Here is a 230,686-nt window from a genome sequence, read left to right as displayed (position 1 = left end):
ACATCGGCGGCGGCACCGGGGAGGCGTTGAAGGTGTCCATGCTCTGCAGCTGGGTGGAGATCTCCTGCACGGTGGGCTCCTCCACCTCGATCTGGCGGGAGGTGTCCGGGCGGATGAAACGACGCAGACCGGGCACCCGCTGCAGGACGACACCCAGGTTCTGGACCTCCGGCAGGCGGGAGAAGGAGAGCGTGACACCGGTGACCACCAGGAAGATGATGCCGGCGATACCGACCTTCACCGCGGCCAGGATACTGCCCATCGGGGAGGGCAGTTCCGGGAAGACCAGGTCCAGCAGGAAGTGCACCACCAGGGCCACTCCCACACCGATGATGGAGGCGGCAGTCGCCCAGGCGGTGGTGCGCATGATGTCCCGGAAGCCCAGGGAACCGAGCTTGCGGCGCAGCAGGAAGGCACCGATGAAGGCACCGGCGACGAAACCGAAACCATTGGCCGCGCCCAGCAGAACCACCACCCGGGAAGGGGAGGCGGCCACCAGCGGGGAAGCCAGGGAAAGCACGATCTTCGTGGCGGTGATGCCGGCGATGATGAAGGTCGGGGTCCACGCCTCCTCACGGGCGTAGAAGACACGCAGATGCAGCAGCACCAGGGCATAGGGGATCAGCGTGAAGGCGGAGAAGCTCAGGGTCAGACCCAGCAGCGAGGAGGACTCCAGGTCGAAGTTGCCGTAGTGGAAGAGCGCCACCGCGATGTCCGGGCCGAAGGCGGTGAAGAACACCACCACCGGGATCAGGGCGATGAAGGTCAACTTGGTGGCCATGGTCAGGTCACCGACCACCGCCTTGTCATCACCCGCCGCAGCATTGCGGGAAAGCCGCGGCATGATCGCCGTCAACAGGGTGACACCGATGATGCCGTAGGGCACCTGCAGCAGCAGCCAGGCCTGGGAGTAGATGATCGGGGCGGCGGCATCCGCCCCGGCGGCGATATTCGTGGTGACGATATAACCGGCCTGGGAGATACCGACATAGACGAGGATGGCCAACGCCATCCCACCGAACTGCTTCAGGCGGTCATCAATGCCCCACAGGGGGCGCAGATCAATCCCGGCGCGGCGCAGCGGCACCAGCATGATCAGGGCCTGCACCACCACGCCCAGGGTGGTGCCCAGGCCGAGCAGCAGCACATGCGGATCGGTGATGCCGGAAGGTGCCGCGGGGTTCAATCCACCCGGCAGCAGCAGGTACAGGGAGAGCACGGCGATGCTGACGAGGTTGTTGGCCACCGGTGCCCAGGCACCCGGCTTGAAGATGCCCTTGGTGTTCAGCACCGCCATGAAGAGGGAGAAGATGCCGTAGAAGAGGATCTGGGGCAGCAGCAGGAAGGCGAAGGAGGTGGACTGGATGACATTGACCTGGCCATCCGTGCCCAGCATCATCCGCGTCAGCAAGGGCGCGGTCAACAGTGCCACCGCGGTGACGATGATCAGCAGGGTCATGGAGAGGGTGAAGAGGCGGCGGATGAAGGCGGCGCCCCGGTCGGCGTCCTCATTTTCCGCCCGCACCAGCACCGGCACCACCAGGGAGGTCAGCACCGCGCCGAGCACAATCTCGGTGATCAGGTTCGGCAGGGTGTTCGCCGTGTTGAAGGCGGAGGCGACCGCCGGGCCCAGGGAGGCGCCGATCATGGCATTACGCAGGAAACCGGTGATCCGGGAGATCAGTGTCGCGATCGCCATTGAACCGGTGGAGCGGACCACATCCTCATTGGAGGTGACCTCCTGCTCCGCGGGTTCCGCCAGAGCAACTCCCCCGGCGGCTGCGGCGGTTTCCGGGGCGGGCTGTGGGACACCCGGGGCGCGGGTCAGCCGGGAGCGGTCCTCCACCGGTGGGGTCTGTCGGGGTCGGGAAACGGGCCGTGGTTCCGGTACCGGGGCCGGTGGGGTGGGTGGCACGATACGGCCACGAAGGCCAGCCGTGGGGGCTGAGCCCTTCATCGGGGTGGGGGCATCAGTGGATGCCGGATCTGGAGTGCTCACGAAGAACCATTCTGATTGAAGTCATCCGGGGGGTCGTACAAGGGGCCTTAATGGTTTCGGTGGTGGTACCAGGAGAGCACCACCACCGAAAAGTCAGGACCTGCCGGGAGGCCTGGGGGAACCGGAATTCTCATCCGCATGGCCACTACCCCGCCGGGGGCTGGCACGTCGTGCGGGGCGCCGGGTCGTCGTCGCCGGGGTGGCGGCTGGTTCAGGTTCGGGGCGTCGGGAAGCTTTAGCGCGGCGCTGCCGCCCCACCCGGAAGATCAACGCCAGTGCCAGAGCCAGTACCAGCAGCACCGCCGCACCGGAGGTGCCGACGGTCCAGGAACGGGTCTGCACACTGATCTCCACCGGATCCGAGATCGCCGCCCCGTCACTGGTGGACAGCCAGAGCACCAGGTCGGTGCGCTCCTGGTCGCCCGGCAGGTCAGCGGTCATCTGCAGGGAGATGGAACCCTGCGCCGGGATCCGGATCTCGGTGGGCACATTCAGACCCACCCCCTCCGGACCGCGGTAGGAGATCTTCGCCTGGGCGGGCAGCGGCAGGCGGTTCTGCGCCACAATCAACAGGGGTGAAGACTCCGAGGCCCGGGTGTAGACATTGCCCGGGGGGATGAGCGACACCGAGCTGCGCAATGCCTGCAGCACTGTCCGGTTGCCGTTGAGGCGTTGATCGGAAGCCTGCACACTCTCCCAGAAACCGGCGTAGGAACGACGGCCCGCACCGCTCAGGGCCAGCAGCAGATCGCGGCGCAGCGGGGCGGTGTACTCATAGCGGGTCAGCGAGATCGCCGGATCATTGCTCATGATCCGGGTCAGGTCATCGGTGTAGTTGGCCTGCTGACTGGCGCGCAGCACCTCCCCATCGCTGAAGATCGTGGGATCCTCATAGGGAGCACCGAAAGCGGTGGCATCCCGCTCATCCACCGGTGCAGCACCATCCAGCCGTTCCTGCTGCGCGGCATCCGGGGTGAGGTACTCAGCCACACCCAGGGGGCTGAGCTCCTGCTCCTCCAACAACTGAGTGAGCGTATCCACCACAGTGGCGGCGGTGCCGGCGGAGAGCTGCGCGGGGGGCATCACGAACAGCGGAGCTGCGCTGAGCTCCCCGGCCTCATCAAGGGTGGCCGCGGACTTCAGCTCCGCGGTAGCCAAGCGGATACCGGCCGCCGCATTCAGATCCCGAGCAGCCGGGGAGTCAATGCGGAAATCAAAACGGGTGGCCGGATTCGAGTAACCGGCGGTCCCCGGGAGGATCCCCGTGGCGGCCAACGTGGCGGCCAGGGAACCCTGGTAACTGACCGAACGGATCCCCGGGGCCAAGGCCGAAAAACGATCCACCCGAGTGGACTGCCACACCGTGTTCTCCGACACCAGCACATTGACCGTGGTGGCCGGAACCTCCGGCAGCGGGGTTGCCGCATCATCCGGAAGACTGGTGTCATCCAGGGTGGCCTCCAGGGACCCACCGCCTGCCTCACCCTCCGAAGCCAGGTCGGAGGCCGAATCTTCCCAGGCCTCCTGCAAACCGGCATGGGCATCAGTACGCTCCGGATCGGCACTCAACCCGGCAGCCTCATTCGTCGCCAGATCAGCCCAGCCCAGGGCCGGTGCCGTCGCAACCCCGACATAGCCACTACCCGGAACCACCACATTGGTCATCGGGATGACCCCCAGGATCCGGCGGATCAGATAAGGACCCCGCTCCAGGGCCTCCCGCATCAACCACTCATTGGCGGTGGAGTTCACCGCATCCAGATCCGCCCCACCCCAGGGCAAGGCCAGGACACAACTCTGCGCCGCAAGTTCCCGCAACTCCGCCAACCAGGTGGCGGCATCCGCCTGGCCGACACCCTGGGTCGCCGGATCGCGGTCCATCTCCTCAGTCCAACTATCACGCAACCGCTGTCCGGCCTCAATCTCCACCGGGCGGGCATCATCAACCAGATAACCACGGCTCATCCGATCCACCGTGTCCAACAACGCCGGGTCAACCCCAATGCAGCTGGCATCCTGCAACGCCTGACCACCCGGCCCGGAAATCGCCTCCCGGTACTCCCCCAACAACAACCGCAGTCGCCCCCCGGGGGCCAACTCCCCCGCCAGATCCTCAGAACCCAGGATCAGCGGAGTCGCGTCCGGGGCATCCCCGGTTTCCCCGGGAAGAATGTCAGTGCGGGCGGCCAAAGGATAAAGCAGACTCACCCCAGGGGTTGCCGCAGGCGCAGGATCCACGGCGTCGATAAGCGTGCCATCCGCAGGGCTCTCCCCGGCGGGCTCCGGCACGCTGAGCAGGAAACGCTCCGTGCTGAACTCTTCCCCCACCACTCCCTCACGCTGACTACGCAACCCGAAAAGCAGCGGGTAGACACCCGGCTCCGTGATGCTCAGGGTGCCGGGCGCGCCGGGGTCAGTGGGGATGCGGAGACTCACCTCCCGGGTTTCGCCCGTGGCCAGGGAGCCCAGCTCAGTGGGAGCGCCATAGTAGGGGTAGGCGGTGGACTCATAACCGATCACCTGCCGGGCGCTGGCCGTGGTGTATGAGGGATCCGCCCGCTGGGGCTGCAGCACCAGCTTCTCCACCAGTTCCCCGCTGTGATTGCTCAGGGCGAAGGTGAGCTCGAGTTCCTCGCCGGGGGTTAGGACCGCCGGTTGTGCGGAAAGCAGCTGGATGGAAATCTCTTCATCGGATTCCCCGGGGCGTAGCAGCGGGTTGATCCACTGCTCCGCCACCGCCGGATCTGAAGGGTTCAGCGGGAGGGGCATTGCCCCGGCGGGGTGCGTGGGCAGCAGGAACAGGGCACCGCTCAGCAGGGCAACGGCACCGAAAGATCCGGTGCGGATCCAACTGGTTCCGGAGTGCGCCTGAAAGCTCACCTCGGTGTCGTCCTTCCCGCTGACTTCTCCTTCCGGGCCAGCTCCGGCAGCAGATCATGTGCGATCCGGGCCAGCTTGCGCTCATCCGCGTAGGCGAGGTGCTCAATGAGCTCACTCGCCGGGATCCAGGACACCTCGGTGACCTCCGGATCCTCATCATTGAGGTCACCGTCGACATAACGCAGCAGATGATGGTGGACAGTTTTGTGGATCCGGGTTCCATCGGAGACGAACCAGTAGTCGATGACCCCCAGGTCGGCGAAGACCTCACCGTGGACGCCGGTCTCCTCCCACACCTCACGCTCGGCGGTGGAGTCCTGGGCCTCACCTGGTTCAACATGCCCCTTGGGCATGGACCACAGGAGTCGGCCACGGCGATCCAGTCGGCCGATCAGGGCGACATAGATCCGGGAGAGGTCCACCTCGCCGGAGTCCTTGACGGCCTCCGCCAGGCCGGAGACCACCAGACCTCCGGCGGAGGTTTCATCGCGGGTGTGCATCCGCGAATTATGGGAACCGCCCCGCTGTTGGCCACGTGCCGGACGGCGCCCCCCGCTGGTCTGGGTGGGCTGGGTGCGGGGAGTGCCACGACGGTTGCGGCCCGCCGCCCCACGGCGGCGGCCCTTTCCCTTGGTCTCGGTGGTTTTGGTGGGGCTGTTGTTCTCCCTGGTCTCCGGTGCCCTGGTCTCGCCTGCCTTGTTCTCCTTGGCTTCGACGCTCTGGGTTTCAGTGCCCTGGGTCTTGGCAGTGGTGGTGGACTTGTTGCCGGAGCGAGATCCGGAACGACGCCGGGAGCGGCGCCGGGACTGGGAGGACTGGGTGCCGCCGGTCTCCTTCGCGCCCTGGGTGTTTTGTTTGCCCTGGCCGCTCTGGGAGTCGCTGGCACCTTCGGTGGGGGTGGAACCCTGCTGTTGGGTGGAGCGCTGCTGGTTGCTGCTGCTGCCGCGGCGTCGGGAACGACGACGGCGTCGCCGCGTTTTGGGCGCACCAGATTCGGGGCCAGCGCCGGAGGACGTGGAGGCTCCCGCGGAGTCCTGCCCGGATTCCCGGGTCCGAGTGTTGTCGTTCATCCCCGCCATCGTATCCGTTGGCGGGGCGATACGGTATTAATGAACCGCCACCGCCTGGGGCGGGTGCCCTTGTTCCGCCCCCTGCCCCGGTCTTTTCGGCCCCCGGCAGCTCCGGTCCTCAAACACCATTGGGTTTTCCTGGGGGCACCCCGGGTAGAATAAGGCAGGTGAACACCGAGGATCTGGGCACTGAGCCCGCAAGTACCGAAGCCGCCTCCCAGGTGGAGTTGATGGCGCGCGCTGAGCGGGCCATCCTCTCCCTCTCCCCCGTTCTCCTGGATCTGGTGGTGGCTTTCCGGGATCGTGGGGAGTCCCTTTATCTGGTGGGGGGCTCGGTCCGCGACGCGCTGCTCGGCAGGCTCGGACATGACCTGGACTTCACCACCTCCGCCCTGCCGGAGGTGACCCGCGCCATTCTGGATGATTTCGCTGAGGTGGTCTGGGATACCGGCATCGACTTCGGCACCCTCTCCGCGGAGAAGCATGGCCAGCAGATCGAGATCACCACCTTCCGCTCCGACACCTATGACGGCCAGTCCCGGAATCCGGAGGTGCTCTTCGGTGACACCCTGGAGGGTGACCTCATCCGCCGGGACTTCAAGGTCAACGCCATGGCGGTGGAATTGCTTATCGACGCCGGGGGTGCCGCCGTCGAAGGCCGCTTCCATGACCCGGTCGGTGGCCTGGCGGATCTGGCGGCCCGCCGCCTGGACACCCCCGCCGCCCCGGAACAGTCCTTCAATGATGATCCGCTGCGCATGCTGCGCGCCGCCCGTTTCACCAGCCAGCTGGGATTCGGGGTGGCGGAACGGGTCAGTGCCGCCATGTCTGACATGGCCGATGAGATTAAGCGCATCACGGTGGAGCGGGTGCAGGCCGAGCTGGACAAGCTGATGGCCGGCCAGGCTCCCTGGACCGGTTGGAACCTGCTGGTCAAAACCGAGGTCGCCGAGCATGTCCTCCCGGAGATCCCCGGGATGAAGCTGACCCAGGATGAGCACCGCCAGCACAAGGACGTCTACGCCCACTCCATGCAGGTGCTGCGCCAGGCCATGGATCAGGAGGAGGATGGTCCTGATCTGGTGTTGCGCTGGGCGGCCCTGCTCCATGACTGCGGCAAGCCCGCCACCCGGGAGTTCAAGCCGGATGGTGGTGGGGTGACCTTCCACCACCATGAGGTGGTGGGTGCGAAGCTGGTGCGCCGACGGATGCGTGCCCTGAAGTACTCCAAGCAAATGGTCGGGGATGTGGGCCAGCTGGTCTACCTCCACATGCGTTTCCACGGTTTCGGTGAAGGCCAGTGGACTGATTCCGCGGTGCGTCGCTATGTCGCCGATGCGGGTGAACTGCTCCCCCGGTTGCACAAGCTGGTGCGGGCGGACTGCACCACCCGCAACCATCGGAAGGCGCAACGCCTGCAACGCACCTACGATCAGCTGGAGGAGCGGATCGCGGAGATCGCCGAGAAGGAAGATCTCGCCCGAGTCCGGCCGGATCTGGATGGCAATGAGATCATGAAGATCCTGAACCTGCCGCCGGGACCGGAGGTGGGCAAAGCCTGGTCTTTCCTCAAGGAGCTCAGGCTGGAACGCGGTCCCCTCGATCATGAGGAAGCGATTGTTGAATTGAAGGCCTGGTGGGCCGGACAACAGTCGGAACAATAGGAAAGGAATTGGGACACGATGGCTGATCTATATGCGGACCGGTTGTTCAATGCCATGGAAAGAATGGCGCCTGAGCCCGGCATGCTGCTCGTGGCTGCCCCGGGCATGCTGTCCGGTGATTTCACCCGCAGCGTGATCATGATCATCGAGCATTCGCCGCAGATGACCTTCGGCGTGAACCTGACTGCCCGCAGTGAGCTTGCGGTCTTCAACGTGATGCCGGACTGGTTGCCCGCGGTGGCCAAGCCTCAGGCCCTCTACATCGGGGGACCCCTGAACCAGCAGTCCGTGGCCGGGCTGGCGGTGACCAAGAACGGGGTCAATATCGATGATCACCCCCAGTTGAACCGACTGGCCAACCGCCTGGCTCATGTGGATCTGCGCTCCAAGCCGGAGGAAGTCGCTGAGCTCGTGGAGGGCATGCGGCTCTTCGCCGGTTATGCGGAGTGGACTCCCGGTCAGCTGGAGGAGGAGATTGAGTTCGGGGACTGGTTCGTCACCCCGGCGCTGCCCTCCGATGTCATTGCTCCGGGTCGAGTCGACCTGTGGGGTGATGTGATGCGACGTCAGCAGATGCCCCTGCCCCTCTTCTCTACCTTTCCGGCTGACCTCGGTGAAAACTAATGGCGAATGTTTCACGTGAAACACTCGGGGAGATCAAGGGGGGAATCAAGGAAACCTGGGCGGTGGGACTCGGCCTGATTCCCCTCGGCCTGGCCTTCGGGCTGTTGGTGACCCAGTCCGGCTTCGCCTGGTGGTGGGCACCGATCTTCTCCTTCATCATCTACGCCGGAAGCATGGAGTTCCTGACGTTGAATCTGGTGATTGCCGGCGTCGGTCCCCTCACTGCGGCGATCACCGGATTCATGGTCAATTTCCGGCATGTCTTCTATGGCCTGACCTTCCCCCGCAAAGAGATCCATTCACCGGTGGGAAAGCTCTACTCCACCTATGCCCTGACCGATGAGTCCTACGCCATCGTCTCGGCCCGTCCCCCGGGGAAGATCTCCGGGGCGCGGGTACTCACGATCCAGATCTTCTGCCAGTCACTCTGGGTGATCCCCGGCATCCTCGGGGCGCTCGCCGGGGAACTCATCCCCCCGGGACTCCAGGGCATGGAGTTTGCACTCACCGCTTTATTCGTGGTGCTCACCTGGGAGTCATTCCAGAATAACCGGGACTTCTCCCTCCCTCTGCTCGCCATGTTGCTGACGCTCATCGCCGGCTTCATCGCCCCCACCCAGATGCTCGTGATCGCGCTGATCGCCTATTTCCTGATCCTGGTTGCGCGCTACCGTTTCCCCAACCTGGACCGCGCCATGGAGCTGCGCCGTCCGGTGGAGAAGGGAAGGCGCTGAGATGACAGGCCTGCCGGAGGGGGTCACCCTGCCCATGGTCTTCGGGGTGCTCATCCCGGTGGCGATCGTGACCCTCGCGCTGCGACAGCTCCCCTTCTCGGCGCTGAAACGCCTCAAGGGCAGTGAGTTCATCGGGATGCTGGGCATCACCATGCCGGTCGGGGTGATGGCGGCCCTGGTGATCTACACCCTCCACAGCCAACTTGAATCCCCCGGCGGTTTGAGCGCCTCCCTCATTGCGGTGGGGGTCACCGTGATCCTCCACGCCTGGCGCCGCTCCGCCGGACTCTCCATCGTCGGGGGCACGCTGAGCTATATGCTGCTGGTGAATCTGGTTTTCTAGGATTTTTCCCTTGCGGAGCTATTTCGCCGGGGACTTTCGCTGGGTAGGCTCAGCCCCATGAGGAAGAGAACCCTGGGAATGCTCGGTGCCGTAGTCGCTGCCCTGGTTCTGCTGAGCGGCTGCGCCACCGCTTCGGAATCCGGCGACTCGGTAGAGGGCGCCTGGGGTTCCGATGAGCCGGGGCAACCCCAGCTGACACTCGAAGCTGATGGAAAACTCCATGGCACCGATGGCTGCAACCGGATGATCGGTACCTGGGAGCTTGAGGGTGAGAGTGTCATCCTCGGCCCCATCGCCACCACCATGATGGCCTGCCCGGATGTGGAGACCTGGCTTTCCGCCGCAGAATCCCTGGAGGTGGAAGGAGCTGTCCTCCATGTCTTCGATCAGGGTGGCGTGGAGATCGGTACCCTCCCCCGACAGGGGGAAGGTGCTTCCTAGAGTTCCGGGAAGATTGCCCTGGCTTCGCTCCAGAGGCCCTCGAATTCTCTCTCATTGAGCATCTCGGCGGTGATGTCCGGGTACTGCTCATAGGTGTCGGGGTGCGGCACCAACTCATTGGGCTGCTGGGAGCCGCCGACCGTCTTCCCGTGATTCATGGCGCCGACGATGGATCCATGGGCGTCGAGTTCAATCATCCGGTAGAGGCGGCAGAGGGTGTCATCGAGAGGCTCCAGCTCGGCAAGGTGGACCGCCTTCCCGGTTCCGGGGATGGACAATTCGGTGCGGACATAAAGGAAAGGTTTCACGTGAAACATCTTCCTGAGGGAGCTGAATTAAAGCAACCCACACCACCCCAGAAATAAAGAAGTCGGCCGGAAAGTGAGGGTTCACTCTCCGGCCGACTTCCCTTGGGGTGGATCTAGCTGGGATCGGACTGCAGCTGCACCTGCTTCGGCCCCTCCCCCCGCTTAGCGTAGCGGGCAGCCAGCCAGGAACACATCATCAACTGGATCTGATGGAAGAGCATCAGGGGCAGGATCAGCAGGCCGAGGTTTGCTCCGCCGAAGATGACCGCCGCCATCGGGAGTCCGGTCGCCAGAGATTTCTTGGTTCCGCAGAACTCGATGGCGATGGTGTCCGCCCGGTTGAAGCCCAGCTTCTGCGCGATGAAGCGGGTCAACCAGAGCATGAAGGCCACCAGCACCACCGAGAAAATGATGAGGAAGATGATGCTGCCGACAGACACACTCGACCAGACCCCGGCGACCATGCCGGCAGAGAAGGCGGAGTAGACCACCATGGTGATGGAACCACGGTCCACGATCTTGGTGCCCTTGGAAGCTGCAGCCTTACCCACCAGCGGACGGAAGAGCTGCCCCAGGATGAAGGGCAACAGCAGCTGCAGTGAAATATTGATGAAGACCGAGGCATCCACCTGAACCCCATCCCCGGCTGACATCAGCAGCATGACCAGCAAGGGGGTGAGGAAGACGCCGGCCAGGTTTGAGGCGGAGGCGGAGACGATCGCGCCCGCCACATTGCCCCGGGCGATGGAGGTGAAGGCCACCGAGGACTGCACCGTGGAGGGCACCAGGGTCAGGAAGAGGATGCCCATGTAGAGATCCTCGGAGATGAAGTAGGTCAGTGGGCGGAGTGCGACACCGATGATGGGGAAGGCCACGAAAGTGAACGCCAGGATCAGCAGATGCAGCTTCCAGTGCTTGAGGCCGTTGAGCGCCTCCTGGGTGGACAGTCGGGCACCATAGAGGAAGAAGAGCACGGCGATGGCGATCTGGGTGGCCAGGGCGAACCATTCGGCGAACTCTCCGCGTGCGGGCAGGATGATGGCCACGAGGACGGCCGCGATGATCAACAGGATCAGCGGATCCGCCTTAGGCAATTTCAGACGGGAGACCATGAGTGCTTAGTCTACGAGCCTCTCCCCCGCCCCACTGGATTTCCCTCCTCCGGAGCGGTGTGGTGGGAGTGGGAATAGTATGTTTCACGTGAAACCCAATCCCTTCTTCGGTGCGGCGGGAAGAAAATGCTTTAGTAGGGTGAGGGGATGAATGTCCTCTTTGAGAAGATGCAGTTGCGGGATCTGGAAATTGCGAACCGGATCTGGCTCCCTCCGATGTGTCAGTACCGGGTTCAGGAGAGGGACGGCGTCCCCACTGATTGGCACCTGGTCCACTATGGTGCCCGGGCTGTCGGCGGTTTCGGGCTGATCATCGCCGAGTCCACCGGCATTGTTCCGGAGGGACGTATCTCCCCGAATTGCACGGGGCTCTGGAATGAGGAGCAGGTTCAGGCCTGGCGGCGCATCGTCGACTTCGTTCATGCCCAGGGCGCGAAGATGGGTGTCCAGCTCAACCATGCCGGTCGTAAATCGAGTACAGTCCCCCTCCTGCCGGATCAGCCGACTTATGATGGAACAGAAACCATCCCGCTGAGTGAGGGTGGGTGGGAGCCGGTCGGCCCCAGCGCCGTGGCCAATGATGGTCTGGCGGTGCCCCGGGAAATGACCCTGGCGGAGATTAGGCAGCTGCCGGAGGACTTTGTCGCGGCGACTCATCGCGCCATGGACGCCGGTTTCGACACCGTGGAGCTCCATGCCGCCCATGGGTACCTGCTGCACCAGTTCCTCTCCCCGCTCGCCAATAAGCGTGAGGATGAATACGGCGGGAGTTTTGAGAACCGCACCCGCCTGCTTCGGGAGGTGGTGGTGGCGGTCCGTAAGGCACTGCCCGAAGGTGTTCCGCTTCTGCTCCGGCTATCCGCCACTGATTGGCGAGATGATGTCCCCTCCTGGACGGTTGAGGAATCCGTGAAGCTGGCTGGGATTCTCAAGGAGTTGGGGGTGGATCTGATGGATGTCTCCACCGGTGGACTTGTTAAGGCGCAGATCCCGGTGGGCCCCGGTTACCAGGTTTCCTTCGCGGAGCAGATCCAGCTGGAAACCGGGATGCCGACGGCTGCGGTTGGTCTGATCACCGAACCACAGCAGGCATTGGACATCATTCAGGAGGTCCGGGCGAGTGCGGTGCTGATCGGCCGCGAGGCCTTGCGGGATCCTTCTTTCCCTTGGCGGATCGCCCGGGAAACCGGTGTGGATTCCCGGGAGGTCCCCTTCCCCGTCGCCTATCACCGCGCGGCCTGGCGCTAGAATCCTATTTCCTGGTGACGCTGAGGGTGCCCCCCGATTCTGTCAGTTGTGAGGGGATCAGGGGGTCCCTGGAGGGGCCGGCGAGCACCGCACCGTCCACGATGGAAAACTCCGAGTTGTGGGCGGTGCAGCGCACGATCTCGCCCTCCACCTCGGTGATGGGGTTGTTCTGGTGGGGGCAGGTGGAGGAGTAGGCGAGGAAGTTGCCCTCGGTGGGTTGGGCGATGATGAAGGAGTCGATGATCACCGCACTACCCACCGGAACCTCGGTGGCTGCCACCTCTACGCTAGGATTGGATCCGCACGCCGCCAGGAACGCTCCGGCGAAGGTAGTTGCAGTTCCGAGTAGAAACATGCGACGATTGCAGGATAAATTGCCCTGAGAGAATCTGGGAGTCTGGGAAGCCATGACTCCAGATTATCGCAAAGGTGCAGCTCATAGGGTTATGGCGACAACCATCATCGGAGGATGAGAAAGCGGGCCTGCCTGATCTTTGGTGATCGGGTTATGGATGACAGCTACAGTTGACTTCGCCCATCATTGGGATCCCCTTTTAAGGCAGTGGCCCGCAAAATTTCAGGCTCAAATTACCTGACCCCAGGGTCATTTAGATAACGTCACTGTGACGCTTCCTCAAAACCAGCTCCATGCTCATGAGAAAACCCACTCCCCTCCCCCACCGGAGAGAAGAGTGGGTTTTTTAGTACCAGAACTACTTCTTGGTGGCTGCCTTCATGGCGGAGACGAATTCCTTCAGCTCTGCGTGCAGTGCTGCGGGATCCACGACGTGACCCGGGTTGGGGTGCACGCCTTCGGTGTGGGCGTCGATGATGCGGGTGATGGCGGAACCGGTGATGGCACCGGAGGCACCGGCGGCAATCGCATCAGCCACGTGCTGCGGGCTGGAGATGCCGAATCCCAGCAGGATCGGGGCGCCCCCGAAGCGCTGGATATTGGCCACCACATCGGCCAGACCGGTGGTCTCGGACTCCCGCTCGGTGCCGGTGACGCCATGGCGGGAGACGGCGTAGATATAGCCCTTGGAGCGGGCCGCCACACCTGCCAGGGTGGCCTCGGCGGCCTGGGCCGGGGCGATGAAGATGGGGTCCACCCCAGCTGCCGCAGCAGCCTCGGCGAACTCCTTACCCTCACGAACGGGAACATCCGGGAGGAGGATGGAGTCGGCTCCGGCTGCGGCGAACTCGGTGTAGAAGCGTTCGATGCCCCGGGTGAAGGGAACGTTGCCGTAAATGAGCATGCCGATGGGCAGCTCCTCCCAGGTTTCCCGGATGCGGCGGATCAGCGCCAGCGCACCGTCCACGGTAGCGCCACCATCGAGTGCCCGGATATGGGACTTCTGGATGGTGGGGCCGTCAGCGACCGGGTCGGAGAAGGGGACGCCGAGCTCGAGGGCGTCGGCACCTGCCTCAACGACGCTGCGGATGATCTCGAAGGAGTCTTCCGGGGTGGGGTCGCCGAGCATGATGAAGGGCACGAAGGCGCCTTCATTCTTCTCCTCGAGGCGGGTGAAGAGGGCTTCATAGCGGGTCATGTTCTAGTCCTCCTTCAGGACGAGCTCGGGGTTTTCCTCGAGGGTGCGGCGGACATGTTCGACGTCCTTGTCACCGCGGCCCGAGAGGCAGACGAGGATGTTGAGCTGCTTGCCCTCTTCCTCGGCGAGGCGGGCACGCTTGAGGGCGTAGGCCATGGCGTGACTGGACTCCAGGGCGGGGATGATGCCCTCCTTGAGGGACAGCAGCTGGAAAGATTCCAGTGCCTCGGCATCCGTGATGCCGACATAGGAGGCACGGCCGCTCTTGTGGAGGTGGGCGTGCTGGGGGCCCACGCCCGGGTAATCCAACCCGGCGGAGATGGAATAGGATTCCTCCACCTGGCCGTCGTCATTACGCATCAGGTAGGAACGGGCACCGTGGAGGATGCCGATCTTGCCGTTGCTGATGGTGGCGCCGTGCTTGCCGGAGTCCATGCCCTGGCCGCCCGGTTCAGCGCCGACCAGTTCCACGCCCTCTTCATCGATGAAGTCAGCGAACATGCCGATGGCGTTGGAGCCACCGCCGACTGCCGCGACAACCAGATCGGGCAGGCCGCCGATGCGTTCCTGCATCTGGGCCTTGGCTTCCTGGGAGATGACCCGGTGGAATTCCCGGACGATCGTCGGGAAGGGGTGCGGGCCAGCGGCGGTGCCCAGCAGGTAGTGGGACTCGTGGAAGGTGGCGGTCCAGTCCCGCAGGGCCTCATTCACGGCATCCTTGAGGGTGCCGGAACCGGCATCCACGGGGATGACCTTCGCGCCGTGCAGCTGCATGCGGTAGACATTCGGCTGCTGACGCTCCACGTCCTTGGCGCCCATGTAGATCACGCAGTCCAGGCCGAGCAGGGCGCAGGCCAGGGCGGTGGCGGTGCCGTGCTGGCCGGCACCGGTCTCGGCGATGATGCGGGTCTTGCCCATGCGCTTGGCCAGCAGTGCCTGGCCGATCACCTGGTTGGTCTTGTGGGCGCCACCGTGGACCAGGTCCTCACGCTTGAGGAAGATCCGGGCGTAACCCTTGCCGGCACCGGCGACCGGGAGGTTGGAGCACTCCGTGATCGGGGTGGGGCGGCCCAGGTAGTCGCGGAGGTAGGCGCGGAATTCCGCCTGGAACTCTTCGTCGGTGGTGGCGTCGACGAAGGCCTGCTCCAGCTGGTCCAGTGCGGGGATCAGGGATTCGGGGACATATTGTCCGCCGAATTCGCCGAAATAAGCCGGGAGCAGCGTTTTGCCGCCGTCGCGGGATGCGTCATCGGTGTGTGGGGTCATGGGTCTACTATGCCTTTCCCTCGGTGTTGTGGGGTTGGGTGAAGGAGCGGATTTCATGGAAGATGCGGCGCAGTGCCCCGGCATCCTTGTGGTGGGCCCACTCCCCTGCCCCGGCGGGATATTCCACACCGGAGTTGAGGTCGAGTCCGGCGCAGCCCACGGCCAGCGCCTCCCTGACATTGGCCAGGTTGATGCCCCCGGCGAGCAGGGCGTGTTCCCGGACCGTAGCCGGGATGGTGGACCAGTCGAAGGTGGTGCCGGTGCCACCCAGACCGGAGTCCAGGATCAGTCGGTCCACGGCTTCAGTCTCCACCAGTGCCGCTGCAAGTTCCGCACCCTGGGGGGCGGACATGGAGATGGCGCGCCAGATCTGGATCTCCGGCCCCACCTCTTCGCGGACCCCGGCCAGCAGTGCCCGTTCATCGGCCAGGGTCTCGCCGAGGGGTGCCTGCACCTGCACGGCGTGGATGCCCGGCTGGATCAGCTCTCCCCAGCCGGAGGTCCGGCGGGAGACGGCGACATAACGCAGCCCCGGCTCGGCACCGATGATTTCCGTGGCGGTTTCACGTGAAACATTGCGCGGGGAAGCCTCTTCGAAGATGAGACCGCCGTAGAGGGCGCCAGCTGCCTTGGCGGCCTGCGCGGCGGTGGCGGTGCGCAGCCCACAGACCTTGTTGCCCCCGTAGATCAGCTCCCGGGCGGCAGCATCCACATCCGGCTGGCTGGTCAGCTGGGAGCCGACCAGGAAGCCATTGGAGTGGCCACCCAGGGCCCGGACGGTGGCGTTATCGCGGACCCCGGACTCGGCCACCAGGACCGCATCTGCGGAGATCAGCTCCGCCAGTCGGCCGGAGCGACTCAGGTCGATGGAGAGATCGTGGAGGTTGCGGTGGTTGACCCCGATGATCTTCGCACCCAGCGCATTGGCCCGGGCAACCTCCTCCTCATCAATGACCTCAGTGAGGACATCCAGGCCGAAACGCTCCGCCTCAGCTGCCAGGGCGCGGTACTCGGCGTCGTCCAGGACGGAGAGCATGAGCAGGATGGCATCCGCACCGTAATAGCGGGCGGCGTGGATCTGCACCTCATCGATGACGAAGTCCTTGCAGAGCACCGGCAGATGCGAGATGGAGGCGACGGTCGACAGGTGGTTATAGTCCCCGCCGAACTTATCCGGTTCGCAGAGCACCGAGATGCCGGCGGCATAGCGGGAGTAGATGGAGGCGATCGCGCCCGGCTCATAGTGTTCCCGGATCATGCCCAGGGAGGGCGAGGAGGACTTGCACTCCATGATGAAACGGTTCAGCCCCCGTCCCCCACCGGGCTGCCCGCCGCCGAGGGACTCATAGAGGGAACGCTCCGAACGGGGAAGCTTATCGACGTCCACGTGGGCGATGCGGGCCCGGATCTCCGGGAGGTGCCCACGGCGGCCCTCAACGATGGATTCCAGAACAGTGGGCAGTTTATGCGCCATAATCAATCTCCTCGTGCTTCTTCAACCATGCGGCAACGGTGCCGTCCTTGATCAGGTCCAGGGCCAGCTGGGTGCCCTCCTTGATGGAGTCGGCCTTGGAGTTCAGGTAGAACATCGCGCCGGCGTTGACCGCCACGGCATCGCGGTGCGCCACCGGGCCGGTCCCATCGAAGATGGCGCGCATGTGGCGGGCGTTCTCCTCACCGTCCCCACCCACCAGGTCGGCCAGCTCACAGCTGCTCACACCCATGTCCTCCGGGGTGAGTTCATAGGTGATGATCTCCCCGTCCTCCTTCAGCTCCCACACCTGGGTGATGCCGTGCACGGCGATCTCATCGGTGCCGGCCCCGTGAACCACCAGGGCGCGCTTGCGGCCGAGTTCCTTCATCACGTTGATGATCATCTCGCCCTGCTCCGGGTTGGCCACGCCCATGATCTGGAAGGCCGGGCTGGCGGGGCTGAGCAGCGGGCCCAGCACATTGAAGATGGTGGGCACCTTCAGCGCCTTGCGCACCGGCTGGGCATGCGCCACCGCCGGGTTGTAGGCCGGAGCGAAGAGGAAGGTGAAACCGGAGTTCTGCACCCACTTCACGGCACGGTCCACATCCAGGTCCAGGGGGATGTTCAATGCTTCCAGGACATCCGCGGAACCGGACTTGGAGCTGACGGAACGGTTACCGTGCTTGATCACGGTGCACCCCCCGGCCGCCGCAACCAGGGAGGCGCCGGTGGTGATGTTGATGGTGTTGGCGCCGTCCCCACCGGTGCCGGCGGTGTCCATCACGTTGTCGGCGTCGAAGGGGAAGGGACGCCCCGCGTTGAGGAAGGCCTTGGCGGCACCGGCGATATCGGCGAAGGTTTCGCCGCGGGTGCGGATGGTGGCCAGCAGTGCGGCGATGTGGATGTCATCGTATTCACCGACCGTCATCGGGGTGAAGACCTTGACGGCCTCCTCCACGGTGGGGTTGTGGTTGTCCAGGTAGTCCAGCAGGACGGAGAGGGTGTCCGGGTGGGTCATTAGTTGGTGCTTCCCTTCTTGGAGTTGTTGAGGAGTTCTTCGATGCTTCGGGTCAGGATGATCGGGCCCGTGGGGCTGAGCACCGACTCGGGGTGGAACTGCAGTCCCAGGGCCATGCCATCGGCGGTTTCCGCGGCCATGATGACCTCGCCGATCTCGGAGCCGATGGTGGCCAGGGGTTCGATGCCTGCCGGGGCGTGGGTGCAGCCCAGGGAGTGGTAGCGGGCCACCGGAACCTTGCGGCCCAGCACTCCCGGCATATCCGGTCCCCCATCGACGCTCAGACCGTGGAACACGGCGTGAACCGCACCCCGGTCCGTGAGGTGCATCTGCTCGGAGATGCCGTGCACCGGGCCGCAGGGTTCGACGGTGCCGCCGTGATGCTCGAGCAGCGCCTGGAAGCCGAGACAGATACCCAGCAGGGGAACCTTGCCGAGCGTGGTGTCGATAAGCGCCATCATCTCCCCCGCCTCCCGGGGATGGCCGGGGCCGGGCGAGAGACAGATCAGGTCCGGCTCGGCGGCGAGCACCTGCTCCACGGGGACGGTGTTGCGGAAGACGGTGCATTCGAAACCGGCGCTGGCGAAGGCGTCCACCAGGTTGTAGACGAAGCTGTCGTGGTTGTCGATCAGGACGATCCTGGTCTTGCTCATCGGATGACCTCCAGGGTTGAGCCGGCGGCCAGGGCGATGGCGTTGAGCACCGCGTAGGCCTTGTGCAGGGTTTCATCAGCCTCGGACTGGGGGTTGGAGTCGCGCACCACACCGGCACCCGCCTGCACCGCGGCCACCCCGTCCTGCACGAAGGCGGAACGGATGATGATGCAGTTGTCCATGTCGCCATTGCCCTTGAGATAACCCACGGCACCGCCATAGGATCCCCGGCGCCGCTTCTCGACGCCGCGGAGCAGCTCCATGGCGCGCAGTTTCGGCGCCCCGGTCAGGGTGCCCATGTTCATGCAGGCCCGGTAGGCGTCCAGGGCATCCAGCTCAGGATCCAGCTCCGCGGTCACCCGGGACACCAGGTGCATCACCCGCGAATAACGGTCCACCTGCAGCAGATCAGCCACCCGGCGGGTGGCGGGAACCGCCACCCGGGCCAGGTCATTGCGGGCCAGATCCACCAGCATGGTGTGCTCGGCGATCTCCTTGGCATCGGTACGCAGCTCCAGCTCGGCCCGGATGTCCAGCTCATCATTGATGCTGCCGTCCGGGTTCAGACCCCGGGTGCGGGTGCCGGCGATCGGGTACAGCTGCACCTCGCGGGTGGCGGCCTCGAACTTCAGGTTCGACTCCGGGGAAGCACCGAACATCTCATAGGAACGGCCGTCCGGGTTGATGCCCCGGACATAGAACATGTACGGGCTGGGGTTGGTGCGGCGCAGCTGGCGGTAGGCGGCGAAGGAATCCGGGCAGGGCGCGGTGAAGGTGCGGGCCGGAACCACCTGGTAGATATCGCCCTTGTAGATGGACTCCTTGAGGTTGATCACCTGCTCACGGAATTCCGCATCGGGGATGTCCGCGGTGACGTGCAGGACATCATCCTCATGCTCGGTGACGCGGTAGGCGTGCTCCGCACCCGGCTCCGCGGCGTCGATGAGCGCGGCAAGTTCCCTCAGCTCCTCGCGCAGGGCGGCCAGGGCGGTGTCATTGGTGGCCACGCCCTCGAGTACCGCGCTGCGCTCCTCATGGTTGATGGTCAGCAGCACCTCGGCGAGGATGAACTGATAATCGGGGTAGGTGTTCACCGACTCCCCCACCTCGGGCAGGGTCTCGAAGGTCTCGAGGTAATCGAAGGCCATGCCACCGGCCAGCATCGGCAGTGAGCCGCTGGCATCGGTGTACCCGGACTCCAGCTGCAGCTTGCGCAGCACCTCGATGCTGGAGACCGCCTTCAGGCGTTCGCGCTCATCCACCGCATCAGAGAGCGGGAATCGGAAGGCGGCATCCTCGAGGGCGTACTCGGCGAGCTGTTCCCGGAGGCGGGCGCTAATGTCCTCCCCGGAGCTGCTCAGCGTCTGGGTGCTTACGGTGTCTCCCTCACAGGTGATGCGCAGGGATGCCTTCAGGACCGCAACGGAACTCAGTCCCGCCCGGGTGGTGATATCGGCGCTTTCCAGCAGTACGGCATCATCGGCGGTGGTGCCGCCGAGGTGGGCGAAAAGATCTGAGGCATCTTCGTGATAACGCACCGGCAGGGAGATGACGGTGGGGTTGAAGCTCATGGGGTGGCTCCCATCCGGGAAGCAGTGGTGGTCATTCCTCTTGGCCTCTCTTAGAAACTTGAACGATGGTGCGGTGCTGCGCTACTTCGCTGTTCAAGCGGGGCCTGCTCTGAGGTGTTTCCGGGTGTGGAATCAGAAAAGGCCCGACGCTTGGTGGAAGCGTGCGAGCCTTGGTTTTAGATCGTGCTTTGTTCTGCAACTTAGTGGCTCGCCGATTAAGCGCGCCACCACCACTGGGTGCTTCGGGGGGAAGATTCGTTGCTCACAAAAAGATATTTTAGCACTGCCCCGTCACTTTCGTCCGAGGATACCCCCATCAATGCTAGTTATTGCCTGAATTTGAGGCATCGGCGGCGCGGCGGACAGCCTCCAGGTCCACGGCTGGTGCGGGCGCCTCATCATGCCCACCGCAACCGCAGCCCCCATCCGTGGAGCAGCTGCTGCAGCCATCATCTTCCTGGTTCTGGGCATCCAGCAGGGTGGCGGCGCGGGCACCGACATTTGCACCCGAAGCCAGGGCGATGATGCCGATGACCAGGGCCACGGCCGGGAGAATCCAGACCCAGCCGCTGGCGACAAAGGAGATGAGGCCACCGAAGACCAGGGCCACACCACCGAAGATCCACAGCGGCCCGGCGACCGCATGCGCGCTATTCCAGATCTCCCGGGACTTACGGACCTCGGGCACACGGAGGCCGATGACCTTATTGCCCGGGAGTCGGCGGGAGGCCGCCATCACTCCGACAGTGAGCAGTACGAGGGCCAGGACGAGGAGAACTACACCGATCAGCACGTTCATGACAACAACCTTAACCCTGAGTTATTCCCGGAGAGAAACCCGGTGAGCGGTTTACCGTGGGCTTTTGCTCACCTTCCCTCCCCTCCCCCACCGGGATGTTTCACGTGAAACATGTCCCGGCGACTGAGCTATGTCTTACCCATGGGGGTGTTGTAACGTCAATCACGCTGCCGTGTACTGTTCCGGCACCAAGACAAACCCCCCGGGCTTTCCCACCTTTTCCTGCACCCGCTCCGGGCGACGCCACGGCGTCGTCAAGCGTTGTTCTTCCCGCGGGGAGGTGTGGCGGACCGGTCCCACCTTGAGACACAGAAAGAGGACCATGGACATCAAACGTCTCTCCTCCTCGCTGCTGGTCCGGATCATCATCGCGATCATCCTCGGCTCCCTCTGCAGCTTGTTCTTCCCGGAGTGGCTGGCGCGCATCTTCGTCACCTTCAACGGACTCTTCAGCAACTTCCTCAACTTCTTCGTGCCGGTGCTGATCTTCGCGCTGATCACCCCAGCCATCGCGGGACTGGGGCGGGGTGCCGGGAAGTGGCTGGGAGTCACCACCGGCATCGCCTACGGCTCCACCATCCTGGCCGGCCTGCTGGCTTATGGTGTGGCCCGGGGCGCCTACCCCTGGATGCTCGGTGAGGGTGAGAACGTGGAGATCGCCGATATCGACGAAGGTGCCCTCACCTCCTACTTCAGCATCGAGATGCCGCCGCCCTTCGAGGTGATGACCGGCCTGCTGCTGGCCTTCTGTGTGGGCCTGGCGATGTCCGTGGTCAAGTCCGACACCCTCTACAAGGCCAGCCGTGACCTGGAGCGCGTGGTGATGAAGGTGATCAAGGTCTTCGTCATTCCCCTGCTGCCCTTCTTCATCTTCGGCATGTTCCTCTCCCTGGGCATGAACGGCAACCTGCTGACCACGATCTCGGCCTTCGCCAAGGTGCTGGTCCTCTCCATCGTGATGACCCTGGTCTTCCTGCTCTTCCAGTACTTCGTGGCGGGTGCGATTGCCAAACAGAACCCCTTCAAGGCGCTGCGCAACATGGCTCCGGCCTACGCCACCGCCCTGGGCACCTCCTCCTCCGCGGCCACCATCCCGGTGACCTACCAGTCCGCGCTGAAGAACGACGTCGACGTCAATGTCGCCGGCTTCGTCATCCCGCTCTGTGCCACCATCCACCTGGCCGGTTCGATGACCAAGATCACCCTCTTCGCCTTCGCCATCGTCCACATGTCCGGCATGGAGGTCAGTGCTGGCCTGGCCATCGGCTTCCTGCTGATGCTGGGTGTCACCATGATCGCCGCCCCGGGTGTGCCGGGTGGTGCCATCATGGCCGCCGTCGGCCTGCTCTCCTCCATGCTGGGCTTCAGTGATGATCAGGTCGCCCTGATGATCGCCGCCTACATCGCCATTGACTCCTTCGGCACCGCAGCCAATGTCACCGGTGACGGCGCCATCGCGATGGTGGTCAACAAGTTCGCCAAGGGCAAGATTCCCGAGACCCGCCCGGAGGACGAGGAAGATCGTATCCTCCTGGACATCTCCGGCCGGGATGCGGTGGAGCACCGCAAGACAGCTGAATTCGAGAAAGAACACCCCCACGCCCACGATTACCCCAGGGACTGATCCTCCTCCCCCACCTCCAAAAAGAGCGCACCATCTGATGATGGTGCGCTCTTTTTCATGTCTATCCGCTTATCGACAGCCCCTGGGTTTTTAGTTCGCTGTTGTTGCGACCTGTGCGGGCTCGAGCAGGTTCTGGGCGAAGAACTCGGCCAGGGCGGCGGTGTCATCCAGCGGCAGAACCGCGGCGACGTGCTGGTCGGGGCGGACCACGATGATGGCACCATCCCGGCTGATGCCACGGGCCTCGAAGTAGTCATCCTCCTTCAGCGAGGACCAGACGTTCTCCCAGTTCTGAAGCTGGAAGGGGCCGACGCGGGGGAAGAAGAGCTCGGGGGCGTCGAAAAGCTCGAAGTCGTGGTAGTGCTGCTGGTAGATGGCCTTGATGTCGAAACGGGCGTTGCGGTCCCCCTCCGTCGGGGTGAAACGGTTCAGGGGGGACTCCGGATCCTGGTCCATCCACTCCGCCCACTCCCGCAGCCTGGACTGCTCTGCCGGGGCCGGCTGGTCGGCGAAGGCGTAGATGCGCCAACGGCCGTCCGCGACATGCTCATGGCCGATGTGGGTGGCCACGGCATCACAACGGCGCATGGCGGGGTGGGACTTGAAGCGACGACCGACCGGGTAGCCGGTGGCCAGATCCTGGTGCTCAGTGCCGGCGGTGATGATGTTGTCGGAGTACTGGGTCAGGAAACCGGCGGCGAACTCCTCGGCCTCGACATAGAACTTCTCCACCGCCTCCGGATCCTCCAGCTGATCGACCGGGGTGGCCATGAGAGTGGACCATTCCTTGTCGAAGGCGATCAGGGCTGCAGCGGCGGGGTGACGCTCACCGTGGTAGGTGCGCAACAGGGAGGTCGGGGCAACCCCGGAGAGCACCTGACCCAGCTTCCAGCCGATGTTGAAGCCATCCTGCATGGAGACATTCATGCCCTGGCCGGCCTTGGCGGAGTGGGTGTGGCAGGCATCGCCGGTGAGGAAGATGCGCGGCACCGCATCCTCGGGAGCATCGGCGGGAAGGTCATCGAAGCCGTCGACCAGACGGTGGCCCACCTCGTAGACGGAGTGCCAGGCAACATCCTTCACGTCCAGGAAATAGGGGTGCAGAATGTCATTGGCCTTCTGGATGACGGTCTCCAGCGGGGTGGAACGGACCTTGTGGTTGTCATCCGCCGGGACCTCACCGAGGTCGATGTACATGCGGGAGAGGTAGCCACCCTCACGCGGGATATGCAGGATGGAGCCGGACCTGGAGTGGATGGCGCACTTGGTGCGGATATCCGGGAAGTCACTGTCCACCAGCACATCCATCACGCCCCACGCGTGGTTGGCCTGCTTGCCCTCGAGCTTGCGGTCGATGGAGTCACGGACCCGGGAGCGGGCGCCATCCGAGCCGACGACGTGCTTGGTGCGGACGGTGCGGGTGTACTCCCCCTCCCCCTCCGTGATGCGCTTCAGTTCCACGAAGACCGGGTACTCGGCATCAGCCGGATCCTCGGAGATCCGCAGGGAGAGGAACTCCCAGCCATAATCCGGGGTCATGCGGGAGGGCGACCACTTCATGAAACGTGCGAAGTAGTCCAGCACGCGGGCCTGGTTGACGATCGTGTGCGGGAACTCGGAGATGCCGTGCTCATCATCGATGGGGCGGGCACCCCGGATGATGTTCCCCGGGTTCTCCGGATCCTGGTTCCAGAAGGCCATCTCAGTCAGGTGGTAGGCCTCCTCGATGATCTCGGTGGCGAATCGGAAGGCCTGGAAGGTCTCGTTGGAACGGGACTGGATACCATCGGCCTGTCCGAGCTGGAGGCGATGATCGCGACGCTCGATGATGCGGGTGTGGACATCCGGGAACATGGACATCTGTGCGGCGGTGATCATGCCGGCCGGGCCGGTGCCGACGATCAGGACATCCATGGTGTCGGGGAGCTCTGTCGGACGGTTGAGACCGATGCCGGCTGCCGGGGCCTGCTTGGGGTCCTGGGAAACGTAGCCGTGATGATGGAACTGCATGCTGTCCTCCTGGAAGTTGAGTGATCGGGTCTTCGGTGACTTCGGTGAGTGTGGGGCTTTAGTGCTTCAGTGAAGTAGCTCCCACACGCTCTGGCCCTGTGACTCTTGACGCATGGGGTCTTATCGTATACGAATCGTATATTTTTGGCAGCACTATCAGAAACTATTTACTGAGCATGAAATGTCCCGTGGACTGCTCTTCCTCATGATCCGGACCCAGCGGGATGCCGGAGCGGTCCTTCAGCAGCAGGATGGCGATCAGACCGACCATGGTGGCACCGACCAGATAGACGCTGACTGCGGTGGTGCCGCCGGTCGCCTCAACCAGGGCGGCGGCAATGGTCGGGGCGAAGGCACCACCCAGGATGGAGCCGATGGCGTAGGTGATGGAGACGCCGGAACCACGGATGGAGGCCGGGAAGAGCTCGGCGTACATGGCGGACTGCTGGCCGTAGGTGAAGCCCAGGCCGGCGGTGAGGAAGATCAGGGCGCCGGTGATGATCCCCAGGTTTCCGGTGTTGACCAGCGGGAAGAGCGCAGCTGCGCCGATGGCCTGAATGAGGAAGCCGATGATGTAGGTGTTGCGGCGCCCCAGGTAATCGGAGACGAAGCCAGCCAGCAGGGTGAAGAGCATCCAGGATGCCGCGGAGCAGGTGACGGCGAGCAGGATCGGGCCGCGCTCCAGGGCCAGGCCATCCGGGTTGGTGGCGTAATTCTGGATGTAGCCACCGGTGGTCATGTAACCCACGGTGCCGTTACCGGCGAAAACCAGGGCACCGGTGATGACCAGCGGCAGATGGCGGCGGAAGAGCGTGCCGACGGGACTGCTGGGGGCAGTTTCCTTACGCGCTGCGATCTCCTCGAACACCGGGGACTCATCCACGCCACGACGGATGTAGAAACCGACCAGGACCAGCAGGATCGAGAAGAGGAAGGGGATGCGCCAACCCCACTCCATGAAGGCGTCACCGGGGGCGAGCACGTTCATGATGGCCAGCGCGCCGGAGGCCAGGAGCAGGCCGGCGGGAACGCCGACCTGGGGTCCGGCACCGAAGAGGCCGCGCTTATTGTCCGGGGCGTGTTCCACGGCCAGCAGAACCGCGGAACCCCACTCGCCACCAGCGGAAATGCCCTGGAGGATGCGGAAGAGGATCAGCATGATCGGGGCCCAGATGCCGATGGAGTCATAGGTGGGGAGCAGGCCGATCAGGGCGGTGGCGCCACCCATGGTGAAGAGGGTGACCATGAGGACCACACGACGGCCGAGGCGGTCAGCGTAGTGACCGGCCAGGAAGGCTCCCAGTGGGCGGAAGAGGAAGGACAGGCCCACCGTCAGGAAGCTGACGATGGTGGCTGCGCCCGGTCCGAGGGGGCCGAACATGAGCTGGTTGAACACGAGTCCCGCCACGCTGGCGTAGAGGAAGAAGTCATACCACTCGATGGCGGTGCCAATGGTTGTGGCGGCGACGACGCGGCGTCGTTCCGCCCTTGTTGTCTGAACCGATGAGGCTGCTGTTTCAGCGATCATGAAGTCTCCATATGAAATGTGTTATTGGCCATTCAGTGCGAAATCTTGTGATTGCCAACACTTGCACTGCTGTGATGGATCATATACGATCGCCCTCAGAATGCAATAGCATCTGATAAACGACTAAGGAGATCCCGTGGCACAAGATCTGACGGTTCCGGTGAAGCCGGGCAAAATCATCGCCGTTCATGTGGCCTTCAACTCGCGGGCGGCGCAGCGTGGCCGGTGGCCCAAGAAGCCCTCGTACTTCCTGAAGGCGGCCAGCTCACTGGCACCTTCGGGTGCCGAGATTCAACGCCCGGAGGGCACCGAACTCCTGGCTTTCGAGGGTGAGATCGCCCTGGTCATCGGCGAGGCGGCCAAGAACGTCTCGCTGGAGCAGGCCTGGGATCATGTCGCCTATGTCACCGCCTCCAATGACCTGGGCATCTATGACTACCGGGCGCAGGACAAGGGCTCCAACACCCGCTCCAAGAGCCGGGACGGTTTCACCCCGCTCGGCCCGGAGCTGATCGACGCCCGCCACATCGATCCGAAGGCCCTGCGGATCCGCACCTGGGTCAATGGTGAACTGGTGCAGGAGGATGGAACCTCCGATGAGGATCTTATTTTCCCGCTGGCACAGTTCGTCGCTGATCTCTCCCAGCACATGACCCTGGAGACTGGGGATGTCATCCTCACCGGCACCCCGGCCGGTTCCACCGTCATCGTCCCCGGTGATGTGGTCGAGGTTGAGGTGGACGCCCCCACGGCGGCAGGGGCACCGACCTCCGGGCGCCTGAGCAACACCGTGGTCTCCGGCCCGGGAGACTTCGACCCCGAGATCGGCATGCTGCCCAATATTGACGATAAGCAGCGCGCGGATGCCTGGGGCACCCCGGAACTGGCCGGCCTGCCGACGGATCCTCATGCCATCAGCCCGGAGCTGCGCGCCAAGCTCATGGCCGCCCCCACCGCCGGACTTTCCGCCCAGTTGCGGGCCCGCGGTCTGAATCAGGTCGTCATCGAAGGTGTCTACCCTCAGAATGTCGGCACCAAGATCGTCGGCCCCGCCCGCACCCTCCGTTTCCTCCCGGAGCGGGAGGACCTCTTCAAGACCCACGGTGGTGGTTTCAACGCTCAGAAGCAGACTTTTGACGGGGTTCGCGAGGGCGAGGTCCTGGTCATCGAGGCCCGCCGCCAACCGGAGTCCGGCACGCTCGGCGATATCCTCGCCATCCGTGCCAAGGCTCGGGGTGCGGCCGGAGTGGTCACCGATGGCGGTGTCCGTGACTACGAGGCTGTCCGCGAGATCGGACTGCCGGTGTTCACCCAGGGCGCCCACCCCGCAGTGCTGGGGCGTCGTCACGTTCCCTGGGACTTTGACCTGGCCATCGGCTGCGGCAATGCCACCGTGGTCCCCGGTGACCTCATCGTCGGTGATGATGACGGTGTCATCGTGATCCCCCGCGCCCTCGCCGAAGAAGTCGCGGATGCGGCCCTGGCCAAGGAGCATGAGGATGAATGGGTCGCCCAGCGGGTTGCCGAGGGGGGCCGCCTCGACGGGCTCTTCCCGCCGACCGGTGCCAACAAGGAGGCCTACCAGGCTTACCTGGCCGCCAACCCGGTGAAGTTCCCGACCCCCGAAAACGGGACCGCTCATGACAGTCGATGATGACAGCCATGCCGGGAACCTGAAATCCGGCGGAGCCAAGCTCAGTAAATCAGAGCAGGCCTACCGCTGGCTCAGGGAGAAGATCCGCACCCGCGAGTATGAACCGGGACACCGCCTGGTGCTCAGCACCCTGGCCACTGAACTCCAGTTCAGCGTGGTGCCGGTCCGGGAGGCGATCCGCCAGCTGGAGGCCGAGGGACTCGTCGACTACGAACACAACGTCGGTGCGCGGGTCTCCACCCTCAACCGTGCCGCCTACTTCGAAACCATGGAGACGGTGGCGCTGCTTGAGGGGAGGGCCACCGCGCTCTCCGTGCCCTACCTCGAACCCGGGGACCTGGCCCGGGCGAAGGAACTCAACGAGAAGATGGAAGCCCTGCTCTCCGACTTCGATGCCGAGACCTTCACCGAACTGAACAAAAAATTCCACACCTCACTCTTCTACAAGTGCCCGAATGCCCGGCTGATTCAGCTGGTCTATGACGAGTGGGAACGCCTGGATTATTTCCGGGTCTCCACTTTCCGTTATGTCCCGGAACGCGCTCGGGACTCGGTCCGGGAACACCGCCAGCTGGTGTCCCTGATCGAAGCCGGCGCTGAACCGGATTATCTGGAGAAGCGGGCCCGGGAACACCGGATGCGCACCTCCCACAGTTATCGCGAACAGATCGCCCGTTCCTTCCACTACTGAATCCCCCCTGCTTTCGAGAACCCCCAAGGAGACCCTCCCCATGTCCTATGACAACGACAGCGCAAAGCCCGCGAACCTGCCGGACAAGCTCCGTCACTACATCGGCGGCGAGTTCGTCGACTCCATTGACGGTGACACCTTCGAGGTCATCAATCCGGTGACCAACGAGGCCTACATCGAGGCCTCCTCCGGCAAGGTCGCCGATGTCGCCGCTGCGGTGGCCGCAGCCAAGCAGGCTTTCGAGGAAGGCCCCTGGCCGAAGATGCTCCCCCGGGAACGTTCCCGCGTGCTGCACAAGATCGCCGACATCGTCGAGAGTCGGGGCGATGAGCTGGCCGCCATGGAGTCCTATGACTCCGGCCTGCCGATCACCCAGGCCCTGGGTCAAGCACGTCGTGCCGCCGAGAACTTCCGTTTCTTCGCCGACCTGATCGTCGCGCAGCATGATGACGCCTTCAAGGTCCCGGGCCGCCAGATCAACTACGTCAACCGTAAGCCGATCGGTGTCGCCGGCCTGATCACGCCGTGGAACACCCCCTTCATGCTGGAGTCCTGGAAGCTGGGCCCGGCCCTGGCCACCGGTAACACCGTCGTGCTCAAGCCGGCCGAGTTCACCCCCCTCTCCGCTTCCCTGTGGCCCGGCATCTTCGAGGAGGCCGGACTGCCCAAGGGTGTATTCAACCTGGTCAACGGTTTCGGTGAAGAGGGTTTCGCCGGTGACTCCCTGGTCAAGCACCCCGATGTCCCCCTGATCTCCTTCACCGGTGAGTCCCGCACCGGTCAGATCATCTTCGCCAATGCGGCCCCCTACCTGAAGGGCCTGTCCATGGAGCTGGGTGGCAAGTCCCCGGCCATCGTCTTCGATGACGCAGACCTTGACGCCGCCATCGACGCCACCGTCTTCGGTGTGTTCTCCCTCAACGGTGAGCGTTGCACCGCCGGCTCCCGCATCCTGGTCCAGCGTGGCATCTACGATGAGTTCGTCGAGCGCTACTCCGCCCAGGCCAAGCGCGTGAAGGTGGGCCTGCCCTCCGACCCCAAGACCGAGGTCGGTGCTCTGGTTCACCCCGAACACTTCGAGAAGGTCATGAGCTATGTCGAGATCGGCAAGTCCGAGGCCAAGCTGATGGCCGGTGGCGGCCGTCCCGAGGGCTTCCCGGAGGGCAACTTCGTGTCCCCGACCGTCTTCGCGGACGTCGCCCCGGATGCCCGCATCTTCCAGGAGGAGATCTTCGGCCCCGTCGTCGCCATCACCCCCTTCGACACCGAGGAAGAGGCCCTGGAGCTGGCCAACAACACCGACTACGGCCTGGCCGCCTACATCTGGACCGCTGACCTCAAGCGCGCCCACAACTTCGCCCAGAACGTCGAGGCCGGCATGGTCTGGCTAAACTCCAACAACGTCCGTGACCTGCGCACCCCCTTCGGCGGCGTGAAGGCCTCCGGCCTGGGCCATGAGGGAGGCTACCGCTCGATCGACTTCTACACCGATCAGCAGGCGGTCCACATCAACCTCGGTGAGGTCCACAACCCGGTATTCGGCAAGCAGGAAGAAGCTGCCGCGAAGATCGACGGCTAGCACCTCCCCCACCCCCCAAAATCCTTCTGAAAGGTAAATAGTCATGTCTGAGAACACCGCTGTCACCGCCCCCGACATCCTGCGCTGCGCCTACATGGAGATCGTGGTCACCGACCTGCAGCGCTCCCGCGACTTCTACGTTGACGTCCTGGGTCTCGTGGTCACCGAAGAGGACGAGAACGCCATCTACCTGCGTTCCCTTGAGGAGTTCATCCACCACAACATCGTCCTGAAGAAGGGCCCGGAGGCCGCCGTGGGCGTGTTCTCCTACCGCGTCCGCACCCCAGAAGACGTCGGCCTGGCTGAGGAGTTCTACAAGGCCCGTGGCTGCCGTGTCGAGCGCCGCAAGGAAGGGTTTGTCAAGGGCATCGGCGATTCCGTCCGCGTTGAGGATCCGTTGGGCTTTCCCTACGAGTTCTTCTACGAGGTCGACCACGTGGAGCGTCTGGCCTGGCACTACGAGCTCTACACCCCGGGTGCCCTGGTCCGTCTTGACCACTTCAACCAGGTGACCCCGGATGTCCCGAAGGCCGAGAAGTACATGGAGGATCTGGGTTTCCGCGTCACCGAGGCCATCCGCGACGCAGAGGGCACCACCTACGCCGCGTGGATGCGCCGCAAGCCCACCGTTCACGACACCGCCATGACCGGTGGCGACGGCCCCCGCATGCACCACATCGCCTTCGCCACCCACGAGAAGCACAACATCCTGTCCATCTGCGACAAGCTGGGCGCCCTGCGCATGTCCGACCACATCGAGCGGGGCCCGGGCCGCCACGGTGTCTCCAACGCCTTCTACCTCTACCTGCGTGACCCGGACGGCCACCGCATCGAGATCTACACCCAGGACTACTACACCGGCGACCCGGACAACCCGGTCGTGGTCTGGGATGTTCACGACAACCAGCGTCGCGACTGGTGGGGCACCCCGGTCGTCCCCTCCTGGTACACCGATGCCTCCCGTGTCCTCGACCTCGACGGCAACCTGGTCCCGCTGGTCACCCGCACCGATGCCTCTGAGCTGGAGGAAACCATCGGCGCCGACGGTTTCTCGTACACCCGCAAGGAAGAGGAAGAGTCCATGCCGGAGTGGAAGAAGGGCGAGTTCAAGCTCGGCCACCAGCTCTAGACCCGTGCCCCCCTGGATAAACATTGAAAACACCTCAGGCGCCTGGACGTGATAGGAAACTAAACTCCGGGCGCCTCAAGGCCTGATGAACCCAGAATTATTGACAGTCCTGGAAAAGCTAGTCCAGCAGAAAGGGAACACGGACCATGCTTGAAGAATCTGCGATTCATAAGATCGCTGATGATCTGGCTGCGGCCGAGGAAAACCGCACCATGATCCCCCGGCTCACCGCCCAGTACCCCGACATGAAGGTCGAGGATTCCTACGCGGTGCAAAACGAATGGAAACGCCGGGGCATCACCGCCGGCCGCACCCTCGTGGGCCGGAAAATCGGCCTGACCTCCCGGGTCATGCAGGAAGCCACCGGCATCACCGAACCCGACTACGGAGCGATTTTCAAAGACCAGGTCTACGACAACGGCTCCGAGATCGAACACGACCGATTCTCCAACGTCCGCATCGAAGTCGAACTGGCCTTCGTCCTCAAAGACGACCTCGCCGGCCCGGATGTCAGCATCTTCGATGTGCTCCGCGCCACCGAATACGTCGTCCCGGCCCTGGAGATCCTCTCCTCCCGCATCGAGATGGAAGGCCGCACCATCGTCGACACCATCGCCGATAACGCCGCCCTTGGAGCCATGGTCTACGGTGGTCGCCCCGTCGCCCCGGACGCCATGGACCTGCGCTGGGTCTCGGCCCTGCTCTACCGCAACCACACCATCGAGGAAACCGGCGTGGCCGCCGCGATCCTCAACCACCCCGCCACCGGTGTGGCCTGGCTGGCCAATAAACTCGCCGACCACGGCGACCACCTTTCCGCGGGAGACATCATCCTCGCCGGATCCTTTACCCGCCCGATGTGGGTGTACCCCGGTGACACCGTCCATGCCGACTTCGGCGCCTTAGGAGATATCACATGTCGTTTCATCTAGAACTACCCGCAACCTTCACCCAGCGCGTGGTCCAGGCCACCCGCCCCCAGATCGGCATGTGGATCTGCTCCGGTTCCCCGGTCGCCGCGGAAATCCTCGCCGGTTCCGGCATGGACTGGGTGCTCATTGACGGCGAGCACTCCCCCTACGGCCTGGAGACCATCACCGATCTGCTGCGCGCCACCGCCGCCTACCCCGCGACCCCGGTGGTCCGCGTCCCGGCGGTGGACCGCGTCCTGATCAAGCAGTACCTCGATCTCGGTGTCCAGAACCTCATGGTGCCCATGGTCCACAACCTGGAGCTGGCCCAGGAGGCCATCGCCTCGGTGCACTACCCACCCACCGGGGTCCGCGGGGTCGGCTCCGCCCTGGCCCGCGCTGCGCGTTGGGGTGCGGTCCCGGACTACCTGAACACCGCTGCGGACACCATCTGCCTGATCATCCAGATCGAATCCGCCGAGGGGGTGGACAACGCCGCGGCGATCGCCGCCCTGGACGGGGTGGATGCCGCGTTCATCGGCCCCTCCGACCTGGCGGCCTCCATGGGACTGCTGGGCCAGCAGACCCACCCGGAGGTGGTCGCCGGTGTCAAACAGTCCATCCAGGCCTTCACCCAGGCCGGCAAACCCGTCGGTGTCAACGCCTTCAACCTCGATCAGGCCCGGGACTACCTGGAGGCCGGTGCCAACTTCGTCCTGGTCGGTGCCGATGTGCAGCAACTCGGTGTTGCCGCCCGTGGTCTGGTCGATACCTTCATCACCCCGTTGGAAGGGAAGTAAATCCATGAGCGTCACTATCGCTGAACTACTCGCCAAGGTGCCCACCGGACTGCTGATCGGGGATGCCTGGGTCGAGGCCTCCGATGGGGGCACCTTCGAGGTGGAAAATCCCGCCACCGGCGAGATCATCGCCACCCTGGCCTCGGCCACCAGCCAGGACGCGATCGCCGCCCTGGATGCCGCCTGCGCGGTCCAGAAGGACTGGGCACGCACCCCCGCCCGGCAGCGTGCCGAGATCCTGCGCCGTGGTTTTGAGCTGGTCGCCCAGCGCGCGGAAGAGTTCGCCACCTTAATGACCCTGGAGATGGGCAAACCCATCGCCGAGGCCCGCGGCGAGGTCGCCTACGGCAATGAGTTCCTGCGTTGGTTCTCCGAGGAAGCCGTCCGACTCTACGGCCGCTACGGTGCCACCCCGGAAGGATCCCTGCGGATGATGACCACCCGCAAACCGGTCGGCCCGTGTCTGCTGATCACCCCCTGGAACTTCCCGCTGGCCATGGCCACCCGCAAGGTCGCCCCCGCGATCGCCGCGGGTTGTGTCATGGTGCTCAAACCCGCCCGGTTGACGCCGCTGACCTCCCAGTACTTCGCCCAGACCATGCTCGATGCGGGACTTCCTCCCGGGGTGCTCAATGTGGTCTCCGGTAAGTCCGCCTCGGCGATCTCCAACCCGATCATGGAGGATGACCGCCTGCGCAAGGTCTCGTTCACCGGTTCCACCCCGGTGGGCCAGCAACTGCTGAAAAAAGCCGCGGACAAGGTGCTGCGTACCTCCATGGAGTTGGGTGGAAACGCGCCTTTCCTGGTGTTCGAGGATGCGGACCTGGATCTGGCGATCGAGGGTGCGATGGGGGCGAAGATGCGCAATATCGGAGAGGCCTGCACCGCCGCGAACCGTTTCCTGGTTCAGGAGTCCGTGGCTGAGGAGTTCGGCCGTCGTTTCGCGCAGCGCCTTCAGGAGCAGGTGCTCGGCAACGGTCTCGATGAGTCCGTGACCGTGGGCCCCCTGGTTGAGGCCAAGGCCCGCGATTCCGTGGCCGCGCTGGTCGACGGTGCGGTCGCCGAGGGAGCGACAGTACTCACCGGTGGTAAGGCCGGGGAAGGTGCGGGGTATTTCTACCAGCCGACGGTGTTGACCGGGGTGACCGCCCGGTCGTCGATCTTCGCCGAGGAAATCTTCGGCCCCGTCGCCCCGATCATCACCTTCCGTGATGAGGCCGAGGCCATTGAGTTGGCCAATGACACCGAGTACGGGTTGGCGTCCTATGTGTTCACCCAGGACACCTCCCGGGTGTTTCGGGTCTCTGACCAGTTGGAGTTCGGTCTGCTCGGGGTTAACACCGGGGTGATCTCGAATGCGGCGGCACCCTTTGGCGGGGTAAAGCAGTCCGGGATGGGCCGTGAAGGTGGTTCGGAGGGTATCGAGGAATACACCTCGGTGCAGTACATCGGTATCCGCGATCCTTACGCGGACCAGAAGAAGTAGTACACCTGGCTCAAATTGAGCCAGCCAACACCCTCACCCGGTAGGCGCTCGGGGACTCGCCGTAGGCCGCCCGGAAGGCCCGCGAGACCTGGGACGCCTCGGGCAGGCCGTAGCGCTGCCCGATCATCTGGATGGTGTCCCTGGCGTGACGGGGGTCCGCCAATTCGCGGCGGATCCCCTCCAGCCGCAGGTTGCGGATGAAATTGGCCACCGTGAAACCATTCTCCGCGAATTGGGTGTGTAGGTGACGGAGCGAGACGAAGAGCGCCTCCGCGACGGTGCCCGGACGTAGCTCCACATCATGCAGGTTGGCGGCGATATAGTCGGTCGCCTGGCGGAAGAGCTCCCCAGAGGGCGGGGGTGCATTGTGATGTAGCTCTGCCGAGAGAACCGTCACCAGCATGTCCAACGCCGAGCGCACCAGAGATCCGGCATGCGGACCATTGAGCACCTCGAAATTCATGGCCAACTGCTCAAAAAGTGGCACCGCAACCCGCCCCAGACCGGAATCCCCGGAGATCCGGGTGGCGGTGACCTGGGCGATGTCCTCTGGAATGAGGTGGACGAAATGCTCCGGGAAGTGCACCACCAGGGTGTGCTGCGGCTCCGGGAAATGAAGGCGGTAGGGACGCTGGCTGACATAGAAAGCCAGGTCACCGGGGTATAGGACGCACTCCCGGCCATCCTGGGAAACCGTGCAAACCCCCTCCAGCTGAAGGCTCAACTTGCCGAAGGATTCGGTTGCCTGGGCAGTTGCCGCGGGCCGTCGTTCCACGGTGTGTGCCGGGGTCTGCAGGTCATAGAGCGTGACATCACCGGTGCGCAGCATGCTGACCTGGGCCTGGAAGCTGGCCGGGTCAGGGGTATCGATCTGCAGGGTTCCGAAAGCCGCGGAAGCATCCGCCCGCCACTGGCTGAAGTTTCTGCTCTGGCTCGGCGAAAGCAGGGAGGGGGACATGCAACCTTCTCACATGATGTCCGTCACACTCAGTGCCAAGTAGTGTGCACGGTAAGTCAATCCGGGAAATGTATAGAAGTTAACAATAGGCCACAACATCACATCCTCGAGGAGAAACCATGAACGAGACCACCACCATCGCCCTGAACTCCTATGCCCAGCTGCTGGCCGCCGTTGATGCTGGCGAGCAGGGCCGCGAGATCTTCGACCCCGCCACCGGCGAGCTGGTGGGTCACGCCCCCCGGCACAGTGTCACGGACCTGCATCGCGCGGTGGACAGCGCCGTCGATAAGCAGAAGGAGTGGGCGAGCCTCAGCGACGCCGAGCGTTGTGACTACCTGAACCGTGCCGCTGATGCCGTGGAGGCCTGCGCTGAAGCGCTGGCGGAGCTGATCTCCCGGGAACAGGGCAAGCCACTCAGTGGTCCCGGGGCACGCTTCGAAGCGGGGGCCTGTGCCACCTGGCTGCGGGTCACCGGCTCCCATGACATCTCTGAGGAAACCCTCGTTGATGACGGTGAAACCCATGCGGTGCTGAACTACCGCCCCATCGGCGTGGTCGGGGCGATCGGCCCCTGGAACTGGCCCGCGATGATCACCATCTGGCAGATCGCCCCCGCCCTGCGGATGGGTAATGCCGTGGTGGTCAAGCCCTCCGAATACACCCCGCTGACGGTGTTGGCCCTGGTTGAAATTCTCAACACCGTCCTGCCGGAGGGTGTGCTGCAGGTGATCTCCGGGGACGGTGAGGTGGGGGCCGCGATCAGCACCCACGAGAAGATCGCCAAGATCATGTTCACCGGTTCCACCGCCACCGGCAAGAAGATCGCCGAGGCCTCTGCCGACACCCTCAAGCGCCTCACCCTGGAATTGGGCGGCAATGATGCGGGCATCGTCCTGCCGGATGCGGATCCCGCCGCCATCGCCCAGGATCTCTTCTGGGGTGCGTTCATCAATGCCGGTCAGACCTGCGCGGCACTCAAGCGCCTCTATGTCCATGATTCCCTCTATGAGGCGGTCTGTGAGGAATTGCGCAAGGTGGCGGAACAGATGCCCATGGGTGTGGGCATGGATGAGCAGAATGTGCTGGGCCCGTTGCAGAACAAGATGCAGTTCGACATCGTGGACCGCCTGGTCAAGGCAGCCACCGACTCTGGTGCACGTGTACTACTCGGGGCCAACCCCGACTATGAGGCACCGGGCTACTTCTACCCCACCACCCTGATCGCCGATATTGACCCGGATAATCCCCTGGTGGTGGAGGAGCAGTTCGGTCCGGCCCTGCCGATCATCCGCTACTCCGATGTGGAGGAGGCCATCGCCGAAGCCAATAAGCTGGATGTCGGCCTGGGAGCCTCCGTCTGGTCTGCCGACCGGGTGAAGGCCCGTGAGGTGGCGGCCCGGATCGAGGCTGGCACGGTGTGGATCAACTCTCATGGCGGGGTCGACCCGCGGATTCCCTTCGGTGGCATCAAGCACTCCGGTTATGGTGTGGAGTTCGGGGTCGAGGGGCTCAAGGGAGTTGCCCTGCCGCAGGTGATCAACGGTTAGTGCCCTCCCCTGGGGTCGAAGCCCCGCCACATGAGGAAATTCTTTTCTGAATTCGGGGGCGAACTTCTATTGCTTGCCCCATACTGTGGGGTGTGAGTATTACCTGGCTCACACCCCCTGTCGCAGCTTTCCGTACCCAAGGAGGGTCAATTGAAGAACGCCATAGTGATCGGAGCCGGGATCGTGGGTCTGTCCACTGCCTGGCACCTGCAGGAACGTGGATTTGAGGTCACCGTCCTCGACCGTGAGGGAGTGGCTGCCGGGTCCTCCTGGGGCAATGCCGGTTGGCTGGCACCCGCGAAGACCATCCCGCTCTCCGATCCGAGTCTCTGGCGCTATGGCCCGAAGGCGATCTTTGATCCCGATGCGGCACTGAGCATGCCGGTACGCATCGACCCGAAGCTCTGGATGTTCCTGGCCCGCTTCATGCTGCAGGCCACTGAACGTTCCTGGGACAACACCATGGCCAACCTCACCCCCATCGACATGGCAGCTCTCGCGGCCTTCGAGGAGTTTGAGTTGGGTGGCGTGGATGCCATGATCCGCAAGGGTCCCTATGTGATCGGCTTCGAGAAGGAGGAGCAGTCCAAGGGATTCCTCCGGGAGATCGCCGGTGCGGTGCGCCACGGTCAGGAGGCGGAGATGACCCGCCTGGACAACCCCCAGGAACTGGCTCCCATGCTCTCTGATGAGGTTCAGGTGGCCTACCGTCTGGAGGGGCAACGTTTCATTGAGCCGGGACCCTATGTCCAGGCCCTGGCCAAGTCCGTGGAGGAGCGCGGCGGGATTATCCGCAGTGGGGTGGAGGTCACGCATGTGGCCAAGGGTTCCCGCCCCGCGGTGATCCTGGCTGATGCTTCCCGTGAGGAGGCTGATGAGGTGGTCATCGCCACCGGTGCGTGGCTCCCCCGCCTGGCTCGTGAGTACGGGGTACGCACCCTCGTGCAGGCTGGCCGTGGTTACTCCTTCACCGTGGAAACCGATAAGCCTGCCGAGCACCCCCTTTATCTGCCGCATCACCGCATGGCCTGCACTCCTTACCAGGGACGTTTCCGCATCGCCGGAACCATGGAGTTCCGACGCCCGGATGAGCCGCTCTACCCGCGTCGTATCGAGGCGATCGTCAACCAGGCGAGCCGCCTGATGCGGGGCATCAACTTCGAGGAACGCCAGGACGAGTGGGTGGGCTCCCGCCCGGTCACCCCAGATGGAATCCCACTGATCGGCCAGACCAAGGCGGAGCATATCTATGTTGCTGGCGGCCACGGGATGTGGGGTGTGGTCCTGGGTCCGGCAACCGGCAAGTACCTCGCCCAGCTTATTGACACCGGTGAAACTCACCCCGTGATCAAGCCCTTCGATCCCTTGCGCTGATCTCCGGCCCTGCTTATCGACGCCCCCCTGCCCACCACGGCCCGTGGTGGGCTTTGGCCGTTGTGGGGATTGTTTAGAAGGGTGGTTCCTCCTCCCGGGTTGTCTCCTCCTGGGTCGGGGCGGTACGGCGTTTGTTGACCCGTTGGGCACGACGCTGCATAAACGACTGCGCAAACAGTGTGCCCGGCCGAGACAAGGGCCCCAGAAGGTGAGGTCCTGGCGGTTGCGGTGGGTGGTCCAGTGTGCGGCGGGGTCGGTGGGGTCGGTGTGGCGGTAGTAGGGGTGTGGGGTGGTGTGCATAGGCGTCCCTGGGCAGGCTCGTGCATGGAATGTGTGTTCGATATCGAAGTTGGGACACGGCCCGGGCATGCCCACCACCCTGGGGGTATCCTGAATCTATCTTCCCAGCTCATGCCATGAAACAGTGGGGGCACCCGTTCGGGAAATCCTACACGCATACAGGTTCGAAAATGGAGAGCGGATTCACTCTGGATAGTCCACGCTTCCCGGCTCTTGTTCTAATACACCTGTATTAGAAGGGTATGCGGTGGGGCATTCCAGGGGGTATCTCAGACGCAGCCCACCCAGGCGGACCTACTGCTCTGTCTGCCGAGCCTGGGGCTCCACCGGGGTGGGCGGGGCGTCGATAAGCACTGGCTGGGGAGCCTGCTTCGGGTGGAGACGGAGGATGTGCAGTGAGACCATCCCGGCGATGATCGGCAGGATGATGGCCGGAATCAGGCTACCGATCAGCAGGATCGTGAGAATGATGCTGAACCACAGGGCAGCCAGGGTGCGGGCCTTGTGGGCAGGCGTCATCGCGTGGTTGTAATAGTTGCTGATGTAGGTGCCGAAGGTCTTGTGGGTGACCAGATAGTTGTGCAGTCGTTGGGAGCTGCGGCCGAAACAGTAGGCGGCCAGCAGCATGAAAGGGGTGGTGGGGAGGATCGGCAGGAAGATTCCGATCGCGCCGAGGGCAAGGCTCAGCGAACCGACCACGATGAGAAACCCCTTGAGCATGGACCCAGCATAACCCCTCCCCAACTGGCCCTGAAAGTATTTGGTGTTCAATAACACTTTCGCCATGACCTGGGAGAAAGTATGTCGGGACAGCTCAAACTGGGGTACACCTGAAGATATGGATTCCTCCTCCACCGGTGCTCCCGGGCCGGATAAACGCGCCTGGCTGCTGCCTACCTTGCGGGGGGCCCGCTCCTCACTCAGCGCTGACCTGGTTGCGGGTTTAACACTGGCGGCGATTGGCCTGCCCGGTTCCATGGCTGCTGCCCAGCTGGTGGGGGTCTCCCCTGCCCTGGGTCTGCTGGCTTTTGTGGTGGGTGCCTTCACCTTCCTTCTCTTCGGTGGGCACCGCATTCTTTCGGTGGGGCCGGACTCCTCCATCGCGCCAATGTTGGCGGCTGGTGCTGCCGGTCACGCCTTGGCCACCGGAGCAGGGGAAGAGAAGGTGGACCCTGGGGCGTTGCTCCTGATCTCCTTGATGGTTGGTGCCATCTTGATTGTGATCGGCCTGTGCCGTGGGGGTTGGATCACCCAGTTCCTCTCCCGCCCGGTGACTGCCGGTTTGTTGGCCGGTGTGGGATTGAACATCATTGCCTCGCAGCTGCATATTGTGCTGGGCATCAATGAGCCGACCAGTGGTTCCGTCCCGGTGCAGGTGCTTGATGTCCTGGACAGTCTGGATGAGATCAACCTCTGGGCGGTGATTCTGGCTCTGGTGGTGCTGGCGATCAGCGGTGGGGCGGCGCGACTCAGCCCCCGATTCCCAGGCCCACTGCTGGGGTTGGCGGTGGTTGCTCTGATCACTGCTTTCGGCGGGCTCAGGGAGCGCGGCGTGGAAACACTGCCCTCGGCGGAGTCGGTGTGGCGGCTCCCCGACTTTGGTGCGGTGCCCTGGGGGCAGGCCTCCGAGATGCTGGTTCCGGCACTGGTCATTGTGGTGCTGGTGACGGTGCAGACCGGTGCCACTGAAGCCGCCACCAAGCAGGGACAGGCCACCCTTGACCGGGATCTGGGGGCTATCGGGGTGGCCTCCGTGGTGGCTGCCGGGGCTGGTGCTTTCGCACTGAATGCTTCCCCACCCCGCACCCGTCTAGTACAGCAGGCTCGGGGCAGGAGCCAGGTGAGTTCCCTGATGGCTGGTTCGATGGTGCTGCTCGTGCTCTTCTTCGGTACCGGTCTGCTGCCGCTGCTGCCGGTGGCTGCCCTGTCTGCGGTGTTGATGCAGATTGCTTTCTCGCTGATCCGTTTCGATCAGCTGCGACATATCGCCCGTTTCAGTAAGGCGGAGCTCGGCATCGCACTGGGCACCATTGTGCTGGTTGCTGTGCTGGGCATTGTGCCGGGTGTGGGAATCGCGGCCGTGGTCACCCTCCTGGACCGCACCCGGCGTGAGGCCCGCCCCCCGGTTTACCGCAAGGGTCTGATCCCTCAGTCCAACCATTGGGTGCCCGTGGATGCCGGGGTGGAGACGGTTCAGGTGCCGGAGGTGCTGGTCTGGTCGGTGGAGGCCCCGATCTGGTACGCGGATGCTGATTATGTGATCCAGAAGCTCCATGAGGAATTGGATGCCGGGGATTATTCAGTGGTGGTGCTGGATGGGGCGGCGGTCTCTGATCTGGATTACACCGGTGTGATCGCCCTGGGAACCCTCATTGATCACATGCTTGATGAGGGCCTCTCGGTGTTGGTGGCACGGGCCACCCGAACCACCCAGGAGGCGTTAGCGCGTGCGGGCCTGCTGGAGAAGGTGAAGTTGCACCCCACCGTCTCTGATGCGGTGAAGGAGGGGGCTGAGATCGCCGGCCTGGAGGATGAGTTCCGGGCTGCCCGGGCGAAGAAGAAGGATCTGGCACGGTTGGCGGAGGATGGCATGGATCAGGCGGAACTGTTGGAGGGTGTGGATGACCCCACCGAGGACCTGGATGTGCCACCGGAAGGGGAAACATCCCGGCAGGAGGAACATCATCGGGAGCAGCGAGCGGATCCTTAAATCCAGGGGCACATCCCTGGCGGCGGCAACCGCTTCCCTTCTAGGCTGGGTGTCATGAACATGGAGTACAAGGTTGTGGAAATGCGGGAGGGCTGGCTGGGCGGCAAGATGTCCGGCGAGAAGCTGGAGAAGCTGCTCAATAAGGAGGCCCGGGATGGTTGGCGTTATAAGTCGATGACCTCGGTGGATGTTAAGGGTCGTATCGGGCCCAGCGGGGTGGACGGTGTCCTGGTGGTCTTCGAGCGCGATGCCGGGTAGCGGTCGGATCAGACCCGTCCTAGATGATTGATTCCTGGGGTTCAGGGGCTTGCCCATCGACATCAGCACACCGACCTTATGGGTGGCCTCGTTGAGCTGGTTACTGGCGTATACGCCTCCCCCGCGATCCGGGAGACCTGCCGCTCTCTCGGAGTCAGGCAGTCGAGGGGAACGATCGGCAGCAGCGCTGATGATGCGCTGGCGTACCCGCTCCACCACCACACGCCAGCGGTGTTCGAGGAGCGTCATCCTGCTATGATGACGCAACCAAACCTATCTTTGGCACATTCATGCTGCCCCTCGTTGCGGATACGACAAGCGGGTGGATGTGCCTGCAGCTGCACGCTTCTGAAGCACCGTTATTGAACGAGGTTGATTCCCATTACTCCGGACCATTTTGCCGCGGAAGACTTGCTGACCTGGGAACACGACGGGGTGGCAGGTTCAGCCATGTGGTGGTCGGCAAATGACCGGGTAGCGCCCAAGAAGCTTGTCGCGGTCGATGACCGGCTCAGCACGGCTCAGGCAATGAGGTATGCAGCTCAGGGCACGGCAATGCTATGGCTGGGCGACTTCTATAACGCAAAACAAATTTTGAGTGCAATAGATCGACGCCTAGCAAAGGGGCGGGGGCGGTCAGCAGCTCAGCCTGTCGTGACCGATGCAGAGGAGTTTTACCGTATCCGCCAGGCCAGAGCCCAACGTTCGCGGATGATGTCATTGGTTCTGGTGCCGCTCACCTTTGACCCACAGAGTGGGAGGGCAATAGTGCCTCTGCCTCGGGCCCCGCACGTTGGTCCGGCGGTTGAGTTCGGATACGGGCAGCGCCCCAGCTCCGGCGAAGAGGGTGCCGTGGTGAGTCTACAAGAGCTGATCGGGGTGCAAGGCGCCTATCAATGGTTCTTGAACGGCGTGGACGTTCCCGCTTTGAACGCGAAGATTCACCCTCACTACGGTACGTTTTTGCCCACCCGTCACGAGTATGTCGATCTTGTTGCCCAGGCACCGCTGAACAATCGGAATTTAGCGTTCGATATTGGCACCGGCACTGGCGTACTGGCCGCAGTACTCGTGAACCGTGGCGTGAAAAAGGTGTTGGGAACAGACCTCAGCCAGCGTGCGGTGGACTGCGCGAACGACAACTTCGCTCGACTGGGCATGCAAGGCACGGCAGAGGCTCAGTTGACCAGCATGTTCCCTGCAGGACGGGCGCCGCTCATCGTCTGCAACCCACCATGGTTGCCGGGCAGCGCGACAACCACACTCGATGCAGCAGTGTATGACCCCGGTAGCAAAATGCTGCTGCAATTTCTGGCCGGGTTGCCGCGTCACCTCACGGATGACGGAGAGGGTTGGTTGATCCTCTCTGATCTCGCCGAGCTGCTTGGCTTGCGCAGTCGACAGATACTTCTGGACGCAATTGACGAGGCGGGGCTTCACGTGATCGATCGGCTCGACACCACGCCCACCCATAGGCGAGCGAAAGATAGCTCAGACCTTCTACACGCCGCACGTTCGAAGGAAGTCACCTCGCTATGGAGATTGCAAGCAAAAGGGCCTGTACCGCGGCGGTGAACGTCAGACACAGGGTGGACCGTCCTAAGCGATGCTCAAGACTGCTCCCCCGTTCCCCGCGAGCCGCTATCGTCCCACGCACGTGGGCGCGAACCAGCAGAATCGGGCGGACGGGTCCCATGATGAGGAACTTCATCGTGTTCTGCAGGCACACAAGAGCCAGGATGTTGAGCCGGTTTGCTGGTTTGGACTGGTCAGGCGTGGGACATCGCTGATAACCAGCCGGACTTCCGACGAGTTATCAGCAACCGCATATTATTCAGCAGTCCCCTAACAGCCCCACTCCTGCTCTGCGCCGGAAAATCCCGGAATGCCCGGGGTTGGACAACGCCACTATCATGAGATCATGTTTGCCATCATGACCGTCACCGGTGCCGACCACACCGGAATCATCGCTCAACCAAGACTGTTAGTCACGACACTCTACTAGGCTGGATTCATGATTGAACATCCTGTGAAGGTGGCTGAGCTTTCAGAGCTTGAACCGGGTGCCGCAGTGGTGATCCCCCCGGAGGTTTCCGGGCACAGCGGGCCCATCGCACTCTTTAATACGGATGGCGGTTTCCGGGCGGTGGAGGATCTGTGCACCCACCTCGGTGCCTCCCTGGCGAAGAGCAGGGTGGAGGGCAATGAGGTGGACTGCTGGCTGCATCATGGCCGCTTCTGCCTGGACACCGGCAAGGCCACGAAGTACCCGGCGCGGGAGCAGCTCGCCACTTTCCCGGTGGAGGTCCGCGGTACCGCGGTCTGGTTGTTGCCCTGAAAGCCCGGAGCGCGCTTATCGACGCCCCCCTGGATGACAGGGAAGGCGGCACCACTCAATCTCAGAGTGGTGCCGCCTTCTTTAATGGAGGGGGTGGGTCAGCTGCGTCGGCGGGTGCTGATTTCTGCGATGAGGACCAGGACTGCGGCGATGACCAGCAGGACGGTGGTCACGGTGAGTGCGGAGGTGAAGGATTCCGCCGGGGTGGCACCGCCGGCCATCCGGGTGGCGTAGATGGAGCCGATGACGGCGGGGCCGAGGGCACCACCGATCTGTCGGATCACGGTGTTGGTGGCACCGGCCATGCCGGCCTGTTTGAGGGGGACGGAGTTGATCGCGACGGTTGCCACAGAGGCGAGCATGATGGCGATGGAGACGCCGAAGATCATCAGGCGCCACACCACATTCAGGTAGGCGGTGGTTTCGTCGGTGTGGGCGATGAGGAAGGTGCCTACCGCGGCGAGCAGCAGGCCGATGAGCAGGGCGGCGTAGGAGGGCAGTTTGGCCAGTGCCTTGCCGGCGAGGGGGGCGACCACGAATGCGGTGCCCGGGAGGAAGACGATGTAGGTGGCGATGCCCAGGGGGTCGAGCTGCTTTGCGGAGCCGAGGAAGAGGGCCAGCATGAAGCCGACTCCCACCACGGAGAACAGTGCCATCATGGCGGCGAAGCAGGCGGCCGCGAAACCGGGGTTGCGGAAGACCCGTAGGTCCATCAGTGGGGCGTAGGTGTTGAGTTCGCGGTAGATGAACAGGGCGAGGGCGATCAGGCCGAGGGCGTAGCCGAGTAGTGCCGGGGTGGAGAACCAGCCCTGGGCACCGCCCTGGATCACGCCGAAGATCAGGCCGATGATGGCCAGGGTGGCGAAGATCTGCCCCTGGATGTCCATGCCTGGTTTGGAGGTCGGGGATTCGGGGAGGGCGGCCTGGGTGATCAGGGCGACGGTGATGGCGACCAGGAAGCTGGGCAGGAAGATCCAGCCCCAGGAACCGATCTTGAGGATCAGGCCGGCGACGATGGCGCCGACGGCCAGGCCACCGGTGGTGCCGGCGCCCCAGAGTGCCATGTAGGGGCCACGCTTGCGGGGGTCGGGCACTGCCATGGCGATCGCACCCAGGGTGGTGGGGAGCAGGGCGCCGCCGCCGAGTCCGGAGAAGGCCTGACCGGTCCACAGCACCGGCATGGCCAGGTCACCGGCCAGGGAGGCCAGGCCGCCGAGCAGGGCGCCGAGGACCATCAGCCAGAGGGCGATGATCATGACTTTGCGGCGGCCGATGTTTTCAGCGATGACACCGGCGGAGAGCACGGCAGCGGACATGGCGAGGATGTAGATGCTCTGCACCCACTGTAGTCCGGAGGTGGTGGCACCGGTGTCGGCGGCGATGGTGGTCAGCGAGACTGACACCAGGTTGATGGGCAGTTGAGCCACCATCACGGCGAGGACGGCGACGGTCACCACTTTTCGGGTGTCTATCGGGGGTTGGGCGGGGGTTGAGGTATTAGTCATGCTTCTATACGGACACTTTCAGGGCTAGGGGTCTTTTGAGACCTAAGCATGTTAGGTGACCTTTACCTCTGAAAGTGAGTGGAGGTGAAAGTGGCAGGAAAAACAACGCTTTCGGGGGTGGGGTCGATGCCCGTAAGTTTGACTTGCGACGACCACACCCCCCTCCTCAGTGTCAGGGGTTGCGGGGGCCGCGGGGACCGAAGTCGAAGTCGGCGGTCATGGGGCCGAAGGTCTTCAGTCCGGCGGGCGCATCCTTGGGATCGAGGTGGAGTTCCAGGAAGGCACCGTCCTCCGATTCCTCGATGTCCGCCAGGGCTTCCTCCAGTTCCCCTTCGGTGCGGGCCTGGTGGCTGCGCATGCTGGTGTCGGGGTGGAAGATGCGGGGCAGTTGGCTGAAGGACCAGTTCTGGATGTCGTTGTATTCGGCGTCCATGCCCAGGATGAGACGTTCGATGGTGTAGCCACGGTTGTTGAGCAGCACGATGATGGGTTTGAGGTTCTGGCGCAGGATGGTGGAGAGTTCCTGGGCGGTCATCTGGAAGGAGCCGTCCCCGATGAAGAGGATGTGGCGACGTCCCGGTTCCGCCAGCTGGCTGCCCAGGGTGGCCGGGAGGGTGAAACCGATGGAACCCCAGATGCCGGAGTTGATGTAGCGGGTGCCGGTGGGCAGGGGGTGGGGGCCCAGGCCGATGCTGGAGGTGCCGGCCTCGGCGATGACCACATCATCCTCCCGGAGGAAGCGGGCCAGGCGCGGCCAGAGACGTTCCTGGGTGAGTTCGGCCCCAGCCTGCACCTCCCAGGGTTCGCTTATCGACGCCGCGGGGGCAGCCGCCACCTGACTGTTGCCGGCAGGCACCCTTTCAAGGAGGAGGTCCAGCAGTTCCAGGACGGTGATGCCGATGAAGTGTTCCTTGCCGATGCTGACATGCTGGTCACCGAAGTCCAGGGTGGTTTCGGGCAGTGCATGGGTGAAACCACCGGAGTTGGCCTCGATGAAACGTGGGGTGGTGGTGATCAGGAAATCGGCCTGTTCGATCGCCGCCTTCACCGCCGGGGCGGAACCCGCACCGTTGTAGGTGCCCAGGAAGAGGGGGTGATGTTCATCTAGTACACCCTTGCCGGAGTTCAGGTGGGCGTAGGGGGTTCCGGTTTTCTCGGCGAAGGCCTGCAGTGCAGGCACGAAGCCGTGGCGGTCGGCGTCCAGGTCGGCGAGGATGACGGGGCGCTGCGCGGCGTCGAAAAGCTCCAGTACCCGGGAGGCGGCGGACTCGAGTCGCTCCGGGTCGCTGCCCGGCAGGGTGAGGTCGAAGTCGGTGTCGGGGGCCTCGACGCACAGGTGGGAGATGTCGGAGGGCAGCTGGAGGTGCACGGGGCGCTTCTCCCGCAGGCAGGTGTGCAGGGCTCGGTCGATCTCCACCACCGCATTCATCGGGGTCAGCCGGACCGCGGTGGCGGTGAACTGGCCGATGCTGTCGAGCATGTTGCGGAAATTTCCGTCCGCCATGGTGTGGTGCAGATCGTAGCGGTCCTCGGTGGCGTAGAGCGGCGGGGCGCCGGCCAGGGACACCAGGGGGACGTGTTCGGCCGCCGCCCCCGCGATACCGTTCAGGGCGCTCAACTCGCCGACCCCGTAGGTGGTCAGCAAGGCCGCGACACCCCGGGAGCGGGCATAACCATCGGCGGCGTAGGCGGCGTTGAGCTCATTGCAGGTGCCGATGAAACGAATACCCTCCGCCTCGTTGACCTGCTCCAGGAAGTTGAGGTTGAAGTCACCGGGGACCCCGATGATCTCGGTGACACCGATCTGCTTGAGGCGGCTGATCAGGAACTCGCCGATGGTGATGCGCATGAGGTTTTCTCCTTGGGTTGTTGTGGGGCTCAGTTGCTGAGCTGGCTCACGGTGGAACGGGCGGCAAGCTCATCCGGGCAGGACTTCGGTGCCTGCTCAGCCACCACGGTGGAGTGGCGACGCTGGTGGAACTGCTGGCCCAGCCAGATCAACGCCAGGGTCATGATCCACAGCGGCAGGGCGAAGAGGGCGATCCGGTAATCCGGCAGGAAACCCATCAGCACCAGCAGCAGGGCGAAGAAGGCCAGACAGAGATAATTGGCCAGCGGGGAGAAGGGGGAACGGTAAGCAGAGGTCTGGCCCTCACGACGCAGCTGCGCCCGGAACCTCAGGTGGGAGATCGCGATGGCGGACCAGGAGATGATCTCCGCAGCCAGGATGATCGCCATCAGGGCGAAGAGCAGCTGACCCTGGAAGAGGAAGTTCAGCAGCACCGCCCCACCCATCAGGCCGGAGTTGAAGAGCAGGGCGCGCAGCGGCAGACCACGCCGGGTGGTGTGGGTGAAGAAGGGCGGTGCCTGACCGTTGAGCGCAAGATCCCGCAGCATCCGGGCACCGCTGTAGGTCATGGTGTTGAACACCGACAGTGCCGCCGCCAGCACCACCACATTCAGCATGATGGCAGCACCACCGATACCCAGGCCCACCAGCACACTGACGAAGGGACTGGTGGTGGCGTCAATCTGGTTCCAGGGCCAGAGCAGCAGCATGATGCCCACCCCACCGACATAGAAGACGATCACCCGGAAAATGACACTGTTGATGGCCTTGGGGATGTTGCGCGTCGGGTTCTCCACCTCACCGGCGGCGGTCCCGATGGACACCACCCCGCCGAAGGTGAAGGTCACCGCGACCAGGGAAAGCATGAAACCACCCAACCCGGTCGGTGAGAAACCACCATGGGCCCAGAGGTTGCTGAAACCGATGGCAGGGTTCGGGCCGACACCCAGTACCAGGCAGAAACCCAGCACGATCATGGCGATCAGGGCGACCACCTTGATCATCGACATCCAGAACTCCACCTCACCGAAGGCACCCACGTGGATGAGATTGATGGCGGTGATCACGAGCAGACAGACCAGGGCGGTGACCCAGTGAGGGTGACCGGGGAACCAGAAGTCCATGAAGGCGCCCGCCGCGGTCAACTCCAGCATGCCGACGACAATGCAGGTGAACCACCAGTTCCAGCCGGTGATGAAACCGGCGATGGGGCCGATGAACTTGCGGGCGTAGAAACTGAAGGAACCGGACACCGGGTGGGCCACCGCCATCTCACCCAACATCCGCATGATCAGGAAGATGATGGTGCCGGCCAGGATGAAGCCCAGGAGTACCGCCGGGCCGGCCAGCGTGATGCTGGCACCCGAACCGAGGAAGAGACCAGTGCCGATGGAGGAACCCAGGGCGATCATCTGCAGGTGCCGGGCCTTCAACCCCCGCTTCAGGCCACTATCTTCAACGGTATGGCTGCTCATGAGAGCACCCCTGCTTCCACCTCGGCGAAGAGCAGCTCAGAGCACTGCCGGTAGGCATTATCGGTCGGGGTGATACCCAACTCCGCCGCCTGTGCCAGATTCTCCCGGGTCTTGCGCGGCACCGTGGCGATCACCCTTTCCCGCAGACTCTCCGGGGAGGCCTGGGCACCGTGGAGGAACTCCTCCGCACCACCCATCACCCCGCCGGTGTTGTGCCACCACTCAGTCTGGAAGAGGATGCCCCGATCCGCCAACAGGCGAGCCAGCCGCTGCTCCTCCGCCTGGTTGGTGGCCTTGATCTGGTTGTTGGCGGGGCCGAAGACATAGGAGTAACACAGTCGGCTGATGCTCTCCTCGTCGAGGATGCCCCCGATCGCGGAAGGACAGAGAATATCGGCCTCAAAACCCAGGACCTCATCCACGCTGATCGCGCCGATCTCCATTGAGGGGTGGGCGGCCTGCAGCTCCTGGACTCGCTGCTGGTTGATGTCGGAGACCGTCAACCGAACCCCAGCCTCAATCAGATGCTCCGCCAGGTGCCAACCCACCGCACCCAGGCCCATCACCACCGCCGACTTCCCGCGCAGCTCATCGTGGCCCTCCTTGAAATGCACCGCCTCCCGCAACGCCAGGTAGGAACCCAGGGCGGTGGGACGGCCGCTCTCCCCCAGCGGAGAACTGGGGCCATTGGTGAACTGGCTGGAGAAATGCTCATTCATCACATCCGCCACCGCGGTACTCAGATTCATGTCCGGGCTGGTCATGGTGCGACAACGATCGATGGCGAAAGCCAGGAAACCCAGGGTCTCCAGATCATCCAGCTCCGGCTCCGCCATGTGCAGGGTGGTCTTGCAACCACCGAAGTCCAGACCGGCGGCAATATTCTTGAAGCTCATCGCCCGGCTCAGATTCAGCCCATCACTGATCACCTCGATCTCCGGGGTGGCCGGATCATGACGGCGGGTACCACCGGCCATGATGGCATGGTGCTTATTGCGCAGACCCAGCGTGCGACTGTGCTGATGACACATGAAACGGATATTGCGGCCGGCATGGAAATACACCTCAATCCCCTCATGGCGGCCCTGGCGCAGCAGATCCAGGATTTCCGCCAGATAATCGCTCAACCCATGCTCCGCGAAAAGAGCCAGCACCTGATCAGTGTCGAGGCTGAAACCGTGCCGGGTCAGGGTGGTGTGGGCGTTGAACTCCCGGTTATAGCGGGAGAAGTCCAACTCCTCTGCCCACTCATGTGCCGCGCTGAGGGTGTGCTCATCAGTGCGCCAGTTGTACTGCAGTTTCAGGGTGGTCAGTCCGGCCTGCTCCAGGGGGGTGAAGATGCTCTGGTCCACGAAGTTCTCCTCGGTATGGGAATGAATCGACAGGACGCGGAAATGGTGTGATCCACGTCATGATTACGAGAACTAATCCTGCTGCAGGGTGTGGGGCTTGTCACTCACCGCCTGTCGAGGATACTTTCGACATATGTCGAATAACCGCTCTGGTGCCGCTGAAAACCTCAGCCGGATCCAGACCCTCACCGATGACCTCGCCCAGGAACTGGGCAGGTCCGTGGAAGTGGACACCCCCTCCTTCGAAGTGGTGTGCGCCAGCGCCCAGATCGGCGCCATCGATGAACGTCGCATCTCCTCGATCATCCACCGCTCCCCTCCCCCGGAACCCGTCCCCTGGATCCTCAGCCACGGGGTGCGCACCGCCATCAGGCCGGTCCGCCTCCCCGCCAACCCCGACTTCGAGATGCTCCCCCGGGTCTGCTTCCCGGTCCGTCGCGCCGGGAAACTCTGCGCCTACCTCTGGCTCTTCGATGAGCCCCGGATGAGTGACGGTGAGATCAGCCGGGTGGAGGAGTTCATTGATCCACTGGCGGGTCTCTTCGCCCATGACGATGGCCTTGATGAACGTGCCCGACTGCTGGACGGTCTGGCCACGGACATCCTCCGGGGTGCTGAGGATGCGGTGCTTCGTGCGCAACGCGGCGGTTACCTGCCCGATGACGGCCGCCTCGGCATCCATGTCATCCGGTTGGGGGAAATGCTTGACGACGCCCCCGCCGGCCGCCTGCAGCGTGAGCTGAGTCGGCTGCACCGCAGCCGTTCTTTCCTGGTGAGCGTGGACTCCGGGATGCTCACCGTGGTGGAACGCAGCCGTTCTGAAACCGACACCGCCAAAGTTCTCGATGAGGTGCGAAGAGCTGCGATCATCAGCGGGGTGAAGGTGGAGGCGGTAGGTTCCGCAGGTGTCACTGAGGCGGGTCGGGCCCGGGGGATCCTGCGCCGTGCCCGTTTCATGTCGGAGGTGGCGGCCCTGCCCGGCATGACTTCCCCGGAACTGTCCTGGGAGGGGGCCGGGGCGTGGCGGATGCTCCTGGGTTGGGAGCTCAATGAAACCACCGTGCACACCCTCAGTGATGATGCCACCCGTCTCCTGCTCGCCGGGGAGCGTAGCTACTGGTCGACGGTGCTGGCCTATCTGGATAACGCCCGCAATGCCACCCTCACCGCCGGGGAACTCTTCATCCACCGTGCCACCCTCCACTACCGACTGGAACGCGCCCGGGAGATCATCGGGGCGGAGGCTCTGGAGGACGGATGGCGGGCAAATTCCCTGCAGGTGGCACTGCGGCTCCACGCCGCTCTGGCGGGGGCGGGGAAGCGTGAAATTCGGCTCTGAACAGTCTGTAATTCTTCCCTTTCCCTCTGCTCCGGCAGCGGTGCTGGCTTATGAAAAGGCCGCTGAGCTGAGACAATGGTGTTATGAGTCAGGAAACCGGGCAAGAAACGTATTCGATGAGCGTGATCGCGAGGGTACGTTCTGACTTCGGGCAGAAGTTCGGTGTACCACGCCAATCCGGCCTGGTGGCGGACCTGCGGGCGAGCATCATCTTCGAGCCGGAGTTCCGGAATGCCGATGCGGTTTCCGGACTGGAGGGATTCAGTCATTTGTGGCTGATCTGGGCTTTCTCCGAGAATGCGGACCGGGAACCCCGGCCCACGGTCCGTCCACCGCGACTTCAGGGGGAGCGGATAGGTGTCTTTGCCACCCGCAGCCCGCACCGACCCAACCCCATCGGCTTGTCCAGTGTCGCCATTGAGGGGATCGTCGAGGATCCGGAACTGGGGCCGATCATCACCATCTCGGGTGCGGACCTGGTCGACGACACCCCGATCTTCGACATCAAGCCCTATATCGCCACCGACTCACACCCGGAGGCGGAGCACGGATTCACCTCCCGGCACACGGGCTACCGGCTCAAGGTCGAGATTCCCGAAGGTCTCGGACATGAACTGCCCGCCTCGAAGATGGATGCCCTGATCGGGGTGCTGTCCGAGGATCCCCGGCCCCACTACCATCACGACGCCACCAGGCGTTACGGCCTGAACTTCGCCGGTATGGACATTAAATTCACGGTCGAGGGGCACACCCTGACGGTCCTCGGCATCGGATGATGCCCCCAGGGCATGCAGGATAAAGTGGGGAAACCCGCCCTTAAGGTCCCGGGTCCCATCCTTAAGTGCCGTTTTCCCCACCCTAGGCTGCATGGCCCCCTGGTTCAGTTCAACCAGATGAGACCGGGCCCGCTGGCCTTCGGCATTGGCCGGGGCTCCCCATCCTTGAAGGTGCAGGACGTTTCCTGTCCCTCGATATTGGCGTAGAGCGTGGCCGAGACCTCACCATTTGAGGCCGCCAACAGACTGGACTCCCCGAAGTGGGCCACATGGCCGGGCTCCGCCTGGGTGGCGATGGCGACAAACGTTGCCACGGCGTGGGGGTTGGCATGCCAACAATTACGAAGCTCGCCGTTCATGCGGATACTGAAGTGATTTCCTTCATGGCCCTCTACCTGGATGTCGGTGATCTTCTCCGGCGGGCACTTGCTGAAGATCCGGGCCTGGATGTGGTGGATGGCGTGGCCGGCAGCGAAGGAATCGCAGCCGCAGGTCAGGATATGGGTGCGCTCCGCATTGGCGATGGCGGGGTGACGGAAATGAGGGTTCCCGGACATGGGGTTCTCCTATAAAGATCGCAGCGTTCCCGGCGCGGAATATGTCACCGGGCAGATCTTCCCTTGAGGGCACCGCGGGGCGAATCCCGGGTTGCCAGTTGGCCAGTCAAGGGGCTTGGGGGCCGAACTTCTTGATCCAGGGAGAAACCCTAACATGTATTAGACCAAGCTGTCTATTTCGGATGATTTCCTATCCTGAACCGGGATCTACCTGATCATCATGTTCCTGGTCAGTGCTACAGCCGCCCTGGTGCTGCAGGACAAGCCGGGCCGACCCCTGGGTATCGATGGCCAGAAAGACCAGGAGCGCTACGCCTCACTGCGTACCTCCAGGGCCTACAAGGATGAGAAGGCGACAGTCCTGAGCTGATCTCCCTGAATGACAAAAAGCAGCGTTTATCGACGCCCCGCTTGGTGTTGTCCGGCGGGAAGACAACCCATGGGCGAACTACCTTGGTCGGCATGACACTCCTCGACGATCTGGTGGCCGGGCCCAGGGGCAGGGACTTCCTCATGGAGGTGGCCCTGTCCTCGGAAGGCAATGGCGGGCCATTGTCCCGGGCAACCTGGCGGGTGGGCAGCTACATGGAGCGCAACGTGCGGAAATTCGGCATCGACCGTGAGCACTCCGCGCGGGCCAGGGCCACGACAGTGGCCCCGCTCCTGGAGGAGGTGCCGTTGGTGGAGTTGGCCCCGAGGCTGCTCTACGACGCACTTGAGTACACCGTATTCAGGGCGACCTACTGGCAGGAACCCATGGACGGTGAGGTCTTCCTGTCCGCGGCCCCGCTGCGGCGGGGACTGTGCCGCATCGCCCGTCATGTCGCGGACTCCGAGGTGACGGCCGGGTGGTCGGATCCTTTCCTGCCTGATCGGCAGTGGTCGGTGAACTGGGCGAAACCCGATCCGGACACGCAGGTCCCGTCGGTGGACGAGGCGCTCGAGTCGTGGCGGGAGGAGGCGCAGACGGAAAGCCTGTGGTGGTCCACACCCCCATGGCCGGTGATCAGCACCGCCCGTGAGCTTGTGGACGGCACCCCGGGCGGCCTGCGCTTCGTGGAGGATGGGCGCGGGTGGGAGACCGCTCAGGTGCAGGCGGCCACGATATCTCCCGGGGCCAGGGTATTCACCATCAACGGGCCGGGGGCGTGGGCACAGCTGTGCCGACGCTTCCCCTTAGATGTGACCCCGGGCAAGGGGCAGGATTGGAGGCTTGCCACCGGGTACCCGCATGGCTGGGTGATCCCGGACTTCGTGCAGGTAGCGCAGCACTATGACGCGCTCCATCTGAGCATGCGGGGGTACTTCGCCACTGCCGGCCGGGTGATCCCGGTGGATGAGGAACAGGCGGGCCTGCTGGCGGGTTGGTCTCCGGGGCAGACTTTCTGGTTCACCGACGCGGTGGCGTTGGGGAAGCCGGTGACCTGGCGAAACCATGGGCACGACTTCAGTGAGTATGACTGGCGTCCAGACGCGGATGACCGGAAGGCCTGAACCTACTTGGGGGCTCCAGTTGAGAGCCTCACCAGCATCAGAGGGCTGCTGCACCCTCCCGGGATATATCGTCAAGCCGTCACCCTGCGCGGCGTCGATAAGCATCATTCGTGCCCTGCCTGTCGCATGCCCAGCCCACCTCGGCGATCTCCGGGGCACCTACTACACTGTCTAAGCATGACGAACCCGAGCGAAGGCACCTCCACCCCGGAGCACCGGTACACCCCGGAGCTGGCGAACTCCATTGAGCGCACCTGGCAGAACTACTGGACTGAAAACGGCACCTTCAACGCGCCGAACCCGGTCGGCGATCTGGCGCCGGCCGATGGCGCGGAACTGCCGGAAGACAAGCTCTTCGTCCAGGACATGTTCCCCTACCCTTCCGGGGCCGGTCTGCACGTTGGTCACCCCCTGGGTTATATCGCCACCGATGTCTTCGCCCGCTACAACCGCATGCTGGGCAAGAATGTCCTGCACACCCTGGGTTATGACTCCTTCGGTCTGCCCGCCGAGCAGTACGCCATCCAGACCGGCACTCATCCGCGCACCACCACCATGGCCAATATCGAGAACATGAAGCGCCAGCTCGGTGCGCTGGGTCTCGGCCATGATCAGCGTCGCGCCGTGGCCACCACCGACCCTGAGTTCTACAAGTGGACCCAGTGGATCTTCCTGCAGATCTTCAACTCCTGGTTCGATGCCGAGCAGCAGAAGGCCCGCCCCATCGCGGAGCTTCACTCCCTGCTGGAGTCCGGTGCGGTCCCCATCCCCGAAGCACTCGTGGAGAAGCACGGCACTGATTTCAAGGCCCTGGACAAGGTCGCCCGCGAAGAGATTATCGACGCTTTCCGCCTGGTCTACCGTTCCAACTCCACCGTGAACTGGTGCCCTGGTCTGGGTACCGTCCTGGCCAATGAGGAGGTCACCGGGGACGGCCGTTCCGAGCGTGGCAACTTCCCCGTATTCCGTAAGAACCTCTCCCAGTGGATGATGCGGATCACCGCCTATTCCGACCGTCTCATCGACGACCTGGAACTGCTGGACTGGCCGGAGAAGGTCAAGTCCATGCAGCGCAACTGGATCGGCCGTTCCCGCGGCGCCGAGGTTGACTTCAACTGCCAGGGTGAGAAGATCACCGTCTTCACCACCCGCGCGGACACCCTCTTCGGTGCCACCTACATGGTGCTCGCCCCCGAGCATGAGCTTGTCGACGCCCTGGTAACCGGGGGCAGCAACTCCTATGAAGGTATTGATGAGCGGTGGACCAATGGCCAGGCCACCCCGGCCGAGGCCGTCGCCGCCTATCGCTCCGCCGTCGTCGCCAAGTCCGACCTGGAGCGTCAGGAAAACAAGGAGAAGACCGGTGTCTTCCTCGGCGCCTACGCCACCAACCCGGTCAACGGCCAGCAGATCCCGGTGTTCATCGCCGACTATGTGCTCACCGGCTATGGCACCGGCGCCATCATGGCTGTTCCGGCCCACGATGTCCGTGACCATGAGTTCGCCACCGTCTTCGGCCTGCCCATCATCGAGGTTGTCGCCGGCGGTGACATCACCAAGGAGGCCTACACCGAGTCCGGTAAGTCGGTGAACTCCGCCAATGACCAGGGCCTGGATATCAACGGCCTAGCCAAGGAAGAGGCCATCGAGAAGACCATCAACTGGCTGGTGGAGAAGGAACTGGGTGCGGAGAAGATCCAGTACAAGCTGCGGGACTGGCTCTTCGCCCGCCAGCGTTACTGGGGCGAGCCCTTCCCCATCGTCTACGACGAGGACGGTGTGGCCCACGCCCTGCCGGAAGCCATGCTGCCCATCGAGCTGCCCGAGGTCGAGGACTACAAGCCGGTCTCCTTCGACCCGGAGGACGCCGACTCCGAGCCCTCCCCGCCGCTGGCCAAGGCGCGGGAATGGGTCGAGGTGGAACTTGACCTGGGTGAAGGTAAGAAGAAGTACTTCCGGGACACCAACGTCATGCCGCAGTGGGCCGGTTCCTCCTGGTACCAGCTGCGCTACATCGACCCGGCCAACTCCGATAAGTTCGTCGACCTGGAGAATGAGCGCTATTGGACGGGCCCCCGCCCCGATAAGCACGGCCCGAATGACCCGGGTGGTGTGGACCTCTACGTCGGTGGTGTCGAGCATGCCGTGCTGCACCTGCTCTACTCCCGCTTCTGGCACAAGGTGCTCTTCGACCTGGGTCATGTCACCTCCAGGGAGCCCTACCGCCGCCTCTACAACCAGGGTTATATCCAGGCCTACGCCTACACCGATTCCCGTGGCGTCTACGTCCAGGCCGATGAGGTCGAGGAGAAGGACGGCAAGTTCTTCTGGCAGGGCGAAGAGGTCAACCAGGAGTACGGCAAGATGGGCAAGTCCCTGAAGAATGCCGTTGCCCCGGATGATATCGCCGAGAACTACGGTGCCGACACCCTGCGCGTCTATGAGATGTCGATGGGACCGCTGGACACCTCCCGCCCCTGGGCCACCAAGGACGTGGTCGGTGCGCAGCGCTTCCTGCAGCGACTCTGGCGTCTGATCGTCGATGAGAACAGCGGCGAGGTATTCGCCTCCGCGGCTGAGCTCAGCGATGAGGACAAGAAGCAGCTGCACCGCACCATCGCCGGTGTCCGCGAGGATTACCTGCACCTGCGGGTCAACACCGTGGTGGCCAAGCTCATCGAGTACGTCAACTACCTGACCAAGACCTACCCGGGCCAGGTCCCCACCGCTGCTGTGGAACCCCTGGTTGTCATGGTCTCCCCAGTGGCCCCGCATATCGCGGAGGAGCTGTGGCAGCGTCTGGGCCACACTGAGACCGTCACCTTCGTCCCCTTCCCCGAGTTCGAGGAGAAGTGGCTCAAGGACGATGAGATCGAGCTGCCGGTCCAGATCAACGGCAAGGTCCGGTCGCGTATCAACGTCGCCGCTGACGCCACCCAGGAGCAGGTCATCGAGATCGCCCTGGCCGATGAGAAGGTTGCCGCACAGCTTGAGGGCAAGAACCTGATCAAGCAGATCGTGGTGCCGGGGCGCATGGTCAACCTGGTGGTCAAGTAGTACACCTGGCTGGATGACGGGCCCCCTGGTGGGCGCAGGGAAGAACAAGGTGCCTGCCAGGGAGCTGCCAGGGCGGATCATTAGCCTGGCGGGCATGATCACGGCACCACCTCAACCCCCCACTTTCCTGGCCCGTGTCCCCCGAGCAGTCCCCCACCAGCCCTTCCACGCCCTCACCCTGGGTGTTTTTGCGCTCCTGATCACCCTGGTGACCCTGCTCAAGAGCCGCTTCGAGATCGCCGGGCTCTGGGATGCCGCAGCCCACCAGCAGCGCTCCCTGGACCTGGAGCTCTTCAACGGGTTCATTGATCCGGTGGTCTGGTACGGCCCCCTGATCAACACCTTCGGCAACACCGCCCTCTTCATCCCCCTGGGATTCCTGCTCCACCTGCTGCTCCGACATCGGGTCAACTACCCGATCCTGACTGTCTTCCTCAGCGCAGCAGCAGTCAGCCTCGGCATCGAGGTGACCCAGTTCCTTTTCGCCCTCGGTTACTCCGATGTGGATGACCTGCTGACCAATAGCCTAGGCGGGCTGGGAGGCGCTCTCCTGGCTGCTCGGATGAGGTCTAAGGGGCAGCTCGGTTTCTCCCTCCTGACCCTGCTGTCCAGCTTGGGGGTGCTGGCGGTGGCCGGGGTAGGTCGGGTCCTGTAGTTTCTCCTACTCTGGATCGGCCATGGGAAACTCCATCTCCCGGTAGATGGCCTCCTCAAATTTTCGGGCGATATTCTCGATCCGCTCATCCCCCAGATCATGCAGGCGCTGAAGGCTGATCCCCATCCGGGCGGTCTCGGTGGCGGCCAGCTCCAGGGGATGCTTGTGGAAACCTTCCGCATCGATTCGGGCGGGCTCCACGCAGGTGGCGTAGAAGGTGTAGAGATCGACGTATTTCTCATCCAGCGCGGTGTACCAACCCCACTTGTCCGCGATCCCCAGGAGGAACTCCCGGGTCTGGGGCAGCAGCCAGGGATTGGAGCTGGGACAGTCATGGATCTTCAGTTCCAGGGAACCGAAGCGGTAGCTGTTGTGTTCCTGGGGATTGATGCTGTCCTGGTTCAGGAGCTGACCGAACCTGATCAGTCCCTCCGGCACAATGCCGGAGGTGACCACCGACCAGGGCAAACTGAGCTGCCAATTACCGAGACCGTAGGTGTTGCCCTCGATGAGGTAATCTCCGACTTCCCGACGGTAGATCAGGTTACGCAGGAAATATCTCTCGGCTTCAAAATCCAGGAACCTTCTGCCAGCCTCCTGGTAGATATTCAGTGCAGACCAGGTGCGGGGGGTGTGAAAAACCTGATCCCAGAAGAGGGTGCCCGGGGAGTGGAATTTATCCAGGATCCGGAAGTGTCTCAATGCCTCCAGGATGTCGGCCACCGGCACCTCCGGGTGTTGCTCGGTGAAACGCCGGTCCCGGTCCTCCAGCAGCTCCACATTGGGCAACTTGTTCAACACTTCGCGGGAAATCGGGGGCCAGGTTTCATTCTTCTCCCAGAAGTCATGGGTGGATGCCCAGGGCTCAGTGCGCTCCCCCTGCCAGGCGGATTCATCCGCTTTAACCACCGCACGCAGGGCATCCAGATCCTGGGGATACTTGAACATTGGCACCATCCACCTTTTCATGAACGAGAAATATGATGATTATGCTGCCAGACCTTCCGCCCACGGGGCTTGCGACATTCGCTCAGCCGTACTAATCCCCTACTTCAGTCCTTCCCGCTGCCAGACCTTCCGGAGCCCGGCGCGGAAGGGCACGACCAGGACGCCGAGGGATGCCGCCACGCCCACTCCGAGGGCCGCGGTGGCGCATAGTCCGGGGCGCTGTGCCCCGCGCGCCTCAGCTGCCGCGGAGGTGGTGGTGCCCAGGGCTGCGGCGTTGATCAGGGAGGCGGTGGAGCTGATCCGCAGGGTGTCTTCCCGGTCCCGGCTGATGTTGGGCAGGAAGGGTAGTGCGGCCAGGCCCAGGCTCAGCAGGGGCATCAGCAGAATCGTCGGTTTCGGATATCTGCGTCCCTGGGGCTGGCCACCCACTCGGTAGTTCATCGCCACCTCCTCGGGAAGTTTCTGCCAGTTGCGGGCAAGGGAGAGTGCGGTGGCGCCCGCGAGTATCGCGGGGACCGCTCTGGCGGTGTTCATCGTCGAGGTGGGGATGGCGGCGATGACATCGGCGTCCAGGTCGTCGGGGCGGATCCAGCCGAGTTTGACGGCCACCGCACCGAGGTTGATGGTCCATCCCAGGCCGAAGAGGCGGGGCTGGAGGATCCGGGGGTCCTGGGGGTCCCAGATCCGGCTGCGCACCTCCCGGCTGCCTGGGCCCCGGAAGTCGTAGGGGATGCCGAAGAGGGTGCCCTGGGGTTGTTTCTGGCTCGGGTGTGGGTCCTCCGGGGCGCGGAACTCTGCGGCGGTGACTTGGGCGTAGTCGGTGGGGGTGCCGAGCTCGGCGGTCAGGTCACTGCCGGTGGCGGCCAGTTCCTCGAGCAGGTCGCGGTGTTCGGCGATCACTCCCGCCACCTCGGTGGCGTGGAGGGTGGAGTTGGTGCGCAGTTGGGCCTGGAGGGCGTTCAGGTAGTCATGGGTGCGGTAGGACATGGTTCTTTTCCTTTGTGGATATCTATGGGGTGGGGGTCAGGAGGGGTTGCCGAGCAGGGTGTTCATGGCGTTGTGGAGTTCTCGCCATTCCCGGGCCAGGGTGTTGCGTTGGGTGCTGCCCGCTGCAGTGAGTGAGTAGTACTTGCGGGGTGGTCCGAGGGGGGATTCCTGCCAGCGGGTGTCCAGGGTTCCGGCCTTGGTCAGGCGGGTGAGCAGTGGGTAGACGGTGCCGGCGGGGGCGGCCAGGCCGGGGTGTTGGCGGAGTGTTTCCACCAGTTCGGCGCCGTAGAGTTCCTCGCGTTCCAGCAGGGTGAGGATGGCTAGTTCGAGGACTCCCTTGCGGAGTTGGGTGGTGGCCATGGGGAAGCTCCTTGCTCTGGGGAATGTTTAACCAGGTACCTTGCATTACATATAAGACTAGCATGCGATGCCCACTACTGGGTAGTGCAAATATTCTCCCTCCAGGGCAAGCCTTCACTCACCCGAACGGGTGGGAGTTTCTCCTGCCCCTGATTGCGGGGCAGGCTTTAGGTATCCTTTAATAAGTCTGAAGTAATACAACGAAAGGCACTTCCATGCGTTCTCTTCGATCCGCCTCCCTTGCTCTCGTCACCGCCGGCGCCCTGGTTCTGACCGCCGCCCCCGCTGCGATGGCCCAGGAGGACACCTCCTCCGTCAGCTCCTCCGGTTCCTCCGCTGTCGGGGATGCCCTGGGGGCCAATGAGTCCGAGCGTGCGATCTGGGGTTCCAGCAAGGACTCCGAGCAGGTCACCGCCTTCGGTTCCTCCTGGTACGCCTACACCATCGCCGCCACCGTCGCCGCCATCGCTGGTGGTGCCTATGCGGCAGCACCGGCCATCAACCAGTTCCTGGCTGAGCAGGGCCTCAACCTGCAGATCCCGACCTTCTGAGTCGAGAAAGCATGAGAAAACCCCGGTCCCGAATTTCTTCGGTGCCGGGGTTCGCTGTCTCCCCCGCTCCATCGCGGGAAAGGGGTAGCGCCTTAACCTAGTTTCCCGGAAAGCCGGTCGAGTCTGGCCTGGCTGGATCCGTCCAGACCGATGATCTCAACCTCCTTGCCCTTGTCCGCGAACTTCTGGATGATCGCGTCGAGGGTGGCCACGGTGGAGGCATCCCACACCTCGGCCTGGGTGAGGTCGATGAGGATCTTCCCGGCATTGTCCCGGTAGTCGAACTGGTACACCAGATCATTGCTGGAGGCCCAGAAGAGCTGGCCCCGGACCTGATAGGTCCGCACCGCCACCGGCTCATCCGCTTCCCCCGGGGCGGGGAGTTTTTCCACGGTGACCACATGGGACACCCGGCGGGCGAACATGATCATCGCGGTGATCACACCCAGCACCACCCCGATGGCCAGGTTGCCGGTGAAAAGGGTGGCCACCACGGTGACCAGCATGACGATGGTTTCGCTGAGTGGCATCACCTTCAGGGTGCGCGGTTGGATGGAATGCCAGTCCAGGGTGGTCAGGGACACCATGATCATGATCGCCACCAGGGCGGCCATCGGGATCAGCCCGACGATGTCACCGAGCCCGACGACCGCGAGGAGCAGGAAGACACCGGCCAGTAGGGTGGACAGGCGGGTCCGGGCCCGGGCGATCTGGACATTGATCAGGGTCTGGCCGATCATGGCACAGCCACCCATGCCACCGAAGACACCGGTGACGATATTGGCCACGCCCTGGCCCCAGGACTCCCGGGTCTTGTCGGAGTGGACCTCACTGATGTCGTCGACCAGTTTGGCGGTCATCAGGGATTCCAGCAGACCCACCAGGGCCACCGAGAGTGCATAGGGCGCGATGATCTGCAGGGTCTCCAGGTTCAGCGGCACCTCGGGGATCATCAGGGTGGGCAGGCTGTCCGGCAGCTCGCCCTGCTGGCCCACATCGGGCACATTCCAGCCGAAGAGCACCACAACCACGGTCATCACCAGGATCGTCACCAGCGGGGCGGGGATGGTGGTGCTGATCCGGGGGAAGCCGTAGAGGATGATCAGGCTGACCCCCAGGAGGGGATAGACCAGCCAGGGTACGTCGATCAGGTGGGGCAGTTGGGCCACGAAGATGGTGATGGCCAAGGCGTTGACGAAACCGGTCATCACTGAACGCGGGATGAAACGCATCAGCTTGGCGACGCCCAGCAGGGCCATGATGATCTGGAAGACCCCGCCCAGCAGCACCGCGGCGATCAGATAGTCCAGGCCGTATTCCTTGGACAGGGGGGCCACCACCAGGGCGACGGCACCGGTCGCGGCCGAGATCATCGCCGGCCGCCCACCGGTGAAGGCGATGGTCACCGCCATGGTCACCGCGGAGAAGAGGCCGACCCGGGGGTCGACTTCGGCGAGGATGGAGAAGGAGATCGCCTCCGGGATCAGCGCGAGGGCGACGACCAGTCCACCCAGTACCTCAATGCGCAGCCGGGTGAGGGAGGTGAAGGCATAACGGAAGGAGGCCACAACCCCGGTGGGGGCATCAGAACCATTCGGGTCGGGGTTCTTGGGGACCTCATGAACGATGACATTACTCAAGAGCGGATTCCAATCGGCTAGACAGAGGCGAAGCCCCAGCTAAATGCGGGTAATGGGTAATAATTCAGCACCGTCACCCTAATGGAATCCCAAGGTTTCGCAATAACTCCGCCCTGGTAGGCCTCCTCTCCCCTCCGTCAGCGGCGGAGTTTGAGGATCAGACCGAGGAAGGCCTTACCTGCCGGGGTGAGTGTCTGGGCCTCCCGAATCGGGTAACGCCCCATTTCCCAGGGGAAGACATTCATGGCCAGCAGGAACTGGTAGTTATCGGCGTAGCACTCCGGGTACTGCCCGCTCCGGGGGTTGCCCCGGTACCAGTCGTGGAGGATATCCTCCATCGGCTGGAACTCGGTGGGGTCATAGAGGACCGGCAGGTTGAGGGCGATGTGATGTGCCAGATGGAGCGGCTGGTCCAGGTATTCCTCCCCCAGTTCGCTGATACTGAGTTTATTGCCCTGAAGATCCAGCAGCCCCAGGTGCTGGAGCACCTCCCGCAGGATCAGGACCGTGATGGTCTCGGATTCACGGTTGAATTTCCCGAAGGAGTAGTTCTTCATCTCCAGCCGCTCGGCCACCTGCTGGACCAGAGCGGGCTTGAGGTAGCCCGCCTGGGTCAGCGTCACCCCGGCGCCGATGAAACGCAGGTACCAGCGCACCGAGGCGGTGATGGTCTCGGCATCTTCCAACGAGATCAGCGGGATGGAATCCAGATCCAGCTGCCCCTCATCCTCCGGGAGGGTGACCCCCGGGGCGAAGGTGACATCAGGAAATCCCTTGAGCGCATCCCGGATCTCCCGGATCGTCTCCGGCCCGAGAAGATCCGCATCCCCACCACCATTCGGCAGCTGTTCGCGCAGTGAGTGCGGGTCCCGCCCCTCTTCCGCGATGCTTGACGACGCCCCCTCCATCCCGGCGAGGTCCTCATCCCCGGGGTCTGGCCAGAGCACGGCATTGGGCCAGTCCGCCGGGTTGGCCAGGGCATCGGTGGCGGTGCCGTCCCCGTGGATGGTGCCCACCGGGCCCAGTCCGTCGACATAGCCGGGCAGGATGGCGAAGCACACCCGGCTGGCCACCGTCGCCGGATCAACATAGGTCAGGCGGGCCAGCACCTGGTGGGGGTGGAGGCCGGGCAGGTGGTCGGAGATGTGGTCCGCGGCCTCCATATCAACCTCGAGCGCGGAGATGGCGCGCAGCGCGGCCTCGCGCATCTGCGCCATGATGACCACCCCGCCGCAGCCTTCGACGATATCGGGGCCCGTGGCGTCGATAAGCTTCGGCACCAGCATCCGCTCCGTGGGGAAACCCAGGCTGGTGATGGTGACGGCCCAGGCCTCCTCGGAACCATAGTGGTACTCCGCCGAGCCATAGGGGTCCACCAGCAGATCCGGCAGCTTCCGGTGCTCTTCCTCCGCGAGGGTGAAACCGGTGCGGGACTGGGGGTGGGTCGGCAGGAAACTATGCGGCTGCTGGCCGGAGAACTCGAAGGCATGACAGATCACCTCATGCAGGTCGACGAGGGTGATCTGGGAGGACAGGACGACGGTTCGGGTGATCATCGGCTCTGACCCATCCAGGGCAAGGTGCAGGGTCACGCTAGGCATGGTTGCAGCATAGAACGGACTTCGGGGCGGTGGCGGGAAATCCACTGAGTGGGGGAGAGCGACCCTGGTTGACGTGGGCGCACTTTTCGGGGGACGCTGGTGGAAAACCCCCGTTTTCAGAGGACAAGAAGGAACGCCCATGGCAACCTCCCCACCCACCCTGGCCATCTCCCCTGAGGCCGCCCAGGCGCCCCTGGTACTCGCCCTGGACATCGGGTCCACCGCCTCCCGGGGCGGGCTCTATGACGCCGGGGGACGCCCGATCGAGGGCTCGAAGCAACGTCAGGCCCATGAGTTCACCAAGGCCGCCGACGGCACCAGCACCATTGACGCCGACCAGGTCTACGAGGAGTGCGCCCGGATCGTCGAGGGCATCGTGGACTTCGCGGATGCCGCCGGCCTCGCGGAAGAGATCCGGGGCGTGGCCCTGGACACCTTCGCCTCCTCCCTGGTGCTCACCGCCGCGAACAAGAAGGGGAAGCAGCGGGCAATCAGCCCCTGCTACACCTACGCCGACGCCCGTTCCCACGCCCAGGTGGAACAGCTCCGCCGCGAGCTGGATGAACAGGAGTATCACGCCCGTACCGGGGTGCGGCTGCACACCTCCTACCTGCCCTCCCGCATCCTCTGGCTGCGGGAAACCCAGCCCGAACTGCTCGAGCAGGCGGATCAGCTGATGAGTCTGGGGGAGTATGTCTACTACCGGCTGGCCGGGGTCCGTGGTCTGGCCCGCTCCACCGCCGCCTGGGCCGGCATCCTCGACGCCCACAGTGCCGAGCTGGACCAGCCCATCCTGGACCATGTCCAGGCCAACCCGGAATGGTTCGCCGAACTCAAGGACCCTGATGAACCCTCCCGCAGCACCAGGAAGAAGGTGGCCAAGAACTGGCCCTGCCTGGCAGCGGCGAAGTGGTTCCATGCCATCCCCGACGGCTGGGCCTCCAATGTGGGGCCGGGGGCGGTGGATCCCCGCACCGTGGCGGTCGCCGCCGCCACCTCCGGGGCGATGCGCGTGATCCTCGATGAGGTGCCGGAACGCATCCCCGAGGGACTCTGGTGCTACCGGCTCTCCCGCAGTTCCTGCATCCTCGGGGGCGCCCTCAATGATGTGGGCCGTGCCATCAGCTGGCTGGCGGAGACCATCACCCCGGTGGAGAACCTGGGGGAGGTGCTCAGCGGGCCGCCCCTGGCGGGCACCCCGCTGGTGGTCCCCTTCTTCAGCGGGGAAAGGGCCACCGGATGGGCCACCCAGGCCACCGCCTCCTTCACCGGGCTCACCGCCTCCTCCGGTCCGGCGCACCTCTGGCGGGGGACGGTGGACGGCCTCGCCATCTCCTACGCCCGGATCTGGGAACAGCTCCTGGAAGCAGGTGCCCAGCCCGAGCGGGTGGTGGCTTCGGGCAGCGTCACCACCAAACACCCGGAGTGGCTGCAGTGTCTTGCGAATGCACTTTCGATCCCGGTGATCTCCGCCGAGATGAAACGGGTGACCCTGCGGGGCACCGCCCTGATCGCCCTCGCCCAGCTGGCCCCGGATGCCGGGTCCGTCGAATTACCGGAGGGCCGGGTCTATGAACAGCTGGCCGGAACGGGGGAACACTATGGGCAGTTGCGCCAGAAGTTTGAAGAACAGTACCGGGTCAACCTGGAAATGTAGTTAAGGTTTCACTCAGGTTCCGTTCGAATGGATGGGGCTGAACATGTGGCCGCCCCGAGACCATCAATGATCATCATTGATGGTTTTCTTTTATATTCGGCCACATCATACATACTTGCTCTAGAGTATGCATGTGATTATGCATGTGGACATGTATGAAGATTATTGCAGCTCAGAGCCATTATTAAAGGTTCATGCATGATCTGTCATATATGAAAAAGGCCCTTCATGCATGTGGACCATGCATGAAGGGCTTTCCATGTATGAGCATCATCTGCGCACCAGTCGATAGCGTTGCCGCCGGGAGCGTGCCGGCTCAGTGAACTCGATCAACTCCCGGTCCCGCAGTTCCGCCAGGGTCGGGTTGAGCTGCCCCAGGGAGAGGGCGGTCAGCTCACTGATCTCCACCCGGGACATCGGATCCCTGGCATCCCGGAGGACCTCGAGCACCAGATTGTCCTTCTCATCCTGACTGAGCCGCCGGGACCCACCCTGGGCGGCGGGAGAGGGCTCCGCAGCCGGTGCCGGTGCTTCTTCCTCGGGGGTATCCACCGGAAATTTTTCTGCTGCCGCAGTCATCATCGGTGCGTCCAACGCTTTTTCCACACCGGGTGCCGGATTGCCGTCCACGGCGAGGCGGTAGACCGTAGCGCGGGGTTCCCCGGCAAGGGTGTCCCGGGGCAGGGCGTCGATAAGCACCAGACCCTGATTGAGCAGTTCCTGAAGCTCCCGGCGCGCAGTGCTCGCATCCACCCGGAACTCCCGGCGGTAGGAGCGGTCGCTGATGGTCTCACCCTCCCGCATCGCCACCAGGGCATGGCGCTGTGCGGCGCTGAGGGTTTCGCTCCCGGGCAGGCCACGCAGCCAGTCCAGGTCGGCAGCGGAAAGCCTGGGCATCGTGGGCAGCAGGGTCTGGAAGCGGGTCACCCCGTCAAGGAAGCGGGGTCCGGGCAGGCCGGCCTCGGCCAGGCTGCGGCGCATCTGGGTGACACCCAGGGAGGGGGAGCCGATCACCGGGTGGCCGGCCTCCGAGGTGATGGTGGCACACATCCGGTAGAGGATGGGATTACGGGTCCGGGCGGCAGCGTTGCCCAGCTGGCTGACGGTGAGCCCCCAGAGTCCGCCGGGGCTGCTCACACTCAACCCGCCGGGGGTCCATGTCACCTGGATGAAGAGGGAACGGGAGGGGGTGGAGAGGTCGCGGTGCACCAGGGCGTTGGAGATGGCCTCCCGAACCGCCTCGGCCGGCAGTTCCGGGGGTTTCTGGGTGGCGACCCAGGCCAGGGTCTGGTCCAGCAGGTCCGGTACCGGGCCGTTGAACTCCCGGGGATTGATCAGGGGGGTGCCCTGGCGCGGGTTCTCCTCGGGCAGGGCGTGGGTCTTCACCGTCAGGGTGGGCAGGAACTGCTGGGGGTGTACCCCGAAGGCGTAGAGGGCTGCCAGCGTGGGGTTACCCGTCTCCCCATCGAGGACATTGGTGCGGATCAGCTGCTGTTCGCGGCCCAGGGACCGGATCCGGGGGCTGTTCTCCAGCTCTGCGGCCAGGTAGCGGTCCACGAGTTCGGCGACCAGGTCACGCTCCAGCTCCGCACCCCGGACGGGTTCGCGTTCATGGGTGGGAATCCCCTGCTGGTGCTGCAGTGCCTGCACCTCATTCTCGGAGAGCTCATAATTACCTTCCCCGCCCCGGATGTGGACCGCCCCGTTCCTGGTGGTGCGGAAGGGTCGCAGGTCCGAGGGCTGGGGCGGGATGAGGCAGCTGACCACCACTTTTCCCTCCACCTCCGCCAGTTCGATATCGCCGAGCTGGACGGTGGGGGAGATCTTTTTCTGGGCGGTGAAGTTCAGCCCCTCCTGGGCGGCCCGGATATCCCAGACCCCCACTGCTTCGCAGGTGGCATCATCGGCCCGCACACCCAGAATGAGGATTCCGCCTTCAGGCATATTGGCGAACGCAGAGATCGTCTCATCAAGGTTTTCGGGTAGGCCGGTTGCGGCGGGGTGGAGTGCGATGTGGGGGTTGTCGGTGCCGGTCTCGCGAATCAGAGCGATGATCTCTGGGACATCAATGATGCTCATAGCGGAAGTGTACTTCAGCTCTCACCAGGTATGAATGAAAGAGCAGGTCAAGGGTGCGTGGAAGGTGCGTTGAGCAGGGGTTAGGGTAGAAAAGTTTTTTCCCTAGCAGAAAGTATGCATGAGGGGTTAATGGGGTGACCCTCCCTGGGTTTCTCGAACACCACCTCAGGAAAACTTCCATGAATGTGGCTTTCCTGGTGGGGCATTGTTCCCCGACCCGCAACCCCCGTCGCATTGATAGGCTGGGGAGGCGCGTTTGTTTCCCAGCCCGGAACTGAATCGAAGTAGAGGTGCCCACCATGGCGACCATCATTGAAACCAAGTCCGTTGCCCTGCTTGAAGCCGCCCTGGCCGCCGAGAACGGCCGTCAGGCCAAGCTGTTGGCCAAGGACGGACCGCTGCGGCAGACCGTGATCGCGCTCCGCGCCGGGGTGACCCTGGCCGAGCACAACTCCCCGCCGGCCGCCTCGGTCTTCCTGCTCAAGGGCAGGGTGAAGATCTCCGGCCAGGAGGAGGCGATCGTCGAGGAGGGTGAGCTGGAGATCCTCACCCACTTCCGTCACTCCGTGGAGGCCCTGGAGGACTCGGTCTTCCTGCTCACCACCGTCACCAGCCTGGAGGGGACGGACAGTCACTCCGAGGAGCGCTGAGCCTTAACCGCCTGGGCGATGGCCCTGGCGAAGGGGCCGACCCCGAGAATGGTGCCGGAACCGACACCATTCCAATCCCCGTAGCCGAGCAGGTGCATACCGGGGTGTTTCGGCACTCTGCCCTCCAGCACCTCGCGCAGGTGCCCCAGGGCGGGGTCGAAGCCGGTGCACCAGATCAGGTGATCGGTCTCAACCTCATCCACACTCTCAAACATCGGGGTGGCCTTGAGCCTGCCGGAGTCACGGGCCTGCCTCACTGCGGGCACCATGACGATCCGCCCGGGGTTTGCCTCCTCTAACGGAGCCGTCTCGCCGCGTTGGGCGGCCAGGGCCCGGGCGGAGTAGCGGCGGAAGAGTTCGCGCCCGTCCACCTCATCGGGCATCCACTGCGGCTGCCCACGGGTGTACCAGGTGACCTCGGCGACCTCACTGAGCTCGGCGGCGATCTGCGCGCCGGAGTTTGCGCCCCCCACGACTGCCACCCGGGTGCCGCGGAAGGTCTCCGGGCCGGGGTAGTTGGCGGCGTGCCAGAAGGTGCCGGTCAGGCTGCCCGGGTAGGAGGGGGTGTGGGGTGCGGACCAGATGCCGGTGGCGGAGATCAGGTTCGGGGTGGTCCAGGTACGTTCCCCGGCGTGCACGGTGTAGATGCCCGCCTCCCAGCTCACCCGGTTGACGTTGACGGGGCGTTCAATGTTGAAGTCATAGCGCTGCTCATAGCGGCTGAGGTAGTCCACCACATGGCTGGCCGGGGGATACTCCGCCGCGGGGTGGGAGGGCATCGGCATGCCGGGCAGGCTGGAGAAGCTGGGGGTGGAGAAGAGCTGCAGGGTGGGCCAGTACTGTCGCCAGGCGCCACCCGGGGCCAGCTGGTTGTCCAGCAGGAGAAACTCCACCCCGGCGCGGCGCAGGTAGTAGGAGACGGCCAGGCCAGCCTGGCCACCGCCGATGATGATGGCCTCGTGGTGCGTGTTGTGTCCTGACATGACTTCCCCTCCACAATTGTTGACATATCAAGTATATGGTTTTTCGGGGGAAGCACAAACCCCGGCCCTCAGATTAGCTGCCGCTGAACATGCCCGGCGCGGCGCTAGGATCAGGGGGGATGCCTAGTGCCTGCCTTGAGGAGTCACCATGAACCACCCCGCCGATCTCGCGGAACTCCGCGCCAGGCGACTGATCGCCCAGGCCCTGGCACCCAGCGCAGCGCGGGAACCGATCCATACCGCGGTGCAGGCCGCCCGTCACATGCTGGCGGTGCAGGGCCAGAAATACCCGGCCGGGATCCAGGCCCTGGCACTGCGCGCCGGGGTAGATGCCGCAGTGGTGCACGCGGCCGTCGAAAAACGGGAGATCACCCGGGCCTGGCCGCAACGCGGCACCCTCCACTTCATGCCCACCGAAGACGCCACCTGGCTGATGCGGCTGGGCAGCCCCCGGGTGGCCCGCGCCCAGGCACAACGACGCCCCCAACTGGGCATCAGCCCGGAAGAATTCGAAACCGCCCGGGCCGCCCTGCACACCCGGCTGCGGGAACTCAAGGGCGAACCCCTGCCCCGCCCCCAGGCCTACGAGATCTTCGCCGCTGTCGGCATCGACCCCGGAGAAGGCCGCGGCCCCCACCTGATCCGGGCCCTCGGTGGGGAAGGGGAGGTGGTCCAGGGGCCGAAACAAGGCCGGGACGACACCTTCCTGCACATCGCAGACCTCCCCGTCCAGCCACGCGTACTAGAAGGGGAAGCCGCCCTCGCTGAACTGGGCACCCGCTACTTCCACGCCCACGGCCCCGCCACCATCCGGGACCTGGCCTGGTGGACCGGACTGAAGATCGCCGACGCCACCCGGGCCGCCCACCTCGCCCGCCAGGTGGTGGAGATCGAACTCAACGACACCACCTACCTCATGGGCTCCTGGCAGCTGGAGGTCAACGGCGCCGACATGGACCAGGCCCTCAAAACCGACTACCGGCTGCCCGCCTTCGATGAATACCTGCTCGGCTACGGCAGCAGCCGCGAAGAGATCCTGCCCGCCGACATCGCCCCGGAAGTACTCACCAAGAACGGCATCAGCTGGGACTTCCACGTCGTGGCCGGGGTGGTCACGGGGCGCGCCGGGTAGCCAGGCGGGCGTTGGCCCGGGGGATCGCCGCCGCGATCAGGGAGGCGGAGGTCGGGGCCGGGCCTTCCGGGGTCTGGGCGGACAGGGCTGCCGCCAGGGAATGAATGCTCACCCCGGTCACCGCCTCCTCATAGCCGGAGAATAATTCCGCTGCCTCAAGATCCGGGTAGCGTTCCCTGACCCGGGGCCGCTCCGCCTCATGCTGGGCCATCAGGGCACCGAGGATCCCGGAGAGCACATCCCCGGAACCGGCGGTCGCCCCCCAGGAGGAACCGGCATCCACCACCTGGATCCGGTCCCCGGCAGCGATGACGGTGCGCCGCCCCTTGAGCAGCACCCCGCAGCCCAGTTCCCCGGCCAGGGCATGGGTGGCCCGCAGGCGGTCCTCATCCGGGTCGGGGATCAGCGCTTCTCCGGTGTTTTCAGCGTTCAGGCTCTCGGCCAGACGCCGGAACTCCCCGGCGTGCGGGGTGAGCAGGGTGCGGGCCTGGCGGGTGGCACGCTCCCGGAGCAGGGCGCGCAACTGTGAATTCCGGGCCAGCAGGGTGAGGGCATCAGCATCAATGAGCAGGGCCTCATCCCGCTGTAGGAGCTCTGCCAGCTCCGCCTGGGCCACCTCATCAGTTCCCCGACCGGGGCCCACCACCCAGGCCTGCACCTTGCCCGCGCTGCTGATATCTGGGTGGGCCACCACCTCCGGCAAGGCGCGGATCACCTCGGCCGCACCCTCCCCGATATAACGGACCATGGAAGAGGTGGCCCGGACTGCACCCCTGGCACTCAACACCCCTGCCCCGCGGTAATCCCGGGAGCCGGCACAGATGGCGACCACCCCACCGCTGTACTTGTCCGCCTCTGCCGCCGGCTCGGTGGCTAACCCGAGGGTTCCTGAACCGACCTGCTGGAACTCAAAGTCTGCGGCGGTGGACCAGTCGAAACGCTGCTGCTCCGGGGCCCAGGCGCGGCTGAGCTGAACCTGGTGGCCCCGGTCCTCGATGAGGGCGTCGAAAAGCGCCCGGCTGAAGGAAGCTGACCACCCTTCGGAAGGCAGCTCCAGGTCCGCCATGATCACCTCCCCGCAGTCATGGGCCACCGCATGTGCGTGGCGCAGCCCACCGAAGGTGATGGTGACATCGGCACGCACATGGGAGGGCACCACCTGGGTGCGCAGCTGTGCCTCTGAATCCCCGAAACCACGGGCCTGGACGGCCACCTTCTCCGGCAGCGCGCCGGTATCGGCGTTGATCCCGGAGGGAACATCCACGGCCAGGATCGGAATGCCCTGACTGCTGCAGTCATCAACCAGCTCGGCCACCTCCGGGGCGATCCCACCCCGGCCCCCGATCCCCAGGATGCCGTCGATGAAGAGACGGTACTCATGGGGCAGCGGCAACACCGGCAGCACCCTGCCCCCGGCCTCCCGGAAAGCCGCCAGGGCGGGGGCATGCGCCCTCCCATCCCTACCCAGCAGCAGCGCATCCACCCCGATGCCCTCCTCCGCGAGGAAGGCGCCGGCATAGAGGGCATCCCCACCATTACCGCCGGCACCGACCAGCAGCAGCACCCGACCCGACTCCGCGGTCAGGGGTTTGGGCGCGGCCAGCATGCCCCGGGCTGCGGCCGTCACCGCACGGGCGGCCTCCTGCATCAGCTGGTCGGGGAAGTTCTCCACCTCGAGAAGATGCTTCTCGGCCCGACGAACCTGGGCCACGGTGTACACGAACTGCAGGGGCATCTGGAAGCTCATGCCCGTCAGGCTAGCGCCATATACTCAGTGGCATGCTGAAATGTGCCGAACCCCGACGCATATGGGTGAGTCTCACCCTGCTGGCCTTCGCCCTCGTGGTGCTGGCCCTGACCACCCTGAAATCCTTCTTCAGCATCGGGTTGCTGTGGAAACCGGAGAACCAGAAGGTCCGCTCCCTGGAGCTGATCCCCCTCGAAGACATCTTCGCCGCCACCAGCTGGTTCGCCCCACTCTTCGACTACCTGGGCAACTTCGCCTTCTTTGTTCCCCTCGGTGCCCTGGCGGCCATCCTGCTCGGCCCCGGCAAACTGTGGCGGGTGGCGGGCATGGCGGCACTGTTCAGCCTGGCCATCGAACTCACCCAATTCTCCTTCGCCCTGGGGCGCACCGATATCGATGATCTGGTGTGCAACACCCTCGGCGGGCTCTTCGGTGCCTGGCTGGCGGGCCGGGGCGGAAAGCGCTGGCACACCCTGATCACCCTGCTCAGCGGCCTGGCGGTGCTGGTCTTCCTGGTGCTGGTGATCCTGGGCCCCACCCTGGGCGATCCCACGAAGGTTGTACCGGTGAACTAGCACGGTCGTATTAGTATGATCGTGCTGGTCCCGGCAGGGGGAGCGGCGGGGCCTATCCCTTCTGGCAGGTGGGGCACCAGAAGAGGTTGCGGCCCTCCATCACCTGCTCCCGGATCGGGGTGCCGCAGATATAACAGGGCTGCCCGGTACGCCGGTAGACATAAACCTCACCACCATGATCATCCTTCCGGGGATCCCGCCCCATCGCCTCCGGGGTGTGCTCGGGCCGCACCGTGTCGATCCGGGCGGCTTTCACCCCCTCCTTCATCAGACCCACCAGATCCGCCCAGATCGAGTCGAACTCATTGCGCCTGATCTTCTTCCCCTCCCGGAAAGGGGAGATCCCCAGCCGGAAGAGTGTTTCCGCCCGGTAGATATTGCCCACCCCGGCGAAAAGTTTCTGATCCATCAGCAATGAACCGACACTCCGCCCCGAACGCTGCACCTTCAGCCGGATCGGCTCTGGATCTGCATCATCCCGGATGGGATCCGCTCCCAGCTTGGCGACGGCCGCGCCACGCTCCGCCTCGGTGATCAGGCGACACCACTGGGGGCCCCGCAGATCAGCGGCCAGCTCCCCGTCACTGAGCCGCAAACGCACCTGGCCGCGGGGCGCAGCCTCCGGCTCAAATTGCAGGGTGCCGATCAGACCGAGATGGATGTAGACGATATGGGCCGGATCATCAGCATCGAATTCAATGAAGAGATGTTTGCCGAAAGCCTCCGCCACACCCATCTGTTCCCCATCCAGGCGGGCGGCTTCCGCCGCGAAACGCCCCTGAGGGGAACTGGCGTGCAGCCGCTGGCCGGCGAAGTGGGTGTTCAACTTGGCGGCAAGATGATGGATGACATGACCTTCAGGCATGGACATCAGTCTAATGAGCCGGGTTTGCGCTACCGAGGGGGTGGCTACACTCAGCACCAGTGAGGGCCTCACTATGTGGAGTGGGAAACCTATTTCCTTTCCGGAGGGTGGGGATGGGCATGAAGTACTGACCAAGGGGGCTGAGTTCCCTGAGGAAAGATTATTTCCCCGTACTGAATGAAGTCGAAGGCCAAAACCCAGAACAAGGGAACCCCACACCAGGACAGTCCCGGCAGTTATTCCCCGATCGAGGCCTTCACGGATTTCAGTGGTAAGGAGAGAGTGGCGATTGTTCCTCGGGGTTCATTGGGGGAAAACTGGATGGTGCCGCCATGACGCTGGGCGATGTGTTCCGAGATGATCAGCCCGATCCCGGAACCATCCTCCTTGGAGCTGAAGGCTCCTGCTGCTAGGCGTTCGGCGGGCACGGTGTCCATCCCCCGTCCTCGGTCCGCGATGGCGAGGCTGGTGATACCGCCGAACTCCCGCAGCGTGATGTCTAGTTTTTTGACCTCGGTTTCCGGGTGGGAGATCTCATCGATGGCGTTCATGCACAGGTTGATGATCACCTGCCCGATCAGCACGCTCTCTCCTTCCACCAATAGCTCCTCACCACCCAGGTCGACATGGAGTTCCACCCCGGCATCCTCGGCCCGCAAGCGCACGAAGTAGAGGGACTCCTCCACCGCGTCTGGCAGATTGAAGGTGGAGGTGGTGCTCTCGATGCGGCGCACATAACGTTTAGCCGAGGAAACGATATCGGAGGCCCGGTTGAGTTGTTTCTCCACCATTTCGATGCCATAGCGGACCATTTTCGGATCCAGCTGAGAGGAACTGATCCGGGTCTTGAGCCCACTGAGGTAGTTCAGGGAGGCAGCCAGCGGTTGGCCGAGGTCATGGGCCAAGATCATGGCCATGTCACCCATGGCGTTGTAACGGCTGAGGTATTGAAGCTGGGTCTGCTGGGCGGCTACCCGCTGCTCCGCCTCCACCCGATCGGTGATGTCCCTGACCATGAGCACCCGGTAATTGCTTCGGTCGATCCGAACATGTTCTAGATAGCTGGCCAACCAGCGGTAGCTATTGCCTGAGGTGCAGACTTTTAACCGGAAATTGATCTTGCCCTCCGGGCTTTCCATGGCCGCCTGCATTTCGGCTTCGGAGACCACCGGATTGGTGGTGCCGAGATCTGAAATGCTTTTCCCGATGATGGTGGAGGAGTTCTCCCCGAAAAGCCCGGCAGCGTAAGGGGAGGCCCGGGTCACCCGGTTAGCGGTGTCGAGTACCAGGATTCCGGAGGCAGTGTGAGAGATGATGCGCTCCAGGGATGTGGCTATCCAGTCCGGGCCTTTGGCGGGGTCCTCCTTTTCGTTGATCACCCGCATCGCCACCATGATTGCCTGTTGCCCCTGGAAGGGGATGAGGGTGGCATCAGCATCGGTCAGGAAATCAGTGCCATCAGCCGCCTGATACTTCCACTCTCGCCGGCTGGAACCGTAGAGCGCAGCGGAGTGCAACCAGGCCACACCATCTTCCCGACGGTAACGCTCATCTTGAGCGCTCATGTGGTGCGCTTTCAGGGCACGTAACTCATCGACGCTGTACTGGAAGAGGTTGCAGGCCTGTTGATTGGCCCAGAGGACACGCAGGGTGTCAATCTCATGGATCAGTATCCCGGCGTGGGAACTCTGGACCATCGCAAGAAGGTCTTCGGTGCTGGGGTTCATATCTCCATCCTAGATCCACGTAAAGACCAGGTGGATCGGTGATTTCATGCTCTCAACTAAAGAATTGCTTAGTCACCTGCCGGTTTTTCCTAATACCGGGACTGTGAAACGCGCCATAGCATCAGTTCTAAAGCAACCGGAGTCGCAGATATTGGAGATGGTCATGGCATTAGCAACCGAGAAAGGCAGACTCACCCTGGGTGATGTCGTTGCCGAACCCGCGGGCGCTGCCCGAGATGCGGCTTTCCAGCATGCACTCGAGGTGCTGCGCGAACGTCGCGATGAGTTCAATGCACAGGGTTATGTCCCCCGGGATTTCATCTCGCTGCTGAAGAAGGCGGGCATCTTCCGTGTCGCCATCCCAGAGCAGTTTGGTGGGGAGCCCCTCCCGCCGGCGCAGTTCATGAAGAAAGTCGAGCAGATCTCCGCTGTGGATCCGGCCACCGGCTGGGTTGCCAGCTTCGGTTCCGCTCCGGTCTACTTCGCGTCCCTTCCGGTGGAGACCCAGCGGGAGCTTTACTCCCGCAGCAAGGACATCGCTTTCGCGGCCGGCATGTTCCCTATGTTCGAGGCGGAGAAGGTGGAGGGTGGTTACATCTGTTCCGGTGAGTGGCAGTTCGCCAGCGGCTGTAAGGGTGCGGACCTGCTGGGCATCGGTCTCAAGGGGGGCCCCGAGACGAACGGTAAACCCTTGACTGGCCTAGTCGACCGCAGTCAGGTTGAGATCATCGAAAATTGGGATGTCAGTGGCATGAAGGCCACCGGTTCCCACAATGTCCGGGCCACCAAGGTCTTCATTCCGGAGGAGCTCACCTTTATCCGGGGTGGAGAACCGAAAATCGATGAACCGCTTACCCGCTACCCGGTGCTGCCCTACGCGGCTCAGGTACTCGCCGTGGTCGCTCTGGGTGCAGCTCGAGGGGCCCTGGATTACATCACTGAGGTTGGTGCTGCGAATACTTCGGTCACCGGTGGACCAGCCAAAGGTAATCGCCCGGCTTACAAGACCGGCCTGGCTAAGGCGGAGGCTGACCTGCGTTCCGCCCAGGGCTTTTTCTACGGTACAACCGAGGAGGTCTGGGCCAAGGCGGTCGCTGGTGAAGAGATCACCGATAAGGACAAGGCGATGCTGCGATTGGCCGCCACCCAGGCCGCGCATGTTGGCCGGGATGTGGTTCTGGCCGCCTACAACGTGGTAGGAACCGGTGCGATGTTCTCGACGCATCCAATACAGCGCTATGTGCGGGACGGTCTGATCCCGGCCCAGCACGCCATGCTGCAGGAGTTCACCTTTGAGGCCGCCGGGGCAGTGATGCTGAACCTGGACCCGGGTATCCCTAGTTTCCCCTGATCAAAATCCCCAGTTATCACCCATATATAAGGAGCTCTTTTCGTGTCACAAGAATCATTGCGCACCCTCTTTTGCGTCGGCAACAACCAGAACTTCTTTGATCTGCCTAAATCGGAGATCGGACCGGTGTGGGTAGCCACCCAGGAATTCCTGACCAGCCTGCGGGACATGGAGGGGGTTGAGGTCATCGGCACTTTTGATGACGACTCTCACATGGTCGGTCCCTCTGACGGCTGGCCCTGGACTTTCTATGTGCTCGCGGACGTCAAAGACCAGACGACCGTGAAAGCTGTCTGCAACCTGCTGCGCACCATCATGGTCGGGGAGTACGCACTATGGCGCTACTTCAAGATCGAGGCGCGCATGGGTCGGGAACTTGTCATCCGCGATGATGTTGCACTCTGAGCGCCCCCAACCAACACAGCTTCTTAAATCACGCACCCCCACTGACTTGAAGGAAGAACAATGACCACCACACAGGAACCCACGAGCGGATTCGCCAGTCTGGTTGAGAATGATCGGATCGCCGGTCGGCTTTACACTGATCCGGAGATCTTCAAGGAAGAGATGGAGAAGATCTTCTACAAGACCTGGGTCTGGGTAGCTCACGAGAGTGAAATCCCGGAGGCAGGCTCCTTCAAGACCACCCAGGTCGGTGACCAGCCGGTGATCGTCAACCGAGATCGTAAGGGAAACTTCAACACCCTGCTCAACCGTTGCCGCCACCGGGGTGCCACCGTCTGTGACCAGCGCAAGGGTAAGGCCAACGGTTTCACCTGCCCCTACCACAACTGGTCCTACACCCTGGATGGTCGCCTGCGAGGTGTCCCTTACCCGGATGGTTACGAAGGCATCCTCAACAAAGAGGACTTCCCGCTGCAGAAACTGCGCACCGAGTCCTACTTGGGCATGATCTTTGCGACCTTCAATGAGGACGCCCCGCCGTTGGAGGATCACCTGGGTGATGCCAAGATCTGGATGGAGCGTTTCTTCAAGCAGGCCAACGGTTACCCCACCAAGGTGATCGGCGTCCACAAGTTCCGTTTCAAGGGAAATTGGAAGATCCAGCTGGAGAACACCACCGACGGTTACCACTTCCCGATGGTGCACAAGTCCTGGATGGCTTCCGTCGACTCCGAGACCGCCGACATGATGTCCTTCATGGATGACCCCGCAGCTGAAACCCATGCCCTGGGCAACGGCCACAGTGTCGGCATCATGGCAACCGCCCACCTGGACCTCGACATTGATGACGGCACCGAGGAGATCCAGCCCCGTTTCCAGCACATCGTCGATCAGCTCGAAGCGGAGGGTGAGTCTCCGGAGCGGATCCGCCGTTTCATGCGCTCCATGCACGGCTGTGGCTTCAACCTGAACTTCTTCCCGAATATTGCGATGTCATCCTCCTTCTTTCGCGTATTGATCCCGATCTCGGTGAATGAGACCGAGATCTGGCACATGGCACTCGGTATGGAGGGCGGGCCGGAGATCATTAACCAGGAGCGCCTCCGTATCCATGAACACTTCCAGGGGCCCTTCGGTTTCGGCAGCCCGGATGATGCCGAAGGCTGGGACCGTGTTCAGATCGGAGCCGGCGGTAACCCCAACATGCCGATCATGATCAACCGCGGCCTCAATCGCGAATACAAGTCCGAGGAAAACTGGCAGACCTCCCACGTCACCGATGAAACCGGTATGCGTGAGGCTTACTACATGTGGAAGAAGATGATGAGCGATGACTGAACTGCATAACTTCAATGACCCGCGCGTGCTGCGTGCGATTGAACTGGTGTGGCAGGAAGCCACCCTCCTCGACGAGAAGAACTACCCGGCTTGGGAGGAGCTCTTCACTGACGAGGGTATGTATGTGATCCCGATCGATGCGGAGACCACCGACTACGCCTCATCCCTGAACATGGTCTACGACGATAAGCGCATGCGTCGTCTCCGTGTGGAACGCATGATGCAGGGTTATGCCCCCTCCGCCGTGGCGGCGGCCCGCACAGTCCGGGTGATCTCCCGTTTCACCGTCACAGAGGTCAACGACCACCAGGTGGTGCTGCGTTCTGCCCAGTTGCTCTCTGCCTTCAAACGCAATGAATTCCAGACCATCGGTGCGGAATTGACCCACACCATTGCCCTGGCTGATTCCGGTGACAAGATCACGGAGAAGGTCGCCCGTCTCCTCAACAGTGAAGACGCGGTCAACGCCGCCGGCTTCCTGATCTAGGGAAAGGACAGCAGATGGCAGAGAATACGCAGCACCCCGGCGTTGCCGTAGTCACGGGCGCCGCTGGTGGCATGGGCCAGTTCATCGTCCGACAGCTACATGCCGAGGGCAACAAGGTTTACCTGGCCGATATCGACATTGATAAAGCCGCGGACCTGGCGGCCGAGCTTTCCCCGGATGGTTCCACTGCCCGGGCGATTCATCTGGACGTCGCTAAGCGACAGTCTTTCGTGGATGCCTTGGCTGAGATCACCGCAGCCTGGGGGACCCCGACCATCCTGGTCAATAATGCCGCGGTGACCAAGGCCGCGGATCTGATGACGCTGGATGAGGTTGAGTTCAACCGCATCCTGAGCATCAACGTCGACAGCATTTTCTTCGGCTGCCAGGTCATCGGTGCCGCCATGGCGGAACAGGGTTATGGGCGGATCATCAACATGGCTTCCCTCGCAGGACAGAACGGTGGAACCGCCACCGGTGGGCACTATGCAGCTTCCAAGGGTGCGATCCTGACCACGACCAAGGTGTTCGCCCGGGAGCTGGCCGGAAAGGGAGTGACTGTCAATGCCATTTCCCCCGGCCCGCATGATCTGCCGATCGTGCACCAGACGGTTCCGGCAGAGAAACTGGACTCGGTCATCGCCGGCATCCCGGTGCAGCGACTGGGAAATCCGGCTTTCATCGCCAAAACGGTTTCGCTGCTGGCAGATGAAGACGCAGCCTTCGTTACCGGTGCCTGCTGGGACATCAACGGTGGACTCTACGTCCGCTGACCGCCATTGAAAGACAAATAGGAAAGGGGAGCGCAGACATGTCTCTCATCGACGTCGTGGTCTCGGACATCGTCCAGGAGACCCCCACCATCAAGTCCTTCTACCTCTCGCTGCCGGATGGCACCCCCATCGGTCATTACTCACCCGGCGCCCACATTGATGTGGTGGGTCCGACCTCCCTGACCCGCCAGTACTCGCTCTGCGGCCGGCCAGACGGTGACAATGCCTATCTCTTTGCAGTGAAGCGGGAGGAAGTTGGTCGTGGTGGTTCTGAAGCACTCCACGACCTGCAGGTGGGCGACCAACTGAAGATTTCCGCTCCCCGAAACCTGTTGCAGATGGATGAGAGTGCTTCCCACCATGTGCTGATCGCCGGTGGTATCGGCATTACCCCGATGCTCAGTTTGGCCCGCTACATGGATGTCCGCGATATCCCCTTTGATCTGCATTACTACGCCCGCAGTGAGGAGGAGGCGGCCTTCCTTCCGCTGCTCACCGAGAAGTGCCCGGACAAGCTCCACGCCCATCTCGGTGTGGACCGTGACACCCAGCGGAAGAATCTGGACAAGATGGTTCAGTCCGTCCCGGAGGGCACCCACCTTTATGTGTGTGGCCCAGCGCCCTTCATGGACCAAGTGCGTGAGATCGCGGGGAAGAAGCTTCCAGAGGAGGCCATCCATTTCGAGAACTTCAAGCCCGCAGAGGCCGATGCGGACCAGATCAACACCGAATTCGATGTCGAACTCGATGGTGAAACCTATCATATCCCGGCGGAACGCAGCATCGTTGATGTGCTCAATGAGGCCGGTTGTGGCATCGACACCTCCTGCGAGGAGGGTATCTGCGGTACCTGCATCATGGAGGTGCTGGAAGGTACCCCGGAGCACCGCGACAGTGTGTTGACCAAGGCTGAGCGTGAGGCCGGAGAGACCATGGCCGTCTGTGTCTCCCGGACCAAGGGGACAAAGCTGGTACTCGAGTACTTCTAGCACACCTGGCGCATTTGGCTTCGCCGCCCCTACGACACCAGGTCGTGGGGGCGGCTCTGATTCTTGTCCGGGTTGTTCGCCACTTATCGACACCAGGTCCTCAAAAAACCCCGCCGTGGCGGGGCTGGACAGGACCATGAGGGTGGCTCAGGGCACCTCTACGTCATAACGCAGCAGATCCCGCACCAGGGTGCCGATGCTCTCCGCATCAGTCTTGGTCTTGATCCGGGTGCGGTGCACATCCACCGTCTTCACGCTCATACTGAGTCGACGGCTGATGTTCTGACTGGGTAGCCCCTCAATAACCAGGCGAAGCACCTCACGTTCCCGAGGGGTCAGCAGCGCCAGTTTCTCCGCTAGTTCCTGCTGCTGGACATGGGCAAGGAAACGCTGGGAGGCCTTCTCCACGCCGAGTTGCACAGCATCGATGAGCCGCTGCGGATCATAGGGCTTCTCCAGGAAATCCTGGGCGCCCGCCTTCATCGTGGCTACCGACATGTTGATGTCTCCATGGGCGGAGACGAAGATGATGGAGACATGTGGGGCGATCTCATTGAGCTTCTCCTGGAGGCGGGTACCGCTCATCCGGGGCATGCGGACATCGAGCACCAGGCAGGCTGGACGCTTCGGGTCGAACTGCGCCAGGAACTCATCCGCGCTGTTGGCGATGGAACAGGTGATGTCGGCGCTGCCCAGTAACCAGGACACGGACTCACACAGCTCCGGATCATCGTCAACAACATAGACGATGGGGGAGAACTGTTCTTCAGGCTGAGTCATGACGCTTCCATTCCGGAGACGAAAGAGGGACGAGGGGATACTCACTCTAACTCAGTCCCAGGTGGCATCAGCGGTCCAGTAATTCATGCCAAAGGCACTGACCTGATGCTTCCACTCACTGGTGCGACGCAGCTGGGGCTCCTCCTTGCGGACAGACTCATCGGCGGCTTCGGGGCCATCGGCTTCCACTGTCCAATGCACCCAGTTCACCTCACGGCCCAGCTCATCATGGACGAAGAGGTCCACATGATGCCAGCCGTAGTTGAAGGTGTCTTCGTAGCAGGTCAAAAAAGTTCGGGCGTGGTTGACGGGGCGGGGTTTGATTACCATGTCAGATCCTTCAGGGTGGGGTTGGAGGTGGTTTGGGAGAAGGAGGGGACCCTGCGCAGCAGACCCTCAAGGCGACGACCCAGGTTCAGCAGTCGTTTCTCCGAACCCGGCAAGCCGACCAGCTGAACCCCCAGCGGCAGACCCGAGGTGGTCTTCGCGCCGGGGACAATGACCACTGGAAGACCCAGCAGCTGCCAGGCGCGGCTGAGATCCGGGGAGCCGGTGCCCTGGGAACACTCCGGAGCGGGACCCGCTGCGGCTGGGCCGGCGATCACACCGGAATCGCCCAGCAGACGTTCCAGGGAACGTCGGGAAATATCGCGGCGGATCAGGGCCTCCCGGTAGGAGAGCTCATCGACCTCGGCACCACCGGACAGCAGTTCCTGTAGTTGGGGGCTGAGTTCGTCGCGGTGCTCCCGGAAGGTGTCGGCCATGGTGCGGGAGGCTTCGTAGCCCATGATGATGCGGTGGTCATCGACCAGAGTATTAATATGATCGGACCAGTCCAAGGGGTGATATCCCAGCCCGAGATCAGCGGCCAAGCGAGGCAGTTCCGCCAGCAGGCTGTTCATCTGCGGTGCCATGGGCAGCAGGTCGGAACCGTCCCAGAGGTGAAGAGTTACATCCTCGACCTTCGGTTCAGGCCGGTACTCCAGTTCGGTGAAGGCGGAGTAGACATAGTCCAGATCATCGATGTTGCGGGTCAGCAGTCCCAGGGAATCCAGGGTCTCACTCAGGCCGGAAATCCCGGCCATGGAGGTAGACCCAGTGGCCAGCACCATGCCGGCCGCCCCGCAGAAGGACGCGGGGCGGGTGAGAGACCCGGCAGTCTGGGTGCCAAGGGTGAGGGCGATGGTGTTGGCCCCGACTGCGGCCGCCGAACCACTGGAGGAGCCACCTGGAGTGTGCTGATGATTCCAGGGATTCACCGTGGGCCCCGGATTGAAATAACCGAATTCGGTGGTCACCGTCTTGCCCTGGATGACTGCCCCCAATTCTCGGAAACGGGTGACACAGGCAGCATCCGTTTTGGCCGGGGTGGCAGGGGTGACGGGGGAGCCACAGCGGGTGGGCAGACCGGCCACGTCAATGATGTCCTTGATCCCCACCGAGATGCCCCGCAGTGGCAGGGTATTGCGTGTGGAACTACTTTCCGAAGCGGTAGGGGTGGCCTCCCTCACCTCGGTGTCGAGATCATTGAAGGCGACCCAGGCCTTAAGTTTTGCCTCGTAGCGGAGGATATCGGTGCGAACCGTGGCGGCGAGTGCGGACTCCGAGGTGGTGCCGCTATTCACCGCCGCCACCTGCTCGCTGATTAATTTGTTCCGGTTGGGCGGGGTCATCGGGGTCTCCTGCTGGGTGATGGATCATGCCGGAAGGGGCTGCCTGTCCCGGCGATTCTGTGACTGAGGTTACGGGAGTGCATCGGGCTAGGAAACAATCTTCGACTAAAGGTTTCCCCCCTAGCTGTGTAAGGCGAATCACAGTTACCTTTTTGGCACATCAACAGTGAGGAACCGGCCGAAGCGCCGGGGATCGGAGCAGAAATGACGGTTACTAATTCCCCGGTGCGGGGGCTCCAGCCGGAGGAAGCCGCACGCATCAACCGGAACCGACATCGGCCCACCACCCGTGCCTGGGTCATTGTCGGCCTGCTGGTCGTTTTCCAGATCATCGCTTTCGCGGATAAGGCCGTGTTGGGGCTCGTAGCCCCACACGCCATGTCGGAGCTCGGGTTGAGTGCCACGGAATTCGGTTTCATCGGCAGTGCCTTCTTCTTCCTTTATTCCATCGTGTCCGTACTGACGGGCATCCTGGCCTCGAAGATCTCAGTCCGCTGGATCATCCTGGCCATGGGTGTGGTCTGGGCGGTCATGCAGTTCCCCATGCTGCTCGGCGGTGGTGCTGCCATCCTGCTGGCCACCCGCATCATCCTCGGTGGTGCTGAGGGCCCAGCCACGGCGATGTCACTGACTTCTGCCCACACCTGGTTCCACCCCTCGCGTCGGGCCCTGCCCTCCAACCTGGTGGCCATCGGTTCCACCCTGGGCCCCGTCATAGCGGCCCCTTTCATCGCCTGGGTGATTGGCGCCTGGGGTTGGCGTTGGGCCTTCGGCGCTCTGGGTATCCTCGGCTTGATCTGGGTGGTCACCTGGGTGCTTTTCGGTGGTGACGGTCCTTACAAGGCGGGTGGCTCCAAGTCCGCCACCTCCACGGAGAACGCTGAGTCGCTCGCGACTGGCGATAAGAACGTGGTTCCGGCTGTCGTGGAGACCGACCTAGTCGATGCCCAGAAGCCGGTTAATATCTGGCGAGCCCTGTTTAGCCTCGCTTTCATTGCGGCTCTCTTCGGTGCCGCCTCAAACTTCTGGGTTCAGGGTTTCCTGACCACCTGGCTGCCGCAGTACCTGGGTACCGTGGTCGGGCTCTCCCTGCCGCAGGTGGGGCTTGTCACCACCTTCCCCTGGATCCTTGGCGCTCTGGTACTGCTCGGTCTCGGTGCCCTCGGCCACCGCATGATGCAGCGGGGCAAGAGTGCCCACCTCGCGATTGCGGTTCCCTTCGGGTTGTCCACCGCCGTGGCTGGTGTGGCTTTCCTGCTGACCCCCATCGTGCCCAGTTCCCTGACCGTGGTGCTGTTGTCCATCGCCGGTGGTTGCAGTCTGGTCTTCCCGATGGCCGCCTCTGCGATCGGTTATGCAGTCGGCCCGAAACAGCGTCCGATCATGATGGCCACCCTGGGTGGCTTCGGTGCCATCGGTGCCATCATTTCCCCCATCCTGGTCGGTTGGATGATGACGACTGCCGGTTATGTGGCACCCGCCAAGGGTGTTGCCCCCAGTGCTGAGATGGTCTCGTCCATGGCCGGTGGAGTGCACTCCGCTTTCCTGATCACCGGCATCTTCCTACTGGTTGCCGGACTGGCTTCGGCCCTGCTGCTCCGCCCGGAGAAGCTGGGCCGCAAGCTCCAGGCCAAGCATCTGAACCCGGAACCCCGCCCCGCAGCAGTCACCACCAGTTAACCCACCAGGCCTTGAACTAAAACCCGGAAATCCCCCGGCCAGTATTGAAAGCAGGTTGATCCGCCATGAGCGTCAGCATTCCCGACACCTTTGACCCAAAGATATTCCGCGAAGTCATGGGCCATTATCCCACCGGTGTGGCTGTGGTCACCGGCCGCAGCCCGGAGGGTGAGATCCTGGCACTTGTGGTCGGTACCTTCGCTTCCGTCTCCCTGGATCCACCGCTGGTCTCCTTCATGCCGATGAAGACCTCCCGCACTTTCCAGAAGCTGCGCACCTGCAGTTCCCTGTGCATCAATATTTTCGGTGGGGAGCAGCAGGCCGAAATGCTGGCCATCGCCCAGCGTTGGGAGAACAAGCTCGACGGCATTGAGTGGTACCCCTCCCCCTCCGGGGACCCGGTGCTGCGCAACTCCATCGCCTGGGTTGACACCACCATCGCTGATGTTGTCGAGGCCGGCGACCACTGGATCGTGCTCTGTGCGGTCTCCGACCTGCAGGTGACCAATTCGGTGCCCCCACTGCTCTTCTTCCAGGGTGGCTACGGTAGCTTCGCAGGCCTGGAGTCTGGATCACGCATGAGCCATGAGATCCTCCCGGCGATCCACGCCGCCCACAATGCCAGCGACCAGCTGCGCGACCTGGCCCATTCAATTGGATGTGAAGTCTCGGTCTTTGCCGCAGTCAGTGATGATGAGATGGCGACGGTGTTCTCGGAACTTTCCGCGGACGCCACCCGCGAAGGCGGTCTGGCGAGCCGTTTTCCCCTGGTCCCGCCAATCGGGGACAGTTACTTCTTCGACAAGTCCCCGGAGTTACAGCAGCGGTGGATGAATAAGCTGAAGAACCCCTCCGAGGAGCTGCAGGAACGACACCGCCGCCGTCTGGAATTCATGCGGGAGCAGGGCTACCTCCTGGCTTTCCTACCGGAGGAGGGCTCTGCCGCCTATGAGCAGATGATTCGCGCCACCCAGGAATACAAGAAGATCAGCCTCACCCCGATTGAGGAACGCAGCATCAGGGAAACCATCGGTTCCACCCCCGTCAATTATGAACCGAGAGAAGTTGTAGACAACGAAACCTATGACATCGGATCCATCGTCTTCCCGGTGAAGGATCCCTCCGGCCAGTACACCATGACCCTGCGCCTGGCCCAGCTCCCCGGTGGGGTTCCCGGCGCGAAGATCCGGGAGTGGGTGTCCCGCTCGAAGGCGGTCATCCAGGACATCGAACGTGCCGAGCGCAACCACTAGAACAGAAAGATAGAGAGCATGACTGAAGAACTGATCTCCAAGTTGGCAAAGCGGATTGACGTCCTGGAGGCGGAGGCTGATATCCGCCGCATCCAGGCCCGCTACATGTACCTCTGCGACACTCCCTGCCCGGTTTACCCACCGGTGAGCGACCAGGAACGTATCGAGTTGATCCTGGACCTGTACACCGAGGACGCGGTCTGGGAGGGTGTCGGCGAATACTACACCGGCCAGTTCGGCCGCGCGGAGGGTAAGGATGACATCCGGGCTCACTTCAACCGTTTCTGGCCTGAAGATCAGGAGCCGAAGCTGCTGCTTAACGCCCACTACCTCACTTCGGAGCAGATCTTCGTGGATGGGGATGAGGCCACCGGTCTGTGGATCCACATGCAGCCCTGGCTCTTCTCCGACGGAAAGTCACTGCTGCGCTCCAGCCGTCTGAACAATGCTTTCCGCCGTGAAAACGGGGAGTGGAAAATCACCCGCACCCGTACCGAAAATGTGTTCATCGCCCCGCTGCCGAATAATTTCGCCGAGAGCTTCCCCGGTACCTCGGTACTGCTGAAGTAGCCCCGAATCATCCCGGACTTCCGGGGCAGTGCTTTGCGACGCCCCGCTGCCCCCCCTGGGGGCGTCGCAAAACACCCCGGGGCCTGCATCCGGAGCGGCCCCTTTCCCGGAACCCCGGGGTGACGGGTAAAGTCGTGGGGCGTCATCCATGCCACCGAAGAAGGGCTTATTCTGATGCCGCACCGCACCGGATTTGATCGTGAACGTTATATCGAAATGCAATCGCGGCAGATCCAGGAGCGACGCAAATCCATCGGCGGCAAACTGTACCTGGAGATGGGCGGCAAACTCTTCGACGATATGCACGCCTCCCGGGTTCTGCCCGGTTTCACCCCGGACAATAAGATCGCGATGCTGGAGCAGCTCAAGGACGAGCTGGAGATCCTGGTGTGCATCAACGCCAAGGACCTGGAACGCCAGAAGGTCCGCGCCGACCTCGGCATCCCCTATGAAGAGGATGCGCTCCGCCTGATCGACATCTTCCGGGAACGGGGCTTTTTGGTGGAGAACGTCGTCCTCACCCAGTTCGAGGATGACAACACCATGGCCCGGGTCTTCATGGAACGCCTGGAACGTCTCGGCCTGAAGGTCGCCCGCCACCACGTGATCCCCGGCTACCCGAGCGATACCCGCCGGATTGTCTCCGAAGAGGGTTTCGGCCGTAATGACTACAGCGAAACCAGCCGGGACCTGATCGTGGTCACCGCGCCGGGGCCTGGGTCCGGCAAGCTCGCCACCTGTCTGTCACAGGTGTACCACGATTTCAAGAAGGGTGTTAGAGCTGGTTACGCCAAGTTCGAGACCTTCCCGATCTGGAATCTGCCCCTGGAACACCCCGTGAACCTGGCCTATGAGGCCGCCACCGTGGACCTTGATGACATCAATGTCATCGACCCCTTCCACCTGGCGGCCTATGGCGAACAGGTCACCAGCTACAACCGGGATGTGGAGGTCTTCCCCCTGCTGAAGACCCTGCTGGAGAAGCTCAACGGCAGTTCTCCCTATAAATCGCCCACCGACATGGGGGTGAACATGGTCGGTTACTGCATCTCCGATGACCAGGCCTGCCGGGACGCCGCCAACCAGGAGATCATCCGCCGCTACTACAAGGCACTGGTGGAGGAGCGGCGCGATGAACTTGATGACACCCTCTCCCAGCGGGTGGCCATGGTGATGAGCAAGGCCGGCACCTCCATCGAGGAGCGCCGCGTGGTGGCCCCCGCCCTGCAGGTGGAGGCGGAGAGTGGTGTCCCGGCCTCAGCCCTGGAGCTGGCTGATGGGACCATCATCACCGGCAAAACCTCGGAGCTGCTGGGCTGCTCCGCCGCGATGCTCCTCAACGCCCTGAAGCACCTGGCCGGCATCGACCGGGACATCGACCTGCTCTCCCCCTCCTCCATCGAGCCGATCCAGACCCTCAAGACCGAGCACCTGGGCTCCCGCAACCCCCGCCTGCACACCGATGAGGTGCTCATCGCCCTCTCGGTCTCCGGGGCCTCCAGCCAGGACGCCCGCTCCGCGCTGCGGGAGCTGAAGAACCTGCAGTCCTGCGATGCCCACACCACCACCATCCTGGGTTCGGTGGATGAGGGCATCTTCCGAAATCTGGGCATCCTGGTCACCTCGGAGCCGAAGTACCAGCGCAAGGCCCTCTACCGGAAGCGCTGACCCCTCTCCCCGGCGTGGGTGAATAAAACCCTCTGAGCAGCGCAGATGCCTTTCCCTTGGGAAGATTAGACTGGGTTGGGCCCCGCGAACTAGGCTGAATTTGTGGCCATCAGCAAGATTCTCCTCTATTACAAGTTCACTCCCATCGCAGACCCGAAAGCCGTGATGCTCTGGCAACGTGACCTCTGCGAGGGTCTCGGCCTCCGAGGCCGGATCCTCATCTCGGAACACGGCATCAACGGCACTGTCGGCGGTGATATCGACGCCTGCAAGAAGTACCTCCGCAAGACAAAGGACTACCCGGGTTTCCATGACATGGAGTTCAAGTGGTCCGAGGGTGGGGCAGAAGACTTCCCCAAGCTCAGCGTGAAGGTCCGCGATGAGATCGTCGCCTTCGGTGTCCCCGGGGAACTGAAGGTGGATGATCAGGGAGTCGTCGGCGGCGGCGTGCACCTCAAACCTGAAGAGGTCAATGAGCTGGTGGAGAAGCATGGCGATGAGGTTGTGTTCTTCGACGGCCGCAACGCCATGGAAGCCGAGATCGGCCGGTTCCGGGATGCCGTGGTCCCTGATGTGGAGACCACCCATGACTTCATCGCCGAGATCGAGTCCGGAAAATATGATGACCTCAAGGACAAACCGGTGGTCACCTACTGCACCGGTGGCATCCGCTGTGAGGTCCTGAGTTCCCTGATGATCAACCGGGGGTTCAAGGAGGTCTACCAGATCGACGGTGGCATCGTCCGCTACGGCGAGAAATACGGCAACAAGGGCCTGTGGGAAGGCTCCCTCTATGTCTTCGACAAGCGCATGCACATGGAGTTCGGTGAGGATTATAAGCGCGTGGGGCACTGCATCCACTGCGGTGACCCGAGCAATAAATTCGAGCATTGCGTCAATGAGGACACCTGCCGTGAGCTGGTGCTGATGTGCCCGGACTGTCATGGCAGCGTGGCCTCCCGGCACTGCGGTCGGGAAGACTGCCGACAGGTGGCGGCTGAGCTGGCCGCCGCCGAAGCCCGCTAGGACAAGCAACCCAACTAGTACAGCTGGATGAGAAAAATGAGCCGCCCCTCCCTGATCTTGCAGGAAGGGGTGGCTCATTTTTCTCAGGGGCAGCTCCGAGCTTAGAAGAGCAGGTTACCGCCACCATCCATGATGGCGAGCGGCAGCACGGAGGTCATCCACAGCATGTTCATGGGCAGCAGGAACCAGAAGGCCGCCATCCAGGGCCACCAGCGCAGGTGCTGGTTCAGCTTCCGGACCATGATGATGGCGCAGCCCAGCAGGGTGAGGGCCGCATAGGCGCTGGTGAACACCGGCCAAGCGATCCGGGTGAACTCGGTGCAGATCCAGGTTGCCTCCCCCGCCTCACAGTAGGGGCCGCCGATCATCCGGCTGAGGAGCAGCAGGAGGAAGCCGCCCAGCAGCAGCGTGACAATGGCGCCGATGGCGTAGAAGAGAGCCTGGCGACCGGACTGCCGGTTTCTCTCCCGGATCAGCACCGGGTCCGGTTGGCCGGCCAGGTCCTCCACGGTGCTGGGGCCGGGCATGGGTCGGTTGGTGTAGTCATAATCCGTCACCAGGTCATTTTCGGGATGACCATAAGGCTTCTGTTTCTTGGCGCCGGAACTGTCGGGGGAGTCCGATTTACTCATGTGTGGACCACCACCTTTCTTGAGTTCTCACTCTAGTACGCGCACCTTAACGGGGACGCAGAGTGATCTCGGTGGGATGGGCATCACCGGGGGTTTCCAGGGCGTTGAGGATCGTCTCCGCCACGGTGCCGGGACTGAGGAAACTCTCCGGCTCCCAGGCCTGCCCCAGTTCGCCGACGATACGACGCTGCATTTCGGTGGCGATCCGACCGGGGTACACCGAGGTGACCCGGATCTCGGGGTTTTCCCCACGCAATCCATCGCACCAGGCCCGGGCGGCGAATTTGCTGGCCGAGTAGAGGGTCCACTCCGGGCGGGTGTGCTGCCCGGCCCCGGAGTTGATGTAGATGACATGTCCGCGGGCGGCTTTGAGTGCCGGCAGCAGCCGGTTGCTGAGGTCCACCGGGGCGTGCAGGTTGACAGCCATGGTTTCCTCCCACACCTCCCGCCCGAAGTGCTGGGTGGGGCCGACGGGGGCGACCCCTGCGCAGTGGATCAGGGCGTCGAGACGCTCCGGCATCTCCAGGGGTGGCAGGGGGCGGGTGAAGTCCGCCTGCCACCAGGTGGCGGCCGCGGTGCCTGGGCTGCTGCGGTACTGGGCGGTCACCCGCCAGCCGCGGGCCAGCAGCCGGGCCACAATCTCCCGGCCGACACCTCCGCTGGCTCCGGTGACGAAGGCGTGTGGGGTGATGGACATGGTGGGACCTCTCTCAGCTGTGGGTCAGTGCTTGCGCACCGGGTGAACGATCACCGGCACCTGTACATGGGAGAGCACCTCAGTTGCGGTGGAGCCGAGGAAAACCCGCTCGATGGGGCCGGGCGGGGTCGAGCCGAGGCAGAGCAGGTCGCCCTTCTTCCACTTCAGGGCATCCACCGCCCCGGCCCAGCCGGAGCCGGAGCCGATATCGGTTTCCACGCTCAGCTCGGGCCAGTGGTCCATCACCGCGTCCCGGGAGCGGTCCAGCATGGCGAGGGAATGTTCCCGCCACTCCACCGTCAGATGGGTGCTCAGGTCCAGCTGATCGCTGGCGGTGCTGGAGGTCAGCCCGCCGGGGGAGAAGGCCAGGATCCGCAGTGGGATATCCCAGCGGGAGGCCAGGTCTGCGGCGAAGAAGAGACTGCTGTTCTCCTCCGGGTTCTCACCCAGGTGGGCAAAATTGATGCGGGTGACGCCCCGTTTGGAGAGCTTGGGGGAGCGCGGTACCAGACCCAGCAGCTGCGGCGAGGAGTGCAGCAGCGTATCTGCGGTGGAGCCAGCCAGGAAACGTCCCTTGGGGGCGGTGGAGCTGGAACCCAGGAGCATCAGGTCGGCATTGAAGTCATTGGCGGCCTGGGTCAGTAACACCGCCTCGGAGGGGCCGTCAGAGAAGACGGAGATCTGCTCATCCCAGCATTCCTCGGGCAGGCCCACGGACTTCAGGGCCTTGCGGACCTTGGTTTCACAGGCCGCGGCCTCCCGCTCGATCCACTTGCGGTACTTGCCACCGAGCTTGCCCAAGGAAGTTGCGGGCCAGGGGCGCAGGAAGGTGGTTGCGACCCGGACCTGGATCTGGGTGGTTCGACCCAGCCAGGCGGCGAACTCGAGGCTTTCGGAGCCGCGCCCATCTGGGCGCCAAGCGACGAGGACACGCAGCGTGTCATTGGGGTCCTGAGAGTACGTTTCGATGTTCGGCATTCCTGGCGGAGTTCAGATCAGAGGTGCAAGAAGGTCGGGGTTCAGGTGATTCAACCCCAATTATGGCCTCTTAGTTCGTTTTCTCCGAATTTGCGACCGTGCCATAGGTCTCAGCGAGGGTATTGATGAGCTCGGAGAGGTCATCAGCCTTCGCCAGGTGCTTGTCGTCGAGGGTGCTCAACATCTCGGCGAGATACTTGGTGCGTTCCTCACCGACCCGCTTCAGTTCGGTGGCACCGAGGTCGGTGAGGGTGACCAGGACACCACGACGGTCGGTGGTGTCACGGATGCGGTCAACCATGCCGCGCTGCTCCAGCTGGTGCAGCGCATTGGAGGCGGTGGGCATGCGGATGCCCTCCATCTTCGCCAGGTGGCTGATGCGGGAGGCACCGTTTTCCTGCAGTCGGGTCATGAGGGAGAGCTGCGGGCCGGTCAACGAAGATTGCTCTGAAAGTCGGAAGTACATGACGTAGAGCTTCGTGAGCGCGGGGCGGATCCGACGTGCGACTTCCTCGGGGGTGGGAGAATTCATGCATCTCAGCCTAGCCTGCATGGGGGGTAAAACTGTTATGTCCGCCTAAGTATGTGGTAGGCAACCCACTCACTTTCAAAGCTTGTCCCAGCACACATTCAGCGCCCCCCAAAAGGGTGAAACCAGTGCTCACAGCCTTTTCGGGTGACGCTGAAAATGGGGTCACCAGGCCTGGAAACCAGGTTTTCTAGTCCTCTGCCCCGATGATGAAGGCCTCCAGCTCCGTGCGTGCCTGGTCGTCGCCGAGCTGAACCGGCGGGGATTTCATCAGGTAGGCGCTGGCCGGCAGGATGGGCCCACCCAGGCCACGGTCCAGGGCGATCTTGGCGGCCCGGACGGCGTCGATGATGATGCCGGCGGAGTTGGGTGAATCCCACACCTCGAGCTTGTACTCCAGGTTCAGCGGCACCTCACCGAAAGCGGTGCCCTCCAGGCGGACATAGGCCCACTTGCGGTCATCGAGCCAGGCGACGTAATCGGAGGGGCCGATGTGGACATTGCGGTCCTCGACCTTGCCGGCCAGGGGACCATCCTTCAGGTTGGAGGTGACGGCCTGGGTCTTGGAGATCTTCTTGGACTCCAGGCGGTCCCGGTCGAGCATGTTCTTGAAGTCCATGTTGCCGCCCACGTTCAGCTGCATGGTGCGGTCCAGGCGGACCCCCCGATCCTCGAAGAGCTTGGCCATCACACGGTGGGTGATGGTCGCACCGACCTGGGACTTGATGTCATCACCGACGATGGGGACACCGGCCGCGCGGAACTTCTCGGCCCACTCTGGGTCGGAGGCGATGAAGACGGGCAGGGCGTTGACGAAGGCGACACCGGCGTCGATGGCGGCCTGGGCGTAGAACTTATCGGCCTGCTCGGAACCGACCGGCAGGTAGGAGACCAGGACGTCGACCTTGGCGTCCTTCAGTACCTGCACCACGTCGACCGGATCAGCCTCGGACTCGGTGACGGCTTCTCGGTAGTGGGTGCCCAGGCCGTCGAGGGTCGGGCCCCGCTGGACGGTGACCCCGGTGGTGGGGACATCGGCGATCTTGATGGTGCAGTTCTCGGAGGCCTCCAGGGCGACGGCCAGGTCCTGGCCCACCTTCGCGGCATCCACATCGAAAGCGGCGACGAACTCAACGTCACTGACGTGGTAGTCACCGAACTGGACGTGCATCAGACCCGGGACCTTCTCTCCGGGGGGAGTGTTCCGGTAGAACTCGACTCCCTGCACCAGCGAGGTGGCGCAGTTACCCACACCGGCAATGGCGACCCGGATCTTTGTTTCACTCACGGTCTCTTGACTCCTTCAATGTTTATTGTGTGGGGATGCCCGCATCAGGGCGGCACCCTCATTGCCCTCACCATAGGTTCACCAGCTTGCGGGACAGGCCCAGGCGCCGGACGTGATCGATCAAGTAGCAGGGTTGATCGATCAAGCAGGGAGGAAACCCGCTTGGCGACGCCCCCCTGCCCCCGGCTCCCGAAGCCGGGTCCGGGGGTGCCTGGGGTGCGTTAGACTGTGCGGGTGGTCGTTTATCGCAATGAGATCAGTCACCAGTGGGAGAAACGTAACCTGCTGGCACGCTGGCGTGCGGGGGCGGTCACCCGGGACACGGTCTGCGACGCAGATTTTCTCCTGGTCACCGCGGCGCGCTATCACGGCACCCCAGCCACCGGGTCCTGTCCCGTCTGTGAGTCCGATCAGCTCCGAGAGGTGCTGTGGATCCACGGAGACGGACTCGGTCGGATGTCCGGAACTGCCCGAAGTGCGGCGGAGATCGAAGAGATCGTATCCACCGGGCGGGAATTGCGGGTGCACACCGTTGAGGTTTGCCCCGTATGCCGCTGGAATCACCTGCTGCGAGAGGTCAGCGCCTCCGCCACCTGAGAGATATCCGTGCAGCTTCAGCACAGTTTCCAGGTGTTTTCAGGTTTCCACGAAGCACTGACACACAGTAGTGTGCTCCTCAGTTAGCAACATCGATGATTGGGACTGAAGTTGGCAGAAAAGAACACAGACGCGACTGCGGGGCGGAAAACCACCGAACCCGCTAAGCGCAGTCGGGCTGCGAAAAAGAAACAGCGGAACCCCTGGGTGGGGCGCACGCTGATCGGTGCTGTCCTCCTGGCGATCCTCCTCCCGCTAGGCGCCTTCCTGGCGGCCTACGTCATGGTGGATGTGCCGGAACCAGAGGAACTCCCCACCCCCCAGGTCTCCCAGATCATGGCCTCCGACTCGAGCACCGAGCTGGCCCGGATCGTGCCTCCGGAGGGTAACCGCCGACAGGTGTCCGTCGAAGAAATCCCGGACTACGTCAAGAACGCCGTGCTGGCCGCCGAGGACCGTGAGTTCTACACCAACCCCGGATTCTCCATCACCGGTTTCACCCGCGCGGTGATCGGCCAGATCACCGGTGATGCCTCCGCGGGCGGTGGCTCCACCATCACCCAGCAGTACGTCAAGAAGACCCTGGTCGGTGATGAGCACTCCTATGTCCGCAAGGCCCGCGAGCTGGTCTACTCCGTCAAGATGACCAATGAATGGTCCAAGGACGAAATCCTCGGTGCCTACCTCAACACCGTCTACTTCGGCCGTAACGCCTATGGTGTGGAAGCTGCCGCCCAGGCCTACTTCAACAAGCCGGTCACTGAGCTGGGCCCCGATGAGGCAGCCGTGTTGGCCGCCTCCATCCAGCTGCCCAGCCAGCTGGAACCCTGGACCAACCCGGAGGCCGCGCAGGCCCGCTGGAGCTACGTCCTCGACGGCATGGTCGAGATCGGCACCCTCGGTGCCGAGGAACGTGCTGCCCTGGATTATCCGGAGACCCGCGACCCGGCCACCGTCTCCGCGTACACCGAAGCCACCGGCCCCAACGGCCTGATCAAGAACCAGGTCATGACGGAGCTGGCGAGCGTGGGCATCACTGAGGATGAGGTCAACACCCGGGGTCTGATCGTGACCACCACCATCGACCCGGAGGTCCAGGCGGCCACCGTCGAAGCGGTCAACGCCAACATGGAGGGCCAGAACGACAACCTGCGCACCGCCGCCGTGAGCATGGAACCCGACACCGGCGCGGTCCGCGGCTACTACGGTGGCGAGGACGCCACCGGCTGGGACTACGCCAACGCCGGCCTGCAGACCGGATCCACCTTCAAGATCTTCGGCCTGGCCGCCGCTCTCCAGCAGGGCATCCCGCTGTCCACCCTCTACGACTCCGGCCCGGTCACCATCCCCGGTGGTATCACCATCTCCAATGTCGGCGGCGGCTCCTGTGGCTACTGCTCCATCGGCGAGGCCCTGAAGTTCTCCCACAACACCAGCTTCATCCGCCTGCAGCAGGACCTGGAGAATGAAACCCAGGACACCGCCGACATGGCACACGCCCTGGGCATGGCCACCTCCCTGCCCGGCATCCCGGAGACCCTGACCGAAAACGGTGACCTCCCCTATGAGGGCATCATCCTCGGCCAGTACCAGTCCCGCCCCCTCGACATGAGCATCGCGCTGGCCACCCTCGCTAACGAAGGGGTCTGGCACCAGCCGCACTTCGTCGAGCGTGTGGAAACCGGCAGCGGCGAAGTGCTCTACGAATTCCAGGGTCAGGAAGGCGAACGCCGTGTCTCCGAGGCGGTGGCCAACAACCTCATGTACGCCATGCAGCCCATCGCCGACTACTCCGGTGGTGCCCTGGACGGGGGCCGTATCTCCGCCTCCAAGACTGGCACCACCCAGCTCGGCGACACCGGTTACAACCGCGACGCCTGGATGGTCGGCACCACCCCGCAGCTGGCCACCTCCGTGTGGGTCGGCACCGAGGACAACACCCCGATCTTCACCCCCTGGGGCGGAAACATGTACGGCGCGGGCCTGCCCACCGACATCTGGAAGGACATCCTCGATGACTCCCTGGTCGATGAGCCCATCGAGTACTTCCCGGACCCCGAGCCCATCAACTGGGGCAACGGCCTCAGCGTCAGCAATGGCAACGCCTACGTCCCGCCGCCGGTGATCTACAACCCGGCCCCGGTCGCACCGGTTGCTCCGGCCCCCGCCCCCAGCGAGAGCGAGGAAGTGGCCCCGGCGCCCGAGGAATCCCTGGCACCGGCACCGGCTCCGGCACCGGCCCCCGCACCCCCTGAAACCGGTGGTGGCAACCCCGCACCGGAAGACGATGGTGGCGGTGGGGATGAAGGTGGCATCGAAATTGCCCCCGGTCTGGTGATCCCCGAGATAGAAATCCCGGCACTACCCTGATGAACATCAAGCGGTCCCTCCCTCGGAGGGGCCGCTTTTTGCCTGCTCAGGGGCAGGGCACGGGGCGTCGCAAAGCACAGGGGGCGAGAGCTACCCCATGGCCGCGCCGGGAACTCAGCGGCTGGCCTACGGTAGGAAAGGATATTTTCGCTCACCGAATCTCGGTGGCCCCCCTGGAACAGCACCTCCGGTGGGGGAGGAAAACAAGCACAAGGAGAGTCCCCCACGTGAGAAGAGCTCAGCGATGACAAGCAGCCCACCAAGCGCCCCGGACATCGGACACCCCGAACAACGGGTCTCACCAGCCCACAGTGAAAGCATCAGCCGGGGCTTCATCACCTTCCTCGGTGGCCCCCTCGGACACCATGCCCGTATCGGCCGTCAGGCCTGGTGGACCCCCTTGCGCACCCTGATCCTGACCTCCCTGGTGTTCCTCTCCTTCGGCTACCTGGCCAAGGCGAACTGCACCCTCGGCAGCCGCGGGGAAGATGGGATGGTCGGACTGGACTGGTCCGGAAATCGGCAGTACGCCTCCTTCTGCTACAACGACATCGTCCCCCTCTACGGTGCCCGCGGACTCGACGAAGGAGGTTTCCCCTACGCCTACTCCTGGCAGGAGGGAGACCTCACCCGCTACATGGAATACCCCGTCCTCGGCGGACTCTTCCAGGGACTCATGGGCTTCCTGACCCGGGTGTTCTACCCGGTGATCGACCTGCTCCCCGGACACAGTATCCCCGAATCCGGTTTCTACTTCGCCCTCACCGCAGCCTTCATGTCCCTGATGTGGGTCATCACCATCCGCATGATGGCCGAACTCGCCGGCAACCGGATCTGGGATGTCGTACTCGTCGCCGCCTCCCCCCTGGTGATCATGCACGCCTTCACCAACTGGGACATCCCCTCCATCATGGCGGTCGCCGGTGCCGTGCTCGCGGTCAAACGCGGCCATCCCCTCTGGGCCGGCATACTCATCGGCCTGGGCACCGCCTTCAAACTCTGGCCCCTCTACATCCTCGGCGCCTACCTCGTGCTGACCGTACGCAACCGCACCTGGGGCCCCTTCCTCAAGATGCTGGGCGCCGCCATCATCAGCTGGCTCCTGGTCAACATCCCCGTGATGCTCGCCTACCCGGCCGCCTGGAATGAATTCCTCCGACTCAACCGGGAACGCAGCTGGGAATGGACCACCATCTACGCGGTCATCTCCCGCACCACCGGATGGCCCGGTTTCGACAGCGGTGGTGGGGAACCCACCATCCTCAACACCCTCACCCTGCTGCTCTTCATCGGCGCCTGCCTCGCCATCGCCATCTTCGGCATCAGCGTCCAACGCCGCCCCCGCGTCGCGGAGCTCATCTTCCTCATCGTCGCAGCCTTCCTGCTGGTGAATAAGGTGTGGAGCCCCCAGTACTCCCTCTGGCTCGTTATTCCCGCCGTACTCGCGCTGCCCCGCTGGCGACTCCTGCTCACCTGGATGATCGTCGACGCCCTCGTCTGGCCCGTCCTCATGCTCCACATGATGGGCACCGACAACAAGGGACTGCCCGGCGGGATGCTCGACCTGGTCATCCTGACCCGCGACGGACTCATCATCACCATGATGGTCCTCGTTGTGCTCCAGATGCTCGGCCGCATCGAAGACAAGGTGTCCCAGTCCCACCACGGACTGGACCCCCTCGCCGGAGCCTTCGGGCAGGTCGATCGATTCCGTCTCGGCGGCATGGGCAAGAATGAAGAGGAAGCAACAGGTGGAGCATCGCGACCTGATCCGCAGAACCCGGAAACCCTGAACGCCCCCGAAAAGATCGAAGGTGGGGCCGGCTCAGAAACCCCGGATGCCTCGGATGCCTCGGGAAATATCGGCGCGCCGGGCAGCCGGACCTCGGAATGGAACCTCAAGGAATAAGGAACGTGAGCAGTTGTCTGACATCTGGATGATCATCACCATGGCCAGTGTGTTTATCGGCTTCCTCTGCACCGGCGGAGCTTTCGCGGCATTCATGTACAAGAAGTCGAAGGTGCTGATCACCGCACTGCTGATCATCGCACTGCTTCTGGTGACCGTGGTGCCGGTGACCATTGCCGTGACCGTCGCCACCTCACCCGGATAGGCCAGCTGAGCCTCGAGGAAATCCCCGGGAGTCCCCCTTGTAAGCAGGGGGCTGCCGGGTTTTTTGTTGCCGGACCCCAGGGGAGGCGGGGCGGAGACCTCAGGAAATCTCAGGGAAAAGCTTCTCTGACAGGTGCTGCTTCTCGGCTATGTCCACAGAAGGAAACATGAGAGTTCATTCAGAATCGGCCCGAAGCCCTTAATCTCCCCGCGCTTCCTCCCTAAGCTGGGAAATATAAGAAAAAGGCCAGTTCAGTGCCCTGTTGAGATGAAAGGAAGAACCATGAACCGAAGTGGCATCCGAGGCACCATCATTGCCCTCAGCGGAGTTGCAGCGCTCTTTCTCACCGGTTGCGCCGGTTCGGAGGGACCCAACCCCGGCACCAGCACCGTAGCGATCAGCACCCCGGTTGAGACGGTCGAGGAGCAACCCACCCAGGCGCCAGCGGAGAGCGTCGCTGAGAACACCCCACCCCGTGAGGATGATGGTGGGGAGGAGGCGGCCCGGGGAAACTCGGCCCCCTGCGAGGTCAGCGGTTACAGCGGCGAGGGGGATCGGGAGCGTCGTGAAGAGGGTTTCAGTGAGCAGCAGGTCAGCGATGCGGTGGCACAGGGTTGCGCCACCGCGGAGTGGGAGGACGACGACTACTGGGAGATCGATCTCGACTGGATTGAGGTGGACATCCGCCCGGATGGCACCGTCATCGAAGTGGATGACTGATTTCGCACCCTGCAACCCCCTGTCGGCAGCGCTCCTTAGATGAGCCTGCTGAATCCCCGTTGATTCCCACCGGCGGGGATTAACGTTTTGGGGGCGTATTGCGGTACCTTGGAGGGGTTGCTTGACGCAACGACCCTCCTGCCATGCCCAACCGGGGTGTGGCCGAACCAAAATACTAGACCATAGGAGGTGATGAGGTCCGTGCGTCAATACGAAATCATGATCATTCTGGATCCAAGCCAGGATGAACGCACCGTTACCCCGTCCCTGGACAAGTTTCTTGAGGTTGTCCGTAAGGACAATGGCAAGGTTGTGAAGGTTGATGTGTGGGGCAAGCGTCGTCTTGCATACCCGATCAACAAGAACGAAGAAGGCGTCTACGCGGTCGTCGATCTCGAGTGCGAGTCGGCAACTGTGCTGGAGCTCGATCGTCTGCTGAACCTGAACGAGAGCATTCTGCGTACCAAGGTTCTGCGCGTCGACAAGTAAGAGTGGATACTGGTGGGTGGATTTTAAAAACACCCACTCGTAGGCACCCCTGATGGGATGAATTGCGCCCCGATGGGGGCGCATATTGGCCCATCCAGGATCATTGTCACCGAGAAGGCACAGCAGGAAGGCATCAAGCATGGCTCAGGGAGAAACAAACATCACTGTGGTTGGCAACATCGTTGCTGACCCAGAGCTCCGCTTCACCCCCTCGGGTGCGGCGGTGGCGAACTTCCGTATCGCTTCCACTCCTCGTCAGTTCAATCGACAGACGAACCAGTGGGAAGATCAGGAAGCTCTTTTTCTGACCTGCAATGTCTGGCGTCAGGCCGCGGAGAATGTCGCTGAATCCCTTTCCAAGGGTATGCGCGTCATCGTGACCGGTCGCCTCCGTCAGCGCTCCTATGAAACCCGTGAGGGCGAGAAGCGCACCGTGATGGAGGTCGAGGTCGACGAAGTTGGCCCGTCCCTGACTTTCGCTACCGCACAGGTCACGCGTACCCCGCGTGGCGGCGGCAGCCAGGGCGGCTTTGGTGGAAACCAAGGCGGCCAGGGTGGCCAGGGTGGTTTCGGCGGCAACCAGGGCAATCAGGGCGGTTTTGGTGGGAACCAGAGCAGCCAGGGTGGTTTTGGGGGCGCTCAGCCCGCTCAGCCCAGCCAGGGCGGTTTTGGTGGGAACCAGAGCAGCCAGGGTGGCTTCGGTGGTGGGAACCAGTCCAATCAATCGGCTCCCGCTCCTGACAATGATCCGTGGAACTCCGCACCGCCTGCCGGCGGTTTCGGTGGTGCCGACGATGAACCTCCGTTCTGATCGACAAGAAATACACATCAACTGAATTCACACTTCCCCGGCCGGAATCAGGCTCAAGCCACTGGGCGGGGAAAGAACAATGAAAGGCAGGGATCATGAAGCTGATCCTCACCGCCGCCATTGACAAGCTCGGTGTCCCCGGTGACATCGTAGAGGTCAAGGACGGCTACGGACGCAACTACCTGCTTCCCCGCGGCCTGGCCATCGTTGCCACCCGTGGTGCTCAGAAGCAGATCGAGGGCATTAAGCGTGCCCAGGAGGCTCGTGCAGTGCGCGACCTCGACCACGCCCGCGAGATTCGCGAGCAGCTGGAAGCACTGGAGAACGTTTCCGTCGCAGTGCGTACCTCTGACAAGGGCAAGCTCTTCGGCTCCGTCAAGTCCGGTGATATCGCTGACGCTGTCAAGGCAGCTGGCGGCCCGGTTCTGGACAAGCGCAACATCGAGGTTCCGAAGAACCTGATCAAGTCGACCGGTTCTTACCAGGTCAAGGTCCAGCTGCAGGATGACATCGCAGCCAAGGTGAACTTTAAGGTCGTCGCCGCGTAATTTAACGCGTCAGACGGCGGCTAGTTTCTAGCCCAACGACAACAGCACCCGAAGACCCCGCATCGGTGGGAAGCCCCGCTTCCTCCGGTGTCCGGGGTCTTCGGACATTTCCACCCCCCTTGGGTGGCACTCATGTCACCCCCAAGGGGGGCTCCTTGTGATGCCCCGGATCAGCCCCATCGTGAGAGTCCTTGCTCACCCTGTGGATAACTGTGGATAAATGTGGGTTGTTTCCCTCGATTTAATCTGTCGTTGTACCGCTTTTAGCTGCACCAATGTCACTAGCTACCTAATTTCGCTCTGTCAAACCTGCTGGTGACAGCGTTTATTCACTATTTCCGCTTAGTTGTCCACAGCTCGGAAAGGGCGGTGACCAGCATGAATGGGTCTTTGTCCGCAGCGTTATCCAAGAGTTATCCACAGGTTATCCACAACTCTCCACCGAAATCGTTGATTCTTTCACCGCTTCTCCCCAAGTTATCCACAGCCCCTGTGGACAGGGACTTATTTTTGAGACGATTCAGACGCTGGAATCTTCTCCTCGGGGACTGTATACAGTGGCCCCGGCCCAACATTTCCGGATCCCGGTGGGCCCCCGGCGAGTTGCAACTCACTACCATAAAGCGGAGAGCCTGACCTAAGCCCGCACTTTCCGCTAGAACGGACATATGACCGTGTCGAATCAGCTGCCGCAATCAGTGAAGAAAGCTCATAAGAGCACTCCCTTGGAGGACTATGCCCTCCTCTCGGATCTGCACACCGGACCACTGGTATCCCGTGAGGGGTCCATCGACTGGCTCTGCCTGCCCAGATTCGACTCCGATGCCATCTTCACCGCCATCCTGGGCACCCCGGATGATGGCCGCTGGAAGATGTCGATCGTGGACGGCAAGGTGATGTCCCGGCAGTACCGGGGCAACACCTTCATCCTGGAAACCCTCTGGGAAGGGCCCCGGGGTACCGCGCGGGTCACCGACTTCATGCCGCCGGGCGATAAGCAGGCGAACCTGATCCGCTATGTGGAGTGTCTCAGTGGTGAGGTTGAGATTGAGCATGACATGCGGGTGCGTTTCAGTTACGCCCGGGTGGAACCCTGGTTCCGTCCCACCGAGGTTCCTGGTTCAGAGGAAATGGGTCTGCTCTGTACCGCCGGCCCGGATGGTGTGTTGATCAGTGGCCCCCTGCTGCATCAGAGCAAGGAAAGGCGGGAGGAGGAGGGCGATGTGCTGGAACCTTCCGGTGCTCCGGCTTCCCGTCTGACGGGGCGTTTCCGGATCAGGGAGGGACAGTCGCGGTCCTGGAACCTGACCTGGTTCCGCCCGTGGCGGGAGCTACCCGTCCCAGCGGAACCGGTGGCCGCGCTGTGGAAGGCGGAGAGCTTCTGGGAGGAATGGTTGAGTCGGCTGGACACGGAGACGGTGAACCGTAAGCATGTGGTGCGTTCCCTGCTGGTGCTCAGGGCACTGACGCACCGCGAGACCGGTGGCATCGCAGCCGCTGCGACGGCTTCCCTGCCCGAGGATTTCGGTGGGGTCCGCAACTGGGACTACCGCTTCACCTGGTTGCGGGATGCTTCCCTGACGGTTGAGGTCATGGTCTCCCATGGCCTGATCAAGGGTGCCGCCGACTGGCGGGACTGGTTGCTGCGTGCGGTGGCCGGCGACCCGGAGCGCCTGCAGATCATGTACGGGCTCGGTGGGGAGCGTCAGCTGCCGGAGCAGGAGCTGGATCACCTGGCAGGTTATGAGAACTCCCGTCCGGTGCGCATCGGCAATGGTGCCGCGGACCAGTATCAGGCGGATGTCGTGGGCGAGGTGATGCTGGCGTTGGCCAGGATCCGTGATGCCGGCTACCCGGAGACCCCCTACTCCTGGAACCTGCAGACTGCCCTGCTGGACTACAACATCTCCAATTTTGACCGCAAGGATCACGGCATCTGGGAGATGCGGGGAGAACTCCACTACTTCACCCATGGCCGGGTGATGATGTGGGCGGCCTTCAATGAGGGCATCCGAGCAGTGGAGGAGTATGGCTTCGAGGGGGATGTGGAAACCTGGATCCACTACCGGGACAAGCTCCGCGAGGAGATTCTGACCCGGGGGTTCAGTGCGGAGCTCAACTCCTTCACCCAGACCTATGAGGGTACCGAGGTGGATGCCTCCCTGCTGCAGCTGCCGCATACCGGCTTCATCGCCCCGGATGATCCCAAGATGCTGGGCACGGTGGCCAAGGTCGAACAGGACCTGGTGGATGAGCACGGCCTGGTCTACCGCTACCGCACCGAAGCCGGGCTGGACGGCCTGGCGGGTGATGAGTACCCCTTCCTGATCTGCGCTTTCTGGCTGGTGGAGCAGTACGCTGTCTCCGGCCGCCTGGAGGAGGCGAAAGAGGACATGAAACGCCTCTGCGGCTACGCCAATGATGTGGGGCTGCTGGCAGAGGAATATGACCCGAAGACCCAGCGGCTGGCGGGGAACTTCCCCCAGGCTTTCTCCCACCTGGCGCTCATTCGCGCAGCGGATGCCATCAACCGGATGGAGAAGGAGTCAAACGAGTAGCTCTCACCCTGTGGATAACCCCGCTTTCCGGCGCCTGTTGGACTGGGGGTTATCCACCGCTGAGCTGGCACTTCGACTCTGCATGCAGCGCGCGGCTAGAGTGAAGGCTCGAGTCAGCTGATCCGGGATGAAAGGGTGGAACCGCGATGACCTCGGGAATCTCCGATGCCAGCTTCGATGATGATTATGTGCCGCCTTCCGATCAGGATGCCCCGGTGCAGTTTGATGATCCGGGACCGGATTATGGCCCCGCCCTACCCACCCCGGCCTTCAGCAGTGGTGGCGGCAGTGGTGGCGGTGGGAACCGCCCGGCGCGGCGCCGGGAGAACCGTCCGGCGTCCCCGGCCACTGAGTTCCGCCAGCCACCCCATGACAATGAGGCGGAGCAGGGTGTGCTCGGTGCGATGCTCCTGGCCCCGACCACGGTCGTGGAGATCCTTGAGGAGCTGACCCCGGATGATTTCTATAAGCCGGCCCATCAGCTGATCTACGGTGCGATCATTGACCTCTTCTCCGATAACAAGGAGATTGACCCGGTTATCGTCGCTGCCCGCCTGGATCGCACCAATGACCTGGAGCGGGTGGGTGGGGCCCCTTATCTGCACACCCTGATCTCTTCGGTGCCCACGGCGGCGAATGCCCGCTACTACGCCGAGATCGTCTCCGAGAAGGCGATCCTGCGCCGTCTGGTCAACGCCGGCACCCGCGTGGTGCAGCTGGGCTATGAGGGCACTGAGGGTGCGGAAGTTGATGTGGTGCTGGACATGGCGCAGCAGGAGGTCTTCGCGATCTCTCAGCGCAACACCAGTGAGGATTATGCGGTGCTGGCCGATATCCTCCAGCCGACCATGGATGAGCTGGATGAGCTCGCCGCCCATGGTGGTGTGGCCACCGGTGTGCCCACCGGTTTCGAGGACCTGGACAATCTCACCAATGGGCTGCACGGTGGCCAGATGATCATCATCGCCGCCCGCCCCGGTGTGGGTAAGTCGACGCTGGGTCTGGACTTCATGCGTTCCTGTTCCATCACCCATGGCAAGGCCTCGGTGATCTTCTCCCTGGAGATGAGCAAGTCCGAGATCGCGATGCGGCTGCTTTCCGCCGAGACCGAAATCAAGCTCTCCGATATGCGTTCCGGCCGGATGACGGATGAGGCCTGGGCGAAGCTGGCCAACCGGGTGGGGCAGATCTCGGAGGCACCGTTGTTCATCGATGACTCCCCGAACCTGACGATGATGGAGATCCGTTCCAAGGCGCGTCGCCTGAAGCAGAAGCATGATCTTCAGCTGATCATCATCGATTACCTGCAGCTGATGAGTTCGGGCAAGAAGGTTGAGTCCCGCCAGCAGGAGGTCTCGGAATTCTCCCGTAACCTCAAGCTGCTGGCCAAGGAGCTTGATGTGCCGGTCATCGCGATCTCTCAGCTCAACCGTGGCCCGGAGGCCCGTACGGATAAGAAACCGCAGCTGGCTGACCTCCGTGAGTCTGGTTCCCTGGAGCAGGACGCCGATATGGTGATGCTGCTCTACCGTCCGGATTCCCAGGACCGTGACTCGGAGCGTGCCGGTGAGGCCGACATCATCCTGGCCAAGCACCGTGGTGGCCCGATTGACACGGTGATGGTCGCCCACCAGCTGCACTACTCCCGGTTTGTCAGCATGCCGCGGGCCGGATAGATCCACGTGTGCTTTTGGCCCTGGGGGTGCCGATAAGCTGGTGGGTCAAAAGGTGATTTTGCTCACGGGGGTGGTTGTTTAGTGTTCCAGCGCCCCCAAGGGCGCACCTTTTAATACGTGAGTACTTGTTAATAAATGCTGCTCAACAGATTTTCCTAATCAATTCAGGTGAAGCATACCTTGCTTAGGAATGCCTTTCCAACGGTGACTGAGCTGCGAAAATAGCTTATTCTGGGGCAAATGATCGGATGTCTGAGAGGGCATGAAGATGTCTGATCTGACTTAGATCAATACCCAGGAGGAAAAGCAATGTTCGTCCGAGACTTCAACCCCGACACCATTGAACTGAATGAGAACATCAAGGTGGAGCACGGTGAGGGTAAGACCCTGCTCACCCTGCCGCGCGATCTCGCTGACTTCGCCGAACCCCAGGAGCCCCGAACTCTCCTGGAGCGGCTGCAGCAGGTCGCCCGCCAGTACCTCAGCTAGACCTCCAGGACCTTGCCGCGCTGTTCCGGCAGGGTGAAGGCCGCGGCGGAGGCGATGAGGAAGGACAGGGCAAACAGTCCGAAGAGCAGCAGTGGCCCCCCGAAGATCAGGATCGGCGGGACAATCAGCGGAGCGATGATCGAGGCGATGCGTCCGAATCCCGCGGCTGCACCAGTACCGGCCCCACGTACCGCGGTGGGGTACAGCTCCGGCCCGATGGCGTAGAGCGCACCCCAGGCGCCCAGGTTGAAGAAGGACAGCAGGCAGCCGGCCAGGATGATCATGGCCTCAGTTTCTGCGGTGCCGTAGAAGGCGGCTGCCGCGGCTGAACCGAGCAGCAGGGTGGCCAGCGTCATGCGACGGCCCCACTTCTCAATCAGCCAGGCGGCGACCGCATAACCGGGTAACTGCGCCAGCGTGATGATCAGCGTGAAGGTGAAGGATTTCACCAGCGTGAACCCCTGGTCCACCAGCAACGAGGGAATCCAGATGAAGGCCCCGTAGTAGGAGAGGTTCACACAGAACCAGATGATCCACAGTGCGGCGGTCCGACGCCGCAGCAGCGGCGACCAGATGGAATCCTCCCGGGCGAAGGCGTCCTGCTCCGGGGTGGACACCCCCTCCTCCGCTTCACGACGCCCCCGTTCATCAATGGCCGCCAGCTCGGCCGGGTCGACCTCCGCCTCAAAGGCGGCGACGATCTCCTCCGCTTCCTCGTGACGGTTCTTCTTCTCCAAAAAGCGCACCGACTCCGGTAGTCCCATCCTCACGTAGACGGCGTAGAGGGTGGGCACGCAGCCCAGCGCCAGGGCCCAGCGCCAACCATTCTCGGAGGCCGAGACCACGAAGGCGCCGATGAGGGCAGCAGCCAGCCAGCCCACCGCCCAGAAAGCCTCGAGCAACACCACCATGCGACCCCGGATCTTCCGGGGTGCGAACTCGGAAACCAGGGTGGAGGCAACCGGAAGTTCAGCACCCAGGCCCAGGCCGACCAGGAAACGCAGGGCAATCAGCACCGCTAGGGAGCCAGCCAGTGCTGAAGCGCCCGTCGCCAGTCCATAGACCAGCAGAGTCAGCGCAAACACCTGGCGACGCCCGATCCGGTCCGCCAGCAGCCCCCCGAAGGTGGCGCCCAGGGCCATGCCGACGAATCCGATGGAGCCCAGCCAGGAGGTCTGGGTGGCGCTCAAGTTCCAGTGCACCGCCAGGGCGGCCATGATGAAGGAGATCAGGCCGACATCCATGGCATCCAGGGCCCAGCCGATGCCGGAGCCGAAGAGCAGCCGGCGATGCTTGGCGGTGACCGGGAGTCGGTCCAGCCGAGCATTTCGGCTCATGGTTGTGGTGGGTGGTGTAGCTCCGGGCCGAGGGTCCGGAAAATTCGGTTCCGTCATAGGAAATGATCCATTCTCGAAAATTAAGGAAGTGAAACGCATGGACTGCCCAGCCCACATGCGCTGGTTTGAAGATACTCCGGGGGGAGGGATGCCCCGGCAGGTCCATTCGGGGGTGAAAGTGTTCAGGGCCCGGCCTCCGGAGGTCTGTGCCTCTGGGAGTCGGGCCCTGGAAATGTGCTGTGGGTGAGGCGCCGTCAGTCGCGCACCTTGTAGCCGGCCTCAGCAACGGCGGCGACGATTGCCTCATCGCTGAAACCCTCACCGGTGACAGCGACATTGCCGGTGGCCAGATCCACGTCCACACCCTGGGTGCCCTTCACCTCAGTGATCTCGTCGGTGACCGCGGAGATGCAGTGTTCGCAGGTCATGCCCTCGACAACATAGTTCTTGGTCATTATTTCCTCTCTTCGGGCCACGCCGTCCGGGGACGTGACCCACTTCTTGCGGTGATCTGATGCTGCACCGGGGAACGGGGTTTCCGTACCCTGGGGGCAGCGCGGAACTTGGCGGCCGAAGCCGACGCGGTGGGGAATGAAGTGTTACCTGCCGATGTTGTTCCGACTGAGACCCTGAATTGGTCCTGTAGTGACCATACAAATAGAACTGAGGAGATTGCGTCATGGCAACGATTGATGTAACCGAAGATACATTTAACGACACCGTGTCTTCCGAGGGAATTGTGCTGGTCGACGCCTGGGCAACCTGGTGCGGCCCCTGCAAGTCCTTCGCCCCCATTTATGAGAAGGCCTCCGAGAAGCACGAGGAGGTCAAGTTCACCAAGCTCGACGTTGACGCCAACCCCGGTGTCTCCGCAGCCCTGGAAATCTCCGCTGTCCCCACCCTCTTCTTCTTCCGCGACGGCATTGGTGTCTACCGCCAGTCCGGTGTCATGAACCCGGCTCAGCTGGATGACACCCTGGAGCAGATCAAGGCCCTGGACATGGATGAGGTTCGCCGCCAGGTTGCCGCCCAGAACGCTGAGGCTGACGCCCAGGAAGCCCAGGAGGACAAGGCTTAAAACCCCTTGAGTCCTAGCACCGCCGTGGTGCATTAGTCACGGCCGCAGGGCCCGACGCCCCCATGAAATAGCAGGGGGTGTCGGGCCCTGTCCGCATGCCGGGGAGGGGACGCGGCGTCGATAAGCGAGCCGCCGAAGGGCGGGAATCCCCGGCGAGGTGGCGCAGATCCCAGTACTCTTGGAGGCAATGTCGTTCCCAGGGTTCCGAGAAAGTGAGTTAAGACAACATGGCAAACCCATTCAGCAAGGGCTGGAAGTATCTCACGGCTTCGCTCGACTCCAAGATCGACGAAAACGCAGACCCGAAGGTACAGATCCAGCAGGCCACCGAGGCCGCCAAGAAACAGCACCAGCAGATCACCCAGCATGCGGCCGCCATCATCGGCAACAAGAAGCAGCTGGAGATGAAACTGGACCGGCTGCTCGCCTCCCAGAAGGAGCTGCAGGAGCAGACCCGCCAGGCACTCAACGCCGCCGACCAGGCCGCAGCCCAAGGGGACAACACCAAATCCTCCCAGTTCAACAACACCGCCGAGGTATTCGCCACTCAGCTGGTCGCCGTGGAGCAGCAGATCGAAGGCGCCAAGCAACAGCACACCCAGGCTGCCGCCGCCGCAGAGCAGGCCGAACAGCAGCAGAAGCAGTCTGAGATCCGCCTCAAGGAGCAGCTCAGCCAGATCGACGCACTGCGCGCCCAGGCCGACCAGGCCGCGATGCAGGAGACTGCGACGGAGGCGATGGACTCCATGAACGCGCTGAAGCCCGATACCTCGGTGCCCACCCTGGACGGGGTGCGGGAGAAGATCGAGCGTCGTTACGCAGACGCCCTCGGCGCCCAGGAACTGACCCAGAGCACCGTCGGGGACCGCATGGCCGAAATTCAGGCCGCCGGCACCGACATGAAGGCCTCCGCCCGCCTCGCCGAGATCCGCGCCCAGATGGGTGGCGGCAACCAGCTGACAGCCGGGGAAGCACCGGGACCCTCCGAGGAAGCTTCCCCGGAGGTTCCTGCGGAGGAGAAGCCGGATCAGGGCGCGCCGGGCCAGGATAAGCCGGGCCAGGATAAGCCGGGCGCAGCCAACGGCCAGCAGTAGGACCGCTGCCGCGCCTCCGGGAAAATACGGGAACCGCCCCGACCAGGAATGGTCAGGGCGGTTTCCAGGGCTAATTCTAGGGGCGGTTGAGCAGCACGCCACGGATCCCGGCGTGGAAACCATCCCGCAGATTAACGCGCTGCGACTCACTCAGCGTGTATTCATGCAGGGTTTCACAGGCGAACTGCAGCAAGGGACGATCGATCTCCGGAGGCAGGCCGCCCCCGGAAAGCAGATGCGCCTGATCCCGCTGCTCTGCGGTGGCGGCATTGTCGTACCACCAGGAGGAATACTGCTGGCCCACATCAAAAGGGGTCTGCGAACCCGCGGAAACCCACACCTCATTGGGTAGCGGCACATAACGTGAACGCAGCTTCCGTCGCGGCGCCATCATCGAGGGTTTCGGGGGGCCCGGTTTGGCGGCCTTCCGGGTCTCCTCCTCAACCGGGGAGTCCTCCTGCTTATCGACGTCCCCCTCAGGCAACGTCGGCGTGGGCTCCGCCAGCTGCTGCTGGGGTTCCGCCTCGCTCTGCGCGGTCGGGGTAGCCGGTTCCGCGCCGGGCAGCTGCTCCACCGGGGTGTCGGTGCTTCCGGCATCAGCAGCGACGCAGGGGGAAGGATCTGGCAGCGTCGCAGCGGGCTCCGGCTCCGGCTCGGGCTGCGGCTGTGCCTCTGCCTCGGGCTCTGAGGTGTCTACGTGGGTTTCGGTTGAGATCTCCGCAGGGCTCTCCACCGGGGTGCTCTTCTCCGCCGGGGTGGCCGGGGGGCCGGGGCGCAGGGCGCTGCTGGGGACCGTGGTGGGGCTGGTGTCATCCAGGGGCTCGGCATCCCCGATGGGCTTGGTCGGTACCGCCGGCGGCACCGGACCCTCCAGGACCTGGAGCTGCATGCACTCCGCGAAATCTTCCCGGGGATCCAGGATAGTGGTGGTGTCGCAGGCGTGACGCAGTGCCGAAGACATGGAATCCCAGCCGAAGCCGTAGAGATGAACCCGGATGCCGGCGTTGGTGGCTTCCTGGACACCGGGGATCATGTCCGCATCCCCGGAGACCAGGACAATATCCGAACATTGCTGGCGCACCGCAGCCAGCACCATGTCCACCACGAGACGGGTGTCCACGGCCTTCTGGGTACGACGTTCGCCCCATTCAATGAGCTGACCTGCGCGGAGGAGTACTCCATCGCAGGTACGCAGGGCGCGCTGGTAACGGTGCGGCCCGGAATCCGGGATGCCGTCGTACCAGAACTGCCGGTGAACTGGTTGGTGTAGTTGGTTGGTAATCATGCTCCCGAGAACTGCGACGACCTCGGGAAGATCAATCTCTAATTGGGCGCGGGCGCCGGTCTCCCAGGAATTGTAGAAGCTCGCCAATAGGTAGGAAGTGTCGACGAATACTTGTGTGCGTTCAAGCATGGCTCCTAATTTCCGTTCATTTACGTTGTCTTTAAAAGTTGTCACCCTCAAGCATGCCTTAATTGGGCCCCGCACGTCGACGCCGCGCGGGTTTTTCACTCTTCAGTCTGGGGTGCTCCGGGGAGTGGGAAAAGCGTTGCTATTGCCGGGTATCGCCATCCCCGATAGGGTTAATTACATGAGTAACTAACCAACTAGCTGGAGGTGGGTTGATGGACGAAACTGCCGCACCCCTGTACCGGCAGATCGCGATGCTCGTTGAAGATTCCATCGTCGATGAATCACTGCGGGCCGGGCAGCAGGCACCATCCACGAATGAACTGGCGGCCTTTCACAGCATCAACCCCGCGACCGCCAGGAAAGGGTTGGCTCTGCTCGTGGAGACCGGGATCCTGGAGAAGCGTCGCGGTTTGGGAATGTTCGTCACAACGGAAGCGCGAAAATTAATCATGAAACGTCGCCGAGAAGAATTTGCCGCAGCTTATCTGGCCCCACTCATCGATGAAGCCATCAAATTGGGGGTGGCCCGGTCCGAGATCCATGAACTTATCGACGCCGTCGCAGAAAGCCGGGGATTGTACACATGAACACCGCAGAACACTCCCTCTCAACAGTTGTCAGGGCCCGTGGCCTGAAAAAGAACTACAAGGAAAAAGAGGTGCTCAGCGGACTCAACCTGGACCTGCTCGGGAACCACCTGCATGGCCTCTTGGGGCGCAACGGCACCGGCAAATCCACCTTGTTGAGCATGATCGCCGGACAGGTCCGGAGCTCAGGTGGTGAGCTCCGGGTCTTCGGTGCAGATCCCTTCGACAACGCCTCGGTCATGGACCGGGTCGTCTACGCGGGGATCGACGTACCCTTTCCCGGTTCCTGGGAGGTGCGCATCATCCTCGAAGCTGCAGCGGTGCGCCATGTCAACTGGCATCGCCCCACCGCCCTCACACTGGCTGAGGATTTTTCCCTGGATCCCGGTGAGAAGTACGAGAACCTCTCCCGTGGCCAGCGCAGCATGGTCGGCATCATCATCGGATTGGCGGCACGCGCGCCATTGACGCTGCTGGATGAGCCCTACCTCGGCCTGGATGTACATAACCGGACCCTTTTCTACTCCGCTCTCCTGGCGGAGATGGCGGAGTTCCCCCGGACCGTGGTGCTGGCCACCCATGACATCGAGGAATCGGCGAAACTGCTGGATACCTTCCTGGTCCTCGGACGTGATGGTCGGGTCCATCACCACCACGGTGCCGAGGAGCTCACCGAAACCTATGTCACTGTTTCCGGGGCGCAGCTGCCGCTGATTGATTCAGCGCTGGCCCGGGCGGAGGTGACTGGCCGCGCACGCATGATTCTCCCCCGCAGTGCACTGGAAGAACTTGATCTGTCGGCTCTGCAGGTGGAGCCCAGCGGCCTTGATGAAGTTCTCACCGCCTTATTGGAAAAGGATTGAAGATGAACATCACCACCGTTGATTCCCCCTGGCATCTCGCCGGGTGTCAGCTGCGGAGTATTTCCCGTCCCTGGGTTCTGGTGCTCCTGCTGCTCTTCCTCATTCCCTTCTGGGGCCTGATCGCAGCGCTGGGAAACCCGGGCATCAAGCTCGTCTCCTATGCCGTGCTCAGCCTGCTCCTGATCACCTATATCGCAGGTGACCGCCAGATCTGGCGGGCCCTGGGACTCAATCGGCTGGCGGCGATACGACAGCAGCTGATCGTGTCGGTGCCGGTGCTTCTGCTGGTCGCCCTGCTGACGCTTCCTGGCTTGTCGCCCGCCGGGTGGATGGGAGCATTGGGGATCACTATGGTCATCCTTGCCGTCGACATCGGCCTCACGCTGGACAGGATGACCTCGGAAGGCCGGGGTTGGGAGGGTATCAGCACCTCGACATTGAGCGGCCCCGCGGCACGAGGAGGTGTTGCCCATCGGCTGCTGTGGGTGCCGATGCTGCGCTGGAGCATCCCCCTCGGGGCGGTACTCGGGATGGCGTGGGCTGTGACGGCTGGCCATGACTCCTATCTGGCAATGGTGCTGCGCGCTCTGGCTCTGTGGGCGGCGGTAGTTGTGCCGGTGGCGCCCATTCTGAGCGGTACCGCATCCCTGGCCACCTGGCAGGCGCTGGGTCTGACCCGGAAGGAATGGTCCTGGTCCACTACCGGTGCAGCGCTGTTTGCACCGCTCATCTCACTGCTGATTGCCGCAGCTGTGCTGGGAACTGCCGGTTTCCGGAATGTTCTGCCCCGGGAAGGGCTCGGTCACCTCGTCCCTGCGGCATTGGCCCTGGCACCCCTGTGGCTGGGGATAGTGCTGGTGTTGGTTGCGGTGGCCGGGCAGAACGGGACCGCCGGCCAATCGTTATTAGGCGGTCTGGGCGCCTTCACTGTCATTTTCAGCAACAACATCCTCAGTGATCCAGGAATGTCGAAACCCTGGATTGAGGTGAGTATCGGTGTGCTGCTCATTGCGCTGGGCCTCTATCTCCACCACCGGATCCGCCACAACAGCAATGATCGCCGAGGTTTTCCGGAAACCGGAAAATTCGCCAAGTGATGGGAAGCAATGACATGAGCAGAGTAATGGTTGATGCCCGGGGGCTCGCGGCAGGCTATGGAAAGAAAGAGAAAGTCATCCGGGGGCTGAACTTCACCCTGGCGTCTGGTCTCATCCACGGGTTGATCGGGGAAAATGGCGCCGGTAAGACCACGCTGCTGCGGGTCCTGGCAGGTCAGCTCCACTATGAGGGGGAGCTTCGAGTTTTCGGAGTTGACCCCTTCGATAACCCGACGGTTCTGGACCGCACCATTTTGGCGGGTATCGACGCCCCGCTCCCCGGCAGCTGGTCACCCAGGAAACTCATGGCTGTGGCCGCGGCCCGCTATAATAGTTGGAATGAGGGCCGGGCGCTGGAGCTCAGTAAACGTTTCGAGCTACCTTTTGGGAAGGCTTACTCTTCCCTCTCTCGGGGCCAGAAATCAGCCACCTCCCTGGTGCTGGCAATTGCCTCCGGTTGTGAGCTCCTCCTACTGGATGAACCCTATCTTGGGCTGGACCTACGGAAACGTGAAGAGTTCTACCGCATCCTGCGCGAAGAGATGGACCGTGGTGGGCGCACGATCCTGCTCTCCACCCACCATCTTCATGAATCAGAGAAGCTACTGGATACCGTTCTCTACCTGAAGGCTGGGGAGGTGCGCATCAACGGTCCCGCCCATGAACTCTCGGAACAGATCCTGGAGGTCTTCGGGGCCGCGGAAGAAGTTGAAAGGCTGCTCCGTCAGCTTGGCTCAGTGCCGGAACTGCGCCGGGAGGAGATCTCCATCGGCCGCCGCAGCATCATCGATCTGCGTGAGCAGCCGGCGCTTGCCGACGCCGCCTATGACCTCGCCCATCAGATCGGCGGACGCCTGCGGGTTTCCGGGATCACCCTGGAACAGGCGGTACTGGCCATGAGCGGAGAGAAGCGATGAACCGTACCTCACATGAGTTTCAGCTCTTCAGACATCTGGCACTGACCCCCTATAACCTCATCCTGCTGCCCTTTGGAATCGGGATGACGCTGCTGGCCGCCATCGCCGCACCTGGCTGGCAAAGATGGTTTCTTGTTTTCCTGGTGCTGGTCTACCTGTCGAACTTCAGTCCTGACTTCCGGGACTACCAGGCAGTGAATCTGAGTCGGATACACTGGGCCCGGCACAAACAGATCCTGAGTACGGGGTTGGCGATACTGATGCTGGCAACCCTGGGTGTAGCGGCCGTGACCTTCTCCCCTGGAACCGATTGGATTCTGGCCGGCGGGATCCTGACGGTGCTCGTTTATAGGCTGCTTCGACTGCCTCGCCCGAAGGAGCCATGGGCGGAGACCCCGCAGACGCGCATTGAATCCAAGGGGAGCTCCACTGTCGGCTGGTTGGCAATGACACCGATGAACCAGATCATCCGGGCCCCACAACTCAAAACCTGGTTGGGACTCTGGGGGAGCTGTCTGATGGTGGTGTTGGTGATTGATCTGATCAGTGCATTCCTGGAGACGCCTGATGCGCTGAGGAGCTTTAGCGTTGCTCTCACGATCGCCTTCATGACAGCTGTCCCGGTGATGAAAGCATTGGGAGGATCCTTGGATACCTGGATCTTATTCGGTGGCGGCAGGATCCGGTGGGCCCAGCAAACTGCGTTGATCGGGCTGACTGGGCCTGTGATGGTGTTGATCTTTGGCGCACTCTATATATCGGTGGGTGTCAGCGAAAATACGGTCACCACCGTTGCGGTTCTCCTGGGCGTAGCTCTGACCTTCCCGATCTTGATCACCCTGCTCGAATTGGGCAGCCGGGGCAGCACCTGGTGGGCCAGCCTGGCTTTCATCGCAACCACGACTGTTCTCCTGGTGCTGCTGGCCTTGGAAACTCTTGGTGGAGGCACAGTACTCGGACTCCTCTTTCTCCAATATCTGGGCTTTGCGATGATTCTGCCGAAGATGGCACTGCGCCATGTTCCCTTCACTGGTGGAATTCGATCCTGGTTTGGTTCACGGCTGGGGGAACGCGGGAACTGATGAAGCTACGACCCCGCTAAATATCTGCCAATGGCGGCTTGAGCTGGCGTTTTGGTTTAATCACCGGTGGTGAGTATATTTATGTGAGTCAGCGAGACCGACAACGCCCCGGAGCACAGTGTGTTCCTCGTGTGGCGGTAGGAAAACATTCTTCGTTGGCGGGATAATTAACGAGCTGCAGGAATCCTCATTGACTGTCACTGTGTGGTGGTGGGTGTGGGTGGTGTGGTTGTGTTGTGTGAGAACTCAATAGTGTGCCATTTTATTTTTTGTTTGTCGTGGCCTGCCTGCATCCGGTTTGGGTGTGGTGGGTCGGGTCATACCGGGTGTGAGAGATCGTTGCTTGCACTGTAAATCATGGGCCGCATCTTTCGGGGTGGGGTCAGTCGGTATGGTTGACTAAGTTTTTATGTCGGATCCCCGTTTGTTTTTCCCCGTCAGGGAAGGGGGGGGTCTGATGGTTGATCAGTAATTTTTTGGATGAATTGCCAGTGGCCTGTTCCTCTTTGTGGGGGGTGGGTCGTGGTTTGTTTGTCAGGTTGTCGGGCTTTTCAGTCTGATTGATCGGCGTCCTTCGGGGTGTTGGTTGTCTTTTATGGAGAGTTTGATCCTGGCTCAGGACGAACGCTGGCGGCGTGCTTAACACATGCAAGTCGAACGGAAAGGCCCCTTCGGGGGTACTCGAGTGGCGAACGGGTGAGTAACACGTGGGTGATCTGCCCCGCACTTCGGGATAAGCCTGGGAAACTGGGTCTAATACCGGATAGGACCGCATCGTGGAGGTGTGGTGGAAAGATTTTTCGGTGTGGGATGAGCTCGCGGCCTATCAGCTTGTTGGTGGGGTAATGGCCTACCAAGGCGTCGACGGGTAGCCGGCCTGAGAGGGTGGACGGCCACATTGGGACTGAGATACGGCCCAGACTCCTACGGGAGGCAGCAGTGGGGAATATTGCACAATGGGCGGAAGCCTGATGCAGCGACGCCGCGTGGGGGATGAAGGCCTTCGGGTTGTAAACTCCTTTCGCCAGGGACGAAGCCGCAAGGTGACGGTACCTGGATAAGAAGCACCGGCTAACTACGTGCCAGCAGCCGCGGTAATACGTAGGGTGCGAGCGTTGTCCGGAATTACTGGGCGTAAAGAGCTCGTAGGTGGTTTGTCGCGTCGTCTGTGAAATTCCGGGGCTTAACTCCGGGCGTGCAGGCGATACGGGCATAACTTGAGTGCTGTAGGGGAGACTGGAATTCCTGGTGTAGCGGTGATATGCGCAGATATCAGGAGGAACACCAATGGCGAAGGCAGGTCTCTGGGCAGTAACTGACGCTGAGGAGCGAAAGCATGGGTAGCGAACAGGATTAGATACCCTGGTAGTCCATGCCGTAAACGGTGGGCGCTAGGTGTAGGGGACTTCCACGTCTTCTGTGCCGTAGCTAACGCATTAAGCGCCCCGCCTGGGGAGTACGGCCGCAAGGCTAAAACTCAAAGGAATTGACGGGGGCCCGCACAAGCGGCGGAGCATGTGGATTAATTCGATGCAACGCGAAGAACCTTACCTGGGCTTGACATGGACCAGATCGGCGTAGAGATACGTCTTCCCTTGTGGCTGGTTCACAGGTGGTGCATGGTTGTCGTCAGCTCGTGTCGTGAGATGTTGGGTTAAGTCCCGCAACGAGCGCAACCCTTGTCTTATGTTGCCAGCACGTTATGGTGGGGACTCATGAGAAACTGCCGGGGTCAACTCGGAGGAAGGTGGGGATGACGTCAAATCATCATGCCCCTTATGTCCAGGGCTTCACACATGCTACAATGGTCGGTACAGCAGGTCGCGAACCCGTGAGGGTAAGCTAATCCTTCAAAGCCGGCCTCAGTTCGGATTGGGGTCTGCAACTCGACCCCATGAAGTCGGAGTCGCTAGTAATCGCAGATCAGCAACGCTGCGGTGAATACGTTCCCGGGCCTTGTACACACCGCCCGTCACGTCATGAAAGTTGGTAACACCCGAAGCCAGTGGCCCAACCGTAAGGGGGGAGCTGTCGAAGGTGGGATCGGCGATTGGGACGAAGTCGTAACAAGGTAGCCGTACCGGAAGGTGCGGCTGGATCACCTCCTTTCTAAGGAGCTTTAGAAAATCCTTTCATCCACTGTGTGGGTGGGGTACACCGGTTGGTGGTCACGTTTGTTGGCCCGCCGGCATTTTAATCGGGTGGATATGATTCCCCACGCTTGGATGCGTGGTCGATGAGCAAAAGATAACTCACTGTCTGACGGTGGTGGGGTGGCATGCTGTTGGGTGTCTGGGACAACATTTTTGTTCCGTGACTGATCATCTACGTATCAGGTGTCTCGTCTTCGGGTGGGGTGTGTGGTGGTGGGTGGTGTGTTGTGTGAGAACTGTATAGTGGACGCGAGCATCTTTATTCTTGTTGTAAGTAAGCAATTTCATCGCGACCTTGTCGTGATAGAAGTTTTGTGTGTGTTTTTTAAGGGCACACGGTGGATGCCTTGGCATACTGAGCCGATGAAGGACGTGAGAGGCTGCGTTATGCCTCGGGGAGTTGCCAACTAAGCGTTGATCCGAGGATGTCCGAATGGGGAAACCCGGCTGTCGTTATGGGCGGTCACCCTTCCATGAATTCATAGTGGTTGTGGGGGTTACGCGGGGAAGTGAAACATCTCAGTACCCGCAGGAAAAGAAAACAATAGTGATTCCGTGAGTAGCGGCGAGCGAAAATGGATTAGTGGCTAAACCTGTGATGTGTGATACCTGGTAGGGGTTGCATTGTGGGGGTTGTGGGATTTAAGCGTGTCTGGTCTACCAGCCGGGCGCAGGGTGCACGGTGTTAGCGGAAGTGGTTTGGGATGACCTGCCGGAGAGGGTGAGAGTCCCGTACGTGAAGACACTGTGTTTCTTGTTGTTTATGTCCCGAGTAGCAGCGGGCTCGTGGAATCTGCTGTGAATCTGCCGGGACCACCCGGTAAGCCTGAATACTCAGTATGACCGATAGCGGATTAGTACCGTGAGGGAATGGTGAAAAGTACCCCGGGAGGGGAGTGAAATAGTACCTGAAACCGTGTGCTTACAATCCGTCAGAGCTGTAATAGGTGATGGCGTGCCTTTTGAAGAATGAGCCTGCGAGTCAGCGGCATGTCGCGAGGTTAACCCGTTGAGTGGGGTAGTCGTAGCGAAAGCGAATACTAACTAGTGTGTTTTAGTGGCATGTCCTGGACCCGAAGCGGGGTGATCTACCCATGGCCAGTGTGAAGCGATGGTAAGACGTCGTGGAGGCGCGAACCCACTTAGGTTGAAAACTGAGGGGATGAGTTGTGGGTAGGGGTGAAAGGCCAATCAAACTCCGTGATAGCTGGTTCTCCCCGAAATGCATTTAGGTGCAGCGTTGTGTGGTGCTTGCCGGAGGTAGAGCTACTGGTTGGTTGAGCGGGACTACAATCTTAGCAATGTCAGCCAAACTCCGAATGCCGGTTTAAGTTAGCGCAGCAGTGAGACTGTGGGGGATAAGCTTCATAGTCGAGAGGGAAACAGCCCAGATCGCCGGTTAAGGCCCCTAAGGGTGTACTAAGTGGAAAAGGATGTGGGATCGCGAAGACAGCCAGGAGGTTGGCTTAGAAGCAGCCATCCTTGAAAGAGTGCGTAATAGCTCACTGGTCGAGTGGTTCTGCGCCGACAATGTAGTGGGGCTCAAGTACACCGCCGAAGCCGCGGCAATGATATTTATATTATTGGGTAGGGGAGCGTCGTGCACGGGGTGAAGCGCTTGGGTGACCGGGTGTGGACTGTGTGCGAGTGAGAATGCAGGCATGAGTAACGAATTGATGAGTGAGAATCTCATCCGCCGGATGACTAAGGGTTCCTGGGTCAAGTTCGTCTTCCCAGGGTGAGTCGGGGCCTAAGGCGAGGCCGTCAGGCGTAGTCGATGGATAACGGGTTGATATTCCCGTACCCGAGTGTGTGCGCCCATGGTGAATCAGTGATACTAACCACCCATAATCCTTCGGATGTCATCTTTGATGGTGTCTGTCGGGGCGTGCGTGGAGCCTGAGCTGGTAGTAGCTAAGTGATGGGGTGACGCAGTGAGGTAGCCGAGCCACTTATTGGATTGTGGTGTAAGCGTGTAGCACGGGTTGGTAGGTAAATCCGCCGGCCCAGGTGTGTGAGGCGTGATGCGTAGCCCTTCGGGGTGATGTTGGTGATCCTGTACTGTCGAGAAAAGCCTCTAGCGAGTGCACATTCGGCCCGTACCCTAAACCGACACAGGTAGTCAGGTAGAGAATACTAAGGCGTTCGGGTGAACTGTGGTTAAGGAACTCGGCAAAATGCCCCCGTAACTTCGGGAGAAGGGGGGCCATGGCTGGTGACGGGTTTTACACCTTGAGCTGGTTGTGGTCGCAGAGAATAGAGGGAAGCGACTGTTTATTAAAAACACAGGTCCGTGCGAAAACGTTTAAGTTGAGGTATACGGACTGACGCCTGCCCGGTGCTGGAAGGTTAAGAGGACCGGTTAGCTCATTTATGGGCGAAGCTGAGAATTTAAGCCCCAGTAAACGGCGGTGGTAACTATAACCATCCTAAGGTAGCGAAATTCCTTGTCGGGTAAGTTCCGACCTGCACGAATGGCGTAACGACTTCCCTGCTGTCTCAACCACAGGCCCGGTGAAATTGCAGTACGAGTAAAGATGCTCGTTACGCGCGGCAGGACGAAAAGACCCCGGGACCTTCACTATAGCTTGGTATTGGTGTTCGGTTCGGTTTGTGTAGGATAGGTGGGAGACTTAGATCACATGACGCTAGTTGTGTGGGAGTCGTTGTTGAAATACCACTCTGATCGGATTGAACATCTAACTTTGGCCCATGATCTGGGTTGGGGACAGTGCCTGGTGGGTAGTTTAACTGGGGCGGTTGCCTCCTAAATGGTAACGGAGGCGCCCAAAGGTTTCCTCAGCCTGGTTGGTAATCAGGTGGTGAGTGTAAGTGCACAAGGGAGCTTGACTGTGAGAGTGACAGCTCGAACAGGGACGAAAGTCGGGACTAGTGATCCGGCACCTACTTGTGGATGTGGTGTCGCTCAACGGATAAAAGGTACCCCGGGGATAACAGGCTGATCTTCCCCAAGAGTCCATATCGACGGGATGGTTTGGCACCTCGATGTCGGCTCGTCGCATCCTGGGGCTGGAGTAGGTCCCAAGGGTTGGGCTGTTCGCCCATTAAAGCGGCACGCGAGCTGGGTTTAGAACGTCGTGAGACAGTTCGGTCTCTATCCGCCGTGCGCGTTGAAACTTGAAGAAGGCTGTCCCTAGTACGAGAGGACCGGGACGGACGTACCTCTAGTGTGCCAGTTGTTCCGCCAGGGGCAGGGCTGGTTGGCTACGTACGGGAGGGATAACCGCTGAAAGCATCTAAGCGGGAAGCCTGTTTTGAGATGAGGTTTCTTTTGAGGTTCCCTATAGATTATGGGGTTGATAGGCCGGATCTGGACGCATCGTAAGGTGTGGAGGTGACCGGTACTAATTTACCGATAACACACATATATCTGCTGGCCCTTGGGGTTGGTGGTTGTGCGTAACTTGTAACGAGTGATCTTGAGGGTTGCTTCGCGTCCACTGTGCAGTGTCTGACACGACACGCACCCCACCGTGGGGTGTGGTTGGTTCGTGTTGTTTGAGTGTGTTGGTGGTTTATTGCGGCGGGGTCACGCCCGGTCCCTTTCCGAACCCGGAAGCTAAGCCCGTTCGCGCTGATGGTACTGCACCTGGGAGGGTGTGGGAGAGTAGGTCGCTGCCAACCTTTAACTTCATGCAAGAAAAAACAAGGGGTAGGCCCCGGGAAGAGAACATGGTTTCTCTTCCCGGGGCCTACCTCTTTTTGTGTTGCCCAGAGGGTGGTTGGGTGTGGTGGGGGTTTCGTCATGTGACGTTATGGGGTGTCTGGCCTGGATGGTGGGGCAGGTAGATGGTGGGGCCGACCACTACAGAACCACCACAACCAACGAATGGTCTGGCGTTTCGTGGCTGGGCGGCCCTGGGGCTGAATGGAATCAAGGGGAGGGTTCCTGGGCGCTACGGCCGCGGGGGAGAGTCCTTATTCGCCCCCGCCCTGACCTGCGCTTGTTTCGGGGACCGGGAATATGGTGAAGCGGTACCGCAGGTCTGAACCTCCGGTACCGCTGTTTTCACCCCCTCCTATCGTTCTGCGCGTCGCAGATGCCTCGGAATCGTGGTATTGGGATAAGGATGATCCACGTTCAGGTCCGTACGTGTGCGCATATCCTCTCCCCGCAGCCGTAGCAGCAGACCATTATTCGACAGCCTGCTCAACACCGCGTCCGCCACAGCAGAATCCGTGAACACCGAGTACCAGTACTCTGGTTGGTGCTGGCTGGTCAGCACCGTCGAGGAATTCTCCCGGGCGACCAGGAGATTGAAGACCTGGAACAACGCATGGTCAGACACCGTCGTTGCCAGAAAATCATCTAGTACCAGCAACGCTGGCTTGACCAGCGACGCCAGGAACTCTTTACGCGCCGTGGGGTTGACTGCGCTTCGACGCAAGCAAGGCTGCTGCTTTTCCCAGGAACTCGTTGTCCATCTTCAGTTCGGCGATTTCCTTGCGCAGCCGATCCAGTTCGGTGCGTTCATCAGTTTCCAGCTCGGTGGCTGGGATCTCACCAGAGCGTTCGCGTTCTGCTTTGACCCAGCGACCCAACAGTCCTGGGTTGACTCCCAGTTCGCGGGCGACCTGGACGATCGGCCGGCCGGTGTCGATGACCAGTCGGGCGGCAACCTGGCCGGTACTCCGGGGTGTACTTCTTCCTCGTAGACATATCGGTAGGCATCCTTGACTGATGGGCCGGTGGCCCATCTTCATTGGGTGTCCACTACTCGAGGGTAACCTCACACCCGGGGTCGTCGACGCTGCGGGGTCGGTGGGTTCTACCGTGACTGGGGGATGTTTGCGATGATCGGTCAGCTGCTCTTTGATCCTGCGTACCGACGGCACCTGGCGGGTGCGGATGATGACGTCGCAGGCCTGCTCGAGTTCACTACGGGAGAAATCCTTCGACAGTGCCAGCACCGCAAGGCAGCTATTATAGGCCTGAGCTTCGACTTTCCTGGCGTTAAACATCTGCTCGATGACCGCGAAGGTAGAAGCTCCTAGACTTCCCGCCCACTGTTCGATGCGTTGCCTGTCCCACCGAGTACGCAGATCCTGATGTGAGGGTGGCACGTGTTCATCCAGGGTGGAGTACTGGAAATTGCGGGGGCCTTTCCGGTGCCGGGCGACGATGTCGGTGTCGTGGATGATGTCGATGGCGTCGTCCAGGATGCAGGTCTCGACGGTTTTCCCCGCCAACTGCCAGGGCACGGAGTAGAAGTGGTTGTCGACCCTGATGTGGTAGTTCATCCCCACCTTGGACTTACGCCACACGGCCCAGGACCAGGGATGATCGGGTAGCGGCAGCAACTGATCACGTTCATACTGCTCAAACAGCTGCCACCGCGATTGGGACCGGCCGCGGAACTGATCCCGGTGGTTGATCCACTCCACCTGCTCAGCGATTGCCTCGTTGCATTCCTCCAGGCTGAAGAAACTACGGTCGGCCAGGTACTCGATGATCCAGCGCTCAGCGATGTCCACGCTCTTTTCCACATGAGCTTTGTCTTTGGGGGTGTAGGAACGCGCGGCGACGGCACCGAAACCGAAGTAGGTGCTGAACTTAAAATATTCATCAGTCAGATCCCTCACCCGGGTGCCCTGGGCCACCTGGGAAGTCGCGGTCGTGGCATTATCAGGGATGACCACCCTGGGGACGCCACCGAAATAGCGGAAGGCCTGCTGGTGGGACTGCAACCAGTTACGCATCCGCATATCCAGACATCCGCAGGCGTAGATCATCCCGGAGTGCGGCAGACTCGCGACAAACAGGTAGACCCGGTAGCGCTGCGACGACAACGGATCAACCACCGTCATCGTCTCACCGGCCCAGTCGACCTGCATGTTTTCCCCGGGAAGGTGGTCGAGTTGGGTGGTCAGCTCATGTTCGTGGACGTAGTCGTCGAACAGAGAGCAAAACTGCGGGTAGGAGTAGAACTCCAGACCGGGTGCGGCGGGAAGTTTCCGGTAGCGTTCCCACTCGACTTTGCGGGTGATGCGTGTGCAGGTTTTCCGGCGGTGGGCGACGGCCTCGAAATCCGGTTGGACGAACCTACCAGGGTCGCGTCGTCGGTGATCGGGGAACAAGATCTCCAGGTCGGTGGTGCTCAGGGCTTTGATGTCTGCGGCTGAGAAGCCCTGGGCATCCAGGACAGTTCGGGCTTGACTGATGGTGCGGCGGGAACATCCCAGGTAGGAGGCGATCTGGGTGTAGGACCTGCCGTCGTGCAACTACAGCAAAATGGGCCGGTAGTCGGTCATCTGCGGGTCTCCTTTGTTGACCATGCGGCTTGCGCGTCCACTGTGCGCAAGCCGTCGGTCACAGGATCGCAGCTAATTACCCCCGGTACCCGATGAGCAGAACGTGGGTACCCGATCCCCAGAACTTCAGTACCAAATACCCGCGCGCGTCACCGCCCTGCATCCCTGATGCAGGGCGCTGACCATGCTCGAGTTGGCGAGGTATGTCTACCAAATGTGGAAGGTTGAATTCCGTCCGGTGGTTCTGATGGTTCAGGGCGCCGTGCTGGCGGGGTTCGAGTGTCAGGATGATGATCAGTCTGGCCGAGTTGAATTTATCTTCATTGCTGTGATGCTGTGGCCCGCCTGGTTGATGTGGTCTTGGCGGAGCAGCGTGATCCCTGGATCCGGCAGAAGCGGTATATGTCGTTGAACGGCCTGGAGCAAGCGAAGAGCGTGACGGCAGTCAACGTGATCGACGCCGGCAACGGCGCTCAGGAGGTGGCGGCGGGAGTCAGACTCAGCGCGAGGTCCGCGATGGTTCCTTATCCTGATGCTCTCATTCAGCTTGCTTTCATTCAGCTTGCTTTGCCGAAAGACAGAAACACTGCTTTCCAGGACTTGGTCTGGGAGATCCCGGGGTTTATTTAAGGGGGAAGTGCTTAAAGGTTGAAAGCTCCCATGTTTCACATAGTTTCACGTGAAACATGGGAGATTTTATTTCTACAGATGGATCTGGTGGGGGAGGGGAGTGGGACTGAAGGGGATTTCCAGCTCCCACCTCGAAGCTGGCTCTTATCCGGCTGCAGTAGATTGTGTCGGCACACTCGGGGATGTTAGGGGTGAGGCACGAAGGGTGCAGGGGGCATCCAGGGCAGCACATGACGGTAGTTGTCCAAGCATGAGCTCGAGCATTGCTGCCCGGGATAAAATTCTGACCTTAGTACTGCGGCTGTGAACTTTTCCCCGTGGGCCGCTCGGCCCTCGGGTCTTGTTCATATTCGGACAGGAAAGAAAGCGGTTGACCATGCGGTGGTCGGGGTTGCAGGCTTAAAGGATCACATCCGGCCCTGTTCCCTGAGGAGAATTGCTATCGCCGAACCGTGTTCGGGTCCGGGAGATTACCAATGACGAAGGCAACCGATTACTCCGCACCGTACGACGCACCACCGGACCTGTGGTGACCTGGCGCCGCGCCCAGATGATCCTGCTGTCCGCCCAGGGCATGGGCCCCACCGCCATCGCCGAGGTGACCTTCACCAGCCCCGACCGAGTCCGTAGTGTCATCCATGCCTTCAGCACCGACTGCTTCGACTCCCCGACCCTGACACCGAAATACGCCGGCGGCAGGCCCAGAAAATTCGACCTCGACCAACGGGCCGAGATTACTAAGATCACCCTCTCCCGCCCCGTCGATCACGATCTGCCGTTTTTCGCCTGGAGTCTGGCGAAGCTCGCACACCACCTGATGGACCAGGGGGTGGTCGACGACATCTCCGACGAAGGACTCCGCGTGCTGCTGCGTGAGGAAGGTGGCTCCTTCCCGGGCTGTCAAAACATGGAAAACCTCGACCGACCCTGACTTTGAGACCAAAAAGAATCGGGTGCTTGAGCTCTACGCCATCGCCGACGGTAAGACGGTACCGGGCCGAGAGGATCCCGAGGTGTCGTCGACGACGAGCGACCTACACCCGCCCGCAGGGGTATGTCACCTGCTGACCGCTTTTGATCTGTCCACTGGCCTGCTCTACGGCCACATCAAACCAGCCAAGACCCGGACGCAGTTCCTCGCGTTTCGCCGTTATCTACGTTCTCTGCACCCATCACAGGTGTGGATCGGGATTGTGCTGGATAATTTCTCCCCGCACCGCTCGACCCAGGTCGATAGTCGGGTCGGGGACTGGGCGGAGGCCAATAACGTGGAATCCGCCTACACGCCGCTCTCAGGTTCCTGGCTGAACCGGATCAAGGCGCAGTTCACCGGGTTGCGCTACTTCGTGCTGGGTGGCACCGACTTTGCCAGCTACCGGGAGTCGGCGCGGATGATCCGTCGTTACATCGCCTGGCGTAATACCCACACCACCGGTCTGATCCTCCGGAAAGTCATCACCCGAGCCGGCATCATTAAAAGGGCAAAGGTTGCCTGACGCAGTACTAATTCATCTACCTGAATGATGAAAGGGATCCTGAATGTGAAGACCAGTCCGGCCGAGACGGGTAACGGTGGAGGGCGGAACTGTCTGACTCTCAGAGGGATGCTCCATCGAGATGAAGTCGCAAAATATGGCCTGGGGGAGGGTTCTGCGGTAAGCAATCGGTTGTGGGCAACTAGGCCCTTGATCATGGCCAAAGTCGGAGATGCAGAACAGCCGGATCGGGGCGCCCGAGAGCGGGATGCTCATGAGGGCTATCCATCGTCTTGCCCTAATTCCCTGGGAAGTCTTATGTGGTTTATGAGCTCTGGAGGCGAGGTTGTTGATCGGGATATTGCCGTAGGGGAAAGATGTCCTGCCGCGACCACGATGGCGTGGTGTCCACAGTTAGATCAGTGAGATCCCTGGAGTTAGCCCAGACACAAACCATGTTTGAGCTCTCGGTAGATATTGATCAATGTGTTGACAGGCCTTCCCTCACCGCTCCAGATGCTCGATGAGGTGTCGGTGGACAGGATCAACAGCCAGTAGCTCCTCAGTTTTCCTGATGCTTGCGAGGTACTCAGTCAGTAACGGTGCTGGCGGGCCTTGTCCGCGGTTAGTCGTAGGTCAGTGAGGTGCTCGAACTGTTTAGTCGGGCCGTATCCCTTGACAGCGCCTCGCCCTAGAACCGGGCTGGACAGGCCGGCCCCCTGGGGTGGGTGGGATTTCCTACGACCCGCTCGCGAGATGGACTCATGGTGGATTTAACCTGAATGATGTACTCGGTTCCCAGCTTGGTTAAAGCGCTAAGGAACACATTGGCATTCCTATAACTGGCACCCGTGACTGCCAGCGGGGCGGTGAGATCCTGGGCTGGAGATTTTGCCGATCAGGGGGCTCATCTCAGATCCCATTTCCCGAGTGTGAATTCACCGGATGGAGACGGCACGGTTCTCTCCCCGGCTACGGGACAGGCCCTGCCGCCAGCCAAGTGGTCGAGACATGATCCGGTGATCGCTTATCCACTGGCCTCGATCTAGATGCCGTGGAGCCTGTCTGAGTGCTGCTGGAACGCTCAGGCAAGGAAGCGGTGTGCCTGGGTGACCCCGGCAGTCCAACCGTTCTTAGGCACTCCGGCCAGGAGTGCATTGATTATCCCGCGGGCCTTCCAGCATCCAACCCAGAAATGGAGATATCGGGTGCCCGTCGATCCTTGTGCGCCAGGGATGTGGAGTCCGCTGAGAGGAATTTCTTCGACCCCAGACTGCTGATCCCCAGCACCGCTGGTGCTCTTTGGGTCCGGGAAGGACACTGAGATCGACCAGCCCATAAAGAATTATTAAAACCAGCAGGTCTAAAACCTGGGGTGGGGCAGAGCTGGCCCGATTGTGTAGCGCCGAATACCCCTGGGAAGTGTGGTCGAGGTTAAGACGGGTACTCGTGGGGGAGGGGGGTGGGGAGTCGCTCTGGTTCTTTCAGGGCGCCACTCAAACTTGTCCCCCATGCCGAGGGGAATCCCGATGGAATTCCCTGCAGAGTAGAGAGGAAAATGTAGGCGAGTTTCACGTGAAACATTTGTGGATCTGACAAGTGGACCGCCAGGTTTTCAATGTGAATTGAGAGCGGTCACGGGGGAGCGTGCGCAGAGATCCAGGATGGCTATGGACCGTCGATGGGTGGGTAATCAGGTCACTAGAATTGGGGAGACCTCTTCAGATTCAATGCATCCCTTTCGTCTTCCTCACCAGAGGCCTCCAAGAAACCTTCCGGGATAGCGCTGGGAGAACTTCATTCCACTTTCTGAAATCGGAAAGCGCCCAAATATCCGTCTCGGTTTCGAGGTTTATCGTTATTGAGAATTTCCGCTGACTGGTGCAAGACCGAGTTGGAGTCCGGGTGGGGGTGTGATGCCAGAACTGATTCTCGGGTAGTGGAAAATCTCGAGGAATGAGACTGGGATGGCTGTGGAAGCTACAAGGTGCGAAGTGGGGGAGGCATCGTAGTTAATAGGGTGGATGTCTTCTCCTGCGATCTAGTTAGCGGACGATATCCCCTGGGGTAGTTTCTTCTCGATCTATAACGGTGAGTTCTTTATGGCGGGCGTCTGTGCCCCGCCGCTTCCTATTCTCGCAGAATTTCGTTTCATCATGGTGTGCCCCAGGTTGGTGCCTGCATCAAGGGGTGGGCGAACTACCAGCTGGTCTATTTTCTGCTGAGGTTTTCGATCATCGAATTTCGGGTGCAGGGCGCTGTCCCCATGTCGCCCACCCTTCGGGAAGCATCGGATCGCTGGCCATTCAGTCACTTATGCCTCGTTAAAGTCACCGCGTGTTGGTATGTGCTGGACTGCGGCCTCCCCTTGACATCTCCAGCGGATCTGTCCGGCAGCTCTCACATCGGTGCGCAGAGCCTGCTGGATCAGGCGTCTCAGGTGCCAGTTGTTCTGAAGTGACTGTTACGCGTCCTTACCGTTTGCCGGGGGGTGGAATTTCTCGGGGAGGTCCCACCACGGGGTGCCGGTGCGGTGATGGCATGAACAGCTCAATCCATACCTACTGGCAGTCAGGTGAGTTCGCTGACAGTGAGATATGCGCCCAGCTTGAATGTCTTGCGCAGAACTATCCCGAAGGTGAGGACTTTCCAGTGTTCATCTTGGCCACCAGTGCGGCAACGGACTAAGTGGCAGTTCATCCCAGGGTGATCCCCAGGTGTCGATGAGGCTTCCACTGAATACTGAGATCAATCCTTCCGCCTTCCCCTGAGAAACCAGTTGTTTATCTGACTGCTCTATTGGCATTGGGGCATCGATATCGATTATTGGAGCCGAGGGGGTCGTTAACTGGGGTTGGTCTGCAATGTTTCACATGAAACATTTCAAACCGATCACTGTCGGCAGTGCTCGGTGTCGTGGCAAAGGTCGGGGTATCTGTTCAAACTTGCTTATCGACGCTGCAGCCCTTCCGGGCCCTGGAGTGTGCACGGCAGGTTTCCCCTCTCGACACCTCCCGTTCATCGGCCATCCCAAGACAGTGCCTTGACCAGTGGTTTTGTGTTTTCTCGGGTGGGTGTGTAACTTTATGTGAGTCAGCGAGACCGACAACGCCCCGGAGCACAGTGTGTTCCTCGTGTGGCGGTAGGAAAACATTCTTCGTTGGCGGGATAATTAACGAGCTGCAGGGATCCTCATTGACTGTCACTGTGTGGTGGTGGGTGTGGGTGGTGTGGTTGTGTTGTGTGAGAACTCAATAGTGTGCCATTTTATTTTTTGTTTGTCGTGGCCTGCCTGCATCCGGTTTGGGTGTGGTGGGTCGGGTCATACCGGGTGTGAGAGATCGTTGCTTGCACTGTAAATCATGGGCCGCATCTTTCGGGGTGGGGTCAGTCGGTATGGTTGACTAAGTTTTTATGTCGGATCCCCGTTTGTTTTTCCCCGTCAGGGAAGGGGGGGTCTGATGGTTGATCAGTAATTTTTTGGATGAATTGCCAGTGGCCTGTTCCTCTTTGTGGGGGGTGGGTCGTGGTTTGTTTGTCAGGTTGTCGGGCTTTTCAGTCTGATTGATCGGCGTCCTTCGGGGTGTTGGTTGTCTTTTATGGAGAGTTTGATCCTGGCTCAGGACGAACGCTGGCGGCGTGCTTAACACATGCAAGTCGAACGGAAAGGCCCCTTCGGGGGTACTCGAGTGGCGAACGGGTGAGTAACACGTGGGTGATCTGCCCCGCACTTCGGGATAAGCCTGGGAAACTGGGTCTAATACCGGATAGGACCGCATCGTGGAGGTGTGGTGGAAAGATTTTTCGGTGTGGGATGAGCTCGCGGCCTATCAGCTTGTTGGTGGGGTAATGGCCTACCAAGGCGTCGACGGGTAGCCGGCCTGAGAGGGTGGACGGCCACATTGGGACTGAGATACGGCCCAGACTCCTACGGGAGGCAGCAGTGGGGAATATTGCACAATGGGCGGAAGCCTGATGCAGCGACGCCGCGTGGGGGATGAAGGCCTTCGGGTTGTAAACTCCTTTCGCCAGGGACGAAGCCGCAAGGTGACGGTACCTGGATAAGAAGCACCGGCTAACTACGTGCCAGCAGCCGCGGTAATACGTAGGGTGCGAGCGTTGTCCGGAATTACTGGGCGTAAAGAGCTCGTAGGTGGTTTGTCGCGTCGTCTGTGAAATTCCGGGGCTTAACTCCGGGCGTGCAGGCGATACGGGCATAACTTGAGTGCTGTAGGGGAGACTGGAATTCCTGGTGTAGCGGTGATATGCGCAGATATCAGGAGGAACACCAATGGCGAAGGCAGGTCTCTGGGCAGTAACTGACGCTGAGGAGCGAAAGCATGGGTAGCGAACAGGATTAGATACCCTGGTAGTCCATGCCGTAAACGGTGGGCGCTAGGTGTAGGGGACTTCCACGTCTTCTGTGCCGTAGCTAACGCATTAAGCGCCCCGCCTGGGGAGTACGGCCGCAAGGCTAAAACTCAAAGGAATTGACGGGGGCCCGCACAAGCGGCGGAGCATGTGGATTAATTCGATGCAACGCGAAGAACCTTACCTGGGCTTGACATGGACCAGATCGGCGTAGAGATACGTCTTCCCTTGTGGCTGGTTCACAGGTGGTGCATGGTTGTCGTCAGCTCGTGTCGTGAGATGTTGGGTTAAGTCCCGCAACGAGCGCAACCCTTGTCTTATGTTGCCAGCACGTTATGGTGGGGACTCATGAGAAACTGCCGGGGTCAACTCGGAGGAAGGTGGGGATGACGTCAAATCATCATGCCCCTTATGTCCAGGGCTTCACACATGCTACAATGGTCGGTACAGCAGGTCGCGAACCCGTGAGGGTAAGCTAATCCTTCAAAGCCGGCCTCAGTTCGGATTGGGGTCTGCAACTCGACCCCATGAAGTCGGAGTCGCTAGTAATCGCAGATCAGCAACGCTGCGGTGAATACGTTCCCGGGCCTTGTACACACCGCCCGTCACGTCATGAAAGTTGGTAACACCCGAAGCCAGTGGCCCAACCGTAAGGGGGGAGCTGTCGAAGGTGGGATCGGCGATTGGGACGAAGTCGTAACAAGGTAGCCGTACCGGAAGGTGCGGCTGGATCACCTCCTTTCTAAGGAGCTTTAGAAAATCCTTTCATCCACTGTGTGGGTGGGGTACACCGGTTGGTGGTCACGTTTGTTGGCCCGCCGGCATTTTAATCGGGTGGATATGATTCCCCACGCTTGGATGCGTGGTCGATGAGCAAAAGATAACTCACTGTCTGACGGTGGTGGGGTGGCATGCTGTTGGGTGTCTGGGACAACATTTTTGTTCCGTGACTGATCATCTACGTATCAGGTGTCTCGTCTTCGGGTGGGGTGTGTGGTGGTGGGTGGTGTGTTGTGTGAGAACTGTATAGTGGACGCGAGCATCTTTATTCTTGTTGTAAGTAAGCAATTTCATCGCGACCTTGTCGTGATAGAAGTTTTGTGTGTGTTTTTTAAGGGCACACGGTGGATGCCTTGGCATACTGAGCCGATGAAGGACGTGAGAGGCTGCGTTATGCCTCGGGGAGTTGCCAACTAAGCGTTGATCCGAGGATGTCCGAATGGGGAAACCCGGCTGTCGTTATGGGCGGTCACCCTTCCATGAATTCATAGTGGTTGTGGGGGTTACGCGGGGAAGTGAAACATCTCAGTACCCGCAGGAAAAGAAAACAATAGTGATTCCGTGAGTAGCGGCGAGCGAAAATGGATTAGTGGCTAAACCTGTGATGTGTGATACCTGGTAGGGGTTGCATTGTGGGGGTTGTGGGATTTAAGCGTGTCTGGTCTACCAGCCGGGCGCAGGGTGCACGGTGTTAGCGGAAGTGGTTTGGGATGACCTGCCGGAGAGGGTGAGAGTCCCGTACGTGAAGACACTGTGTTTCTTGTTGTTTATGTCCCGAGTAGCAGCGGGCTCGTGGAATCTGCTGTGAATCTGCCGGGACCACCCGGTAAGCCTGAATACTCAGTATGACCGATAGCGGATTAGTACCGTGAGGGAATGGTGAAAAGTACCCCGGGAGGGGAGTGAAATAGTACCTGAAACCGTGTGCTTACAATCCGTCAGAGCTGTAATAGGTGATGGCGTGCCTTTTGAAGAATGAGCCTGCGAGTCAGCGGCATGTCGCGAGGTTAACCCGTTGAGTGGGGTAGTCGTAGCGAAAGCGAATACTAACTAGTGTGTTTTAGTGGCATGTCCTGGACCCGAAGCGGGGTGATCTACCCATGGCCAGTGTGAAGCGATGGTAAGACGTCGTGGAGGCGCGAACCCACTTAGGTTGAAAACTGAGGGGATGAGTTGTGGGTAGGGGTGAAAGGCCAATCAAACTCCGTGATAGCTGGTTCTCCCCGAAATGCATTTAGGTGCAGCGTTGTGTGGTGCTTGCCGGAGGTAGAGCTACTGGTTGGTTGAGCGGGACTACAATCTTAGCAATGTCAGCCAAACTCCGAATGCCGGTTTAAGTTAGCGCAGCAGTGAGACTGTGGGGGATAAGCTTCATAGTCGAGAGGGAAACAGCCCAGATCGCCGGTTAAGGCCCCTAAGGGTGTACTAAGTGGAAAAGGATGTGGGATCGCGAAGACAGCCAGGAGGTTGGCTTAGAAGCAGCCATCCTTGAAAGAGTGCGTAATAGCTCACTGGTCGAGTGGTTCTGCGCCGACAATGTAGTGGGGCTCAAGTACACCGCCGAAGCCGCGGCAATGATATTTATATTATTGGGTAGGGGAGCGTCGTGCACGGGGTGAAGCGCTTGGGTGACCGGGTGTGGACTGTGTGCGAGTGAGAATGCAGGCATGAGTAACGAATTGATGAGTGAGAATCTCATCCGCCGGATGACTAAGGGTTCCTGGGTCAAGTTCGTCTTCCCAGGGTGAGTCGGGGCCTAAGGCGAGGCCGTCAGGCGTAGTCGATGGATAACGGGTTGATATTCCCGTACCCGAGTGTGTGCGCCCATGGTGAATCAGTGATACTAACCACCCATAATCCTTCGGATGTCATCTTTGATGGTGTCTGTCGGGGCGTGCGTGGAGCCTGAGCTGGTAGTAGCTAAGTGATGGGGTGACGCAGTGAGGTAGCCGAGCCACTTATTGGATTGTGGTGTAAGCGTGTAGCACGGGTTGGTAGGTAAATCCGCCGGCCCAGGTGTGTGAGGCGTGATGCGTAGCCCTTCGGGGTGATGTTGGTGATCCTGTACTGTCGAGAAAAGCCTCTAGCGAGTGCACATTCGGCCCGTACCCTAAACCGACACAGGTAGTCAGGTAGAGAATACTAAGGCGTTCGGGTGAACTGTGGTTAAGGAACTCGGCAAAATGCCCCCGTAACTTCGGGAGAAGGGGGGCCATGGCTGGTGACGGGTTTTACACCTTGAGCTGGTTGTGGTCGCAGAGAATAGAGGGAAGCGACTGTTTATTAAAAACACAGGTCCGTGCGAAAACGTTTAAGTTGAGGTATACGGACTGACGCCTGCCCGGTGCTGGAAGGTTAAGAGGACCGGTTAGCTCATTTATGGGCGAAGCTGAGAATTTAAGCCCCAGTAAACGGCGGTGGTAACTATAACCATCCTAAGGTAGCGAAATTCCTTGTCGGGTAAGTTCCGACCTGCACGAATGGCGTAACGACTTCCCTGCTGTCTCAACCACAGGCCCGGTGAAATTGCAGTACGAGTAAAGATGCTCGTTACGCGCGGCAGGACGAAAAGACCCCGGGACCTTCACTATAGCTTGGTATTGGTGTTCGGTTCGGTTTGTGTAGGATAGGTGGGAGACTTAGATCACATGACGCTAGTTGTGTGGGAGTCGTTGTTGAAATACCACTCTGATCGGATTGAACATCTAACTTTGGCCCATGATCTGGGTTGGGGACAGTGCCTGGTGGGTAGTTTAACTGGGGCGGTTGCCTCCTAAATGGTAACGGAGGCGCCCAAAGGTTTCCTCAGCCTGGTTGGTAATCAGGTGGTGAGTGTAAGTGCACAAGGGAGCTTGACTGTGAGAGTGACAGCTCGAACAGGGACGAAAGTCGGGACTAGTGATCCGGCACCTACTTGTGGATGTGGTGTCGCTCAACGGATAAAAGGTACCCCGGGGATAACAGGCTGATCTTCCCCAAGAGTCCATATCGACGGGATGGTTTGGCACCTCGATGTCGGCTCGTCGCATCCTGGGGCTGGAGTAGGTCCCAAGGGTTGGGCTGTTCGCCCATTAAAGCGGCACGCGAGCTGGGTTTAGAACGTCGTGAGACAGTTCGGTCTCTATCCGCCGTGCGCGTTGAAACTTGAAGAAGGCTGTCCCTAGTACGAGAGGACCGGGACGGACGTACCTCTAGTGTGCCAGTTGTTCCGCCAGGGGCAGGGCTGGTTGGCTACGTACGGGAGGGATAACCGCTGAAAGCATCTAAGCGGGAAGCCTGTTTTGAGATGAGGTTTCTTTTGAGGTTCCCTATAGATTATGGGGTTGATAGGCCGGATCTGGACGCATCGTAAGGTGTGGAGGTGACCGGTACTAATTTACCGATAACACACATATATCTGCTGGCCCTTGGGGTTGGTGGTTGTGCGTAACTTGTAACGAGTGATCTTGAGGGTTGCTTCGCGTCCACTGTGCAGTGTCTGACACGACACGCACCCCACCGTGGGGTGTGGTTGGTTCGTGTTGTTTGAGTGTGTTGGTGGTTTATTGCGGCGGGGTCACGCCCGGTCCCTTTCCGAACCCGGAAGCTAAGCCCGTTCGCGCTGATGGTACTGCACCTGGGAGGGTGTGGGAGAGTAGGTCGCTGCCAACCTTTAACTTCATGCAAGAAAAAATAAGGGGTAGGCCCCGGGAAGAGAACATGGTTTCTCTTCCCGGGGCCTACCTCTTTTTGTGTTGCCCAGAGGGTGGTTGGGTGTGGTGGGGGTTTCGTCATGTGACGTTATGGGGTGTCTGGCCTGGATGGTGGGGCAGGTAGATGGTGGGGCCGACCACTACAGAACCACCACAAACAGGGGAGTTTCGATGCGGGAGCGCAGGAAACACGGGCGTCGAGAAGCGCTTGATTGAGCTGCAGGCAGACCGCCGGCAGGGATCTCTCTCCCCGGGTCGAAAGAGCCATTGATGAAGTCTCCGGAAAGGTTTCTTCTGTATAAAATGAGTTCTTTTCCAGCGGGCCAGGTTCCCCGCTGTTATCTTCATCAGCAGATATCCGCCCTGGAAATGGAGTCAGAGAAGATGAAGATTGTCGCGCATCGCGGTGCGGAGGACCTGGCGCTGGAGAACAGCCTCGAAAGTTTTCGGATGGCCGAAGCCCTTGGGGCTGATGCCATTGAGCTTGACGTCCACGCTTCCCGGGATAACAAAATCGTTGTCATTCATGACACTACGGCTGTCAGAGTCGGAAGTGCCGACTCCCCATATCTGGATTCTCCGATCGCTTCCCTGACCCTGTCAGAGATCAAGGCGATCACCCTCCAGGATGGCAGCAGAATTCCCACCCTTGAAGAGGTCCTCGAGGAAGTGAGTCTTCCCCTCCAAGTTGAGGTGAAAGCGGCAGGAGCGGTGCCGGCACTTGCGGAGCTATTTGAATTTAGACCAGAAGACCTTGAGAGGGTGCTCTGCATCAGCTTCCACGACATTATTCTCAGCGAACTTGCTGCCCGCGTACCGAAGATCCGACTGGGTGTGCTCCGGGAGCCAGCACGAATATTTGATTTGGAGATTTTTGAGGAACTGGGAGAAGCCAACGCAGCCGCATTCCTTCCCTCAGTGAAGGCACTGGAAATCTCGATGATTATGACTCTTCAGGCCCGTGGCATCAAGGTTGGATGTTGGACCGTCCGGGATGAAGAAGCGTTGAGGATAGTCGAGAGGGCAGGGGTGGACATGGTGACAGTCAGTGATCCGAGAGTGCTGAGGCCGGCACGTGGGGAGAAGAATGAATCGGAAGGTGACGCAAACTTCTTCTGGTGAGTTTCTTCCTGGCTGAGGCTGTCTCCCGGCAACTCTGATTGCACACCCTCAGAGGGCCTGCGGATGCTTTCTGAATAGCGGAGGCACTAGTTCTGCACTAAAGACATTGCCACCTGTTACGACAGGGTCGGAAGGATGCCTTGGGCCCCAGCCGGGACGACTGGACTCAGGGTCTTCGTTTTTCTCTAGACGAAAATCCGGGTTGGTGGACACCTTGAAACCAGCAGGATGCTGGGAAAGGTAATCTACCACCATGCCGATCAAGCACTTGGCGGAAACGATGAGGTCGCCCTGCATCATTCAGTCCATTACGGCGGTCATCTGTTAGGGACGTGCTTTTAGTAGCGCGGTTCTGACGATCGGATAGCACCGGTATGAGCTTCGGATAGCGGGACCCGGTGGTCTGTGGTGATCTCAGGGCCACACGCAGTAATTCGGCTGCGTGTGGACCTCGAAGAGGAGACACCGTGACGCACTCACCGATTGGTGATGTCACTATTGATCCAGAATCTGTCCTACCGACAGATCGAAGCCTGGGCGGGATGCTCACACACCACCATCGCGAAAGCGAAGAGAATCTGCCAAGAGCAGGGCTTTACCTCCACCGCCCAGGTGAAAAACCTCACCGCAGAAGAACTCGACGCCTTGTTCACCGACGGACGCAAGACGCCCTCGGATGAGTTCGTCGCCTTCGACGTGGCCGCAATGGTCACCAAACGCTCGGGCAAGAAGAAACTGCCTCTGCGCGTGTTGTGGGCTGACTACCTCGACACGGACCGCGCCCCTGGTCAGCGGCACTATAGCTATCAGCGGTTCTGCCAGATCATCGGCGAGTACGTCGACGTCAATGACCTGACCATGCGGATCACCCACGCTCCCGGCCACACGATGCAGGTCGACTGGGCAGGCACGAAGATGGCTGTCTTTGATCCCATCACCGGGCGCAAGACCAAGGTGTCGGTGTTTGTGGCCTCGTTGCCGTACTCCGGGATGGTCTTTGCTCGCGGTTATCTCGATGAGAAATCCCCGAACTGGTTGGACGCCCACCAGCAGGCCTTCGAGTTCTTCGGCGGCATCGCGCAGGTTGTCATCCCGGACAACGCCTCCACCGCATCGAATCAGATCGCTCGTGGGGACCGGGCCCGGGACGTCAACCGCGCCTACCGGGACTTCCTCGAACACCATCACACCGCCGCGGTACCGACCAGGCCGGTGAAACCGCAGGACAAAGGCAACGTCGAAGCCGGCGTCAAGATCGTGACCAACTGGGTAATCAACCGGCTCGCGGACCGGCGATTCGCCAGTCTGGATGACCTCAATGCTGCGGTAGCCGACCAGATCACCGCGATCAACACCAGAACACCGTTTCGCGGACAGCAGATCAGCCGTAAGGATCTGTTCGATGAGCATGAGCGGCCGGAACTGCTTGGGCTGCCCGAATCCCGCTGGCAGCCGGTGACCTGGCGCAAATCCAAGGTCAACCGTGATTACCACATCGAAATCGCCACGGTGAAGTACTCGGTGCCCCACACCTTCGCCGGCCGGCATGTCGATGTGAAGATCACCGGCGACCGCCTGACCATCATGTGCGACGCAGACATCATCGCCACCCATACCGTCTCCCCGCGCCAGCATGCCTACGTCACCGACCCCGATCATGTTCCTGACCAGCATCAGCAGTCTTCGGACCTGTGGTCCAGGGCGTATTTCCTGCGTCAGGCCCACAAGATCGGACCCCACACCGTCGCCGCGATCACCAGCGTGCTCGATGCCCGCCCGATCGAAGCCCAGGGATATCGCACCTGCCAAAACATCCTCGCCCTGGGCAAAGGCGACAACAAGGCACTACTGGAACAGGCCTGCCGACACCTGCTCGACGCTGATCGCCCGCGGGCGATCAGCTACACCGCAGTCAAGCAACACCTGGCGGGGTTGCGTGCCCAAGCCCATGCCCGGCCCACAACCACAGATGCTGCGCCGCCGCCGGCCCCACGCATCGACCCGGCCCCAGGCTCACGGGACACCTCCGGTGCGCACCTGGCCGGCCCTGAGCACTTCAGCCTTGACGCCCTGCTGAAAAAGACAGATCCCACCCACGATAAAGGAGGTCAGGCGTAATGGATCGACACCTCACCGACGCCGACATGACGTTGTTCACCCAGCTACGAATGACCGCCTTCGGCAAAACCGTCATCGACCTGGCCAACGACCCCGCCTGCGATGAGTGGACGTTCTCACAGAAGATCTTCCACGCCCTGGATAAGGAGATCACGGCCAGGGAGCAACGCCGGACCCAGAAACTACTCAAGGCATCCAGATCGCCAAACCCTGACGCCTGCGTAGAAGAAATCCGCTACCTTCCCGACCGCAACCTCAATCGTGAGCTAATCGCACGGCTGTCCAGCTGTCAATGGATCGACCAGACCCACAACATGGTCATCCTGGGAAAATCCAGCGTCGGCAAGACTTACCTCGCGCTGGCGCTGCTCAACGCCGCGTGCCGGAAGTTCTACACCGCCCGGTTCTTCAGACTCGATGATCTCGCCAACCAACTCGCGGTCATGGACCCCTCCTCGCAGAAGCGGCTGGATTTCCTCACCGACCTGCACAACTGCGACCTGCTGGTCCTCGATGACTTCCTCATCACGCCCATCAACCAGCACACCGTCGCGGAGCTGCTCAACATCCTCGCGGCCCGGGACGGCCGTGGCTCGACCCTGGTCACCTCCCAGTTCGAGCCGCAGGACTGGTACAAATCCCTGCATGACGCGGTGATCGCCGAGTCGATCCTCAACCGGATCGTGGCCAACGCCGAGATCGTCGCACTCGACGGGCCGAACATGCGCCGACACCTCGCCGACGCATAATAGCCCCGCCGGTACCCGGACTAGGCACCGCTATCCGGTGCTCATCCGGGTGCTATCGGATCGTCAGAACCGCGCTACTGGAAGCACGTCCCAAACAGGTCATCTCCCAGTCTGGGCATGGACGGAGCTGCTTGACTTCTCTGATCTGTCCAAGCTGTTTGCTCAGCTGCACTCTACCGATCAGCGAGACCTTGCCCGAGATCTCGGTTTGAACGATTCGCCGCGGAAAAGAAAACCACGTCCGAGCAACCTCGACGGCTGGCTCCACCAACTCTTGGTGGTCTGCAACCTCCCCGCCCACCATGCTCCTTTGGAGGACTGGACTTTCGGTGCCAAAGACGTATCTGATGCTCAAGGCATTAAAGGATACTTCCAGGACTTCGGAACCCCGGCTCAGTCCAAAGACATGTATGGCGTGCTCACCATCGTGGCCTTCCTGCCGAAGGCGATCGAAGACACTCCTGTCTGGGCCCGGGAGATGACCCAGCTCATCGAAGTGTCCTTTCAGCATTTACCGTCGAGAGCCTTGGCAGAGATGGGAATCCCCACTGAGTGCTACACGCTGCATCCCCGGTCTCTGTCGAACCCAAATCGCCTCTGCTTCTTCTCGAGATGCTCTGGAGGGTGAAGAATGTTTTTAAATAGACGGCAAAGGGAACTGCAGATTCTCTTGGCAGGTGAATGGTCCTATGGCATTGTCATTTAGTGGCCATGAGCTGGCGTTTTGTCATTTGGTGGGGTGGTGAGTATATTTATGTGAGTCAGCGAGACCGACAACGCCCCGGAGCACAGTGTGTTCCTCGTGTGGCGGTAGGAAAACATTCTTCGTTGGCGGGATAATTAACGAGCTGCAGGGATCCTCATTGACTGTCACTGTGTGGTGGTGGGTGTGGGTGGTGTGGTTGTGTTGTGTGAGAACTCAATAGTGTGCCATTTTATTTTTTGTTTGTCGTGGCCTGCCTGCATCCGGTTTGGGTGTGGTGGGTCGGGTCATACCGGGTGTGAGAGATCGTTGCTTGCACTGTAAATCATGGGCCGCATCTTTCGGGGTGGGGTCAGTCGGTATGGTTGACTAAGTTTTTATGTCGGATCCCCGTTTGTTTTTCCCCGTCAGGGAAGGGGGGGTCTGATGGTTGATCAGTAATTTTTTGGATGAATTGCCAGTGGCCTGTTCCTCTTTGTGGGGGGTGGGTCGTGGTTTGTTTGTCAGGTTGTCGGGCTTTTCAGTCTGATTGATCGGCGTCCTTCGGGGTGTTGGTTGTCTTTTATGGAGAGTTTGATCCTGGCTCAGGACGAACGCTGGCGGCGTGCTTAACACATGCAAGTCGAACGGAAAGGCCCCTTCGGGGGTACTCGAGTGGCGAACGGGTGAGTAACACGTGGGTGATCTGCCCCGCACTTCGGGATAAGCCTGGGAAACTGGGTCTAATACCGGATAGGACCGCATCGTGGAGGTGTGGTGGAAAGATTTTTCGGTGTGGGATGAGCTCGCGGCCTATCAGCTTGTTGGTGGGGTAATGGCCTACCAAGGCGTCGACGGGTAGCCGGCCTGAGAGGGTGGACGGCCACATTGGGACTGAGATACGGCCCAGACTCCTACGGGAGGCAGCAGTGGGGAATATTGCACAATGGGCGGAAGCCTGATGCAGCGACGCCGCGTGGGGGATGAAGGCCTTCGGGTTGTAAACTCCTTTCGCCAGGGACGAAGCCGCAAGGTGACGGTACCTGGATAAGAAGCACCGGCTAACTACGTGCCAGCAGCCGCGGTAATACGTAGGGTGCGAGCGTTGTCCGGAATTACTGGGCGTAAAGAGCTCGTAGGTGGTTTGTCGCGTCGTCTGTGAAATTCCGGGGCTTAACTCCGGGCGTGCAGGCGATACGGGCATAACTTGAGTGCTGTAGGGGAGACTGGAATTCCTGGTGTAGCGGTGATATGCGCAGATATCAGGAGGAACACCAATGGCGAAGGCAGGTCTCTGGGCAGTAACTGACGCTGAGGAGCGAAAGCATGGGTAGCGAACAGGATTAGATACCCTGGTAGTCCATGCCGTAAACGGTGGGCGCTAGGTGTAGGGGACTTCCACGTCTTCTGTGCCGTAGCTAACGCATTAAGCGCCCCGCCTGGGGAGTACGGCCGCAAGGCTAAAACTCAAAGGAATTGACGGGGGCCCGCACAAGCGGCGGAGCATGTGGATTAATTCGATGCAACGCGAAGAACCTTACCTGGGCTTGACATGGACCAGATCGGCGTAGAGATACGTCTTCCCTTGTGGCTGGTTCACAGGTGGTGCATGGTTGTCGTCAGCTCGTGTCGTGAGATGTTGGGTTAAGTCCCGCAACGAGCGCAACCCTTGTCTTATGTTGCCAGCACGTTATGGTGGGGACTCATGAGAAACTGCCGGGGTCAACTCGGAGGAAGGTGGGGATGACGTCAAATCATCATGCCCCTTATGTCCAGGGCTTCACACATGCTACAATGGTCGGTACAGCAGGTCGCGAACCCGTGAGGGTAAGCTAATCCTTCAAAGCCGGCCTCAGTTCGGATTGGGGTCTGCAACTCGACCCCATGAAGTCGGAGTCGCTAGTAATCGCAGATCAGCAACGCTGCGGTGAATACGTTCCCGGGCCTTGTACACACCGCCCGTCACGTCATGAAAGTTGGTAACACCCGAAGCCAGTGGCCCAACCGTAAGGGGGGAGCTGTCGAAGGTGGGATCGGCGATTGGGACGAAGTCGTAACAAGGTAGCCGTACCGGAAGGTGCGGCTGGATCACCTCCTTTCTAAGGAGCTTTAGAAAATCCTTTCATCCACTGTGTGGGTGGGGTACACCGGTTGGTGGTCACGTTTGTTGGCCCGCCGGCATTTTAATCGGGTGGATATGATTCCCCACGCTTGGATGCGTGGTCGATGAGCAAAAGATAACTCACTGTCTGACGGTGGTGGGGTGGCATGCTGTTGGGTGTCTGGGACAACATTTTTGTTCCGTGACTGATCATCTACGTATCAGGTGTCTCGTCTTCGGGTGGGGTGTGTGGTGGTGGGTGGTGTGTTGTGTGAGAACTGTATAGTGGACGCGAGCATCTTTATTCTTGTTGTAAGTAAGCAATTTCATCGCGACCTTGTCGTGATAGAAGTTTTGTGTGTGTTTTTTAAGGGCACACGGTGGATGCCTTGGCATACTGAGCCGATGAAGGACGTGAGAGGCTGCGTTATGCCTCGGGGAGTTGCCAACTAAGCGTTGATCCGAGGATGTCCGAATGGGGAAACCCGGCTGTCGTTATGGGCGGTCACCCTTCCATGAATTCATAGTGGTTGTGGGGGTTACGCGGGGAAGTGAAACATCTCAGTACCCGCAGGAAAAGAAAACAATAGTGATTCCGTGAGTAGCGGCGAGCGAAAATGGATTAGTGGCTAAACCTGTGATGTGTGATACCTGGTAGGGGTTGCATTGTGGGGGTTGTGGGATTTAAGCGTGTCTGGTCTACCAGCCGGGCGCAGGGTGCACGGTGTTAGCGGAAGTGGTTTGGGATGACCTGCCGGAGAGGGTGAGAGTCCCGTACGTGAAGACACTGTGTTTCTTGTTGTTTATGTCCCGAGTAGCAGCGGGCTCGTGGAATCTGCTGTGAATCTGCCGGGACCACCCGGTAAGCCTGAATACTCAGTATGACCGATAGCGGATTAGTACCGTGAGGGAATGGTGAAAAGTACCCCGGGAGGGGAGTGAAATAGTACCTGAAACCGTGTGCTTACAATCCGTCAGAGCTGTAATAGGTGATGGCGTGCCTTTTGAAGAATGAGCCTGCGAGTCAGCGGCATGTCGCGAGGTTAACCCGTTGAGTGGGGTAGTCGTAGCGAAAGCGAATACTAACTAGTGTGTTTTAGTGGCATGTCCTGGACCCGAAGCGGGGTGATCTACCCATGGCCAGTGTGAAGCGATGGTAAGACGTCGTGGAGGCGCGAACCCACTTAGGTTGAAAACTGAGGGGATGAGTTGTGGGTAGGGGTGAAAGGCCAATCAAACTCCGTGATAGCTGGTTCTCCCCGAAATGCATTTAGGTGCAGCGTTGTGTGGTGCTTGCCGGAGGTAGAGCTACTGGTTGGTTGAGCGGGACTACAATCTTAGCAATGTCAGCCAAACTCCGAATGCCGGTTTAAGTTAGCGCAGCAGTGAGACTGTGGGGGATAAGCTTCATAGTCGAGAGGGAAACAGCCCAGATCGCCGGTTAAGGCCCCTAAGGGTGTACTAAGTGGAAAAGGATGTGGGATCGCGAAGACAGCCAGGAGGTTGGCTTAGAAGCAGCCATCCTTGAAAGAGTGCGTAATAGCTCACTGGTCGAGTGGTTCTGCGCCGACAATGTAGTGGGGCTCAAGTACACCGCCGAAGCCGCGGCAATGATATTTATATTATTGGGTAGGGGAGCGTCGTGCACGGGGTGAAGCGCTTGGGTGACCGGGTGTGGACTGTGTGCGAGTGAGAATGCAGGCATGAGTAACGAATTGATGAGTGAGAATCTCATCCGCCGGATGACTAAGGGTTCCTGGGTCAAGTTCGTCTTCCCAGGGTGAGTCGGGGCCTAAGGCGAGGCCGTCAGGCGTAGTCGATGGATAACGGGTTGATATTCCCGTACCCGAGTGTGTGCGCCCATGGTGAATCAGTGATACTAACCACCCATAATCCTTCGGATGTCATCTTTGATGGTGTCTGTCGGGGCGTGCGTGGAGCCTGAGCTGGTAGTAGCTAAGTGATGGGGTGACGCAGTGAGGTAGCCGAGCCACTTATTGGATTGTGGTGTAAGCGTGTAGCACGGGTTGGTAGGTAAATCCGCCGGCCCAGGTGTGTGAGGCGTGATGCGTAGCCCTTCGGGGTGATGTTGGTGATCCTGTACTGTCGAGAAAAGCCTCTAGCGAGTGCACATTCGGCCCGTACCCTAAACCGACACAGGTAGTCAGGTAGAGAATACTAAGGCGTTCGGGTGAACTGTGGTTAAGGAACTCGGCAAAATGCCCCCGTAACTTCGGGAGAAGGGGGGCCATGGCTGGTGACGGGTTTTACACCTTGAGCTGGTTGTGGTCGCAGAGAATAGAGGGAAGCGACTGTTTATTAAAAACACAGGTCCGTGCGAAAACGTTTAAGTTGAGGTATACGGACTGACGCCTGCCCGGTGCTGGAAGGTTAAGAGGACCGGTTAGCTCATTTATGGGCGAAGCTGAGAATTTAAGCCCCAGTAAACGGCGGTGGTAACTATAACCATCCTAAGGTAGCGAAATTCCTTGTCGGGTAAGTTCCGACCTGCACGAATGGCGTAACGACTTCCCTGCTGTCTCAACCACAGGCCCGGTGAAATTGCAGTACGAGTAAAGATGCTCGTTACGCGCGGCAGGACGAAAAGACCCCGGGACCTTCACTATAGCTTGGTATTGGTGTTCGGTTCGGTTTGTGTAGGATAGGTGGGAGACTTAGATCACATGACGCTAGTTGTGTGGGAGTCGTTGTTGAAATACCACTCTGATCGGATTGAACATCTAACTTTGGCCCATGATCTGGGTTGGGGACAGTGCCTGGTGGGTAGTTTAACTGGGGCGGTTGCCTCCTAAATGGTAACGGAGGCGCCCAAAGGTTTCCTCAGCCTGGTTGGTAATCAGGTGGTGAGTGTAAGTGCACAAGGGAGCTTGACTGTGAGAGTGACAGCTCGAACAGGGACGAAAGTCGGGACTAGTGATCCGGCACCTACTTGTGGATGTGGTGTCGCTCAACGGATAAAAGGTACCCCGGGGATAACAGGCTGATCTTCCCCAAGAGTCCATATCGACGGGATGGTTTGGCACCTCGATGTCGGCTCGTCGCATCCTGGGGCTGGAGTAGGTCCCAAGGGTTGGGCTGTTCGCCCATTAAAGCGGCACGCGAGCTGGGTTTAGAACGTCGTGAGACAGTTCGGTCTCTATCCGCCGTGCGCGTTGAAACTTGAAGAAGGCTGTCCCTAGTACGAGAGGACCGGGACGGACGTACCTCTAGTGTGCCAGTTGTTCCGCCAGGGGCAGGGCTGGTTGGCTACGTACGGGAGGGATAACCGCTGAAAGCATCTAAGCGGGAAGCCTGTTTTGAGATGAGGTTTCTTTTGAGGTTCCCTATAGATTATGGGGTTGATAGGCCGGATCTGGACGCATCGTAAGGTGTGGAGGTGACCGGTACTAATTTACCGATAACACACATATATCTGCTGGCCCTTGGGGTTGGTGGTTGTGCGTAACTTGTAACGAGTGATCTTGAGGGTTGCTTCGCGTCCACTGTGCAGTGTCTGACACGACACGCATCCCCCTGTGTGGTGGGGTGTGGTTGGTTCGTGTTGTTTGAGTGTGTTGGTGGTTTATTGCGGCGGGGTCACGCCCGGTCCCTTTCCGAACCCGGAAGCTAAGCCCGTTCGCGCTGATGGTACTGCACCTGGGAGGGTGTGGGAGAGTAGGTCGCTGCCAACCTTTAACTTCATGCAAGAAACAAAGGCGGGGTGTTCAAGGATTTTATTCCTTGAACACCCCGTCTTTTTTGGGTTTCCATATCCCCTTCCAAAGGCCTGCCTTCTCTTTGCCTGAGGCCTTGGTCCAGGGGGGCGTCGATAAGCGGGTAGCTGTCGGTGAGCAACCCCGGTCTGGGGTTAGATCCTGGTGGAACGGAAGATGCGGAGCTCCCCACTGAAGGGGTCGGTGAAGGTGAGTTCCCGGGCGTTGAGGTGCATCGGGATCGACATGTCCTCCTCTTCCTCCGTGTAGACGCGGGGGTACACGGGGTCCCCGAGGATGGGAATGCCGGCGGCCCACATGTGCAGTCGCAACTGGTGGGTCTTGCCGGTCTCCGGCTTGAGCTCATAATGCGCCTGCCGGGCCAGGGGGCCGTGCACGGCTTCCAGCGCCGCCTGCTCCTCATCGCTGACCGGTGTGACCTTCGTCAGCCAGGTGAGGGCATTGGGCTCGCCCTCGACGATCTCTCCCTTGATATGGCCGGGGGTCTTCTCCATCCGGCTCTCCCAGAGGATGGGGCCCTGGGTGGGGTCCAGGGAGGAGTCGTGATCAGCCACCGCCAGATAGGTCTTCATGGCCTCCCGGCGGGCGAAGAGCGTCTGGTAGGCGCCTCGGACCTCGGGTTTCGCGGTGAACACCAGCACCCCGGAGGTCAACCGGTCGAGGCGGTGGGCGGGGGAGAGCTCCTGGATGCCGGTACTGCGGCGCATCCGAACCAGAGCGGTCTCGGTGATGTGGCGGCCACGTGGCATGGTCGCGAGGTAAGAGGGTTTGTCCACCACGAGAATATTTTCATCCTGATGGATGATCTCGCATTCAAAGGGGACGTGGGGTTCTTCAGCGGGAACACGGTAGAACCAGACATCCGCTCCCGCGGGCAGGGGCTCATCGGGCGTATACGGCTGGGAGCGGTTGTCCACCACCAGTTCCTCCACGAAGCGTCTGTCGAGCGCTGCAGCATCATCCTGGGGGCTGCGGTGGCGTTGTGAGTTGATCAGGTGCTCCACGAAATCGCGGGCGCTGATGCCTGCTGCCTCCTCGGGCACCCTCACCCGGGAGGCGTTGAGCCCATCCTTAATGGGAAGCGGTGGCACCTTACCGAGACGTTGTACTAATCTTCTACTCATGAACTTTGAAGAGATCCTTGCTCCGGTTATCGAATTTTTCTCTGAGGGCATTGGCGCGATCATCGCCAGCGTCGGTGAGGTGCTCTACAACCTCTCCTACCCTTCCAACGCAGACCCGGCTACCCCGGTTGAGATCCCGCTCTAAAACCTGTTCCGCGACCGGAGAACAACTTTTTCGGCCGCTCCTGTGTCACCAAGACATATTCCTCCAGCTTAACCCGCCCCTCGGTGCAGCCAGCAATGGTAGTCCGAGGGGTTTAATTTATGAGGGGAATAACCAAGTCCCATTTAATATGAGCTGAGAGCGGATACAATGGGTAGTGAGACGGAAACCGTGGGATCCGAGATCTGAGCGTAGGCTTTCGTGAACATGGTGAAACCGTGCAACAGTTCGAAGGAGAAAGGTCGCTGATCATGACCACCAAGGAAGATATCGTCGTCGTTGCAGTTGATGGCTCCGAGGCCTCTCAGGTTGCGGTTCGCTGGGCGGCAAATACCGCTAATAAACGTGGCATTCCCCTGCGTCTGGCCGCCAGCTACACCATGCCTCAGTTCCTCTACGCCGAAGGCATGGTTCCCCCGCAGGAGCTGTTCGATGACCTCCAGGCCGAGACCCTGGAAAAGGTCGATGAGGCCCGCAACATCGCCCATGAGGTTGCTCCGGAGCTGAAGATCGGACACACCATCGCTGAGGGCAGCCCGATCGATATGCTGCTGGACATGTCCCACGACGTCACCATGATCGTCATGGGCTCCCGGGGCCTCGGGGGACTCTCCGGCATGGTGATGGGTTCAGTTTCTGCCGCAGTGGTCAGCCACGCCTCCTGCCCGGTCGTGGTGGTTCGTCAGGACAACCACGTCAACGAAAACACCAAGTACGGTCCGATCGTCGTCGGTGTGGATGGTTCCGATGTCTCCCAGCGTGCCACCGAGTACGCCTTCACTGAGGCTGCGGCCCGCGGCTCTGAGCTGGTTGCGGTTCACACCTGGATGGACATGCAGGTCCAGGCTTCTCTCGCCGGCCTCTCCGCTGCACAGCAGCAGTGGGAGGAGGTTGAGCGCGAGCAGTCCGAGCTGCTCACTGAGCGTCTGCAGCCCCTGATCGACAAGTTCCCGGCTGTCCCGGTGAAGAAGGTCATCACCAGGGACCGCCCGGTCCGTGCCCTGGTTGAGCAGGCCGAGGGCGCTCAGCTCCTGGTTGTCGGCTCCCACGGCCGTGGTGGCTTCAAGGGCATGCTGCTGGGCTCCACCTCCCGCGCGCTGCTCCAGTCCGCTCCCTGCCCGATGATGGTTGTCCGTCCGGAGGGCCACCCCAAGAAGTAGTCCCATTCCCGACACGCAACCTCCGTCCCCCGGTTCTCCCCGGGGGCACGGAGGTTGTGTCTTTTCCGAAGCTTCTTCGCTTTTAAACGACCATCCGACCATCCTCGGCACGCTTGACCCAGGCGTTTCCCGAGGTCCTGCACCTCTTCGGTCAGCAACCCGGCCGAAGTGTCCTTGGCACAGTTCAGGGCAGTTTTTGGAGGTGGAATAAAGGTCAATGAAAGTTTATGTTTAGGTTTCGATTTGAAATCATTTCGGAAACCAGGGAGCGGTTTCCGGTGCAAGCTGACAAGCTGGAGTAGTGGCAGGAGGAAATCCCAGGAGGAAATCCTTCGTGTCTTGGAAATTGCATCACTTCGCTGCGGAAAAATTGAGGAGCAGAAAATGGCACTTGGACTTGGAATCATTGGCTGGATTGTCATCGGCGGCCTAGCAGGCTGGGTAGCTTCCATGATTAAGGGCAAGAATGCCCAGATGGGTTTGCTCGCTAATATCATTGCCGGTATTGCTGGCGGGCTGCTGGGCGGCTTCATTCTCTACCTCTTCAATGTTGATGTTGAGGGTGCTGGCTGGATCTTCAGCTTCATCACCTGTCTGGTCGGTGCAGTGATTCTGCTGAGCATCGTGCAGTTCTTCACCGGGAGGAAGAAGGTCTAGCCGGACTGTCGGGGAACCCCTGGTTCCCCACTTTCTCAACCTCACCGTCCACCGGCGCTCCCCCGTTAAAAGGGGAGCGGCCCCGGTGGACGGTTTTCTTCTCTCCCGGGGGCTTCCGGTGCTTCCCGGCAACCCGGACCACAGGGACTCCTCAGATGCTGTCCCTGCACGCAACGGTAGAACAGCAGGAGACAGACTTTTTTGTTTCCGGAACTGCAACGGTTCGATTAAAACATACCGGTTTGTCTATATTGGAGGATAAACTCAGTCATGACGGAACCGGAGCCCCGGAACCGGCGGCTCCCTGAGGGGTGCTGGGAGATCCACAGCCAATGGTGTGAACCAGTTGCGGGTAGCCCAGCGGGAACTTAAAACCTCTGAGGGGGAGTGCTCAGGCACTCCCGGAATGAGCAGATATGACCGGAATGAAGTTCCCGGCTCCGGTGGTGCACACAGTGAAAGTGATGGTGTGCACCGATGTGGCTGGTGCCGGGGAGGTCCCCTTCCCGGAGAACACCCCCAGAAAGAACTAAAGCTCCAGCACGTGAAGGAAAGGAAGAATCAGGACATGCCCGGGACGACGCCCAGTAAATCCAGCGCCAAGCCGAAGTCAGTCAGCAGTAGGCGGCGTAATCGGCCGAGCCCGCGTCAGCGGTTGCTCGATAGTGCCACCCATCTCTTCACCACGGAGGGCATCCGGGTGATCGGCATTGACCGGGTGTTGCGGGAGGCGGATGTGGCGAAAGCTTCTCTCTACTCGCTTTTCGGCTCCAAGGATGCCCTGGTCATCGCCTACCTGGAGGCGTTGGACCAGAAGTGGCGTGCGGATTGGGAGGCCCGGGTCGCTGGGGTGTCTGACCCGGGTGAAAAGATCCTGGCGTTCTTCGACCAGTGTCTGGCCGAGGAACCGGAGCATAATTACCGGGGTTCCCATTTCCAGAATGCGGCCAGTGAATACCCGAAACCGGAGACCGAGACGGAGGAGGGCATCATTGCCGCGGTGGGGGAGCACCGCCGCTGGTGTCATCAGACCATGACGGACCTGCTCTCGGAGAAGAATGGTTACCCCAGTGCCACCCAGGCCAATCAGCTGCTGATTTTCCTGGATGGTGGTTTGGCGGGAGCCAGCCTGAATAAGGATTCCGGTCCTCTGGAGACCGCCCGGGATCTGGCGCGGCAGCTGATTTCCGCCCCGCCGCCGGATTACTCCATCTAGTCTCCGGGCTTTGCGACGCCCTCTTGCCCCGCGTCCCCTGGAACCGGCCCGCCATCGTGGGCCGGTTTCTGCTTTCCCGCCCGTTTCTGGGCTCGTTTTTCCCGATTCATTTCTAAGCGGGCCCGGGTTTTGGCTTTGTTCAGGCGTTTATTCTCGGACTTCTCGGCGGCGCGGGCTTCCTGGAGTTCCTTCTCCTTGGCGGCAAGCTGGGCGGCGAGTTCGGGGTCGCGGCGGGCGGCGCGGGCCAGCTGCTTCAGTTCCTTTTCCTCCTGCACCCGAGCTTCGTGGGCGGCGCGGGCCCGGTCCCGGTGCTGGATGAATTCATCATCCAGGGGAAGCTGACGTTGGATGATGCGGTGGATGGTGTTGGCCTGCACCAGGGTCCAGAGGTTATTGGCCACCCAGTAGAAGATGATGGCGGCGGGCAGCGGCCCGGCCAGTGCCAGCCAGATCAACAGGAAGGGGATGAGCACGAAGAGGACCACCAGGGCTTTGCCCAGGACACGCGCCACCTTGGAGTCCCAGTCCATGGTGAGGTTGTTGCGGTGGAAGGAGAGTCGGAAGTTCAGGATGGTGAAGAGGATGGCGACGGCCAGCATCGGCAGCACCACCTGCAGCACCTCTCCCTGGGTGGTGCCCAGCTGGGTGAACTGTTCCTCACTCATGGCGATATAGGCCGGCAGTGGCACCCCGAAGATGTGGCCGTCGAGGAAGGCCTCAACTTCGGTGGAGCTGAGGAACCCGATGGAGGAGCGCTGGGCACTGTCCAGACCTTCGGCGGGGCGGGCCATGCGCAGCAGAAACTGGTAGAGGCCGATGAATACCGGCAGCTGGATCAGGGGTGGGATGCAGCCGGCGGCGGTGCTGTGCCCGTAGTCCTCCCGCAGTTGTTTGCGCTTCTCGGCGTGCTCGGCCACCGATTCCTTATCGGCACGGGTGTGGTATTCCGCATCCAGGGCCTTGAGTTTGGGGCGCAGTATGGCGGAGATGCGTCCGGAGCGGGACTGCATCAGGGAGAAGGGGGCGATCAGGCCCCGGACGACGATCACCAGGCCGAAGACCGACAGCACCCAGGCCATCGAGTCGTCGAGACCGAAGACAACATGAAGCAGCAGGTGCCAGAGCTTCATGATGCCTGAAACCGGATAGACGAAGAGATCCAACAGCACGGGTGGGGACAACCTTCCTGAATTAGGGATGACGCTGCCTAAGCATAATTCTCCACCCGCTTTCCCCGGTCATTGTGCACAGTTCAGGACACCCGGCTTAGAATCAGGCGGATCCCCATGAGTTGAGGAAGCAGATGAACCATCCCGCAGCCGGACGCGTATCGACGCCCACCCCGCCCCGCCCACGACGGGCCCGGCCCAGCCAGGTGCTGGGGGAGCTCCTGCTGACCTTCGGGGTGCTCCTGCTCCTCTTCGTCTTCTACGAGGCCTATTGGACGAACCTGGATGCCGGGCGCCGCCAGGACCGTGCCGAAGAGGCCCTGGCCCGGCAGTGGGAGGTGGAGCGGGTCAACCCCCGGCAGAATCTGAACCCGGAGATGGGGGAGGCCTTCGCCCGCCTCCACATCCCCACCTTCGGCTCTGATTTCCACTTCGCCATCCTCGAGGGCACCGATGAGCGGGATCTGCTCGCCGGGCCGGGTCACTACGTGGAGACCCAGTTGCCGGGGCAGGTAGGTAATTTCGCGGTGGCCGGCCACCGCGTGGGCAAGGGGGCGCCCTTCAATGACCTGGGCAACCTCCAGGTCTGTGATGCGGTGGTGATCGAGACCCGGAACTCCTGGGAAACCTACCGGATCCTACCCATCGCCGGCACCTCATCAGAGCGGGCGGAACAGGCCGGGGACTGCTTCAGCCCGGAGCAGGCCAGGTCCCTCACGCAGGGGTCCTATTCCGGGGTGCAGGGCCGGCACATCACCCTGCCCGGTGATATCGGGGTGCTCTCCCCGGTGCCGGGCCAGGACATGACGCTCACCGAGGACCTGGGGGGGATCTTGACCTTGACCACCTGCCACCCGCGTTTCTCCAATGAGCAACGCATGATCGTCCACGCCATGCTCGTGGACTCCACCCCCAAGGAAGCGTCCGGGGATGCCCGCCCGGCCGCATTGGAGAAGAACTAGATGTACGGCTGGTATTGGCGGAACCTGCCCGGCCGCTGGCCGCTGAAGACCCTGATCACCCTGGTGCTCGGGGCCCTGATCTTCCTGCTGTTGATGGAGGTGGTCTTCCCCTGGATCTCCCCGATGCTGCCCTATAACGAGGTTGCCGTCTAAAGCCCGAGGTTGTTGATGACCTCTCGGGCCACCAGCTCCGCCTTCAGGGACTGCGCCTGGTTGCTGCGCACCACCACCGCCCAATTCTCCTTGGCCACCGCATAGACCGCGGATTCGTGCCCACCGATCCCGGCCCCGGCCCGACCCCCGGACCATCCCTCGATCTCCTCGGCCGGTTCGGTGGTGTCGACCGGCGCCGCCCAGTCCACCACCGCGGTGGCGGTGCCAGCATCCGGCAGCTCCCGGATCGTGACCTCCAGTTGGGGTTGCTCCGGGTAGGACCAGAAGACACAGGCCGGGTGGCTGAAATTGTCGTCGACACCCACCCCGGTCACCTTCTGCCCATTGGTCTCCGCCACCCAGTCGGTGTCCAGATAAGGGCACTCCACCCAACTTTCTCGCCCACCTGAGATCTGCGGGGCAGCATCCACCGGCAGGCCATCCCCGGTGGCGGGCACGGGGGTGCTCGAGCTGGGCGGGGCGTCGTCAAGCGGGCCCGGCTGGGGGCTGCAGCCGACCAGGAGCGCAGCACTCAACAGTAGAACTGCGGTGGGTAAAGTACGAACCATGCAGACCAGAATAGGGCCGAGGGAAGCGGAATCCACCGTCGGGCAGGAACCGGGTGTCGGCGATAACGGCCTGCGCAACGGCATTCATGTGCTGACCTCCGTGCTGCTGGTGGTGGCGCTGGGCACCGCGATCCGCCTGCCACTGACCGAGGCGGCGATCACGCTGCTCCTGTGTTCACTCTTCGCCTTCATCTACTTCTTCGGCGCTTCGCTGCTGAGCCAATGGTCGCCGAAGCTGCAGCTGCTGTGGGTGTTCCTGCTCAGTGGCCTGTGGATCGCCATGCTGCCGGTCAGCAGCGTGGCCATCTACCTGGTGTTCACCCTCTTCTTCCTCTACCTGCAGGTGATGAATGACACCTATGGGCGGATCGCGGTGGTGGCGGCCACGGCCGTGGCCATCCTCTCCCAGGCGGCGGAAGGGTTGACCATCGGCGGGGTGATGGGGCCCGGGGTGTCCGCCCTGGTCACCCTCGCCATCCACTACGCCTTCCGCCGGCTTGCGCGCGCCAACCTGGAAAGACAGGAACTGATCGACCAACTCATGGCCACCCGCTCTGAACTGGCCAAAACCCAGCACACCGCCGGTGTCATCGCCGAACGGCAGCGCATCGCCCATGAAATCCACGACACCCTCGCCCAGGGCCTGTCCAGCATCCAGATGCTGCTGCATGTCGCCGAAAGCGAGATCATCGCCTCCCCCCTGAGCGAGGAAGAAAAAGCCGCCCCCATCCAACGCATCCAGCTGGCGCGCTCCGCGGCGGCGGAGAACCTCAGCGAGGCCCGCGCCATGATCGCCGCCCTGCAGCCCGCCGCCCTCTCCCAGCGTTCCCTGCGTGGTGCCCTGGAGCGGGTGGCCGCCAACCATGGGGCCGTCAGCGGCCTGGACATTGCCGTGGATGTCGACGGTGCGGAATGGGAACTGCCGATGAAGATTGAGGCCGCCTTGCTGCGCATTGCCCAGGGCGCGGTCGCCAACGCGGTCGCCCATTCCCAGGCCGAGCGCTGCCGCATCAGCCTCTCCTACGGGGAGGAGGAGGTGCGTCTCGACGTCGTGGACGACGGCTGTGGCTTCGACCCCGGGGAGGTCGCCCAACGGCCCGTCGGCCTGGGACATGTCGGCCTGGACGCGATGCGCCAGCGAGCCCGGGAACTCGGTGGCAGCCTTGAGGTGGAATCCGCGCCGGGGCAGGGGACCGCGGTATCGGTGGCTCTTCCCCGGGAAGTACCGGAATTCGGAGCGTAACAGCAGGGAGGAAGTTGGGCTTCGGGACCGGTGGGCCCCAACAGCTAAGGTATACCTCAGCAGCCGGATGCCACCTGCCTCCGGCGTATCCGAAGGAGCTGTTGTCTGTCATGATCCGCGTGCTACTCGCAGATGACCACGAGATCGTCCGCATGGGGTTGCGGGCTGTGCTCGAAAGCGCCGAAGACATTGAGGTGGTCGGCGAAGTTGCCACCGCCGAAGCCGCCATCGCCGCCGCTCAGGCCGGGGGCATCGATGTGATGTTGATGGACCTGCGCTTCGGGGCTGGTGTGGAAGGCACCCGGGTGATGGGTGGGGCGGAGGCCACCGCCACCATCCGCTCCACCATGAGCACCCCACCCAAGGTGCTGGTGGTGACCAACTATGACACCGACGCCGACATCCTCGGCGCCATTGAAGCCGGCGCGGTGGGGTACCTGCTCAAGGATGCCCCGCCGGTGGAACTGCTCGCCGCGGTGCGTTCCACCGCGGAGGGGGACTCCGCGCTCTCCCCGATCGTCGCCGACAAACTGATGACCAGGGTTCGTACCCCACGCAGCTCCCTGACCCCGCGGGAGCTGGAGGTGCTCAAGCTGGTGGCCGGGGGTGCCTCAAACCGGGAGATCGGTCGGCTGCTGCTGCTTAGTGAGGCCACCGTGAAATCCCATCTGGTGCACATCTACGACAAGCTGGGGGTTCGTTCCCGCACCTCGGCGGTGGCCTCCGCTCGCGAGCAGGGCGTGCTTTAAGAGGGGGTTGGGTCAGCCGGGGGGCCGGGGGGAGAAACAGGGAAACCGACGTTCCGGAGGCCCCTGGGGGGATGGGGGCAGCGGGAACGTCGGCGGCACTTTCTCAGGGGTTCCCGGTGGCCTCTTTTAGTGGGGGCAGTTCACCGGGGGCCGGGGAGAGGGATGATCAGGCGTGGGCCTTCTGATAGGCCTCGATGATCTCGAAGGGGATCTTGCCACGATTGGCCACCTTCAGGCCCTTCTCCAGGGCCCAGCGGCGGACATCCCGGGAGTTGACCGGGGTCCGGGAGTCGGCGCTGCCGCCACGGGTCGGGGTGACCTTGCGGGCGACCTCCAGATAGGGGTGCACCATTTCGCGGAATTTCTCGGCATTTTCCTCAGAGAGGTCGAGAATATAGTCACTGCCTTCATAGGAGAAGCGGACCACGTGGAGTTGATGTTCTTCCAAGGGGGTGTCATCCAGATCGTCGAAGTATTGGGTAATTTCCCGGCGTGCCATTAATTCTCCTAGAAAGTGAAGATTCACCCGAGGCGTCGATCAAGTACCTGCGGGCGATGGATATGACTGACATGAATTGAAAAATAGCCACCTGATTCAGGGGCACCGTATTCATGTCGGTTTTTAAAATATCCACCCTGATGTCAGGGAAATTGTACAATTATCATGTCCATTAAGCAAAGTCTAAAACGGGTTACAAAGTCCGGACTTAAAGGCCTGAGGCACCACTGAATTATATAGGTGATGGCCGCATGAGGGAAGAGACCTCCATTAATATTGTCCCTGAAACTCCCTGCGCTTATTTCCCGGCCTTTCCCGGAAAATTAATTAAAAATGCAGGTCAAGAAATTATCTAATAATGAAATGGGGAGGGGAAGATAAATTCTTCCCCGGAACATTATGAATATGCCCCCTTAAAATGGGTCCTCCATTATGGGGTGGATATTAATTCCGGTGAGGTTTTTGAATCCCCATCGTCTTCTTTGGGACTTATTGAGACCCCATTCAGTGTCGTCGTGTTTTCAATGATGCTTCAGGTGGTGTCTGATCTTCTCTTTATGTCCGGGGATGGGGAGTTAAATCACTTTGCGCGTCTTTCCGTTGAATTTCAGTGGGTGGGTAATCCGGGTTACCTCCCTGCCCCTGGCGGGTAGGAGAATTATGTGGAGAATTCATCCCGAGGTGCCGACCTGAGAATGGAGAAGCAGCCCGAGTCGGGAAGTGGTGGAAAGAAGGAGGGTAAATAGCCGCTATGCATCGTGTATTTTCCCATCGAAATGGACATTCATCCCCTTATCTCCCCCTTATCACCGGCGGATTTTCGGGTCATTTCTCTTTTCCGCTGAGAAGCGGGGAAAGAACCATTAGCCTGCGGGGCATGGATACTTCAGGAAAAATTCCCTCGGATGACCGCCGTGAAACTGCCGAACCTCAGTTGGTTGAGTTGAGTTCCGTGGAAGAGGAGTGGCTTGGCGGGTTGCTGGCCACCGCGGAGTCCAGGGGACTGCTCAAGGGGATCGACACCCTGGGCGAGGCCTTCGAGGCGGAGCGGGAGGACTGGGCGGCCCAGCCGGCGCACCGCCGACCGGAGCCGGGCCGGATCATCCGGCTCTATGCAGTGGCCTTCGGCCAGCTGCTGGCGATGGAGCACGACCTGGACTGGGTGGGACTGAAGAAGAGTACCGCCGTGGAGATTGTGCTCTGGGGTGGTCCCGGGGAGAACACGCTGCTGCCGATCAGCATGGTGGAAAAGCGTTGGCACGACCCGGCGGTGCGCTCTCTGGAGGATCTTTATCGGCAGACTGCGGCGGGGTTGGGCAACTGATCCCGGCCTCGGGGCTGGGCGTATTGCCCTAACCCCTGCCATCCGTCCCTTAAGTGGGCCGGACATGAAAAAGCACCGCAGCACTCCCCCTGGGAAAGTCAGGGGGAGTGCTGCGGTGTTGCCTTGCCAGGGGGGTGCAGCTACTGGCGGAGCTTGACCTGGATCTCATCCACCAGCAGATCAATGTCCTGGTTGATGGTCCGGTGGGCGCGGCGACGCTGCTCCGGAGTCATGTATTCAGCGTTGTCCACGGCCGCACCGAGTTCCTTGAGACGCTCCTCGGCATCCCGGATGAAGCCCACGGGCAGGGAGGAGTTCTCGAGGTTGTGCTGGAGGCCCTGCATCCGGGCCTTGATCGGGGCGCCGTGGCCGGAGAACTGGGCCAGCTCATCGCTGCTGACGCCGAGATTGTTGGCGCGGGCCTCGATGAACTTCTCGCGGCCGGCGTTCACCGCCCGATAGACCAGGGGCAGCAGCACCGGCAGCAGCAGGCGTGAGGTGCTGAGCAGGCGGCTGACCTTGTCCTTGTTGAAGCGGCCCGCCTTGATGCGTGCCAGCTCGGTCTCAGCCAGTTTGCGTTCATGCTTGCGCTTCTTCTTCAGGCCCTTCTTTTCAGCGTTGAGCAGGTTCTTCTCCTGCCTGGCCAACAGCTTAGAGCGGCGGAGCTCCAACTTGGCGGTCTCCTTGGCCTCGGTCTTGGCGCGTACCTTGGCAGCCTGGATCTCCGCCTTGGTCTTGGCGCGGCGTTTCCGGATCGACTCGAGAATGCCCATGTTTTTCCGTCCAACTCCCAGTTTGTTCCGTGTGCAGTCTGGATTCAACATTACCCTTGTTCCTGGCTTAGGCTTGTGCTGTTGTGGGTGCAAACTTCGAAGAACTGGAATTACAGCCCACGGATCTGGTGGGTTGTCGTTATCGGCAGGTGCAGCGGCACCGTTATCCGGACACTGAACCCAGCTCCGTGGGACAGCAGCGTGCGGGCCGTCTGAGGGCGGCCCGCGCCGAGGTGTTCGCACTCCTGCCCCAGGCTCCGGCCCTGGGCGATCCCAAGAAGTTCCTGCGTATCGACATCCCCGATGGCGAGTCCGCCGAGTTTGACACCCTGGAGGCCCTGGCCGCCGAGGCTGACCTGATCACCGGGGTGGTCTTCCGGGGCCGTTCCGGGGAGAGCAGCTGGTATCTGGAAGTAGATGCCCTGGCCCGGATGGCACACGGCACCTACCTGCCGGTGATCGTGAGCAATCACCGGGTCGCCCGCCCCAGGGAGGGGGCGAGCATGCTGGCGATATCCACCACCAGACTCGGCCTGGCCCGCAAACCCACGGAACTGCCCTATCAGCAACGGCACCACGCCATCGACGGTTACCGGCTCAGCCTGGCGGCCCGGGCCTTGGCGGAGGTGGAGCTGGACTCCGGGTGGGGTGCCGCCATCGGCCAGGATCGCACCAAGGTGTTCCTCGCCCCCAGTAACACCCACCAGCAGGCCCTGGATGCCGCCCTGCAGGTGACCCCACCCACCCAACCGCGGCGGGTCAAGGAATGCGACTCCTGCCGCTACTGGTCTTTCTGCGCCCCCGAACTGGAGGCCGTGGATGAGATCAGTCTCTTCCTCTCCGGGGATCGGGCGCAGTCCTACCGCGAACAGGGCATCCATACCGTGACCGGGCTTATCGACGCCGCGCTGGGGGAACCCTCCGCCCTGGCCAGGGCCTGGCGGGATGAGATCCCGGTGCTGCGTCGTCGCGCGCAACTCCAGGCCCCGCGGGCGGATGTCGAGATCGACATAGATGTGGAGGCCTACCTGGATCAGGGGGCCTACCTCTGGGGTGTGTTCGACGGCCGGGAGTACCTGCCCTTCGTCACCTGGGAGGGCCTGGGCGGGGATGCTGAGGGGGAGAATTTCGCCCGTTTCTGGACCTGGCTGATGCAGCGTCGCGAGCAGGCCGCGGCGGCGGGGGAAAGCTTCGCCGCCTACTGTTACTCCGCCCACGGGGAGAACCACTGGATGCTGGGCAGTGCCCGCCGTTTCGCCGGGAAACGCTATGGCGATCATCGGATCCCGGCTGAGGATGAGGTCCGGGAGTTCATCTCCTCAGCACAGTGGATCGACATGTTCCGCCTGGTCAAGGAGCAGCTGGTCGGCCCGGGTGGGCTGGGGCTGAAGATCGTCGCCCCGGCTGCCGGATTCCACTGGGCGGAGGCAGGTTTCGATGGTGAGGAATCAGTGCACGCCTACCGCATCGCGGTGGGGGAGGACTCCGCGGCGGCAGCCCGCGCCCGGGCTCAGCTGCTCAGCTACAACGGTGATGATTGCCGGGCCACCGCGGCGGTACGCGCCTGGCTGGAGGCAGGCGCCCCCGGCGCCCCGCTGCTGGGCGAGGGGCGTCGTTAAGCCCGGGGGATGGTGAGCGGCGGACTAGCCGACCAGGATGTCGAAGGTCATGCCGCGGGTGTGGTGCCCGGCGATGGTGCACCAGCCAGCCAGATCGGCGGTGATGACCCCGGCGTCAATCCGGATCTCCTGACCGGGCACCAGGCGACCCGAACGGATGCCATTGCCCAGGCGGAGATCATGGGCGGTCCCGTCCTCATTACGCAGCGTGATGATCAGCTGATTCCCTGCCGGGACGGTGACCTGGGAGGGCTCAAACACCATGTCCCCGGCGATGACATCCACCTCAGTGACATTCCCGGCACTGCTGGCGGGCTGCGGGGCGACCGGGGTCACCGCCGCGGGTCCTCCCAGGCCGCCGAAAGCGCCCAGGATGAGAGCGAGCACCGCCAGGGCGGCCGTGATCTGGTTGGTGCGGGGCTTCGGGTTCTCCGGGATGGGCGGGGCCTCGGCGGCACCACGCAGCACCGCAGCCTGGGCCCTGACCCCGCGGGGCAGCAGCACCACGAAGACCGCCAGGGAACCGATGCTGAGCAGCGACATGAAGATCTTCAACCAGGAGGAATCCGCCAGCAACCAGAACACCAGGCCACCGTTGATCAGGGTGGAACGCAGCAGTGCCCCACGGTTCAGCTCCCGGGAAGAAGCCCGCAAGGGCCCCGCCCCACCACCGATGGTGCTGGGCAGCAGGTGGCTCATCACCCCGATCAACAACTGGCCGGCGAAACCCACCAGCAGGGGGATGCTCGGCACCGCCACCTCATTCAGGTGCGGACCAGTGAGGAAGGACTGCACCGCCAGGTAGATCAGGGTGCCCACCAGCCAGAGGGGGGCGCAGGCGATGGAGACCGCAGCGAAACTGACCCGGTCCCGGGGATCCTTCAGCACCGTGATCACATTGCCGGCCCACCCGACCCCGGCCACCACCCAGCCCGCCGCATGAAGCAGCAGCCCGATGCCGAAGAGCGGAGCATGATCCAGCAGCGCGGCGGTGATCGCCAGGGCCACACCCCCCGCGGCCAGGGCAACCACCACAGCCGTCCGGTCCGGGCCACCCCGGGTGCGCCAGATCGCAGGGAAGAGCACCACCAGGGAACCGATCGCCGCCAGACCCAGAAAACCCAGCAGATTGGCCACCAGGTGCCCGAAGAGCAGCCGCTCATGCCAACCACCACCGGGTCCGGTCGCCAGAATCGCCCCGAAGACCGCCCCCACCGGCAGGCAGAGCGCACTGAGCACATAGGCCACCACAGCGGAACGGAAACGACGGCCCCGTTCCGCCCGGAAGAACTGCCGCGCCAAAGACACGGCATGCCACAACAGGATCAACGCCACCACCGCAGCACCCACCTGGGTGATGATCCAGGAGCGTTCCCACATCCCCGACAACATCTGCCCCGCCAAGGTGAGCAGAATGCCGGCATTGAGGATCCGGATGCGCAACAACTGACCTGGCCGGGTGTCCTCCGGCAGTCGCAGGTTGAGGAATTTCTCAGTGAAATACTGCGACCAGATGAGGATCGAGTTGGTCACCGCACCCAGGGTGAAGATGTGGATGAGCACCCAGCGGTACTCCGGGATGATCGGATGGATCAGCCCTGCCACCACCAGGGACACCAGCCACAGGGAAACCGGTTTGCTGGCCTTACGGTGCCAGCTGCGGCGGTTCCGCGCCGGTGCGGCAGGCTGCTTCTCGCTCATGACCCCAACATAATCCGCCGAATAAAAACGTGGCAATCCGGAGAAAAAGAAAAACTCGCTCCCCCTCCCCGGGCTGGGGGAAGGGGCAGCGGACTACATGCGGATATAGCGGGCCCGGGCGATGGAGTAGAGACCGTAGAGTGCCAGGCCAACACCGACCACGATGAGCGCGATCGCCCCGGCGGGCTGCTCACCCAGGGTGCGCAGCGCCATGTCCAGCCCGCTGGCCTTCTCCGGATCATTGGTCCAGGCACCCCAGATGATCAACCCACCCAGGATGGCGAAGGCGATGCCCCGGGCGACATAACCCGCCACACCTGCCGCCACAATCGCGGAACCGGTATTGCCGGCCCCGGCCCGGGCCTCGAGATCCTTCTTGAAGCTGCGGGTGGCCCCACGGTAGATGCTGAAGAGACCGACCCCCAGCACGATGGCACCGGCGAGGATCACCAGGGCCATGCCCGCCGGCTGCGCCAGCACCGTGGCGGTGACATCCGAGGCGGTGTCCCCATCCGAGGAGGAACCACCCCGAGCGAAGGTGGAGGTGGTCAAAGCCAATGCGAAGTACACCACCGCCATGACCGCCCCCTTGGCCTTGTCCTTGAGCTCCTCGCCGGTGAACAGCTGGCTCAACCGCCACAGGCCGAGCGCGGCCAGTGCCACCGCCGCCACCCACAGCATCACCTGGCCGCCCGGGGCTTCGGCGATGGCCTGCAGTGCGCCGGAGTTCGAGGCTTCTTCCGTTCCGCTGCCGGTGGCGATGCGGATGGCGATCCAGCCGATGAGGATGTGGAGCACCCCCAGCACCACGAAACCGCTTCGGGCGAGAATTAGCACCACGGGATGATCGGCAGCCTGCTGGGCAGCCCGGTCGGCGGAGTTTCCGACCTTGTTCTTCGCCTGTCGAGGGTCCATGCCCTTATTTAACCCTGCATCCGGGACGACGGCCAGAGCCCGGGAATTGTGCCCCTGCCTCAGGCTGCCTCCGCCCCTGGTGTCGGGGCCTCGCGCCGGGTGAGAAAGACCACCAGGACCAGCAGCCCCAGCAGGATGCCCGCCAACCAGAGGAGCATCCCGGCCCAGCCGAACTCGGCGAAGAAGAAACCGGAGAGCCAGCCCAGCAGGGAGGAACCGAGGTAGTAGCAGAAGAGATACATGCTCGAGGCCTCGGCGCGGTGCGTGGTGGCGATGGTGCCCACCCACCCGGAGGCGGCGGAGTGGATGGTGAAGAAGGCGGCGGTGAAGAGGAAGAGGGCGGTGAGCACCACCCCCAGCTTCGGCACCGCTGTCAGTGCCAGGGCGGCCAGCATGAGCAGGGCGGCGATGATCATGGTGCGGTCACGACCGAATTTATCGCTCCAATCACCGGTGCGGGCGGAACTCCAGGTCCCGGCCAGGTACATCAGGAACACCAGGCCCACCAGACCCTCGCTGAGTCCGAAGCTCTCGATCAGCCGGAAGCCGAGGAAGTTGTAGACCGAGACGAAGGATCCCATGCCGAGGAATGCGATGAGGAAGAGCCCGCTCAGGCGGGGGTTGCGCCAGTGCCCCGCCATGGCGGAGAGCTCCGATCGGAAGCTGATCTGCTTGGGGTGGAAGTTTTTCTGCCTGGGCAGCAGCAGCGCCATGGCGATCGCCAGAGCAAGTGCCACCGCTGAGCTGATTCCCAGGGCCCAGCGCCAGTCTGCGATCTCAAGTACCCCGGCGGGGATGAGTCGGCCGCTGAGCCCGCCGAGGGTGGTGCCGGCGATGTAGGTGCCCATCGCCCGGCCGAGGTCCTTGGGGTGGACCTCTTCGCTGAGCCAGGTCATGGCGACGGCCGGGACCCCGGCGATCAGTGCGCCCTGCAGGCCGCGCAGCAGAATCAGGCTGCCGGCCCCCGCGACGAAGGGCAGGGCCAGGCCGAGCAGGGTGCCCAGCAGTGCGGAGAGGATCAGGATCCGGCCGCGTCCGAAACGCTCGGAGAGGATGGACAGCGGCACGATGCACAGTGCCAGCATCCCGGTGGTGGCGGAAACCGTCAGTGCTGAGGCGGTGGGTGAGATCCCGAGTTCCTTCACCAGGGTGGGCAGCATCGCCTGGGTGCTGTACATGGCGTTAAAGGACGCCAACCCGGCGGCGAGCATGGCCAGGGTGGCGCGCTTATAGGTGCGTTCGCCCACCCGCAGTCCCGCTTCCATCATGTGTTCATGCTGCCCCTTCCGACATGATTAGTAAAATGAAGGAAATAGCATTTATACATGCATAATCTGCATGAAGGGAGGGTGGGCATGAACCTGGGTTTCGCCGAACTCGCCGGCTTCGTGGCCGTCGCCGCCAGTGGGCACCTCAGTGACACCGCGGCGGATCTGGATATCTCCCAGCCCTCCCTGAGTCGCCGGATCGCCCGGGTGGAGGCGCAGGTGGGGGCGACCCTCTTCGACCGCCACGGGCGCAGGCTGCGTCTCAATAGCCGGGGCCGGGCCTTCCTCCCCCAGGCGGAGGCCGCATTGGCCGCCCTCGACAATGGGGTGAGCCAGGTACGACGCCTGATGGATCCCGAACATGGCACGGTCCGCCTGGATTTCATGCACTCCCTGGGAACCTGGCTGGTGCCGGAACTGCTGCGTTCCTATCGGAGTGCGCATCCCGGGGTGCATTTTTCCCTCCACCAGGACGCCGCCCAGGGCCTGGTGGAAAGGGTGCTTGACGACACCGCGGACATCGCCCTGGTGGGGCCACGTCCCACTGGGGCGGGGGAACCGGATTCCCCGTTGGGGTGGGTGCGGTTGAGCCGCCAACGTCTGGCCATCGCGCTGCCCGAGGATCATCGGTTGGCAGGTGTCGGTTCTGTGCCGATCCGGCTGGCGGAGGTGGCGGGGGAGGACTTCATTTCCATGCGCCCCGGTTACGGCACCCGCCTCCTGCTGGATGAACTGTTCCGGAAGGCTGAGTTACAGCCCTCCTTCGTCTTCGAGTCCATGGAACTTTCCACCGTGGCGGGACTGGTCAGTGCGGGGCTTGGGGTGGCGCTGCTACCGATGGATGACCCTTATCTCGCACCCACCGGGGTGGTGCTGCGTCCCCTGGATCCTCCGGCGCAGCGCGAATTGGGCATGGTCTGGCGTCGGGCGGAGGAGCCGGCCCCACCGGTGGACCAGTTCCGGGCCTTTGTCGCTGCCCGGGTAGTCGAACCCCGCTGAGGTTGCGGAGGGGTAACTTTTCCCGGGCTGGTCTGGCGTCGGATGACTGTGGCGCTGAAGATGGGGGAATGGATATCCCCACGCCGCCGGTTTCTGATCCGCCCCAGCCCCAGCGGCCCCCTTCGCTGCTGCAGGAGGATCTGCTGGTGCTGCATCAGATGAGCAGCTTCATGAGCAATAACTTTCATATCGAGAATCAGCACGGCCAGGTGGTGGGTGTCATCCACACCTCCGGTTCCGGGTTCTCCCGTTTCTTCATGGGCAGCCGTTTGCTGCAGGTCCAGGAGGCGGATGGTCGTCCACTGCTGGAGATCGAGGACACGCTCAACTTCGGTCGGGACACCTTTGAACTGCGTGAACCACAGGGAAAACCGCTTGCGCAGCTGCGCAAGCGGTTCACCTTCTTCCGTCGGCAGGTGGATATGCACCTGGCCGAGGGGACGATAGTCGAGCTGCACGGTAACATCTTCGACTTCGAATTTGAGTTCCGGATCGGGGAACTCGTGCCAGCCCGGGTATCACGGCAATGGTCGGGCCTGGCGCGGGGACTGCTGGGACGCAGTACCTATGTCCTCTCCTTCGCCACTGATGTGCCACCACAGTTGCGGGCGGCGATCATCGGCGGGGTGGTCACGCTCGATCTGATGCGGGCGAAGGATGAACAGGGCAGCAATAGCTGACGCTGCTGTCCGGTCGGTGCCGGGCCTAGAGGTAGATGCCGTGCCCGGCGAGCCAGGCCTGGGGGTCCACCGGGGTGACACCATTGGGCCAGATCTCGAAGTGCAGGTGGGATCCGGTGGAGAAGCCCTCGGAGCCCATGCCGGCGATGGTCTGGCCGGCGGAGACCCACTGGCCGACACCGACATAGAGGGAGGACATGTGGCCGTAGACGGAGATGGAGCCGTCTTCGTGGCGGATGCGGATCCACTGGCCGTAACCGGAGGCGGGGCCGGAGTCGATGACGGTGCCGGCCATGACTGCCTGGATCGGGGTGCCGATGGCGTTGGCGATGTCGATGCCGTTGTGCATGCTGCCCCAGCGCGGGCCGAAGCCGGAGGTGAAGGTGCCCTGGGCGGGCTTGACCACACTCGGTGCGGCGATCTCCTCGATGACACCGAAGCCGGTGCCGTAGTCGGAGACCGGCAGGTTCTGCAGGACGCTGGCGGAGCTGCCGGTGGCGACATAGTCATTGACCATGGCGGCGGCCTGCGGGGCGTACTGGTCGACAGCGGTCTGGACGGTGTTGTAGTCCAGGGTCTGGGCGTTGGCGGCGCTGACGCCGGTGGTGCTGGCCATGACGCCGACCACTGCAGCCACGCCGACGCGGCGGCCAATGGTGCGCTTGGTGGTGGTGGACTGTTGTGCTGCGGCAGACTCGAAATTCATTCTCTGATTCTCCATTTTCCTAGCTGCCTTACCGTGACAGTTTCGTTATCGTTCCGTGATCTGTTCGCACACGCTAATCCTTTCCGGGGGAGGCGGCAAGCAAAAATCCTCCGGAAAAGAAATGTCCGTTTTGTTTTGACCCCCTAAAGCTCCAGCTCAGGGGTGCGAAATGGGGTCAGGAACAATTTCCTGAGAGTTTCGCACGCGTAGGCGAGATCACAATTATTGAGACTTATATGTGACCCGGAACGCATCCACAGGCACTCTGGGGGAGCTTCTTGTCACCCGAATGGTGTGATGAGAATGTCCTGAGGGCAGGGTAGGAGGAGGGGGATTCGCCCCCAGGTGGCCGGTAGGTGAACTCGAGGTCACGTTGGGGTGGGGGAGTGGGAGCGTGGGAGACCAGCGGTTTTTGAAAAGGAAGAGGAAAAGCAAAATGCCTGTTCTCTCAACGAGAACAGGCATGTGTACCTCCCCGGGGGCGCTACAGCGCCCCCGGGGAGGGGGTGCTTACTTGGCGGCGGAAGCGTAACGTGCGGCGACGTCTTCCCAGTTGAAGACGTTCCAGACGGCCTTGACGTAGTCGGCCTTGACGTTCTTGTACTGCAGGTAGAAGGCGTGCTCCCACATGTCGAGCATCAGCAGCGGGGTGATGTCGATGGAGATGTTGCCCTGCTGGTCGGTCAGCTGCTCGATGACCAGACGACCTGCGATGTGGTCGTAGCCCAGGACGGCCCAGCCGGAGCCCTGCAGGCCCAGTGCGGCGGAGTTGAAGTGGTCCTGGAACTTGGCGAAGGAGCCGAAGTCACGGTTGATGGCCTCAGCCAGCTCGCCGGTGGGCTCGCCGCCACCGTTGGGGGAGAGGTTCTTCCAGAAGATGGAGTGGTTGGTGTGGCCACCGAGGTTAAAGGCCAGGTTCTTGGACAGTGCGCGGATCTGGTCCGGGTTGGTGCCCTCCTCGCGTGCCTTCTCCAGTGCCTCGAGGGCTGCGTTGGCACCGCCGACGTAGGTGGCGTGGTGCTTGGAGTGGTGCAGCTCCATGATCTCGGCGGCGATGTGCGGCTCGAGTGCGTCGTAGGCGTAATCCAGTTCCGGAAGCTCGTAAACAGCCATGTGTAAAACCTTTCGTCTAAGTTACCGCGGCCGAGGATCTGTGACCCTCACCGCGCTTGACTCCATGATAGGCAAGTTCGGGGATTCAGCAATGAAATAAATGCGAGCTGCCGCACAACCCCAGTCGAATGGTGCCCCCGTTCGCCCTGCGCCCCGCCCTCCGGTGGGCGGCAGAGACCCCCGGCAGCGGAATAGAGTCGGGGGACAAGGCGTTGGAGCAGGGGAGAACCCTCACTGCCTGATGCTGCCCGAGAGAAATACCCACCGAATTTAGGAGTTGCACTCATGGGATGGTTATTTGCCCGAACCCCAGAACTTGTTCCGGAGAATGAGGCCCTCAAGGGTGGCTCCCACCCGGTGCTGCCGAACCCGAGGCCGCATGCGGTGCTGGGCACCCCCATCACCGGGCCCTGGTTGCCCCACCAGAAATCAGTGATCATCGGCATCGGCTGCTACTGGGGTGTGGAGAAGATCTACTGGGAGACCGAGGGCGTGGAATCCACCTCCGTCGGTTTCGCCGGTGGTGTCACCGAGAACCCCACCTACCGGGAGACCTGTACCGGCCGCACCAACCACACCGAGGTGGTCGAAGTGGTCTATGACCCGGCGAAGGTGTCCCTGGAGCAGCTGGTGATCATCGCCATGGAAGCCCATGACCCGACCCAGGGTTACCGCCAGGGCAATGATGTGGGCACCCAGTACCGTTCCGCCATCTTCACCCTCGGTGAGGATGCCGCAGCGGAGGCCGAGCAGGTCTCCCGCATCGTCGAACACTACGGTCAGCGTCTGGCGGAACATGGCTTCGGGAAGATCACCACCGAGGTCAGGCAGCTCAGCGAAACCCCCTCGGGGAAGTACTTCCTGGCCGAGGACGAACACCAGCAGTACCTGCACAAGGTGCCGAACGGTTACTGCCCGCACCACTCCACCGGTGTGGCCTGCGGCCCGGTGTCTGCCTAGTCGGACCAAGGGGGGCGTGACCCCCTGGGATTCAACTTCCGGCACCAGGTATGAAGCGTGCGTGAAATAGCAGCTCTTTTGCCCTCGGTGTGACGGCGGCGGTGCCCCTCGTCTGGGAAGTGACCACCACCCCGGAGTTCGGGGAAACCATCACCCGCGGTGAAGTCACCGCCACCACCGCCACGGACCACACCAGCCAGGTGGAGGTCTGGGGACTGCAACCGACGCAGGTGTACTACTTCCGCTTCGTGGTCACCACCAGGGACCTCACCGGCCGCTGATGTTGACCCCGGCGCGCTGCGTCTGGTGGTGAGCTCCTGCGTCAACTACGAGTCGGGTTATTTCAGCGCCTACCGTGATATTGCGGAGCGGGCCGTGCATGTGGCACTGCCCTGGGTGGTGACCTGGGGTGATCATGCGATCGCCAATGGCACCTGGGAGGGGCGTCGTGAAGCGGCGATGCTGGCCCTATCTCGAGTGGTTGCCCATCTCGCGGTCATAGCCCCTTCCAAGGGGTGGGAGCATCTACCGCGGCCTGTGGTTTTGGCCCTTTGGCGGCGCGCAGCTCAGGGAGGTGCAGCCCGCCCGCGCTTAGCGACGCACCGTGTTCTGCCCGATCCATGTCACCGCCCGGCGTTCCATGGCCGGGGTCAGCCGCACCGGGATGCCATGCCGGGTGCCCAGCACCGCCGCCCAGTAGGACATGAACTCCCCGTGATAGTTATGGCCGTGCAGCCCTGGGGTCTTGATGGACATCGCCAGGTCCAGGCCCACCTGCCAACCACTGACGAAGGGGAACCAGCGGAAACCGGGTGGCACATCCAGATGTTGGGCAGCCGGGGCCGCCACCCCGCGGGAACCTTTCTCTCGCAGCCAGTCGGGGCGCCGGTAGAGCAGCGGAAGATCCCACCACACCACGGGGTCGGAGGCATGCTGGCCGATGACCACCCTGGGGTGTTGCCAGGCGTTCTTGTAGGGCAGGCCGGCGAAGTCATGGTTCAGGTGGGCTGGGTGGGCCACGAAACGGACATGGCTTCCACCATCGATCACCGGCAGCCGTTCCGGGGAGCCGGCGTCCCGCTGTGCGGTCAGGGACTGGATCATGTCGGTGAAGCGTGGGGCGCCGGTGAACACCGCGCCGTCGGTGCGTGCCAGCAGATCATCCAGATCCTCGAACACCGCGCAGGTGCCGTAGGCGCCGAGGGACTCCCCGGTCACATAGACCTTCGGTGGGTTCGGCATCTGCTCCACCCGGGCCAGGATCTTCTCGATCAGGATCCGGGCGGCCTGCACCGGGGTGTCATGGTCGATGTAGTAGCTGACTGCGCTGGTGATGAAGGAATACTGCATCGACATGGTGGCGCAGTTGCCGCCGGTGAGGAATTCCACCGCGGACATCCCCCAGTCCGTGATCCAACCGGTGCCGGTGGAGGTGTGGATCACCAGGGTGTCCCGGTGGAAGGCCCCGGTGCGGTCCATCTCCGCCAGCACCACATCGGCGGTGGCCGCCAGGCTGCGGCCCCGCACCAGGCCCGCGAAAATCCGGATCGGCTCATGCACCTCATCCGGGGGGAGCCCGGTGACCTGGGTGATGTCCCGGGCCCGGGGACCCCCGGAAAGCAGGGCGCGGCCCTGGGAGCCCACCGCATGCCAGGGTTCCAGGGACCAGGGGCTACCCGAACGCTCCGGTTCCCAGGGCTGACTGGTGCCCGGGAACACCGCCTTGTTCAGTTCCTCCGCCTGGCGGGTGATGTCGGCGATCAGGCGGCGCAGCACCACCTTATTGCTGAGCAGGATCAGCAGATAGGTGGCGCCGCCGGCCGCGATCGGCCACCCCACCCACCCCGGTAGCCATCGTCCCAGGAAAGAGGTGACCCGGTCCGTGGTGTACTGCGCGGTTTCCCCGAGCAGGAGCAGGCCACCATAACCGGCGGTGCCCACGATCAGACCCAGCAGCCCCTCCCGGTAGCCGCGGCGCACCGGATCCTCGATGAGCTCGGCGGCGCGCTGCTGGTTCTGCAGACTGCGGACCGTGAACCAGGCCGTCATCCCCGCGATCATCAGGTGGGTGGTGTTGCGGGAGGCAACGGTCAGCCCGGTGTTGAACTGGCGCTGATAGCGCGCCGGGATCTGATCCAGTGACCAGGTCAGCCCCGCCAGGGCGGCATGTCCGAGGGCCTGGCAGACCGCGACATTGGCGGCGGTCTGCCACCAGCGGCGGGGCAGGAGGGAGGGGGAGAGGGCGATCCAGGAGGTGATTTCCGCTCCGAGCAGACCGGCACCCAGGTTGGTGGGGAGGCGTCGGCGGCGGGTGACCCGCAGGCCGGGGGAGATGTCGGCGGCGATGTCGAGCACCATCACAGCTCCACGAAGTCCGGTGACACTGGCACGAAGTGCTCCGGTGCGAAGCATTCGGAGCAGCTCATTGCGGCTTGGTTTGGCCATAGGTGTGATAGTGGCAGATAAATCACACCTTCGCAGGGTGTCAGTTTCAACTGCGGCTGAGGGGGCCACCTCGGGGCAACCACCCCAGGGGGAGGTCCGGCGTGCTGCTCGAGCAGATGCGCGGTGTTGTTCTGGGGCATGGCCCCCAAGTCCCCCGGAGGAACTTCGTTTTCGGCATGCCGAACGCCCCGGATGCGGGCAGAATGGAACCTGAAGTGAATACCGCAATTTTGACTCCGTCAAACTGAAGGACGATGAGAACACCGTGGACCCGAGGCTCGAAAAGATTATTTCGCAGATTGATGAACTGCTCGCCGCCCTGGATGAGGAGGTGGCCAACCACGCTGCGGAAATTGATGCGGTGGCCCCGGCCCATCGTGACGGTGCCATCAACCTGGTTCACTACGCCCGTCTGCGCACCCTCGACATCCGGGAGCTGCAGTCCGAGCTCACCCAGATCGGTGCCACCCGGCTGACCACCACCGAACCGGCGGTGAAGGCCCGGCTTGAGGCTGCCCGTGCGGTGACCCTGGCGTTGGGTGGTCAACCGCAGGAGAAACCCTGGGAGGCATCCGAGGATGCCTTTTCCCGGGCTGATGAGATCCTCGAGGATCATGCGGATCTCCTGCTCGGGAAAGCTGATGACAACACCCACTCCCGCATCATGGTGACCCTGCCTGCCGAGGCGGCCACCGACCCGGAACTGGTCCGGGGTTTCGTGGAGGCTGGCATGGAGGTCGCCCGGATCAACTGTGCCCACGATGATGAACAGGCCTGGCAGGGGATGATCGACCATGTCCGCGCCGCAGCTGCGGAGGTCGGCCGTGAGGTCAGGGTGGCCATGGACCTGGCGGGGCCGAAGGTCCGTACCGGTGAGATTGAGCCGGGCCCCGCGGTGAACCGCGCCCGGGTCACCCGCACCGAAGCCGGTGAGGTCACCTCCCTGGCCAAGCTCTGGCTTTCCCCCGCCGGGCAGGAAGCCCCCGAGGCCCCGGAGTTGCCGGGCCGCCCCACCCTGGAGCTGCAGGTGGATCCGGCCTGGTTCGAGAAGCTGGAGGAGGGCTCCCGGATCAGTCTGGTGGATGTCCGTGACTCCCGCCGCCAGTTCACCGTCACCCGGGTGGCGGAGGGGGCGGTGCTGGCAGAGGGACACCAGAACGCCTATATCTCCACCTCCACCCTGCTGGAGCATGACTTCGAGAAGAGCCGGGTCCATGGGGTGGAACCCCTGGAGCAGAACCTGCGGCTCGAGGTTGGCGACCAGCTGGTGCTCAGCGCCGAACAGACCCCCTGTGACCCTTCCCAGGAACCACCGGTGATCAGCTGCACCCTGCCGGAAGCCGTCGAGGCGATCGAGGTGGGGCAGAACGTCCTCTTCGATGATGGCGCGATCGCGGCCAAGGCCGTCGATAAGCGTCTCAATAAGAACGGTTACCGCGAGGTGGAGCTGGACATCATCCGAGCCAAGCCGGGCGGTACCAAATTGGCGGCCTACAAGGGCATCAACCTGCCCGAGACCGATCTGCCGCTGCCGAGTCTCACCGCCGATGACATCGCCCACCTGCGATTTGTGGCCCAGCACGCTGATATCGCGGATATCTCCTTCATCCGTAACGCCGGGGATGTGAGCTTCCTGCTGGACACCCTGGAGCAGATCGCCCAGGAGTCGGAGGACCCGGAGGGGGTGCGCAACCTGGGGATCGTGCTCAAGATCGAGACCATTCCGGGTTATGAGGGTCTGCCGGGGATCCTGCTGGAGGGGATGCGGCATGCCAACCTCGGGGTGATGGTGGCCCGCGGTGACCTGGCCGTGGAACTCGGTTTTGAGCGGATGGCGGAGGTGCCGCGCCTGATCATGTCCATCGCGGAGGCTGCCCATGTGCCCACCATCATGGCCACCCAGGTGCTGGAGAACCTGGCCAAGACCGGCCTGCCGGCACGCGCCGAGATCACCGACGCTGCCTACGCCCTGCGCGCCGAGGCCGTGATGCTGAACAAGGGCCCCTACATCAACGACGCCATCCACATCCTGAACTCCCTGTCCCAGACCCTGGGGGCCTCCCAGCGTAAGAACCGGATGCTGCTGCGCCGCATCAAGAGCTGGGGTTCTGAACAATGAAACTGATCGCCCACCGCGGGTTGTCCTCGCTCTACCCGGAGCTGACCGAGATCGCCTTCGCCAAGGCCCTGGAATTAGATATCCACGGGGTGGAGACGGATGTGAGGCTCAGCAAGGACGGCATCGTGGTGTGCGTTCACGACCCCATCATCGACCGGGTTGCCGATGGTCGGGGCAGGGTGTCGGAGCTGACGCTGCAGCAGCTGCGGGGCTACAACTTCGGCACCGAGGCGATGAAGCAGTCGGTGCTGACCCTCGATGAGTTGTTGGAGATGCTCGTCCAATATGAGGACAAGCACCTCTACATTGAAACCAAGCACCCCGTGCGCTTCTCCCGGATCCTGGAGGAGCAGGTGGTGCTGAGACTGCGCTATCACGGTCTGCTCTTCGACCCGCGGATCCACATCATCAGCTTCGCCGCCTCCTCCATCACCTGGATGAAGGAGATGGCACCCCAGCTCGACCGGATCCATCTGCGTCGCTCCTGGGAGAAGTGGTTGAACCCGGTGCCGAATTTCGTGGGGCACCCCACCGGCCTGGGGATCTCGGTGGAACGGGCCCGGAAAAACCCGGAGTTCATCGGGAAGTGGGGGCTACCCACCTATGTCTGGACGGTGGACAATGCCTCCGACATCCGCTGGGCCAAGAAACAGGGGGTGGACATGCTCGCCACGAATGTTCCGGGGCGTGCTGCGGCACTGTTGGCCCGCAACTGAGGGAACCGGCAGGTATCTTGGTACCCATGGCAAAGAAGAGCAAGAAGAACGAGGATCTGCCCGAGGGCATGAGCCGCCGCCAGGCCAAGCTGGCTGCCCGCGCAGCTGAGCGGGCCGCACTGGAGAAGGACCCACGTCCCTTCGGTGGTTTCGCAATGGAAGCTGACCTGGTTGCGCTGCAGGAATTCGTTCCCGCCGCCTACGCCAAGCTCCCGGTGCAGGGCATCGAGCGCACCGTCTACCTGGCCACTGTGCTGCCCGGTGCCGGTGCCGCACTGGTGCGCGATGCGGAGCACGGCGGGGAGGCCTTCGTCGCCCTCCAGGCCAGCAGCCATTCCCAGAACCCGGGCCGCGACCTGGCTTATGCCCTGAACTGGGTCAAGCAGGCCGAGCCGGGCGAGACCCTGGGTTCCACCGCCGCGGATGGCAGCGAGCCGGAGCTGCGGGAACTGCTGGACACCGAAGCCACCCTCGAGATCACCGAGGCCGATGACTTCAACTGGTGGATGCCTGAGGGCATCACCCTGGATCCGCAGGTCCAGGCCAGCCTCCAGGCCGCCAATGATGCAGTCGTCCCCTCCCGCCGCGTGGCCACCGATGTCCCCGGCTCCCTCTGGTGGGTCAACCCGGGTGGCGGCAAGGCCCACATCCGTTGGGTCCGCCCGGACACCGAGGAAAATTCCCTGCTCAACGCTCTGGCACGGGTGGCTGCCCGCCAGGAGCTGAACCTGGGCGAGGGCACCAAGTTCGCCGGTGTCTTCCGCACCCACGGTGTCATCGTCCCGGTCTTCGACCTGGATCCGGAGCGCGCCGCCGACACCTACGGTGATGAGCTCAAGCGCGTGAACGAGGCCATCGCCGCAGAGTTGGACAATGATGCCCAGCTCAGCAGCGATGAGCACAAGCAGCTGCAGAACATCAAGTCCCGCCAGGTCACCATCCGCTAGGCGGCACCCACCTCCCTGAACCCAACAGTCATCCCCCCCCTGCCCCGGTCCTTCACGGACTGAGACAGGGGGGATGTTCTGTCCACCCCGGTGGGGGCCAGTTCAGGGCATGCGGCCCCCGGAGGAGGGGGTTAACGCATGGAGGACCAGAGGGCCTCGGCACCGGCCGGATCCCAGAGCACCACATTGCCCACGTCATAGTCGGCGAAACCGGCGAAGGGCACAGTCTCGGTCCCCACCCCGGAACGCATCGCCAGCGCCACACGTGCCAGGTGCCACACATGGTCATTATCACCGACGGTGAATGTGGAGGCGGTGTCAGAGACCAGGGGGATCAGCCGGAAGGGGTTGGCGATGGTCCCGGCGGAGGTCACCTTGTCCAGCAGGGCGGCGAAGAACTCACGCTGGCGTTCCACGCGGTCCAGATCTCCCAGGGCAGTGGCGCGGGTGCGGACATAACCCAGCGCGGCGGCCCCGTCGAACTCCTGGCAACCAGCCTGGATGTCCAGGTTCGCCAAGGGATCCTGGATGGCCTCATCCACACACATCTCGATGCCGCCGATGGAGTCCACGATGCGGGCCAGCCCACCCATGCCGATCTCGGCGTAATGGTCGACGCGCAACCCGGTGCTCAACTCCACCGTCTCCGCCAGCAGCTGCGGACCACCGAAGGTGAAGGCCGCATTGATCTTGTTCATGCCGTAGCCGGGGATCTCCACATAGGAGTCCCGGGGCAGGGACACCAGCCGGGCGGAACCGGTGGTGGGGATGTGCAGCAGCATGATGGTGTCGGTGCGTCCCACCCCGATGTCTCCACCGGTGCCCAGCTCGAGTGTCTCCTCCTCACTCAACCCGGCGCGGGAGTCCGAGCCGACGAGGAGCCAGTTGGTGCCGGCGGTGTTGGAGACCTGGTTTTCCGGGGTGGCCTCCACCCTGGTGAGCTTGGAGTCCGCCCATAAGGTGGTGGCTCCCACGAGCACCAGGATGACCACGAGGATCCCGATGAAAGGGGTCAGGCAGCCGGATCTGGGGAGTCGGAGGCCGCGTCTTTTGCGCGGGGGGCGTCGGCGCGGTGGGGTGGCCTGCTGCTGGTGCAGGGGTTGCTGGGAAGGTTGCGGTGGTTGCTGGTGTGGGGGTTGGTGGGTGGGGATGTACTGCCGGGGTCGTTGGGGTTCTGCCTGGGGGGCTTCGAAGCGGGTGGGTTGGGCTGCTTCGCGACGTCGCGGTGGGCGCCGCCGGGGTGGGGTGCCGCCGCTGCCGCCGCCGCTGCCGGTGGCAGAAGGACGCGGGGTGCTTCCCGGGACACCGCCGGGGCGGGGGCGGTTGCGCACCGGCCGGCCGAAACGGTCCACGATGGGACGTCCCTGACTGTCCCGGGCGAACTCACCCGGCTCGCCTGCTTTCCCCCGGTCACGGGAGCTGGGGGGTGAGCGGAAATCCCCGCGGGGGCGTTCGCCCCGGGGGATCCGTCTGCGCTGTTCGTCGCTGCCACGTGAATCCATGGGTCACAGGATAACCCGACTGCCTGATACGGCCGTGAGAACGCGGGTTCGGCCGCTACCTCGGCCCCCATCTTCGGGGCCCCGTCAAAGTCCCAGGAAGCTCAGATCCCCACCGATGGCGGAGTAGCCGATGAAGGCGAAGGCGTCGATGAGGAAGTGGGCCACCACCAGGGGCCACACCCTGCCGGTGCGGTGGAAGTACCAGCAGAAGATGACACCCATGATGATATTGCCGAAACCGGCGGAGATGCCCTGGTAGAGGTGGTAGCTGCTCCGTAGCAGGGCGGAGGTGAGGATGATCCAGGGCAGTGACCAGCCCAACTGTTTGAGCCGCACCATCAACCAGGCGACCACCACGATCTCTTCGCCGAAGGCATTGGCCAGGGACCAGAGCAGCAGCACCGGCACCTCGAACCAGATGTGCTCGAAGGTGCTGGGCACCACCTGACGGGACAGGCCGGTGTGCACCGCAAAAACATAGAGGGCCAGGCCGGGCAGACCGATCAGGGCGGCCAGGCCGGCACCGTGCCACCAGTCCCTGATCTGCCGGGCCCGGTGGGGGCGGGTGCCGTCCCCGCTGAGCAGGAACAGTGCCAGGGCCCCATAACCGAAGAGCACCCCGGCGGAGCAGAGCTGCAGGCTCAGATCCAGCCAGGGAAACTCCGACTGTGGGGCGTTGAGCACCACCTGCTGTTCATTGAGCGCCGGTTCGGCGAGCAGACCGTCGATCAGGCGGAGGATGGCACGCAACCCGGAGATGCCGAAGGTGACCAGCAGGACGATGGCGAGTTCCTGTCGGAGCCGCCGGCGCCGGGTGGGGCTCAGGGTGGGAGGGGTGGAAGTCATCGCTGCTCCGAGGTGATGCGGTGAAGCTGGGAAGCCAGCCCCAGGATCCGGGTGTTGTCGGTGCGGACGGCACCCAGCTGGATGCTGACGGGCCGGGGGCCACCGATATCAAGGGGCACGCTGATCGCCGCCCCACCACTCATGTTGAAGATCGACCCCCAGGGGGTCCAACGGGTCTGGTACTCGAAATCCCCGGCCGGGCCCAGTGCAGCGAAGGCCCCGATCTTCGGTGGGGAGAAAGCCAGCATCGGACTGAGCAGCACATCCACCCCCCAGGCACGGGCCAACTCGGCGGCTGAGCCCTCCAGCCGCAGGATCGCCTCATGCGGGGTATCCGGGCCGGAGGTCTCCCGGAACCAGGCGACAATATCACTGGCGGGGTCCGACACCCGGGAAACCTTATGGCTGAACACCTTCCGGAAGGACTCGAAGAGCCCCGCCGAATCCAGGTCCGCGGCACGCAGGGACACCACCTCATGCCCCAGGTCGGACAGCTCCCCGGCGGCCAGGTCCACGGCCTTGAGTGCCGCGGCAGCCACCTCCGTCTCCGCCAGCAGCGGGGTGGTGAGCACCCCGATCCGCAGCCGTTCCGGGGTGAGCAGAGGCAGGTTGTGGGCAGCGGCGGTCTCCGCCAGGGTGCGGGTGATCACCCCCTGCACGCTCAAGGCCCCACCCACCGCATGATGGGAGGGTTTGAAACCGACCAGACCACAGGCCGCCGCCGGGATCCGGATGGAACCCCCACCATCCGAGGCGTGGGCGATGTCCACCAACCCGCGGGCCACCGCCACCGCCGCTCCACCGGAGGAACCGCCCGGGGTGCGGTGTTCCCCCGGCCAGAGCGGATTGATCGGGGCAGGCAACCCCACCGGTTCGGTGTACCCGGTCATCCCCAGCTCCGGGGTGGCGGTCTTACCGGGGATGATCGCGCCCTGCGCCAGCAGATACTCGACCAGGTCAGCGGACTCGGTGGCCACCCGGGTGCGGTGCGCCGAACCGAAGGTGGTGGGCATCCCCTTCACATCCATCAGATCCTTGATGGGCACCAACCGACCGTGCCAGGCACCGCGCCGGGCCAGCGGGAGGGCGTCGAGAAGCTCCGCGCGGGCCCGGGCACCTTCCAGATCCAGGTGGGAGAAGCCGTGCTCCGCCGGGCTGAGGTCGGCGATCGCCGCGGTGAAACGACTCATGGTGGTGGTGGCGTTCAAGTCCCCGGGGGCTGTTGTCATGGTTTCCACCCTAACCATTGCAGGGTGGGCGGATATGCTGGGAACATGAGCACAACCGTCGCCTACCTGGGCCCCGCCGGAACCTTCACTGAAGCTGCCCTGCTGAAGCTACGCAGCACGGGTGTCTTCGGCACCTCGGAGATCACCCCGCTGGCGGTGTCCAGCCCGGCGCTGGCCCTCGACGCGGTGCGTTCCGGGGAAGCCGCCTTCGCCTGCGTGGCCATCGAGAACTCCGTCGACGGTCCCGTCACCCCGACCTTCGATGCGCTCTCCGCCGGGGAAGGGGTGCAGATCTACCGGGAGGTTGACCTCGACATCGCCTTCTCCATCATGGTCCGCCCCGGCACCACACTTGAGGACATCAAGACCCTGGCCACCCACCCTGTGGGATACCAGCAGGTCAAGGGTTGGATGGCGGAGAATATCCCGGCTGCGGAGTACCGCTCCGCCTCCTCCAACGCCGCCGGTGCCGAAGCGGTCGCCGAAGGACGCGTCGACGCCGCCGCCGCCCCCGAACGCGCCGCCGCCCTCTTCGGCCTGGAGACCATCGCCGACAATATCGCCGACTTCTCCGGGGCCACCACCCGTTTCGTGGCGGTCGGGCCGCGGGGGGTACCCACCCCACGCACCGGCAATGACCGCACCTCCGTGGTCTTCAGCCTGCCCAATGAACCAGGCACCCTGGTCAACGCACTCACCGAATTCGCCCAACGCGGCGTGGACCTCTCCCGCATCGAGTCCCGCCCCACCCGCAGGAAACTGGGCAGCTATAACTTCCACATCGACCTGATCGGCCACATCGACGACACCCCCTTGGCCGAAGCCCTGCGGGCCCTGTGGCTGCGCACCGAGGACCTCGTCTTCCTGGGCTCCTGGCCCGCCGAGACAGGGGAAGGCGGCGAGGATAAGCTGGCCGCGGACCTCGCCCGCCTGGAGCAGGCCACACAGTGGGTGAACAACGCCCGCGAAGGAAAGGAATAGTTGAAGCAATGAGCGGCAGAATCATCCTCCTGCGGCACGGCCAGACCCACTCCAATGTCTCCCACATCCTGGACACCCGCCCCCCGGGTGCGGAACTGACCGAACTCGGCCGCGCCCAGGCTGATGAGGTCGGCCGGGAACTCGCCGACTTCCTCGGCGCCGGGCAGGACAGTGAAGGCAGCCTCGGAGCGGTGATCAGCTCGGTGGCACTCCGTGCCCAGCAGACCGCGGTGCTCACGATGGCCTCCTATGAGCAGGCCGCCGGCAAGGACCCCGGCTCCATACCGATTGATGTACGCCTGGGAATCCACGAGGTCTTCGCCGGCGACCATGAGGGCTACAACGATGAGGAAACCCACCGGAACTACGCCCAGATACTGCGCCAACAGCTCGAAAGAGACACCCTCGCCTGCCTCCCCAACGGGGAAACCTACCCCCAGGTCCTCGAACGTTTCCGCCCCGTTTTGGAATCAGTGCAGGAGGAGGTCGCCGCCCGGGACAAGGACACCATCATCGTCAGCCACGGCACCGCCATCCGCACCGCCGCCACCTACGCCACCGGGGTGGACGGAGACTTCGCCTTCGCCGGATATATCGCCAACTGCCGCTATATCGTCCTGGAACCAGGGGACGCCGAATTCGGTGCCTGGAAACTGGTGCGCTGGGCGGACCTGGACCACCAGATCTAGACCCCGACAGGCTGCAACAAGGGAGGGAGTACTTCCCCCTCTCGGCGAAACCCAGAGCGGAGTTGAACCACAATGAGCCATAACCCACCGCCCCTCGCCGGATTCCCCCCCGGAACCCGAGGAACATCCGGTGGACATCCGCGGGATGAACATCGACCCCGAGGCACTCCTGCTCAGCTCCCTGATGTGGGTCGGACCCAAGGTGCCCCAACAGGTCAAGGACCTGCTGGACTACCTCCACGAAGCGGATTTCTTCAACCCCGTTCACGGCCGGATCTTCCGGCTCATCCGCGCCCAGGTCCGCGCCGGGCTGCCCATGGATGTCGCCTCGCTGGTCAGCTGCATTGATGCCAGCGGTAAAAATGAGATCTGGCCGGATGGCAGCCACCACATCACCCTGGCCAATATTGCCGGCCTGGGGACCGTCCCGGATCAGGCCACCTGGTGGGCGGACCGTGTACTGGCAGCCTCCTACCGTCGACAATTCGTCCGGATGACGGAGCGTCTTGCCCAGATCAGCCGGGAGGCCCCGGAAGGGGAGCTCTTCGACACGCTGGTGGAGCTGGGTAAGGCACAGCGGCAGGCCTGGGAACGGCGCCGGAACTTCCATCCCGTGGTGATGGATGAGAAGGAAGAGCGCTGACTCGCGCTCTGGGGCTGGATGATGGATTGAGTGGGGAAAACCGCCCTTAAGGTGCCAGATCCTGATGCTAAGCCCCTGTTTCCCCACTCTAGAATGCATCAGCCCCTGAAATACGCTGACCCCCGCTCTAACCCCAGCCCAGTTCGTGCAGCTGCTCCTCGGACATCCCGAAATAGTGTCCCACCTCGTGCAGCACGGTGACCCGCACCTCTGCGGCCAGGTGTTCCTCGCTGTGGCAGATATCCTCCAGGGCCGCCTTGTAGATGGAGATGGCATCGGGCAGGAAACCGGTGTGGTCGAAAGTCCGCTCGGTCAGGGCAACCCCTTCGTAGAGGCCGAGCAGGGAGGGATGCTCCGCATTGCGCTCCTGGACCAGAATGATGGTGTTACGCATGTGGGGCAGGAACTCATCGGGGATTTCATCGAGCGCATCATCGACCATTTCATCGAAACGTTCGGCGCTGACACGGTAGGTCATCTGGGGAAACTCAACAACCCTTCTAGAGCTGTGGGATGGGGGCTTCAGCGGAGTTCTGCAGGGACCCCGCCTCGCCAGGAACTGCCGTGCCCTCGGCTTCCCCCTCGGAGGTCAGTGGATCGCGTTCCGGTTGCGGCTCCGGCGGGTTGCCGTTGATGGTGAACTCACCGGTGGCGCTGCCCTTGAGTAGGGAGAAGCCACCTTCCGGGTGGGCGGACATCAGGGAACAGTTCACGGAGTGACTGCCGCCGTTCCAGGAGGAGCTGGGGATGGTGGCCCAGTAGGGCTGCAGGGTGGACTGGTAGAGGATCTCCTCTTCCCCGAGGTAGTCGATGGCGGCGGCGGTGCACACCTCAGCCAGGTGCCCATCCTGTTCCTCGGTGCTGGGCACCCGGTCCGGGAAGGTTTCCCGCAGGTTGACCACGGCGGTGGTCTCCAGATGGTGGTCCTCCGCGCAGTCCAGGATGTGCGGGGCGCGGGCATTGTCGAAGAAGACACATTCCCCGGGCTGGGAGACCCGCGCCTGGTCCTGTTCCGCTGCCGGGCCGATGGTCAGGACGGGGTTACCCAACCCATCAGTGGCCTGGATGCCGCAGAGCATGGTGCGGTCCCCGGCGGCCCAGGCTTCGGCGGGCGGCAGGATGGGTGCGATGGAATAGCGGCCGACCGGATCATAACGACCATCCAGGTAGTGGATGGTGGCGGTGGAGCAGAGTTCCTCCCGCAGCTGGGCCTGCCGGGTCAGGTCGGGGGCGGCGGCTTCGAGACCGAATTCGGAGGAGGGGTAGGTGGCCAGGTCTTCACGGGCGGAGATCTCGAAGCGGTGCTCGCTGCTGCAGGGGGTCTGCTCGAAGTTGCTGACCACACCTGATTCATCGATGTCCCAGGTCAGGCAGTCCCCGGAGTCAGCGGTGGTGAAAGGGGTGATTTCGACGACGGAGGTGGTGGCGGAGCCACTGGCACCGGTGCCGTTGTCTCCACTGGGATCAGCCGCGCCATCGACATAGCTGTACGTGCCCACGGCGACGGTTGCGGCGAGTGCGGCAACCAGGCCGGTGCGGATGGCGGTGGCGGAACGCCAGGACTGCGAAGTTGACATGATGCACCTATCTTGCCGCTCGTGGTGCCAAAATGCACCTCCCGAGCCGCATCACAGTAGAAATTTAGTGGAATTTAGGCCCCCGGCCAACACCAGTTCTCACATCTGTCCCATGCGACACTCGACTGCCCGGTGGGGGTGCCCTCAAAAGAGGGCACTGACATGGGGTGGAAAACCACCGGGGCGCACCCCCCTCGGCAAATCTCAGAGATCCAGCGCCCGGGTCACCTTGGTGCGCAGGTGGTAGCGATCAGTGCGGTACACCGAGTCGCACCACTCCAGGGGCCGGTCTTCTGCCCGGGAGTGACGCACGATCCGCAACAGCGGGGAAGCCAGCGGCACCTCCAGGAGCGCGGCACTGCTCTGATCCGCAGGAATGGCGGTGACGATCTGGTCGGCATCGGAGATCGCCAGCCCGTAGCTCTCCTCCAGGATGGTGTAGACGGAGTTGTAGACGTCATTTTCCAGCAGGTTCGGCGCCAGGTGGGCGTTGTACCAGGCATCGTCAATGGAGTAGGGGCGCCCATCCCCGAGCCGGAGACGGCGCAGATGGATATGTGCCTCACCGGGTTCGCCGCCGAAGTATTCCTGCACAGCAGCCGGGGGAGTGGCACGTTCCGAGAGCAGGATCTGGCTGCTGGCGGACACATCCTGGGCCTGCATCTCAGAGCTGAAGGAGGCCAGATGCAGCCGGGAAACCAGGGGGTTGGGGGCGACGAAGGTGCCCTTGCCCCGTTCCCGGGTCAGTCGACCGCTGGCCACCAGGTCACCGATGGCGCGGCGGACGGTGATCCGGCTGACCTGGTAGGTGTCCTCCAGCACCCTTTCCCCGGGCAACATGTCCCCGGGGCTGAGCTGACTGGCACAGTATTCCTCGAGAATCTCCCGCAGTTGCTGGTGCTTTGGCTTCGGGCCAGCGGAGAGGGTGACATCAGGCAGCACGTGGCGGGTTGAGTCGGGCATGGACCCATGATAGCCCGCTGGTTATTACCAGTCTAGGTTTTTGGTGCGTGAGGATGCCCCACCCCGCCCCCTCCCTGACCCGGGGGAGGGGTGGGGACGCTACGGAAGGGGTGGGGCGTCGATAAGCGTGGGCGGGCCTGCAGGACAGGGGATGGTCTCGCGCGGTAGGCTGCAGGATGTGATTGATCTTAAATTCCTCCGCGAGAACCCCGACATCGTCCGTGCTTCCCAGGAAACCCGTGGCGAAGATCCGCAGCTGGTGGACCAGCTGATTTCCGCCGACGAGTCCCGTCGCGAGGCGATCAAGGCCGCAGATGACCTGCGCGCCGAGCATAAGGCCTTCGGCAAGAAGATCGGCCAGGCCGCCCCCGAGGAGCGCCCCGCCCTGCTCGAGGGCTCCAATGAACTCAAGGCCAAGGTCAAGGCGGCCGAGGAGACCCAGGCCGCAGCTGAGCAGGCAGTCCAGGAGCTGCAGCTGAAGCTGAACAACGTGGTCGAGGGTGCGCCCGCCGGTGGCGAGGATGATTTCGTGGTCCTCGAGCACGTCGGTGAACCCACCAAGTTCGACTTTGAGCCCAAGGACCACCTGGAGCTCGGGGAGTCCCTCGGCCTGATCGACATGAAGCGTGGCACCAAGGTTGGTGGGGCCCGCTTCTACTATCTCACCGGTGACGGCGCCTTCCTCCAGCTGGGCATGATGGTGCTCGCCGCACAGAAGGCCCGCGCGGCCGGTTTTCAGCTGATGATCCCCCCGGTGCTGGTCCGCCCGGAGATCATGCAGGGCACCGGCTTCCTGGGGGAGCACGCCGATGAGGTCTACTACCTCGAACGCGATGAGCTCTACCTGGTGGGCACCTCCGAGGTGGCCCTGGCCGGCTACCACAAGGACGAGATCATCGACCTCTCCGATGGGCCGATGAAGTACACCGGCTGGTCCTCCTGCTTCCGCCGGGAGGCCGGCTCCTACGGCAAGGACACCCGCGGTATCCTGCGCGTCCACCAGTTCGACAAGCTGGAGATGTTCGTCTACTGCAAGCCGGAGGAGGCCGCCGCCCAGCACCAGGCCCTGCTGAACATGGAACGCGAGATGCTCGCCGCCGTCGAGGTGCCCTACCGCATCATCGATGTCGCCGGTGGTGACCTCGGTTCCTCCGCCGCCCGTAAGTTCGACACCGAGGCCTGGGTCCCCACCCAGGGGACCTACCGTGAGCTGACCTCCACCTCGAACTGCACCACCTTCCAGGGCCGCCGCCTGAACACCCGCTACCGGGATGAGAACGGCAAGCCGCAGACCGCCGCCACCCTCAACGGCACCCTGGCAACCACCCGCTGGCTGGTCGCCATCCTGGAGAACAACCAGCAGGCCGATGGTTCCGTCATCGTGCCCGAAGCCCTGCGCCCCTTCCTGGGCAAGGACGTGCTGGAACCGGTGAAGTAGGTCGCGCTGATGACTGAATACACCACCCGCGGCGGCATGTTCCGGGTGCCTGCGGACCTCCCGGAGGTGCCCGACCACCCCGTCGAGAGCAAAGAGAGCTTCTACAACGGCTTCATGATCAGGGCGCTCAAGGGCCTGATGCGGGCCCAGGGCATCAAGATTACCGTCTTCGGTGCGGAACACCTGCCCACCGAGGGGGGTGCGCTGCTGGCGATGAACCACACCGGCTACTACGACTTCATCTTCGGTGAGGTGCCGGGCAATGTGCGCGGCAAGCGGCTGGTGCGTTTCATGGCGAAGAAGGAGATCTTCGAGATGCCGGTGATCGGCAATCTGATGCGCCGCATGGACCACGTCTCCGTGGACCGTTCCTCCGGACGGGGCTCCCTGGAGGAGGCCGTCCACCGCCTGGAACAGGGGCAGATCGTGGGCATCTTCCCGGAGGCCACCATCTCCCGCAGCTTCGAGATCAAGGAACTCAAGACCGGTGCGGCACGCATTGCCGCGCAGGCCGATGTTCCGCTGATCCCCATGGTGATCTGGGGTGGGCAGCAGATCTGGACCAAGGAGCACCCCAAGCGACTGGGCCGCACCAACACCCCGGTGTACATCCGCCTGGGTGAACCCGTGGATCCCTATGGTGATCCGGCCACCGCCACCGAACGCCTGCACACCGCCCTGGTGGAGCTGATGGATCAGGTGCGCGGCGACTATGCGGCGGAGTACGGTCCCTTCCCCGAGGGGTTGTACTGGATGCCGGAATCCCTGGGGGGCACCGCGCCGAGCCTGGAAGAGGCACACCGCATCGACACCGAGGACAAGGCCCGCAAGAAGGCCGCCAAGGAAGCGAAGCTGGCCGCGAAGGAATCCCGGGAAGCGGCGAAACTGAATGCGCGTGGCGACGCCGCGTTACGCGGCGAGGACGGCAGTTCCCTGCCCGCCACCGCCAAACGTTCCATCACCGGGGTGGCCACAAAAATCCGGGGCCTTTTCAGAGGATTGTCAGGAAGGAACTGAAGGTGGATACCGCCCCGAGGCTAGTGGCGAGTGATATCGACGGAACCTTGTTGAACTCGCAGGACCGTGTGATCCCACGTCTCCGGGAGGTGATCACCCGACTTGGTGGCACCGGTGCCCACCTGACCCTGGCCACGGGGAGACCCCACCGTTGGTTGGCACCTGTCCTGGAGCAGCTGCCGGTCCGCCCGGTCTGCGTCTGCGCCAACGGTGCCGTCATCTATGACTCCGCCTCGGATCGGGTGCTGCGCTCCCACCTGCTGGACCCACAGGTGATGTCCGCGGTGGTGGAGGTCGCCAATGAAGCCCTGGCCGAGTTCGGCGGGGTCGGCATCGCCGTGGAACGCTGTGGCGACACCGCCTTCGGCTGCCCCGAGGAGTACTTCGCCGCCGCCCCGGACTATATGCCCGCCTGGGAGGGTGGGCCCTTCAACATCGAGGAGGAGACCGCCATTTTGGCGGAGTCCTCGGTGAAGCTGCTGCTGCGCAATGAGAACCTCAGTGCGGCACAGATGTATGAACTGGTCAGCCCCATGATTGATCGCAGCCAGGCACATGTGACCTTCTCCATGCCGGAAGGACTACTGGAGGTGGCCGCACCCGGGGTGACCAAGGCACTGGGGGTGGAATTACTCGGCGAATACTATGAGGTTCCGCAGGCCGAGATTGTCTGCTTCGGGGACATGCCCAATGACATTGAGATGCTGGAGTGGGCCGGACTCGGGGTGGCCATGGGCAATGCCCGCCCCGAGGTCAAGGCCGCGGCGGACCATGTCACCGGCACCAATGATGAGGGTGGCGTGGCCCAGGTGCTGGAACGCTGGTTCTGAGTCTGCTGATCTTTATCCCCAGGGAGCTGGGGAACATGAGAGAATTTCAGATGTGACTTCCTCCGGTACTTTCATCGCGGCCATTGACCAGGGCACCACCTCCACGCGCTGTGTGATCATCAACCATGAGGGACAGGTGATCAGTTCCGCCCAATTCGAGCACCGTCAGATCATGCCGCGGCAGGGCTGGGTGGAACATGACCCGATGGAGATCTGGGACAACACCCGACGCGCCATGTCCATCGCCATGTCCGATGTGGATCTCAGCGCCGATGACATCGCCGCCCTGGGATTGACCAACCAGCGGGAAACCACGGTGGTCTGGGACCGGGCCACCGGGGAGCCGATCTACAACGCCATTGTCTGGCAGGACACCCGCACCGCCGAACTATGTCAAAAACTGGCGGGGGAGGAGGGTATTCGGCGTTGGCAGCGGCGTACCGGGCTGCTGATCAACTCCTACCCGGCGGGGCCGAAGATCGCCTGGATCCTCGATCATGTGGACGGTGCCCGGGACCGGGCGGAACGCGGTGAGTTACTCGCCGGCACCATCGACACCTGGCTGATCTGGAACATGACCGGTGGGCATGAGGGCGACCGCGGGGAACCGGCCCTGCACCTGACCGATATCACCAACGCCTCCCGCACCCTGCTGATGGATCTGCGTACCGGGCAGTGGGATGAGGAACTCTGCCGGGAGGTTGGGGTGCCGTTGCAGATCCTGCCGGAGATCCGGGCCTCCATCGGTGATTTCGGGGTGGTCCGGGAACGTGGTGTCCTCCATGATGTGCCGCTGCGAGGGGTGTTGGGCGATCAGCAGTCCGCGATGTTCGGCCAGGGTTGTTTCCATGAGGGCAGCGCCAAGAACACCTATGGCACCGGCCTCTTCCTGCTGCTCAACACCGGTTCCCGCCCCCATTTCAGTGAGCATGGGTTGCTGAGCACCGTCTGCTATCAGATCGAGGGGGAGGAACCGCTCTACGCCCTGGAGGGGTCGGTGGCGATCGGGGGTTCCCTGGTGCAGTGGCTGCGCGATAATCTGGGCATCATCCCCAATTCCGCGGCCGTCGAGAAGCTGGCGCGGGAGGCCGGTGACAATGGTGGGGTCTATATCGTCCCCGCCTTCTCCGGGCTCTTTGCGCCGCGTTGGCGGAGCGACGCCCGGGGGGTCATCGTCGGGTTGACCCGCTTCGCGGATCGTCGCCACCTCTGCCGTGCCGCCCTGGAAGCGACCGCCTTCCAGACCCGTGAGGTGGTGGAGGCGATGATCGCCGACTCCGGGATGGATCTGAGCTCCCTACGGGTGGACGGTGGCATGGTCAACAATGAACTGGCGATGCAGATCCAGGCCGATATTCTCGGCACTGAGGTCACCCGGCCGAAAAATATCGAGACCACCGCCTTGGGTGCCGCCTTCGCCGCCGGCTACGGGGTGGGATTCTGGACTTCCCTGGAAGAACTCAGCGAGAAATGCCGGGTGGATCGCACGTGGCAGCCGGAGATGGGGGAGTCAGAACGGGAGCGGCTCTACAGCGAGTGGAACCGGGCGGTGGAGCGCAGCTACGACTGGGAACGATAAGGCCACCACTGTCCCGTTGTTCCCCTGGGAATGGGAAAGCCCGCATCACCTTGGGGGAGGTGATGCGGGCCTGGGTCTTTCTCGTACTAGTTCAGCTGGATGTCGACTGCGTTGGTGGCCGGATCATAGGTGATGTAGCCATTCTGGAAATCAACGCGGGTCAGGTTGCCGGCGGCGTACTCATTGCTGGTGGGCAGGCCCAACGGGCCGAGGTCATAGCCCTGGCCGGCCCAGGCCTCACCGATCGCGCCCCAGAGTGCGTGGGCACCGGTCTGGTCGGAGGAGAGCATGATGCCGTTCTCGAAGAGGGCGTAGTTGACGTTGGTGTTGTCATTGCGCTCCTCTGCGTACTGGACACCGCTGCGGGAATCACCGAGGACGGGTCCGAAGACATCGAGGATGGTGCGCAGCAGCTGGGAGAATTCACTGTCTCCGCTGAGTGAGACAACACCCTCCAGCAGCGGCGGGATGTGCGAGAGCTGCAGACCGTTGATGACCTCCACCTCGCCGAGGTTGCCCACACCGTCGACATCACCCTGGGAGAGGGCGATGGACAGTGCGACGACCGCGATGGTGCCGGCCGCGGCGATGATGGCCTCCTGGTCACCGTTGAGCAGGCCGACCAGGTCCAGGCCCTCGATGGAGGAGAGCTGGTTGGAGATCTGCGAGTTGGCGGGATCATTCGGGACCGCCGGATCAGCCGGGATCGGGTCGAGGGGTGCAGGGGTGTCCGAAGAGGTGGTCTCGGTGGAGGTTTCCCCCGCACCGAGGCCGCTCTGGATCTGGTCGTGGGTGTTCTTCGCGATATCACGGATCGCACCCATCTGGGCGTAGCCTGCGTTACCCGGGCAGGAGGTGGTGCCGACATCGCGGTGGGCGAAGATATTCGGCAGGTTCACCGCGGCACCGTAGGGGTACTTGGCGTAGCTGGTGCCCTCGGAGTAGTGGACGTCATGTCCCAGGGGATCGAATCCGGCATCGGCGGCGGTGGAGCGCCAGCCGGCGAGCTCACCCACAGCCTGGATGGTGGCATTGGAGGGGGAGACATTGGAGTAGTCACCCATCATGGAGATGGCCCAGGTGTTCTCGTTGAAGCCACCGGCATGGGCACCACGCACACCCCGGTTCAGACCGCCAGCGCGGCCCTCGAAGATATTGCCGTACTTGTCCACCAGTGCCTGGTACCCGATATCGCACCAGCCGAGGGTGGCGGCATGGTAGCGGTAGTAACCGCGCATCTGGGCGGCGGACTCGGCCTCGGTGTAGTTGTTGGAGCCTGCGGTGTGGTGGATGGTGATTGCGGAGACGCGGTCATCGATGGTGGGGGAGGAGCATCGGAGGGACTCATCCGCACCCCAGCCTGCGCGGGAGATCACATTGGGCATGCCGTAGGAGTCGGACTCCGCGGCCAGGGCGATGCCACCCTCTTCGGCGTTGCCGTCAATGAAGACAGCCTGGATATCATCCGCGGCGGAAACCTCGGCCACCGGCTGGATATCACCGTAGTTGGAGGGCAGCGGTGCGGTACCCGCACCCACCGGTGCTTCTGCGGCCGGAGCTTCCACGGGGGACTGCTCGGCGGCGGGGGACTGCTCGACCGGGGCCTGCTCAACAGCGGCGGGGGCCTCGGCCACCGGTGCTTCTGCCGCCGGGGCCTGCTCGACCGGGGCCTCTGCCACGGGAGCTTCCTCAATGGGGGCCGCATCAGCTGGGGTGTCGCCGGCTTCGGCGCCGATGATGTCGACACCGGAGATGGAGACCTGGATCTTGTTGGTCGGTTCCACGTAGATCAGATCAGTACCGGACATACCGGTCGGGCTGATCTCTGCCAGGGGTTCCGCCGCGTACCACGGACCCCACGTGCCGTCGGCGCCCTCGGCGCGGACGTAGGAGGCGATATCGCGCTGACCTTCCCAGGTGAGGGCGAACATGGAGAAGGCCTCCTCGCGGGTGAATTCCTTCACCGTGCGGGAGACCCCACCGCCGGCACCACCCTGGGTGGCGATGGCGGCGTCCTCAACCACAACATTTTCACCCGCGCTCAGCGGGACGCTGTCCTCGGAGGCGGAGACCGGTGAGACACCAGCTTCCTGGGTCCGGAGGATTCCACCCTCATTGAGACCGACCACTGTTGCGGCGGTCAGAACGATGGAAAGGACTAGCGCCAGCGCGGGGCGCTGGCTGACCGCGTTTAGGCGTCGTCGTTGCTGCACTTAAGTACTCCCTGGATTGTCGGTGCGGCTGGGACTCCTTGAGCCGGAAGAAATAATAGTACAAGGATGAGGCCCATGATAGCGCTGAGACGATAACATATGCATGTTGTTGAATATGACTGCTGTGATTTTTGTGACTAGTGGGGTTAGTTTTACAGACTTCAACAGTGTTCGGGAACCATTTGAGGTAAAAAGCTGGTGAACTTTCCCATGGGGGTGACAGACCCCGGGGGCAAGGATGAAGGGGTCCGGCGTGGGGCTTTCGCGTGATCATCGGGGTTCCCAGGTGGCGCGGGCGTCGATAAGCTGCCGCCCTGCCGGGGTGTTGGGGTGCTGGGTGGGCCGGGGTCTATTAGGGTCAGGGTTCATGACGGAAGCGAAGAACTATGATCTGATCGTCGTTGGTTCAGGCCTCTTCGGCCTGACCGTGGCGGAACAGGCGGCCAGCGAACTGGGTAAGAAGGTGCTCATCATCGAGCGCCGCAGCCACCTGGGTGGCAACGCCTACTCGGAGGCCGAGCCCGAGACCGGCATCGAGATCCACAAGTACGGTGCCCATCTCTTCCACACCTCCAATGAGCGGGTGTGGGAGTATGTCAACCGTTTCACGGACTTCACCGGCTACCAGCACCGCGTCTTCGCGATGCACCAGGGCACCGCGTACCAGTTCCCCATGGGCCTGGGAATGATCAACCAGTTCTTCGGTAAGTATTACAGCCCCGAAGAGGCACGTGCCCTGATCAAGGAGCAGGCCGCTGAGATCAGCACCGAGGACGCCACCAACCTGGAGGAGAAGGCGATCTCCCTGATCGGCCGCCCCCTCTATGAGGCCTTCATCCGGGACTACACCGCCAAGCAGTGGCAGACCGACCCGAAGAACCTGCCCGCCGGCAACATCACCCGCCTGCCGGTGCGCTACACCTTCAACAACCGCTACTTCAATGACACCTACGAGGGTCTGCCGGTGGAGGGTTACGCCGCCTGGCTGGAGAAGATGGCCGCCCATGAGCTGATCGAGGTCCGCCTGGACACCGACTGGTTCGAGGTGCGTGAGGAGATCCGTGCCGCCAACCCGGATGCACCGGTGGTCTACACCGGCCCGCTGGACCGCTACTTCGATTACTCCGAGGGCAAGCTGGGCTGGCGCACCCTGGATTTTGAGACCGAGGTGGTGGAGGTCGGTGACTACCAGGGCACCCCGGTAATGAACTACAACGATGCGGATGTCCCCTTTACCCGCATCCACGAGTTCCGCCATTTCCACCCCGAGCGTGAGGACCGCTACCCCAAGGACAAGACCGTCATCATGCGGGAGTATTCCCGCTTCGCCGATGATGTCGATGAGCCCTACTATCCGATCAACACCCCCGATGACCGCGAGATGCTGAAGAAGTACCGGCAGCGGGCCGAGACGGAGACCGCCGGTTCCCAGGTCTACTTCGGTGGCCGGCTGGGTACCTACCAGTACCTGGACATGCACATGGCGATCGCTTCGGCGCTGACCATGTTCGACAACAAGCTCCGCGAGGTGCTCTAGCTTTTCGCTTATCGACGCCGCGGGGAAAGGGTGGGGAGGTGTGCCACAGCGGCACACCTCCCCGCCCTTTTTCATCCTCGGTGTTCCCCGGCCAATGCTCGGGGAGAAAATCTGTTGTTTAACCCCCGGGCGAAGAGTAAAGTTAACGGTGGGTAAACAAGCCGTGTATCAAAGATGGCTTTTCTGTCATTGTTGGCCAATGAGGTTTTCTCATCTCATTGCATGATGACCATTGAAAGGAGTGGGCAAGATGAATGATGACCAATTCACCCTGGTTCGGAGGGATATGCATCGGCGTTTCGGTCTGATGTTCGCACCGGAGACCATTGACCGGGTGCTTGATGAAATCATTGATGAGCACGTCAGTGGTGCCCGGATCTCCACTTTCATGGCTGTCATGGTGGAGCGTGAGGCCTCGGAGCGTTTCGAGGAGATGGCCTCGGAGCAGCAGCTGGAGACGCGTCGCCGCAAGGAGCTGCTCTTCGTCTGTCGTCGCAACGCCGGCCGCTCCCAGCTTGCCAGCGCCATCACCCGTCACCTGGTGGGAAATGAGGTCCTGCATCGCTCGGTCGGTCTGGAGCCTTCCCACGGGATCGATGAGACCGTGCTGGAGGTTCTGCGGGAGCGGGGTATCTCCACTGATGGGCTCTATCAGAAGACCATTGTTCCGCGCACCGTCCACACCTCTGATGTGGTGGTGCTGATGGGCGTGGATGGGGTGCCGGGGGTCCCGGGTCACCGCTATGTCACCTGGGATGTCGCGGACCCGGAGGGGCAGCCCATCGATAAGGTCCGGGAGATCGCAGATGATGTCGAGCGTCGTGTCCGGGAACTTCTAGATGAACTTGAGGTGTTCCAGGCCTCCGCTTAGACCTGTCGGATGGGCCCTCCCATTCCCGTTGTCCAGGCGAAACCCCCTCCCAGAGGGGGTTTTTCTGATTAATATTCATATCTTCTGACCTGCGCTTATGTAAAAAAGTGGGGGTGCGAGCTGGGGAAATGGGTTGCCAGTCCGGGCCGATCGGGTTAAGGTAAACGGAAGGTTAACGAAAAGCACTCCAAGATGAACCAGAATGAAAGAGGGGGTAACTGACATGTTCCCTATTACCAATATCGCCGGCGCACGCAAGGACGAGCTTTGGAGCGTGCGTGAGGACCTCCACGTCCGTTTCGGTGACACCGTGGAGTTCTACCTGATCGACGCACTGCTTGATTCCGTGGCAGCTGAGTTTGACCGCGAGGGTGGCATTGGCGCCTTCCGCAAGGTCCTCATTGAGCGCGAGGTAGTCTCCCAGCTCAAGCGTGGCGCAGACCTGAGCCACCTTTACACTGACTACAGCACCGCCGCCTAATATGCTGCCGCTAAGGATCTTGACCGCCCCATAACTTAGGGCAGGCGAGTATCAGGGGCCACCAGCATTATTGCTGGTGGCCCTTCGGCGTTCCCTGGGGCCGGCTCTGCTGCCCTCCGGCTAACCTGGATCCCCGTGGACATGGCGATATGGGAATTCTTCATCGGGCTCCGAGGGGAGTGGTCGAACCCCTGGTGGGAGCCTGGGTTGGTGGTTTGGGCGGACCTCTCCCGACCCCGCTGGATGGTGATCTATGCGCTCTTGCTTGGCCCGGTGCTGCTTCTTCGCTGGCGAACCCCGGGACGGGTGGGGGAGGCGTTCCATCCACTGCTGGCGGTGGGGGCGGCCAGCGCCATCACCCATGTTCTGAAGGTGCCGATTGCCCGGCCCCGGCCGCCGGCGGAGTTTCAGCTGGTGGAGGAGGCCACCTTTGCGATGCCCTCGGGTCATGCCGCCGCGGCCTGGGCCCTGGTCGCGGCACTGGTCCTGCTGGGCGCCCCGGTCTGGGTGAACTGGTTGCTCGGGTTTCATGCCCTGCTGGTTTCCCTACAGCGCCTTTACCTGGGGGTACACTGGTTCAGTGATGTTGTGGCCGGCGCTGCGGTGGGGATCGTGGTTGCCTGGCTGTGCTGGTGGTTGCTGTGCCACATTGTTCTGCCCCGCCGGAAAGTGGTTGCCACCCTCTCCTGAGGGGGATGTACTGCCCCTGTGGTCCTTAGGACTTCGCTGGGGTCGGAAACTTTGCTGAGGAGGCGGAATGTCGGTGGACACCCTGGCTGCGATCCGGAAGATACTGCGAGGTACTCCCTCATCGGAGGAGAAGCTGGCGGAGCTCTCGGCGCAGGTGCAGTCCCTCCCGGAGAGTGAACTGGCCTATCTGATGGACTCCACTCCGCCGGCGGAGAGTGCCATTCTCTTCCTGGTGCTGAGCAAGGAGCAGGCACTGCAGGTGTTCGCGCAGGCTTCCCCGGTGCATCAGGCGCAGCTGATCGAGACCCTGCAGACGGAGCAGCTGAGCACCATCGTCACCGACCTGGACCCGGATGACCGTGCCCTGCTCTTCGGTGAGCTGCCCGCCACTGTGGTCAAGCGGTTGATGAGGGGGCTCAGCCATGAGGAACAGCAGATGACGGCCTCCCTGCTGGGCTACCCCAAGGATGCCATCGGCCGTTATATGTCGCCTGAGGTGCTCGCATTGCCGGCGGACCTCACTGTCGCCCAGGCCCGGGAATATGTCCGGGAGCGTATCGACGGCCCCGAAACCATCTACGTCCTGCCGGTGGTCGACGGCACCCGCCGACTGCTGGGCGTGCTCAGCCTGCGTGAGCTCCTGGGCGCTGATCCGGCGGCGAAGGTCCTGGAGATCTCCAACAAGGCCATTCGTGCCCAGGCGGTGGAGGGGCGGGAGGATGTGGTCCGACGCTTCCGGAAGAGCCGTCTGCTGGCCATGCCCATCGTGGATTCCGAGGAGCGACTGCTCGGCATCCTCACCGTCGATGACGCCATGTCCATCCAGGCGGCCGAGGATGAGGAGGATGCGGCACGCACCGCCGGCTCCGAACCCCTCGACCAGTCCTATCTCAGTGTCCCGATCCGGAAGGTGGCCCGGAGCCGCGTGGTCTGGCTGGTGGTGCTGGCGGTCTCGGCGATTCTGACGGTGCAGGTGCTGGAACTCTATGAGGACCGCCTCAACCAGGTGGTGGCGCTGGCGCTGTTCATTCCGCTGTTGACCGGCGCAGCCGGAAACACTGGCAACCAGGCCGCCACCACCGTCACCCGCGCCCTGGCGGTCGGCTCTGTCAGGGTCCGCGACCTGCCCCGGGTGGCCTGGCGGGAGTTGCGGGTCGGATTCGCCCTTGGTTTCGTGCTCGGGGTGCTCGGTCTGGTGGTGGCCGGGCTGGTCTATGGCGTGGCGATCGGGGTGGTCATCGGCCTGACCCTCTTGTCGATCTGCACCATGGCAGCCGCGGTCGGGGGCATCATGCCGCTGATCGCGAAGAGGGTGGGTGCGGATCCGGCGGTGTTCTCCAACCCCTTCATCTCCACCTTCTGTGATGCCACCGGTCTGATCATCTACTTCAGCATCGCCAGTGCGGTGCTCGGTCTGAACTGACAGGGCTCTGAACTGTCCCGGCCCGAAATGGACTGAATTCCTCTACCGTTAACCTGAAGTTTTCTTTCCCCTTTTCCCTACAGGTCATCGACCTGCGGAAATGGTTTGCAAAGCCTCCGAGAAGCTGTTAAGGTTAACGGCAGATGAACAAATGGGGACCAGAAAGCGACCGGCGTTTTCCAGATCTGAATTCAGATCCCTTTCTCCCCGCCCATCAGAAAGAAGAAGGTGATCACCATGATGATCAAGAAATTTGAAACCGTACGCCAGGATCTTTACCGTCGTTACGGACATGCCTGTGCTCCCACGGCCATCGATTCCATTCTGGAAGGTGTGATCGCGGAACACACCTCCACCGCGAAGATCCCGAACTTCCTCGCGGTATTTATCGCCCGTGATGCCGCGGAACTCATCGAGGACCACATCTGGGCCTCCGGCCGCATCGGTACCCCGCGCAAGCGGATCCACTTCAGCAGTGCGGGCAGTCCCAGTCAGGCGGCCTTCGCTGCAGCTGCCGCCCTCAAGCTCAGCGATCAGGGGGTCATTGCCACCGCCGACGCCGTCCACCCCGAGAATCCCGCCGACCTCAAGCTGGAATGGGTGCTCGATGAACGGGGTCTTGAAGCGCCGCAGCGTCGTCTGCCGGCCAAGGGGGAGCGTGCCCTTGAGGTGGCAGAAGTAGTCGTCCTGATGGGTGCCGAGGACGCCCCGGACTTCCCGGGTCGACGTCATGTCCGCTGGGATCTCCAGGATGATCTTGATGTCAGCCTGGAGGATATCCGTGACCTCTGCGATGACATCGAGATGAAGGTCTTCGACCTCCTCCTCGAGATGGGCATCCCGCTGAGTGCGCACGCCACCAGGCCCATGCTCGCCGCCTGAGGCGAATAGAGCTTGGGGGAGAGCTCGACACGGTGTATGTAAGGAAGGTGTGCCCCCAGAGACCGGGGAAGTCTCTGGGGGCACACCTTCTTTATCTTCTCGCTGATGTTTCTGGCCAGGGGGCGCAATTAGAAACCCCGGGAACCGCCGCCACCCGCAAAGCCGGAGGAGAAGCTGGTGTTCGCCGAGGAGGAACTCGACTGAGCGGCCTGGGCAGCCTGGTGATCCGCCTGGTGCCAGGAATAGATCATGGCGAAGGGAACGTAGTTGTTGTAACCGAAGCCCGGATGCCACCCCTGGTTATAGAGCCTGGGCACCTCATGCTCGGTGCTCCGCTTGAGATCGGTGTACATCTTGTCCTGCACCGCCTTGAAGAGGATCTGGGCGTCCTTGAGCAGATCCGAGTAACGGCCCATGAAGTCCGGGGCCTGCAGCTCGGAACGGAGGTTCAGCACCTTCTGGTCCAGTTCCCGCAGCCGCTGCGCCAGGGCCCCGTCTTCGGCCCGGACCTCGGCCTCGAGGAGATCCTCGTGCAGGCTGCTCAGCTCACGCTGCCGAACGGCAGGATCACCATGCTCCATCTTGGCCAGGAGCTCGATATTTTCCTCTGCGGTCTCCATCTGGGTGACGGTTTCATGGGCGCTGGTGATCTCCTTCGCCTTCTTGCGGAACTCCTTGTCAGGGGATCGGGAGTCCAGCCCCTCCAGGGAATCCATCTGCTGATGCAGGCTGAGGAAGCGACCCTTCACATCCTCCCACTGGCTGCGCAACTCGGTATCCGCCAGCGGGGAGCTCAGTGAGTGCGCCCTGATGTCGATGGCCTGCAGATCCTGGGCCACCCGCCCGTAGTTGGCGGAGACATGACCGAAACGTTCCCGGGCGGTCCGGGCCTTCTTCTTCTGGCTGTAGATGACACCGGCCGCGGTTGCGGCACCACCGGCGGCCACAACGGAGGAAGCGATCACCGCCACGGCGGTGCCGTTGACTTCCCCACCTTCCCGCTTCACGGTGGGGTCGGCCGCAGCCTGGGCACCGGCCAGCATGCCGGCTGCCCAATTGCCCTGCTGCAGCGGTTCCTCCATCTCATCGAGAATGCCGTCGAGCCTGCCATCCTCATAGATTCCCAGCTCATTGCAGACATCATCACCGCAGTAGGTGCCCATCCGGCTCGGGTCCAGACCCACCGCGATGATCAGATGCCCCGGGGCGAACTTATTGTCATCGGCGGCGATGATCTCCGGGGCCTGCTCCTTGCCGTATTCCTCGATGGTGTCATTGAGGTTGTCATCATTTTCACCGAGGATGATGTAGTCCACCACGGACACCGAGGCTGGAAGGTCGATGGCCTGGGTGCCGTCCCGGAGGAAGTCCTCATCGGTGGGGGAGAGCTCCCCATCAGGATTATGGAAGCGGACCAGCACTGATTCATCTGCCGGGGCATCGGCGGTGATCGCGGCGGGGACCGGTTCACCAGCCCCGGCTGTGCCGGCAAGTCCCACAAGGAGCATCGGGGCAGCGGCCAGTCCGGCCACCGCGCCCAGGGCGAGGCTCCGGGAAAGTCCCAGGCGCAGGGCGGCAAGCTGTGATAATGACATCCGGGACGAGGTCTGGGACAGCGGCTTCATGGTTCCGAGGGTATCCGGGGTACCCGGGTCCCATGGTGTGATCCTCTAAAATTTATCCGAAAGTTAGGTTGCGAGAATTTTCGGGGTTTCCCGTGAAACATTCCGGCCCCCTCGGAGAACCTGCCGAAGCACTCCTGTGGCACACATTACTTCCCGAACCACACCATCACCCAGAGTTCCCCGGAGAAACCATCTCCGCCCACCAGTCTCCGGCCGTGACCAGCGGGGGCGGCGGCTCCCTAGCCCATGATCCCCCACAGATTCATCAGCGAAATCCCAGTTTCAACGTGTTCTTCATCGCAGGTTGCGTGTCCGAAATGGCCCCTCGGGCTCAAACAACTACGCTGAGGGGTTGGATCCCGCCGTGGTTACCCCACGACGGAATTTTTAGCCGGGAACTAATTTCAGGTTCCCTTGTTTTAGTCGACTCCTCGAAAGGCAGTGGAACCAAACGTGAGCGACAGCGAACCGCAGTCACAGGCAGTGGAGCAGCTTCAGCGGATCCTGCTTCCCAAGCGCGGCGAACCGCATGACGTGCGCATGCTCTACCTGATCGAGGCCGAGCACAACCGCGACCGGCTGTCCTGGGCGGACCGCTTCAGCGTGAATGTCCCCGCCGGTGCGGAGGTGAGCTTCCAGACCTACTTCAACGCTTTCCCCGCCAGCTACTGGCGCCGCTGGTCCCAGCTCGACAGCATCATCCTGAAGCTGAAGATCTCAGGCACCGCCCGGGTGGAGGTCTACCGCTCCAAGATCGACGGCACCCGCGTCAACATCGAAGGCACCCTGGTCAGCGACGGGATCGCCGAATTTGACCTGTCGCTGGCCCCCTTCGAGGACGGCGGCTGGCTCTGGTTCGACCTGACCGCCGAAACCGACACTGAGGTCACCGAAGCCGGCTGGTACGCCGACCGCGCCCCCGGCGCCCAGATCATGCCCGACGGCAGTGAGGTCGGTCCCTTCGAGGCCCGCGCCACCATCGGCATCCCCACCTTCAACCGCCCCGCCGACGCCGTCGCCGCACTGGAGGCCCTGGCCTCCGACCCGACTGTCGACGCCGCGATCGACACCGTCCTCATGCCCGACCAGGGCACGAAGCACCCCGCCGATGAACCCGGTTATGACGCCGTGGTCACCCACTTCGGGAAGCGCTTCCACGAATTCCGCCAGGGCAACCTGGGTGGTTCCGGCGGCTACTCCCGCATCATGTTCGAGGCCCTCGGGGGCGTCGACGGCCAAGGTGCGGCCGGGGCAGCGAAGAGCCCCTACATCCTCTACATGGATGATGACATCGCCATCGAACCGGACTCCGTGCTGCGCGCCATCCAGGTCGCCCGCTACGCCAAGTCCCCCATCATCGTCGGCGGCCAGATGCTCAACCTGCAGGACCGTGCCGAACTGCGCTCCATGGGTGAGATCGTCAACCCCGCCGACTTCATGTGGTCCGCGGCCCCCCACTCCGACTACGACCACAACTTCGCCGAATACCCGCTGTCCCACCAGGGCAGCGCCGCCGACGCGAAGGACCCCGACGCCAAGCACTCCCGGGACCTGCACCGCCGCATCGACGTGGACTACAACGGCTGGTGGATGTGCATGTTTCCCCGCGTCGTCGCCGAGCAGATCGGGCAGCCCCTGCCCCTGTTCATCAAATGGGATGACACCGAATACTCCCTGCGTGCCGGCAAAGCCGGTTTCCCCACCGCCACCTGGCCCGGCGTGGCCATCTGGCACATGTCCTGGGGTGACAAGGATGATGCCATCGACTGGCAGGCCTACTTCCACCTGCGCAACCGCCTGATCGTCGCCGCCCTCAACCACGACGGCCCCGTGGAGGGACTGCTCAAGTCCATGCGCAAGTCCACCTTCAAGCACGTCATGTGCCTGGAGTACTCCACCCTCGCCATCCAGATCGAGGCGATGAAGGACTTCCTGGCCGGCCCCGACCAGCTCTTCGACATCCTCGAATCCTCCCTGCCGCGCATCAACGCCATCCGCAAGGGATACTCCGACGCCCAGGTCATCCCCTCTGCGGCGAACCTACCGAAACCCTCCGGCGCGCCGGGTGTGCCCACCAAGGACATTGGTGGCCGCCTGGCCAAGATCAAGAAGGTGGCCTGGCTGGCGAAGGGACTCAAGCACTCCCTGTCCCAGGCTGATCCGGCACACCATGAGGTGCCGCAAACCAACCTCTCCCCGGCGGAGGCCCGTTGGTTCTCCCTCTCGCGTCTTGATGGCGTGACGGTGACCACCGCCGGCAATAACGGCGTGGTCTACCGCAAGCGGGACCGGGCACAAGCGAAGGAACTGCTGGCGGAGACCCTGCGCCTGCAGAAGGAGGTGGGGGAGCGTTTCGACGAGATGCGCGCCGCCTACCGCGCCGCCCAGCCGAAGCTGACCAGTCGCGAATCCTGGGGAGAGATCTTCAATGACTAATCCTGAGATCAGGGTTCTGCTGGAGGTGCAGGAGAAGCTCTATGAAGCTCCCGGCATCCTCCCGGTGGCCCGCGGCATGAGCTTCTTCGGGGAGCACGCCGCAGGTTGGCTCGCCCTGGGTGCGGCAGGCGCGGTCGTCGATAAGCGGCGGCGGCGGGAGTGGGTGGCGCTGGGGGCTGCGGCCTTCACCAGCCATGCGGCTTCCGTGGTGATCAAACGGGTGGTGCGCCGGACCCGGCCGCATGATCCGCGGATCCGGATCGGTGTAGGCACCCCCTCCCGGTTGTCCTTCCCCTCCTCCCACTCCACCTCCACCACCGCGGCACTGCTCAGCCTGGCCTATCTCAGCAGCACTCCGCTGCCCCTGGCCGGCGTGCCGTTGATGATGGCCTCGCGTATGGTGCTGGGAGTTCACTACCCGACCGATGTCCTCGGCGGTGCGGCGCTGGGTGCCGCCACGGCCCAGGTCGTGAGAAAGATTGAGAGGCGCACCGCATGACCACTGAGCATCCCGGTATCTTCGGCGGCCCCGAGCCGCACACCGAAGGAATTGAAGACAACAAGAAGCGCCAACCGCCGAAGAACCTAGCGGACGGCATGTTCAAGGCGCTGCGCCCCAAACAGTGGGTCAAGAACGTCCTGGTGCTGGCTGCCCCCCTGGCGGCCGGGGCCGACGCTCTCTTCCATCCCCGGACCCTGCTGGATGTCCTGCTGGCGTTCATCACCTTCTGCCTCGCGGCCTCCTCGATCTACCTGATCAACGACGCCCGCGATGTCGACGCCGACCGGGCCCACCCCACCAAGCGGTTCCGCCCGATCGCGGCCGGGGTGCTGCCCATCCAGCTGGCCTACATCATGGCGGTGGTGCTGATCATCGCCGCCATCGGCCTGGCCTTCCTGGCCAGCTCCGGGGCCGGCCTGGCGATCGTCGTCGCCGTCTACATCGCCCTGCAGCTGGGCTACTGCTTTGGCTGGAAGCACCAGCCTGTGATCGACATCGCCCTGGTATCCTCCGGTTTCATGCTGCGCGCCATGGCCGGTGGTGTGGCCGCCGGCATTGAGCTCTCCCAGTGGTTCCTGCTGGTCGCCGCCTTCGGTTCGCTCTTCATGGCGGCCGGTAAACGCTATGCCGAGATGCTGCTCGCGGAGCGTACCGGGGCGAAGATCCGCCGCTCCCTGCAGGGTTACACCCCCACCTACCTGCGCTTCGTCTGGACCCTGGCGGCCACCGCGGTGGTTATGTCCTACGCACTCTGGGGTTTCCAGCTCTCCAATGACTCCGGGGGAGCAGCCAGCATCTGGTATCAGATCTCCATGGTGCCCTTCACCATCGCCATCCTGCGCTTCGCCGCAGATGTGGACCGTGGTCAGGGTGGTGCCCCGGATGAACTGGCACTGACGGACCGCGTGCTGCAGGTCCTGGCACTGGCCTGGGTCGCCTGCATCGTCATGGCGGTCTATGTGGTGCCCGCCCTGGGTTGATGGCCCGGCCCTGGTTTATCTGAATGAAGGTCCTCCCCCGGAGATTTTTCCGGGGGAGGACCTTCTGGCTTTCCCCGGGCAGGGAGAGTGGGATGTACCGGGCAAGGTGAGGGAAGGGGAGTGCCACTGGGGCAGCCCTGGGGTATGGGGCGGGACTATCAGCGGGCCGGGACAAGGGGGCACCCCGCCGGTGATAGCATTAACGCCCATGACGACAACGGTCTCCCGGGGGAAACAGGCGACTCGCCGAAGTATTTCACTGACTTCGCTCACCGGACTGATCAGTGCCCTCGTGATCGCCATTCTCGCCTTCTGGGGCGGTTGGATGCGACGCTGGATCTCCGATGACGGGTTGATCGTGCTGCGCACGGTACGTAACCTGCTGGCCGGCAACGGTCCGGTCTTCAACGCCGGGGAAAGGGTGGAGGCCAACACCTCCACCCTCTGGCAGTACCTCATCTGGTTCGTGGCCCTGTTCAGCGATGCCCGCCTCGAGATGATCGCCATGTGGCTTGCCCTCCTGCTGACCACTGCGGCGCTGGTGATCTCAGTGTGGGGGTCGGCGGTGATGTATCGCCGCAACCGGGCGCTCTTCCTGGTCCCGCTGGGAGGCATCGTCTACCTGGCGCTTCCCCCGGCCCGTGACTTCGCCACCTCCGGCCTGGAGTGGGGACTGTCCCTCTTCTGGCTGGCGGTGCTCTGGCTGCTGTTGGCCCGCTGGGCGCAGCCGGCTCAGGACAAGGGCCGCCATGCCCGGACGCCAGGTTATGACTGGGCGCTTTATCTCCTGGCTTTCTGGTCCGGCATCAGCTGGCTGGTGCGGCCCGAGCTCGCCCTCTACGGCGGGCTCACCGGCATCCTGCTGCTGGCCACCGCCCGGAACTGGAAGGTGATGCTGGGGATCCTGGCCTGGGCCCTCCCGGTTCCGGCCGCCTACCAGATCTTCCGCATGGGCTACTACGGGCTTATCACCCCGCACACCGCGGTGGCCAAGTCCGCCTCCGATGCCGCCTGGGGCAGTGGTTGGGAGTATGTGGAGAACCTCACCAAACCCTATGCCCTCTGGTTGGGCCTGGCGGTGGTGCTCCTGATCGGGGCTCTCGTGCTGCTGCGCGCCACCGTGCCCACCACCTACCCCTCCTTGGATGAGCTGGCCGAGCGTCCCCAGGGTCGGCTGCGTGCCCGTTCCCGTTCCGCGGCGGTGGCACTGATCCTGCTCTGCGCCCTGCTGCACTTCCTCTATGTCATCCGGGTGGGCGGTGACTTCATGCACGGCCGCATGCTGCTGCTGCCCCTGTTCGCGATCCTGCTGCCCCTGGCACTGGTCCCGGTCTTCGATCTTTCGCGCGCCTCCCGCTGGCATGATCTCGGGCTTGGCGTGGCGGTGCTCTTCGTCGGCGGCTGGTCCATCTTCACGGTGCTCGGCGAATATGAACACCCCATCGCCGATAGCGCCGGGGAGCTGGGCATCGTAGATGAACGTGAGTTCTGGACCCAGGCCACCCAGCGGGAACCGGGGGACCCGCCGATGGTGGCCACTGATTTCCTGGCCGCCCCGATCATGCAGGACTATCCCGAGACCGTGGCTGCGGCGCAGGAGGAAGACTCCGGCCTGCTGCTGCAGATCGCCACCGGTTCCGACCCGAACACCTACTCCTGGATCCACATTCCGCGAATGGTGGAGGTTTCCGATCTGCAGCTGCTGCCGCCGACGGTGTCCATGCTGAACCTGGGCATGACCGGAATGAACGCCCCCTTGGATGTGCGGGTGATTGACAACGTCGGTTTGGCGAATCCGCTGGCCGCCCGCCAGCCGCGGATCGAGGATGGCCGCATCGGCCATGACAAGTGGCTCTCCCCGGCCTGGCAGGCCGCGGATTCCGCCACGGAACTGGCTGCCCTGCCGGGGTGGACCCGCCCCGAGGATGCGGCGGTGGCCCGGCAGGCGCTGCGGCACCCGGATTTCGTGGAACTCTTCGAGAGCTACCGCGCCCCGATGGACCTGGATCGTTTCCTGTCCAATCTCAGCTTTTCCCTCGGTACCGCGCGTTCCCTGGAGTTCAGCGATGAACCTGAGGACTACCTGACGGGAACACAAGACAGCGATTTTTCTGAGGCTTCTCAGGTTGTGTGGCCTTTTTCCCTAAATCTGGATCAACAGAGGTGAGGGCTCTAAACCGGCCCTAAATAGTCACGTTCCTATAACAAAGGACTAAGTATTAAGCGCCTGAATGGTTTAGGCTGTCACCGGACTGGCGATCTGCTGAGCCAACTTGCAGAATTGATTGTTGAAGTTATTTGAATTGATTCGATCTTTTTTCATGTAACGCTCGCAGATTGTCGCCCGATTAGATGACAGTGTGAATTTGGTGTCCGCCGCGCCACCCTGAAGCGGGCAGTATCGAGAGAAGTGAATTGAGTCGAGGAGAGTCATGACAACTTGGACCGGAATGCGTTCCCTGGGACGCAAGAGCATCGCAGCTTTAGTGGCTGTGGTGATGGCCCTGGGGCTCATGGTCGTGTCGGCCGGTGAAGCCTCCGCGAACCGTGGTTGGCTGCGGCCGGATGCCACCGGCAGCTGTGAATGGGATGCCCACCAGTGGTGGGTGCAGCGTTGTGACGTCTGGTCCCAGGCGACCGGTCACAACATCACCGTTCAGATCCAGCCCGCCGCCCGCGGCGGCAACGCCGGCCTGTACCTGCTGGACGGTCTGCGTGCCACCAACCACGCCAATGCCTGGACCGTGGACAAGTCCGCCCCGGCGACCTACGCCAACTCCAACATCACCCTGGTGATGCCGGTTGGTGGCGCGGCCTCCTTCTACGCTGACTGGCAGGGTCCGGCCCGCTTTGACCTGAATGATCCGGTCAACTACCAGTGGGAGACCTTCCTGACCTCTGAGCTGCCGGGCTACCTGCAGCAGCACTTCGGTGTCGCCCCCAACAACAACTCCATCCTCGGCCTCTCCATGGGTGGCACCTCCGCACTGAACCTCGCGGCCCGTCACCCCGGTCAGTTCCGTCAGGCACTGTCTTTCTCCGGTTACCTCACCACCACCCTGCCGGGTGCCCAGACCCTGCTGCGGCTGGCCCTGCTGGATGCCGGTGGCTTCAACCTGAACGCGATGTACGGTTCCATCGTCAACCCGCGTCGTTTCGACAATGACCCCTTCCTCAACATGGGTGGTCTGCGCGGCATGGATGACATCTACATTGCCGCCGCCTCCGGTATCCCCGGCCCCCAGGACGCGAACTATCCGATCCAGTACACCGCTTCCGGGATGCCCCTGGAGATGCTCGCCCGCCTCTCCACCCACGCCTGGGCCCTGAAGGCCCGTGCGGAAGGCCTGAACTTCACCGAGAACTACCCGCCCACCGGTATCCACAACTGGACCAACTTTGGTTCCCAGCTTGATGCCACCAAGGGCCGCGTCCTCGACGTGATGAACGCCTGGTAGTTCAGCTTGAGGCTGTAGCCCACCCCTGACTGTCGACACCCCGTTCCGGATAATGATTCCGGGGCGGGGTGTTTTGGCATCCCAGGGGGTCGTCTTCTAATGGTCTTTGTATTCCCTCTGGGGGACGGTGAGGCAGGAGATGAGTTCCGGATTGGTGCTCTGTTGTGCGGGTGGCCTGGGGACATGGGTGGGGCCGGCCGAAGTCCCGGGGTGTCGGCGGCCCCCCGGTTTGGCATCCCAGGGGGAGGGGGCGTCTCTCCCTGGGATGCTGTACAAGTCTCTGCCCCTGCCGGCTCCCTGCCTGGCCGGTGGCAGGGGTTCCAGGGGGAGAGGGTGAATTACAGGAATTGCCTGCTGAGCCCTGACTAAATGGGAACTTCCGTTGCGCCCCTGTTCTGCCCCGGTTTTTCGGGGGCCGGAATAGGGGAGATGAATGACAAGAAGTTGTGCCGCCAGGTCCGAGATCCTGAACCTGAGATCAGAATGTGCAATATGCTGGTCTTGTCGGCTCCTCGGTTGGCGGTGGGGGACGCCGGAATTTCCCTCTTTCGAAAGTGGAGATATGGGCCCTGGCCCGGGGAATCCTCCGAAATCTATCCCCCCGCTGGACGGCGCGCCACTTTCGAAAGTCTCAACCTTAACTTAAGCTTGATTGCGAACTGCACGGATGGTTCCTGATATGCCCACATATGTTACGGAACCGTCGGTAGTGGCGATAAGAAGACGACAATCAAATATTGGGTGCTCCTGGAACTGGAGCCCAGCTCGCCGACTCTGGGGGAGGGGAACCTCCAGAGTCGGTGATCAGGTTCAGAACACAGTGCGCTGTGCCGGTTCCTCAAGGTTTCCGTCTGGGCGCCCAAGCTCTGCTCATAGTCACCTCGAATGCAAGGACAGATACATGCGCGACACCGCATCCCGTTTCTCCCGGCGGCGCTCCCTCTGGATCGCCGCAGCCGCCGTCCCCACCGCAGCGGCTCTCTCCCTGAGTCTGGCTGCTGGCCCGGCCACCGCCCAGAGCTCCATCGGCGGATCCAGCGGACTCAGTGACTACCTGCAGAGTGACACCCCGCCGGAGCGCTCCCCGATCAACACCGAATACCCGGAGATTGAGGGGCTGCCCGCAGGAGTCTCCGTGGACCGCGTTGAGTGGTACACCAACCGCCACCTCTCCATCTTCATCAACTCCGCGGCGATGCCGGACTCCCCGATCCAGGTCCAGATGCTGCTGGCCCGTGACTGGCATTCCAGCCCGGAGCGGGACTTCCCGGAGGTCTGGGCCCTGGACGGTCTGCGTGCCCGCGATGATGAATCCGGCTGGACCATCGAGACCAATATCGAGCAGTTCTACGCGGACAAGAACGTCAACGTGATCATGCCGGTCGGCGGCGAGTCCTCCTTCTACGCGGACTGGCAGCAGCCGGACAACGGCAAGCACTACAAGTGGGAGAGCTTCCTGACCCGGGAACTGATCCCGGTCCTGGAGAACGGTTTCCGTTCCAATGGGGACCGTGCCGTCAACGGCATCTCCATGGGTGGCACCGCCGCCGTGAACCTGGCTGAGCGCAGCCCCCAGCTCTTCGATTTCGTCGGATCCTTCTCCGGCTACCTGGACACCACCAGCATCGGCATGCCGCAGGCCATCACCGCCGCGCAGCAGGATGCCGGCGGTTACAACTCCGCCAGGATGTGGGGCCAGCCGGGTTCCCAGGACTGGATCGACCATGACCCGAAGCTCGGCGTCGAGGCGCTGCGCGACATCACCGTCTACGTGTCCGCGGGTAATGGCAACGATGACTACGGACGTGAAGGTTCCGTGGCCAAGGGCCCGGCCAACTACGCCGGCAAGGGTCTCGAGATCATCTCGCGCATGTCCACCCAGACCTTCGTCAACCGCGCCGAGTCCGCCGGTGTCAATGTCATCTCCGCCTTCCGCCCCTCCGGTGTCCACTCCTGGGAGTACTGGCAGTACGAGATGACCCAGGCATGGCCCTACATGGCTGAATCCCTGAACCTCTCCCAGGATGACCAGGGCGCTGACTGCGTCGCCATCGGCGCCATTGCCGACGCCACCGCCTCCGGTGTCATCGGCAGCTGTGTCAATGACGAATATGATGTCGCCGGGGGCGAGGGCAAGGCGCAGGACTTCCGCGCCGGTACCGCCTACTGGTCCCCGGAGACCGGCGCGCAGCCCCTCTTCGGCCGCATCAACGCCCGCTACTCCGAGCTCGGTGGCCCCAGCTCCTGGCTGGGCTTCCCGACCAGCGGCGAGCAGAGCACCCCGGACGGCAGAGGTAAGTACGTCCACTTCGAGAACGGCTCCATCTACTGGACCGCGCAGACCGGTGCCTACGCTGTCCCGAAGGACATCTTCAACCACTGGGGCACCCAGCGCTATGAGGCCGGGGATCTGCGTTACCCGGTCGGCGAGGCACGGGAGATCAACGGTGGTCTGATCCAGGAGTTCGAGAACGGTTACATCGTCCGCACCCCGGAGGGTGAGAACTACTTCGTCCGTGGCCTCATCGCGGAGAAGTACCAGGAGCTGGACACCGTGAACTCCACCCTGGGTTACCCGATCACCGATGAGAAGGTCCTCGTCCGTGGGGAAAGCGCCTTCCAGGAGTTCGAGAACGGCTACCTCTACTGGTCCGCCAGCACCGGTGCCCACTTCATCAAGCGTGGCGCCATCTTCGATGCCTGGGGCAAGAAGGGCTGGGAGCGCGGCGAATTCGGTTTCCCGACCGCGGACCAGACCAGCATCCCCGCCGGTGGTGAGATCGTCGAGTTCCAGAACGGCACGATCAGCCAGATCAACGGTCGTATCGTGGAGGAGCTCAACTAGTGCGCATCCCCCGGAAGTACGCCAGCCTGCTCATCGCGGGTGTCGCTGCCCTGGGCCTCACCGCCTGCGGTGGTGACGCGACCGTCGAAAATGATCCGGCCACGGAGCTGAGCTCGGTGGCACCGCTGACCCGGGAACCCGCCACCACCGAAACGGAAAGCGAGACCTCCACCGAAACGGAAGAAGGGGAGGAAGGGGGGGAGCGCAGCTCCACCTCGGCCGCACCTCCGGCCCCGGCTGAGCCGCTGCCCCAGGACGGTCCCGCCGAGGAGATCGAGGAGATCCCGACGCAGACCGTCCAGCGCACCCCCGGGGAAGAGGGTTACCTCACCCAGCTCAGCGAAAAAGAGATCGACATCGCCGGGGTGGAGGATCAGCTGATCGGAGCTGCCGACACGGTGTGCGAGTCCCAGGAATCCGGGAACCCGAATGTCATCGTCCCGGCGGTGGCCGGCCAGCTGATTGAGCAGGGAAAAACCGATTTGCCGGCGGAAGAAGTGGCGGCGCTGATTGAGTCTGCGGCGGAGTCGGCGTACTGCTAAGAGAATGAAAAAACTTTTCACGGTTCTCGCCGTCATCCTGGTGCTCGTGCTGATCGGCGTGGGCATCATGCAGTGGCAGCGGGGCAGCCTCACGGATCCCCTCCCGCCACTGGGTGGGCAGGACCCGACCGAGACCCAGGTGCAGCCGGATCACTGCGTGGATGTGCAGCTGATCGCGGCGCCGGGCACCTGGGAGTCGGCTCCCAATGATGATCCGCATAATCCGACCGCCAACCCCTGGTCCTTCATGCTGAGTGTCACCCAGCCGCTGCAGGAGCGTTTCAACCCGGCTGATGTCGAGGTGTGGACGCTGCCCTATACGGCGCAGTTCCGCAATATCAACGCCCAGCAGGAGATGTCCTATGACGACTCCCGCAATGAGGGTTTCGCGAGGCTGGAGGCCGAGTTGGCTGACACGCATGCGGAATGCCCCTTGACGGATTTCATCATCGCCGGTTTCTCCCAGGGCGCGGTGATCGCGGGTGATCTCGCCAGTCGGATCGGTAACGGTCATGGCGTGGTGCCGGCCGAACGCATCAGGGGTGTCGCCCTGGTTGCGGACGGTCGTCGGGAACCTGGTGTGGGCCAGGTCCCCGGCACCCAGGTCGGTGGGGTCGGCGCAGAGATCACCCTGCAGTCCCTGAACTTCCTGATCCAGGCGGTCGTCCCCGGGGCGACCATGCGTGGCCCCCGGGAAGGGGGATTCGGTGAACTCGATGATCGGACCTTCGATATCTGCGCCCCGAATGACTCCATCTGTGATGCACCGCGGGACCCCGGCAACGCCATCGCCCGCGCCCAGGCTCTGGTGGAGGCCAACGGTATCCACGCCACCTACGCCACCAATCCGGAAGTCATTCCGGGCGCCACCACCAACCAGTGGTTGGTGAGCTGGGCAACCCAGCTGGTGGAGCAGTAGCCACCATCATCTTCTGGTCCTGCATCTATGGTTGATGATGAGCTATGGATGCGGGAACCTGAACTGCTATATTTCAAAGTCAAAAGTAACAAATCGTTATCATATGAGGATGACGTGGTGGACACCCACGTGAGGATTGAGGAGAATCATGGATCTGCAAGCAGCTATGGGCCAGTTTTTCAATGACAAGGGCGAGATTGCTCTTGCTCCGCAGCTGACCCTCTCGGGTCTGGCAGAGCTGATGTACCAGGCGGACTTCGCCCAGGGCGGTGGAGACCGCAAGGTACTGCGATTCTGGGATTTCTCCGGTTCCCGCGAGGGTGAGGCCGTGGAGTACACCCGCACCGAGGTCAACACCCGCATCAAGGCGACCGCCGCACGACTGCAGCAGGTGGGGCGCATCGGGGACCGCGTAGCCATCCTGGCCAATAACAGCCCGGAGTACATCTTCGCCTTCCTCGGCTCCCTCTACGCCGGCATGACCCCGGTCCCGCTCTATGATCCGACGGAGCCCGGCCACACCGATCACCTCAACGCCGTCATCGGTGACTGTGCGCCGAAGTTCGTACTGACCAACTCCAACTCCGCTGCCGCGGTGCGTGAGCACTTCGCGGAGACCCCCTCCCGGGAGCGTCCCCGCATCATCTCCGTGGATTCCCTGCCGGACACCCTGGCAGCCTCCTACGAGAACCCGCTGACCACCCTGGCTGGCCAGCAGATGATGGCCTCCTCCCAGGTCATGCCCATCGACATGCCCGCCTTCCTGCAGTACACCTCCGGTTCCACCCGTAACCCGGCCGGGGTGATCCTCACCAACCGTTCCATCCTCACCAACGTGCTGCAGATCTTCACCGCAGCCAAACTGAAGATGCCGCTGCGCCTGGTGTCCTGGCTGCCGCTGCACCACGACATGGGCATCATCCTCGCTGCCTTCGTCACCATCCTGGGCCTGAAGAACGAGATCATGAGCCCCCGTGACTTCATCCAGCAGCCCTCCCGCTGGGTCACCCAGCTCAACCGCCGCGAGTCGGACAAGAACCTCTACACCGTGGTGCCGAACTTCGCGCTCGAGCTGGCCGTTCGTTATGGCAAGCCGACTGAGGGCCAGGAGCTGGACCTCTCCGCCATCGACGGCATCATCATCGGCTCCGAGCCTGTCACCCGGACCTCCGTGGAGTCCTTCGCCGAGGCCTTCGAGCCCTATGGTCTCAAGCGTGATGTGCTGCGCCCCTCCTACGGTCTGGCCGAGGCCTCCCTGCTGGTGACCACCCCGCAGACCCCGAACCGTCCGCTCTTCGCCAACTTCGACCGCGATGCCCTGGCTGAGGGCCGGGCCGAGGTCATCGAGGCTGACAATGACAAGGCGGTGGTCTTCGCCTCCAACGGCCAGGTCGTGCAGCCCCAGTTCCTGACCCTGGTGGATCCGGAGACCCGCGCCGAGGTCGCTGACAGCCTCGTCGGTGAGATCTGGGCCCACGGCCAGAACATGGCCGCCGGCTACCTGGAGCGCCCCGAGGACACCGAAGCCACCTTCCGCAACACCCTGGGTGAGCGGCTGGCTGAGGGGTCCCGCGTGGCGGATGCCCCGAACGACGGCTGGATGGCCACCGGTGACCTGGGTGTCATCCTGGACGGCGAGCTCTACATCACCGGCCGTCTGAAGGACCTCATCGTCATCGCGGGCCGTAACCACTACCCGCAGGATGTGGAGTACACGGTCCAGCAGGCCTCGGAGCACATCCGCCCGGATTCCGTCGCCGCCTTCGCCGTCCCCGGTGATGACGTGGAGAAGCTGATCATCATCGCCGAGCGGGACAACACCCGGGATGAGTCCGGTGATGACGCCGCCGTCGAGGCGATCCGCAGCGCGGTCTCCGGCAACCATGGTCTGGTGCCGGCTGAGATCCGCATCGTGGCTCCGGGTGAGATCGCCCGCAGCTCCTCCGGCAAGATCGCCCGCCGCGTGGCTCACAAGGCCTACGTGGCTGAGCAGCAGTAGGGGAGAACAAGCCACGACAGCCTCTGGTTCCGTTTCGGCGGCCCCGGAGGCTTTTGTGCTGGAATACCCTCTTTCACCCTTCGGCCCTCCCCTCAGGTTCGGTGGTGGGCGCCACGATTTAGGGGAGCGTGAGGAAACAGGGCACAATTGAGGGGAATGTGAATTAATGCCACACTGTGTCACAGGGCACAGCGGTGGCAGAGCGTCCCCGGGGGCACCCCCTCGGTGGGCGTGGTGAAACGAATCGGTGTGCGGCGGAGATATACCTAGGTTAGGAAGTATCTTTGCTGCACACCTCGAGAATATGTCAAAGGATGAGGCCTCCGTATGGATCAGAGCCAGTCTCCCGCGTCCCCGGCGCCCATGACCGTGGAAAAGCTCCGCGCCTGGCTGCGTGACTGGGTTATCGCCACCACCGGTCTGCCGGCGGAGGAGATCACCGATGATAAGCCGATGGAGAACTTCGGGCTCTCCTCCCGCGATGCTGTCGTCCTCTCCGGCGAACTGGAGAACCTGCTGGACGTGGACCTCGAGGCAACCATCGCCTATGAGTACCCGACCATCAATGCGCTGGCCAAGCGCCTGATCGAGGGGGAGGACCGCGCCACCCGCGCCACCGCCGCCAACTCCTCCCAACGTCGCCTCGGCGGCGGCGCCACCCAGGGTCCGGGCACCCATGACATCGCCATCGTCGGTATGTCCGCCCGTTTCCCGGGGGCGGGAAACCTGGAGGAGATGTGGCAGCTGCTGGTTGAGGGCCGTGATGGTCTGGGTGAGCTGCCCATCGGCCGTTGGAGCGAATACGCCGGTGACCCGGTGATGAGCCGGAAGATCGAGGACACCAAAACCACCGGTGGCTACCTCAAGGACATCGCCAGCTTCGACACCGAGTTCTTCGGCCTTTCCCCGCTGGAGGCGGCGAACATGGACCCGCAGCAGCGGATCATGCTCGAGCTGACCTGGGAGGCCCTGGAGAACGCCCACCTTCCGGCGAACCAGCTGCGCGGTGAGTCGGTGGGTGTCTTCTTCGGCTCCTCCAACAATGACTACGGCATGATGATCGCCGCGGACCCCGAGGAGGCGCACCCCTATGCGCTGACCGGCACCTCCAGCGCCATCATCCCAAACCGGGTCTCCTACGCCTTCGATTTCCGGGGTCCCTCCGTCAGCGTGGACACCGCCTGTTCCTCCTCCCTGGTGGCGGTCCACCAGGCGGTCCGCGCGCTGCGCTCCGGTGATGCTGATCTGGCGGTCTCCGGTGGCGTGAACATCCTCGCCTCCCCCTTCGTCTCCACCGGTTTCGGTGAGCTGGGTGTGTTCAGCCCCACCGGCAAGATCCACGCCTTCTCCGATGACGCCGATGGTTTCGTGCGTTCCGATGGTGCCGGTGTCCTGGTGCTCAAGCGTGTTGAGGATGCCCTGGCCGACGGCGATGAGGTTCTCGCCGTGATCAAGGGCTCCGCCGTGAACTCCGATGGACGCTCCAACGGCCTGACCGCCCCGAACCCGGATGCCCAGGTAGATGTCCTGGAGCGCGCCTACGTGGACGCCGGTGTGGACCCGGCCACGGTGGACTATGTCGAGGCCCATGGCACCGGCACCATCCTGGGTGACCCGATCGAGGCCACCGCACTGGGTGCGGTGCTGGGCCGGGACCGCACCCTGGCCAGCCCCACCCTGCTGGGCTCCGCCAAGACCAACTTCGGTCACACCGAGTCCGCCGCTGGTGCGGCCGGCCTGATCAAAGTCGTCCTCGGCATGACCAAGGGGACCATCCCGCCCTCCCTGCACTACTCCGACCCCAACCGCTACATCGACTTCGATGCGGAGCGCCTGGAGGTCGTGGAGGACCCCCGGGAGTGGCCGGCCTACTCCGGCCGCAAGGTCGCGGGTGTCTCCGGCTTCGGTTTCGGTGGCACCAACGCCCATGTGGTGCTCGCCGAGTTCGCGGCCGAGGACTATGAGTCCACCGCCCGTGGCCGCGGCTCCCAGCTGCATGATGAGGAGAACCCCAACGCGGTGGCTCTGCCGGTCTCCGGTCTGCTGCCTTCGCGACGTCGTGAAGCGGCCGCCGTGCTCGCCGACTTCCTGGAGGGGCGCGAGGACCAGGATCTGGTGCCGCTCGCCCGCTCCCTGGCCGGCCGCAACCACGGCCGTTCCCGCGCGGTCATCCAGGCCGGCAATACCGAGGAGGCCGTGAAGCGCCTGCGCCAGGTCGCGGAGGGCAAGGTCAGTGTCGGCATCGCCGCCGCGGACTCCCCGGATCAGGCCGGCCCCGTCTTCGTCTACTCCGGTTTCGGTTCCCAGCACCGCAAGATGGCCAAGGACCTGATCGTTCTTTCGCCGCTCTTCGCCGCCCGCCTGCTGGAGCTGGATGAGCGGGTGGACTTCGAGTCCGGCTGGTCCATCATGGACATCATCAATGATGATGAGCAGACCTATGACACCGAGACCGCCCAGGTGGCCATCACCGCCATTCAGATCGCGCTGACCGACCTGCTCGCCGCCTATGGCGCGAAGCCGGCCGCCGTGATGGGCATGTCCATGGGTGAGATCGCCGCCGCCTACGCCGCCGGTGGGCTCTCCGCCAAGGACGCCATGCAGATCGCCTGCCACCGTGCCCGCCTGATGGGGGAGGGCGAGAAGTCCCTGCCCGAGGATCAGCTGGGTGCCATGGCGGTGGTGGAGCTCTCCACCGAACAGCTCACCGAGCTGACCGAAACTGTCGCGGAACTCGCCGGCATCGAGCCCGCGGTCTATGCGGGCCCAGGCATGACCACCGTCGGTGGCCCCCTACCGGCCGTCAAGACCTTGGTCGCCCGCCTCGAGGAGGAGGGCAAGTTCGCCCGCCTGCTCAACGTCAAGGGCGCGGGCCACACCTCCGCGGTGGAGCCCCTGCTCGGAGAGCTCGCCTTCGAGACCGCCGGCATTGAGCCGCAGCCGATCGAGATCCCGCTCTTCTCCTCCGTGGATGAGGGCACCGTCTACCAGCCGGGTGCCGTGGTCCACGACTCCGAGTACTGGCTGCGCTGCACCCGCCAGGCCGTTCAGTTCCAGGCGGCCACCGAGCAGGTTTTCGCCGCCGGCCACAATATCCTCGTCGAGATCGCCCCGAACCCGGTCGCGATCATGGGCATGATGAACACCGCCTTCTCAGTGGGCCGCGCCGACGCCCAGCTGCTCTACGTGCTCAAGCGCAAGGTCGATGCCGCGGACTCCATCCGCGAGCTGCTGGCCAAGCTCTACGTCGCCGGTGCCCCCGTTGACTTCGGCCTGCTCTATGGCGACGGGAAGCGTATCGATGCCCCGAACGTCCGCTGGAAGCACCAGCGTTATTGGACCAACGCCCGCCCCTCTTCCGGTGGGGCGACCCGCCTGCCCGGCATCAGGGTCACCCTCCCCGGTGGTGCGGTGGCCTTCGCCGCCTCCGCCGAGCTGGCACCCTCCGCACTCGCCGTGCTGGAGGCCGCCGCCGCGGAAGCCCTGCCCGGCTCCCAGCTGGTGGCCTCCGAGGAGCACGGCACCCTGCCGCCCAATGGTGACCTGACCACCGTGGTCACCCGCAACCTGGGTGGCGCCTCCATCGCCGTCTATCACGTCGTCGATGAGCAGACCACCCTGGTGGCGGAGGGCTTCGCCGTCGGCTCCAACATCGACCTGGGTGGGCCCACCCCGAACCTGGGTGTGCAGTCCGTGGCACCTTCTGCCACCCCCACCACCGCAGAGGAATACAGCGACCTCACCGTTGAGGCGGTGCGCTGGGATCCGGCCTCGGGTGAGTCGGTGGAGGACCGCATGAAGGCCATCGTGTCCGAGTCCATGGGCTATGACGTCGATGATCTGCCGCGCGAGCTGCCCCTGATCGACCTCGGCCTGGACTCCCTGATGGGCATGCGCATCAAGAACCGCATTGAAAATGACTTCCAGATCCCGCCCCTGCAGGTCCAGGCGCTTCGCGACGCCTCGGTGGCCGATGTGGTCACCATGGTTGAGGCCCAGGTCGGGGGCCGCACCGCGGTTGCCACCGAAGCACCGGTCGAGGCCCCGCAGGTTCCTTCTGAGGTGGACGCCTCCCTGCCGCCCACCGCCGGTGAAGGTGTCGCCCCGGTGGAGGCCGCGGAATCTGCCGGCGTGGGGGTGGCCCCGCGTGATGCCTCCGAGCGTGCCGTCTTCGGCACCTGGGCAGGTATCACCGGCAAGGCCACCGCAGGCGTGACCAGCCCGCTGCCCAAGATCGACGAGGCCACCGCCACCGAGATCGCGGAGCGCCTCAGTGAGCGCGCCGGCCTGACGATCAGTACCGAACAGGTGCTGGCCGCGGAAACCCTGGAACCCCTGGCTGACCTGGTCCGTGAGGGTTTGGAAACGGAGGTGGAGGGCAATATCCGCGTGCTGCGGGCCCGCCCCGAAGGTTCCACCGCCCCCTCGGTCTTCCTCTTCCACCCGGCCGGTGGCTCCTCCGTGGTCTACCAGCCGCTGATGCGTCGCCTGCCCGCCGAGATCCCGGTCTATGGTGTGGAACGTCTGGAGGGCGGTCTGGAGGAAAGGGCCGCCCAGTACCTCGAGGAGATCAGCACCTACTCCGCCGGTCAGCCGGTGGTGCTCGGCGGCTGGAGCTTCGGTGGTGCCCTGGCCTATGAGGTGGCCGAGCAGCTGCGTGGGACGGATGTCGAGGTCGCCCTGATCGCGCTGCTGGACACCGTCCAGCCGGCGAACCCGATCCCGGACACCATCGAGGAAACCAAGAAGCGTTGGGAGCGTTACTCCGCATTCGCGGCCAAGACCTACGGCCTGGAGTTCGACGTCCCCTATGAGCTGCTGGAAACCGCCGGTGAGGAAGCCCTGCTGGCCATGCTGGAGCAGTTCCTGGGCAGCACGGATGCCGCCGCCCACGGCATTTCGGCCGGTGTGCTGGAACACCAGCGCGCCAGCTTCGTGGACAACCGCATCCTGGACACCGTCGACTTCGCCCGCTGGGCGCAGGTGAAGGTCCCGGTGCTGCTCTTCCGCGCGGAGGGGATGCACGCGGGTGCCATTGAGCTGGAGCCGAACTACGCCGAGATTGACCCGGACGGCGGTTGGTCGACTATTGTCGATGAACTGGACATCATTCAGCTCCCCGGTGATCACCTGGCCATCGTGGATGAACCCGCCATCGGTACGGTGGGTGCTCACCTGGCACGCCGGATCAACGAGTTCTAGGAGGCGGTCCCCGCCCTCCGCGCCGGGACCCCCGCTGGCTCTTGAGCCTGGGGGGGGACGGTGCAGGACAGGGGAACGAGAATGCACAGAATGGAGATGGAGTAGAAGTGACAGCCAGCACGACCGCGGAGAAGCTCGCGGACCTGCGCGCCCGCCTGGAGAAGGCCCAGGACCCGGGTAGTGAACGGGCACGTGCCCGCCGCGATGAGGCTGGCCGCTCCACTCCGAGACAGCGCATCAACCGCCTCCTCGACGAAGGCACCTTCATGGAGGTCGGCGCCCTGGCCAAGACCCCGGGCGACCCGGAGGCCCTCTACAGCGATGGTGTGGTCACCGGCTACGGCCGGATCGACGGCCGCCCCGTCGCCGTCTACGCCCATGACAAGACCGTCTACGGCGGTTCCGTGGGCGTCACCTTCGGACGCAAGGTCTCCGAGGTCATGGACATGGCCATCCGCATCGGTTGCCCCGTCATCGGCATCCAGGATTCCGGTGGCGCCCGCATCCAGGATGCGGTGACCTCCCTGGCCATGTACTCCGAGATCGCGCGACGCCAGATGCCCCTGTCGGGCCGTTCCCCCCAGATCTCCATCATGCTGGGCAAGTCCGCCGGAGGTGCGGTCTACGCCCCGGTGACCACCGACTTCGTCATCGCCGTGGACGGCGAGACCGAGATGTATGTGACCGGACCGAATGTGATCAAGGAGGTCACCGGCGAGGAGGTCACCTCCGCGGAACTCGGTGGCGCCCGGCAGCAGGAACTCAACGGCAATATCACCGCCGTCCTGGCCGATGAGAATGAGGCCTTCGACTACGTCCACGAGCTGCTGGAGCACCTCCCGTCCACCTGCTGGGATGAGGCGCCGGTCTTTGCGGCCCCCACCGATGAGGAGGTGGCTGAAGACGTGGATCTGGACACCTTCATGCCGGATGACACCAATGCCGGTTACGACATGATGGATCTGCTGGCCCGGGTCGGTGATGATGAGAACCTGGTGGAGATCCAGCCGAACTATGGCCCGAACCTGATCACCGCCTTCGGCCGCATCGACGGCAAGGCGGTGGGCTTCGTGGCCAACCAGCCCCTGCAGTTCGCGGGCTGCATCGATGCCGACGCCGCCGACAAGGGGGCGCGTTTCATCCGCACCTGCGATGCCTACAACATCCCCATCGTCTTCGTCGTGGACACCCCGGGCTATCTGCCGGGTGTGGAGCAGGAGCGTTCCGGCCTGATCCACCGTGGCGCCAAGCTGGCTTTCGCCGTGGTGGAGGCCACCGTGCCGAAGGTGACGCTGATCGTGCGTAAGGCCTACGGCGGTGCTTATGCGGTGATGGGCTCGAAGAACCTCTCCGGTGACATCAACCTGGCCTGGCCCACCGCCCAGATCGCCGTGATGGGTTCCGCCGCTGCCGTGGTGATGATCCAGGGCAAGCAGCTGGACGCCGCCCCGCCGGAGCAACGCGCGTACCTGAAGAAGGTCTTCATGGACTTCTATGATGAGAACATGACCAGCCCCTATGTGGCGGCGGAACGGGGCTTCATCGATGCGATGATCCAGCCCCGGGAGACCCGCCTGGCCTTGCGTCGTGCGCTGCGACAGCTGGAGACCAAGCGGGAGGAAGACCTGCCGAAGAAACACGCCATCTCCCCTCTCTAGCTACCTCAGGGTGGTGGGGAGAATCTCCGGGAAACGCCGGATCCCACGGGAAATTCCTTTCTGAGCAGGAATTCCCCGTGGTTTTTTACTGCCCGCCCTAGTTGTTCCACCCTTGTTTCCGGGGTTGTTCCGGTTTGTTTCAGGGTTGTTCCACCGCGCGCCTGCCCCTGAGTGGGATGTCTGAATATCATGTCCTCATCTCCGCTGAGCTGCGGCTTTCTCCCCTTGGGCAATAGGTGCGGGATGCTGCTCCACCTCAGCCCGGAATAATAAAGTTGCAGGTCAGCCGCTTAGGGTGCCCCAACTTTTGGGGTCTGTGGGCTCTTTCCCTGCCCGGGTGATAATGGGATTTGTTTATCACCCCACCTGAGTCTTCTGGATTCTGTCCCAGATATCCGGCCGGTCTGATTCCTGATCCCGGTCGGCCCTGGGCATCCCAGCTCGAGATCTCCCTCCTGGAAAGGCCATTCCGATGCGCCTTCTTTCCTGCCGTTCTAACTCAGTCCAGAGTCCCTGGAATGCCACCACCCCACCCCCGGTGGTGCTGCGAATCCACACGCAGGTGGACTGCCGGTTGGAGTGGGAGTGGGGAGAGCTGGCAGCTGCTACTTCCCGGGGTTTCGGGGCGCGCCCCTCCTATGCCCTGAGTTGGTTCCGGGAGTTGGGGAAGGGACAAATGTCGGTGGCCACCCTGCATCGCGGGGGTCAGCTCGTGGGACTGCTACCGCTGCACCGCCGTCGCCGCATGGGGTTGACGGTTCACCGTTGGTTAGGTCACGGCCTAGGCACGGTCGGGGAGGGGTTGTTCCACTCCCCGGGGGATGCGAAGACCCTCCTGGCAGGTCTGCGGCGGCGGGGCATGCTGCTCGAACTGACCCACCTGTGTGAGGACTCCCCACTATTTGCCGCGGTGCAGGAGGATCCCGGCTGGCACAGTAATTTCCACCTCGATGAGTACTGCCCGGTGATTGATCTTCCCGCCGGGACCCGGGCTGCCACGTTGCGCAGCACCAAGACCCTGGGGCAGTTGCGTCGCGCCCGGGCCAGGGTGGAGAAGGAACATGGGGCAGTGGGGTTCCAGGTGCTGCAGACCCCGGCGGAGTTCCAGGGGAGCTGGTCGGAACTGGCCCGGGTGGCGCAGGTGGCCCGGGCCGCTGATCCAGATGAGCGCAGTAATCTCTTCGATGGGGAATATGCGGCCTTTGCCCGGTATTTCCTGAACGGGGAGGCCGCGTCCGGGAATCTCTGCGTCCTCGGGATTCAGGTGGGCGGGCGGTGGGTAGGTTTCCAGGTGCTGTTGTGTACGGCGGGAAAGGCGGAACTCTGGTTCACCCGCTATGACCCGGATTTCTCCGCCCTCAAACCCGGGCACCAGATCATCGAGTATCTCTGTGATCATCATGAGGAACTCGGGATCGACACCTTCGACACGATGATCGGGCGTAATGCCTATAAGGGGGAGTGGGCCACCTCTGGTTATGAGGTGGGCACCCTGATCGCCGTCCCGGCCCATCTGCGGGGAGCCCTGGGTCTGCTGCAGGGAATCAACGGGGGTTATGACCTTATCCGGGAGGGCGCCGGCAGGTTGCGGAATTCCAGCCGGGGAGCAGCTTTAAACGGAGTCTGAACTTCCATTTCTCCTGGGGGAGGAATTTTCTCAGGATTGGTCGTGGCCCAGGTCTGGGGGGAATTAACTCTTCACCCTAAAACTAAGAATTTCCTTTGCTCCTGCTCGTGGGGTTGAGGGGATTGATATTTGGCCAAAATTTCAGCATTTATGCAGTTAAAACGAATTGAATCTCAATACCACCAATTCAGTGCCCCTGAATTTTGGGGCTGCAATAAGGGGTGCTTTAAGTGGTGTTTTTATATAATTTTAAGGCTATATTGTGTTCAATAGTGTTGATGGTCACATACGAATGAATCCTGGATCAGCGGTTCACCCCACTGATCGCCGGGGGACCGTCTCCTTTGAGCTTCTTCCCCTCCGGAAAGGTTTCGGCCCATGAGCCTCAGCCCCAGCCCACCCCGTTTCCTTTTCATCAACGAAAATATCGGTGGCCACCGCACCGTCCACGCCTCCTTCAGGCGGATCTTCGCGGGGCGCGATGATGTCGAGGTGGAATTCATCGACGGTCAGGATCCCGGTTTGATCGGTCGCCTGCTGCGCGCGCCGGTTCCCCTGCTGGCCAGCTGGGACCTGGATCTGCAACCCCTGCGTGGCCAGCTGGTGCATTCCTGGAATATGCGCCGCCGCGTCAGACGACGCCTGGCTGAGGGTGGCATTGACGCTGTCCACCTCTACACCCAGAACACCATGCTCGGTGGGGCCCGCCTGCTGCGTCAGATACCTACGGTGATCACGACCGACAGCACCGGCCGTCTCAACGTCTTCAGCATCCCCTACCGCACCCCGACCCGTTTCACCGCGGCCCTGAGCAAGCTGAACCCCATCTTCGAGCGCCCCGTGCTCAAATCCGCGGCAAAGGTTTTCGCCAACACCCGTAAGGTGGTTGATTCCCTCCACTCCGAGGACTACCTGATGCCGCCGGGCAGGGTGGAACACCTGGAGCTGGGCATCCATTCGCCCTACTTCACCCAACCCCTGCCGACCCGGGACGAGGCCGGGCGCCCCACCATCGTTTTCCTGGGCACCAGCCTGGAACGCAAGGGCGGCAATCTGTTGTTGGAGATCTGGCGGGAGGAACTCCGGGAGAAAGCTGATCTGACCCTGGTGACCCTGGAGGAACTACCCGCGGAACCGGGACTGCGGGTGATCAATGACCTCAAGCCGGGGGAGGGGCGGCTCTGGGAGATTCTGGCGGAGGCGGACCTCATGTGCTTTCCCTCCACCATCGACCAGGCCCCCAATGTCATCCTGGAGGCCATGGCCGCCGGCCTGCCGGTGATTGCCCACCCCAATGGGGCGATCCCGGAGATGGTCCTGGAAGGTGAGACCGGGTATCTGGTGGACTGCCACCAACGGGAACCCGTCGCCGCCGCCCTCCACCGACTGATCGATGATCCGCAGCTGCGCACCCGACTCGGCAGGGCTGGCCATGAGCGGGCCCGGGAACGCTATAACCTCAGCGATTCCACCGAGGTCATCGTGCAGGCGCTTATCGACGCCGCGCAGCAGGAGGCATCCCCTGAAACTGCCGCAATGACCGGGAATGCGAACCCCAGCAAGGTGGCGAAACACTTCGAAATCCACGGCACCCTGAGCCCCCGACTGCGGATGGAGTGGGAGGAACTGGCAGCCCGGCGCGGCACCCGTTTTTCCTCCCGCCCCGCCTATGCCTGGACCTGGTTTGAAACCCTGGGGAAGGGGGAGCTCGCCTTGGCGACCCTGCACCGTGATGGCCGCCTGGTGGCGCTGTTGCCGCTGCATAGTCGTCGTCGGCTGGGGATCACCGTCCACCGTCTGCTCGGGCATGGCCTGGGGACCATCGGTGAGGCGCTGGCCGCAGATGCCGAGGCGTTGAAGGATTTGGTGGCCGGGTTACGGCAGCAAGGTGTGTTACTTGAGCTGACCCATGTGCCGGAGGACTCTCCACTGCTGGCGGAACTACTCGTCGGGGACGGATGGATGGTGGACTACCAGCGGGATGAGACCTGCCCGGTGATGATGCTGCCGGAGGGTAGTACCGCCCAGGATCTTCGCAGCAAAAAGACCCTGAAGCGCCTGCGTGTCTCCCGGGACGCCATCTCCCGGGATCATGGCCCGGTGGAATTCGGGGTGATCCGCACTCCGGCTGGGTTGGCTGCCTGCTGGCCGGAGATCATCGCGGTCACCAAGGCTGCCCGCGAAGCCGATGAGGAGAACAAACTTAACCTCCTGGCCGGAGAATACAGTGAGTTCGGCCGCCGTTTCCTAGGGGAGGAGGCAGAGAGCGGGAATCTGCTCCTGCTCCTGTTGCGGGTGGACAGGAAACTGGTGGCGGTGGAGGTGCAGTTACGCACCGGCCAGCGGGAGGAGGCCTGGTACATCCGTTATGATCCGGCCTTCGCCAAACTCGCGCCGGGCCATCAGCTGCTTGAGTTCCTGGCGGATAACCATGATGAACTGGGTGTCTATGAGTCTGACCAGATGATCGGCACCAGCAGCTACAAGATGGACTGGCAGAACGCCACCTATGAGGTGGGTACTGTCTGTGCCTCCCCGAGAGAACATTCCTGGCAGCTGCCGCTGGCCCGTGGCATCCGTTTCGCCAGCGCCGGTGCACACCAGCAATACCGTGAGATCCAGCCCAAACTCGCTACTCTGACCGGAAAGTTACGCTGATGGACACCATTGACCGCAGAGCCCGGGGAGAAACCTCGGAGGCAGAGACCTCGGTTCTCGGGGAACGGTTCACCCTGCACGGCACCCTGAGCCCCCGACTGCGGATGGAGTGGGAGGAACTGGCAGCCCGGCGCGGCACCCGTTTTTCCTCCCGCCCCTCCTATGCCTGGACCTGGTTTGAAACCCTGGGGAAGGGGGAGCTCGCCTTGGCGACCCTGCACCGTGATGGCCGCCTGGTGGCGCTGTTGCCGCTGCATAGTCGTCGTCGGCTGGGGATCACCGTCCACCGTCTGCTCGGGCATGGCCTGGGGACCATCGGTGAGGCGCTGGCCGCAGATGCCGAGGCGTTGAAGGCCCTGATGTCGCAGTTGAGAGAAGCCAGGTTGGTGCTGGAACTGACCCATGTTCCGGTGGGGTCTCCGCTGCTGGCGGAGTTGCGCGCCGATGCGGGCTGGCAGGTCCACTACCGGCAGGATGACCACTGTCTGGGCATGAAACTTCCCGCCGGGACCCGTGCCCGGGATCTACGCAGTGCCAAAACTCTCTCCCACCTGCGTCGGGCACGCACCAGGGCCGAGCAGAAATTCGGGCCACTGGAGTTCGTGGTGATCCGCAGTGTGGCAGAACTGGACCGGCACTGGGCTGAGATGGTTCGCCTCAGCGAGGCCGCCACCGAGCAGGACAGAGTCAGGCGGCTTAATCTGCTGGGTCCGGAACACCTGGAATTTTCCCGCCGTTTCCTCACCTGGGAAGCGGAGCAGGGAAATTTATTCGCCGTGGCTGTGCTGTTGGACAAGGTGATGGCCGGTTGTGCGTTGCAATTGCAGAGCGGAAATCTGGCGGAGGGGTGGTTCACCCGTTTCGACCCGGAGTTCGCTGCCCTGCGACCCGGTCATCAGCTCATCGAGCACCTCGTTGATATTCATGATGCGGAAGGCATCACCCATGTGGACATGATGTTGGGCAGAAATGCCTATAAGGAAGAGTGGGAGAACTGCGATTATGCGGTGGGCACCGTATTCGCTGTCCCCCGGTGTAAATCCTGGCAGCTACCGGCGGCCCGCCTCATCCGGGGTGTCAGTGAGAAAGTCCATGGGCAGTTGGCTCAGTTCCGACCCAGGTTGAGCAACCTCCTCGGGAAGCGACGCTAATGGCCACCGTCGATCGTCAGGAACGGGTGTCAAGCCCTGAAGTTGAGAGTTCGGCAGCTGTATCCGCCGTGGCGGAGAATCAGAACCGTAGTGAGAACCGGCAGCTTTTCAACAGTTCCACCGCCATGATCATTGGCCGGCTGGGTACGGCGGTGCTGGGATGGGCCGGCAGCGTGATCATCGCGCGCACCTTGAGTGGTGATGACTGGGGTCGTTATTCCTTTGTCTTCGCACTGCTCGGCATCCTTGAGGTGGTCACCGATCTCGGGGTGGGCAGGGTGGTTCTGGCCCGGTTGAACTCCGGGAAAGCGGAGGAAGTGTCGAAGCTGGCGGGTTCCTTCATTGTGCTGCGCATTATGTTGGGCCTGCTCGGTTATCTGCTGGCGGTGGGTTATGCCTACTTCACGGGTCTTTCCCCCTTGGTGGTCACGGCTGCGGCTCTGGCTGGCACCACGGTGATGCTGGCAACCCCGGCCAATGCCTTCTTCGTGCTCTACCAGAGCAAACTCCGCCTGACCTACACCGCTTTCTGGGATATTGCCGGTCAGGTGGTGCAGTTCCTGCTGATTGTGTTGGTGGCGCATTTTCAACCGGTGCTGCTGGCTTTCCTGCTGCCGGCGATCGCCCGGGAGGTGGTGATTTTCCTGGGTAGGGGAGCGGGTATCCCGTGGCTCTACCCCAAGGAGTTCCGGCCCTCCTTCCGGCAGCCCTTCGCCTACTGGGGTGAGATGCTGCGGGAGGCTCTGCCGATCTCCATCGGTTTTGCGCTGTTGACCGCCCTGGAGCGGATCGACATGCTGATGTTGCAGCGCCTGGACACCTATGAGGCGGTCGGGTTATATGCCATCGGCTATAAATTCTCGGATCTGCTGGCACTGGTGGTGGGTGCTCTGGCGGTGCCTTTCACCACGGTGCTGGTCAAGGCCTGGCCGGATCATCCGGAGCAGTTCCGCACCCGGGTATATCAGCCCCTGGCGGTGGCGATCCTGCTGGGTGGCCTGGCCACGGTGCTGTTCTGGTCGGCAGGTAAAACAGTGATCGTGCTGCTCTACGGACAGGAGTTCATCGGTTCGGCTTATGCGGCCTCCCTGATGGTCACCGGTTCCGCACTGAATGGTTTCACCTTCATCGTGATCGCAGCCCTGGTGGCGGCACGCAAGCTGAGGATCTTTCCGCTGATCGCGCTTTTCGGCCTGGGGTTGAATATCGGGTTGAACTTTGTGCTCATTCCGCTGCTGTCGATCAACGGTGCTGCCCTGGCCACCCTGTTCACCCAGGTGGTGATGCTGCTGGCGATGTTGCTGCTGCTGCAGTTCAGCCTGCAGATCCCCCGGGTCGCGCCCTGGGGGCTGCTGCTGCGGCAGGTGCTGGTGGTGAGTGCGGTTGCGGTGCCCGCCCATCTCCTGGTCACTGAGCTGGGGCAGAACTGGGTGCTGGTGGCGCTCGGTGCGGCACTCAGTTACCTGCTGATTTCGGCGGTGGCGGAAAGACGGGGCAGTCAGGTGTTGTGGCAACGGATCCGCCAGGCGAGCGGGAAATAAGTAGCAGGAATCCAGGAGAAGAAGCATGACCATGACAATGCCCAGTTTTACCCCGGCCAGAACCAGGCTCGGCACCTCCGCGGTGGTGCTGGCCTACCACGACATCATCGCCGATGAGGACCTGCCCTATGAATATGCGGTGAGGGTGTCCACCTTCCGCCACCAGCTTCAGCTCGCTCAGCGGTGGGGCTATGAGTTCGTCCATTTCTCGGAACTGAATGAACGCCTGCGGCGGGGGGAGTCCGTGGCAGGTCTCATGGCGATCACCTTCGATGATGCCCTGGTGGGGGTGTACCGTCATGCCCTGCCGGTCCTGGTTGAGCTGGGTCTGCCCTGGACTCTGCTGCCGGTCACTGATCATCTGGGGGTGCATCCCCCCTGGTGGGAGCCCGCTGCGCGCACCATGACCCTGGATGAGATCCGGGCGGCGGTGGCCGCCGGCGCTCAGCTGGCCGGGCACAGCAGCACCCATCTCTCCCTGCCTCAGATGTCACCTACCCGGGTGGCTGCGGAGCTGCTGCATTCCCGGGAGCTGCTCAGCCGCTGGGGTGGGCGCCAGGTCCAGGATTTCTGTTATCCCTTCGGCCACCAGAACCCCTGGGTGCGCTGGCAGGTCCGGGATTCTGGTTATCGCAGTGGCTGGACCTTCACCAATGGTCGTTGCCACGGTGGGGATGATCCCTTCCTCTATCGCCGGATGGCCATGACCGAGGAACTCAGTGGCCTGCGCTGGGCAAAATTTCTGCTGCGCCCCCGGTGGAGCTGGCCGGCCCCGGCCGACCTTTCCGGGGAGGTGTGGTCATGATCGCGGTGCTCGCCACCCTCGCCTTATGTCTGCTGACCTTCCTGCTGGGGGTCAGACGCCCCCAATGGGGCCTGTTGACCATAGCCACCCTGGTGCCCTTTGATGGGGTGCTCTATATCGCCCCCATGCTGCTGGAACCCTGGAAGGAGTTGGCGGTGCTGACAGTGGCTCTGGCTGCCTGCATCGCACCCCGGAGTCGGGACCGGGTCACGCTGGTTCCCTGGTTGCCGCTGGCCGGTGTGCTGGTGCTCTACGGAAGTCTCTCCGGTGTGCTGGTGCTGGGTATTGCCGCCGCATTCCCGATCAAGATCGCCTACTTCTACCTGATCCCGGTGCTGATCTGCTGCTTTTTCCCCTTCACCCGCCGGGACAAGGATCTGCTGATCAGCCTGCTGCTGGGCACCGGCCTGGTCACCGCGCTCTTCGGCTTGTGGCAGCAGGTGGTCGGGGGGTGGGCCTTAGCGGACCTGGGTTATGAATGGAATGAGCACATCCGCACCACTGGGCCGCTGCTGCGTAGTTTCTCCACCTTCAATCAACCCTTCCCCTTCGCTTTCTTCATGATGCTGGTGTTGGTGATGGGGGTGGCTGTGGCACTGGCTGAACCGGACCGCTGGCGTTCCCGGATCTTCTGGCTGGTCTCCCCGATCCTGCTTGTCGGCATGGCCTCCTCGGTGGTGCGGGCCGCACTCATCGGGCTGCTGGCGGCTCTGCTGGTGCTCGGGGTGGTGATGTACCGCTGGATCCTGCAGCTCCTCGCCGGGTTCCTCGGGCTTGTCGTGCTGGTGCTGCCCCTGGCATTCCTGGCGGATCAGGAAGGGCGGTTGGCGGCGATGTTCTCCGCCACCAGCCTCCTGGACCGCGGCGGGCACTGGACCCAGACCCTGCCCCAGATGCTGGTTCACCCCTTCGGCATGGGACTGGGCACCACCGGTTCCTCCGCGGAGCGGGTGACGGAACTCTCCGGTTCCCTGCAGGGGGTGTACCAACCCGATAACCAGTACCTGAAGATCGGCCTGGAGCTGGGACTACCCGGCCTGGTGCTCTATGCGCTGGTGATCGGCATCGCCATGATGGTGCTGCACCGCCTCATCCGGATCCAGCAGGACCCCCTGGAACGGGCCTTCACCATCGGCACGTTGGCGATGCTGGTGGCAGCCCTGGGGTCCGCCATCTTCGCCACTTACCTGGAGATCTTCCCCCTCGACTTCTACTTCTGGCTGCTCCCCGCAGCCGCCGCCGGTGTGAGCCGGACCGCCGCACCTCAGGTTGGCGGGTGGATACCGCGGCGTCGCCAAGCACAACCCGCTTGACGACGCCCCCCAACCGCCCCACCGTCTCCCCCCCCGACCACGCAGCATCCCCTGAAAGGTCCTAGCGCATGTCAGATAGAAACCCGCCGGTCCCCGCACCCCTGAACCTCGGACTGATCTTCACCGCTTTCCGACGCGCCCTGCCAGCCGCCCTGCTCGCCGCCCTGCTCACCGGGGGGATCACCGCTGCCGCCCTCACCCAGGTGCCGGAAGAATATGAGGTGAGCACCCAACTCTCCCTGGGCCACCCCGGGGACATCGAAAGTGACCCCGAGATTCTGGCGAACCTGGTGCCGCTGTTCAGCCAGATGATCAGTGACAACCAGACCCGGGAGGCCGTCCAGGAGACCACCGGGGTGGCTGAGCCCAAGCTCAGTAGCGCCGAAACCAGCGTCGCCGGGGTGGTCACCCTCAACACCCGGGGGGAGAGCGAAACCCAGGCCAAAGCCATCGCAGATGCGGTGGTGGCCTCCCTGCAGACCCGCGGCACCCAGATCTACAATGACTCCATCGCCGCCCTGGAGACGGAAACCAACCGACAGACCGAGGCCCTCCGGGAACAGATCAACCAGCGCCGGGCCGCCGATCCGGAAGCCGATGTCTCGGAACTGGAAACGGCCATCCTCATCGCCCTGGAAGAAAGCCGGGCCGCCGGAATCCAGAACATCCAACCGATGGTGCTCTCCCAATCCGATAATGCGGGCCAGGCGGTATGGCCGCTCCCCCTGGCCACCTCCCTGGTCGCAGCCCTGCTGGCGCTCCTCCTGGTCGACTTCGCCCTGGGCATCTGGTTCCTGCGGCGACGCAGCCGCGCCGACTCCCTCTGGCTGAGATCCCTCGGGCAACGTCTGGGGGCCGACACCGAGCTGGCCCACGGTGGCAACGGTCTGACCCCCAAAGCCGAGGCGCGGGCCGCCGCCGCCCTCTCCCGCGGTAAAGAGGTGCTGATCCTCGGGGACGTCGAACTCGGTGACGCCTTCCACGCCTATGAGGAGGACCGGATCCACACCGTCAGCTGGCGGGACCGCTGGTGGCGGGAGGTTTCTCCGGCCGCACTCGGCCTGGGCATCGTCGTGATCGAACAGGGAGATAAACAAGCCCGCCACGCCAGCATCGCAGCGGACCGGCTCACCGAAAGTGGAGTCCCCACCTATGTGGCACTCCGCAGCAAGAAAAGAAATGAGAAATAGATGACCCCCAAGATTGCACTCGTCCATGAACGGTTCACCGATATCGCCGGCAGTGAACACGTGGTGGCCGAACTGGCCGCCCAATGGCCCCAGGCCAAGATCCACGTCCCCTTCGCCCGCCCCGAAGGAATCCCCGGGGGCCTGCTGGACAGAGTGGAAACCAGCTCCCTCCAACCCCTCTACAAAGCCCTCGGCAAACGCAGTTACGCACCCCTGCTGCCCCTGGTGCCCTCCGCCATGAAACACGGCACCCTGCGGAAAAGCGAGGCAGATGCCGTGGTGATCAGCCACCACGCCTTCGCCCTGGCCGCCCTCGCCGCAGTGGACGCCCCCTCCGTGGCCTACGTCCACTCCCCGGCGCGCTGGGCCTGGGACGACACCTTCCGCCGTGATGAAGCCAGCGGAACCCTCAACACCCTCGCCCTGAAAGCCCTGGCCAACCGGGCGCGGGCCAACGAGAGCAGATATGCCCCCAAGGTCACCACCGTGGTGGCCAACTCCACCGCGGTCCGGGAGCGCATCGAAAACTGGTGGCACCGGGAGGCCACCGTGGTCCACCCACCCGTCGACCTCTCCTTCTTCACCCCTGACCCGGCGTTAAAGAAAGAGGACTACTTCATCATGGTCGGCCGCATGGTGCCCTATAAGCAGGTACCGCTCGGGGTGAGGGCGGCGGTGCGCGCCGGGGTCCGCCTGATCGTCGTCGGAGAAGGCCGGGACCTGGGGAGAGCCAGAGCGGTGGCGGGACCCAATGTGGAGTTCCGGGGTCGTCTACCGGGTAAGGAGATGCGGGACCTGATACGTGGGGCCAGGGCCCTGCTGATGCCCGGGGAAGAGGACTTCGGCATCGTGCCGGTGGAGGCCATGGCCTGTGGTACCCCGGTGATCGCCCTCGGGCGGGGCGGAGCCCTCGACACCGTCCGCCCCGGGATCTCCGGTCTGCTGGTGGACGGGGAGACGGAGCAGGAGGTGGTGGAAAATCTGGCGGAGACGATGAAGAACTTCCGGGATGACACCTTCACCACCCCGACCCTGGTGGACTGGGCGCAGCGCTTCTCCCCGACGGAATTCCGCCGGCAGATGGACGGGCTGGTCACCGCGGTGCTCTGAGCCCCACCCCAGGCAGCCGCAGTTCCAGGAATGACGAAGCTCCAGGCATGACGAAACCCCCTCACCCCCATCCTGTGAAACACGAGGTGGAGCAGAGGGGGACCTGAAATGTTCTGACCCAGATTCCTAGAGCAGCTCCCGGTAGACCCGTGCGGTGGCCAGCGCCGTGGCCTGCCAGTTCAACCAACCCACCCGCTCCGCGGCGCAGCGGCGCAGCTCGGCACGGGCGGGAGAATCCTCCAGCAATGACATCAGGGCCTCCCGCCACACCTTCGGATCCAGGCCACTGACCACCACCGCACCCTTGCCCACCGCCTCGGGGATACCACCCACCGCGCTGGCCACCACAGCGGCACCACAGGCCATCGCCTCCACCGGGGGCAACCCGAAACCCTCATAGCTGGAGGCATAGGCCACCACATGAGCAGCCCGGTAGAGTGCCGGAATATCCGCCAGATCCACATAACCCAGCCCCAGGGAACCGGCGGGACGATCCGGACCATCGGTCCGCCCACCCGCCAACACCAGGGGAATACCGGAACCCTCCAGGGCCGCGTTGACAACCTCCGGCTTCTTCCGTGGCTCCAAGGTGCCCAACTGCAACACAAAACGCTCCGGCAGACGATATTTCTCCCGGACCGCGGCCACCGCCTCCTCCGAAGGCACCCGCGCCCAGGGGGCGGGTGCCAACGGAGTCACCGTGGACTCCCGGCCCAACAAAGCCTTCACCCGCTCAGCGGTGAAATGGGACACCGAGATGATCACATCTGCCCTGCGAATACTGCGCCTGAGCAAAAGCTGCTCACCCCGGGCCCGCACCCTCGACATCGCCCAGGGGGTGTCAAACGCCGACATATCATGCACCGTGGACACCGTCGGGCAGCGCTGCGCGATCGGCAGATCCACATCCAGGCCATGGAAGAGCATGGCCCGGCGCACCGGAAGCAGACCCTGGAAGGCACGCCGGGCCCCGGAGCTGGGGGTGTGAGCCAAGGGCAGGACACTATCGGGGAGTTCCCCGGCGGCGTCCTCCTGAACCACCGCAGCCAGAGGTGGAAGTTCCCTGATCCGGGAGAGTGCCCGGATCAGTTCCCGCTGGTAGGTCTGCACTCCGCTGCCATTGGGCCGTAGGGCCAGTGCCCCGAATATCAGGTGGTCATGGTCGAGGGGAATCATCAGCCTCCGCTTCCCTTGAATACCGCGATGAAGGTGAGCATCAGGATTTTGGCGTCCAACCAGGGGGACCAGTTCTCGATGTAGTAGTTGTCGTAGAGCACCCGCTCCTTGATGCTGGTGTCACCACGCAGCCCATTGATGGCGGCCCAGCCGGTCAAGCCGACTGGGACCCGGTGCCGGGCATCATATCCGGGGATTTCCAGAGCGAACTTGTCCACGAAGTAGGGGCGTTCCGGGCGGGGACCCACCAGGGCCATGTCACCCCGGAAGACATTGTAGATCTGGGGCAGTTCATCCAGGGAGAACTTCCGCATCATCGCACCCAGGGGGCGGAGTCGTTTATCACCGGCGATATTCCACTGGGAATCCGACTCATTGGGATCCGCGGGGGTCAGGGTCCGGAATTTCAGCAGCTCGAAAGGTGCTCCGTCCAACCCGATCCGGGTCTGGCGGAAGAGCACCGGGGCATCCGGGGTGTCACGTTTGACCAGCAGGGACAGCATCCCCAGCAGCGGGGAGAGGGCGATCAGGGCGATGCCGCTGACCAGGATGTCGAAGGGGCGTTTGCAGAACCAGGTCAGGGAGCGGAAAGCCGCCCGGGAGACATGGCGTAGGGGGATTGCCCCGATCATCTCGGTGGATTCGTCCCGGTTGTGATATTCCGGCAACCGGGGAATGAGGTAGAGCTCTGCGTCTTCCCGGATGCAGGAACGCAGCACCCGCAGAAGCTTCTCGTCGTCATAGCAGCCGAAGGCGATGATCACGGTGTTCGCCCGGTAGCGGCGGATCAGGTCCGGCAGGTTGGAATCCAGGGGTTGGAGCGCTACCCCGGGGATCCCGGGGCCGGGTTCCTCCTCATTGTGGAGCACAGCCACGGGGTGAAGCCCGAACTTCGGGGAATTCACCAGGTTCTGTGTCAGCTCCCGGGCCAGTTCCCCGGAACCGAGGATCAGGGTGCGACTGAGCAGCTCGGGCTTCTGTGAGCGTCGGATACGCAGGAACACCGAGACGGTGATCTTGGAGAGCAGCAGGCCTCCCACGATCGCGAGGGAGAAGATCGCGTTGTCGGTGACCTCGGCTCCGGGGTGCAGCAGCGGGTAGACGATGAAGGGCGCGATGGTGCCGACCAGCAGCAACCGGGGAAGATCATCCAGCACCGAGATGGAGAGGCGGAAACGGTAGAAGTGGGGCACCGACATCAGGAAGAGGGTGATTCCCAGGGCGTTTAATACGGGGAGAGAGTCGGTGAGCAGCAGGCAGACCATGAAGACCACGAAGGCATCGCTCAGACGTTGCAGCGGGTCGGTGATCTGCCTGCCGAGCAGCACATACCACCGAGTGGAGGTGTGAATCTTCTGCAGCGAATTATTCAGCACAGTCTGTCGGGCCGAGGCGCCCGGATTTCCGGTGACCATATTAATTTTCCATGCCTTTACAGAGGTGATCCGCACAACCGGGAGAACCAGATGGGTGCCGCCGAGCGTGGGGGGAAGGCAGTTGGGTGAGCACTTTTTCTCCTATCATCCAAAAGCCGCGTGGGGGTGAAACGAAAC

At 62.6% G+C, this 230,686-nt stretch carries 181 protein-coding genes, 9 rRNA genes, 3 pseudogenes and 1 riboswitch (1 of these 194 cut by a window edge); of the genes and pseudogenes, 126 read left to right on the top strand and 67 right to left on the bottom strand.

Annotated features, from left to right (window positions below; genetic code table 11):
* From COCCU_RS13930 to COCCU_RS13920, 3 genes are all read right to left on the bottom strand, one after another.
* Window positions 1–1,957, bottom strand: partial view of a murein biosynthesis integral membrane protein MurJ gene (locus COCCU_RS13930; protein WP_156232937.1) — the 5' portion only. It extends 1,460 nt beyond the left edge of the window; only the first 1,957 of its 3,417 coding nucleotides appear in the window; the start codon lies at window positions 1,955–1,957; its stop codon lies beyond the left edge, outside the window.
* A gap of 135 nt (window positions 1,958–2,092) precedes the next feature.
* Entirely contained in the window at window positions 2,093–4,879 is a 2,787-nt protein-coding gene (locus COCCU_RS13925) for a hypothetical protein (protein WP_156232406.1), read from the bottom strand.
* On the bottom strand, window positions 4,876–5,949 hold the full coding sequence (locus COCCU_RS13920; RefSeq protein WP_156232404.1) for an NUDIX hydrolase: 1,074 nt from the start codon (window positions 5,947–5,949) through the stop codon (window positions 4,876–4,878). The genes COCCU_RS13925 and COCCU_RS13920 overlap by 4 nt, the downstream gene beginning before the upstream one ends.
* A 230-nt stretch (window positions 5,950–6,179) precedes the next feature.
* Between COCCU_RS13920 and COCCU_RS13915 the strand changes: the two genes are divergently transcribed.
* From COCCU_RS13915 to COCCU_RS13895, 5 genes are read left to right on the top strand one after another with little or no spacing between them, the layout of a single operon-like run.
* A complete protein-coding gene (locus COCCU_RS13915) occupies window positions 6,180–7,613 on the top strand; it encodes a CCA tRNA nucleotidyltransferase (RefSeq protein ID WP_156232935.1) in 1,434 nt (477 codons plus the stop codon).
* A gap of 18 nt (window positions 7,614–7,631) precedes the next feature.
* Window positions 7,632–8,237 (top strand): YqgE/AlgH family protein, encoded by a 606-nt coding sequence (locus COCCU_RS13910; RefSeq protein ID WP_156232402.1) that lies wholly within the window; start codon window positions 7,632–7,634, stop codon window positions 8,235–8,237.
* Window positions 8,237–8,971 (top strand): AzlC family ABC transporter permease, encoded by a 735-nt coding sequence (locus COCCU_RS13905; RefSeq protein ID WP_156232400.1) that lies wholly within the window; start codon window positions 8,237–8,239, stop codon window positions 8,969–8,971. Before COCCU_RS13910 ends, COCCU_RS13905 begins: the two co-directional genes overlap by 1 nt.
* A 1-nt stretch (window position 8,972) precedes the next feature.
* Window positions 8,973–9,314 (top strand): branched-chain amino acid transporter permease, encoded by a 342-nt coding sequence (locus tag COCCU_RS13900; protein WP_156232398.1) that lies wholly within the window; start codon window positions 8,973–8,975, stop codon window positions 9,312–9,314.
* 57 nt (window positions 9,315–9,371) lie between these two features.
* Entirely contained in the window at window positions 9,372–9,755 is a 384-nt protein-coding gene (locus COCCU_RS13895; protein WP_231598798.1) for an META domain-containing protein, read from the top strand.
* Here the strand turns inward: COCCU_RS13895 and COCCU_RS13890 are convergent.
* The gene (locus COCCU_RS13890) at window positions 9,752–10,072 is read right to left on the bottom strand and encodes a hypothetical protein (RefSeq protein WP_156232396.1); all 321 of its coding nucleotides are present in this window, start codon (window positions 10,070–10,072) and stop codon (window positions 9,752–9,754) included. The genes COCCU_RS13895 and COCCU_RS13890 overlap by 4 nt on opposite strands.
* Window positions 10,073–10,176: 104 nt before the next feature.
* The gene (locus tag COCCU_RS13885; RefSeq protein ID WP_156232394.1) at window positions 10,177–11,175 is read right to left on the bottom strand and encodes a bile acid:sodium symporter family protein; all 999 of its coding nucleotides are present in this window, start codon (window positions 11,173–11,175) and stop codon (window positions 10,177–10,179) included.
* Between the two features lie 147 nt (window positions 11,176–11,322).
* On the opposite strand from COCCU_RS13885, the gene COCCU_RS13880 reads away from it, so the two are divergent.
* A complete protein-coding gene (locus COCCU_RS13880; protein ID WP_156232392.1) occupies window positions 11,323–12,423 on the top strand; it encodes an NADH:flavin oxidoreductase/NADH oxidase in 1,101 nt (366 codons plus the stop codon).
* 4 nt (window positions 12,424–12,427) lie between these two features.
* Here COCCU_RS13880 and COCCU_RS13875 read toward each other — a convergent pair whose 3' ends face one another.
* From COCCU_RS13875 to COCCU_RS13840, 8 genes are all read right to left on the bottom strand, one after another.
* A complete protein-coding gene (locus COCCU_RS13875) occupies window positions 12,428–12,832 on the bottom strand; it encodes a Rieske (2Fe-2S) protein (RefSeq protein WP_231598797.1) in 405 nt (134 codons plus the stop codon).
* 304 nt (window positions 12,833–13,136) lie between these two features.
* A complete protein-coding gene (gene trpA / locus COCCU_RS13870) occupies window positions 13,137–13,976 on the bottom strand; it encodes a tryptophan synthase subunit alpha (RefSeq protein ID WP_156232389.1) in 840 nt (279 codons plus the stop codon).
* Window positions 13,977–13,979: 3 nt separating this feature from the next.
* On the bottom strand, window positions 13,980–15,242 hold the full coding sequence (gene trpB, locus COCCU_RS13865; protein ID WP_156232387.1) for a tryptophan synthase subunit beta: 1,263 nt from the start codon (window positions 15,240–15,242) through the stop codon (window positions 13,980–13,982).
* 7 nt (window positions 15,243–15,249) lie between these two features.
* Window positions 15,250–16,716 carry a bifunctional indole-3-glycerol-phosphate synthase TrpC/phosphoribosylanthranilate isomerase TrpF gene (gene trpCF, locus COCCU_RS13860; RefSeq protein ID WP_156232385.1) on the bottom strand — a complete coding sequence of 489 codons (1,467 nt, stop codon included), beginning with the start codon at window positions 16,714–16,716 and terminating at the stop codon, window positions 15,250–15,252.
* Window positions 16,706–17,734 carry an anthranilate phosphoribosyltransferase gene (trpD, locus tag COCCU_RS13855; RefSeq protein ID WP_156232383.1) on the bottom strand — a complete coding sequence of 343 codons (1,029 nt, stop codon included), beginning with the start codon at window positions 17,732–17,734 and terminating at the stop codon, window positions 16,706–16,708. The genes trpCF and trpD overlap by 11 nt, the downstream gene beginning before the upstream one ends.
* The gene (locus COCCU_RS13850; RefSeq protein WP_156232381.1) at window positions 17,734–18,387 is read right to left on the bottom strand and encodes an anthranilate synthase component II; all 654 of its coding nucleotides are present in this window, start codon (window positions 18,385–18,387) and stop codon (window positions 17,734–17,736) included. Before COCCU_RS13850 ends, trpD begins: the two co-directional genes overlap by 1 nt.
* Complete coding sequence (locus COCCU_RS13845) at window positions 18,384–19,958, bottom strand: anthranilate synthase component 1 (RefSeq protein WP_156232379.1); 1,575 nt, start codon at window positions 19,956–19,958, stop codon at window positions 18,384–18,386. Before COCCU_RS13845 ends, COCCU_RS13850 begins: the two co-directional genes overlap by 4 nt.
* A gap of 322 nt (window positions 19,959–20,280) precedes the next feature.
* Entirely contained in the window at window positions 20,281–20,757 is a 477-nt protein-coding gene (locus COCCU_RS13840; protein ID WP_156232377.1) for an SdpI family protein, read from the bottom strand.
* Between the two features lie 322 nt (window positions 20,758–21,079).
* Here COCCU_RS13840 and COCCU_RS13835 point away from each other — a divergent pair, with 322 nt between their 5' ends.
* Window positions 21,080–22,381, top strand: coding sequence for a dicarboxylate/amino acid:cation symporter (locus COCCU_RS13835; protein WP_156232375.1), 1,302 nt, complete (start codon window positions 21,080–21,082; stop codon window positions 22,379–22,381).
* A gap of 90 nt (window positions 22,382–22,471) precedes the next feature.
* Here COCCU_RS13835 and COCCU_RS13830 read toward each other — a convergent pair whose 3' ends face one another.
* Both COCCU_RS13830 and COCCU_RS13825 read right to left on the bottom strand, forming a co-directional pair.
* On the bottom strand, window positions 22,472–24,391 hold the full coding sequence (locus COCCU_RS13830; RefSeq protein ID WP_156232373.1) for an FAD-dependent monooxygenase: 1,920 nt from the start codon (window positions 24,389–24,391) through the stop codon (window positions 22,472–22,474).
* Between the two features lie 163 nt (window positions 24,392–24,554).
* A complete protein-coding gene (locus tag COCCU_RS13825) occupies window positions 24,555–25,919 on the bottom strand; it encodes an MFS transporter (protein WP_156232371.1) in 1,365 nt (454 codons plus the stop codon).
* Window positions 25,920–26,055: 136 nt separating this feature from the next.
* Here COCCU_RS13825 and COCCU_RS13820 point away from each other — a divergent pair, with 136 nt between their 5' ends.
* The 7 genes from COCCU_RS13820 to COCCU_RS13790 all read left to right on the top strand — a co-directional run bounded on the left by COCCU_RS13820 (window position 26,056) and on the right by COCCU_RS13790 (window position 34,169).
* Window positions 26,056–27,573, top strand: coding sequence for a fumarylacetoacetate hydrolase family protein (locus tag COCCU_RS13820; protein WP_197088381.1), 1,518 nt, complete (start codon window positions 26,056–26,058; stop codon window positions 27,571–27,573).
* Window positions 27,560–28,264, top strand: a complete 705-nt coding sequence (locus COCCU_RS13815; protein ID WP_156232369.1) for a GntR family transcriptional regulator — start codon at window positions 27,560–27,562, stop codon at window positions 28,262–28,264. The genes COCCU_RS13820 and COCCU_RS13815 overlap by 14 nt, the downstream gene beginning before the upstream one ends.
* 40 nt (window positions 28,265–28,304) lie before the next feature.
* Window positions 28,305–29,843, top strand: a complete 1,539-nt coding sequence (hpaE, locus tag COCCU_RS13810) for a 5-carboxymethyl-2-hydroxymuconate semialdehyde dehydrogenase (protein ID WP_156232367.1) — start codon at window positions 28,305–28,307, stop codon at window positions 29,841–29,843.
* Between the two features lie 43 nt (window positions 29,844–29,886).
* Complete coding sequence (hpaD, locus tag COCCU_RS13805) at window positions 29,887–30,972, top strand: 3,4-dihydroxyphenylacetate 2,3-dioxygenase (RefSeq protein WP_156232365.1); 1,086 nt, start codon at window positions 29,887–29,889, stop codon at window positions 30,970–30,972.
* 146 nt (window positions 30,973–31,118) lie between these two features.
* Window positions 31,119–31,904 (top strand): 2-oxo-hept-4-ene-1,7-dioate hydratase, encoded by a 786-nt coding sequence (hpaH, locus tag COCCU_RS13800; RefSeq protein ID WP_156232363.1) that lies wholly within the window; start codon window positions 31,119–31,121, stop codon window positions 31,902–31,904.
* Window positions 31,889–32,683, top strand: a complete 795-nt coding sequence (locus COCCU_RS13795; protein ID WP_156232361.1) for an HpcH/HpaI aldolase family protein — start codon at window positions 31,889–31,891, stop codon at window positions 32,681–32,683. Before hpaH ends, COCCU_RS13795 begins: the two co-directional genes overlap by 16 nt.
* Before the next feature lie 4 nt (window positions 32,684–32,687).
* Window positions 32,688–34,169 carry an NAD-dependent succinate-semialdehyde dehydrogenase gene (locus COCCU_RS13790; RefSeq protein ID WP_156232359.1) on the top strand — a complete coding sequence of 494 codons (1,482 nt, stop codon included), beginning with the start codon at window positions 32,688–32,690 and terminating at the stop codon, window positions 34,167–34,169.
* A gap of 10 nt (window positions 34,170–34,179) precedes the next feature.
* Here COCCU_RS13790 and COCCU_RS13785 read toward each other — a convergent pair whose 3' ends face one another.
* Window positions 34,180–35,127 carry an AraC-like ligand-binding domain-containing protein gene (locus COCCU_RS13785; RefSeq protein WP_156232357.1) on the bottom strand — a complete coding sequence of 316 codons (948 nt, stop codon included), beginning with the start codon at window positions 35,125–35,127 and terminating at the stop codon, window positions 34,180–34,182.
* A gap of 119 nt (window positions 35,128–35,246) precedes the next feature.
* Between COCCU_RS13785 and COCCU_RS13780 the strand changes: the two genes are divergently transcribed.
* Together COCCU_RS13780 and COCCU_RS13775 are read left to right on the top strand one after the other, a co-directional pair.
* Complete coding sequence (locus COCCU_RS13780) at window positions 35,247–36,677, top strand: aldehyde dehydrogenase family protein (RefSeq protein ID WP_197088380.1); 1,431 nt, start codon at window positions 35,247–35,249, stop codon at window positions 36,675–36,677.
* Between the two features lie 150 nt (window positions 36,678–36,827).
* Window positions 36,828–38,051 carry an NAD(P)/FAD-dependent oxidoreductase gene (locus COCCU_RS13775; protein WP_156232355.1) on the top strand — a complete coding sequence of 408 codons (1,224 nt, stop codon included), beginning with the start codon at window positions 36,828–36,830 and terminating at the stop codon, window positions 38,049–38,051.
* A gap of 594 nt (window positions 38,052–38,645) precedes the next feature.
* Here the strand turns inward: COCCU_RS13775 and COCCU_RS13770 are convergent.
* On the bottom strand, window positions 38,646–39,071 hold the full coding sequence (locus COCCU_RS13770) for a YbaN family protein (RefSeq protein WP_156232353.1): 426 nt from the start codon (window positions 39,069–39,071) through the stop codon (window positions 38,646–38,648).
* Window positions 39,072–39,189: 118 nt separating this feature from the next.
* Here COCCU_RS13770 and COCCU_RS13765 point away from each other — a divergent pair, with 118 nt between their 5' ends.
* From COCCU_RS13765 to COCCU_RS13750, 4 genes are all read left to right on the top strand, one after another.
* Window positions 39,190–41,061, top strand: coding sequence for a SulP family inorganic anion transporter (locus COCCU_RS13765; protein ID WP_197088379.1), 1,872 nt, complete (start codon window positions 39,190–39,192; stop codon window positions 41,059–41,061).
* A gap of 60 nt (window positions 41,062–41,121) precedes the next feature.
* The gene (locus tag COCCU_RS13760; RefSeq protein ID WP_156232927.1) at window positions 41,122–41,319 is read left to right on the top strand and encodes a DUF4177 domain-containing protein; all 198 of its coding nucleotides are present in this window, start codon (window positions 41,122–41,124) and stop codon (window positions 41,317–41,319) included.
* A gap of 372 nt (window positions 41,320–41,691) precedes the next feature.
* The gene (locus tag COCCU_RS13755; protein ID WP_231598796.1) at window positions 41,692–42,894 is read left to right on the top strand and encodes a methyltransferase; all 1,203 of its coding nucleotides are present in this window, start codon (window positions 41,692–41,694) and stop codon (window positions 42,892–42,894) included.
* Between the two features lie 439 nt (window positions 42,895–43,333).
* Window positions 43,334–43,657: a non-heme iron oxygenase ferredoxin subunit gene (locus COCCU_RS13750; protein ID WP_156232350.1), complete on the top strand. Its 324-nt coding sequence runs from the start codon at window positions 43,334–43,336 to the stop codon at window positions 43,655–43,657.
* Window positions 43,658–43,755: 98 nt separating this feature from the next.
* Here the strand turns inward: COCCU_RS13750 and COCCU_RS13745 are convergent, their stop codons facing one another.
* The 4 genes from COCCU_RS13745 to COCCU_RS13730 all read right to left on the bottom strand — a co-directional run bounded on the left by COCCU_RS13745 (window position 43,756) and on the right by COCCU_RS13730 (window position 49,838).
* The gene (locus COCCU_RS13745; RefSeq protein WP_156232348.1) at window positions 43,756–45,162 is read right to left on the bottom strand and encodes an MFS transporter; all 1,407 of its coding nucleotides are present in this window, start codon (window positions 45,160–45,162) and stop codon (window positions 43,756–43,758) included.
* A gap of 172 nt (window positions 45,163–45,334) precedes the next feature.
* Entirely contained in the window at window positions 45,335–47,011 is a 1,677-nt protein-coding gene (locus tag COCCU_RS13740; RefSeq protein ID WP_156232346.1) for an alpha-keto acid decarboxylase family protein, read from the bottom strand.
* 29 nt (window positions 47,012–47,040) lie between these two features.
* On the bottom strand, window positions 47,041–48,486 hold the full coding sequence (locus tag COCCU_RS13735) for an amino acid permease (RefSeq protein WP_156232344.1): 1,446 nt from the start codon (window positions 48,484–48,486) through the stop codon (window positions 47,041–47,043).
* Window positions 48,483–49,838, bottom strand: a complete 1,356-nt coding sequence (locus tag COCCU_RS13730; protein WP_156232342.1) for a Glu/Leu/Phe/Val dehydrogenase family protein — start codon at window positions 49,836–49,838, stop codon at window positions 48,483–48,485. The genes COCCU_RS13735 and COCCU_RS13730 overlap by 4 nt, the downstream gene beginning before the upstream one ends.
* Window positions 49,839–49,971: 133 nt before the next feature.
* Between COCCU_RS13730 and COCCU_RS13725 the strand changes: the two genes are divergently transcribed.
* On the top strand, window positions 49,972–51,177 hold the full coding sequence (locus COCCU_RS13725; protein ID WP_156232340.1) for a PucR family transcriptional regulator: 1,206 nt from the start codon (window positions 49,972–49,974) through the stop codon (window positions 51,175–51,177).
* A 116-nt stretch (window positions 51,178–51,293) separates the two neighbouring features.
* The gene (gene tsaA / locus COCCU_RS13720) at window positions 51,294–51,953 is read left to right on the top strand and encodes a tRNA (N6-threonylcarbamoyladenosine(37)-N6)-methyltransferase TrmO (protein WP_156232338.1); all 660 of its coding nucleotides are present in this window, start codon (window positions 51,294–51,296) and stop codon (window positions 51,951–51,953) included.
* A gap of 104 nt (window positions 51,954–52,057) precedes the next feature.
* Here tsaA and COCCU_RS13715 read toward each other — a convergent pair whose 3' ends face one another.
* Entirely contained in the window at window positions 52,058–52,510 is a 453-nt protein-coding gene (locus COCCU_RS13715; protein ID WP_156232335.1) for a hypothetical protein, read from the bottom strand.
* Between the two features lie 17 nt (window positions 52,511–52,527).
* Window positions 52,528–52,647, bottom strand: a riboswitch (SAM riboswitch).
* Window positions 52,648–52,730: 83 nt separating this feature from the next.
* Between COCCU_RS13715 and COCCU_RS13710 the strand changes: the two genes are divergently transcribed.
* The 4 genes from COCCU_RS13710 to COCCU_RS13695 all read left to right on the top strand — a co-directional run bounded on the left by COCCU_RS13710 (window position 52,731) and on the right by COCCU_RS13695 (window position 57,716).
* Window positions 52,731–52,880 (top strand): hypothetical protein, encoded by a 150-nt coding sequence (locus COCCU_RS13710; protein WP_156232333.1) that lies wholly within the window; start codon window positions 52,731–52,733, stop codon window positions 52,878–52,880.
* Window positions 52,881–52,972: 92 nt separating this feature from the next.
* Entirely contained in the window at window positions 52,973–54,004 is a 1,032-nt protein-coding gene (locus COCCU_RS13705; protein WP_156232331.1) for a hypothetical protein, read from the top strand.
* 177 nt (window positions 54,005–54,181) lie between these two features.
* Complete coding sequence (leuS, locus tag COCCU_RS13700; RefSeq protein ID WP_156232329.1) at window positions 54,182–57,061, top strand: leucine--tRNA ligase; 2,880 nt, start codon at window positions 54,182–54,184, stop codon at window positions 57,059–57,061.
* A gap of 94 nt (window positions 57,062–57,155) precedes the next feature.
* Complete coding sequence (locus COCCU_RS13695) at window positions 57,156–57,716, top strand: VanZ family protein (RefSeq protein WP_197088378.1); 561 nt, start codon at window positions 57,156–57,158, stop codon at window positions 57,714–57,716.
* 6 nt (window positions 57,717–57,722) lie between these two features.
* Here the strand turns inward: COCCU_RS13695 and COCCU_RS13690 are convergent, their stop codons facing one another.
* The 3 genes from COCCU_RS13690 to COCCU_RS13680 form a co-directional block, all read right to left on the bottom strand.
* Window positions 57,723–58,664: a hypothetical protein gene (locus COCCU_RS13690; protein WP_156232325.1), complete on the bottom strand. Its 942-nt coding sequence runs from the start codon at window positions 58,662–58,664 to the stop codon at window positions 57,723–57,725.
* A 99-nt stretch (window positions 58,665–58,763) separates the two neighbouring features.
* A complete protein-coding gene (locus COCCU_RS14865; protein WP_156232323.1) occupies window positions 58,764–59,651 on the bottom strand; it encodes a DUF5808 domain-containing protein in 888 nt (295 codons plus the stop codon).
* 36 nt (window positions 59,652–59,687) lie between these two features.
* Window positions 59,688–60,011: a PadR family transcriptional regulator gene (locus tag COCCU_RS13680; protein ID WP_156232321.1), complete on the bottom strand. Its 324-nt coding sequence runs from the start codon at window positions 60,009–60,011 to the stop codon at window positions 59,688–59,690.
* 215 nt (window positions 60,012–60,226) lie between these two features.
* Between COCCU_RS13680 and COCCU_RS13675 the strand changes: the two genes are divergently transcribed.
* Window positions 60,227–60,562, top strand: a complete 336-nt coding sequence (locus COCCU_RS13675) for a hypothetical protein (protein ID WP_156232319.1) — start codon at window positions 60,227–60,229, stop codon at window positions 60,560–60,562.
* A gap of 92 nt (window positions 60,563–60,654) precedes the next feature.
* Here COCCU_RS13675 and COCCU_RS13670 read toward each other — a convergent pair whose 3' ends face one another.
* Complete coding sequence (locus COCCU_RS13670) at window positions 60,655–62,202, bottom strand: SulP family inorganic anion transporter (protein ID WP_156232318.1); 1,548 nt, start codon at window positions 62,200–62,202, stop codon at window positions 60,655–60,657.
* A 137-nt stretch (window positions 62,203–62,339) separates the two neighbouring features.
* Window positions 62,340–63,803, bottom strand: a complete 1,464-nt coding sequence (locus COCCU_RS13665) for an IS1096 element passenger TnpR family protein (RefSeq protein ID WP_197088377.1) — start codon at window positions 63,801–63,803, stop codon at window positions 62,340–62,342.
* A gap of 139 nt (window positions 63,804–63,942) precedes the next feature.
* Between COCCU_RS13665 and COCCU_RS13660 the strand changes: the two genes are divergently transcribed.
* Window positions 63,943–65,460, top strand: a complete 1,518-nt coding sequence (locus tag COCCU_RS13660) for a gluconokinase (protein ID WP_156232314.1) — start codon at window positions 63,943–63,945, stop codon at window positions 65,458–65,460.
* A 270-nt stretch (window positions 65,461–65,730) separates the two neighbouring features.
* On the opposite strand, the gene COCCU_RS13655 is transcribed toward COCCU_RS13660, so the two are convergent.
* Window positions 65,731–67,539, bottom strand: a complete 1,809-nt coding sequence (locus tag COCCU_RS13655; protein WP_156232312.1) for an RNA-binding domain-containing protein — start codon at window positions 67,537–67,539, stop codon at window positions 65,731–65,733.
* Between the two features lie 299 nt (window positions 67,540–67,838).
* On the opposite strand from COCCU_RS13655, the gene COCCU_RS13650 reads away from it, so the two are divergent.
* Window positions 67,839–68,189: a cupin domain-containing protein gene (locus tag COCCU_RS13650; protein WP_156232310.1), complete on the top strand. Its 351-nt coding sequence runs from the start codon at window positions 67,839–67,841 to the stop codon at window positions 68,187–68,189.
* Here the strand turns inward: COCCU_RS13650 and COCCU_RS13645 are convergent.
* On the bottom strand, window positions 68,171–69,172 hold the full coding sequence (locus COCCU_RS13645) for an NAD(P)-binding domain-containing protein (protein ID WP_156232308.1): 1,002 nt from the start codon (window positions 69,170–69,172) through the stop codon (window positions 68,171–68,173). The two genes, COCCU_RS13650 and COCCU_RS13645, sit on opposite strands and share 19 nt — an antisense overlap.
* A gap of 148 nt (window positions 69,173–69,320) precedes the next feature.
* Between COCCU_RS13645 and COCCU_RS13640 the strand changes: the two genes are divergently transcribed.
* Complete coding sequence (locus COCCU_RS13640) at window positions 69,321–70,304, top strand: DNA glycosylase AlkZ-like family protein (RefSeq protein WP_156232306.1); 984 nt, start codon at window positions 69,321–69,323, stop codon at window positions 70,302–70,304.
* Here the strand turns inward: COCCU_RS13640 and COCCU_RS13635 are convergent.
* The gene (locus tag COCCU_RS13635) at window positions 70,285–72,051 is read right to left on the bottom strand and encodes a bifunctional ADP-dependent NAD(P)H-hydrate dehydratase/NAD(P)H-hydrate epimerase (protein WP_407924146.1); all 1,767 of its coding nucleotides are present in this window, start codon (window positions 72,049–72,051) and stop codon (window positions 70,285–70,287) included. The genes COCCU_RS13640 and COCCU_RS13635 overlap by 20 nt on opposite strands.
* A 32-nt stretch (window positions 72,052–72,083) precedes the next feature.
* On the opposite strand from COCCU_RS13635, the gene COCCU_RS13630 reads away from it, so the two are divergent.
* Window positions 72,084–72,626 (top strand): VanZ family protein, encoded by a 543-nt coding sequence (locus COCCU_RS13630; RefSeq protein WP_156232304.1) that lies wholly within the window; start codon window positions 72,084–72,086, stop codon window positions 72,624–72,626.
* Window positions 72,627–72,678: 52 nt separating this feature from the next.
* On the opposite strand, the gene COCCU_RS13625 is transcribed toward COCCU_RS13630, so the two are convergent.
* Together COCCU_RS13625 and COCCU_RS13620 are read right to left on the bottom strand one after the other, a co-directional pair.
* Entirely contained in the window at window positions 72,679–73,491 is an 813-nt protein-coding gene (locus tag COCCU_RS13625; RefSeq protein ID WP_197088376.1) for an Fpg/Nei family DNA glycosylase, read from the bottom strand.
* Window positions 73,492–73,727: 236 nt separating this feature from the next.
* A complete protein-coding gene (locus COCCU_RS13620; RefSeq protein WP_197088375.1) occupies window positions 73,728–75,218 on the bottom strand; it encodes a PAS domain-containing sensor histidine kinase in 1,491 nt (496 codons plus the stop codon).
* A 163-nt stretch (window positions 75,219–75,381) separates the two neighbouring features.
* On the opposite strand from COCCU_RS13620, the gene COCCU_RS13615 reads away from it, so the two are divergent.
* The 6 genes from COCCU_RS13615 to COCCU_RS13590 are packed head-to-tail and all read left to right on the top strand — an operon-like array spanning window position 75,382 to window position 80,561.
* Complete coding sequence (locus COCCU_RS13615) at window positions 75,382–76,569, top strand: acyl-CoA dehydrogenase family protein (protein ID WP_156232300.1); 1,188 nt, start codon at window positions 75,382–75,384, stop codon at window positions 76,567–76,569.
* A 42-nt stretch (window positions 76,570–76,611) separates the two neighbouring features.
* A complete protein-coding gene (locus COCCU_RS13610; RefSeq protein WP_156232298.1) occupies window positions 76,612–76,974 on the top strand; it encodes a hypothetical protein in 363 nt (120 codons plus the stop codon).
* A 60-nt stretch (window positions 76,975–77,034) separates the two neighbouring features.
* Window positions 77,035–78,312, top strand: coding sequence for an aromatic ring-hydroxylating oxygenase subunit alpha (locus tag COCCU_RS13605; RefSeq protein ID WP_156232296.1), 1,278 nt, complete (start codon window positions 77,035–77,037; stop codon window positions 78,310–78,312).
* The gene (locus tag COCCU_RS13600) at window positions 78,305–78,799 is read left to right on the top strand and encodes an aromatic-ring-hydroxylating dioxygenase subunit beta (RefSeq protein ID WP_156232294.1); all 495 of its coding nucleotides are present in this window, start codon (window positions 78,305–78,307) and stop codon (window positions 78,797–78,799) included. The genes COCCU_RS13605 and COCCU_RS13600 overlap by 8 nt, the downstream gene beginning before the upstream one ends.
* Before the next feature lie 14 nt (window positions 78,800–78,813).
* On the top strand, window positions 78,814–79,572 hold the full coding sequence (locus COCCU_RS13595) for an SDR family NAD(P)-dependent oxidoreductase (protein WP_156232292.1): 759 nt from the start codon (window positions 78,814–78,816) through the stop codon (window positions 79,570–79,572).
* Window positions 79,573–79,610: 38 nt separating this feature from the next.
* Window positions 79,611–80,561, top strand: coding sequence for a PDR/VanB family oxidoreductase (locus COCCU_RS13590; RefSeq protein ID WP_156232290.1), 951 nt, complete (start codon window positions 79,611–79,613; stop codon window positions 80,559–80,561).
* A gap of 147 nt (window positions 80,562–80,708) precedes the next feature.
* On the opposite strand, the gene COCCU_RS13585 is transcribed toward COCCU_RS13590, so the two are convergent.
* The 3 genes from COCCU_RS13585 to COCCU_RS13575 are packed head-to-tail and all read right to left on the bottom strand — an operon-like array spanning window position 80,709 to window position 83,014.
* Window positions 80,709–81,341: a response regulator transcription factor gene (locus COCCU_RS13585; protein WP_156232288.1), complete on the bottom strand. Its 633-nt coding sequence runs from the start codon at window positions 81,339–81,341 to the stop codon at window positions 80,709–80,711.
* 51 nt (window positions 81,342–81,392) lie between these two features.
* Window positions 81,393–81,671 carry a hypothetical protein gene (locus tag COCCU_RS13580; protein WP_156232286.1) on the bottom strand — a complete coding sequence of 93 codons (279 nt, stop codon included), beginning with the start codon at window positions 81,669–81,671 and terminating at the stop codon, window positions 81,393–81,395.
* Window positions 81,665–83,014 carry an amidase gene (locus COCCU_RS13575; RefSeq protein ID WP_156232284.1) on the bottom strand — a complete coding sequence of 450 codons (1,350 nt, stop codon included), beginning with the start codon at window positions 83,012–83,014 and terminating at the stop codon, window positions 81,665–81,667. Before COCCU_RS13575 ends, COCCU_RS13580 begins: the two co-directional genes overlap by 7 nt.
* 204 nt (window positions 83,015–83,218) lie before the next feature.
* On the opposite strand from COCCU_RS13575, the gene COCCU_RS13570 reads away from it, so the two are divergent.
* From COCCU_RS13570 to trhO, 5 genes are all read left to right on the top strand, one after another.
* Window positions 83,219–84,694 carry an MFS transporter gene (locus COCCU_RS13570; RefSeq protein ID WP_156232282.1) on the top strand — a complete coding sequence of 492 codons (1,476 nt, stop codon included), beginning with the start codon at window positions 83,219–83,221 and terminating at the stop codon, window positions 84,692–84,694.
* A gap of 65 nt (window positions 84,695–84,759) precedes the next feature.
* Window positions 84,760–85,947, top strand: a complete 1,188-nt coding sequence (locus tag COCCU_RS13565; protein WP_231598795.1) for a flavin reductase family protein — start codon at window positions 84,760–84,762, stop codon at window positions 85,945–85,947.
* Window positions 85,948–85,965: 18 nt separating this feature from the next.
* Window positions 85,966–86,517 carry a nuclear transport factor 2 family protein gene (locus COCCU_RS13560; protein ID WP_156232280.1) on the top strand — a complete coding sequence of 184 codons (552 nt, stop codon included), beginning with the start codon at window positions 85,966–85,968 and terminating at the stop codon, window positions 86,515–86,517.
* Between the two features lie 174 nt (window positions 86,518–86,691).
* Window positions 86,692–88,185 (top strand): DUF1846 domain-containing protein, encoded by a 1,494-nt coding sequence (locus COCCU_RS13555; protein WP_156232278.1) that lies wholly within the window; start codon window positions 86,692–86,694, stop codon window positions 88,183–88,185.
* A 102-nt stretch (window positions 88,186–88,287) separates the two neighbouring features.
* Window positions 88,288–89,211: an oxygen-dependent tRNA uridine(34) hydroxylase TrhO gene (gene trhO / locus COCCU_RS13550; protein ID WP_156232276.1), complete on the top strand. Its 924-nt coding sequence runs from the start codon at window positions 88,288–88,290 to the stop codon at window positions 89,209–89,211.
* Between the two features lie 101 nt (window positions 89,212–89,312).
* On the opposite strand, the gene COCCU_RS13545 is transcribed toward trhO, so the two are convergent.
* From COCCU_RS13545 to COCCU_RS13525, 5 genes are all read right to left on the bottom strand, one after another.
* Entirely contained in the window at window positions 89,313–89,843 is a 531-nt protein-coding gene (locus COCCU_RS13545; RefSeq protein WP_156232274.1) for a hypothetical protein, read from the bottom strand.
* Window positions 89,844–89,889: 46 nt separating this feature from the next.
* Window positions 89,890–90,540, bottom strand: a complete 651-nt coding sequence (locus COCCU_RS13540; protein ID WP_407924145.1) for an SDR family oxidoreductase — start codon at window positions 90,538–90,540, stop codon at window positions 89,890–89,892.
* Between the two features lie 24 nt (window positions 90,541–90,564).
* Window positions 90,565–91,518, bottom strand: coding sequence for a universal stress protein (locus tag COCCU_RS13535; RefSeq protein WP_156232272.1), 954 nt, complete (start codon window positions 91,516–91,518; stop codon window positions 90,565–90,567).
* Between the two features lie 70 nt (window positions 91,519–91,588).
* Window positions 91,589–92,050 (bottom strand): MarR family winged helix-turn-helix transcriptional regulator, encoded by a 462-nt coding sequence (locus COCCU_RS13530; protein WP_156232270.1) that lies wholly within the window; start codon window positions 92,048–92,050, stop codon window positions 91,589–91,591.
* 187 nt (window positions 92,051–92,237) lie between these two features.
* A complete protein-coding gene (locus COCCU_RS13525; protein WP_156232268.1) occupies window positions 92,238–93,335 on the bottom strand; it encodes an inositol-3-phosphate synthase in 1,098 nt (365 codons plus the stop codon).
* Window positions 93,336–93,569: 234 nt separating this feature from the next.
* On the opposite strand from COCCU_RS13525, the gene COCCU_RS13520 reads away from it, so the two are divergent.
* The 11 genes from COCCU_RS13520 (at window position 93,570) to COCCU_RS13470 (ending at window position 105,707) form a co-directional block, all read left to right on the top strand.
* Entirely contained in the window at window positions 93,570–93,932 is a 363-nt protein-coding gene (locus COCCU_RS13520; RefSeq protein ID WP_156232266.1) for a DUF5318 family protein, read from the top strand.
* Window positions 93,933–94,043: 111 nt separating this feature from the next.
* The gene (locus COCCU_RS13515; RefSeq protein ID WP_407924144.1) at window positions 94,044–96,302 is read left to right on the top strand and encodes a transglycosylase domain-containing protein; all 2,259 of its coding nucleotides are present in this window, start codon (window positions 94,044–94,046) and stop codon (window positions 96,300–96,302) included.
* Between the two features lie 244 nt (window positions 96,303–96,546).
* Window positions 96,547–98,211, top strand: coding sequence for a glycosyltransferase family 87 protein (locus COCCU_RS13510; protein WP_156232264.1), 1,665 nt, complete (start codon window positions 96,547–96,549; stop codon window positions 98,209–98,211).
* A 13-nt stretch (window positions 98,212–98,224) separates the two neighbouring features.
* Window positions 98,225–98,416 (top strand): hypothetical protein, encoded by a 192-nt coding sequence (locus COCCU_RS13505; RefSeq protein WP_156232262.1) that lies wholly within the window; start codon window positions 98,225–98,227, stop codon window positions 98,414–98,416.
* Window positions 98,417–98,698: 282 nt separating this feature from the next.
* A complete protein-coding gene (locus tag COCCU_RS13500; protein ID WP_156232260.1) occupies window positions 98,699–99,136 on the top strand; it encodes a hypothetical protein in 438 nt (145 codons plus the stop codon).
* 201 nt (window positions 99,137–99,337) lie between these two features.
* Entirely contained in the window at window positions 99,338–99,625 is a 288-nt protein-coding gene (rpsF, locus tag COCCU_RS13495; RefSeq protein ID WP_156232258.1) for a 30S ribosomal protein S6, read from the top strand.
* A 139-nt stretch (window positions 99,626–99,764) separates the two neighbouring features.
* On the top strand, window positions 99,765–100,436 hold the full coding sequence (locus COCCU_RS13490) for a single-stranded DNA-binding protein (protein ID WP_156232256.1): 672 nt from the start codon (window positions 99,765–99,767) through the stop codon (window positions 100,434–100,436).
* A gap of 95 nt (window positions 100,437–100,531) precedes the next feature.
* Window positions 100,532–100,984 carry a 50S ribosomal protein L9 gene (rplI, locus tag COCCU_RS13485; RefSeq protein ID WP_156232254.1) on the top strand — a complete coding sequence of 151 codons (453 nt, stop codon included), beginning with the start codon at window positions 100,532–100,534 and terminating at the stop codon, window positions 100,982–100,984.
* Between the two features lie 668 nt (window positions 100,985–101,652).
* On the top strand, window positions 101,653–103,542 hold the full coding sequence (locus tag COCCU_RS13480) for a glycoside hydrolase family 15 protein (protein WP_156232252.1): 1,890 nt from the start codon (window positions 101,653–101,655) through the stop codon (window positions 103,540–103,542).
* Window positions 103,543–103,688: 146 nt separating this feature from the next.
* Window positions 103,689–105,218 carry a replicative DNA helicase gene (gene dnaB, locus COCCU_RS13475; RefSeq protein WP_156232250.1) on the top strand — a complete coding sequence of 510 codons (1,530 nt, stop codon included), beginning with the start codon at window positions 103,689–103,691 and terminating at the stop codon, window positions 105,216–105,218.
* Window positions 105,219–105,527: 309 nt separating this feature from the next.
* Window positions 105,528–105,707 carry a hypothetical protein gene (locus COCCU_RS13470; protein ID WP_156232248.1) on the top strand — a complete coding sequence of 60 codons (180 nt, stop codon included), beginning with the start codon at window positions 105,528–105,530 and terminating at the stop codon, window positions 105,705–105,707.
* Here the strand turns inward: COCCU_RS13470 and COCCU_RS13465 are convergent.
* A complete protein-coding gene (locus COCCU_RS13465) occupies window positions 105,704–107,044 on the bottom strand; it encodes an MFS transporter (RefSeq protein ID WP_156232246.1) in 1,341 nt (446 codons plus the stop codon). The genes COCCU_RS13470 and COCCU_RS13465 overlap by 4 nt on opposite strands.
* Before the next feature lie 254 nt (window positions 107,045–107,298).
* Window positions 107,299–107,499, bottom strand: coding sequence for a heavy-metal-associated domain-containing protein (locus tag COCCU_RS13460; protein ID WP_197088374.1), 201 nt, complete (start codon window positions 107,497–107,499; stop codon window positions 107,299–107,301).
* A 224-nt stretch (window positions 107,500–107,723) separates the two neighbouring features.
* Here COCCU_RS13460 and trxA point away from each other — a divergent pair, with 224 nt between their 5' ends.
* Together trxA and COCCU_RS13450 are read left to right on the top strand one after the other, a co-directional pair.
* Window positions 107,724–108,122 (top strand): thioredoxin, encoded by a 399-nt coding sequence (trxA, locus tag COCCU_RS13455; RefSeq protein WP_156232244.1) that lies wholly within the window; start codon window positions 107,724–107,726, stop codon window positions 108,120–108,122.
* Between the two features lie 227 nt (window positions 108,123–108,349).
* Window positions 108,350–109,216 carry a PspA/IM30 family protein gene (locus tag COCCU_RS13450; protein ID WP_156232242.1) on the top strand — a complete coding sequence of 289 codons (867 nt, stop codon included), beginning with the start codon at window positions 108,350–108,352 and terminating at the stop codon, window positions 109,214–109,216.
* Between the two features lie 76 nt (window positions 109,217–109,292).
* Here the strand turns inward: COCCU_RS13450 and COCCU_RS13445 are convergent, their stop codons facing one another.
* Entirely contained in the window at window positions 109,293–110,630 is a 1,338-nt protein-coding gene (locus COCCU_RS13445; RefSeq protein ID WP_156232240.1) for an NYN domain-containing protein, read from the bottom strand.
* A gap of 212 nt (window positions 110,631–110,842) precedes the next feature.
* On the opposite strand from COCCU_RS13445, the gene COCCU_RS13440 reads away from it, so the two are divergent.
* The 8 genes from COCCU_RS13440 (at window position 110,843) to rrf (COCCU_RS13405) (ending at window position 120,974) form a co-directional block, all read left to right on the top strand.
* Window positions 110,843–111,217 carry a GntR family transcriptional regulator gene (locus tag COCCU_RS13440; RefSeq protein WP_156232238.1) on the top strand — a complete coding sequence of 125 codons (375 nt, stop codon included), beginning with the start codon at window positions 110,843–110,845 and terminating at the stop codon, window positions 111,215–111,217.
* A complete protein-coding gene (locus tag COCCU_RS13435; protein WP_156232236.1) occupies window positions 111,214–112,080 on the top strand; it encodes an ATP-binding cassette domain-containing protein in 867 nt (288 codons plus the stop codon). Before COCCU_RS13440 ends, COCCU_RS13435 begins: the two co-directional genes overlap by 4 nt.
* A 2-nt stretch (window positions 112,081–112,082) precedes the next feature.
* Entirely contained in the window at window positions 112,083–113,177 is a 1,095-nt protein-coding gene (locus COCCU_RS13430) for a hypothetical protein (protein ID WP_156232234.1), read from the top strand.
* 14 nt (window positions 113,178–113,191) lie between these two features.
* Window positions 113,192–114,094, top strand: a complete 903-nt coding sequence (locus COCCU_RS13425; RefSeq protein WP_231598794.1) for an ATP-binding cassette domain-containing protein — start codon at window positions 113,192–113,194, stop codon at window positions 114,092–114,094.
* A gap of 83 nt (window positions 114,095–114,177) precedes the next feature.
* Entirely contained in the window at window positions 114,178–115,176 is a 999-nt protein-coding gene (locus tag COCCU_RS13420; protein WP_156232232.1) for a hypothetical protein, read from the top strand.
* 592 nt (window positions 115,177–115,768) lie between these two features.
* A 16S ribosomal RNA gene (locus tag COCCU_RS13415) occupies window positions 115,769–117,285 on the top strand.
* A gap of 359 nt (window positions 117,286–117,644) precedes the next feature.
* Window positions 117,645–120,719: ribosomal RNA gene (locus COCCU_RS13410) — 23S ribosomal RNA — on the top strand.
* Between the two features lie 137 nt (window positions 120,720–120,856).
* Window positions 120,857–120,974, top strand: a 5S ribosomal RNA gene (rrf, locus tag COCCU_RS13405).
* Together the 16S, 23S and 5S rRNA genes form the textbook arrangement of a ribosomal RNA operon.
* Before the next feature lie 395 nt (window positions 120,975–121,369).
* Here rrf (COCCU_RS13405) and COCCU_RS13400 read toward each other — a convergent pair.
* The 3 genes and pseudogenes from COCCU_RS13400 to istA (COCCU_RS14770) form a co-directional block, all read right to left on the bottom strand.
* Window positions 121,370–121,738, bottom strand: a complete 369-nt coding sequence (locus COCCU_RS13400) for an ATP-binding protein (protein WP_156232230.1) — start codon at window positions 121,736–121,738, stop codon at window positions 121,370–121,372.
* Window positions 121,722–122,022, bottom strand: a pseudogene (locus COCCU_RS14775) (transposase); the annotation flags it as partial. The pseudogene COCCU_RS14775 and the gene COCCU_RS13400, both read right to left, overlap by 17 nt.
* Before the next feature lie 443 nt (window positions 122,023–122,465).
* Window positions 122,466–123,572: pseudogene (istA, locus tag COCCU_RS14770) on the bottom strand (IS21 family transposase); the annotation flags it as partial.
* Between the two features lie 366 nt (window positions 123,573–123,938).
* On the opposite strand from istA (COCCU_RS14770), the gene COCCU_RS13390 reads away from it, so the two are divergent.
* The 13 genes from COCCU_RS13390 (at window position 123,939) to rrf (COCCU_RS13335) (ending at window position 145,014) form a co-directional block, all read left to right on the top strand.
* On the top strand, window positions 123,939–124,232 hold the full coding sequence (locus COCCU_RS13390; RefSeq protein WP_156232226.1) for a hypothetical protein: 294 nt from the start codon (window positions 123,939–123,941) through the stop codon (window positions 124,230–124,232).
* 436 nt (window positions 124,233–124,668) lie between these two features.
* Window positions 124,669–125,163: a helix-turn-helix domain-containing protein gene (locus COCCU_RS14765; protein ID WP_231598793.1), complete on the top strand. Its 495-nt coding sequence runs from the start codon at window positions 124,669–124,671 to the stop codon at window positions 125,161–125,163.
* 22 nt (window positions 125,164–125,185) lie between these two features.
* Window positions 125,186–125,728, top strand: a complete 543-nt coding sequence (locus COCCU_RS14760) for a transposase (protein WP_231598792.1) — start codon at window positions 125,186–125,188, stop codon at window positions 125,726–125,728.
* A gap of 3,575 nt (window positions 125,729–129,303) precedes the next feature.
* Window positions 129,304–130,820: ribosomal RNA gene (locus COCCU_RS13380) — 16S ribosomal RNA — on the top strand.
* Between the two features lie 359 nt (window positions 130,821–131,179).
* Window positions 131,180–134,254: ribosomal RNA gene (locus tag COCCU_RS13375) — 23S ribosomal RNA — on the top strand.
* A gap of 137 nt (window positions 134,255–134,391) precedes the next feature.
* A 5S ribosomal RNA gene (gene rrf / locus COCCU_RS13370) occupies window positions 134,392–134,509 on the top strand.
* 311 nt (window positions 134,510–134,820) lie between these two features.
* Window positions 134,821–135,672 carry a glycerophosphodiester phosphodiesterase gene (locus tag COCCU_RS13365; protein WP_231598791.1) on the top strand — a complete coding sequence of 284 codons (852 nt, stop codon included), beginning with the start codon at window positions 134,821–134,823 and terminating at the stop codon, window positions 135,670–135,672.
* A 489-nt stretch (window positions 135,673–136,161) separates the two neighbouring features.
* Entirely contained in the window at window positions 136,162–137,790 is a 1,629-nt protein-coding gene (gene istA / locus COCCU_RS13360; protein ID WP_156232224.1) for an IS21 family transposase, read from the top strand.
* Complete coding sequence (locus tag COCCU_RS13355; RefSeq protein WP_156232222.1) at window positions 137,790–138,539, top strand: ATP-binding protein; 750 nt, start codon at window positions 137,790–137,792, stop codon at window positions 138,537–138,539. The genes istA (COCCU_RS13360) and COCCU_RS13355 overlap by 1 nt, the downstream gene beginning before the upstream one ends.
* A gap of 37 nt (window positions 138,540–138,576) precedes the next feature.
* Window positions 138,577–139,167, top strand: coding sequence for an Abi family protein (locus tag COCCU_RS13350; RefSeq protein ID WP_156232220.1), 591 nt, complete (start codon window positions 138,577–138,579; stop codon window positions 139,165–139,167).
* 636 nt (window positions 139,168–139,803) lie between these two features.
* Window positions 139,804–141,320, top strand: a 16S ribosomal RNA gene (locus COCCU_RS13345).
* Window positions 141,321–141,679: 359 nt separating this feature from the next.
* Window positions 141,680–144,754, top strand: a 23S ribosomal RNA gene (locus COCCU_RS13340).
* Window positions 144,755–144,896: 142 nt separating this feature from the next.
* Window positions 144,897–145,014, top strand: a 5S ribosomal RNA gene (gene rrf / locus COCCU_RS13335).
* Window positions 145,015–145,190: 176 nt separating this feature from the next.
* Here the strand turns inward: rrf (COCCU_RS13335) and COCCU_RS13330 are convergent.
* On the bottom strand, window positions 145,191–146,243 hold the full coding sequence (locus COCCU_RS13330; RefSeq protein WP_156232218.1) for a pseudouridine synthase: 1,053 nt from the start codon (window positions 146,241–146,243) through the stop codon (window positions 145,191–145,193).
* On the opposite strand from COCCU_RS13330, the gene COCCU_RS14585 reads away from it, so the two are divergent.
* The 4 genes from COCCU_RS14585 to COCCU_RS13315 all read left to right on the top strand — a co-directional run bounded on the left by COCCU_RS14585 (window position 146,179) and on the right by COCCU_RS13315 (window position 149,376).
* Entirely contained in the window at window positions 146,179–146,325 is a 147-nt protein-coding gene (locus COCCU_RS14585; RefSeq protein ID WP_197088372.1) for a hypothetical protein, read from the top strand. The two genes, COCCU_RS13330 and COCCU_RS14585, sit on opposite strands and share 65 nt — an antisense overlap.
* A 269-nt stretch (window positions 146,326–146,594) precedes the next feature.
* Window positions 146,595–147,503, top strand: a complete 909-nt coding sequence (locus tag COCCU_RS13325) for a universal stress protein (RefSeq protein ID WP_156232216.1) — start codon at window positions 146,595–146,597, stop codon at window positions 147,501–147,503.
* A 384-nt stretch (window positions 147,504–147,887) separates the two neighbouring features.
* Window positions 147,888–148,160 carry a GlsB/YeaQ/YmgE family stress response membrane protein gene (locus tag COCCU_RS13320; protein WP_156232908.1) on the top strand — a complete coding sequence of 91 codons (273 nt, stop codon included), beginning with the start codon at window positions 147,888–147,890 and terminating at the stop codon, window positions 148,158–148,160.
* A gap of 568 nt (window positions 148,161–148,728) precedes the next feature.
* Window positions 148,729–149,376: a TetR/AcrR family transcriptional regulator gene (locus tag COCCU_RS13315; RefSeq protein ID WP_156232214.1), complete on the top strand. Its 648-nt coding sequence runs from the start codon at window positions 148,729–148,731 to the stop codon at window positions 149,374–149,376.
* Here COCCU_RS13315 and yidC read toward each other — a convergent pair.
* Window positions 149,373–150,557, bottom strand: a complete 1,185-nt coding sequence (gene yidC / locus COCCU_RS13310; protein ID WP_156232212.1) for a membrane protein insertase YidC — start codon at window positions 150,555–150,557, stop codon at window positions 149,373–149,375. The two genes, COCCU_RS13315 and yidC, sit on opposite strands and share 4 nt — an antisense overlap.
* A gap of 122 nt (window positions 150,558–150,679) precedes the next feature.
* Here yidC and COCCU_RS13305 point away from each other — a divergent pair, with 122 nt between their 5' ends.
* Entirely contained in the window at window positions 150,680–151,507 is an 828-nt protein-coding gene (locus COCCU_RS13305) for a class E sortase (RefSeq protein WP_156232210.1), read from the top strand.
* Window positions 151,508–151,660 carry a hypothetical protein gene (locus COCCU_RS14580; RefSeq protein WP_197088371.1) on the top strand — a complete coding sequence of 51 codons (153 nt, stop codon included), beginning with the start codon at window positions 151,508–151,510 and terminating at the stop codon, window positions 151,658–151,660.
* On the opposite strand, the gene COCCU_RS13300 is transcribed toward COCCU_RS14580, so the two are convergent.
* The gene (locus COCCU_RS13300; protein ID WP_156232208.1) at window positions 151,657–152,229 is read right to left on the bottom strand and encodes a DUF2020 domain-containing protein; all 573 of its coding nucleotides are present in this window, start codon (window positions 152,227–152,229) and stop codon (window positions 151,657–151,659) included. The two genes, COCCU_RS14580 and COCCU_RS13300, sit on opposite strands and share 4 nt — an antisense overlap.
* On the opposite strand from COCCU_RS13300, the gene COCCU_RS13295 reads away from it, so the two are divergent.
* Both COCCU_RS13295 and COCCU_RS13290 read left to right on the top strand, forming a co-directional pair.
* Window positions 152,228–153,472: a sensor histidine kinase gene (locus tag COCCU_RS13295; RefSeq protein WP_156232206.1), complete on the top strand. Its 1,245-nt coding sequence runs from the start codon at window positions 152,228–152,230 to the stop codon at window positions 153,470–153,472. The genes COCCU_RS13300 and COCCU_RS13295 overlap by 2 nt on opposite strands.
* A gap of 110 nt (window positions 153,473–153,582) precedes the next feature.
* Window positions 153,583–154,221 (top strand): response regulator, encoded by a 639-nt coding sequence (locus COCCU_RS13290; protein ID WP_156232204.1) that lies wholly within the window; start codon window positions 153,583–153,585, stop codon window positions 154,219–154,221.
* A gap of 166 nt (window positions 154,222–154,387) precedes the next feature.
* Here COCCU_RS13290 and COCCU_RS13285 read toward each other — a convergent pair whose 3' ends face one another.
* Window positions 154,388–154,720 (bottom strand): histone-like nucleoid-structuring protein Lsr2, encoded by a 333-nt coding sequence (locus COCCU_RS13285; protein WP_156232202.1) that lies wholly within the window; start codon window positions 154,718–154,720, stop codon window positions 154,388–154,390.
* Window positions 154,721–155,597: 877 nt separating this feature from the next.
* Between COCCU_RS13285 and COCCU_RS13280 the strand changes: the two genes are divergently transcribed.
* A complete protein-coding gene (locus tag COCCU_RS13280) occupies window positions 155,598–156,044 on the top strand; it encodes a DUF3806 domain-containing protein (RefSeq protein ID WP_156232200.1) in 447 nt (148 codons plus the stop codon).
* Between the two features lie 140 nt (window positions 156,045–156,184).
* On the opposite strand, the gene COCCU_RS13275 is transcribed toward COCCU_RS13280, so the two are convergent.
* Window positions 156,185–156,817 (bottom strand): DUF6474 family protein, encoded by a 633-nt coding sequence (locus COCCU_RS13275; protein WP_156232198.1) that lies wholly within the window; start codon window positions 156,815–156,817, stop codon window positions 156,185–156,187.
* 83 nt (window positions 156,818–156,900) lie between these two features.
* Between COCCU_RS13275 and COCCU_RS13270 the strand changes: the two genes are divergently transcribed.
* On the top strand, window positions 156,901–158,436 hold the full coding sequence (locus COCCU_RS13270; protein WP_156232196.1) for a TM0106 family RecB-like putative nuclease: 1,536 nt from the start codon (window positions 156,901–156,903) through the stop codon (window positions 158,434–158,436).
* Window positions 158,437–158,460: 24 nt separating this feature from the next.
* Here COCCU_RS13270 and COCCU_RS13265 read toward each other — a convergent pair whose 3' ends face one another.
* The 3 genes from COCCU_RS13265 to COCCU_RS13255 form a co-directional block, all read right to left on the bottom strand.
* Window positions 158,461–160,137: a cupredoxin domain-containing protein gene (locus COCCU_RS13265; RefSeq protein ID WP_231598790.1), complete on the bottom strand. Its 1,677-nt coding sequence runs from the start codon at window positions 160,135–160,137 to the stop codon at window positions 158,461–158,463.
* 93 nt (window positions 160,138–160,230) lie between these two features.
* Complete coding sequence (locus COCCU_RS13260; RefSeq protein WP_156232194.1) at window positions 160,231–161,052, bottom strand: DUF1206 domain-containing protein; 822 nt, start codon at window positions 161,050–161,052, stop codon at window positions 160,231–160,233.
* A gap of 59 nt (window positions 161,053–161,111) precedes the next feature.
* Window positions 161,112–162,320, bottom strand: a complete 1,209-nt coding sequence (locus tag COCCU_RS13255) for an MFS transporter (RefSeq protein ID WP_156232192.1) — start codon at window positions 162,318–162,320, stop codon at window positions 161,112–161,114.
* A gap of 57 nt (window positions 162,321–162,377) precedes the next feature.
* Here COCCU_RS13255 and COCCU_RS13250 point away from each other — a divergent pair, with 57 nt between their 5' ends.
* Window positions 162,378–163,319 carry a LysR family transcriptional regulator gene (locus COCCU_RS13250; protein ID WP_231598789.1) on the top strand — a complete coding sequence of 314 codons (942 nt, stop codon included), beginning with the start codon at window positions 162,378–162,380 and terminating at the stop codon, window positions 163,317–163,319.
* Window positions 163,320–163,387: 68 nt separating this feature from the next.
* Window positions 163,388–163,999, top strand: coding sequence for an LURP-one-related/scramblase family protein (locus tag COCCU_RS13245; protein ID WP_156232190.1), 612 nt, complete (start codon window positions 163,388–163,390; stop codon window positions 163,997–163,999).
* A 25-nt stretch (window positions 164,000–164,024) separates the two neighbouring features.
* Here the strand turns inward: COCCU_RS13245 and COCCU_RS13240 are convergent, their stop codons facing one another.
* Entirely contained in the window at window positions 164,025–164,705 is a 681-nt protein-coding gene (locus COCCU_RS13240) for a M23 family metallopeptidase (protein ID WP_156232188.1), read from the bottom strand.
* Between the two features lie 510 nt (window positions 164,706–165,215).
* Window positions 165,216–165,818 carry a superoxide dismutase gene (locus tag COCCU_RS13235; protein WP_156232186.1) on the bottom strand — a complete coding sequence of 201 codons (603 nt, stop codon included), beginning with the start codon at window positions 165,816–165,818 and terminating at the stop codon, window positions 165,216–165,218.
* 285 nt (window positions 165,819–166,103) lie between these two features.
* Between COCCU_RS13235 and msrA the strand changes: the two genes are divergently transcribed.
* Together msrA and COCCU_RS14755 are read left to right on the top strand one after the other, a co-directional pair.
* Window positions 166,104–166,778 carry a peptide-methionine (S)-S-oxide reductase MsrA gene (gene msrA, locus COCCU_RS13230; RefSeq protein WP_156232184.1) on the top strand — a complete coding sequence of 225 codons (675 nt, stop codon included), beginning with the start codon at window positions 166,104–166,106 and terminating at the stop codon, window positions 166,776–166,778.
* Between the two features lie 119 nt (window positions 166,779–166,897).
* Entirely contained in the window at window positions 166,898–167,059 is a 162-nt protein-coding gene (locus tag COCCU_RS14755; RefSeq protein ID WP_231598788.1) for a PhoD-like phosphatase N-terminal domain-containing protein, read from the top strand.
* Window positions 167,060–167,369: 310 nt separating this feature from the next.
* Here the strand turns inward: COCCU_RS14755 and COCCU_RS13220 are convergent, their stop codons facing one another.
* Window positions 167,370–169,223, bottom strand: coding sequence for an alpha/beta-hydrolase family protein (locus COCCU_RS13220; RefSeq protein ID WP_231598787.1), 1,854 nt, complete (start codon window positions 169,221–169,223; stop codon window positions 167,370–167,372).
* A 265-nt stretch (window positions 169,224–169,488) separates the two neighbouring features.
* Here COCCU_RS13220 and COCCU_RS13215 point away from each other — a divergent pair, with 265 nt between their 5' ends.
* The 3 genes from COCCU_RS13215 to COCCU_RS13205 are packed head-to-tail and all read left to right on the top strand — an operon-like array spanning window position 169,489 to window position 173,005.
* Complete coding sequence (locus tag COCCU_RS13215; RefSeq protein ID WP_156232182.1) at window positions 169,489–171,342, top strand: pyruvate kinase; 1,854 nt, start codon at window positions 169,489–169,491, stop codon at window positions 171,340–171,342.
* Complete coding sequence (locus tag COCCU_RS13210) at window positions 171,339–172,058, top strand: glycerophosphodiester phosphodiesterase (RefSeq protein WP_156232180.1); 720 nt, start codon at window positions 171,339–171,341, stop codon at window positions 172,056–172,058. Before COCCU_RS13215 ends, COCCU_RS13210 begins: the two co-directional genes overlap by 4 nt.
* Window positions 172,059–172,084: 26 nt before the next feature.
* Complete coding sequence (locus COCCU_RS13205; RefSeq protein WP_156232178.1) at window positions 172,085–173,005, top strand: DUF5926 family protein; 921 nt, start codon at window positions 172,085–172,087, stop codon at window positions 173,003–173,005.
* 131 nt (window positions 173,006–173,136) lie between these two features.
* On the opposite strand, the gene COCCU_RS13200 is transcribed toward COCCU_RS13205, so the two are convergent.
* The 3 genes from COCCU_RS13200 to COCCU_RS13190 form a co-directional block, all read right to left on the bottom strand.
* Window positions 173,137–174,507 carry an LCP family protein gene (locus COCCU_RS13200; protein ID WP_156232176.1) on the bottom strand — a complete coding sequence of 457 codons (1,371 nt, stop codon included), beginning with the start codon at window positions 174,505–174,507 and terminating at the stop codon, window positions 173,137–173,139.
* Window positions 174,508–174,591: 84 nt separating this feature from the next.
* Window positions 174,592–175,353, bottom strand: coding sequence for a CPBP family intramembrane glutamic endopeptidase (locus COCCU_RS13195; RefSeq protein ID WP_156232174.1), 762 nt, complete (start codon window positions 175,351–175,353; stop codon window positions 174,592–174,594).
* Window positions 175,350–176,582 carry an amidase gene (locus COCCU_RS13190; RefSeq protein ID WP_231598786.1) on the bottom strand — a complete coding sequence of 411 codons (1,233 nt, stop codon included), beginning with the start codon at window positions 176,580–176,582 and terminating at the stop codon, window positions 175,350–175,352. Before COCCU_RS13190 ends, COCCU_RS13195 begins: the two co-directional genes overlap by 4 nt.
* Before the next feature lie 45 nt (window positions 176,583–176,627).
* Between COCCU_RS13190 and pheA the strand changes: the two genes are divergently transcribed.
* The 3 genes from pheA (at window position 176,628) to COCCU_RS13175 (ending at window position 178,895) form a co-directional block, all read left to right on the top strand.
* Window positions 176,628–177,563, top strand: a complete 936-nt coding sequence (gene pheA / locus COCCU_RS13185) for a prephenate dehydratase (protein WP_156232172.1) — start codon at window positions 176,628–176,630, stop codon at window positions 177,561–177,563.
* A gap of 8 nt (window positions 177,564–177,571) precedes the next feature.
* On the top strand, window positions 177,572–178,252 hold the full coding sequence (locus COCCU_RS13180; RefSeq protein ID WP_156232170.1) for a histidine phosphatase family protein: 681 nt from the start codon (window positions 177,572–177,574) through the stop codon (window positions 178,250–178,252).
* 130 nt (window positions 178,253–178,382) lie between these two features.
* Window positions 178,383–178,895, top strand: coding sequence for a DnaB-like helicase N-terminal domain-containing protein (locus COCCU_RS13175; protein ID WP_156232168.1), 513 nt, complete (start codon window positions 178,383–178,385; stop codon window positions 178,893–178,895).
* Window positions 178,896–179,022: 127 nt separating this feature from the next.
* Here COCCU_RS13175 and COCCU_RS13170 read toward each other — a convergent pair whose 3' ends face one another.
* From COCCU_RS13170 to COCCU_RS13160, 3 genes are all read right to left on the bottom strand, one after another.
* Entirely contained in the window at window positions 179,023–179,373 is a 351-nt protein-coding gene (locus tag COCCU_RS13170; protein ID WP_156232166.1) for a metallopeptidase family protein, read from the bottom strand.
* 22 nt (window positions 179,374–179,395) lie between these two features.
* Entirely contained in the window at window positions 179,396–180,472 is a 1,077-nt protein-coding gene (locus tag COCCU_RS13165) for a septum formation family protein (protein WP_156232164.1), read from the bottom strand.
* A gap of 204 nt (window positions 180,473–180,676) precedes the next feature.
* Window positions 180,677–181,435 carry a GntR family transcriptional regulator gene (locus tag COCCU_RS13160; protein ID WP_156232162.1) on the bottom strand — a complete coding sequence of 253 codons (759 nt, stop codon included), beginning with the start codon at window positions 181,433–181,435 and terminating at the stop codon, window positions 180,677–180,679.
* Between the two features lie 178 nt (window positions 181,436–181,613).
* Between COCCU_RS13160 and serS the strand changes: the two genes are divergently transcribed.
* The 4 genes from serS to glpK are packed head-to-tail and all read left to right on the top strand — an operon-like array spanning window position 181,614 to window position 186,299.
* Window positions 181,614–182,873 carry a serine--tRNA ligase gene (gene serS / locus COCCU_RS13155; protein ID WP_156232160.1) on the top strand — a complete coding sequence of 420 codons (1,260 nt, stop codon included), beginning with the start codon at window positions 181,614–181,616 and terminating at the stop codon, window positions 182,871–182,873.
* A 9-nt stretch (window positions 182,874–182,882) separates the two neighbouring features.
* Window positions 182,883–183,890 (top strand): lysophospholipid acyltransferase family protein, encoded by a 1,008-nt coding sequence (locus COCCU_RS13150; RefSeq protein WP_156232158.1) that lies wholly within the window; start codon window positions 182,883–182,885, stop codon window positions 183,888–183,890.
* A 2-nt stretch (window positions 183,891–183,892) separates the two neighbouring features.
* Window positions 183,893–184,720, top strand: coding sequence for an HAD family hydrolase (locus COCCU_RS13145; protein WP_156232156.1), 828 nt, complete (start codon window positions 183,893–183,895; stop codon window positions 184,718–184,720).
* Window positions 184,721–184,772: 52 nt separating this feature from the next.
* Window positions 184,773–186,299: a glycerol kinase GlpK gene (gene glpK, locus COCCU_RS13140; protein WP_231598785.1), complete on the top strand. Its 1,527-nt coding sequence runs from the start codon at window positions 184,773–184,775 to the stop codon at window positions 186,297–186,299.
* Window positions 186,300–186,385: 86 nt separating this feature from the next.
* Here the strand turns inward: glpK and COCCU_RS13135 are convergent, their stop codons facing one another.
* A complete protein-coding gene (locus COCCU_RS13135; RefSeq protein ID WP_156232154.1) occupies window positions 186,386–188,512 on the bottom strand; it encodes an N-acetylmuramoyl-L-alanine amidase in 2,127 nt (708 codons plus the stop codon).
* Window positions 188,513–188,879: 367 nt separating this feature from the next.
* Here COCCU_RS13135 and glf point away from each other — a divergent pair, with 367 nt between their 5' ends.
* The 6 genes from glf to COCCU_RS13105 all read left to right on the top strand — a co-directional run bounded on the left by glf (window position 188,880) and on the right by COCCU_RS13105 (window position 194,396).
* Window positions 188,880–190,049, top strand: coding sequence for a UDP-galactopyranose mutase (glf, locus tag COCCU_RS13130; protein WP_156232152.1), 1,170 nt, complete (start codon window positions 188,880–188,882; stop codon window positions 190,047–190,049).
* A gap of 250 nt (window positions 190,050–190,299) precedes the next feature.
* The gene (locus COCCU_RS13125; protein WP_156232150.1) at window positions 190,300–190,920 is read left to right on the top strand and encodes an arsenate-mycothiol transferase ArsC; all 621 of its coding nucleotides are present in this window, start codon (window positions 190,300–190,302) and stop codon (window positions 190,918–190,920) included.
* Window positions 190,921–191,143: 223 nt separating this feature from the next.
* The gene (locus COCCU_RS13120; RefSeq protein ID WP_156232148.1) at window positions 191,144–191,401 is read left to right on the top strand and encodes a hypothetical protein; all 258 of its coding nucleotides are present in this window, start codon (window positions 191,144–191,146) and stop codon (window positions 191,399–191,401) included.
* A 141-nt stretch (window positions 191,402–191,542) separates the two neighbouring features.
* Window positions 191,543–192,091, top strand: a complete 549-nt coding sequence (locus tag COCCU_RS13115) for a phosphatase PAP2 family protein (RefSeq protein WP_231598949.1) — start codon at window positions 191,543–191,545, stop codon at window positions 192,089–192,091.
* Between the two features lie 67 nt (window positions 192,092–192,158).
* On the top strand, window positions 192,159–193,514 hold the full coding sequence (gene mgtE, locus COCCU_RS13110; RefSeq protein ID WP_156232144.1) for a magnesium transporter: 1,356 nt from the start codon (window positions 192,159–192,161) through the stop codon (window positions 193,512–193,514).
* Window positions 193,515–193,751: 237 nt separating this feature from the next.
* On the top strand, window positions 193,752–194,396 hold the full coding sequence (locus COCCU_RS13105; RefSeq protein WP_156232142.1) for a three-helix bundle dimerization domain-containing protein: 645 nt from the start codon (window positions 193,752–193,754) through the stop codon (window positions 194,394–194,396).
* Window positions 194,397–194,524: 128 nt separating this feature from the next.
* Here the strand turns inward: COCCU_RS13105 and COCCU_RS13100 are convergent, their stop codons facing one another.
* Window positions 194,525–196,021, bottom strand: a complete 1,497-nt coding sequence (locus COCCU_RS13100; protein ID WP_156232140.1) for a DUF5129 domain-containing protein — start codon at window positions 196,019–196,021, stop codon at window positions 194,525–194,527.
* A gap of 453 nt (window positions 196,022–196,474) precedes the next feature.
* Between COCCU_RS13100 and COCCU_RS13095 the strand changes: the two genes are divergently transcribed.
* The 20 genes and pseudogenes from COCCU_RS13095 (at window position 196,475) to COCCU_RS13005 (ending at window position 227,957) form a co-directional block, all read left to right on the top strand.
* Window positions 196,475–198,457, top strand: a complete 1,983-nt coding sequence (locus COCCU_RS13095; RefSeq protein WP_269434463.1) for a glycosyltransferase — start codon at window positions 196,475–196,477, stop codon at window positions 198,455–198,457.
* Window positions 198,450–198,956, top strand: a complete 507-nt coding sequence (locus COCCU_RS13090) for a phosphatase PAP2 family protein (RefSeq protein WP_156232138.1) — start codon at window positions 198,450–198,452, stop codon at window positions 198,954–198,956. The genes COCCU_RS13095 and COCCU_RS13090 overlap by 8 nt, the downstream gene beginning before the upstream one ends.
* A complete protein-coding gene (locus COCCU_RS13085) occupies window positions 198,953–199,939 on the top strand; it encodes a decaprenyl-phosphate phosphoribosyltransferase (RefSeq protein ID WP_156232136.1) in 987 nt (328 codons plus the stop codon). Before COCCU_RS13090 ends, COCCU_RS13085 begins: the two co-directional genes overlap by 4 nt.
* Before the next feature lie 208 nt (window positions 199,940–200,147).
* Window positions 200,148–202,106, top strand: coding sequence for a flagellar motor control protein ZomB (gene zomB / locus COCCU_RS13080; RefSeq protein WP_156232134.1), 1,959 nt, complete (start codon window positions 200,148–200,150; stop codon window positions 202,104–202,106).
* Between the two features lie 265 nt (window positions 202,107–202,371).
* Window positions 202,372–203,397 (top strand): alpha/beta hydrolase, encoded by a 1,026-nt coding sequence (locus COCCU_RS13075; RefSeq protein ID WP_231598784.1) that lies wholly within the window; start codon window positions 202,372–202,374, stop codon window positions 203,395–203,397.
* 901 nt (window positions 203,398–204,298) lie between these two features.
* Window positions 204,299–206,242, top strand: a complete 1,944-nt coding sequence (locus COCCU_RS13070) for an alpha/beta hydrolase-fold protein (protein ID WP_156232132.1) — start codon at window positions 204,299–204,301, stop codon at window positions 206,240–206,242.
* Window positions 206,242–206,784 carry a DUF732 domain-containing protein gene (locus COCCU_RS13065; protein ID WP_156232130.1) on the top strand — a complete coding sequence of 181 codons (543 nt, stop codon included), beginning with the start codon at window positions 206,242–206,244 and terminating at the stop codon, window positions 206,782–206,784. Before COCCU_RS13070 ends, COCCU_RS13065 begins: the two co-directional genes overlap by 1 nt.
* 4 nt (window positions 206,785–206,788) lie before the next feature.
* Window positions 206,789–207,703, top strand: coding sequence for a cutinase family protein (locus COCCU_RS13060; protein WP_156232128.1), 915 nt, complete (start codon window positions 206,789–206,791; stop codon window positions 207,701–207,703).
* A 148-nt stretch (window positions 207,704–207,851) separates the two neighbouring features.
* Window positions 207,852–209,702 carry a FadD32-like long-chain-fatty-acid--AMP ligase gene (locus COCCU_RS13055; protein WP_156232126.1) on the top strand — a complete coding sequence of 617 codons (1,851 nt, stop codon included), beginning with the start codon at window positions 207,852–207,854 and terminating at the stop codon, window positions 209,700–209,702.
* A gap of 363 nt (window positions 209,703–210,065) precedes the next feature.
* Entirely contained in the window at window positions 210,066–214,904 is a 4,839-nt protein-coding gene (gene pks13, locus COCCU_RS13050) for a polyketide synthase Pks13 (protein ID WP_407924177.1), read from the top strand.
* Between the two features lie 107 nt (window positions 214,905–215,011).
* A complete protein-coding gene (locus COCCU_RS13045) occupies window positions 215,012–216,562 on the top strand; it encodes an acyl-CoA carboxylase subunit beta (protein WP_156232122.1) in 1,551 nt (516 codons plus the stop codon).
* A 538-nt stretch (window positions 216,563–217,100) separates the two neighbouring features.
* On the top strand, window positions 217,101–218,189 hold the full coding sequence (locus tag COCCU_RS13040) for a GNAT family N-acetyltransferase (protein ID WP_197088369.1): 1,089 nt from the start codon (window positions 217,101–217,103) through the stop codon (window positions 218,187–218,189).
* A 378-nt stretch (window positions 218,190–218,567) separates the two neighbouring features.
* Window positions 218,568–219,644, top strand: a pseudogene (locus COCCU_RS14945) (glycosyltransferase family 4 protein); the annotation flags it as partial.
* Window positions 219,645–219,800: 156 nt separating this feature from the next.
* Window positions 219,801–220,847, top strand: coding sequence for a GNAT family N-acetyltransferase (locus COCCU_RS14940; protein ID WP_407924176.1), 1,047 nt, complete (start codon window positions 219,801–219,803; stop codon window positions 220,845–220,847).
* The gene (locus COCCU_RS13030) at window positions 220,847–221,998 is read left to right on the top strand and encodes a GNAT family N-acetyltransferase (protein ID WP_156232116.1); all 1,152 of its coding nucleotides are present in this window, start codon (window positions 220,847–220,849) and stop codon (window positions 221,996–221,998) included. Before COCCU_RS14940 ends, COCCU_RS13030 begins: the two co-directional genes overlap by 1 nt.
* On the top strand, window positions 221,998–223,539 hold the full coding sequence (locus COCCU_RS13025; RefSeq protein WP_231598783.1) for a flippase: 1,542 nt from the start codon (window positions 221,998–222,000) through the stop codon (window positions 223,537–223,539). Before COCCU_RS13030 ends, COCCU_RS13025 begins: the two co-directional genes overlap by 1 nt.
* 25 nt (window positions 223,540–223,564) lie before the next feature.
* Window positions 223,565–224,344 (top strand): polysaccharide deacetylase family protein, encoded by a 780-nt coding sequence (locus tag COCCU_RS13020; RefSeq protein ID WP_231598782.1) that lies wholly within the window; start codon window positions 223,565–223,567, stop codon window positions 224,342–224,344.
* On the top strand, window positions 224,341–225,657 hold the full coding sequence (locus COCCU_RS13015) for an O-antigen ligase family protein (RefSeq protein ID WP_156232114.1): 1,317 nt from the start codon (window positions 224,341–224,343) through the stop codon (window positions 225,655–225,657). Before COCCU_RS13020 ends, COCCU_RS13015 begins: the two co-directional genes overlap by 4 nt.
* A 68-nt stretch (window positions 225,658–225,725) precedes the next feature.
* Window positions 225,726–226,847 (top strand): hypothetical protein, encoded by a 1,122-nt coding sequence (locus COCCU_RS13010; RefSeq protein ID WP_156232112.1) that lies wholly within the window; start codon window positions 225,726–225,728, stop codon window positions 226,845–226,847.
* On the top strand, window positions 226,848–227,957 hold the full coding sequence (locus COCCU_RS13005) for a glycosyltransferase (RefSeq protein WP_156232110.1): 1,110 nt from the start codon (window positions 226,848–226,850) through the stop codon (window positions 227,955–227,957).
* Window positions 227,958–228,083: 126 nt separating this feature from the next.
* Here COCCU_RS13005 and COCCU_RS13000 read toward each other — a convergent pair whose 3' ends face one another.
* Window positions 228,084–229,133, bottom strand: a complete 1,050-nt coding sequence (locus COCCU_RS13000; RefSeq protein ID WP_156232108.1) for a glycosyltransferase family 4 protein — start codon at window positions 229,131–229,133, stop codon at window positions 228,084–228,086.
* A complete protein-coding gene (locus COCCU_RS12995; RefSeq protein ID WP_231598781.1) occupies window positions 229,133–230,548 on the bottom strand; it encodes a sugar transferase in 1,416 nt (471 codons plus the stop codon). The genes COCCU_RS13000 and COCCU_RS12995 overlap by 1 nt, the downstream gene beginning before the upstream one ends.
* Window positions 230,549–230,686 lie beyond the last annotated feature (138 nt).

The sequence above is a fragment of the Corynebacterium occultum genome, assembly GCF_009734425.1.
GTDB lineage: Bacteria > Actinomycetota > Actinomycetes > Mycobacteriales > Mycobacteriaceae > Corynebacterium > Corynebacterium occultum.
The sequence above is the reverse complement of the archived record's forward strand: the minus strand, read 5'-3'. Positions and strand labels throughout refer to the sequence as shown.

Coding starts and splice junctions, on each gene's coding strand:
- COCCU_RS13920 (WP_156232404.1), bottom strand. CDS start 5,949: ATGAACGACAACACTCGGACCCGGGAATCCGGGCAGGACTCCGCGGGA.
- COCCU_RS13915 (WP_156232935.1), top strand. CDS start 6,180: ATGGCGCGCGCTGAGCGGGCCATCCTCTCCCTCTCCCCCGTTCTCCTG.
- COCCU_RS13910 (WP_156232402.1), top strand. CDS start 7,632: ATGGCTGATCTATATGCGGACCGGTTGTTCAATGCCATGGAAAGAATG.
- COCCU_RS13905 (WP_156232400.1), top strand. CDS start 8,237: ATGGCGAATGTTTCACGTGAAACACTCGGGGAGATCAAGGGGGGAATC.
- COCCU_RS13900 (WP_156232398.1), top strand. CDS start 8,973: ATGACAGGCCTGCCGGAGGGGGTCACCCTGCCCATGGTCTTCGGGGTG.
- COCCU_RS13895 (WP_231598798.1), top strand. CDS start 9,372: ATGAGGAAGAGAACCCTGGGAATGCTCGGTGCCGTAGTCGCTGCCCTG.
- COCCU_RS13890 (WP_156232396.1), bottom strand. CDS start 10,072: ATGTTTCACGTGAAACCTTTCCTTTATGTCCGCACCGAATTGTCCATC.
- COCCU_RS13885 (WP_156232394.1), bottom strand. CDS start 11,175: ATGGTCTCCCGTCTGAAATTGCCTAAGGCGGATCCGCTGATCCTGTTG.
- COCCU_RS13880 (WP_156232392.1), top strand. CDS start 11,323: ATGAATGTCCTCTTTGAGAAGATGCAGTTGCGGGATCTGGAAATTGCG.
- COCCU_RS13875 (WP_231598797.1), bottom strand. CDS start 12,832: ATGGCTTCCCAGACTCCCAGATTCTCTCAGGGCAATTTATCCTGCAAT.
- trpA (WP_156232389.1), bottom strand. CDS start 13,976: ATGACCCGCTATGAAGCCCTCTTCACCCGCCTCGAGGAGAAGAATGAA.
- trpB (WP_156232387.1), bottom strand. CDS start 15,242: ATGACCCCACACACCGATGACGCATCCCGCGACGGCGGCAAAACGCTG.
- trpCF (WP_156232385.1), bottom strand. CDS start 16,716: ATGGCGCATAAACTGCCCACTGTTCTGGAATCCATCGTTGAGGGCCGC.
- trpD (WP_156232383.1), bottom strand. CDS start 17,734: ATGACCCACCCGGACACCCTCTCCGTCCTGCTGGACTACCTGGACAAC.
- COCCU_RS13850 (WP_156232381.1), bottom strand. CDS start 18,387: ATGAGCAAGACCAGGATCGTCCTGATCGACAACCACGACAGCTTCGTC.
- COCCU_RS13845 (WP_156232379.1), bottom strand. CDS start 19,958: ATGAGCTTCAACCCCACCGTCATCTCCCTGCCGGTGCGTTATCACGAA.
- COCCU_RS13840 (WP_156232377.1), bottom strand. CDS start 20,757: ATGAACGTGCTGATCGGTGTAGTTCTCCTCGTCCTGGCCCTCGTACTG.
- COCCU_RS13835 (WP_156232375.1), top strand. CDS start 21,080: ATGGACATCAAACGTCTCTCCTCCTCGCTGCTGGTCCGGATCATCATC.
- COCCU_RS13830 (WP_156232373.1), bottom strand. CDS start 24,391: ATGCAGTTCCATCATCACGGCTACGTTTCCCAGGACCCCAAGCAGGCC.
- COCCU_RS13825 (WP_156232371.1), bottom strand. CDS start 25,919: ATGATCGCTGAAACAGCAGCCTCATCGGTTCAGACAACAAGGGCGGAA.
- COCCU_RS13815 (WP_156232369.1), top strand. CDS start 27,560: ATGACAGTCGATGATGACAGCCATGCCGGGAACCTGAAATCCGGCGGA.
- hpaE (WP_156232367.1), top strand. CDS start 28,305: ATGTCCTATGACAACGACAGCGCAAAGCCCGCGAACCTGCCGGACAAG.
- hpaD (WP_156232365.1), top strand. CDS start 29,887: ATGTCTGAGAACACCGCTGTCACCGCCCCCGACATCCTGCGCTGCGCC.
- hpaH (WP_156232363.1), top strand. CDS start 31,119: ATGCTTGAAGAATCTGCGATTCATAAGATCGCTGATGATCTGGCTGCG.
- COCCU_RS13795 (WP_156232361.1), top strand. CDS start 31,889: ATGTCGTTTCATCTAGAACTACCCGCAACCTTCACCCAGCGCGTGGTC.
- COCCU_RS13790 (WP_156232359.1), top strand. CDS start 32,688: ATGAGCGTCACTATCGCTGAACTACTCGCCAAGGTGCCCACCGGACTG.
- COCCU_RS13785 (WP_156232357.1), bottom strand. CDS start 35,127: ATGTCCCCCTCCCTGCTTTCGCCGAGCCAGAGCAGAAACTTCAGCCAG.
- COCCU_RS13780 (WP_197088380.1), top strand. CDS start 35,247: ATGAACGAGACCACCACCATCGCCCTGAACTCCTATGCCCAGCTGCTG.
- COCCU_RS13770 (WP_156232353.1), bottom strand. CDS start 39,071: ATGCTCAAGGGGTTTCTCATCGTGGTCGGTTCGCTGAGCCTTGCCCTC.
- COCCU_RS13765 (WP_197088379.1), top strand. CDS start 39,190: ATGGATTCCTCCTCCACCGGTGCTCCCGGGCCGGATAAACGCGCCTGG.
- COCCU_RS13760 (WP_156232927.1), top strand. CDS start 41,122: ATGGAGTACAAGGTTGTGGAAATGCGGGAGGGCTGGCTGGGCGGCAAG.
- COCCU_RS13750 (WP_156232350.1), top strand. CDS start 43,334: ATGATTGAACATCCTGTGAAGGTGGCTGAGCTTTCAGAGCTTGAACCG.
- COCCU_RS13745 (WP_156232348.1), bottom strand. CDS start 45,162: ATGACTAATACCTCAACCCCCGCCCAACCCCCGATAGACACCCGAAAA.
- COCCU_RS13740 (WP_156232346.1), bottom strand. CDS start 47,011: ATGCGCATCACCATCGGCGAGTTCCTGATCAGCCGCCTCAAGCAGATC.
- COCCU_RS13735 (WP_156232344.1), bottom strand. CDS start 48,486: ATGAGCAGCCATACCGTTGAAGATAGTGGCCTGAAGCGGGGGTTGAAG.
- COCCU_RS13725 (WP_156232340.1), top strand. CDS start 49,972: ATGTCGAATAACCGCTCTGGTGCCGCTGAAAACCTCAGCCGGATCCAG.
- tsaA (WP_156232338.1), top strand. CDS start 51,294: ATGAGCGTGATCGCGAGGGTACGTTCTGACTTCGGGCAGAAGTTCGGT.
- COCCU_RS13715 (WP_156232335.1), bottom strand. CDS start 52,510: ATGTCCGGGAACCCTCATTTCCGTCACCCCGCCATCGCCAATGCGGAG.
- COCCU_RS13710 (WP_156232333.1), top strand. CDS start 52,731: ATGTTCCTGGTCAGTGCTACAGCCGCCCTGGTGCTGCAGGACAAGCCG.
- COCCU_RS13705 (WP_156232331.1), top strand. CDS start 52,973: ATGACACTCCTCGACGATCTGGTGGCCGGGCCCAGGGGCAGGGACTTC.
- leuS (WP_156232329.1), top strand. CDS start 54,182: ATGACGAACCCGAGCGAAGGCACCTCCACCCCGGAGCACCGGTACACC.
- COCCU_RS13695 (WP_197088378.1), top strand. CDS start 57,156: ATGATCACGGCACCACCTCAACCCCCCACTTTCCTGGCCCGTGTCCCC.
- COCCU_RS13690 (WP_156232325.1), bottom strand. CDS start 58,664: ATGTTCAAGTATCCCCAGGATCTGGATGCCCTGCGTGCGGTGGTTAAA.
- COCCU_RS14865 (WP_156232323.1), bottom strand. CDS start 59,651: ATGTCCTACCGCACCCATGACTACCTGAACGCCCTCCAGGCCCAACTG.
- COCCU_RS13680 (WP_156232321.1), bottom strand. CDS start 60,011: ATGGCCACCACCCAACTCCGCAAGGGAGTCCTCGAACTAGCCATCCTC.
- COCCU_RS13675 (WP_156232319.1), top strand. CDS start 60,227: ATGCGTTCTCTTCGATCCGCCTCCCTTGCTCTCGTCACCGCCGGCGCC.
- COCCU_RS13665 (WP_197088377.1), bottom strand. CDS start 63,803: ATGCCTAGCGTGACCCTGCACCTTGCCCTGGATGGGTCAGAGCCGATG.
- COCCU_RS13660 (WP_156232314.1), top strand. CDS start 63,943: ATGGCAACCTCCCCACCCACCCTGGCCATCTCCCCTGAGGCCGCCCAG.
- COCCU_RS13655 (WP_156232312.1), bottom strand. CDS start 67,539: ATGAGCATCATTGATGTCCCAGAGATCATCGCTCTGATTCGCGAGACC.
- COCCU_RS13650 (WP_156232310.1), top strand. CDS start 67,839: ATGGCGACCATCATTGAAACCAAGTCCGTTGCCCTGCTTGAAGCCGCC.
- COCCU_RS13645 (WP_156232308.1), bottom strand. CDS start 69,172: ATGTCAGGACACAACACGCACCACGAGGCCATCATCATCGGCGGTGGC.
- COCCU_RS13640 (WP_156232306.1), top strand. CDS start 69,321: ATGAACCACCCCGCCGATCTCGCGGAACTCCGCGCCAGGCGACTGATC.
- COCCU_RS13635 (WP_407924146.1), bottom strand. CDS start 72,051: ATGAGCTTCCAGATGCCCCTGCAGTTCGTGTACACCGTGGCCCAGGTT.
- COCCU_RS13630 (WP_156232304.1), top strand. CDS start 72,084: ATGCTGAAATGTGCCGAACCCCGACGCATATGGGTGAGTCTCACCCTG.
- COCCU_RS13625 (WP_197088376.1), bottom strand. CDS start 73,491: ATGCCTGAAGGTCATGTCATCCATCATCTTGCCGCCAAGTTGAACACC.
- COCCU_RS13620 (WP_197088375.1), bottom strand. CDS start 75,218: ATGAACCCCAGCACCGAAGACCTTCTTGCGATGGTCCAGAGTTCCCAC.
- COCCU_RS13615 (WP_156232300.1), top strand. CDS start 75,382: ATGGCATTAGCAACCGAGAAAGGCAGACTCACCCTGGGTGATGTCGTT.
- COCCU_RS13605 (WP_156232296.1), top strand. CDS start 77,035: ATGACCACCACACAGGAACCCACGAGCGGATTCGCCAGTCTGGTTGAG.
- COCCU_RS13600 (WP_156232294.1), top strand. CDS start 78,305: ATGACTGAACTGCATAACTTCAATGACCCGCGCGTGCTGCGTGCGATT.
- COCCU_RS13595 (WP_156232292.1), top strand. CDS start 78,814: ATGGCAGAGAATACGCAGCACCCCGGCGTTGCCGTAGTCACGGGCGCC.
- COCCU_RS13590 (WP_156232290.1), top strand. CDS start 79,611: ATGTCTCTCATCGACGTCGTGGTCTCGGACATCGTCCAGGAGACCCCC.
- COCCU_RS13585 (WP_156232288.1), bottom strand. CDS start 81,341: ATGACTCAGCCTGAAGAACAGTTCTCCCCCATCGTCTATGTTGTTGAC.
- COCCU_RS13580 (WP_156232286.1), bottom strand. CDS start 81,671: ATGGTAATCAAACCCCGCCCCGTCAACCACGCCCGAACTTTTTTGACC.
- COCCU_RS13575 (WP_156232284.1), bottom strand. CDS start 83,014: ATGACCCCGCCCAACCGGAACAAATTAATCAGCGAGCAGGTGGCGGCG.
- COCCU_RS13570 (WP_156232282.1), top strand. CDS start 83,219: ATGACGGTTACTAATTCCCCGGTGCGGGGGCTCCAGCCGGAGGAAGCC.
- COCCU_RS13565 (WP_231598795.1), top strand. CDS start 84,760: ATGAGCGTCAGCATTCCCGACACCTTTGACCCAAAGATATTCCGCGAA.
- COCCU_RS13560 (WP_156232280.1), top strand. CDS start 85,966: ATGACTGAAGAACTGATCTCCAAGTTGGCAAAGCGGATTGACGTCCTG.
- COCCU_RS13555 (WP_156232278.1), top strand. CDS start 86,692: ATGCCGCACCGCACCGGATTTGATCGTGAACGTTATATCGAAATGCAA.
- COCCU_RS13545 (WP_156232274.1), bottom strand. CDS start 89,843: ATGAGTAAATCGGACTCCCCCGACAGTTCCGGCGCCAAGAAACAGAAG.
- COCCU_RS13540 (WP_407924145.1), bottom strand. CDS start 90,540: ATGTCCATCACCCCACACGCCTTCGTCACCGGAGCCAGCGGAGGTGTC.
- COCCU_RS13535 (WP_156232272.1), bottom strand. CDS start 91,518: ATGCCGAACATCGAAACGTACTCTCAGGACCCCAATGACACGCTGCGT.
- COCCU_RS13530 (WP_156232270.1), bottom strand. CDS start 92,050: ATGAATTCTCCCACCCCCGAGGAAGTCGCACGTCGGATCCGCCCCGCG.
- COCCU_RS13510 (WP_156232264.1), top strand. CDS start 96,547: ATGACAAGCAGCCCACCAAGCGCCCCGGACATCGGACACCCCGAACAA.
- COCCU_RS13500 (WP_156232260.1), top strand. CDS start 98,699: ATGAACCGAAGTGGCATCCGAGGCACCATCATTGCCCTCAGCGGAGTT.
- COCCU_RS13490 (WP_156232256.1), top strand. CDS start 99,765: ATGGCTCAGGGAGAAACAAACATCACTGTGGTTGGCAACATCGTTGCT.
- rplI (WP_156232254.1), top strand. CDS start 100,532: ATGAAGCTGATCCTCACCGCCGCCATTGACAAGCTCGGTGTCCCCGGT.
- COCCU_RS13480 (WP_156232252.1), top strand. CDS start 101,653: ATGACCGTGTCGAATCAGCTGCCGCAATCAGTGAAGAAAGCTCATAAG.
- dnaB (WP_156232250.1), top strand. CDS start 103,689: ATGACCTCGGGAATCTCCGATGCCAGCTTCGATGATGATTATGTGCCG.
- COCCU_RS13470 (WP_156232248.1), top strand. CDS start 105,528: ATGTTCGTCCGAGACTTCAACCCCGACACCATTGAACTGAATGAGAAC.
- COCCU_RS13465 (WP_156232246.1), bottom strand. CDS start 107,044: ATGAGCCGAAATGCTCGGCTGGACCGACTCCCGGTCACCGCCAAGCAT.
- COCCU_RS13460 (WP_197088374.1), bottom strand. CDS start 107,499: ATGACCAAGAACTATGTTGTCGAGGGCATGACCTGCGAACACTGCATC.
- trxA (WP_156232244.1), top strand. CDS start 107,724: ATGGCAACGATTGATGTAACCGAAGATACATTTAACGACACCGTGTCT.
- COCCU_RS13450 (WP_156232242.1), top strand. CDS start 108,350: ATGGCAAACCCATTCAGCAAGGGCTGGAAGTATCTCACGGCTTCGCTC.
- COCCU_RS13445 (WP_156232240.1), bottom strand. CDS start 110,630: ATGCTTGAACGCACACAAGTATTCGTCGACACTTCCTACCTATTGGCG.
- COCCU_RS13440 (WP_156232238.1), top strand. CDS start 110,843: ATGGACGAAACTGCCGCACCCCTGTACCGGCAGATCGCGATGCTCGTT.
- COCCU_RS13435 (WP_156232236.1), top strand. CDS start 111,214: ATGAACACCGCAGAACACTCCCTCTCAACAGTTGTCAGGGCCCGTGGC.
- COCCU_RS13430 (WP_156232234.1), top strand. CDS start 112,083: ATGAACATCACCACCGTTGATTCCCCCTGGCATCTCGCCGGGTGTCAG.
- COCCU_RS13425 (WP_231598794.1), top strand. CDS start 113,192: ATGAGCAGAGTAATGGTTGATGCCCGGGGGCTCGCGGCAGGCTATGGA.
- COCCU_RS13420 (WP_156232232.1), top strand. CDS start 114,178: ATGACGCTGCTGGCCGCCATCGCCGCACCTGGCTGGCAAAGATGGTTT.
- COCCU_RS13365 (WP_231598791.1), top strand. CDS start 134,821: ATGAAGTCTCCGGAAAGGTTTCTTCTGTATAAAATGAGTTCTTTTCCA.
- istA (WP_156232224.1), top strand. CDS start 136,162: ATGTCACTATTGATCCAGAATCTGTCCTACCGACAGATCGAAGCCTGG.
- COCCU_RS13355 (WP_156232222.1), top strand. CDS start 137,790: ATGGATCGACACCTCACCGACGCCGACATGACGTTGTTCACCCAGCTA.
- COCCU_RS14585 (WP_197088372.1), top strand. CDS start 146,179: ATGAACTTTGAAGAGATCCTTGCTCCGGTTATCGAATTTTTCTCTGAG.
- COCCU_RS13330 (WP_156232218.1), bottom strand. CDS start 146,243: ATGATCGCGCCAATGCCCTCAGAGAAAAATTCGATAACCGGAGCAAGG.
- COCCU_RS13325 (WP_156232216.1), top strand. CDS start 146,595: ATGACCACCAAGGAAGATATCGTCGTCGTTGCAGTTGATGGCTCCGAG.
- COCCU_RS13320 (WP_156232908.1), top strand. CDS start 147,888: ATGGCACTTGGACTTGGAATCATTGGCTGGATTGTCATCGGCGGCCTA.
- COCCU_RS13315 (WP_156232214.1), top strand. CDS start 148,729: ATGCCCGGGACGACGCCCAGTAAATCCAGCGCCAAGCCGAAGTCAGTC.
- COCCU_RS13305 (WP_156232210.1), top strand. CDS start 150,680: ATGAACCATCCCGCAGCCGGACGCGTATCGACGCCCACCCCGCCCCGC.
- COCCU_RS14580 (WP_197088371.1), top strand. CDS start 151,508: ATGTACGGCTGGTATTGGCGGAACCTGCCCGGCCGCTGGCCGCTGAAG.
- COCCU_RS13295 (WP_156232206.1), top strand. CDS start 152,228: ATGCAGACCAGAATAGGGCCGAGGGAAGCGGAATCCACCGTCGGGCAG.
- COCCU_RS13300 (WP_156232208.1), bottom strand. CDS start 152,229: ATGGTTCGTACTTTACCCACCGCAGTTCTACTGTTGAGTGCTGCGCTC.
- COCCU_RS13290 (WP_156232204.1), top strand. CDS start 153,583: ATGATCCGCGTGCTACTCGCAGATGACCACGAGATCGTCCGCATGGGG.
- COCCU_RS13285 (WP_156232202.1), bottom strand. CDS start 154,720: ATGGCACGCCGGGAAATTACCCAATACTTCGACGATCTGGATGACACC.
- COCCU_RS13280 (WP_156232200.1), top strand. CDS start 155,598: ATGGATACTTCAGGAAAAATTCCCTCGGATGACCGCCGTGAAACTGCC.
- COCCU_RS13275 (WP_156232198.1), bottom strand. CDS start 156,817: ATGGGCATTCTCGAGTCGATCCGGAAACGCCGCGCCAAGACCAAGGCG.
- COCCU_RS13265 (WP_231598790.1), bottom strand. CDS start 160,137: ATGAGCGAGAAGCAGCCTGCCGCACCGGCGCGGAACCGCCGCAGCTGG.
- COCCU_RS13260 (WP_156232194.1), bottom strand. CDS start 161,052: ATGGACCCTCGACAGGCGAAGAACAAGGTCGGAAACTCCGCCGACCGG.
- COCCU_RS13255 (WP_156232192.1), bottom strand. CDS start 162,320: ATGATGGAAGCGGGACTGCGGGTGGGCGAACGCACCTATAAGCGCGCC.
- COCCU_RS13250 (WP_231598789.1), top strand. CDS start 162,378: ATGCATAATCTGCATGAAGGGAGGGTGGGCATGAACCTGGGTTTCGCC.
- COCCU_RS13245 (WP_156232190.1), top strand. CDS start 163,388: ATGGATATCCCCACGCCGCCGGTTTCTGATCCGCCCCAGCCCCAGCGG.
- COCCU_RS13240 (WP_156232188.1), bottom strand. CDS start 164,705: ATGAATTTCGAGTCTGCCGCAGCACAACAGTCCACCACCACCAAGCGC.
- COCCU_RS13235 (WP_156232186.1), bottom strand. CDS start 165,818: ATGGCTGTTTACGAGCTTCCGGAACTGGATTACGCCTACGACGCACTC.
- msrA (WP_156232184.1), top strand. CDS start 166,104: ATGGGATGGTTATTTGCCCGAACCCCAGAACTTGTTCCGGAGAATGAG.
- COCCU_RS13220 (WP_231598787.1), bottom strand. CDS start 169,223: ATGGCCAAACCAAGCCGCAATGAGCTGCTCCGAATGCTTCGCACCGGA.
- COCCU_RS13210 (WP_156232180.1), top strand. CDS start 171,339: ATGAAACTGATCGCCCACCGCGGGTTGTCCTCGCTCTACCCGGAGCTG.
- COCCU_RS13205 (WP_156232178.1), top strand. CDS start 172,085: ATGGCAAAGAAGAGCAAGAAGAACGAGGATCTGCCCGAGGGCATGAGC.
- COCCU_RS13200 (WP_156232176.1), bottom strand. CDS start 174,507: ATGGATTCACGTGGCAGCGACGAACAGCGCAGACGGATCCCCCGGGGC.
- COCCU_RS13195 (WP_156232174.1), bottom strand. CDS start 175,353: ATGACTTCCACCCCTCCCACCCTGAGCCCCACCCGGCGCCGGCGGCTC.
- COCCU_RS13190 (WP_231598786.1), bottom strand. CDS start 176,582: ATGACAACAGCCCCCGGGGACTTGAACGCCACCACCACCATGAGTCGT.
- pheA (WP_156232172.1), top strand. CDS start 176,628: ATGAGCACAACCGTCGCCTACCTGGGCCCCGCCGGAACCTTCACTGAA.
- COCCU_RS13180 (WP_156232170.1), top strand. CDS start 177,572: ATGAGCGGCAGAATCATCCTCCTGCGGCACGGCCAGACCCACTCCAAT.
- COCCU_RS13170 (WP_156232166.1), bottom strand. CDS start 179,373: ATGACCTACCGTGTCAGCGCCGAACGTTTCGATGAAATGGTCGATGAT.
- COCCU_RS13165 (WP_156232164.1), bottom strand. CDS start 180,472: ATGTCAACTTCGCAGTCCTGGCGTTCCGCCACCGCCATCCGCACCGGC.
- COCCU_RS13160 (WP_156232162.1), bottom strand. CDS start 181,435: ATGCCCGACTCAACCCGCCACGTGCTGCCTGATGTCACCCTCTCCGCT.
- COCCU_RS13150 (WP_156232158.1), top strand. CDS start 182,883: ATGACTGAATACACCACCCGCGGCGGCATGTTCCGGGTGCCTGCGGAC.
- glf (WP_156232152.1), top strand. CDS start 188,880: ATGACGGAAGCGAAGAACTATGATCTGATCGTCGTTGGTTCAGGCCTC.
- COCCU_RS13125 (WP_156232150.1), top strand. CDS start 190,300: ATGAATGATGACCAATTCACCCTGGTTCGGAGGGATATGCATCGGCGT.
- COCCU_RS13120 (WP_156232148.1), top strand. CDS start 191,144: ATGTTCCCTATTACCAATATCGCCGGCGCACGCAAGGACGAGCTTTGG.
- COCCU_RS13115 (WP_231598949.1), top strand. CDS start 191,543: ATGGCGATATGGGAATTCTTCATCGGGCTCCGAGGGGAGTGGTCGAAC.
- mgtE (WP_156232144.1), top strand. CDS start 192,159: ATGTCGGTGGACACCCTGGCTGCGATCCGGAAGATACTGCGAGGTACT.
- COCCU_RS13105 (WP_156232142.1), top strand. CDS start 193,752: ATGATGATCAAGAAATTTGAAACCGTACGCCAGGATCTTTACCGTCGT.
- COCCU_RS13100 (WP_156232140.1), bottom strand. CDS start 196,021: ATGAAGCCGCTGTCCCAGACCTCGTCCCGGATGTCATTATCACAGCTT.
- COCCU_RS13090 (WP_156232138.1), top strand. CDS start 198,450: ATGACTAATCCTGAGATCAGGGTTCTGCTGGAGGTGCAGGAGAAGCTC.
- COCCU_RS13085 (WP_156232136.1), top strand. CDS start 198,953: ATGACCACTGAGCATCCCGGTATCTTCGGCGGCCCCGAGCCGCACACC.
- zomB (WP_156232134.1), top strand. CDS start 200,148: ATGACGACAACGGTCTCCCGGGGGAAACAGGCGACTCGCCGAAGTATT.
- COCCU_RS13075 (WP_231598784.1), top strand. CDS start 202,372: ATGACAACTTGGACCGGAATGCGTTCCCTGGGACGCAAGAGCATCGCA.
- COCCU_RS13070 (WP_156232132.1), top strand. CDS start 204,299: ATGCGCGACACCGCATCCCGTTTCTCCCGGCGGCGCTCCCTCTGGATC.
- COCCU_RS13060 (WP_156232128.1), top strand. CDS start 206,789: ATGAAAAAACTTTTCACGGTTCTCGCCGTCATCCTGGTGCTCGTGCTG.
- COCCU_RS13055 (WP_156232126.1), top strand. CDS start 207,852: ATGGATCTGCAAGCAGCTATGGGCCAGTTTTTCAATGACAAGGGCGAG.
- pks13 (WP_407924177.1), top strand. CDS start 210,066: ATGACCGTGGAAAAGCTCCGCGCCTGGCTGCGTGACTGGGTTATCGCC.
- COCCU_RS14940 (WP_407924176.1), top strand. CDS start 219,801: ATGGAGTGGGAGGAACTGGCAGCCCGGCGCGGCACCCGTTTTTCCTCC.
- COCCU_RS13030 (WP_156232116.1), top strand. CDS start 220,847: ATGGACACCATTGACCGCAGAGCCCGGGGAGAAACCTCGGAGGCAGAG.
- COCCU_RS13025 (WP_231598783.1), top strand. CDS start 221,998: ATGGCCACCGTCGATCGTCAGGAACGGGTGTCAAGCCCTGAAGTTGAG.
- COCCU_RS13020 (WP_231598782.1), top strand. CDS start 223,565: ATGACCATGACAATGCCCAGTTTTACCCCGGCCAGAACCAGGCTCGGC.
- COCCU_RS13015 (WP_156232114.1), top strand. CDS start 224,341: ATGATCGCGGTGCTCGCCACCCTCGCCTTATGTCTGCTGACCTTCCTG.
- COCCU_RS13010 (WP_156232112.1), top strand. CDS start 225,726: ATGTCAGATAGAAACCCGCCGGTCCCCGCACCCCTGAACCTCGGACTG.
- COCCU_RS13005 (WP_156232110.1), top strand. CDS start 226,848: ATGACCCCCAAGATTGCACTCGTCCATGAACGGTTCACCGATATCGCC.
- COCCU_RS13000 (WP_156232108.1), bottom strand. CDS start 229,133: ATGATTCCCCTCGACCATGACCACCTGATATTCGGGGCACTGGCCCTA.
- COCCU_RS12995 (WP_231598781.1), bottom strand. CDS start 230,548: ATGGTCACCGGAAATCCGGGCGCCTCGGCCCGACAGACTGTGCTGAAT.